The 230,686-nt window shown below is 39.1% G+C and carries 178 protein-coding genes and 1 pseudogene (2 of these 179 only partly in view); 100 read left to right on the top strand and 79 right to left on the bottom strand.

Features of this window, described 5'->3' with window-relative positions:
* The 7 genes from OQ267_RS11095 to OQ267_RS11065 all read right to left on the bottom strand — a co-directional run.
* Positions 1 to 4,111: the 5' portion of a hypothetical protein gene (locus OQ267_RS11095; protein ID WP_265835956.1), read on the bottom strand. It extends 233 nt beyond the left edge of the window; only the first 4,111 of its 4,344 coding nucleotides appear in the window; it begins with the start codon at positions 4,109 to 4,111; its stop codon lies beyond the left edge, outside the window.
* Between the two features lie 225 nt (positions 4,112 to 4,336).
* Positions 4,337 to 5,251, bottom strand: a complete 915-nt coding sequence (locus OQ267_RS11090) for a hypothetical protein (protein WP_265835955.1) — start codon at positions 5,249 to 5,251, stop codon at positions 4,337 to 4,339.
* 61 nt (positions 5,252 to 5,312) lie between these two features.
* Positions 5,313 to 6,470 (bottom strand): hypothetical protein, encoded by a 1,158-nt coding sequence (locus OQ267_RS11085; protein WP_265835954.1) that lies wholly within the window; start codon positions 6,468 to 6,470, stop codon positions 5,313 to 5,315.
* 102 nt (positions 6,471 to 6,572) lie between these two features.
* Positions 6,573 to 12,449: an ATP-binding protein gene (locus tag OQ267_RS11080; protein ID WP_265835953.1), complete on the bottom strand. Its 5,877-nt coding sequence runs from the start codon at positions 12,447 to 12,449 to the stop codon at positions 6,573 to 6,575.
* A gap of 1,190 nt (positions 12,450 to 13,639) precedes the next feature.
* Positions 13,640 to 14,731 carry a sensor histidine kinase gene (locus OQ267_RS11075; RefSeq protein WP_265835952.1) on the bottom strand — a complete coding sequence of 364 codons (1,092 nt, stop codon included), beginning with the start codon at positions 14,729 to 14,731 and terminating at the stop codon, positions 13,640 to 13,642.
* Positions 14,732 to 14,982: 251 nt separating this feature from the next.
* A complete protein-coding gene (locus OQ267_RS11070) occupies positions 14,983 to 15,714 on the bottom strand; it encodes a LytR/AlgR family response regulator transcription factor (RefSeq protein WP_265835951.1) in 732 nt (243 codons plus the stop codon).
* A 60-nt stretch (positions 15,715 to 15,774) separates the two neighbouring features.
* Entirely contained in the window at positions 15,775 to 16,155 is a 381-nt protein-coding gene (locus OQ267_RS11065; RefSeq protein WP_265835950.1) for a helix-turn-helix domain-containing protein, read from the bottom strand.
* A 640-nt stretch (positions 16,156 to 16,795) separates the two neighbouring features.
* On the opposite strand from OQ267_RS11065, the gene OQ267_RS11060 reads away from it, so the two are divergent.
* From OQ267_RS11060 to OQ267_RS11050, 3 genes are read left to right on the top strand one after another with little or no spacing between them, the layout of a single operon-like run.
* On the top strand, positions 16,796 to 17,425 hold the full coding sequence (locus tag OQ267_RS11060) for a TlpA family protein disulfide reductase (RefSeq protein WP_265835949.1): 630 nt from the start codon (positions 16,796 to 16,798) through the stop codon (positions 17,423 to 17,425).
* Between the two features lie 15 nt (positions 17,426 to 17,440).
* Complete coding sequence (locus OQ267_RS11055; RefSeq protein ID WP_265835948.1) at positions 17,441 to 20,620, top strand: SusC/RagA family TonB-linked outer membrane protein; 3,180 nt, start codon at positions 17,441 to 17,443, stop codon at positions 20,618 to 20,620.
* Positions 20,620 to 21,978 (top strand): RagB/SusD family nutrient uptake outer membrane protein, encoded by a 1,359-nt coding sequence (locus OQ267_RS11050; RefSeq protein WP_265835947.1) that lies wholly within the window; start codon positions 20,620 to 20,622, stop codon positions 21,976 to 21,978. Before OQ267_RS11055 ends, OQ267_RS11050 begins: the two co-directional genes overlap by 1 nt.
* 34 nt (positions 21,979 to 22,012) lie before the next feature.
* Here the strand turns inward: OQ267_RS11050 and OQ267_RS11045 are convergent, their stop codons facing one another.
* The 4 genes from OQ267_RS11045 to OQ267_RS11030 form a co-directional block, all read right to left on the bottom strand.
* On the bottom strand, positions 22,013 to 22,348 hold the full coding sequence (locus OQ267_RS11045; protein ID WP_265835946.1) for a hypothetical protein: 336 nt from the start codon (positions 22,346 to 22,348) through the stop codon (positions 22,013 to 22,015).
* 389 nt (positions 22,349 to 22,737) lie between these two features.
* Positions 22,738 to 23,304: a Crp/Fnr family transcriptional regulator gene (locus OQ267_RS11040; protein ID WP_265835945.1), complete on the bottom strand. Its 567-nt coding sequence runs from the start codon at positions 23,302 to 23,304 to the stop codon at positions 22,738 to 22,740.
* A 75-nt stretch (positions 23,305 to 23,379) separates the two neighbouring features.
* The gene (locus OQ267_RS11035) at positions 23,380 to 23,835 is read right to left on the bottom strand and encodes a hypothetical protein (protein WP_265835944.1); all 456 of its coding nucleotides are present in this window, start codon (positions 23,833 to 23,835) and stop codon (positions 23,380 to 23,382) included.
* A 113-nt stretch (positions 23,836 to 23,948) separates the two neighbouring features.
* Positions 23,949 to 25,010, bottom strand: a complete 1,062-nt coding sequence (locus tag OQ267_RS11030) for a hypothetical protein (RefSeq protein WP_265835943.1) — start codon at positions 25,008 to 25,010, stop codon at positions 23,949 to 23,951.
* A gap of 563 nt (positions 25,011 to 25,573) precedes the next feature.
* Here OQ267_RS11030 and OQ267_RS11025 point away from each other — a divergent pair.
* Together OQ267_RS11025 and OQ267_RS11020 are read left to right on the top strand one after the other, a co-directional pair.
* On the top strand, positions 25,574 to 26,545 hold the full coding sequence (locus OQ267_RS11025; RefSeq protein ID WP_265835942.1) for a toprim domain-containing protein: 972 nt from the start codon (positions 25,574 to 25,576) through the stop codon (positions 26,543 to 26,545).
* A gap of 144 nt (positions 26,546 to 26,689) precedes the next feature.
* Positions 26,690 to 27,556 carry an RteC domain-containing protein gene (locus OQ267_RS11020; protein WP_265835941.1) on the top strand — a complete coding sequence of 289 codons (867 nt, stop codon included), beginning with the start codon at positions 26,690 to 26,692 and terminating at the stop codon, positions 27,554 to 27,556.
* 586 nt (positions 27,557 to 28,142) lie between these two features.
* On the opposite strand, the gene OQ267_RS11015 is transcribed toward OQ267_RS11020, so the two are convergent.
* The 3 genes from OQ267_RS11015 to OQ267_RS11005 all read right to left on the bottom strand — a co-directional run bounded on the left by OQ267_RS11015 (position 28,143) and on the right by OQ267_RS11005 (position 34,103).
* The gene (locus OQ267_RS11015; RefSeq protein ID WP_265835940.1) at positions 28,143 to 28,355 is read right to left on the bottom strand and encodes a hypothetical protein; all 213 of its coding nucleotides are present in this window, start codon (positions 28,353 to 28,355) and stop codon (positions 28,143 to 28,145) included.
* A gap of 134 nt (positions 28,356 to 28,489) precedes the next feature.
* Positions 28,490 to 29,011: a hypothetical protein gene (locus OQ267_RS11010; RefSeq protein WP_265835939.1), complete on the bottom strand. Its 522-nt coding sequence runs from the start codon at positions 29,009 to 29,011 to the stop codon at positions 28,490 to 28,492.
* A 502-nt stretch (positions 29,012 to 29,513) separates the two neighbouring features.
* Positions 29,514 to 34,103: an AAA family ATPase gene (locus OQ267_RS11005; RefSeq protein WP_265835938.1), complete on the bottom strand. Its 4,590-nt coding sequence runs from the start codon at positions 34,101 to 34,103 to the stop codon at positions 29,514 to 29,516.
* Between the two features lie 219 nt (positions 34,104 to 34,322).
* Between OQ267_RS11005 and OQ267_RS11000 the strand changes: the two genes are divergently transcribed.
* Positions 34,323 to 34,994, top strand: a complete 672-nt coding sequence (locus OQ267_RS11000; protein ID WP_265835937.1) for a response regulator — start codon at positions 34,323 to 34,325, stop codon at positions 34,992 to 34,994.
* 1,106 nt (positions 34,995 to 36,100) lie between these two features.
* Positions 36,101 to 37,288, top strand: coding sequence for a TlpA disulfide reductase family protein (locus tag OQ267_RS10990; RefSeq protein WP_265835935.1), 1,188 nt, complete (start codon positions 36,101 to 36,103; stop codon positions 37,286 to 37,288).
* A 1,102-nt stretch (positions 37,289 to 38,390) separates the two neighbouring features.
* Here OQ267_RS10990 and OQ267_RS10985 read toward each other — a convergent pair.
* The 7 genes from OQ267_RS10985 to OQ267_RS10955 form a co-directional block, all read right to left on the bottom strand.
* Positions 38,391 to 39,884 (bottom strand): redoxin domain-containing protein, encoded by a 1,494-nt coding sequence (locus OQ267_RS10985; protein WP_265835934.1) that lies wholly within the window; start codon positions 39,882 to 39,884, stop codon positions 38,391 to 38,393.
* Positions 39,885 to 39,911: 27 nt separating this feature from the next.
* Positions 39,912 to 41,294: a RagB/SusD family nutrient uptake outer membrane protein gene (locus OQ267_RS10980; RefSeq protein WP_265835933.1), complete on the bottom strand. Its 1,383-nt coding sequence runs from the start codon at positions 41,292 to 41,294 to the stop codon at positions 39,912 to 39,914.
* 11 nt (positions 41,295 to 41,305) lie between these two features.
* Complete coding sequence (locus OQ267_RS10975; RefSeq protein WP_265835932.1) at positions 41,306 to 44,683, bottom strand: TonB-dependent receptor; 3,378 nt, start codon at positions 44,681 to 44,683, stop codon at positions 41,306 to 41,308.
* Positions 44,684 to 44,862: 179 nt separating this feature from the next.
* The gene (locus OQ267_RS10970; protein ID WP_265835931.1) at positions 44,863 to 45,891 is read right to left on the bottom strand and encodes a FecR family protein; all 1,029 of its coding nucleotides are present in this window, start codon (positions 45,889 to 45,891) and stop codon (positions 44,863 to 44,865) included.
* Positions 45,892 to 45,989: 98 nt separating this feature from the next.
* Positions 45,990 to 46,580: an RNA polymerase sigma factor gene (locus OQ267_RS10965; protein WP_265835930.1), complete on the bottom strand. Its 591-nt coding sequence runs from the start codon at positions 46,578 to 46,580 to the stop codon at positions 45,990 to 45,992.
* 436 nt (positions 46,581 to 47,016) lie between these two features.
* The gene (locus OQ267_RS10960; protein WP_265835929.1) at positions 47,017 to 48,276 is read right to left on the bottom strand and encodes a M1 family aminopeptidase; all 1,260 of its coding nucleotides are present in this window, start codon (positions 48,274 to 48,276) and stop codon (positions 47,017 to 47,019) included.
* Between the two features lie 467 nt (positions 48,277 to 48,743).
* A complete protein-coding gene (locus OQ267_RS10955; RefSeq protein ID WP_265835928.1) occupies positions 48,744 to 49,754 on the bottom strand; it encodes a helix-turn-helix transcriptional regulator in 1,011 nt (336 codons plus the stop codon).
* 28 nt (positions 49,755 to 49,782) lie between these two features.
* Between OQ267_RS10955 and OQ267_RS10950 the strand changes: the two genes are divergently transcribed.
* A complete protein-coding gene (locus tag OQ267_RS10950; RefSeq protein WP_265835927.1) occupies positions 49,783 to 50,427 on the top strand; it encodes a chloramphenicol acetyltransferase in 645 nt (214 codons plus the stop codon).
* A gap of 302 nt (positions 50,428 to 50,729) precedes the next feature.
* Here OQ267_RS10950 and OQ267_RS10945 read toward each other — a convergent pair whose 3' ends face one another.
* Together OQ267_RS10945 and OQ267_RS10940 are read right to left on the bottom strand one after the other, a co-directional pair.
* Positions 50,730 to 52,295: an ATP-binding protein gene (locus OQ267_RS10945; RefSeq protein ID WP_265835926.1), complete on the bottom strand. Its 1,566-nt coding sequence runs from the start codon at positions 52,293 to 52,295 to the stop codon at positions 50,730 to 50,732.
* 204 nt (positions 52,296 to 52,499) lie between these two features.
* Positions 52,500 to 52,928: a hypothetical protein gene (locus OQ267_RS10940; protein ID WP_265835925.1), complete on the bottom strand. Its 429-nt coding sequence runs from the start codon at positions 52,926 to 52,928 to the stop codon at positions 52,500 to 52,502.
* 170 nt (positions 52,929 to 53,098) lie between these two features.
* On the opposite strand from OQ267_RS10940, the gene OQ267_RS10935 reads away from it, so the two are divergent.
* The 30 genes and pseudogenes from OQ267_RS10935 (at position 53,099) to OQ267_RS10790 (ending at position 76,597) form a co-directional block, all read left to right on the top strand.
* Complete coding sequence (locus OQ267_RS10935) at positions 53,099 to 53,722, top strand: UPF0758 domain-containing protein (RefSeq protein WP_265835924.1); 624 nt, start codon at positions 53,099 to 53,101, stop codon at positions 53,720 to 53,722.
* 1,036 nt (positions 53,723 to 54,758) lie between these two features.
* Entirely contained in the window at positions 54,759 to 55,166 is a 408-nt protein-coding gene (locus OQ267_RS10930; protein WP_265835923.1) for a plasmid mobilization protein, read from the top strand.
* A 4-nt stretch (positions 55,167 to 55,170) separates the two neighbouring features.
* Positions 55,171 to 56,355, top strand: coding sequence for a relaxase/mobilization nuclease domain-containing protein (locus OQ267_RS10925; RefSeq protein WP_265835922.1), 1,185 nt, complete (start codon positions 55,171 to 55,173; stop codon positions 56,353 to 56,355).
* Between the two features lie 12 nt (positions 56,356 to 56,367).
* A complete protein-coding gene (locus OQ267_RS10920; RefSeq protein ID WP_265835921.1) occupies positions 56,368 to 57,003 on the top strand; it encodes a ParA family protein in 636 nt (211 codons plus the stop codon).
* Positions 57,000 to 57,377 carry a hypothetical protein gene (locus tag OQ267_RS10915; RefSeq protein ID WP_265835920.1) on the top strand — a complete coding sequence of 126 codons (378 nt, stop codon included), beginning with the start codon at positions 57,000 to 57,002 and terminating at the stop codon, positions 57,375 to 57,377. Before OQ267_RS10920 ends, OQ267_RS10915 begins: the two co-directional genes overlap by 4 nt.
* Positions 57,364 to 57,696, top strand: coding sequence for a hypothetical protein (locus OQ267_RS10910; protein ID WP_265835919.1), 333 nt, complete (start codon positions 57,364 to 57,366; stop codon positions 57,694 to 57,696). Before OQ267_RS10915 ends, OQ267_RS10910 begins: the two co-directional genes overlap by 14 nt.
* Positions 57,697 to 57,705: 9 nt before the next feature.
* Positions 57,706 to 58,017 (top strand): DUF4134 domain-containing protein, encoded by a 312-nt coding sequence (locus OQ267_RS10905; protein ID WP_265835918.1) that lies wholly within the window; start codon positions 57,706 to 57,708, stop codon positions 58,015 to 58,017.
* Between the two features lie 32 nt (positions 58,018 to 58,049).
* Entirely contained in the window at positions 58,050 to 58,361 is a 312-nt protein-coding gene (locus OQ267_RS10900; RefSeq protein WP_265835917.1) for a DUF4134 domain-containing protein, read from the top strand.
* Between the two features lies 1 nt (position 58,362).
* Positions 58,363 to 58,659, top strand: coding sequence for a DUF4133 domain-containing protein (locus tag OQ267_RS10895; protein ID WP_265835916.1), 297 nt, complete (start codon positions 58,363 to 58,365; stop codon positions 58,657 to 58,659).
* Positions 58,640 to 61,078 (top strand): TraG family conjugative transposon ATPase, encoded by a 2,439-nt coding sequence (locus OQ267_RS10890; protein ID WP_265835915.1) that lies wholly within the window; start codon positions 58,640 to 58,642, stop codon positions 61,076 to 61,078. Before OQ267_RS10895 ends, OQ267_RS10890 begins: the two co-directional genes overlap by 20 nt.
* Before the next feature lie 10 nt (positions 61,079 to 61,088).
* Positions 61,089 to 61,751 carry a hypothetical protein gene (locus tag OQ267_RS10885; RefSeq protein ID WP_265835914.1) on the top strand — a complete coding sequence of 221 codons (663 nt, stop codon included), beginning with the start codon at positions 61,089 to 61,091 and terminating at the stop codon, positions 61,749 to 61,751.
* Positions 61,748 to 62,404: a hypothetical protein gene (locus OQ267_RS10880; RefSeq protein WP_265835913.1), complete on the top strand. Its 657-nt coding sequence runs from the start codon at positions 61,748 to 61,750 to the stop codon at positions 62,402 to 62,404. Before OQ267_RS10885 ends, OQ267_RS10880 begins: the two co-directional genes overlap by 4 nt.
* Positions 62,405 to 62,408: 4 nt before the next feature.
* Positions 62,409 to 63,074 (top strand): hypothetical protein, encoded by a 666-nt coding sequence (locus OQ267_RS10875; RefSeq protein WP_265835912.1) that lies wholly within the window; start codon positions 62,409 to 62,411, stop codon positions 63,072 to 63,074.
* Positions 63,071 to 63,844 carry a hypothetical protein gene (locus tag OQ267_RS10870; RefSeq protein WP_265835911.1) on the top strand — a complete coding sequence of 258 codons (774 nt, stop codon included), beginning with the start codon at positions 63,071 to 63,073 and terminating at the stop codon, positions 63,842 to 63,844. The genes OQ267_RS10875 and OQ267_RS10870 overlap by 4 nt, the downstream gene beginning before the upstream one ends.
* A gap of 2 nt (positions 63,845 to 63,846) precedes the next feature.
* Positions 63,847 to 64,974: a plasmid transfer protein gene (locus OQ267_RS10865; RefSeq protein WP_265835910.1), complete on the top strand. Its 1,128-nt coding sequence runs from the start codon at positions 63,847 to 63,849 to the stop codon at positions 64,972 to 64,974.
* A gap of 5 nt (positions 64,975 to 64,979) precedes the next feature.
* Positions 64,980 to 65,603 carry a conjugative transposon protein TraK gene (traK, locus tag OQ267_RS10860; RefSeq protein WP_265835909.1) on the top strand — a complete coding sequence of 208 codons (624 nt, stop codon included), beginning with the start codon at positions 64,980 to 64,982 and terminating at the stop codon, positions 65,601 to 65,603.
* Positions 65,600 to 65,986, top strand: coding sequence for a hypothetical protein (locus tag OQ267_RS10855; RefSeq protein ID WP_265835908.1), 387 nt, complete (start codon positions 65,600 to 65,602; stop codon positions 65,984 to 65,986). Before traK ends, OQ267_RS10855 begins: the two co-directional genes overlap by 4 nt.
* A gap of 8 nt (positions 65,987 to 65,994) precedes the next feature.
* Entirely contained in the window at positions 65,995 to 67,218 is a 1,224-nt protein-coding gene (gene traM, locus OQ267_RS10850; RefSeq protein ID WP_265835907.1) for a conjugative transposon protein TraM, read from the top strand.
* A 2-nt stretch (positions 67,219 to 67,220) separates the two neighbouring features.
* Positions 67,221 to 68,060 carry a conjugative transposon protein TraN gene (traN, locus tag OQ267_RS10845; protein WP_265835906.1) on the top strand — a complete coding sequence of 280 codons (840 nt, stop codon included), beginning with the start codon at positions 67,221 to 67,223 and terminating at the stop codon, positions 68,058 to 68,060.
* Positions 68,061 to 68,069: 9 nt separating this feature from the next.
* Positions 68,070 to 70,112 (top strand): type IV secretory system conjugative DNA transfer family protein, encoded by a 2,043-nt coding sequence (locus OQ267_RS10840; protein ID WP_265835905.1) that lies wholly within the window; start codon positions 68,070 to 68,072, stop codon positions 70,110 to 70,112.
* A gap of 36 nt (positions 70,113 to 70,148) precedes the next feature.
* Positions 70,149 to 70,571: a hypothetical protein gene (locus OQ267_RS10835; protein ID WP_265835904.1), complete on the top strand. Its 423-nt coding sequence runs from the start codon at positions 70,149 to 70,151 to the stop codon at positions 70,569 to 70,571.
* A 64-nt stretch (positions 70,572 to 70,635) separates the two neighbouring features.
* Complete coding sequence (locus tag OQ267_RS10830) at positions 70,636 to 71,178, top strand: M23 family metallopeptidase (RefSeq protein WP_265835903.1); 543 nt, start codon at positions 70,636 to 70,638, stop codon at positions 71,176 to 71,178.
* A complete protein-coding gene (locus OQ267_RS10825) occupies positions 71,141 to 72,382 on the top strand; it encodes an ArdC family protein (protein WP_265835902.1) in 1,242 nt (413 codons plus the stop codon). Before OQ267_RS10830 ends, OQ267_RS10825 begins: the two co-directional genes overlap by 38 nt.
* A gap of 9 nt (positions 72,383 to 72,391) precedes the next feature.
* Positions 72,392 to 73,192: a DUF4099 domain-containing protein gene (locus OQ267_RS10820; protein ID WP_265835901.1), complete on the top strand. Its 801-nt coding sequence runs from the start codon at positions 72,392 to 72,394 to the stop codon at positions 73,190 to 73,192.
* Positions 73,189 to 73,659: a hypothetical protein gene (locus OQ267_RS10815; protein WP_265835900.1), complete on the top strand. Its 471-nt coding sequence runs from the start codon at positions 73,189 to 73,191 to the stop codon at positions 73,657 to 73,659. The genes OQ267_RS10820 and OQ267_RS10815 overlap by 4 nt, the downstream gene beginning before the upstream one ends.
* Positions 73,656 to 73,973 carry a hypothetical protein gene (locus OQ267_RS10810; RefSeq protein ID WP_265835899.1) on the top strand — a complete coding sequence of 106 codons (318 nt, stop codon included), beginning with the start codon at positions 73,656 to 73,658 and terminating at the stop codon, positions 73,971 to 73,973. Before OQ267_RS10815 ends, OQ267_RS10810 begins: the two co-directional genes overlap by 4 nt.
* A gap of 16 nt (positions 73,974 to 73,989) precedes the next feature.
* Positions 73,990 to 74,853 carry a hypothetical protein gene (locus tag OQ267_RS10805; RefSeq protein ID WP_265835898.1) on the top strand — a complete coding sequence of 288 codons (864 nt, stop codon included), beginning with the start codon at positions 73,990 to 73,992 and terminating at the stop codon, positions 74,851 to 74,853.
* A gap of 229 nt (positions 74,854 to 75,082) precedes the next feature.
* Positions 75,083 to 75,906, top strand: a pseudogene (locus OQ267_RS10800) (DNA adenine methylase).
* A gap of 18 nt (positions 75,907 to 75,924) precedes the next feature.
* Positions 75,925 to 76,203 carry a hypothetical protein gene (locus OQ267_RS10795; RefSeq protein WP_265835897.1) on the top strand — a complete coding sequence of 93 codons (279 nt, stop codon included), beginning with the start codon at positions 75,925 to 75,927 and terminating at the stop codon, positions 76,201 to 76,203.
* Positions 76,178 to 76,597, top strand: a complete 420-nt coding sequence (locus tag OQ267_RS10790; RefSeq protein ID WP_265835896.1) for a hypothetical protein — start codon at positions 76,178 to 76,180, stop codon at positions 76,595 to 76,597. Before OQ267_RS10795 ends, OQ267_RS10790 begins: the two co-directional genes overlap by 26 nt.
* 141 nt (positions 76,598 to 76,738) lie before the next feature.
* On the opposite strand, the gene OQ267_RS10785 is transcribed toward OQ267_RS10790, so the two are convergent.
* Entirely contained in the window at positions 76,739 to 77,872 is a 1,134-nt protein-coding gene (locus OQ267_RS10785) for a hypothetical protein (RefSeq protein ID WP_265835895.1), read from the bottom strand.
* A 196-nt stretch (positions 77,873 to 78,068) separates the two neighbouring features.
* On the opposite strand from OQ267_RS10785, the gene OQ267_RS10780 reads away from it, so the two are divergent.
* On the top strand, positions 78,069 to 78,770 hold the full coding sequence (locus tag OQ267_RS10780; protein ID WP_265835894.1) for a hypothetical protein: 702 nt from the start codon (positions 78,069 to 78,071) through the stop codon (positions 78,768 to 78,770).
* 2 nt (positions 78,771 to 78,772) lie between these two features.
* Here OQ267_RS10780 and OQ267_RS10775 read toward each other — a convergent pair whose 3' ends face one another.
* From OQ267_RS10775 to OQ267_RS10725, 11 genes are all read right to left on the bottom strand, one after another.
* Positions 78,773 to 81,352, bottom strand: coding sequence for a hypothetical protein (locus OQ267_RS10775; RefSeq protein ID WP_265835893.1), 2,580 nt, complete (start codon positions 81,350 to 81,352; stop codon positions 78,773 to 78,775).
* Between the two features lie 298 nt (positions 81,353 to 81,650).
* Entirely contained in the window at positions 81,651 to 82,970 is a 1,320-nt protein-coding gene (locus OQ267_RS10770; RefSeq protein WP_265835892.1) for a hypothetical protein, read from the bottom strand.
* A gap of 240 nt (positions 82,971 to 83,210) precedes the next feature.
* A complete protein-coding gene (locus tag OQ267_RS10765) occupies positions 83,211 to 83,984 on the bottom strand; it encodes a hypothetical protein (RefSeq protein ID WP_265835891.1) in 774 nt (257 codons plus the stop codon).
* An 894-nt stretch (positions 83,985 to 84,878) separates the two neighbouring features.
* The gene (locus OQ267_RS10760; RefSeq protein ID WP_265835890.1) at positions 84,879 to 85,076 is read right to left on the bottom strand and encodes a caspase family protein; all 198 of its coding nucleotides are present in this window, start codon (positions 85,074 to 85,076) and stop codon (positions 84,879 to 84,881) included.
* A gap of 293 nt (positions 85,077 to 85,369) precedes the next feature.
* A complete protein-coding gene (locus OQ267_RS10755; protein ID WP_265835889.1) occupies positions 85,370 to 86,170 on the bottom strand; it encodes a TIGR02391 family protein in 801 nt (266 codons plus the stop codon).
* A 3-nt stretch (positions 86,171 to 86,173) separates the two neighbouring features.
* Entirely contained in the window at positions 86,174 to 87,076 is a 903-nt protein-coding gene (locus OQ267_RS10750; RefSeq protein ID WP_265835888.1) for an abortive infection family protein, read from the bottom strand.
* Between the two features lie 378 nt (positions 87,077 to 87,454).
* Complete coding sequence (locus OQ267_RS10745; protein ID WP_265835887.1) at positions 87,455 to 88,297, bottom strand: hypothetical protein; 843 nt, start codon at positions 88,295 to 88,297, stop codon at positions 87,455 to 87,457.
* A complete protein-coding gene (locus OQ267_RS10740; RefSeq protein ID WP_265835886.1) occupies positions 88,284 to 90,218 on the bottom strand; it encodes an AAA family ATPase in 1,935 nt (644 codons plus the stop codon). The genes OQ267_RS10745 and OQ267_RS10740 overlap by 14 nt, the downstream gene beginning before the upstream one ends.
* A gap of 535 nt (positions 90,219 to 90,753) precedes the next feature.
* On the bottom strand, positions 90,754 to 91,698 hold the full coding sequence (locus OQ267_RS10735; protein ID WP_265835885.1) for a restriction endonuclease: 945 nt from the start codon (positions 91,696 to 91,698) through the stop codon (positions 90,754 to 90,756).
* A 111-nt stretch (positions 91,699 to 91,809) separates the two neighbouring features.
* Positions 91,810 to 93,510 carry a DUF4209 domain-containing protein gene (locus OQ267_RS10730; RefSeq protein WP_265835884.1) on the bottom strand — a complete coding sequence of 567 codons (1,701 nt, stop codon included), beginning with the start codon at positions 93,508 to 93,510 and terminating at the stop codon, positions 91,810 to 91,812.
* 1,325 nt (positions 93,511 to 94,835) lie between these two features.
* The gene (locus OQ267_RS10725) at positions 94,836 to 96,167 is read right to left on the bottom strand and encodes a Gfo/Idh/MocA family protein (RefSeq protein ID WP_265835883.1); all 1,332 of its coding nucleotides are present in this window, start codon (positions 96,165 to 96,167) and stop codon (positions 94,836 to 94,838) included.
* A 424-nt stretch (positions 96,168 to 96,591) separates the two neighbouring features.
* Between OQ267_RS10725 and OQ267_RS10720 the strand changes: the two genes are divergently transcribed.
* Entirely contained in the window at positions 96,592 to 96,915 is a 324-nt protein-coding gene (locus tag OQ267_RS10720; protein ID WP_265835882.1) for a DUF493 family protein, read from the top strand.
* A gap of 38 nt (positions 96,916 to 96,953) precedes the next feature.
* Here OQ267_RS10720 and OQ267_RS10715 read toward each other — a convergent pair whose 3' ends face one another.
* Positions 96,954 to 97,928 carry an SGNH/GDSL hydrolase family protein gene (locus tag OQ267_RS10715; protein WP_265835881.1) on the bottom strand — a complete coding sequence of 325 codons (975 nt, stop codon included), beginning with the start codon at positions 97,926 to 97,928 and terminating at the stop codon, positions 96,954 to 96,956.
* A gap of 253 nt (positions 97,929 to 98,181) precedes the next feature.
* On the opposite strand from OQ267_RS10715, the gene OQ267_RS10710 reads away from it, so the two are divergent.
* Complete coding sequence (locus OQ267_RS10710) at positions 98,182 to 99,552, top strand: dipeptidase (protein ID WP_265835880.1); 1,371 nt, start codon at positions 98,182 to 98,184, stop codon at positions 99,550 to 99,552.
* Positions 99,553 to 99,862: 310 nt separating this feature from the next.
* Complete coding sequence (locus OQ267_RS10705; RefSeq protein WP_265835879.1) at positions 99,863 to 100,843, top strand: glycoside hydrolase family 43 protein; 981 nt, start codon at positions 99,863 to 99,865, stop codon at positions 100,841 to 100,843.
* 34 nt (positions 100,844 to 100,877) lie between these two features.
* Here OQ267_RS10705 and OQ267_RS10700 read toward each other — a convergent pair whose 3' ends face one another.
* Positions 100,878 to 102,110, bottom strand: a complete 1,233-nt coding sequence (locus tag OQ267_RS10700; RefSeq protein ID WP_265835878.1) for an MFS transporter — start codon at positions 102,108 to 102,110, stop codon at positions 100,878 to 100,880.
* A 183-nt stretch (positions 102,111 to 102,293) separates the two neighbouring features.
* On the opposite strand from OQ267_RS10700, the gene OQ267_RS10695 reads away from it, so the two are divergent.
* The 3 genes from OQ267_RS10695 to OQ267_RS10685 all read left to right on the top strand — a co-directional run bounded on the left by OQ267_RS10695 (position 102,294) and on the right by OQ267_RS10685 (position 104,304).
* Complete coding sequence (locus tag OQ267_RS10695) at positions 102,294 to 102,758, top strand: hypothetical protein (RefSeq protein ID WP_265835877.1); 465 nt, start codon at positions 102,294 to 102,296, stop codon at positions 102,756 to 102,758.
* A complete protein-coding gene (locus tag OQ267_RS10690; protein WP_265835876.1) occupies positions 102,755 to 103,279 on the top strand; it encodes a hypothetical protein in 525 nt (174 codons plus the stop codon). The genes OQ267_RS10695 and OQ267_RS10690 overlap by 4 nt, the downstream gene beginning before the upstream one ends.
* Positions 103,280 to 103,437: 158 nt before the next feature.
* Complete coding sequence (locus tag OQ267_RS10685; RefSeq protein ID WP_265835875.1) at positions 103,438 to 104,304, top strand: glycoside hydrolase family 25 protein; 867 nt, start codon at positions 103,438 to 103,440, stop codon at positions 104,302 to 104,304.
* Between the two features lie 141 nt (positions 104,305 to 104,445).
* Here OQ267_RS10685 and OQ267_RS10680 read toward each other — a convergent pair whose 3' ends face one another.
* On the bottom strand, positions 104,446 to 105,543 hold the full coding sequence (locus OQ267_RS10680) for a mandelate racemase/muconate lactonizing enzyme family protein (protein WP_265835874.1): 1,098 nt from the start codon (positions 105,541 to 105,543) through the stop codon (positions 104,446 to 104,448).
* A 47-nt stretch (positions 105,544 to 105,590) separates the two neighbouring features.
* Positions 105,591 to 105,905 carry a DUF1016 N-terminal domain-containing protein gene (locus OQ267_RS10675; RefSeq protein WP_265835873.1) on the bottom strand — a complete coding sequence of 105 codons (315 nt, stop codon included), beginning with the start codon at positions 105,903 to 105,905 and terminating at the stop codon, positions 105,591 to 105,593.
* Between the two features lie 104 nt (positions 105,906 to 106,009).
* Here OQ267_RS10675 and OQ267_RS10670 point away from each other — a divergent pair, with 104 nt between their 5' ends.
* The 4 genes from OQ267_RS10670 to OQ267_RS10655 all read left to right on the top strand — a co-directional run bounded on the left by OQ267_RS10670 (position 106,010) and on the right by OQ267_RS10655 (position 110,020).
* Positions 106,010 to 108,031 (top strand): thioredoxin domain-containing protein, encoded by a 2,022-nt coding sequence (locus OQ267_RS10670; RefSeq protein ID WP_265835872.1) that lies wholly within the window; start codon positions 106,010 to 106,012, stop codon positions 108,029 to 108,031.
* Between the two features lie 88 nt (positions 108,032 to 108,119).
* A complete protein-coding gene (locus OQ267_RS10665) occupies positions 108,120 to 108,509 on the top strand; it encodes a hypothetical protein (RefSeq protein WP_265835871.1) in 390 nt (129 codons plus the stop codon).
* Positions 108,506 to 109,048, top strand: a complete 543-nt coding sequence (locus OQ267_RS10660) for an HAD domain-containing protein (protein ID WP_265835870.1) — start codon at positions 108,506 to 108,508, stop codon at positions 109,046 to 109,048. The genes OQ267_RS10665 and OQ267_RS10660 overlap by 4 nt, the downstream gene beginning before the upstream one ends.
* A 465-nt stretch (positions 109,049 to 109,513) precedes the next feature.
* A complete protein-coding gene (locus OQ267_RS10655; protein WP_265817177.1) occupies positions 109,514 to 110,020 on the top strand; it encodes an FKBP-type peptidyl-prolyl cis-trans isomerase in 507 nt (168 codons plus the stop codon).
* Between the two features lie 65 nt (positions 110,021 to 110,085).
* Here the strand turns inward: OQ267_RS10655 and OQ267_RS10650 are convergent, their stop codons facing one another.
* From OQ267_RS10650 to OQ267_RS10625, 6 genes are all read right to left on the bottom strand, one after another.
* Positions 110,086 to 110,523, bottom strand: coding sequence for a hypothetical protein (locus OQ267_RS10650; RefSeq protein ID WP_088300770.1), 438 nt, complete (start codon positions 110,521 to 110,523; stop codon positions 110,086 to 110,088).
* Between the two features lie 69 nt (positions 110,524 to 110,592).
* Positions 110,593 to 111,825, bottom strand: coding sequence for a hypothetical protein (locus tag OQ267_RS10645; protein ID WP_265835869.1), 1,233 nt, complete (start codon positions 111,823 to 111,825; stop codon positions 110,593 to 110,595).
* Positions 111,818 to 112,402 (bottom strand): RNA polymerase sigma factor, encoded by a 585-nt coding sequence (locus OQ267_RS10640; protein ID WP_088300768.1) that lies wholly within the window; start codon positions 112,400 to 112,402, stop codon positions 111,818 to 111,820. The genes OQ267_RS10645 and OQ267_RS10640 overlap by 8 nt, the downstream gene beginning before the upstream one ends.
* Before the next feature lie 115 nt (positions 112,403 to 112,517).
* The gene (locus tag OQ267_RS10635; RefSeq protein WP_265835868.1) at positions 112,518 to 113,210 is read right to left on the bottom strand and encodes a DUF4397 domain-containing protein; all 693 of its coding nucleotides are present in this window, start codon (positions 113,208 to 113,210) and stop codon (positions 112,518 to 112,520) included.
* Between the two features lie 101 nt (positions 113,211 to 113,311).
* Positions 113,312 to 113,968, bottom strand: coding sequence for a hypothetical protein (locus tag OQ267_RS10630; protein ID WP_265835867.1), 657 nt, complete (start codon positions 113,966 to 113,968; stop codon positions 113,312 to 113,314).
* A gap of 68 nt (positions 113,969 to 114,036) precedes the next feature.
* On the bottom strand, positions 114,037 to 115,659 hold the full coding sequence (locus tag OQ267_RS10625; RefSeq protein WP_265835866.1) for an ABC-F family ATP-binding cassette domain-containing protein: 1,623 nt from the start codon (positions 115,657 to 115,659) through the stop codon (positions 114,037 to 114,039).
* 143 nt (positions 115,660 to 115,802) lie between these two features.
* Between OQ267_RS10625 and OQ267_RS10620 the strand changes: the two genes are divergently transcribed.
* The 3 genes from OQ267_RS10620 to OQ267_RS10610 all read left to right on the top strand — a co-directional run bounded on the left by OQ267_RS10620 (position 115,803) and on the right by OQ267_RS10610 (position 117,871).
* Positions 115,803 to 116,618, top strand: a complete 816-nt coding sequence (locus OQ267_RS10620) for a hypothetical protein (protein ID WP_265835865.1) — start codon at positions 115,803 to 115,805, stop codon at positions 116,616 to 116,618.
* Positions 116,619 to 116,773: 155 nt separating this feature from the next.
* On the top strand, positions 116,774 to 117,349 hold the full coding sequence (locus OQ267_RS10615) for a nitroreductase (RefSeq protein WP_088300763.1): 576 nt from the start codon (positions 116,774 to 116,776) through the stop codon (positions 117,347 to 117,349).
* Between the two features lie 69 nt (positions 117,350 to 117,418).
* The gene (locus OQ267_RS10610; RefSeq protein WP_088300762.1) at positions 117,419 to 117,871 is read left to right on the top strand and encodes a 3-oxoacyl-ACP synthase; all 453 of its coding nucleotides are present in this window, start codon (positions 117,419 to 117,421) and stop codon (positions 117,869 to 117,871) included.
* A 119-nt stretch (positions 117,872 to 117,990) separates the two neighbouring features.
* On the opposite strand, the gene OQ267_RS10605 is transcribed toward OQ267_RS10610, so the two are convergent.
* The 3 genes from OQ267_RS10605 to OQ267_RS10595 all read right to left on the bottom strand — a co-directional run bounded on the left by OQ267_RS10605 (position 117,991) and on the right by OQ267_RS10595 (position 121,162).
* Positions 117,991 to 119,157, bottom strand: coding sequence for a DUF3298 and DUF4163 domain-containing protein (locus OQ267_RS10605; protein WP_265835864.1), 1,167 nt, complete (start codon positions 119,155 to 119,157; stop codon positions 117,991 to 117,993).
* Positions 119,158 to 119,195: 38 nt separating this feature from the next.
* The gene (locus OQ267_RS10600) at positions 119,196 to 120,083 is read right to left on the bottom strand and encodes a polysaccharide deacetylase family protein (protein ID WP_265835863.1); all 888 of its coding nucleotides are present in this window, start codon (positions 120,081 to 120,083) and stop codon (positions 119,196 to 119,198) included.
* Between the two features lie 200 nt (positions 120,084 to 120,283).
* The gene (locus OQ267_RS10595) at positions 120,284 to 121,162 is read right to left on the bottom strand and encodes a polysaccharide deacetylase family protein (RefSeq protein ID WP_265835862.1); all 879 of its coding nucleotides are present in this window, start codon (positions 121,160 to 121,162) and stop codon (positions 120,284 to 120,286) included.
* A 177-nt stretch (positions 121,163 to 121,339) separates the two neighbouring features.
* On the opposite strand from OQ267_RS10595, the gene OQ267_RS10590 reads away from it, so the two are divergent.
* Both OQ267_RS10590 and OQ267_RS10585 read left to right on the top strand, forming a co-directional pair.
* On the top strand, positions 121,340 to 123,847 hold the full coding sequence (locus OQ267_RS10590) for a S9 family peptidase (RefSeq protein WP_265835861.1): 2,508 nt from the start codon (positions 121,340 to 121,342) through the stop codon (positions 123,845 to 123,847).
* 186 nt (positions 123,848 to 124,033) lie between these two features.
* Positions 124,034 to 124,456, top strand: a complete 423-nt coding sequence (locus tag OQ267_RS10585) for a PepSY-like domain-containing protein (RefSeq protein WP_265835860.1) — start codon at positions 124,034 to 124,036, stop codon at positions 124,454 to 124,456.
* A 96-nt stretch (positions 124,457 to 124,552) separates the two neighbouring features.
* Here the strand turns inward: OQ267_RS10585 and OQ267_RS10580 are convergent, their stop codons facing one another.
* Positions 124,553 to 125,386 (bottom strand): M57 family metalloprotease, encoded by an 834-nt coding sequence (locus tag OQ267_RS10580; protein WP_265835859.1) that lies wholly within the window; start codon positions 125,384 to 125,386, stop codon positions 124,553 to 124,555.
* Between the two features lie 122 nt (positions 125,387 to 125,508).
* Here OQ267_RS10580 and OQ267_RS10575 point away from each other — a divergent pair, with 122 nt between their 5' ends.
* Complete coding sequence (locus OQ267_RS10575) at positions 125,509 to 128,334, top strand: S8/S53 family peptidase (protein ID WP_265835858.1); 2,826 nt, start codon at positions 125,509 to 125,511, stop codon at positions 128,332 to 128,334.
* Between the two features lie 65 nt (positions 128,335 to 128,399).
* Entirely contained in the window at positions 128,400 to 130,058 is a 1,659-nt protein-coding gene (locus OQ267_RS10570) for a M28 family metallopeptidase (RefSeq protein ID WP_265835857.1), read from the top strand.
* A 73-nt stretch (positions 130,059 to 130,131) separates the two neighbouring features.
* On the opposite strand, the gene OQ267_RS10565 is transcribed toward OQ267_RS10570, so the two are convergent.
* Together OQ267_RS10565 and OQ267_RS10560 are read right to left on the bottom strand one after the other, a co-directional pair.
* Positions 130,132 to 130,734: an outer membrane beta-barrel protein gene (locus OQ267_RS10565; RefSeq protein ID WP_265835856.1), complete on the bottom strand. Its 603-nt coding sequence runs from the start codon at positions 130,732 to 130,734 to the stop codon at positions 130,132 to 130,134.
* Positions 130,735 to 131,048: 314 nt separating this feature from the next.
* Positions 131,049 to 131,606, bottom strand: a complete 558-nt coding sequence (locus tag OQ267_RS10560; protein WP_265835855.1) for an NADPH-dependent FMN reductase — start codon at positions 131,604 to 131,606, stop codon at positions 131,049 to 131,051.
* Between the two features lie 104 nt (positions 131,607 to 131,710).
* Between OQ267_RS10560 and OQ267_RS10555 the strand changes: the two genes are divergently transcribed.
* Complete coding sequence (locus tag OQ267_RS10555) at positions 131,711 to 132,913, top strand: MFS transporter (RefSeq protein WP_265835854.1); 1,203 nt, start codon at positions 131,711 to 131,713, stop codon at positions 132,911 to 132,913.
* A gap of 129 nt (positions 132,914 to 133,042) precedes the next feature.
* On the opposite strand, the gene OQ267_RS10550 is transcribed toward OQ267_RS10555, so the two are convergent.
* The 7 genes from OQ267_RS10550 to OQ267_RS10520 all read right to left on the bottom strand — a co-directional run bounded on the left by OQ267_RS10550 (position 133,043) and on the right by OQ267_RS10520 (position 138,775).
* Positions 133,043 to 133,723 (bottom strand): outer membrane beta-barrel protein, encoded by a 681-nt coding sequence (locus OQ267_RS10550; protein WP_265817201.1) that lies wholly within the window; start codon positions 133,721 to 133,723, stop codon positions 133,043 to 133,045.
* Positions 133,724 to 134,103: 380 nt separating this feature from the next.
* Entirely contained in the window at positions 134,104 to 135,303 is a 1,200-nt protein-coding gene (sucC, locus tag OQ267_RS10545; RefSeq protein WP_088300752.1) for an ADP-forming succinate--CoA ligase subunit beta, read from the bottom strand.
* Between the two features lie 247 nt (positions 135,304 to 135,550).
* A complete protein-coding gene (locus OQ267_RS10540; protein ID WP_265835853.1) occupies positions 135,551 to 135,859 on the bottom strand; it encodes a hypothetical protein in 309 nt (102 codons plus the stop codon).
* Positions 135,860 to 135,904: 45 nt separating this feature from the next.
* Positions 135,905 to 137,476: a DUF4173 domain-containing protein gene (locus OQ267_RS10535; protein ID WP_265835852.1), complete on the bottom strand. Its 1,572-nt coding sequence runs from the start codon at positions 137,474 to 137,476 to the stop codon at positions 135,905 to 135,907.
* A 22-nt stretch (positions 137,477 to 137,498) separates the two neighbouring features.
* Positions 137,499 to 137,783 carry a hypothetical protein gene (locus OQ267_RS10530; RefSeq protein WP_265835851.1) on the bottom strand — a complete coding sequence of 95 codons (285 nt, stop codon included), beginning with the start codon at positions 137,781 to 137,783 and terminating at the stop codon, positions 137,499 to 137,501.
* Between the two features lie 58 nt (positions 137,784 to 137,841).
* A complete protein-coding gene (locus tag OQ267_RS10525; RefSeq protein WP_265835850.1) occupies positions 137,842 to 138,138 on the bottom strand; it encodes a winged helix-turn-helix domain-containing protein in 297 nt (98 codons plus the stop codon).
* A gap of 1 nt (position 138,139) precedes the next feature.
* Positions 138,140 to 138,775: a hypothetical protein gene (locus OQ267_RS10520; RefSeq protein ID WP_265835849.1), complete on the bottom strand. Its 636-nt coding sequence runs from the start codon at positions 138,773 to 138,775 to the stop codon at positions 138,140 to 138,142.
* A gap of 36 nt (positions 138,776 to 138,811) precedes the next feature.
* Between OQ267_RS10520 and OQ267_RS10515 the strand changes: the two genes are divergently transcribed.
* From OQ267_RS10515 to OQ267_RS10480, 8 genes are all read left to right on the top strand, one after another.
* Positions 138,812 to 139,027, top strand: a complete 216-nt coding sequence (locus tag OQ267_RS10515; protein ID WP_265835848.1) for a hypothetical protein — start codon at positions 138,812 to 138,814, stop codon at positions 139,025 to 139,027.
* 346 nt (positions 139,028 to 139,373) lie between these two features.
* A complete protein-coding gene (locus OQ267_RS10510) occupies positions 139,374 to 140,024 on the top strand; it encodes an ABC transporter ATP-binding protein (RefSeq protein ID WP_088301333.1) in 651 nt (216 codons plus the stop codon).
* Positions 140,025 to 140,136: 112 nt separating this feature from the next.
* Positions 140,137 to 140,616: a hypothetical protein gene (locus OQ267_RS10505; RefSeq protein WP_265835847.1), complete on the top strand. Its 480-nt coding sequence runs from the start codon at positions 140,137 to 140,139 to the stop codon at positions 140,614 to 140,616.
* 2 nt (positions 140,617 to 140,618) lie between these two features.
* Entirely contained in the window at positions 140,619 to 141,230 is a 612-nt protein-coding gene (locus OQ267_RS10500) for an HAD hydrolase-like protein (protein ID WP_265835846.1), read from the top strand.
* Positions 141,231 to 141,232: 2 nt separating this feature from the next.
* Positions 141,233 to 142,741, top strand: a complete 1,509-nt coding sequence (locus OQ267_RS10495; protein WP_265835845.1) for a S41 family peptidase — start codon at positions 141,233 to 141,235, stop codon at positions 142,739 to 142,741.
* 132 nt (positions 142,742 to 142,873) lie between these two features.
* Positions 142,874 to 143,140: a hypothetical protein gene (locus tag OQ267_RS10490; protein WP_088300738.1), complete on the top strand. Its 267-nt coding sequence runs from the start codon at positions 142,874 to 142,876 to the stop codon at positions 143,138 to 143,140.
* A 57-nt stretch (positions 143,141 to 143,197) separates the two neighbouring features.
* A complete protein-coding gene (gene dprA / locus OQ267_RS10485) occupies positions 143,198 to 144,292 on the top strand; it encodes a DNA-processing protein DprA (RefSeq protein ID WP_265835844.1) in 1,095 nt (364 codons plus the stop codon).
* 328 nt (positions 144,293 to 144,620) lie between these two features.
* Positions 144,621 to 145,982 (top strand): pyridoxal-phosphate dependent enzyme, encoded by a 1,362-nt coding sequence (locus OQ267_RS10480; RefSeq protein ID WP_265835843.1) that lies wholly within the window; start codon positions 144,621 to 144,623, stop codon positions 145,980 to 145,982.
* Between the two features lie 193 nt (positions 145,983 to 146,175).
* On the opposite strand, the gene murA is transcribed toward OQ267_RS10480, so the two are convergent.
* From murA to OQ267_RS10450, 6 genes are all read right to left on the bottom strand, one after another.
* The gene (murA, locus tag OQ267_RS10475) at positions 146,176 to 147,501 is read right to left on the bottom strand and encodes a UDP-N-acetylglucosamine 1-carboxyvinyltransferase (RefSeq protein ID WP_088300733.1); all 1,326 of its coding nucleotides are present in this window, start codon (positions 147,499 to 147,501) and stop codon (positions 146,176 to 146,178) included.
* A 95-nt stretch (positions 147,502 to 147,596) separates the two neighbouring features.
* Entirely contained in the window at positions 147,597 to 148,289 is a 693-nt protein-coding gene (locus OQ267_RS10470; RefSeq protein ID WP_088300732.1) for a DUF4290 domain-containing protein, read from the bottom strand.
* A gap of 452 nt (positions 148,290 to 148,741) precedes the next feature.
* Positions 148,742 to 149,239: a SixA phosphatase family protein gene (locus OQ267_RS10465; protein ID WP_265835842.1), complete on the bottom strand. Its 498-nt coding sequence runs from the start codon at positions 149,237 to 149,239 to the stop codon at positions 148,742 to 148,744.
* A complete protein-coding gene (locus tag OQ267_RS10460; protein ID WP_265835841.1) occupies positions 149,232 to 150,254 on the bottom strand; it encodes a glycosyltransferase family 9 protein in 1,023 nt (340 codons plus the stop codon). Before OQ267_RS10460 ends, OQ267_RS10465 begins: the two co-directional genes overlap by 8 nt.
* A gap of 45 nt (positions 150,255 to 150,299) precedes the next feature.
* On the bottom strand, positions 150,300 to 150,902 hold the full coding sequence (locus tag OQ267_RS10455; protein WP_265835840.1) for a DUF4254 domain-containing protein: 603 nt from the start codon (positions 150,900 to 150,902) through the stop codon (positions 150,300 to 150,302).
* A 176-nt stretch (positions 150,903 to 151,078) separates the two neighbouring features.
* On the bottom strand, positions 151,079 to 152,764 hold the full coding sequence (locus OQ267_RS10450; RefSeq protein ID WP_265835839.1) for a helix-hairpin-helix domain-containing protein: 1,686 nt from the start codon (positions 152,762 to 152,764) through the stop codon (positions 151,079 to 151,081).
* A gap of 86 nt (positions 152,765 to 152,850) precedes the next feature.
* Here OQ267_RS10450 and OQ267_RS10445 point away from each other — a divergent pair, with 86 nt between their 5' ends.
* From OQ267_RS10445 to OQ267_RS10430, 4 genes are all read left to right on the top strand, one after another.
* Positions 152,851 to 153,474 carry a hypothetical protein gene (locus OQ267_RS10445; RefSeq protein WP_265835838.1) on the top strand — a complete coding sequence of 208 codons (624 nt, stop codon included), beginning with the start codon at positions 152,851 to 152,853 and terminating at the stop codon, positions 153,472 to 153,474.
* A 78-nt stretch (positions 153,475 to 153,552) separates the two neighbouring features.
* On the top strand, positions 153,553 to 154,443 hold the full coding sequence (locus OQ267_RS10440; protein WP_265835837.1) for an SMP-30/gluconolactonase/LRE family protein: 891 nt from the start codon (positions 153,553 to 153,555) through the stop codon (positions 154,441 to 154,443).
* A 396-nt stretch (positions 154,444 to 154,839) separates the two neighbouring features.
* The gene (locus tag OQ267_RS10435) at positions 154,840 to 155,286 is read left to right on the top strand and encodes a hypothetical protein (RefSeq protein ID WP_265835836.1); all 447 of its coding nucleotides are present in this window, start codon (positions 154,840 to 154,842) and stop codon (positions 155,284 to 155,286) included.
* A gap of 187 nt (positions 155,287 to 155,473) precedes the next feature.
* Positions 155,474 to 156,799 (top strand): rhamnogalacturonan acetylesterase, encoded by a 1,326-nt coding sequence (locus OQ267_RS10430; protein ID WP_265835835.1) that lies wholly within the window; start codon positions 155,474 to 155,476, stop codon positions 156,797 to 156,799.
* A gap of 122 nt (positions 156,800 to 156,921) precedes the next feature.
* Here the strand turns inward: OQ267_RS10430 and OQ267_RS10425 are convergent, their stop codons facing one another.
* From OQ267_RS10425 to OQ267_RS10415, 3 genes are all read right to left on the bottom strand, one after another.
* Positions 156,922 to 157,857: a glycoside hydrolase family 43 protein gene (locus tag OQ267_RS10425; RefSeq protein ID WP_265835834.1), complete on the bottom strand. Its 936-nt coding sequence runs from the start codon at positions 157,855 to 157,857 to the stop codon at positions 156,922 to 156,924.
* Positions 157,858 to 157,996: 139 nt separating this feature from the next.
* Positions 157,997 to 159,538 (bottom strand): alpha-N-arabinofuranosidase, encoded by a 1,542-nt coding sequence (locus OQ267_RS10420; protein ID WP_265835833.1) that lies wholly within the window; start codon positions 159,536 to 159,538, stop codon positions 157,997 to 157,999.
* A gap of 20 nt (positions 159,539 to 159,558) precedes the next feature.
* The gene (locus OQ267_RS10415) at positions 159,559 to 161,559 is read right to left on the bottom strand and encodes an alpha-L-arabinofuranosidase C-terminal domain-containing protein (protein WP_265835832.1); all 2,001 of its coding nucleotides are present in this window, start codon (positions 161,557 to 161,559) and stop codon (positions 159,559 to 159,561) included.
* Between the two features lie 383 nt (positions 161,560 to 161,942).
* Here OQ267_RS10415 and OQ267_RS10410 point away from each other — a divergent pair, with 383 nt between their 5' ends.
* The 9 genes from OQ267_RS10410 (at position 161,943) to OQ267_RS10370 (ending at position 176,762) form a co-directional block, all read left to right on the top strand.
* Positions 161,943 to 163,790 (top strand): rhamnogalacturonan lyase, encoded by a 1,848-nt coding sequence (locus OQ267_RS10410; RefSeq protein ID WP_322974862.1) that lies wholly within the window; start codon positions 161,943 to 161,945, stop codon positions 163,788 to 163,790.
* Between the two features lie 57 nt (positions 163,791 to 163,847).
* Complete coding sequence (locus OQ267_RS10405; protein WP_265835831.1) at positions 163,848 to 164,615, top strand: rhamnogalacturonan acetylesterase; 768 nt, start codon at positions 163,848 to 163,850, stop codon at positions 164,613 to 164,615.
* A 76-nt stretch (positions 164,616 to 164,691) separates the two neighbouring features.
* The gene (locus tag OQ267_RS10400) at positions 164,692 to 165,486 is read left to right on the top strand and encodes a rhamnogalacturonan acetylesterase (protein WP_265835830.1); all 795 of its coding nucleotides are present in this window, start codon (positions 164,692 to 164,694) and stop codon (positions 165,484 to 165,486) included.
* 257 nt (positions 165,487 to 165,743) lie between these two features.
* The gene (locus OQ267_RS10395; protein WP_265835829.1) at positions 165,744 to 168,650 is read left to right on the top strand and encodes a sugar-binding domain-containing protein; all 2,907 of its coding nucleotides are present in this window, start codon (positions 165,744 to 165,746) and stop codon (positions 168,648 to 168,650) included.
* Positions 168,651 to 168,749: 99 nt separating this feature from the next.
* Positions 168,750 to 169,877 (top strand): glycoside hydrolase family 88 protein, encoded by a 1,128-nt coding sequence (locus tag OQ267_RS10390; RefSeq protein ID WP_265835828.1) that lies wholly within the window; start codon positions 168,750 to 168,752, stop codon positions 169,875 to 169,877.
* 31 nt (positions 169,878 to 169,908) lie between these two features.
* Positions 169,909 to 172,356, top strand: coding sequence for a glycoside hydrolase family 31 protein (locus tag OQ267_RS10385; protein WP_265835827.1), 2,448 nt, complete (start codon positions 169,909 to 169,911; stop codon positions 172,354 to 172,356).
* Positions 172,357 to 172,407: 51 nt separating this feature from the next.
* Entirely contained in the window at positions 172,408 to 172,716 is a 309-nt protein-coding gene (gene rhaM / locus OQ267_RS10380; RefSeq protein ID WP_265835826.1) for an L-rhamnose mutarotase, read from the top strand.
* A 10-nt stretch (positions 172,717 to 172,726) separates the two neighbouring features.
* Positions 172,727 to 175,492, top strand: a complete 2,766-nt coding sequence (locus OQ267_RS10375) for a glycosyl hydrolase (protein WP_265835825.1) — start codon at positions 172,727 to 172,729, stop codon at positions 175,490 to 175,492.
* Positions 175,493 to 175,511: 19 nt separating this feature from the next.
* A complete protein-coding gene (locus tag OQ267_RS10370) occupies positions 175,512 to 176,762 on the top strand; it encodes a glycoside hydrolase family 28 protein (RefSeq protein WP_265835824.1) in 1,251 nt (416 codons plus the stop codon).
* A gap of 395 nt (positions 176,763 to 177,157) precedes the next feature.
* Here the strand turns inward: OQ267_RS10370 and OQ267_RS10365 are convergent, their stop codons facing one another.
* From OQ267_RS10365 to OQ267_RS10330, 8 genes are all read right to left on the bottom strand, one after another.
* Complete coding sequence (locus OQ267_RS10365) at positions 177,158 to 179,158, bottom strand: RagB/SusD family nutrient uptake outer membrane protein (RefSeq protein WP_265835823.1); 2,001 nt, start codon at positions 179,156 to 179,158, stop codon at positions 177,158 to 177,160.
* A gap of 10 nt (positions 179,159 to 179,168) precedes the next feature.
* Positions 179,169 to 182,348 carry a SusC/RagA family TonB-linked outer membrane protein gene (locus tag OQ267_RS10360; protein WP_265835822.1) on the bottom strand — a complete coding sequence of 1,060 codons (3,180 nt, stop codon included), beginning with the start codon at positions 182,346 to 182,348 and terminating at the stop codon, positions 179,169 to 179,171.
* Between the two features lie 1,048 nt (positions 182,349 to 183,396).
* Positions 183,397 to 184,896, bottom strand: coding sequence for an acyl-CoA dehydrogenase family protein (locus OQ267_RS10355; RefSeq protein ID WP_265835821.1), 1,500 nt, complete (start codon positions 184,894 to 184,896; stop codon positions 183,397 to 183,399).
* A gap of 410 nt (positions 184,897 to 185,306) precedes the next feature.
* Positions 185,307 to 186,119, bottom strand: coding sequence for an MOSC domain-containing protein (locus tag OQ267_RS10350; RefSeq protein ID WP_265835820.1), 813 nt, complete (start codon positions 186,117 to 186,119; stop codon positions 185,307 to 185,309).
* A gap of 108 nt (positions 186,120 to 186,227) precedes the next feature.
* Positions 186,228 to 187,703 (bottom strand): TolC family protein, encoded by a 1,476-nt coding sequence (locus OQ267_RS10345; RefSeq protein ID WP_265835819.1) that lies wholly within the window; start codon positions 187,701 to 187,703, stop codon positions 186,228 to 186,230.
* A 14-nt stretch (positions 187,704 to 187,717) separates the two neighbouring features.
* Positions 187,718 to 189,073, bottom strand: a complete 1,356-nt coding sequence (locus OQ267_RS10340) for an HlyD family secretion protein (protein WP_265817257.1) — start codon at positions 189,071 to 189,073, stop codon at positions 187,718 to 187,720.
* A gap of 1 nt (position 189,074) precedes the next feature.
* Positions 189,075 to 190,079: an ABC transporter transmembrane domain-containing protein gene (locus OQ267_RS10335; RefSeq protein WP_088301330.1), complete on the bottom strand. Its 1,005-nt coding sequence runs from the start codon at positions 190,077 to 190,079 to the stop codon at positions 189,075 to 189,077.
* 149 nt (positions 190,080 to 190,228) lie between these two features.
* A complete protein-coding gene (locus tag OQ267_RS10330; protein ID WP_265835818.1) occupies positions 190,229 to 190,564 on the bottom strand; it encodes a hypothetical protein in 336 nt (111 codons plus the stop codon).
* Between the two features lie 265 nt (positions 190,565 to 190,829).
* Between OQ267_RS10330 and OQ267_RS10325 the strand changes: the two genes are divergently transcribed.
* From OQ267_RS10325 to OQ267_RS10230, 20 genes are all read left to right on the top strand, one after another.
* Positions 190,830 to 194,945, top strand: coding sequence for a two-component regulator propeller domain-containing protein (locus OQ267_RS10325; RefSeq protein WP_265835817.1), 4,116 nt, complete (start codon positions 190,830 to 190,832; stop codon positions 194,943 to 194,945).
* Positions 194,946 to 195,425: 480 nt separating this feature from the next.
* Positions 195,426 to 198,626 (top strand): SusC/RagA family TonB-linked outer membrane protein, encoded by a 3,201-nt coding sequence (locus OQ267_RS10320; protein ID WP_265817262.1) that lies wholly within the window; start codon positions 195,426 to 195,428, stop codon positions 198,624 to 198,626.
* A 4-nt stretch (positions 198,627 to 198,630) separates the two neighbouring features.
* On the top strand, positions 198,631 to 200,322 hold the full coding sequence (locus tag OQ267_RS10315) for a RagB/SusD family nutrient uptake outer membrane protein (protein ID WP_265835816.1): 1,692 nt from the start codon (positions 198,631 to 198,633) through the stop codon (positions 200,320 to 200,322).
* A gap of 131 nt (positions 200,323 to 200,453) precedes the next feature.
* Complete coding sequence (locus OQ267_RS10310; protein WP_265835815.1) at positions 200,454 to 201,971, top strand: glycoside hydrolase; 1,518 nt, start codon at positions 200,454 to 200,456, stop codon at positions 201,969 to 201,971.
* A 41-nt stretch (positions 201,972 to 202,012) separates the two neighbouring features.
* On the top strand, positions 202,013 to 203,854 hold the full coding sequence (locus tag OQ267_RS10305) for a glycoside hydrolase family 35 protein (RefSeq protein ID WP_265835814.1): 1,842 nt from the start codon (positions 202,013 to 202,015) through the stop codon (positions 203,852 to 203,854).
* A 510-nt stretch (positions 203,855 to 204,364) separates the two neighbouring features.
* Positions 204,365 to 204,760 carry a type VI secretion system tube protein TssD gene (gene tssD, locus OQ267_RS10300; protein WP_029288480.1) on the top strand — a complete coding sequence of 132 codons (396 nt, stop codon included), beginning with the start codon at positions 204,365 to 204,367 and terminating at the stop codon, positions 204,758 to 204,760.
* Between the two features lie 120 nt (positions 204,761 to 204,880).
* A complete protein-coding gene (gene tssD, locus OQ267_RS10295) occupies positions 204,881 to 205,276 on the top strand; it encodes a type VI secretion system tube protein TssD (protein WP_088300686.1) in 396 nt (131 codons plus the stop codon).
* A 278-nt stretch (positions 205,277 to 205,554) separates the two neighbouring features.
* On the top strand, positions 205,555 to 207,309 hold the full coding sequence (locus tag OQ267_RS10290) for a type VI secretion system Vgr family protein (RefSeq protein ID WP_265835813.1): 1,755 nt from the start codon (positions 205,555 to 205,557) through the stop codon (positions 207,307 to 207,309).
* Between the two features lie 12 nt (positions 207,310 to 207,321).
* A complete protein-coding gene (locus tag OQ267_RS10285) occupies positions 207,322 to 208,275 on the top strand; it encodes a hypothetical protein (protein WP_265835812.1) in 954 nt (317 codons plus the stop codon).
* Between the two features lie 7 nt (positions 208,276 to 208,282).
* Positions 208,283 to 209,728, top strand: a complete 1,446-nt coding sequence (locus OQ267_RS10280) for a Tox-REase-5 domain-containing protein (protein ID WP_265835811.1) — start codon at positions 208,283 to 208,285, stop codon at positions 209,726 to 209,728.
* Positions 209,729 to 209,742: 14 nt separating this feature from the next.
* A complete protein-coding gene (locus OQ267_RS10275; RefSeq protein WP_265835810.1) occupies positions 209,743 to 210,462 on the top strand; it encodes a hypothetical protein in 720 nt (239 codons plus the stop codon).
* A gap of 618 nt (positions 210,463 to 211,080) precedes the next feature.
* Complete coding sequence (locus OQ267_RS10270; protein ID WP_265835809.1) at positions 211,081 to 211,710, top strand: hypothetical protein; 630 nt, start codon at positions 211,081 to 211,083, stop codon at positions 211,708 to 211,710.
* A 100-nt stretch (positions 211,711 to 211,810) separates the two neighbouring features.
* Positions 211,811 to 212,017: a hypothetical protein gene (locus OQ267_RS10265; protein WP_265835808.1), complete on the top strand. Its 207-nt coding sequence runs from the start codon at positions 211,811 to 211,813 to the stop codon at positions 212,015 to 212,017.
* Positions 212,018 to 212,027: 10 nt separating this feature from the next.
* Positions 212,028 to 212,420: an Imm1 family immunity protein gene (locus tag OQ267_RS10260; RefSeq protein ID WP_265835807.1), complete on the top strand. Its 393-nt coding sequence runs from the start codon at positions 212,028 to 212,030 to the stop codon at positions 212,418 to 212,420.
* Positions 212,421 to 212,751: 331 nt separating this feature from the next.
* Entirely contained in the window at positions 212,752 to 213,333 is a 582-nt protein-coding gene (locus OQ267_RS10255) for a suppressor of fused domain protein (RefSeq protein WP_265835806.1), read from the top strand.
* A gap of 191 nt (positions 213,334 to 213,524) precedes the next feature.
* Positions 213,525 to 213,818, top strand: coding sequence for a hypothetical protein (locus tag OQ267_RS10250; protein ID WP_265835805.1), 294 nt, complete (start codon positions 213,525 to 213,527; stop codon positions 213,816 to 213,818).
* Between the two features lie 530 nt (positions 213,819 to 214,348).
* Complete coding sequence (locus OQ267_RS10245; RefSeq protein ID WP_088300680.1) at positions 214,349 to 215,353, top strand: ABC transporter transmembrane domain-containing protein; 1,005 nt, start codon at positions 214,349 to 214,351, stop codon at positions 215,351 to 215,353.
* On the top strand, positions 215,346 to 216,704 hold the full coding sequence (locus OQ267_RS10240) for an HlyD family secretion protein (protein WP_265835804.1): 1,359 nt from the start codon (positions 215,346 to 215,348) through the stop codon (positions 216,702 to 216,704). The genes OQ267_RS10245 and OQ267_RS10240 overlap by 8 nt, the downstream gene beginning before the upstream one ends.
* Positions 216,705 to 216,736: 32 nt before the next feature.
* On the top strand, positions 216,737 to 218,191 hold the full coding sequence (locus tag OQ267_RS10235) for a TolC family protein (protein ID WP_265835803.1): 1,455 nt from the start codon (positions 216,737 to 216,739) through the stop codon (positions 218,189 to 218,191).
* Between the two features lie 150 nt (positions 218,192 to 218,341).
* Complete coding sequence (locus OQ267_RS10230) at positions 218,342 to 218,893, top strand: hypothetical protein (protein WP_265835802.1); 552 nt, start codon at positions 218,342 to 218,344, stop codon at positions 218,891 to 218,893.
* A 99-nt stretch (positions 218,894 to 218,992) separates the two neighbouring features.
* Here the strand turns inward: OQ267_RS10230 and OQ267_RS10225 are convergent, their stop codons facing one another.
* The 4 genes from OQ267_RS10225 to OQ267_RS10210 form a co-directional block, all read right to left on the bottom strand.
* The gene (locus OQ267_RS10225; RefSeq protein ID WP_265835801.1) at positions 218,993 to 221,128 is read right to left on the bottom strand and encodes a xanthine dehydrogenase family protein molybdopterin-binding subunit; all 2,136 of its coding nucleotides are present in this window, start codon (positions 221,126 to 221,128) and stop codon (positions 218,993 to 218,995) included.
* A gap of 15 nt (positions 221,129 to 221,143) precedes the next feature.
* Entirely contained in the window at positions 221,144 to 222,121 is a 978-nt protein-coding gene (locus tag OQ267_RS10220; RefSeq protein ID WP_265835800.1) for an FAD binding domain-containing protein, read from the bottom strand.
* 21 nt (positions 222,122 to 222,142) lie between these two features.
* Positions 222,143 to 222,925, bottom strand: a complete 783-nt coding sequence (locus tag OQ267_RS10215) for a (2Fe-2S)-binding protein (RefSeq protein WP_322974861.1) — start codon at positions 222,923 to 222,925, stop codon at positions 222,143 to 222,145.
* 169 nt (positions 222,926 to 223,094) lie between these two features.
* Positions 223,095 to 227,171 (bottom strand): hybrid sensor histidine kinase/response regulator transcription factor, encoded by a 4,077-nt coding sequence (locus OQ267_RS10210; RefSeq protein WP_265835799.1) that lies wholly within the window; start codon positions 227,169 to 227,171, stop codon positions 223,095 to 223,097.
* Positions 227,172 to 227,410: 239 nt separating this feature from the next.
* Between OQ267_RS10210 and OQ267_RS10205 the strand changes: the two genes are divergently transcribed.
* Together OQ267_RS10205 and OQ267_RS10200 are read left to right on the top strand one after the other, a co-directional pair.
* Positions 227,411 to 230,347, top strand: coding sequence for a SusC/RagA family TonB-linked outer membrane protein (locus OQ267_RS10205; RefSeq protein WP_265835798.1), 2,937 nt, complete (start codon positions 227,411 to 227,413; stop codon positions 230,345 to 230,347).
* 43 nt (positions 230,348 to 230,390) lie between these two features.
* Positions 230,391 to 230,686, top strand: the beginning of a protein-coding gene (locus tag OQ267_RS10200; RefSeq protein ID WP_265835797.1) for a RagB/SusD family nutrient uptake outer membrane protein. It continues 1,312 nt past the right edge of the window; the window shows 296 of its 1,608 coding nt (coding positions 1-296); its start codon is at positions 230,391 to 230,393; its stop codon lies beyond the right edge, outside the window.

Raw genomic sequence — 230,686 nt, 5'->3', positions numbered from 1 at the left:
TTTCATCTTTATTAGCATGTAGGAATGCGATCACATGCCCCTCTTTATTCAAAAATTCATTGCCTCTCATTTCAACAATACCGCATAGTTGCCTTATGAATGCAGAGGGAATTTTCAAATATTCTTCGCCATCAATTGTGTTCTTTGTGACATCGGTGAGAGAATGCATCATTTCCTGCTCATTGTCGGCTTGATCATAATAAGATGTTGACTGGTTGGTTTCGCCGATCCAGTTCATCCATACCAGGTCTGATGGATTGCTATGGGTATGCGTTTGCGGATCTGCCTGAAGGTCGTCGAGGCTCTCGATAAAATAGAGATCGCCCGGATTTTGTATAATTTGGTATGTCAATTCATTAAGATTGCCCTTTTTAATGATGCACGCCCTTGCTTCTAGCCGCCCAAACACTAACGATTTAGAATCGTGAAATCCCGAATAATTATAGATGGCCAGTTGTTCTGTGTCGTTTCCGTCTATGTAAAAATCTGTTTCATTGAATTCCAGCCATGATTTAAAATCAACATCTGCCTCCATTTCCACCTGCTTCTTTATAAATTCTGCGTGAGGTTCCCCTTCAGCTAGTTCTTTAACCAGGGAATCTTTCAATACCCAGGAGAGTTGTTCTTTCCTACTGATGCTATCATCAATGTAGATGGGCGATTCGACAGGATTGGGAATTGGTTCAATCAAACCATAATCGGTTACATAAGAGCGTTTCTTGTGAGATAATTCACGCGGCACATAGTCGGAAAGATATCCCTGCAAATAATGGACGGCAAGCCATGTATATTTTTCTTCGTATGTGAATACTCGGCTTTTACCACCATGCGATTCCTGAGTCATGCCATTTCCCTCTGTTCTTGAAAACCCCAGATCTTTCATGTAACCAATTGCTGCTGCCGTCGCCCACACAGAACCAAATATTCCTGGTTTGTTAAATTTTGCGCGATACAGATCCAAGAGACTTTTCCCTTCCGGGCTGTCCTGGTCTTTTGCATGACCATTGGATATTCCCATAGGATATTCGAGGAAGTGTTCAAAAGATTTCTTTATCACATACCATGCAAGATCATGAACAATTGGATATATCTCCTCTCGTGGATTTTCGAGCGCATTTTCATCCAATCGAATGATTTTCGGATCTTCTAATTTTTTAGGCCTCGCAAGCGACACCTCTTTTTCATTTATCAAATCAAACTGAAAAGCCCTTTCGACAATCGACCTCATTCCCTGGCGAACGATGATATTACGATGCTCTTCAGGCAGAGACAAAACATTTTTAATTGCCCATTTAGCAAGATCTTTAATAGCATCATGGTCCCTTAGCCTAGATGCAACCCCGAGCATTACAGATGCTAGGTCTTCCTGTATTTGTGGATCATCGCAGTGGAAGATCTTTTCCAGAAGTTGTGCAAATTCTCCTGGCTGTTTCAATGCCCATTGCGTTAGGGCGACACGAAGTTTATCCCTGAATTCCTGGTCTATATGCGTTAGCGACCAGGCGTATATTAGGGGTAGCTCATCATGAAGTGCATATTCGGATAAGGCCAAGTTGTCTCCAGTATAATCTTCAATAGCTGAACGGATAGAATAGTCAGCGTGGTGGTTCTGTTCATGTTTACCTGATTCATAGCCGTCGAACCCTGACCAGAATCGGTCGCGTTCAAAAGATGAAGGCTGGCGTCTGAGCAATTGATCAAGAAAGTTTGCGCCAAAATAGTTTTCATTGTTGCTACTAGAGGGAAGAACAAGATTTATCAATGCAAAATATTGTGAAGCACCTGCATGCAAAAGCATGTTCTCAACTTCAGCATTATACTTGGCAGCCTGCTCCGGAGTCGCTCTTATCAGAGCGCGCAGTCTTAATGAAGTTACTTCCTGAGGTTGAAGCCCTTGTACAAGAAACCCTTCGTCCCCTATGAGTTTGTCTTCGGTTTTCAATTGAAGATCAACAATATTCTGTACTATAAGACTAGCGGATGGATATCCCTCACCAGATATACTTTCACCCACTAAATCATCGCCAACCAGGAATTGCTCTGGAATACTTTCTACTTCGCCAGCTGTCAATTCCTCAGATATTCGATTTGCAATAATCAACTCTATAATCGAATTCGATACGATAGTATAGATGTACGTTCTCTTTTTAATGCCGCCCTTACCGGTTTGTGTTTCTTCAGATTTGATCAGCATCCCATTTTCTGCCAGAAAATCAATAACCGGGTCAACGTCTGGAAGATAGTTTCCAATCGCGTTTTTTACAAGGGTTGAAAGATCGTTGTGTTCAATTCGGGGTCCGGTATAGAAATGATCTGCGATTATGGAAAGAGCCTCTGAAATAGGGCTTCTCGCATTACTAACACCTAATTGTTTGCGTTCTTTGAAGTCCAGCTCAATGCTCTCTATTTTTTTATTCAGTAACTCGTCAGTTGCTGTCAGAATCTCCTCATCCTTGGCTATTGTTTTGCCTTCATATAAATCACAAAAAAGGCGTAGTGCGAACAGAGAATCAATGCCCTTAATTTTTTTTGGCGATTCTAAAGTGATATTATAAAACTCTTTGCTAAAGTATTTTTCTGCGACACTCTGTACAGGCACATCTCCCTCTTTTGGTAAAATAACCACATCAAAATTGGTGCATTTTGGTACTTCACGAGAATCGTGAAAATATCGGCGCGCGCTGAACAGAAAGCGTATGTTCGGGAACTGATGGTGCAATATTTCACACTCACGCATGCGTTCATACCATATCTTTTCCTTGCCGAGATCCTCTTCAAGGCCATCTATGCATATCAATACTTTTGTCGCTTCCAACTTGATTTCGTCACCCGCACTTAGATTTTTACCTAGGCCGGTATCTACACGCATCGCCATTGTTTCTAGTGCAGTGCAGATTTCCTCTTTGCTCCATGCAGGTAACGCAAGAGCTTCTCGCAATAGGTTATCCCAGTCCTTTGATGTGGCTCCTTTGGCCTGAATTATTATTCCAGGAGCGGAAGCCGAAAGATGGGTGTCTATGGCATTGGCCAGCCCGTGTGTTTTTCCTGTACCTGGCTCGCCAAGAATAAGGCGCATGCATTGAAAGAAAATCTTACTGAGATCTCTTTTAACAAAGTCCGAATAATTTTGAATAGCCCTTAAAAGTTCCGGTAACAGCGCAAGTTGCCTTTGCGATGGAATGATCGCACGAAGCTTTGGAAATATCACTGATAGATTGAATGCAACTGGTATCGATGGTTGAAACTTATCATTTCCTTCTTTTACTGCCTCCAATAGTAGCCTGCCTTCTTTTATGTGGTCGTCTATACTTCCTATCAGACCTTTCAGATGAAGATTTAATTGATCATCAGTAGTATTGGTAGGAAGAAATGCATTGATGTGCCTGATCAGTGAATGCAGCGACAGTATAGATTTTTCGAACTCCTGATAAAAGAGCCCGCGGTATTCTTTTGCAAATTTTATATGCTGAACAGTCTGTTGAATTACGCCCTGCGCATGTAGTTCAGGAATGTAACGTTGATGTAGCCAGCCTTTTTTCTGAAGAGCGAACTTATCGCTCAGCAACTTTAATGAAACGACTTCCTTTTCAAACCAAAACTTATGAATTCCCTCATTTCCAGGTTCCATTAGTTCAAGCTGAATATCATTTTCGAACCACCATTCCAGTTCCAAACTTGGATATTTTGCTTTTATTGTATCAGAAAAAGTGTCTATTGCTTTATCCTCATGATTTCGCACAGGCTGTTTACTTTGTCCTTTTTTACCCCTTCCATATTTAAGTGAACTCAAATCCCTTGGAATACAGACAATATATTTTTTTATATTGGGCCTTAAAGCCAATGCTGTGTCAATTGATTTTTCGACCTGACCAAACTGCACATCGGTCAATACATCCCTGAACCATTTTGATTGGACAGCTATAATATCCCCATTTGCCAACAGTCCGTATGCTTCTATGCCACCATCCCCGGCGGCACCATTTACAACCCGGAACTTCGTAAGCATTGGGCCATGAACTGATTTTAAGTGACGTTCGAAAAGTTGATTACAAAGGGTTTCGAACGCCTCCGTTGGCGCATCGCCATATGTTTGAAAATTACTCCAGTTCATTTATAAAATCGGTTGTTAAGGGTCAACTAGTTTAATGAGCATATTTGTGAGTAAGGTAAGAATTATAATAAAATTAATAGCTGTCTAAGTACAACGTCCCATCAAACTGCGCCCAACATACGCGTTGGTGTAAACTAACGGTATTCTTCCATTACCCTTATGACATGTCCATACTCAGTTTTGTTTTTTTGCAATGGAACAACGTTAGCTATAACCGTCATGATTTCACTCCAATCTGGACGTGGAATCATAGTATAGGGGAATGCCGATAACATCGTTGTCCAGCTTTTGGTAATAGAAGTCTGAGAAAGGTGTGTGATTTTCGTTAAACCGTAGATAGAAATGCGGACAGTTATAAAACTCATCGCCATTGAGGTCATAATCCAAAATATCTTCAAAGGCTACAACCGAGATTTTTGCGACCCTAACTACCTTAAAGCCAGAAAGGTCTTCTGGGCGTTCAATAGTCCATTGACCGCGGGTATTTACGTATATATCTGCCAGTTCGTTGATAAATCCAAGACCTTTTGTATTAAGGCGTGCAATCTCTGCCCCAAACCAGAACCAGGGTCCATTTGGGTTCGGATGTTCGGGGTAATGGGTGTCCGCTGAAGAATGTATGATCATCTTCGAACGGAAACGACGGTTCTCAGGATCATAATTCAGCCAGTCAGCAAAGTCTCGTTCCAATCTTTTCTTCATAGTAATCTTTGACAGCAGCTGGCTTTCTTGATGTTGCCCAATCTTGAATTGTGGATAGTATTTGCAAAGTGTGCCAGGCAAATGGCTCAGTCGTTGCTGAATAGTTTCCCAGCCCCAGAAGTTGATATCATATGAAAGTCCGTAACTGTCTTTTAAAGCAGCTATAAATTCGTCATAGTCGGGGTGCTCACTTGCTGTTGTTGCAATTATCAATTGGTTATAGGTAATCGGAGTAGATCTTTCTTTCAATGCCAATAATGTTGCGTCTATGTCAGAGAGTAGGTCTTTTTTGATCAGCACCGTATTTCTGCTCAGATCCTTATGTTTGCACTGAACTATCATCTGCTTCTCGGCTGAAAAGATATCTATTCCTTTTTGCCTATGGCCATTTTTTCCAAAACACTTAAAGGATATCGTATGGTAATGCTCATTTAGCATTTCGCAAACCAATTGCTCAAACTGCTTGGCATTGTCGGAGGGGGAAGTTGATATCCTGACATTAGTTTTTTAATTTATAACGAGGTAGTAATCGCAGTTCGCTGTCACCATAAAATTCGCCCTCATTGGAAAGTGCCTGTTCCAGTTCTTCATTGAATTCCCACTTGCCAGCCGTAAATGCCCAGTTTATGTCGAACCATTGTCCATCTTTTGCCATGACAACGCCGATACATTTATCCAGTCTATGTTTATAGCGGTAGGTATCAACGAAATTCAATAAGGCATTATACCAATGTCCTTTGTTGCGCTGCTGCATGGTAACGAAAACAAATCCACATCCGATTCTAGGAATGGCAAAGCGAAGTGGAAGGGCGAATTTGTCCGCCTGAACATTTTGGATAGTTTCCCTATAGCGGCTATTGAAAGCCACCAACTCATTCCGGTTAAGCTTGGCAATTTCTTTTAGTATAAAATGATAGTCAGTTTCCCTGCCGTTTTCATATAGGATAACCTTGTTGAAAAAATTGTTTAATATGCTGCCCACTTCAAAGTGGCCGGAATCAGTATCTATTTTGCCGAGATTATTTAAAAAATCCTGATTGATAGCCGTAGTATCCTGGGTAGTAAAGAAGTGTTCCAAAAGGTATTCCTCTTTTCCTATAATTGCATGATCCTTGTGCCTCAAATAAATTTCCTCCCTAAATTGCAGATACTCCGCAAGTTCGCTGGGCGTGACAAGATACCTGCATACCATCTCATAATCCTGGATGTGAAATAAATGAATCAGCCCGGCGGTAGAACTCTCCAGAAATTTGATGTTCTTTTTGTCCTCAAGCAATTTGCTGCCAGGTTCAAAAATCACCAGTTTGATCAGCTTTTGTCCTGCCGCTTTGGCAATGTCTGCCGTCTGACCACGTTCATTAGTTACTGGAAGCTTCTGCCATGTCTGAAAGAAATTTATCGTATCCTTTATCTGCTTTTTCGCCTTTCCCGCAATGGTCCTATCGAACCATTTTTCTTCGCTTTGTGTATCGGTGACATGCTGAGCTTCACGACCTTTCACCTGATAGACTAGCAACAGGTCGTCCAGCCAGACTATATTATCAGCAAGTTCTTTAGTATCACCACCTTCCTGAAATATTTGGTTCTCTGAATAGGTGAACTCCTTGAAAAAGATAGAGTTGTTTATATTGGTCAGTAATCTCTCCGATGCTGTCATTCCTAGTGTTAGTTTTTGTTGGTATTCTACAAATTAATATCTGGCGCTAGATGTTTGTTTTAAAGTTAATATTTCCAACCTGATATGTCAAAATATTGACGCTTAGTCTATTTGAGGGTTGCCGTTAAAATCGATAATAAGATATTCGTTTTTTTCATTGCGCTCTGATCTCCTGCTTGACATGTCTTTAGTATAAAGTGTCTTTTTTACGGCAAATGAAAGGTTCAGTTTTCTATCAGACAAAAATTTCGAAAGATAGTCTTTGTCAAGTGTCAAAAAGGAACCGTAAGGCAATACATCAGGAGTATCCGAGCTGTCGCGGAGACCATCGAGGAAATCCATATAGCTTCCGACGATTTTCGCTTTATCGAAGTATCGCAAGTGGCCATCATTAATTTTGAGATTGAGCATCCCCTTTATGAATGGGCTAAGCATCATGGTTGGAAAAAAAGAGCGATAATATTGTAGCATATTTATATTCATTGCTTTTACAGTAGTTAATAATGGAATAGTCCCAAATCTACTGGTGGTTTTTGGAGCGACGAACCTTAGTTCATTGGAATAGGTGCCAAAGTTCCTCATATCCCTGACGCCTGGATACCATATTCCTGAATTTATTTCAAGCTCGCGGAAAATTTCCCGTGCATTTTGACCGTGGTCGAGCTTCTTTGAAGAAGCAAAGGGAAGGATTGCAAGACCGTAGAAATAGTCGCTGTGATAAAAATTGTCCCTATGCGGTATGTTCCCGTGCATGGACAACAATTGCTCTTTTCCATCTTTGAAGAGCAGCTTTTCTAGATCAAGTTCGAGATGCGGAGGTTCTTGGTCATACCTAAGTTTTTGTGTATTCCTTGCTTCGGGCCACCAGGCTGGTTTTTTGGAAAGACATACAGACCATAGTGATGGTTCAATCGTGAAATTGTCAACATTGTAGCCAAAGGTTTCCTGTATCCCAATCAGTTTTTCTGAATAGAGATAATCTAGGAGCCTGAAAAAAGTTGAGCGAAGGATCTCAGTAAAAATTGTCGACCTACCGATCATCACCCTATTGAAATCATTATTGTAAGTTTCATCATCCCTTTTATATTTCAGTCCATGCTCATCGCAACAGTCATCAAAAAGCATGTTCCAGCATGACCAAAGTTCAAATGGACAGTTCTCCTGAAGTTCTTCCAGATGACGTAGGTAGACCACAGGTAAATTCCTTCCAACAAGTTCATCAAATTCATCCTTTGTTCTGGAAACACTTCCGAAGGACATCGCTGCATATGCAGTTTGGGCGAATTTGAAGGATATGCCAAGTTCATAACCTATGGAACCGCAAATAAGGTCTGTTGCCATGCATCTAAGCGATAATAGCCTTCCAAGATTAGCTTTGGTTACATATTTTCTAGAGAAACTACTCTTTTGTTGTGTCGATAGCAAGAGGACAATCAGACCTTCGCATGCTCTCGATTCTAGAAACAGTCCTTTCAGCCATGCAAAATATCTCAAATGGTACCTGCCATCTATGTCTTTGGATAATATCGAGATCAATTGTTTGGCTGCTCGTTCCTTTACAATTGGACTTAACCATTCCATACGCTTTATCAGGAGATCGAATGGATCAATCTGAATATCCATTGTATAGAATTCTGGTTCTGGTAGCTTAACATTTGGGAAAAGAGAAGGCAAGGCATCGAGGTAATGCTGAATAATCGCTTCTGCTTTATTTATCTCGCCGGAATCGATAAAGAACTGTATGGCCTTTGGTGGAGTAAAAATATAGTTTTTCTTTTTTGTCGTACTGTACCTCATTCCTGAGTTGTTGACGCTCAGAATAAAAAATTCATCCTTCCTAAATGGGAAATCTGCAATCACTTTTTTCCACCGCTCATGGGCCTGTTCGGGAGTTGCAAAGTAGTCACTGGCCCAGGAGCCACTATTGGAATGTGCCCAGCAAATGCAATGGAATGCGAAATCACGGTCTACAGTTTTTGCGAATGGATAAATAAAATCCAATAGCTCATGCTCTGTCTGTGCAAAACTATCCTGTATGATAGGTTTTAGGACTGCGATAATCTGCTTTACATCCGCTTCCGGCCTGACCAGCCAGTATTTTGACCAGTTCAGTAAAAAGTTTGATTTTTCGTATTTTCGGAACGTTGAAGCAGTGCCTACCATTCTTAAATATTCCTCCAGGTCTTCAGCTTTCACCTTTGCAAAGTCTTCATCGGCCTTTGGATTACTTTTAATGCTGTTGCTGTCGTTCTCATCCGGACGGCGCTCATATCCGATATCCCCAAGACAGCTTTGTATATCGGTGAGCACTTCCAATGCTCCCTGATCCTTAGCCGCAATATCTTTTAGTGCGCCGTAAGGGCTATCGCCAACAGCTGTAGCGGCAACCGACCTGGCGATCGGGTCGGTAAAATCGAGTGTGCAGAGGATGTTGGCAAATAGGCTTTCAGAAAGATAATAATCCCGGTTTGATATCGCTAAAAAATAGAAGTTGTAAAGAGAGTGTACATCTGCCAAGGCAAGCTGGGAGGAATAGTCATATATGAAGCTGCCCGTTTCATCACCATCGGTCAGTTTATCGATATGATAGACGTACGGAGAAATCTGACGCAATAGTTCCCGGCCTTTCTCTGGTTCTACATTTATAAGCCGTTTCATCCCCAGAAGTATATCGTATAGCAGCATATCTTTATGATTGCCATATGCGATAATATTTTCCGCTGCCCGGTAAAGTAGAAGGTTCAGCGTCTCAGAGTTTTTGAGGTCAGCTGCCAAGATAGCAAGGTTTACCATCCGTTCTGTCTTATCCTTGAAATCAATCAGTTCATCCTCCAGCTTGTCAAGCTCCTGCTGAGCAAAATAAGAAAAGGCTTCTGTAGATAACTTTGCCTTTTTGGTGTGCAAAAGTTCGAATAGGTTGCCCTGATAGTACCATGGGTGGGTGGATAACATTTTGATTTCCTTTATGGACAGTTCCTCGTTGAAACCATTGTGTTTGTTAAAGACATGGGCAAACCAAATTACCTCATCGATTATCCTTGGCATTACCGAACGGCGTAGTTCGTAGAGAGAATGGTCTTTGTAGAAATCCAGGGTATCGATATTGTCGAGTGGTGAGAGAACATCACTTACCTTGATAGGTAGTTTCTGATAAAAATCCGTTCCTATTTTTTTACCTATACGGAGTAGCGCCTTGAGCAGTTGGGTCTGTTTGTCGTTTTTCTTGATTCGTAGCCAGCTGTCAATGGGTTGTAGTTCTTGTTTTAAGGATAGCAATAACGAAGTAAAAAAATGGTCTATACATAGCGTTTTGCCCTCCTTATTATCAGATGCATAGTCATATTTCTCGCTGAACTCCCCGCGTTCGGCCAGCTTAGCGGCATTCGGCAAAAGCTTTTCGCTCAAATAAATATATATCTTATGGTTGTAGTCTTCTTCAACGGGAAAAGTTTTTAGCTTCCTTTTCCATTGGAAAGTGCCCATTCTGAGGTCATGCTTAATTAGGATCTCACTGATGGCCTTTTTTTCAAGATCGGTTAATTTGGACTTGAATAGTGCTGATAACCTGTGTCCAAAACGTTCCTGGTTCTCAAGGATCTTAGTGACATAATGTGCAATATATATATCGGATCTATCTCCCTTCCTGAATTGCTTGATGAAATTTGTGATTTTCTGATCACTAGAATCCTCAAAATGAAGAAGTACTTCCAGCCAAGCCTTTGCTATGCTTCCGGTGTCATTGTTCCTATCTTGAAAAAGTATATTTATTCGATCTACCGCTTCTTCAGGAATTTTGTTAATCATACCCCTTTCTTTGAGCGCAATTAAAAGTTCTTTAATTTGATAATGAGTGAGCACGGAAAAATCTGGATATTTGATAAAAATATCAGGGTTGTTCTTAAATGATGTTACCCAAATTTTCTGAAGGTTATCATCCCATAAATTGTGCGATCTGCGTTCAAATCTTAGGCTGGCCTCACCATAGAATATGGATTTTTTAAAATTTTTCGCTTCAAATGCTGCCCGTGCTGCCAGGTCAATTAGGTTCTGGATCTGGTTTTCTTCCCTGCATTGTAGATAGCTTTTTATAATCCATTCCTTATCTATGCTCAATAGGGGGGCGGAATCCCCTAGATAATAATTAATCTTTGAAAGCTCAGACCATTTGAGGCTCTCATCATTACAAGTGTTAAGCCAGTTCCTTATGCTTTTATAAAGAATCATCTGTTGCTGCTTAAGTTCGGGCTGCTCGGACATGAATACCATAAAGCTGTTGTGGTAAACCGAAATGCCGGAAAGTTCGGTGACGATCAAGTGTGCTATCTCTTTGAAACAGCTTGTAATCTGCGAGGGATATGGCGTAAGGTAGCCGGCAAGATCGATGAGCTGTTCTTTATGGAGCTTGAAATCCAGAGCAGTTATTGAAAAGCAGAAAGTCTTAGCCAGATCGGACAGATGTCTCCAGATATCCTGATAGTACATTTTTATATTACCTTTATAAGGGGGGATACGCTCAAGGTCATAAGTTGAGATATAATCTTCCGAATTGCTGATTTCTCCCAGCACGTATCTGAGGTGAAGAGGATTACCTTTGGTTATCTCAAAAATCTTATTCATAAGCGCTCTCTGTCCATCTTTGTCTTGCCTTTGTTTTGGAGATTTAATGGCACCCCTGACAATTCTGGCAACATTCGGTCTGCTAAGCCCTTTGATCTCTATCCAATTATCTTCGGGGCACGATTTAAAGACACCGGCTGGAAGGCATTTTACAGCCATTTCCTGTGTGCCGAGCAAAAGCCAAAAGCCCTTTTGAGGATGAAAAACTTCAGTTATGAATTCCCTTAGCTGATCTTCACTATTCCCTTCCCTTATCACATGGTCAAGGCCATCCACTATGAGAACGAAGCTCTTTCCGAGTTTGGAATAGTGGGAAGCGATTTTCGAAATAAACTCCCTTAATGGAGTATGTTCGGTATTTTCCCGACCTAGTTCCTTTAGGACCGTTAACTTCTCTTTTTTGAATGTAGCGCGGAGAGCTTCCTTTACCCGGTCTGTATTTAGCCGTTCAAATTGGGAATGGTCATTGGGATTTAGATGATAGTGATGGCGGAAGACCGAGATATGCTCATGTTTTAAGGTTTCGTAAAGCTTTGAAAGATAAGTGCTTTTTCCTGCGCCTGGTTTACCTATGAAAATCTTTGTACCACCTTTTGCACCCCTTAGGTCATCTAATATCTGGTGATGGGTCCGTTGGTTGAAAAATTCAAAATCAGCGGGAACGATGAAGCTCTGGTTCAATGGCCTAGGGTTGTCCCAAGACAGATGGTTCCTTAACTCACTGAGCGTTATTTCCCTTGGGTGTTTTTCAGACCCTTCTTTTCCGATAAATAGCAGAAGGCTGTCTACGCCGGCCTTTGTAACTTTAAGATCTTCATAGAGTTTTGTCCTCAGCTTTTCTTCAAGCTCCTGCTTGTCGGGTTGTCCGAAAATAAAATTAAAGTTCGCAAAAAAGTCTTCCAGTAAAATAGTGCTAAACTTTTCGCTTAACAACAGCCCTATATCTGGAAAGTTCACTGCAATTTTGCTCAGGCCGATCCGTTCTCCAGAGCTGCAGGTAAGGATCTCATCTGCTGGTTGACCATTAGTAATCAGGCTGCATTGAAAAGGAACGGCGTTTGTAAGCATTTCATATGACGCTATCCATCGCAGCAGTCCTTTGTCCAGAAGATGTTTGAAGTCCCAGAGGTCGACAGTTGGATTCTGTTTATACTTTAACTGATAGAAAGATTGGCTACCATCTTTAAATTCTGCAACGACATCGTCAATAGCAAATCCTTTCGTCCCATCGGGAACATACTGAATCCTGATCCCTTTAAATTTTTCCGGTTCACTCAGCCATTCCGTACAAAGTTGCAGTACGTACAGATCTTCATAGGCATATCCGCTCCTGATGGAGCTGTTGGGGTTATTTCTGGTCACTTGGTCGAGCCTAATTTCTGGTCAAGTTAATAAAAAAAAGTCTATTGCCAATGAAAATGAGCCCTGAATACATAGGCCTATAAGGATTTGACTTCGTATTACTTTATTGTAGATTCTAGTACCGTCTTTCTCATTTAATCATTTAAATCGAGGTTAAAGTTTGGGTTTATTGACCTAAAGCTATTGAAAATCTCTTTCCTGATGCCATCCATTTTCTGACAGGTATTTTCGGACAGCAAATAAATTGGGCAATCAGGTTGGTCATAACCGCAGGGCTTTATGTCCTCTGTTCTTAATTGTTCGACGAAAGTATCACGTAGTTTAACAACCAATCTGTAAATAGCAGCAACTTTATAAAAAGGAAGATTTCGGTCAAGCGGGCAATTTCCGTTGTGGCCAAAAGTGGTATTGAGGTGGACGATAGTGAGGCTAGCGTCATATTGGATTTTCTTTAAATGGTAGCAAAGAACTACAGTGAGCCCGTACGGGAATCGAACTTCATTTACGCAAACTTTAAATCATTTAAAACCTTCAATTGGCCCACTAAATGGTTCGAATTATGCGCGGTCTGGGGACGGAATACGATAGTCATGCCGGATTTAGGATTGCTCCAAAATCTGGGCTCGAATCAAAGTATTAACAGGTCAACTGATTCAATTATTGAAAAAATGATTGGATATCTTTGAACTATCAAACTATACATTTTCTGCTATCGATGTAGGATAACTGAACAGTATCTTTTAGAGCCAATATTTTTTACCGATATATCTCTAAGTCGGTTGAGGGTGATGGGCTGATACTTATTAAAAATTTAAGATAATTCGAAATGAGCTCAGATGGTGTAGAAGATAGGAGTCAAAGATTCTAAGTCTTCTAGTCAAATTTCATCTGTTGTGTTGATAATATAATTTAAATGCCTGATTTACAGAAACAATTTGCAGACGGCTTTTGAAAACTCAATGTTTTACTCAGTTACGTATTTAGCGCAGTTTGAATAGGCAATCTGCGGGATGCATATGATAGAGGTGTAGGCTTAAGGTTAAATAATTTACTTTCATCACCGAACCTACAGGATATCCTGACCGCTAGCGGTGTGGACAAGCAGGTCAGAGGGTAGATGGGCGCTAGTGTGACCATGCCTAGTCTGGATTAAAGTCAATATGCCGTAAACCCATTATCATCTGGGCCTGCTATTCTGCAATATCCAACCTTAAATTAATATTTACATCAAAGTAAATTTCATTTCTTTTGCCATAACTTAGTGAGAATTTGGTTCCATAAGCCAAACCTAGTCGCTTTTCAATATTTTCCATTCCTTTATTAAAGCCAGAACTATGAATCTTGGTACTTATCAGATTTCTTGTATGAATTGAAAACTCGCCATGGTTCAGTTTTATCTCTAGTAGCCCCGGATGTTCTTGCCTACTTAAATTTCCATGCTTGAGCATATTTTCCAAAAGCGTTATAATTACTAATGGTATAAAACGAAACTGTTTGGCACCTTTAGGAATGAACACGTCAATAAACTGCTCCTTATCTTTCCTTATTTTATTCAATTCGATTAGATTGTAAATTTGTTTAATCTCTTCATCTAACCTCGGAAGTTCTTCATTGGACTCACGTGTTTCCAGACTAAATCTCATCAGGTCAGCCAAATTGAGTACAGCCTGGCCGGCATCTTCATTATATTTCCGAATACTATCATATAAGAAACTTAAAGTATTGAATAAAAGGTGGGGGTTGATCTGTGCCCTCAGATAATCGTACTGAGCTATGCTCAATTCGTTTTCCATTTCTCTAATCCTTAATCGCTTAATGTATTTAGCGTTTTCAGCCTCCTCCCTCAAAGTCCTTTCTGATTTATATTCTATAAAGAGATAATAAAAACATGATAAACCAATAAAAAAAAGTCCTCTCCAAAGCGACTGAAAAAAGCTGCGGTAATGCTCTACGATAGTAGGAAAGTTAAATGATTTCGTGGTATCGCTCAAATAGTAATTTAGCAATGCACGGAACAATATGTAGCAGCCAATTTGTAATACCATCAAAATAATTAATCTGCTTATTGCATGCTGTTTCGTTCTGAAACTAATTTTAAGAACCAGATGCGCATTCGAATAAAAAAGAATAATGTTCAGTATGTAATGCAACAGGTAATTGAGTGGCTTTCCAAATGCACCGGCTGCAAGACCTATTAACGTTATTTCAAGAAATATAAAAACCGACCATCCGATAAGATGGATTTTCTGGGTTTTTGTCCATTCGAAGATTTTCTTTGTCATGCTATAAAATGTATTCGTGTAACCTCAAATTATCACGGTGTAATAACTTTTTTTACCATATCCAATAGGGCTAGTTTCAAAATAAAAATCATGAAAAATGTCCCACAAAAATTGATTAAAAAAACAATATTTGTTTTTAAATCGCAGAAAAACCAAAGGTTGTCATCAACCGATCCAACCAATTCAAGTATTACAATTATTGCAACTGAAACTTTCGTTGTACCGAAAAAAGTAGACTAAAAACTGCTAGATTACCGGCCGGATCTTAAAGTTTTTCTTTCTAAAAATTCATTAAAACTCTCTTTATAACTTTTTCCCATTGGAACTATGTAAGGACCCATTTTTAAGGTATTGCCAATTATTTTTTCAACCTTTTCAGCGTTTACAAAGAATGACCTATGTACCCGGTAAAAAAGTGTTCCCCAAAAATCTTTTTCAACCTCCTTCATAGTCAAGTACACCATATACTTGGTTTCTTCTGTAACGATACTTATGTAGTTTTTTTCGCTTTCAAAAAACAAAATCTTGGATCTTTTTATCCTCAGTCTTTGTCCCCTGTCACCAATACTGACAAAAAAGAATTTTCTTCCTGACTGTTTAGACTTTTCCAGTTTTTTTGTTTCAGATTCAAGTATATCCCATACTGTCTTGATAAACTTGGGTTTCGATATCGGTTTTACCAGGTAGCGTGATGCATCCACTTCAAAGGCTTCAATTGCATATTTCGTGAATGCTGTTGTAAATACTATAAACCTCGTTCTATTTGCAAGCTTTTTTGCCAGTTCGATACCCGTAATATCAGGCATGTCGACATCAAGAAATATGAAGTCTATTTTGTCGGTAAGGCTAATATCTGATAATGAGATAAGAGGGTCGGTATAAGTTTTGACCAACGTGAGATTTGGATTCGTTTCTATGTAATCTGAAAGGATAGAAATAGAATGTTTTTCATCGTCGATAACGACGCAACGCAATTGTTCCATATGTCAAAGATTAGATTGTTAAGTCCTTTTTGACCTCTCAATTACCTTTGCATGTTCAAATTAACCTATGTTTTCTTCTTTTGGCTCGATGGTTATAACCTCTGTAGTTTTCTTTTGAGATATCGAGCCGTCCTTGTTAATTTTGTTTGTCCTTTTTAGAGTAAGCCTAACCATGTCGTATTTTGGCTGTTCTAAAGGGAGAACATCCTGAATTTTGCAATTGAGAGCATTTGCTATCAAATTAATGTGCCTGATACTGTATTTGGCCCGCTCAGTATATGTTTCAACTTTTGAAACAAATCCATCAGCTAATTTCATCTTTTGGGTTAATTGAAGTTGAGTCATTTTATTAGCTATTCTCAAAGACTTAACTCTTTCAATTATTAGGAAATCTATGTGTGAGATTTCGACAAAAAATAACTCGTCATCTGTGGTTACCATTTACACCCGCAAGTGACTGATTTTGATGATTTAAGTCAACTCCACTTGTGGATTTGGTTAATGTTTAGTATCTTAGCCTTAACAAAATTAATGATATAGAAAAACGATAATAAATATAAAATCCATTAATTGGATTGAGTAATTACTGAAAGAACTTGTGGTGAAAAGTAGGACGTTCGAACACGAGAGGTAGGTAAAACTCAATTCCTATGCTATCTTTGTATGGCATACGGATTTGGGTCGCCTGCTTTTATTTGAGTTCGGCCGCTGCAAAGCGGTGGTGGTCCTACACCTTCACTTCAAATAAAGCGTAAAGGCGGCCCTTTTCCGTTTTACTTTCGGTTAACACAGATTAACCATGAAAGCGATTGAAATTAACATTCCTTTTCTTTTCAGCACTACATGCTTATTTCTAGGCTATTTTATTAGTCCTCATATATCTGTTTTCTTTATCCGAGGATGGTCATTCATCATTCTTATTAGCCTGGTAATCTGTTCTCCTGAATAGGATACCGGGCTAAGGCAGGTCACCTTAATGGTTAATGATAATAATAGGTTCTTCGATAATGCACCTGCCTTATTTTCTTCAATATTTGAGTTTCCTCATTTAATTTCCGAATCAACTACTAAACCAACCACAATGAAAAAAACGATATTTTTTATCGATAAGGCATTGCCATGCCTTTTTTTATGGGTAATGAAATTAATTTGCCTGGTAGCTGAAGTGCTTAAAAGCAGGCCAAAACAAACACTTACTTTTATGTTTTGCATAATTGTATTCATTTCCAATGCTCAACAATCCGCTAAAAAGTTATCTGTAGGGGATAAATTACCAGCCGAATTCTGGGTGAAAAAACACCAGATATATTTTCAAGGAAAAGCCAAGCAGGAAGACCTTTCGCAATTCAAAGGAAGGTTTGTTATTCTAGACTTTTGGGCAACCTGGTGCGGTTCATGCCTTAAGAAGTTCCCGCTTATCGATTCTGTGTCTGTCGAAGGGGGAATAAAATTTTTACTGGTAAATAGTATCACCACCGGAGATAAGCTCGATCAAATTAAATCAAAGCTTGATACGGTTCGATATCCGAATCTGCAAAAGAATGTGCCTGTAATCTTTGATGACGAGTTTTTGCTATCATCATTTCCTAATTACTTGCTGCCACATTACGTGTGGATCGATCCCTCATCCAGAATAATAGCTATCACTGAAGGAGATCTCTTCACTAAAGACAGTCTCAGAACAATTAGTGAGAAAAACAATAAGAAGTAAATCAAAAAACATATTATGAAGATATATTTATTACTTGCCTGTCTTGTGCTTTCTGTATGGTATGTAAGCGCACAAGAGAAAGTTACTGGGAGGGTATTTGATGCGACCACAAAAAAGGCTGTTGAAAATGCCGTTATAAAGGTTGAAGGAAACGCTAAAAAAATTGTCTCCGGAAAAAATGGGCAATTTGTTCTTGAGTTGCCTAAGGGAAGACATGTTGTCAAAATTTCGATGGTCGGATATGTACCAAAGGAGCTCGTTATCCAAGATCCATTTAATAGCGAATTGACTATCCTTATTTCACCTGATGAAACACAGCTTGATGATGTCACAGTTGTCAGTACTGGTTATCAGAATATTCCCAAAGAGCGAGCTACAGGAAGTTTCAGTCTTATTGATAATAAAACTTTCAACCAGCAGATTACTACAAGTGTTCTGGAAAGGCTAGAAGGTATAACTCCAGCGCTGACTGTTGATAGAAGAACCAATTCGCCGGGAATTATGATCAGGGGCCTCAGTACGCTTCAAGGGGACAGGAGTCCTCTTATCGTATTAGATAACTATCCATATGAAGGAAACATTAATAATATAAATCCAAACGATATTGATAATATCACCATTCTAAAAGATGCGGCGGCGTCTTCGATTTGGGGCGTGAAGGCTGGAAATGGTGTTATTGTTATCAATACAAAGAAGGCAAAGTTTAATCAGCCGCTAAGCATATCGGTTTCGGCAAGCCAGATTACATCCGGAAAGCCTGATCTCAATTACCTAAGACCTATATCTACAAATGACTTTATTGATGTCGAACAAATGCTCTTTAGTAAAGGCTATTATACCAGTTTAGAAAACTCTTTTGACAAGGCTCCCTTAACACCACTAGTGGAGCTTTTAATTGCGAATCGTGATGGGAAAGTCAGTTCTCAAGAATTACATTCTCAAATTGAGCTTTTAAGATTGAATAATATATCTGATAATTATTCAAATAGTTTCTTTGGTAATGCTATCAATAGACAGTATTCTATTGAGCTTAAAGCTGGTGGCGAAAAACAAAACTGGCGGATTTTTTCTGGATTTGATAACAATCACGATGCCTTGTCAGCCATTTACCGCAGGTTCAATGTTAAGGTAGACAACAGCTTCAAGGTTGGAACAAAATTGGAATTTAGTACTTCATTGCTAGTGAATATTTCCAATTCAAAAAGTGGCAAGACTGACTTTTCTAGTTTAAATGCCTCGAATGGTGCACTCCCACCTTATACATCTTTCGTTAGTGCGACGGGAAATCCACTTCCGGTTATGAGGGATTATCGGGCCAGTTCTATTCTCTCGCTAGGGAATGCCAATTTGCTTGACTGGAACTATTATCCCCTTACTAATGGAGAAGAGGAGAGAACCACTTCTGACGTATTTGATTTTTTAGGGAATTTGAGAGCCTCATATTCCGTTTTGCCTGGGCTAAGATTGACAGCAAATTATCAGTTTGAAAGACAAAACACACAAGGTGGAACAAGAGCTTCGCAAAATAGCTACTCGGTGAGAAATATAATTAATCAGTTCAGCCAGATAAATGCCGGAAATATAACTAGGCCTATACCATTAGGTGAAATTTGGAATGAAAACATAAATGATCTAAATGTTAACAATATCAGGGGTCAAATAAATTATGATAAAACTTTTGATTCTTTTTCAATTAGTGCAATTGCTGGCTCAGAAATGCGGCAATCCACAACAGATTCTCACTCGGGAAGATCTTATGGGGTTAACGGAAATACATTGCAAACCTCAACAGTGGATTATCTCAACTTCTACAAGAATATTTTAACTGGTGCCAATATGATCATTCCAAATATTGATAGTTATGGAAGACTTGTAAATAGGTATGTGTCTTTTTTCGGAAATGCTGCGGTGGGTTTTAGAGAACGCTATACCATATCAGGTAGCCTAAGGAGGGATGCATCTAATCTATTTGGGGTATCAACTAATAACAAATGGAATCCATTATGGTCTGTAGGACTATCATGGGATGCATCAAAAGAGGAATGGTTTCCAAAAGCCTTAATCCCATACATGAAACTTAGGGCTACCTACGGAGTGAGTGGAAATGCGAATTCCAGGCTAGCCGCTGTGACGACAATAACTTTTAGTGGTACTAATCCGTATACACAATCGCCGTATGCAGGCTTTTCCAATTATGCAAATCCCGACCTCCGCTGGGAAAGAGTCAGAACCTTGAATCTTGGAACAGACATCAAATTTCTTGGTGAGCGGATATCTGCAAGCCTGGATTACTATGTCAAAAAATCTGATGACCTTATCGGTACAGAAAGTATAGACATTACCGCTGGAATCGGAAGTAGGGTAACGAGAAATACAGCTGCGATAACGGTTAAAGGACTTGATATCGAACTGAGCGCTCTTAACACAGTTGGTAAGCTGAGATGGCAAACTAATTTTTTTGTGAATTTTTATAAAGACAGGGTTGACAAATACTATCTGAACAACGATTACGGATATAATTATGTGAACGGAAACTCAAACGTTTCTGGTATTATCGGACAGCCTGCATATTCAGTACTGTCATATAAATGGGCCGGCCTGAATCCTAAAAATGGTAATCCCATGGGATTTGTAAATGATGCCATTTCTGAAGATTACCAAACAATAACTGGTACTAAATCTATGATTACTGATTTGGCCTATAGTGGTCCGGCTTTTCCAACCTCAAGTCTATCCCTGGGCAATACTTTTTCCTACCATAATTTTGATTTAGACTTTAGGATTACCGGCAAGTTCGGCTTTTATTTCAGAAGGCCATCTATTAGCTATACAGATCTGTTTAGCACGCGTAATGGAAATGCTGATTTTGCTCAAAGATGGCAGAAGCCAGGAGATGAATTATATACCAATGTGCCGTCGCTAGTTTATCCTGCCAACAGTAACCGCGATGCTTTTTACAACTTCTCGGAGGCTACAGTTTTGAGCGGCGACCACGTGCGGTTCCAGTATCTGTCCTTTGGCTATAACTTTCTCAAAGAAAATTTCAGTTTTCTGCCATTTCGATCTATCTCATTAAGAGCTGTCGCATCCAATCTTGGATTACTTTACAATTCAAATGGGTATGGTCTTGATCCTGATTTTCCAATCTCCAAACCTCTAAAAACCTATTCTTTTAATCTAAAAATAAATTTGTGATGAAATTGAACTTATTAAAATATTCTGTTTTTCTTGGGATGGTAATCCTGGGCTTTTCTTCATGCGAAAAATACCTTGATGCAAAACCAAGTGCCAGTCTTGCGGTACCTGTTACCATTGCTGATTTTCAATCGATGCTCGATCAATACACAACGCTAAATGAGAATGATCCCTGTTCGGGTGAAATCAGTGCAGGAGATACCTATTTAACCGACGCTGATTTTCTAAATAGAGCGGAAACTGAACAAAGGATGTATACCTGGCGAAATAGTAATGTCTATGTGCCAGCGGACAATGAGTGGGCGGCTTCCTATCGGCAGGCTTATTATGCCAATTCAGTAATTGAGGGAATGCTCAAAATAGAAGTCTCTGATCGGAACCGGGCTCAATGGAACGACGTAACAGGACAGGCTTACTTCATCCGTGCCAAAGCACATAGTCAAGTTTTGGGTTTGTTTGCATTGGCTTTGGGTGATAATAATGGTAGCACAGAGGGAATAGTATTAAAACTTAATACAAACTTTAATGAAGTCTCCTCAAGAAGCAATTTAATTGATAGTTATATGCAGGTAATTGCTGATCTAAAGAAAGCAGTTTTACTTTTGCCGGTTTCCTCAAAGCATGTTGTCCGTCCTTCCAGGCCCGCTGCATTCGGCTTACTTGCCCGTACCTATCTTTTTATGAGAGACTATCCAAACGCGTATTTATACGCCGATTCTTGCCTTCAGCTTAAAAACACTTTAATAGATTACAACACATTAAATCCAACAGCGACATATCCATTAGCCCAATTTAATGGAGAGGTTATTCATGCAAGCAAGATGCGAATATTGGCCGCTCTCAATAATACACGTGCAAAGATAGTTTCGGAACTCTACAATAGCTTTGAGGAAAATGATTTGAGAAAAACGATATTTTTTAGAAATAATAATAATGGAACTTTCGCCTTTAAGGGAAGTTATGACGGTTCTGCAGCTCCATTTAGTGGAATAGCCACAGATGAGGTGGTATTGATAAGGTCTGAATCACAGTGCAGGATGGGACAGGTTGGAGCATCTATGGCAGATCTAAATGCCCTATTAAAGAAAAGATATAAAACCGGCACATTCAGTGAATATGTAAATGTTAGCCAAGCAGGTTTGCTGCGAACTATCTTGAATGAAAGAAAAAAAGAATTGCTTTTGCGAGGACTAAGATGGATGGATATTAAAAGGCAAAATATTGAGGGTGCCGGAATATCGCTTTTGAGGAGTATAAACGGATCTATTTACTCTTTGCCAGCTAATAGCAAGCGATTCGCAATGCCAATTCCCGAAGAAGTTATACAATCGAGTAACGTGACGCAAAATTTATATTAATAGAAGGGGGCAAAGATTCTGCCCCCTTTTATTGCTATTGTTCATCCTTGTGGCTCACAACTCTCTCCGATTCTTCCATATCTGGAATTGTAGGGTTTGCAGAGAGAAATGCAGTAATACTTGAATATTCACTGCTATCAAACTGAACTAGGCATGGGATTTCCTCACCTCCACATCCTGAAGGATTTGGCTGGTCCGAAACATCTGTCCAGTTAGAGGCCGTTGAGATGCCAGTGGCAGTATTCAAATTATAACGATATTTAAGCGTTACTGTTTTTGGTGCTGTAAAAGCACTTTCAGTTAGAAATAATGTGCCTCCTAATGCGATCGCTATCGCACCAAAGGTGATTGGTTTTAGTAATTTATTCATGATTATTATGGCTTATTTACATTGAAAAAGCCAATGAAAAAGTTAGTTTAAAGGTTGGGCTTTTGCCCTAGTATTCGATTGATGTTTAAAAAGTTTTCTGTGCCTATTATCCTCCTTTCTTTTTTATATGATGGTTGAAAAGAAATTACTTGCAGTTTTTTGGTATGTATAACCTTGGAGATTGCTTTAAACTCATTTTGAAAAACGAGTTCGCTATATATACCTGCATTCATTTTACCATTTCTAGCAACCAGCTGATTGTAGAATAAAGTTCGAAACAACAGAAATAAGATTCGCTATAATAATTTGGCAATTTTAGCTCTTTTTGCACCCCTGAGAAGCTGGGGTAAAGCGATGTTTTTTGGTGTAATATTATGAAAGACAGTTGGTTATTTTCGGTATTTTCGTTTGATTTTAAAGAGGTATTTTGATTCGATAGCGAGCAGTGAGGCCAGTATTTCGTGGGTGGGCAGGTTGATTAACTCGGGATATTTTTGCTGAAAATAAAGAAACCTTGTTTCGGCATGCCTGATCCGCAGCATTTGTTCTCTCTGTTTGATATGTTGGAGATTTTCCTCATATATTTCTAGGAGCATCAGTAGAAATACGGGATTTATCTTACCCAGCTCACTCCAATGCGAAAGGCTTATGGCGTAACCTGAACTATCTTTTAGGAAGTTGATGTATTCGATTGAACTGCTCAAAGAGAAAAATGAGGCAGTAGGTAGAATAAAACCACGGGCTAAAATCCATGATGTCTGTTCCTGACCCTGATGCGTAAAATAGCCTCTAGCCAGTCCATTGTCGATAAAATAAAGTTCAGGGTAGGAGTGCTCGGGTGTACTGAGCAGCAATCCTCTGTTAAAAATTTTTGGAACAGAAATTTCTGCGATTTCCCTAACAAGATGCCCAGTGGCATGCTGAAGGCTTTGAAGTTTTTCGATGAGCAGTTTCATTTGATTATTAGTTTTGAATTAAACTTTTAATTTTTTTATAAGTATTGGTAGGTATCTGGAGTGGAATGCATGCTTTCAAATTGATTTGCCGGTTTTAGTATTTTCAAGCAGCAGTTTAAATAATGTGCTGAAATGAAATGATGTGAAGTTCAGGTTCAGCAGGTAAGCATCAGTAAATAGTTTCATCAGGTTGGAAAAATGCTTTTCATTAATAGTGATCAATGATGAATCCTCAAGGAATTTGACATACAGCTCAACTCCGGCTAGGGGAACTGGTTTAGCAAAGTGATATAAAAAGTCTTTTGTGCGGTAGGTGCCAATACTGATTTCATGCGCTGTATCTATATTAAGGGCAATGATCTGTAGTTTTCCATTTTGAACCATGGGAAAAAAAGTATTTTCCAAGTTGATGAATAACGCTTCCCCTTTTTGATAATCTGTTTTTTTCGCAATGGTGGCGATATACGCTTTAAGTCCCGGTGAGAGGGGATGGAAAACCCCCAGTCCTTCGGTATAATCTTCTCCGTTCATGTTCTTTTTGGAGATAAAGAACGGTGATATTCATAGTTTGTCAAGTTGCAGAAATTTTAGCGGAGTGCAACCCCCACTTCATATGCCATTCAGGGGTGATTTACTGGTTAACCTTAATATCTTTCTTGAGCGAGCGCCAGCATTTCGCTAAGTTTTGTGATAACCTTTTTGATATCTTCGCTTGCATGACTATAATGCGCATTTCTAGCGCTTTTCTCTGAGATTGATTCACGCTCTATAGTACTGAAATGTCGGGCAATATATTGATGTGCAAATTTCGCCCGCTGCCAGATGATTATTCCAGTTTCCATTTGCAAATGGAAAAAAAATGCCAGCTGCTTTACCGAAAAGGATACCTTGTAGTTAGCGTTCATGATTCCGGCCTCGGCGGTTTCATGGTTGACAAATTCCATTGCCCTGAGTAAAAGAAGTTCTTCCCTGATAAATTTCCTAACTAGTTTGTTAATATCTGGATGAACTTGGAATTGACGCGATTTGGTCTCGATAAGCAACATTCTAATTTCTTTTCTTAAAGTACAGATGGCCGATATCTGATCGCTTAACGTGGTCTTTTTTTCTATTTCTTTCAAGATGAAAGCTTTAGAATAGCTAAAAAAATCACGATGATTTATCCCGTTTCCAATGAGCACTTTTATAATCCCGAATTTATCGATCTCTGTATTGCTAATGATTTTGCTATAAAGGTTCATGGCTGTTGTTTGCCAGTACCGAATATCCCGGAAGGTACTTATCTGCTCCGGGTCAAGTACCGAGGTTGTTAATTCAGATAGTTTATCGTCAATGCACTTAGCTTCGAGTTCAGTTTTAATCAAATCCAAAACTACCCGAATTTTTGATTTCTCAGATTGTAACACTTTTATCGGAGCCTGTGATTTATAATCAAATATTTGGGGACACATCTGGTCCATCCACTCCAAAAGATTCCCCATTTTTTCCAGCAAATAGCTCAGTTCGCTATCAATAAATTTTTTCTCCTGTCGGTTCCGCTCTTTTGGGATTTCCATACTTACCTCGTCCATCAAGATAACCAGGTTCCGCTGGTGGAAGTTAAAATACTGCTTAACCTTCTTTTTATTATTGAGTTGAATAGAGACATCCTTGAAAACTTTAATCAGCCGCAAGCATTCTCTATCCAGGTTTTTTCGGGATTCCATACTGTAATTTTTAGCAAAGCTTTTCTTGACTTTAAGGCTCTGTAGGTGCTCCTCAAAACATATAAACTGGTAATTCATGTCTCAATTTTTTGAATTAATTTACCTTGATTTATAATCGCTGGAAAGACTTTTACACCAAAAACATTTGGAGTTACACCAAAGTGAACTTCAGCCCGACGAATTTCTTTTCAGTCGCAATTTTGCTTATGAAAAATCCTCTTTAATTGTTTGCAATGGGAACTATAATAACGGGTTGAAGATTTGTGCAACCTTTTTACAACTTGATTTTAACCAGGTATTCTTCCAATTTGCATGTATCAATTGCACTAGCGAGATAATTGATATAAGGGATATTTAAAAAAAAGATTTTCAAACCCTTTAGTAAACCAAAAAAGAATCTTTGGCACTATTGCTATAGTGTCAATCTGTTTTAATTCGAATTGACAGATTTGAATCGGGTAGTTTTAAAAGCTTTCGGGGCTACTGGTATTTGAAAATAGAAAGTGTTTTTCTCTTTGGTAGTCATTCTTTGATGCCAATATTTAATGATTTAATTACGTACTATGGCTAGTTTTCTAAACGTAAATGAGATTAAGGAGAAGGTATCGCTACTTGATCTTTTAAAAAATCTAGGATTCACCCCGCAAAAGGTATCTGGCGGCGAGCATTTTTTCCTGAGTATGTTGAGGGAAGAATATACGGCCTCGCTTTGTGTGAATGATAAACTTGGAGTATGGTTTGATCATGGTGGGGCAGGGGTGTCGGGGATTAGAAGCGGTACTGTCATTGATTTTGGGCTTGCCTATTGGTATCCCTCAGGTTTTCCGGAGGTGTTGCAAAAGATTGTCATGTATGCCAATGTAAGCATTGACCCATTAGAAAGTATTTCTTCTAGTGAGGTTAAAAAGGAGCGGCCCATTCAGGTTCCACGCTATGAGATAGAAAGGATGGAGGAATTGGGCAGTAATGCTGCAATAACTGGCTATCTGGACAGCAGGGGAATTGGCTCGGTTGCAAAGGGACATCTATATGAAATCTATTATTCTGTTTTGGATAACAGAGATAAACTTCGCCGTTACTTTGCCTCAGGCTGGCCCAACGAAAATGGGGGATGGGAGGTAAGGAACAAGTATTTCAAGGGTTGCCTGGGCCATAAAGGCGTGAGCTTCTTGGAAGGGTCGGCCAAAAGGCTCTGTGTGTTCGAGGGGTATTTTGATTTTTTGAGCTGGAGAGTGGAGCATCCGAAGGATCCTGCATCTGTTCTTGTGCTCAATTCACTCTCTATGCTGCAGACTGCAAAAGCCCGGGCAGCTAAGTTTGATGTTGTTGAATTGTATTTTGACCATGATAGGTCTGGCAGGGCGGCAACTGAAGAATTTGTTTCTGATCTGGATATTAGCATGGATTGTTCCTGGGTTTATGCTGGTTTCAAGGATTATAATGAGAAGCTTGTTGCTGGTTTGAGATCCCAAAATAAAATAGAATCAGCTTTAAGAGCCTCCAAGGATGACCCAAGGCTCGCGTTGGAGCGGTGATTAATATTCTAGATATTCTCATATCTGAATTTCTACATATGGTGATAGGTATCTATGGGTGAGATGCCACATGCTGCACATGTTAAATAAATTATTATTGACCTGGCTCAATTTTCTAAGATTGAGGACTTAATTTTTTTATTTATGGATACTGAATTTTTTGATACCCTGTATTATAAACTTGAGGGTGAATTAATAGACCTTGGCAATGACGTTGCGCTTTATTCAGCTAGACTGGCTGCAATTTCAAGGGCGCTGAAAGTATTGAGGGATCGTGTCGAGACTAATGGCTTTCTGATGGACTGGGAAGAGGTCATGTTTTTTAAATTCGTGAAGCCCAGATTTTATATGCTTTATATCTATGAAGTTGAACTTTATAACCTGATTTCGGGTGTACCTCGGGGAACAGATGATATGGTAAAGGATTATTACCTCTCGGAGCTAGCTTTTATAAAGCGTTTTTATTCGCAGCATAGTTTTTTGTATGATTATTATCAGCGGGAAGAAGGGGCTATGGATGATACTTTTTTTCTTCGCCGGAATTTAGATGGACTCTTGCCTGATGTGGCAGGTGCTGGTCATGGAGTTTTTAGTGATGGGTTTTCGACAAACCAGGATTATAATTTCGCTAAGTTCAGGGCGCTGGAAAAACTGCAGGACTATATAATAGAGAGGATAAGTCTGATATACATTCGGCCTGAGCCTGTTATTCCTGAGGTGTTATTGTCAAGAGGTAAGCTTAAATGGACCGATGAGAAGATTAAGCTGGTGGAGCTTGCTTATGGAATTTTTCTTTCGGGTTCTGTAAATAATGGAAAGCTTGAAATTGCGGATGTTGTTCATTGGCTGGAGCAAAGTCTGGGCATTGATTTAGGGGGAGCTTACCGGAAGTTTATTTCGATTGGCAGAAGGAAGAATTTAAGTTATACGAAGTATCTGGATGAGATGCGGGAAAAGATTCTGATTTATATCAATGAAAAAGATAAATACGTTCCTAGGTCTTTCAAGTAGTTGATGTGCAATAAGAAGCAATACTATAAAAAAGGAATTTAAATAATGTGCCCTTTCAGGAGAAAGTAATTAGAGTATTGTTGAAAGCCGCGGTTAAACTTATGAGCAACTATTTGATGATGAGCAGACGGCAGGCTAACTCCACTGTATTCCATCTGGTTGCGAACGTATCTGAGACGATATACCAACCGTTACCTTCACTCTGTGATCCATGGTTTGCGCCCATACAGGAGCATTGGCATTCATGGCCTTGAGCATTCCAACAGGCTGGAGCACATTTTTCCTGAGCCCTATAAGGCTGTATAATATAAAGCCTGCCAAACCTACTCAGCGACCTGCTTACAAGGTCATTGAACCAGGCTTGGGGTACCTCCCAATGTTTTTTAGGAATAATCCACTGTGGGTTGATACGCCCGTAATGTTTTAACCATGCTCGGTTTCCCTCCTTGTAGGGCAAGCGCATGAGCAAAGGGGAGCCAATCCCTCTGCGGTAAATCACGGGGGAGTGATTTTGGTTCCAGACCTTTTTGATCCTATCTTTATTATCCGGTATCATGTGGATTTGTTTTATCGCTATCCTGCAATTTTAGATAATGGCTACAAGATATTTTGTTAATGATGGAACGCCAGGGTCATTTGCATCTGCTTGGAACAATCTCCAATCAATGCTATTTTCTTCAATGACAAGTATCTCATGGTTTTCAGGAGGTGTATTATCCTGAGCATATAGCTGGACGATTATATCATGTAAGTAAGATTGTATCTGCGCAGCAGTACGGTTTGCTGAACCGTAATACATTGCAGTGGTTAGATGATACCAATTGCCTGCATGGCCTCTGATTTATTTAAAAAAGTTTATCTTTTCCATAGCAGCATGAAGACTGGCATAGTCTACAGATTCTGCATGATTTAACTGAATGCGTATTACGTATCTCATTTGTTGCTTATTTTTGTGGTCTTTTGCGATACCTGTTTGAGATTGGTTTTTTGCAGCTGAATTTCTTTTTTAATGACATGCAGTTCGGTTTTAATTTCCTCAATGCCCTGGTTGTTTTTACTGGTTGAGATCATATTCACTACAAACGTTGATACCGAGATAATAATCGCAATTAGCGATATTGAACCTTTAATGAGCTCCCACCAGTATTGCCTGAAGATTTTTCCACCCTGATCTAAATATTTCTCATCGTAATAGGAAATTGTCCCTTTCGCGGTAACATTATATTTAGGAACTCCTTCCGACCAAAGAACTGATATTTCCTTATAGTGCAGAAGGTAATCGATCTGTCCTATAACTTTTTGTTTAGCGATTTTGGAGGTATTTGAAATATCGTTAATTAACAACAGTTCATCATAAATGTTCACATTTTCGGTTTCGTAGTGAGGGGCCAGCTGTTTGACCAACACTTCTAGTATTTTGTGCCTGTTCTTAAACTTTTTTTTTAGATACCACATGCAAAAGCTAATTTTTTATGTTTACAGTGACCTGCGTTTAAATTCCGCTTCAACCAGCGTTTTGGATAAGCATAATTTTGTTTGGTGGACGATTTGCTTTGGTCAAGTTATTCCTCTGCCGATTTTATCGTAATTGCTTATGCCGTCAAGGACATAACCGACAAGTCCTCCCAATAGAGTAGCTAAAGTTTAACCCGTCAATACTTTCTCCACTGAAAGGATGATTATGGTTGGCAGAGTAAAGGCAATGCAAGTAAGCTGGATGATTATCACTTCGATTCGCTTTTGTTTCACTATTGCACGAAAGAGTAGACCGGAAATAGTCAGGGCCATAATTAGGCCCATGATTATTTCAATAATATCTTTTATTGAAGTTAACATTTCTGAGAGTGTTATTTTAATCTTAAAGCTATGCAAAAAATAGCTTAAATGCAAGGCATGGTTTCAAACTTGCCCATCGTTGTATATGGATGACTGTTTGATCTTGATTGGTTTAGATCGGTTAAGTCAAATCATCAATAAGCCTATCGGTATCGGTACGGAACCTGTAGTCCATTAAAACTAGGTCAAATGCCTTCATTAATTTCTCACGCTGCAATTTACTGGCCTCATCATTCTGGATTAATGCATTGAATGCGCTTATGATAAACTTTGTTCCCGAGTCATTACTGTAAAGGCCGTATCTGCCTGCTTTCTCAAATTTATTGCTTTGCAGAGCAAGTTCAAACAATTGTATTGCAAGCATGGGAAATAGCCTGCACTGAAAGGAGAGGTATTCAATTAAAGCATCTGTTATCTTAAAGTATGGGGACTGGATATATTTTTTCAAAAATGAGCTGATATCATTGAGTTTTACGTGAGATGTGGCACTAAAGTTCCACGAGAGGCTTTCAAATTCTTCTTCGGTTGCTTTTGAAACGATAAAGTCAAGCAATTCGTCGTTTTTTGTTTTTGTTCCCTCAATGAGATAATAGTTTTCAATGATATCGTTTATGGCGCTTCTGCAAGCGTATTTATTGTTGGTGATTAATATCTTGATCAACCGTTCTGACTCTGGTTCGTTATGGAGGTATGATCCATAGAGTATGGTAAACAGCCAGCGACTATCATCTGGCCCCAGGTTTTTAGCGCTTACCAGTTTTTCATAAACGGGGACAAGGCTTAAAAAATCATAATTTCCCATGTACTGAAGGGACCATATAGATGATGCTATAACATTAATATCGTCTTCAATAAGCAGGTGTTTTAAAAAAAGGTCAAATGCACGTTTCTTGTCAACGTTCATCAGGTAAGCGAATTGGAAGAGTACAGCGGACTTGCTTGATTTTGGCCCTTTTTCTAATACTGTTTGCAGCGTTGAAAATACCAGATCGCTATGGCCCTTATCGGAGATATGTACCAATCCCTCGGCAGCACTTCCATCTGAGGTATTGATGCCTCTGGTAATTAGACCACCTGTTGAAGTTTCCATTTCATCTGTCTGTTCATCTTCTAAAAATGGATCTTCATGCTTAAAATCTACAGCTCTTTGGCATAGGAATTCTACTATGGACTTATCGTCACTGTCATTTCCAATCAGGTTTTTGGCTACGTATTGGCATTCTCGTAACAGGCTTTCATTAATTCCACTGTTGATTATTTCTATGAATAACGGGAGAATGTCAGTTGGTTCAGCGTTACTTTCCGACCAGCCCCAAAGCCCATGTATTGAATAGGTGGGATTAATATCAGGGTCATTCCAAGCCTGTTTGATTAATTCAAGTTTCTTCCAGGTTGGCTGTTCCTTAACAGCACATTTAAATGCATTTGCATGCTCAAAAATATTTCCTTTCAAGTGGCTGTTTATATAATCACGCTCATTGCCGTCGTATTTCTTAAACGATGAAAGCCATTGTTCATTGCTCATTTTTTGATACGCCCTTGATGGAATCGGGGTTCCGACAATGCTTGCCATGACAGGTCCTCCCGGTAGCCGCTCTTTGTAGTGACCGAACTTTCTCTCCATCGATTTAAACGATCTCCATAATTCCGGTGTTGTCCTTAAGTAATCGGAAGGGATTTTTCGAAGCCAGGTAAATTTGGAAAGCCCGAAATTGCAAGAAAGCCGTTTGCCTGGTTCCCAATCTTTATGGTAATGTATATACTCTTCACTATGAGAAATTCCACAGATTAAATCAATTGTTTTTTGCTTGTGTTCCTGGGTAAATTCAGGGAATGATGTTTTAAAGAGTATTCTGAAAATCATTGCCAACCTGGCATCGTATCCAACTTCCTTACATTCGATAAAATATTCAAACAGTTCAAAAATTTGGGCATGGTATTTTTTTTCGTTACCCTCTATTGCAAATATCAGTAGCCTAAGCATGGGTTTATAACGGCTGCGCTTATGTTGGTCGAAGAATCTTAAGAAATCCCCGTCTTTGTCTACCGCACATCTTTTTAGGCAGACTCCCAGGAGCCGGTAAAGAAAATATTTACCGGTCAAGGTATCTTTATCGGTAAGGTCGACCTGCATATATTGATAATCGCCAACTAGCGACTTATCATTCAAGGGCTGGTCAAAGTCATCGTATATTGCACCTAAGAGAATGGGGATAAGCTTTTCTGGCGTTTTCTTTCTCAGCGTTTTAAGTACCTGGTGCTCCTGATATTCCCGGTCGGAATTCTGCTTTTTGTGGTGATCTCCAAGATGTATCTCCAGTAGGTTTAAAGCGTAATCCGGATTTGATGATGCAATATTATTTAACGTTTGATAATATTCGTATGGGGCAGTAGCCTCAAAATCAAGGCAGCTCTCAAATGCCTGATATGATTTAGGATTCCTCCAATCTTGATTAAATGATACAATGTTTCTTATGGTAATGTGGTCATTAAGATCCAATAAATATTCCCATGCCCCGTGGTGGTTGGACAGGCAGGCATTTCGGAGAAAGAAGAAAGCAGCATCTTTAATAATCTGTATTTCGCGGGTATCGGTCAGTTGGACATCAATAATTGTCGTAATTTCGCCGCTAAGCGCATTAAGAAAATTATGGTCAAGCGCAAACTTGAACCACTGGCTGGAAGTTGCATGTTGAAAAAATAAAATGTAAAGATAATAGGATGAGCTTATTGCTGTCTTGACTACGCGTTCCTCAGATTTGCTAGGATGATCATGGAAAAGGATGGTTGAAAGTGCTAGGTGTTTAATGTGAAACAAGATATCCGGGTCGCTGAATAGGTTATCAAGCATCACAATGTAATCCTTAGGACTATAATCTCGTTGATAGCTGATCATCATTTTCACTGCTGAACGGATGAGTATGGATTGCCCGTTTTCTTTGATGTAGTTGTTGAACGGTTTTCCCTTTTCTATAAACTGTTTTGCAAAAACAAAATCATAAAAGGTTTGGTGAAAAAACTGGATTTGAGATTCATCTTTTTTGACCAATCTTTCGCTTTCGAGATAACTAAGTTCTTCGCTAAAGTCTTCCAACTGAAATTCGCTTACTGAGATCTGCTGCTCGGTAAACATGAGCTGTGCAATAAGATACAGCAGTGCTCTGATTTTTGTCCTGCCCCTTGGACCTTCCTGTGGTAAGGCAGTTACTTTTTGCTTCCAGAGTTCCTGGTATAACTGTTGAACATTGATAATGCCCAGGGTTTTGTTATTGCCCTTGTAAATTCTGGAAAAAACATTTAAATGATTGGGTGTTCTAAGTATGTCAACGAGTTTCACTGGTATCATTTGCTGTTGAATTCCAATTTTTTCAAGTTGCGTGAATACCTGTTCTGCCTGGAGTTTTTCTACAATGATGCTATCTATGTTTTTGTATACTCTAAGAGAGGGATCGTAATTGAGATCATAAATCCTCACTGATATGATTATACGGATGTTCTTGTCATATAAAAACTGTTCGATCAAGTCCTTGAAAACCTGAAGAAATGATCTATCGGAAGACATCGCTTGAGAAAGCGCATCTATTTGATCAATTAGAATGAGGGTTGTTTCAAACTGTTGTTTGCAATCTTCGATAAATTCGTAGACCGGCGCAGACAGGCCTATTTTTTCCTGAAGCTGCTTTATACTGGAGGATGCAAGTTTATCTGCCTTAAGACCAAGAACCGGAATCTCTTTTAAAACCAACTGATCATAGAGATCTTTAAGTATCACAGTTTTTCCTATTCCTGCATTGCCTGCCACCAGGCAAATGTTTAAGTCCCTGCCAAGACTGTCTTTTTTTGGAGGTGTTGTTATCCAGTTTAAAAGTTGGGTGGTTTCAGTTCTTTCAATATGGGAATCAGGGATTTCTGATAACTCGTTTTTTTCTGATTTTAGGCTAACAGAACCCCAGGATAATTCCTTGTTTATTTTTTCAGCATTTAGTGAGATTTTACCAAAGATGCTTTCAAGATCATTTCGAAGTCCTTTGATTTCTGAATTGTCGGTCACGGTCTTGACTTCAAAAAAAAGCTGACCTAGTCTTGAATTTTCACAAGTATCGATAAGTAAATCTATATCTGTAGGTATAATTGGGAAAACTTTAAATTTTTCCAAGATATCTATTGTTCGATTGAAAGTAGAGCGCGGATCAACTTTTAATGGAGCTAGTGATACATATTTATTCAAATTGTAATTTATCCAGCTATTTAATGAAGTCTCCAAGCGAATTTCCTTATTAAAGCTGCTAATTATGTTGCTGCAGTCCTTGACGAGACCTTTTGAAACAGCAATAAAGTATTGAAAGGTAGCCGGATCATGGATAAGTTTTTTTTCAAGCAAACTGTAAAGTACAAACTTCGTAATCTCTCTTCCAAACTCTTCCTTTGATAAATTGACATCATATTTCTTGCACTGGATTAAACCAGTAGAATTTCCATTTAGGAAAAGTGCGCAATCCCTTCCTTGCTCACCTACGCCTGACATTAACCTTATCTCATCAAAGTTTGAAAAGTCTTTCTTACCAAGATGTTCTTTGACAACGGTATACATGAGCTCTTCGAACCTGCGTGGACTTGGAAGTGAATTGTAGGGATAGGACTGATTTGGGTAGGCTGTAGGTTTTTCTGTGTTATCAGTTATTTCTGGCGTTTCGTATGAGATCTCGATCATTGATTTTGGCTAGGACATAAAGGTAGAAAAAGTCAAAAAGGATAAGAAACTTAGTTTTGCACCAAAAAGTACGAAAAGATCGAGACGTTTCCTTAATTTCTACGATGGGAGGGATATTTTACGGAAAACCGTAAGACTGGGGTTATTGCGACAACTATCTTTGAATGAGCTTTCAAAGTGGGTTAAAATCCGTTTATTTTCTTAATTAATTTATAATCGATGTTTAAAAAAGTACTCATAGCCGAAGATGAGGATTTTATGAATGATTCCCTGGGTGCGGCGCTTGAAGCGTTAGGTATTGTGCTGGAGAAAACTGATTACGTGTCCTATTGTGATGATGCGTTCAGCCGTGTTAAGAAAGCTGTCCGGGATGGCAACCCTTATGAATTATTAATAATTGATCTCTCTTTTAAAGAAGACTTACGAAAGCAAGAGATTCCATCAGGATCTGAACTTATCAAGGCTGTGAAAGGAATACAACCGGATATAAAAGTCCTTGTGTTTTCAGTCACTGATCTTAAAACTACCGTAGATTCGCTATTTTCAGATTCGGGCATCAATGGTTATGTTACTAAAGACCGTGGCGCAAAAGTTTATTTCAGGTCTGCAATCCAGGCTATTTACCAGGGCAAGCAGTTTTATCCCCCAAATCTGAAGCGGACAAAGGGTGATGGAATTATTTACGAGCTGAGCTCGACCGAGATGGTCATTATTAACCTTATTGCAGAAGGCCGGTCGCAAAAGTGGGTAGCTGATTATCTCAAAGAATATAATATTATACCATATAGTTTAAGCAGCGTTGAAAAGGCACTCAGCCGTCTAAAAACAATCTTTGATGTCTCTACTTTAGCACAGTTGATCTGCCATTTTAAAGACCGGGGGATTATATAGCAGGTGCATTCATATGATAAGTGCTTTACGGTAAGTTGAATAATATCTGGATTGGCATATTGAGTAGTGGCGATCAATTAAAAAATACCTTTATGGAGTTTAGTCAGCATTAGCTCCTTTCATTGATTTGGAGAAGCTTCTAAAAGAGCTACGGAAAAAAGATCTGTATCCGTCTTGTGGAAATATCTATCAGCTGCTCTAAAATCAGGTTAATACAAAACGGCTTAAGTTTTGCCTTTTCTAATGCTGAAGAATTAGAACAGTGTATTGATGTTTGGAAATACTTAATAAATGGGTAGTCTCAAGTATCTGATTCTAATTAACATTCTAATGAATTATCATTTTAAATGAGCGCACTAGAACGAAATTGTTGATAAGAAATATATTGCAGAGGCAATAATCGCGAGGAAAATAATAAGGAAGAAATAACTTATTGGTTTGGCAAAGTTAAGGGTGTAACCAGCCATTCTGGATAGTTTTCTTGGAACTAACAGACGTGAATCGTTTGGGTTAAAATAAAAGACGCCAAATCTATAATTTTTTAAATCATCCATGGTTACAATTTTACTAAACTTTAAGTAATTACAACATAAGCAAGATTACCTGCTTTGTCATGTAATTAAGGTTATTTTTTGCTGTCAACTAGTGATTTTTAAATTTGGGTAAGCAAATTTATCTTTCTTAATGTATTGAAATTTGTCTTTGGGGGGCTGTTCAATTGGGTTGAATTCTATAAAGCAATTTTCATTTATATAGTTTACTTTTTTTTAATTTCCACTACTCCATTCGCGCTTTGCAACTGTCAGTACATTAAATAACCTAAAAACTGCCAATAATGTATTAAGTAAGATATAAGAAACAGCTGCCTCTTTGAAAAAGGTTTGGCTGAAGGCATAACTGCCCCCGTATAACGGTGATCTGATGAATTTTTAGATAAAACCTGGAAACCTGCAACTGTGATTGTCCTGATAAAAAAATAGTTGGAATTACCTGTAAATGTCTTTTTGGCTTTTTGGATAAAAACAGTGCTGAAGAGTTGCTTCGAAAGATTTAAGGACACCGCCAAGAATAAAATATTCACTTGAAATCTATAAAAAATAAAAATTATGAAAATGTTCAATATTAAAATACTGCCATATTTGATGGGAACCACGGTGCTTTGCATGACACTTAATGCCAGCGGTCAGAAAAAAGCGGAGAGCGCAATCGAGGTTTCAGGCAAATTTAATGATAAGGTAAATTTTGAACTTAGCCTTCAGTACAGAAAGATTGGGGGCGGTAGGATGGACTTTGACAGCGCGAAAGTAGTAAACGGCGTGTTCAGCTTCAAAAAAGCAACCAAGGAACCTATAATTCTTACGATTGAAGTTAAGGGAAAAGAACCTGGAAGGGGCGGACCTAGAAACTATGAAAGTTTTTACCTGAATCCCGGGGAAGTAAAAATGACTGGTTCAAGTCAATTTAAACAAACAGATGTTTCGGGATCCGGAACCATCGGCAATAAAGAATACAGGGCTTATTTCGATTCGCTGAATTACTATATATCAAAGATTAGCGCGGCTAATAGGGCGGTTCCGGCTAATCTTCCAAAAGAAGCCAAAGAAGCACGATATACTAAAAATATGGATTCTATATTTGCTGTCCGTGATGAGCGGGTATTCCTAAGGCAAGTTAAGGAAAGTCCTAATAGTTTACTCTCGGTATTAGCCCTGAACGAGTATGCCTCTGAGCCGGTATGGAGGCCCCGCAAAAAAATTCAACCCGAACTTATCGAGCAACTTCTCTCGACATTACCTGAAAAATATCAGTCTTATCCCTCATTGGTTTCACTCAAACAGGAACTCCAGGTTTCTAAAGCGACAGGTGCGGGCAAGCCTATTATTGACTTTGCGTTGAAGGATGCTTCCGGCAAGACTGTTAAACTTTCCGATTTCAAGGGTAAATACGTATTCCTTGATTTTTGGGCAAGCTGGTGCGTGCCTTGCAGGAAAGAAAATCCCAATGTTAAATCGCAGTATCAGAAGTATAAAGACAAAGGCTTCACGGTACTTAGCGTTTCTTTGGACAAAGCGGAAGCGAGAAAAGCATGGTTAGAGGCAATTGAAAACGATCAGATTGGAATGTGGACGCAGCTAATAGATGAGAACGCCTTTGCCGGAACCGTTGCCAAAAGCTATTTTATAACTTCGATACCCACGAATTTCCTTATTTCCCCAGATGGTAAGTTTTTGGATAGAAACCTTTATGGAGATAATCTAGATAAGACTTTAGCCAGGTTATTTGAAAACAAATAATGTTTTCTGGTAGTGATAAGTAGCGGCTGTACCTTTTCTGGTATAGCCGCTATTTGTTTAAGGCGGGAAATTTATTCTCCTGGAACAGGTTTTAAACAATAATTGTTCTGCCCGGAATCGAATGTAGTTTGGCTGTTTTAACCTAAAATAGCAAGTACACCCTTATGATAGATGAGGCTGTAATAGGGCAGATCATCTTTTTTTCGCGGGTTTTCATCGTCATAACTAATTAATAAAGTTATTCCTATGATCCCGGTTATCTTGTTCAAAGCTTGAAAGCGGGGGCCTATTAATATTTAAACTGTTAAGCGGGGGATAGTAGGCGATAACCTATAGCCCAAGGAAAATTAGCCTGGAGAAAGCTTTGAAACCATTATGAAACGGTTATTTGACTGATGAAATACTAAGGCGACTTCACCGGAACAATAACTGTCCGGATAAAAATCAGCAACTGAATAACCCTTGAAAAGCCGGGCTATTGAGAAAGTTAATTGTTTTTTACGGGCGACCGGTATTCTACCTAAACCTTGCGTTTAGCGTGGATTTTATCCTTTGATTGTTTTTAGATGCGCTGTATAATTTGATGTTTTTTAAGGACGTATCTAACCACAGCGTTGATATTGCCATCCCTTTTCAGAATAAAAAAACAAGGTCGTTGGTGTCTTTAACTTTATCAAATTTTAGACATCATTCTTCCATCATCTTTATGTTTTTCCTCCTGGAGCTATTACGGCAAAAACACCGCGTCACTATACATGTCAACTATTGGAAGCAAATGGTTCTTTCATCCTATTTTATTCATCCCCGGAACTTCCGGTGCCGGTTGTTTTGGTTGGGGGAATCGGGACTTGAAATCCCTGTTAATTCCATTAAGCGCAAATTTTACCAACTTCATTTTTATATGATCGGTGGTGTACATTCCTGAAATTACGTTGTAGATTCAGTGTTCCCATTAATCCTTGAACAGCCTTATGTTTTGTCATAAATAGTAAACCCCAAAAGTTTTGTTCAACTTTTGGGGTTTACCTCGGTATTTTAAAAATGAATTATGAATTACAATTAAAAAGATAAAACATTTTAATACCGCTTTAGTGATTTAATTTTAGCCTTTTTTAGCCATGTCGATCATCATGGATATTTCATCCACAGCGGCCTCATTGCTTCCATCGAAGCCCATGATATTGAATCGCGTGTTGCCCTCGGGGTCGATTACGAATTTAGATGGGATACCTCTCACCTTATAATCGGTTACCACTTTATTCAATTTTGTCTCCGGGTCTTTGTTGTCCATTAATACCTGAAAGGTGTATTTTTGTGATTTGATATAATCATCCGCGTCTTTCGTAGGTGTCGCTGTCCTTTCCCAGGTATGGATGAAAAGAAATTTTACGCTCGGATCATCTTTATATTTATTTACCGCCATTTGCATAGCCGGGAATGATGCTTTGCAAGGTGTACACCAGGTTGCCCAGAAGTCTAAAATAACGGTTTTTCCTTTCAAACTGCTTAACGAAACTTCATTGCCCTGCAAGTCGGTAAGTTTAAAGTCCGCCGCGGGTTTCTTCACCATTTCCTTCTTCAATTTTTGCTGGAGACCGGCGATAATACCTTTGCGGATTTCAGCGGCATATTGATCAAAGCCCGCGTCACTGCCTTTTAATTTAATATATAATTTTTTAAAGGTCTCGCTCATCTCATCATTGGCTTTTCCTGATTTTACCGCGTCTTCCAGTTTCGCATAGGCCTCCTTATTGCGGTTCATAGCCATGAGGATCTTAGCATATTGAAAGTTTGTCACCGGTGTAGCGGTCTGCGGATTTTTTGTCGCCAGTTCAGCGTATTTTAAGGCTTCCGGATAGTTTTTTTGCTCATATAATATTTTGGCATAAGTCATCGTCAGGCTAGGGTATCCTGAGGCCGCGAATTTTGATGAGTTTTCCTGGGCATCCTTATTATCATAGTAGCTTTTGGCGACCTCCATAGCTTTCTTATAGTAAATCGAGGCGTTTTTCAAATCCCCGTTTTTATAAAAAGCTTCTCCAAGTCCTCCATATGCATTGCCCTTCCAAAACTGCACCAGTAATTTATCCTCGTATTCAACTGCTTTTGCCGTGTTTTTTTCCGTTGCATATTCTACGGCGATTGAACTTACCACATAGTCATAGGTAAGCAGATCCTCTCCGCTAAAGTTCGATGGGGGAAATTTTTGTATCCACGCTTTATATGCCTTTTCCTTTTCAGCGGCGGATTTCAATGGATAAATGTTATCAGAGGCCGCTTTGTTTCGGGCCCTGATATCTGAAGGAAATCTCTCAAGCTGAGTTTGTCCAAGTGAATCCGCTGTCTTCTGGTTATTCAGGCGGTAATAATAATTGATGGCCAGATCCACCTCTTTCTCTTTTTCTGATGCGCCAAGGGCTTTAAGCTTTTGATTCAACGCTGTTTTATCCGCTGGTTGGGTGGATGTGATTAGTTTCTCCAGATAAGCCTTTGTGGTATCCGCTGGTTTGACTGCGTTTGCCGGCCTGACTTGGGCCATCAATTGGCCTGAAACCAAAATCAAAGCCAATGAACCGATGATTTGTATTTTTTTCATGGTATGTGGTTTAAGTAAACGCCTGTATTATTGGTTGTAGCCCGGGTTTTGAGTCAAATTTGTATTGATGATGATTTGGGCCTGTGGAACCGGATATAAAACAGATGTTGTTTTCCATGTAGTTGGTCTTAAGGCACCAAGTACGGCATTTGCGCGGTCTGTTCTTTTCAGATCGAACCATCGGTGTCCCCATTCTCCAAATAATTCCACTTTCCTTTCCTGCTCTATAGCGGTCAGCATCTGTGCCTGCGTTAAGGTCGCGCTCACACCAGCAAGGCCCGCCCGGGTTCTTACCGCGTCCAGATCGGTTTTTGCACCGCTTAAATTGTTCTGTTGCGCCCTGGCCTCGGCCCTGATTAAGTATTGCTCGGCGAATCTTAATGCGACATTATATTCATTTCCAGTTCCCGATCCAACTTTGAATTTAGAAATTCCATAGTAAGTTTTGCCTGAAATGGTTTTGGGCGTTACCCAGTTTGTCCTGCGTAAATCCGTAGCGCTTTCAAAACTTTGGTATGTAGCCTCTGATAAAGTGTAGTTTGGAATAACAGTGGCTAAAGTGACATAACTTGACCCCAACACCGAAACACCGGTCGCGTTACCAATCTGCCAGATGATTTCATTGCTATTGTTGATAAAGCTTACATCTGGACCTGGGAGGCTGTAGGTTCCCGATCCAATAACCGAGCTGGCCTGTGCCTCGGCATTTAGATAATCTTTCTGGTAAAGAAAAACGCGGGCCAGCAGGGCTGAGGCCGCATGCTTGTTCGCTCTTCCCCTAAAGGTACCTACATAAGCAGCCGGAAGCGCTGCCTGCGCTTCTGTTAAATCTTTTACGATTTGAGCGTATACCTGTGCTGCTGGCGTACGTGGCAAAACCGCGTTTTCAAATGCGGAATAATCATCCTTAAGAGGCAATGGGACATCGCCAAAATTGTTGACCAGTTCAAAATAAAAGAACGCCCTTAAAAACTTCGCCTCGCCGAGCAGCTGCGATTTTGTTGCAGGCGTTAACGTAGTTGATGCATTTAGACCGCTGATTGCATTGTTGGCGTTTTTAATGAGGTTATAAGTTGTCGACCAGGTTGTGTTGACGAAACCGTTTGTATTCAACAACGCGTTTTTTGCGAACTCCTGCACATTGGCATCTGTACCGTTATATTGAAGATCATCGCCTGAAATGCCGGGATAGAACAGCGCATGCGTCAAAAATCCGTTATTTGCCGCGGATGACAGGGAATAAATTCCCAAAATCGCGCTATTGGCAGAAGCATCTGTCTTAAAAGCGTCCTCAAAGAGTATCTGTGTTGGAGGCGCGCCGAGTTCGACAAATTTTGAGCAGGAAGAAACAGTTAGAACCGTTCCTACTATCATTGCTTTATATATAAGTTTCTGAAATGTTTTTTTCATGATTTTTTCAATTAAAATGAACAGTTTAAACCGAAAACGATGGTTCTTAACGGAGGCAAAACCTGGCCGATAGTTCCGGAGCCTAAGCCTCGTGGCCCGCCCTGAATTGTGGTTTCCGTATCAAGGATGTACTTGTTTTTCGCCCAGGTATATAAATTCTGGCCTTGAACAAACACACTCGCATTCGAAACTTTGATGTGCTTTAGCCATTCCTGTGGCAATGTATAGGATAAATTGACCGATCTAAGTTTGATATAGGACGCATCGCCATATACCGCGTCTGATGCGGTATAATTGTTATACGAGGTATAGATTGGTGAACCCGCGGTAGCTGTAGCACCAGGAATGTTTGACGATGGATTGCCTGGTGTCCATCTACCCAACCAGTATTCGTTTTGGTTTACCAGTGCCCCTGGACGGGTATTGAGGATTTGGGTAACACCAAAACGGTGGTTGAACTGGAAGAATATGCCCAGTTCGAAATTTTTGTAGCTAAAAGTGTTATTGAAACCTCCAAAAAACGGGGTGCCTAAATCAGCTACATAACGGTCGCTCGCGTTGATTAACCCATTTCCATCCCTGTCTTCAAACATGGCTGTCCCATTTGCCGGGTTAACGCCCAGGTAATGGTAAAGGCGGATTAAGTTGATGGATTCGCCAACGACATAGCTTGATGCCGAGAAAGATTTTTCCAGATTAGGAAAGTCAATCAGTTTATTATCGGTGAAGGTAAAGTTTACCGATGTCTTCCAGGAGAAATCTTTTCCGTTTATGTTCGTTGAATTCAGCTCAAGTTCCACGCCATTATTCTGGATAACGGCAGGCAGGTTTTGATTATAACTGTTGTAGCCACTTTGTGAAGCAACCGCGTTTGAGGTAATCTGATCTGAAGATCTGTTTCTAAAATAGTTCGCGCTAAAGGTAATGCGATCTTTTAAAAATCCCAGATCGATAGCGAAATCTAGTTTTTTAGTTGTTTCCCAGCGGATAGATTCATTAGGTAGGGCAATTACATTGGTTGCGGCATTCCCCAGGTAAGGGGTTGCCGTAGAGTATAGTGGCAGGTAAATGTAATTTGAAATCTGGTCGTTCCCTGTGGTGCCATAACTAGCCCTTAATTTACCAAAGCTTAAGAAAGGCAGATTGTCTTTAACAAAGCTTTCGCCCGAGAATACCCATCCTGCACCTACCGCTCCGAAATTTCCGAAACGGTTTTTGGGGCCGAACCTTGATGAACCATCTCTTCTGAAAGTGGCATTGAATAAATATTTTTCCTTCCACTCATAATTCAGCTTCGCGAAAAAAGCATTGTATTTATATTTCACGATATTATTGTACACCACAGTTGTGGTACCAGCCGCGGCGAGCGTACCCAGTAAGGCCTCATTATTATAATTCGATGCATATAGGTATAAGCCATTTGAGCTGTTTTGTTGGAAACTGGTTCCGATTAATGCTGATAATCTTCCTCCCCAGATTTGTTTTGTATAATCCAGCGTAGGCTCAATGATCCAGTTTTGCGCGTTCAAATTAGTGAATTCGGCATAACTTGTAGGATTTCTCGCGGGATTTTCTGAAGATGCCGGATTGGTTGCCGTCTGGTCCAGTCTGGTATTTGTGTAACCAAAATTCGCTTTCGCGTTTAACCCTGGAAGTATCGTGTATTTCAGGTTTGCGTTGGCTATAAGGTTATTGGTTACCCCGTTATATCTTTTAAGCAGGTTCGCTAGCGGATTGGTAAAGTTATTATCCCAATAAAGTTGCCCGGTAGAGGTGTAAAGGGGTAAATTAGGAGGCAGGTTATAAGATGAAGAAAGATCTGAGATTGGAATGTTTGTATTATCGTTTGTATAACTTACCGAAAACGAGGCATTGAACTTTTTGTTTTGCGAGTTGTGATCCAGATTCAGTCTTGATGAGAAACGCTTATCCGCATTGTCGCCTAAGAAAACGGTACTTTCTCTGCGATAAGCTGAATTGAAGAAAAAACGCGTCTGATCGTTTCCGCCTGACATTGAGCCTTGTAACTCATTTACATGCCCTCTGTTTCCAATTAAAAGTTTCTGAAAGTCAGTAGAACTGTTCTGGTCCCAAACCGTTAAATCGGGCGCGTTGGTCGCATTAGGTGTTACGCCATCATTCTGGAAGGCTTCTTTTCTTAAGGCCAGGTATTGTGGTAAATCTAAGGTTGGTATGAACCGGCCAACTTCTGTAAATCCAGCGTTTAAGTTTATGCCAATTTTGACTTTTCCGGCTTTTCCTTTTTTAGTGGTGATTAATACCACCCCGTTCGCGCCGCGGGAACCGTATATAGCGGTCGCATCCGCGTCTTTTAATATATCAATTCGCTCTATGTCAGATGGATTGATCATGCCGAAAGGACTGATGCCTCCGCTTGCGCCGGATGTTCCAAAAGCATTCAGATTATCAGTGGGAGGGGAACCTCCATTGAAATTGGTAAATGGAACACCATCAATCACATACAAAGGTATGCCTCCGGATGACAAGGTATTTTGTCCGCGGATCTGCACCTGTACAGTGCTGCCGGGTATGCCATTGTTCTGTGCGATTAACACGCCTGACATTCTACCGGAAAGTGCGGCCAGGGGATTTCCAACAGGTTGTTTTTCAAGTTCTTTAGCGGATATTGACGCTACTGAACCGGTATTTAATTTTCTTGTCGTAGTGCCGTAGCCGATAATCTGAACTTCATTCAGACTGCCGTTTTCCGGAACAAGTGAAATTCTAAGTGAGGTAGTTTTACCATCCAAAACCACTTCCCGGCTTACATAACCTATGTAGCTTAGTATTAAAACGGTGTTTTTTCCTTCAGGAACCGTTACTGCGAAATGGCCATTCTGATCAGAGGCTGTGCTGAACATCCTATCCTCTTTGATACGAACTGAAACTCCTGGTAGTGGATTCCCAAGATCATCGGTTACAAATCCTGCTACACGGACGTCTTCTACAGTGTTCAGGGACTTTTTTGAGATCAGGATTTTGTTATCCATCTGTTCAAAGGTTAACCCTGTTCCTTTAAAAATAAGTTCCAGCGTTTCACTAACTGACCGTTCACCAGCGGGAAGGTTAACATTTTCAAGGTCCTTAAGTTCATCTTTACGGAATAAAAACCTGAACTGACTGTTTTGTTCAATTTTTTTTATCGCTGATGTTACCGTTTCATTTTTTACCTCCAATGAGATTTTTACCTGCGATGCGGATTGAGCTTTCAGATCGATTGCAAATAAACATTGAAGTGAAACGGATAATACGATAGCGATAATTAAGCTGATACGCATAAGCTGACGAATTAAATATCGTGTGTGGGTTGATGCAGCGAAGAAAACATATTTCTTCCTGTCCTCTGCCAATTGTGCAGAAAAATACATAATTTTAGGTGTTTAAATGGATACTTGGAAAGTTGTTTAGACGCGGCAAATAAAGTTAGCGCTGTATTTGCGACGGCTCCTTGTTTAGCGACAGGGAGTCTTTTTATCCTGTTAAATCCTTAGTTGATAAAATTTGTTCATAGTGGTTTGGTTTAGTTGATTTATTTAGTTGATTATTATTAGCAACCAGTTCCGCTGATGGTAATCCCATCCTTTCCTGTTTGATATTTCGCTTTATTGAACGAGCAGATAACTCTTAAAATTTCGTTTAGTGATTCTCCTTTAAGAAAGGTAGCCGAAAACTTGCAACCTTTCATGCTGTTATCGCTGAAAGTAATAGGTGTCCCGAACTTCCTGGAAAGCATGTCCATTGCCTGAACCATAGATATGTCGTCAAAGAATATGTCGCTTTCCTGCCACCGAACCGCATCGCTGGCTACCACTTTGCTTACGCTGGAGTTTTGGCGACTGGTGTTGAAAATCATTTGCTGGTTAGGCAAAAGGATAGCAAGGCTGGAGCGACCTTTAGTTACGCCAACTTTGCCTCTGGTAACCGTAACCGCTATGTTCCGGCTTTGATCATAGGCTTTGATGTTAAAGGCCGTTCCAAGCACCGTAGTAAGCAATTTTCCGGTACTCACCGTAAAGGGCTTTAACTTGTTATGTCTGATGTCGAAATAGCCTTCTCCTTTTAATATCACGTTTCTTTTCTTCGGTTCAAAAAACTTTGGATAACTGATAGAACTGTGCGCGTTTAATATAACCGTACTGCTATCTGGTAAGGTAACTTTTTGATGTTCATCAATTGTGTATACGGTGATGAGATCATTTTTTGGAACGATGGTTTTCTTTTCAGCAACATTATTGGATAATTTTGCCATGGGTTTTTCATCAGGTTTATTTATGTTCCAAATAGCAAAACCAAGCACGATAACCGCGGCCGCATAACCCATCCATTTTATATAATTGAACTTCAAAGGCTCTGGTTGTTCGACCTCGTGTGAAAATGTTTTTTCAAGGATCGCATTCGACCGGTCAGGATTCATTTCGATTTCCGCGGACTCTTCCCAGTGTTTATCCAGGATGGATTCCATGTCCAAACGCATTTCAGAGTTTTTTATTAAAGAGAGCAATTCGTTAAGTTCCGCTTCTGTGCAAACTTTATCGATATAACGCTGGAAAAGATAAGCTAACCTGCCTGGATTCATGTTTTTAATTAATCAGATGATAGAAATCGGAAACAATTTATTAACCTGTGTCTTTGAATGACAATTCAAATGATAAAAGAGAGTAGTTGAAAATGAAATTATTTTAAAAATAAAAATAGAAGTATCAATAATCTTATCTGATGATACATTGTAAGGTACTTCCTGATAGATTTTACCGCTTCCTGCAAATGGGTTTTAACTGTCAGGGGAGAGATATTTAACCTTTCAGCGACATCTTTATGCTTGAGCCCTTCAAGCTTACAAAGCGAATAAACAAGTTTTTGCTGTGGAGGAAGTTTTTGAATAGCCGCTTCCAATATTTTACTGGTTTCCCTGAACTGTACCTTGTCTTCAGTATCAGAAGTTAATTCAGTAAGATGTATGCCCGCGGCGTGATGAAGTTTTTTAGTTGTGGCAAGCTGCTTAAACACGGTAAAAGTTTCGTTCCTGACTAATACGCGTAAAAATCCACCAAAATTCTCTACTTCAGTAAGGTATTCCCGCTTCAGCCAGAGTTTTAAGAACACATCCTGTACAACTTCTTCAGCCGCGTGCTCTGATTGCAAAATAGATAAAGCATAACCATATACTTTTTTGCTGTAAAATTCAAAAAGCGCGCTAAAGGCAAGGGTATCTCCACAAGCTATGCTTGTTAATACGATTTTTTCCTCATCCATTGCCTTTTGCATGGCCTAATATATTAAATATCCTTCACTTTCTACAAGATAGCCAGCCCATATCGAAATACAGATCCACAAAATGCCTGGTAAATATCTTCCGTTCGCAGGTCTTGAGTAAGGTACCGTTATTTTCTTTTGCGCAAGTAGATAATATGATTTTTTCTATATGCGGGCAGACCGTGAAAGACTACCTGCTTGGGTCAGAGAGTCAATCTAAAGCTAAGATTAGTCGAATTAAACTATAACTGGCCGCATGGATAAATACAACATAACCCCGTTTGCGGAAATATTAATGGTATCTCCTGATAGTTCTTAAGCGAATGGGGGTGTCATTGCATGATACTGTCGCCACCTATTTGTCGGATAGGATGTTTAATAGCTTGAATAACTTATATTAGTTTTTCTTTTTAGGTGATTAAATAACCAGGGAATAATGAACTGTAAGCTATAGATCCCGAAATGCTTTGGCGGGATTACTTTCGTTGACGATATTTGCCTCAAATTCCTTCCAGACAGGTAATGGAATTCCTGCTTCTTTAACGATCTTTGTGAGAAAGGTATAATCAGAGTTCTGGTCTTTGTTTTTCAAGGCATTTTGTAATATCCGGTATACTTTTTCCTCACCCACCTTTTTTTCAAGGGCTAAAAGCACTAATGGTCCATAAGCGTAACGATAAGCATCATCCATTTCGTCTTTATCGCTGAACTGAGATAATGGAATGACCTTATTTTCTTTAAGTAGTCCTTTTTTAAACTTTATAGTACTTTTAGTTGAATCTTTACCATATTCATGCTCTGCGGCTTTGATCGAAAGGTATTCTGCTGTTGATTCAATAAAAAAGTCTCTTAAAGTTGAATTAGGCACGAAGAAAGTGCCAAAGTAATAATGGGCCAGTTCATGTGCGTAAAACGAAAACCTTACAAAATGATTCAGCTTTCCTGTTTTTGGATCTATGGTTTTGCTAAATGGTAGACCTGCGACCGCAATGGTCGGAAAAGTTACAAAGCCCCAGGATTGATTAGGGCCATAAGCTTGGATAGCTTTATGTTCTAAAAAAACAATTTTCTCTTTATACGGCACGCTTAACTTTTTTTCATAGAAGGTTTTTATCCCGGTTATTTGATGGTCGAAAGCAGCGGCAATGTCCTCTGGCATTTTGGCGTTCAGAAAATCACTTCCGGGAAACTCCTGTTTGTTATAATTTCCCATGAAAAGGAGCAAAGCCCGCGGTGTTGTGCTTTTAAAATTTGCGGTAGGGCCAGGTTTCGCTGAAGTTCCGTTGATGTAAATTGTCTTGCAATCCTGACAGTCTACGCTAATGTCATAGGTAAGCTTCTCTATCTCCCTGTCATTTTTTGTGTCATATATAACCGGATACCACTTGCTCTCCTCGGAAGCCCTTAAAGTTTCTCCATTCAATGCAATGATGGATTTGTAGTCAACCAGGTTCATCGTGTCCATATAAATCGGGAAAGCGCCCGTATAGCTCACGCGTATTATCTTAGGGGAAACAAGATATCTTTGACTGCGATATGGCCTATAATCCATTACGTCCCCTAGGGATTTGCTATTGAATCTAATAAAACCGGCACTATCCTCCATAAATTTTATATTCATGCCATGATGCAGACGTATTCTAAAAGCAGTGTCAAGAGCCGGGAGGTTAGAAAGCTTTAAATCTGCATAGATAGTGCCGGCTTTCATATTAACAGTCAGTTTTCCGGCAATATGAGGTACGGGAACCTCCGAAAAAGACTTGCTGGGACTAACTTTTGATGTGATATTCTGTGCTATACTGGTGTGGATTGAAAATATAAATAGAACTGAAAGTAGCTGCTTAAGATTCATGTTTACTTAATGTCTTTGGATGTAATGCCAAAGTTAAAATAAAGCTAGTATACTTTTTCTCTTTTAAAAATATTATCCGGATGAAGATGGTGATGAAAGGAAATCTACAGGCGGAGGCAAGTAACCTTAAAGAGATCATAAGGCTCATTTTAAGTTTTTTTAGCTTTTGAAGAAAGGGTGGATTAACAAGTTGTTTTCCTTATAGAAACTGATGTGCAGATACCTTAATCGCGATAAGATTAGAATTGTTAAACTCTTATTTTGTTGGCCATATTAAAATCGGCTGATATAATTTGGTCAATCTTTTAGCCTGGATTTAAATTCTAAGAAAGCATCTTCTTTCCAGGTGATTGTCCATAGAAAAGCTTGAATGCCCGAATAAAAGAGGAGTCAGATGTATATCCTATAGCCGCTGCAATTTCACCTACAGTCAGGCCACCGCTTATAATTAGGGTATATGCATGTTGCATACGCAATTCATGAATATATCCGAACACCGTTAATCCAAATAGGTCTTTAAATCCTTTTTTCAACTTAAATTCATTCAATAGAAATTTACTGCTAATGCCTTCTAGTGTTAAAGCAGATAAATAATTTATGGACAGAAAATCTTTAACAGCTTTTAACTTATCAATATCTATTTGGTTAAATACCTGCCAGGTGTTATAAGTTGTATTTGTTGAATAAGCACTCAAAGACAAAAATAACAACTCTTTCACCTTCGATTTTATATAGCTCTCTTTCAAATTATCGGCTACCGGCGGCCTTTGTAATAGTCTTAACACAGATATCTGGGAGTGGTTAGTGCTGTAAGGAGATTTGAATAATGCGAAACTCCTCATATCCTGACTCTGAGTGAGTAGTTCCTGATATGCGGCTCCGCATTCCTCGAGTACCTTATTAAAGAAGGACGTTTTCAATCCAACGCAGATGTACTCATAGTGCTGCTGCTCAGGAAAAAGAAAAGAGCTTGTCGGATCTATACAGTTTAATATATTAAATTGTCCTTGTCGCATAGTTTGGTCATCTTTTATGCCCGAAATGAATGCACCGGATTTACCGGACAATTGGAAGTGCATACTTACATGTGTGGTATCCTGAAAGTTGTTTACCCGAGTCCCTTTTTGAAATGATCCCGAAAATTTCAATAGATCAAATTCTGAAGTTCGCAAACTCTTAGAATAACAGCTAAAAACATTTGGTAATGAATCTGCTGAATCAGCCGTCATCATATCAGCTGTAAATTTTCTATTGATTAAGTTTTTAAACTCTTCTCCCGACAGTTCGTACATAATCCGTTTGGGTATATTTTTTATCCGTTCCAGTATATCCATTTAAGTGACAGCGGGCTAATTTGGTCACATGGAAATACCTATCAAATATACTATAGATATCAGCACATGGAAACGCAGAGATCACTATAATTTTTTTAGAACATTTGATCAGCCCTTTTTTGGGGTGACAACTCTAATAAACTGTACAGAAGCGTATAAATATTGTAAAGGCTATAACGTTCCGTTCTTTTTGTATTACTTGCATAAATCGCTTTCTGCTGTAAACCATATCAAAGAGTTTAGATACAGAATTGAAAATAATGAAGTTGTTGAATATCACCAGATCTCCTGTTCAATTACAGTATTGAGAAATGATGAAACATTCGGATTTGTTTATATTAATTATTACCCGGAGCTAAAAACCTTTATCGAGGAGGCCAGGGAATTAATTAAATCAGAAAAAGCAGCATCTGGCTTAAAGTTAAAATATAATCTGACGAACCTCATACATTATTCTATTCTACCATATACAAATTTCAGTAGTATGCAACATGCTCAAATGCTTGGAGCTGATGATAGTGTTCCCAAAATAGTATTCGGAAAACTAGTCTTTGAAAAGCAGCAAGTGCTGCTGCCTATCTCTGTACACCTTCATCATGCGCTCTGCGATGGCCTGCATTTAAGTAAATTTTTAGAAGAATTTGAACGAAGGATGCAGATTACTTCACCTTAGCAATTAATATAAACCGACTGTTGCATGATATTTCTAATTTTTGAGCAATGAATTTTATTGATAAACCGTCGATTTTAAATTCAAAGCTTTAAGCAGAAACGTTAGTATTTTATTTTTGATGTTTGTCGCTCTTGCTATGCCCGATGCCATTAGCGTTGGCACAAGATAGATTCTTACCTCATTACCTGATAGCTGCAGTCACCCATAATCGTAGCGCATGTTGATATCTTTCTTTAAGGTTCTGTAAGGTGTTTTGGAATGAGTGGCTATACCCTGTTTTAGAACGTTGCTATCAAGGTCAATTATACTGCTTGTTCCGGGAGTGTAAAAAAGAATTCTGCACCGTTATCTTTCGCGTTTTCTGCCCAGATGCTGCCTTCATGTTTGATGAGGATTTCCCTGCACAGAAAAAGTCCTATTCCGAAACCCGATACTGTAGGGCTTCCCTTAGAGCGGTAATAGCGGCCAAAAATCTTTTCCTCCTCGCTTTTTTCTATCCCGGGCCCCTGATCTTTTACCTTGACCAGTAGTCCTGCTTTATCTTTGCTGCAAAGGATTTCTATATTGCTGCCAAAGGGCGCATACTTGATGGCATTGCCGATCAGATTGTACATCACAGCAGAGATCTTATTACGGTCTGCAAATACTTTCAGGCTGCAGGTTGACGCAAAGGTGATCTTGTGTGTGCTGTGCATAAAGGAGAGCTCTTCGATGACTTCTTTAAGTAGATCCTGGAGCTGGAAAGATTCCTGTTGGAGTTCAAGACTGCCGGATTCCAGTTTTGAGATGTCGAGAAAGCCTGCAACCATCTTTGACATTTTATTGATCTGAATCTGCGATTTGTTCAATGCGTGCTCAAGACTATCACGGTTCATAATATCAAGCCGTGTTTTCATAATCTGGATAAAGCCATTCAGCGAGGTCAGCGGGGTGCGGAGCTCATGGCTTATCATCCCTATAAATTCGTTTTTTCTGATCTCTTCGTTCTTTCTCATGGTAATATCCAGGCAAGAGGCGATATATCCTGCAAAGGAACCGTCGGACCGGAACCTCGGAGGGCACTGGCATAAATACCAGCGGTATTCACCTTTACTATCTGGCATGCGGAATTCCATGTTGAAGACTTCCCGCTTTTTGAAACTTTCCATGTAGGCGTTTATGAAATGCTGCTTTTCTTCTGGATGGATAAGATCCACCCAGCCCTTACGCAGCAGTTCTTCCATCTTTCTTCCTGTTACCTTTTCCCAGCGTTTGTTGAAATATACACGGTTATTGTCCTCGTCTCCCACCGCGATAAGCAATTCGGTGCCTTCTGCCATGATCTGAAAGCGCTCCTCGCTTTCAGAGAGTTCGATAACTCTACGCTCCACGCGCTCTTCGAGTTCTGAATTAAGCTCATGAAGCTCCTTTCTAGTTTCTTCCAAAGCGCAGATCATATCCTTTTGTTCCTGGAGGGAGGTGAGTGTTTTTTCTGCTTTTTCGATCGCCTGTTCTTTCAGGGCCCTCTCGGTTACATCTATCGCGCTATTCAGCACGGCAATGACTTCGCCTTTGCCGTTTTTTATGGGTAGGTATTCAAAATCAAAGTAATAGGTGCTGATTTTTCCGTCAATTTCGAGTTCCGCGGGAGATCCCTGCCCGGAGCAGGTCTTGCCATCCAGCCATGCCTTGCGGAACATTTCGGGATAGGGCTGACTTTTAAGTTTGGGTAATGCCTCCAGCAAGGATTTGCCGATGACGCTGCTGTCCTTTCCCCATATTTTAAGCATTGCCCTGTTTGCACTCTGGATAACTGCATCTTCACCACGGTGAACCGAGGTTGCTGTTTTCGTTAAACTATATATCTCCAGTAATTCCTCACTGCTCATTAACCCATATCTATGGTTCATTAGAATAACGCTTAAACTGTAAATTTTTTCCTTATAAGTATCTTTGTATGTAGCTTTAACGTGGAAGTGCCTGTTATGTTTGCATGAATCTGAATTAGTTTTATAACTCGTGCTATTTAGCTAGCTTTTTAAAGGCTTATGATTAACACATATATCCAGGCCAAAGTCAGAACGGCGGTGTTTTTATTTTTGAATTTTTGTCGCTTTTGCTATGCCCAATACCATTAGCGGTGGGACAGGATAGATTCTGACCTGGTTTTCAGACAGCTTTATCCAGCCATAGTCGTAGCACATGTTTAGTCTAAGGCCATCTTCCGTTTCGTAAATGCTGGTCATAAATTTAAACTCAAATCCCTCATCGCGAAGTTTCCAGTTGCTGACCGCATGGCCTTTTTTGTTGCATAGTGATTTTAAGATCTGGTAGTTGCGCATGATGATGCGGTTGGTCTGCCCGAAATGTTCGGGTTCTTCCCATTTTTCTTTTTTTTTCTTTTCCCTGCCTGCTGCGTTCCGGCACTGGTCCCCGCAATAGATTTTGTCGGCCCTTCCCCCGAAGCTTCTTCCGCATTTGCTATAGGCGCAGTATTTCTGGTCTTCTATCTGACTTTCCATGATTACTTAAATTTATCGGTCTGTAAATCAAATTTATATCCGATTTATAAGCGGTTAAATCGGGTACCTAAAAATACAACCGACTGCATAAATTTCAAAATGCAAATTTGGAACAGTGATATTCAAAGGGACCTTGATAGGTCTTATCTCTAATTTTAATTGTATCTGTTATGGAAAAAAGAACAATTGCAAGCGAAGCTTTCTCTTATGGCAAGAGGAGTTTCTTTTTAGATTTTATGGTTGCCCGCACTGGCAGCAACTATATCCAGATTACCAAGCGTGAGCTTGAGCATGATGGCTCATATACCACCAGAAGGCTGGCTGTTTTTATGGATGATTTTGAGTGGCTGATTTCCGGGTTTTCTTCTCTGCTCCATTCGGCTGCGCATGCTGAAGCTAAAGAGTGTAGCGTCTATGACCTTTTTTCCAAAAGCAAGGCGGAGAAAGGGAGCACTGGGATAAAGGGGTGGGATCCCGCCTTACGTCCGCGGGAAAGATTGGCCGAGCTTGGTGCACAGGCGCTGGAAACTAAAGAGCTCATCGCTTTGCTTATCGGATCTGGAAGTAGGGAAGCAAGTGCAGTGGAGCTGGCAGAAAAAATGCTTTATAGCGTAGGTGGTGATCTGCAAAAGCTTTCTCAGATGAGCTTTTCTAAACTATCTTCTTTTAAGGGTATGGGAATGGGGAAGTGCTGCGCGGTACTTTCCGCCATCGAACTCTCACGCAGAATTAATCCCAATGTGCCAAAATTTACCTTTCAAAAAGGCAAAAGGCCAGTTGGGGTAATCAAATAGCTGTAAGCTTCCTCTGATTATTCTGGGTTTGTGAGTTATTTAAATTTTTAGAAAAATCGCAGGCACTTTAGCCAGAGTGTCAAATCCCCACTTTTTTCCTCATGAATTTTGACCAATAAAACGATTGGTCTTTGACATTTGGGAATGAAACATTATCTGGCCGAAAGCCGGAAATTCTGCGAAGCCTTGAGATAACGTCAACTTGGTGAAAGCGCACTGGCAGGCCTTTATGGCCCGGATCGGGGGATCTGACGTGAGTAGTTCCGAATTATATAAAATTTTCTGCCTCAGAGTTTTGGCAGGGTAAATTTAGCAAGGGGCATTCGCCCCTTTTTTGTTTATAAGCCGCTTTACTTACGCGTTTGCGAAAGCGTATAATGAGGGTTGGACCTGCACAGCTATTTATCTATTAATATAAATGCAGTTATAGTAGGAGCTATGGATTGCTCTACTGATTAATGGCATCCAAGACTATTACATTGCTATATATGGACATATTTATATATTCAGATAGTAGTATATCGGTAAATGTTGATTTCTATATATCTAAATATGCTAATACATAATCTGTTTTTTTTTAGCTGTTACAGGTTATGTATACAGCTATATTCATATATCTGTATGGTTGTGTATTTGAATATTTATATATGTAAATATATACGTCTCAGCCCGGATCATATTCTTTCCAAAACTTGCTAAGCTGCATAAGTGGACTGCTTTAAAAATTTAGGGATATTGGTAGCCTGGAACTGCCCCAAAAGACTGCTTTAGCTAATAGCGGATAACTGGAGCTTTGCTTCTATTTTTTGCCGGAACTGCTTTCTATCGGAAAACATATAAACTGAACTTTATTCTCAGCGTTTGCTCAGATGCAGATATAGGTATGTTCCTGGTTTTTTAGCCTGCAAGTTGTGTTTTTGTTGCTCAAAAACCCTACAACTTGCCCGCTTTTTTTTCGCCCGAAGGGGGCGAGCGGGATGAAAAAACGTCGCAACTAGTTTTTTCTTTTTAGGGAGGATCTTTTTAAACATTCAATATGGCCGGGAAAAAGAATGGGAGACCTTTAAAGCTTGAAGGGAAACGGACCAGGTTTATCAAGACCAGGGTTAGCGAAGAGGAATATGCCCGGGCGCGCGATCTTTGGCTTTCGCTGGGACTGAAAGAAAGTGACTTTGTCCGGTTAAAGCTATTGAAAGCTTCCTCTGTTTCCATAAAGCTAAATGCTGCTGAGGCTTTGAAAACGCTTGACAATATCGGCTCGGAGATCGGAAGATCCGGCAATAATATCAATCAACTTGCCAGGCACGCCAACTTCTTAAATAAACGTGGGATGCTCTCTGTTGAAGTTGTAACTAAATTCAATGAGCTGTTTTCGACATATATTTCCATGTTCAGGGATATGGAAAAATCTACACGTGAACTGCTCCGGCTGCTAAAGGCTTAAAGATATGATCGTAAAAATCCTCTGGAAGTCAAAAACTTTTAGGGCGGTCAGGTACAACACCAATAAGGTAGAAAAAAACAAGGGGGAGCTGTTAAAGGTTTCTGGCTTTGGTGCACTTGAGGGGCTTTCGGAAATAAAACCACAGGATTATATCAACTATCTTTCTTCTCTCGCTGCCCGGAATAAAAGGGTCGTGTACCCACAGTTCCATGCCATGATCTCTCCAAAAGGAAGATCGCTTGGCAAAGAGGAACTTGTTACCTTAGCCCAAGACTGGCTAAAAGGAATGGGATATGGCAATCAGCCCTATCTTCTTATCTTTCATAAGGATACCAACAACAATCATATCCACATGGTATCTTCAAGGGTAGACCGTGAAGGGAAAAAGATTTCCGACAGATATGAAAGAATCCGTGCTTACCGCGTACTTAATAAGCTTATAGGCAAAGATGAAAAGCAAGCTGCTGAAAAAGCGATTCAAAAAGCGCTAAAGTATACCTTTTCTACCAGGGCACAATTTATGATGCTGCTTGAGAGACAAGGGTATGGCCTGAAGGTACTTGATAATTACATGGAGCTTTCCAAGTTTGGAGAAAAGGTGGGCGGGGTAAGCTTAAAAAGTATTGAAGAAAGTATTGCACAGTTTTCTCCAGATGAAGAAAGAAAATTGCAACTCAAACAGATCTTTAAAAAATACAGACCCATCACAGATGCATCTTTGCAGGCCATAAGGGAAAACCTCTCCGGCGGTGAGAAGGGAAAGGTGACAGGCTATTCTTCTACACTAAGCGAAAAATTGTCTTCCTCATTTGGTCTTGAATTTGTATTTCATTTCAAAGGCGACAAACGCCCATACGGCTATTCAATTCTTGACCATTCCAGAAAGCAGGTCTTCAAGGGCGGAGATATAATGTCCCTTAATCAATTTATTGAACCCTCACCAGTCGCCCTGGAGCAGGTCGAAGGTGTCGATACAGGTATTTACGATAATAAGTTTTCTCCAAGTGAAGCGATGCTCCTGGAAAATCCAACAGAGCCAATATTTTCTCCTTTGCATAGCGAAATGAATGAAGGTATATCTATCTCTGATTTCGCTTTAGATATTGACATATCAGATGATATCGATGATGAGCAGATCCTTGGCAGGAACAGGCGAAGGCAAAAAAAGGCCAGAACAAACACACGCTAAAATTAATTACTTATGGTTATACTGATAGGAAACCAGAAAGGGGGTGCCGGTAAAAGTACGCTATGTATGTTACTGGCTTACTATCTTTCTACATTGAAAAAAAAGAAGGTTACCATCCTCGATATGGATTACCAGGCATCGATTTCAGGGAAGTTTGAGAAGGCTAAAATTCTGGAGAATGATCCCATCTATGAGGTAATACCATCAGATTTGAAATACTTTCCAGCGTTACTGGAACTGCTAAGTCAAAATAAGGAAGAATTTGTGCTCATTGATCTTCCTGGGAAAATGGATGATGATCTTTTGATTCCTGTTATCGCATCAGCTCAGCTTATCATCTGCCCGTTTAATTACGATGAATTTTCTGTCGACAGTACGGTTCTGTTTTCTCTCGTATGTAAAGAAATTAATAAAACTTCTCCAATGGTTTTCGTTCCAAACAGGATAAAAGCTACAGTAAAATATGAAACAAGGGAAGAGGTTGATAAAGCACTCTTCCGGTTTGGCGCAATTGCCCCGGCCATTTCCGACAGGATAGATTTTCAGCGCGTTGGTACTGTTCACATTCCACCCGGGCTTGTGCCTGTTTTCATGAACACACTTGATTTTATCTTTATGGGCTTCTTGCAGAAAGGCAATCCTTCATGAGTCAAATAAAGTCCCTGGCAGAACAATTAAAATCAAAACTTGGAGAACAAAAAGGAATTTTGACAAAACCTTCAGGTAATCTGGCCAACGAAAAACGAGCCGACAAAAAGACCGGGAAAAAATCAACACCTGATACCGGCGCGATAGTAAAGTTTATTGAATCCCTTCAAGACTTCCCTATGGATGGACAGGAGAAAATACTCATCCGAATAGACAAAAGATCAATGAATATATTAAGGGGGTTTAAAGTTGCATCAAATGTTGATATGACCCGCGTTATTGTATTTTCTCTCCATGAATTTTTAAAAAGCCATCCCTGGCTTAGCGATTATATTTCTCAAACATTAAATTCCATGACCCATGAGCTGGACTAACTTTTTGATTTTAATTTTTATTATTTACATCCTTTACTATGCTTTAATCCTATTTTTTGATCTTTTCATTTCTCCAAAAGCAACTACGGGTGATATTGCTGAAGACGAATTGTTCTTTTCCCAAACCTTTGCTCCCGAGCTTATTACGCCTGTGGAAGAACCGGAAGCATCCACGGTTTCTGACGAGGCTGATGCTAGAGGACTTAAAGCAGGCCTTTCGTCCGGAACGATTAGCTCCAGTGGAGGAGTAGGGTTGAAGCAGCTTTTTTCATTAGCAAAAAACAACCTTATAGAACATACCAGGGCGATACCTTATTAGTTTCTTCCCGTGAAACCACATTATATTTCATTTGTAGCAGCGCTGGCTGCTTTTTTTATGTCCTGTGTTTTTTCGGCCAGCGCCCAGCCAGGGATATCTGAGTTTTATTCTGCCTCTACCGAAGTGAAGAGCTGGTATTTTTCTATGTCAGATCTTGTTCTGGTCATTGGTGCAATAGCAGGGATTTTTGGTGGGCTAAGGGTCTACTCTAACTGGCAGATGGGTAAACACCATATTGATGCCCAGGTAATGGGCTGGTTTTTTTCCTGTCTTTTTCTTTCCCTGATCGGAGCCTTCCTTAGGGGCCTCTTCCGATTGTAATTACATTTTTATTTACTTCTTATTCAATTGTTATGGCAAAGAAAAGCAAAAAACTTTTGTCATTGGCCGCATTATTATTTGCCGCCCAGTCGCTTTATGCACAAGCCGGTGGAGGAACAACCGGTATTAATGCAGCGACATCGTCCCTCACCTCCTATGTAGATCCTGTATCTACCCTTACTTTAGCAATTGGTGCCGTGGTAGGCATTATTGGCGGAGTTCGGGTTTATATCAAGTGGAACTCAGGTGACCAGGACATTAACAAGGAAATAATGGGCTGGGGTGGGTCCTGTCTTTTTCTCGTACTGGTTTCTGTTGTCATTAAGGCATTCTTCGGGGTTTAAAATGAAGTTGTATTTCGTGTACAAGGGGCTGCAAAAGCCCCTTGTTTACCGGGGATTCAAGGGCAAATATATTGCCTATGGCATTTCCTCCCTAGGCCTTGGCCTGGTACTAGGCGGCCTTTCCGGGGCCATGGTAAATATGTATATGGGAGGCCTGGTTACCATCGCTTCCATTGCCGCAGGTCTGAGTTATACTTTTTCTAAACAGCGGTCCGGCCTCCATGACAAGACCAAATCAAAAGGGATTTTCATTCATAGAATTTATTTAAGGTGGGGCTATGGGAAAACAGGAATTTAAATTGCCCTATGCCGGAATTGATGAAGTGAACGGAATATCGGTATTATATGGAGAAGAGGGAGATTTTTCAGTAATCCTATCCATATCAAATCCTGTGCTTATCTATTCCGCTGATGAGGCGGCATATAAAGATTTTCATCGTTTACTACTAAATGTAATCAAGATTCTCGGAGAAGGCTATATCATACAAAAGCAGGACATTTTTTCGAGAACGGTTTATTCTCCAAAAGAGCAAACCGGGTGGTTGCAACAAAAATATGATGAACATTTTTCAGGCCGGGAATATATTGAACATTCCAGTTTTTTGATTATTACCCGTCAGGTTAAACGACGGGCAATGTATGTTTACGATAAGAAGGCCTTCATGGGTTTTCTCTCCGATGTTGCAAAGATCGCCGAACTGCTTAAAGGGGCATCGATATCGCCTAAAATGCTAAGCCGGGTGGAGATAGAAAAATACATAGCCAGAATGCTGGCAATGGATTTTTCAGCTGAGCATTTTTCCCTTAACAATTTTCGGGCAGGAGATAATGAAATTGGGCTGGGCGAAAGGGCTGTGCGTTGCATGAGCCTTGTTGATGTAGATGCTATTGATCTGCCGGAATCAATTGGCCCTTATTTAAATCTGACTGATGGAAAGGGATTAGAGGGATTTCCAATGGATAATTTACATTTTCTATCTTCTGTCCCCGGGATATCATGTTTGATCTATAACCAATTGATAGAGGTTCCAGGCCAGGGAATGACCCTGAACAAACTTCAGTTAAAGCGGAAGCGCCATTCCGGGGTGCCCGACCCTGCTAACCAGATGTGTGTAGAGGACATCGATAAATTACTGGTGGATGTAGCAAGGGAAAATCAATTATTGGTTAATGCCCATTATTCGCTGCTGGTGTGTTCCAAGCTCGGCTCACTTGAAACTAGCTGTAATTACATTGAAGCGGCACTATTTCAGCAGGGGATTATCCCGTCAAAAAATGCCTATAACCAGCTGGAACTTTTTAGAAGCGCGCTCCCTGGAAATGCAGTAGCGCTTAAAAAATATGATTGGTTCCTCACCACATCAGATGCTGCATTATGCCTTTTTTATAAGGAACGGCAGATGGCAGATGAGCCTTCGGCGTTTTTAATGCGCTTTGCCGATAGAAGGGGAATCCCGGTAGGAATTGATTTGGCAGATTTGCCCATGGAGAACGGAAGGATCACCAATCGGTCAAAATTTGTACTTGGTAATTCTGGAACAGGAAAGTCGTTTTTCATGAACAGCTTGCTCGAGCAGTATATGGGCTATAATTACGATGTAGTAATAGTTGATGTTGGGCATTCCTATTCCGGCTTGTGCAGTTATTTTAAAGGGAAATATTACACCTACACCGAGGAGCATCCGATAACGATGAATCCTTTTTTGATATCTGAGTCAGAGTATAATATTGAAAAAAAGGATTTTCTAAAAACGCTGATCGGGCTACTTTTAAAAGGGGCAGAGGGCCATGTTTCACAGATTGAGGATACGGTTTTTTCAAATGTGCTCTCTGCCTATTACTCGGATTTCTTTCTTGGCGATGCAGCATATGCCTTGTGCTTTGATACCTATTATCATTATTCAGTAGCAAAAATTGCCGAAATAATGCAAACGGAAAAAATCAGCTTTGATCTGGATGAGTACCGTTATGTGCTTAAAAAATTCTGCCTTGGAGGGGAATATGGTAGGTTACTGAATGAGAGTTCAGATAAATCTGATTTTACTGAGCGGTTTATAGTCTATGAAATAGACTCCATAAAAGAAAATAAGATCCTTTTTCCCATTGTTACGCTCTCAATTATGGATCTGGTGCTTCAGAAAATGAGGTATAGGACCGGTCAGCGAAAAGCTTTGGTCTTAGAGGAAGCATGGAAAGCAATCGCTTCGCCACTGATGGCCAATTATCTTTTATTCTTCTATAAAACAATGCGGAAATTCTGGGGAGAACCTATTGTGGTAACCCAGGAACTGAATGATATTATCGGGAACGCTGTTATCAAGGATTCTATACTCGCAAGCTCTGATACCATCTGTCTGCTAGACCAGTCTAAATATAAGGGCAATTATGAGCAGGTAGCCAAACTACTCGTCTTACCCGAGGCGGAGCAGCGGAAAATCTTTACCGTAAATGCACTGGAAAATAAATCCGGGCGGGGAAAATTCAAAGAGGTATACATCAAGCGCGGGGGTATAGGTGAGGTATATGGCGTAGAAGTATCCCTTTTTCAGTATCTAACATTCACAACAGAGAAACCTGAAAAAACCGCGGTAGAATCCTATGTCTCACGTCTGGGATCCTACCGCCTGGGCCTTGAGCGGTTCATCGCTGATATGAAATCCAGTGGTCTTTCATTGCCCGATTTTGTCCGGAAGGTAAATGCAACAGCTTATAATTAAACATGCTAGTATGAGAAAAATAATCATTTTTTTATCAATTGCGCTTTTCGTTCAGATTTCCAGAGCGCAGGTATATCTTGACCCAACAACAGCTGCCGCAACCGCTGCACACGCCGGGGTAATGAACAGCGGCTTATCGAGGACCAGTGACAACCTGACCCTTGTTCAAAGAGCCCAGCTTGCTGTGACCGGGCAGCTTGGCGTTGTAAACGATCTGCAGTCAACTATTTACCGTGGCCTTTCAGAGGTATCCGGGGTGATGAGGTCGCTGCTTTCGGTAAAGGATATCTATGAGATTTCGGAGGATATTGTGCAGGTTGTAAATAAGGCTGTCAATATCAGCTCATCCGATCCACTTCTTTTACTATTCGCTGAAGCAGGGGCAAGGGAATTTAAAACCAGATCGATAAAATTGGGAGCAGAGGTGAGCTCCTTTGTATTGAAAGAAGGAAAAGACGCCCTTATGGATGCTGGAGAAAGGGCCAAACTGCTGAACAAAATTGTAACCGAACTCACCATTTTGCGGGGAGTGGCTTACGGCATGCATCGCTCAATGTATTGGGCGAAACAGCGCGGTATCTTAAATTCGCTCAATCCATATGCGGGATTTATCAATATAGATAAGCGTATCGCTGATGACATTATCCGAAACCATAAAATACTCAAGCAATGAAAAATGTGGTATTTTTTTTCGCTTTGACTATATTCTCGCTTTCCTCGCATGCCCAGCTTAACGTGACACTCTTACACCAACTGGTTGAAAACAGCAAAACCGAACACGGAAAACAGACCGAAGCCAGGGATCGGCAGCTTGTTGCCTCTGCAAATGAGGAAGTAAATAAAACACTAATGGTGAGGTTAAAAAATACTTACAGGGATATTCATTCAAGGTTTAAAACGCTGAGCCTTGCAATTGATGCCTCGCAGGTAGGGATTGAAGCATACCCACTTATTAATGATATCTCGCAAAGCCAAGAAACTATTTTCTGGTTATGTAAAGATGACCCGATATTATCTATTCTTGCGATTAAGGCAGAAATGGATATGGGAGATAAGGCACATTCATTACTAAACTTTTTATATGGAATCGCTCTTTCAATAGGCGATATTAACCAGATGAAGCAAAGTGACCGGAAGATGCTTTTTTCTCATGTATTGACCGAATTACGCCTGATAGCGGGTGCCTCCCGGGGACTTGCGGCTACGCTTTCTTATTCTAATAGAAAGAAAGCTTTAGAGACAGTTAACCCATTTTCAGATTTTATCAATATGGATAAGGCACTAATAGAAAGTATTCTTCGAAGAAAGAATATACTTAAAAACTAAATTTATGGGAGCATATATCACAACGGTATTATTACTTGCCCTTACCTATTCGGTCCAGGCCCAACGGTTGGTATTCGACCGGGGACATTTTGCGATTGTAAATGAAAATGGTGCAATCCGCCTCGCTGCTGAAAATACCTATAGTAACTATCAGAATGCTATAAACAACAGGCTTTCAGATATTAATGTAAATCTAGGGGCAGTGGTAATGGTCCAATCTCTGATCCTTTCTTCGCTCCGAGAAGTTGATCAAGGGCTAAAAAGCGCGATTGCCGTAAGACAGATTGGAAGTCTGGTAGCGGAAATCACCTCGGAAAGTAACGGAATGTTAGCAATGGCCAGGTCAGATCCGCACCTTCTGCTTTTTGCAGAAGATGTTGCAAGGCAAGTTAAAAACAGGGGCATAGGGCTTTTTTCCGAAGTTTCATCTTTCGTACTAAAAGAGGGTGAAAATGTATTGATGGATTTTGAAAAGCGGGATGCACTGCTAAAAAAGATTGCCCTGGAACTCCGCGTCATCCGAGCGCTTGTATTCAGCATGAAAAAATCTATGTACTGGGCAAAAATGAATGGCGTATTGCGTTCTTTGAATCCATATCAGGATTTTATTAACCAGGATCTGCGCACAGCGGATAATATTTTATTTAAATCAAAACTCCTAAAACAATGAAAAAATATCTAGTGATGTTTCTTTTTTGTGCGTTGGGTCTTTTAGCAATTGCACAAAAAAAAATAACGGACAAACACATTATCTATCAGCAGGAGCGCATGGTCTTCAAACAATGGGATAGGGATAAGTTTACCCCAAAGCCTGGTTTTCTGGGCCTGAATCCGGAATATTGGATCACCTGGGCGCTGCATCCCAATTATCCCAAAACCGATCTCAGGCCACTTGGGCCGGTGGGACCGCAGACGCAAAGGCTAATGTTTGCCGCCGCCATGCAGAATACAGACAACCTCTATAAGTTGCATTCAGATACCTTGCGCAATACCGCATTGAGCGAGGCTTCGAATTATTCTTCAGCGCTGAGTTTTGCAGACCCATTATGGCTGATGTATTACCGGAATGAATTTGAAGGTTTGCTAAATCAGGCTGATTCCGACTTGTTAACCGGGTTATCTGCTGCTGAAAAAGGATATCTGATCTCTTCAGGATTACTTAACTGGTATATCGATGAAAGCCATGCGCTTTTAGAAAGGCTGGAAATAGCCCGTTCAACTACTATAGACCGGGGTTCAAGGATTATGGCTTATCACAGAATGCTGGGTGAGTACAGAAAACTGATGGCCAGCTGGGAGATAAAAAAGTCAAAAGCAAAAACTTTTCTTTCCATCCGATCTTCAACAGAAAAATTGAGGAAAGGGAATCCTGTTGATGTTAGCGGCGGAAAGACCGATATCCAGATCGCTGACGATATCCTTAAAAAATCAAAACTGTAAATATGACCTTACCTGCTATCCTGACCGGCACTGCCGGTTTTTTTGTGCAATCTGTTCCCGACTCATTCAAGGATACCTTTAATTTTCTTCAGGGAAACGGGGTGTATGAGGAGGGAATGATGCATTTCCTTCATGAAATGAAAAATACAATCTGGACCCACTATGATGCCTTTATTGCTGATGCACAGGCCCTGGCTGCGATTTTCATGCTTATATTTTTTGCAATAAAGAGTTATGAAATGATCTCCGGCGATAAACAACTGGAAATTATGCCTTTATTGCGTCCTTTTGGGCTAACCATGATAATTCTCTGGTGGAGCATATTTACCCGGGTCCTTGCCTATCCGACTGATGTTGTGGAACAGAAGACCTCTGCGATGTTCGATGGAAGCCAGGCAGAAATCAACGATCTCAGGCTCCAGCGGGCGAAGCTGATGGTGGAAGTTTCAGATCAGCTTTTAAAGTTTCAGGCTGAAACGGAAACAGCAAAAACAGAGGCGGATACCTGGTATGAAAATGCCTGGGAATCTGTAAGCTCTTCAGTGAAAGAAGGATTTTCTGAAGTTTGGAAGCCCGTTGTAGAAATGCGGAACCGTTTGCAGATCGGCCTTCAGCTCCTGGCGACTTCCTTACTGGAAACACTAGCCATTTGGATATTGAGGATATGTACCTACATCATATTTATTATCCAGATTATCTTTTCAACCATTCTGATTATCCTTGGCCCTTTTTCGGTTGCGGTATCGATTCTTCCTGCTTTCAGGGATTCCTTTTCCACCTGGGTGGCAAGGTTTATTTCTGTAAATCTTTATTCGGGAATTGCCTATCTGGTGATGTATGTAGCCTCGCTTTTTCAGCATTATGCATTGGAAGCAGAAATAACACGCTATCAGGAACTGATAGGAACGGGAGAAGCCAGTCTTGAAAAACTGGGATGGTTTGCCGGTAATGGAATACTGTCTTTTGGAATGGTAATCGTAACCTTTATAATAGGTGCACTGACCATGTTAACTGTTCCGAGCATTTCAACATGGATTGTATCAACATCCGGCATTTTATCTGCAGCAAGTTCGATGGGCAGAGGAGCATCAAGTATGACCAGGGTTGCAGGACAGATTATGGGAGGGTAGAAGAGATGATGATTAAAAATATCGAATCAAAAATCCGGCTTGCCACCCTGATTTCTATAGGCAGTTTTTTGCTATGCGCAGCCGTGGTCGCTATTGTTTCTTTTTTTGCCTATGGTTATGTCCGTGATTCAAGAAAGAGTATTTATATCCTGGATCCTTCCGGAACGCCTGTTAGGGCAAAACAAACTGATGTACGACTAAACAGATCAGTTGAATACCGGGCACATATTGCAAGATTCCATTCTCTTTTTTTCTCGCTTGTACCAGATGATAAATTTATTGAATACCAGATGAAACAGGCCATGTACCTGATCGATGAAACAGGTGCATTACAGTATAATAACTTGAAAGAAAAAGGTTTTTTTACCTCTATTCTTTCCTCGTCTGCGGTATTGACCCTCCATACCGATTCTATTTTCCTGGACGAGAAACGCATGTACTTCAGGTATTACGGAACACAGAAAATCGACCGCAGGAGTTCAACCATTACCAGATCACTTATCACAGAGGGAAGTCTGACTGATCTGGAAACAAGGTCTGAAAACAACCCGCATGCGGTGCTGATTACACGGTGGAAGACATTAGAAAACAGGGATCTTTTAACTACAGAAAAAAGTGCATTCCAATGAGACGAATAACCATCCTTTCTGAACTAAGAAATGAGTTTGCAGCGCAAATTAGCTTCCTAAGAATCTTTTCTGCCCGTTTTTTTAGCCAATATTCAAAGACCATTTTTTCAGCAATGGTACTGCTAATGGTTTCCTCCCTTTTACTATGTTTTACGCTGCTCAGGACAAAGCCAAAGAAACCAGGGCTTGAAAATAAAGCGCTGACCAATATTGGCCATGGTCTATCTGAAATTGGCACAACAGTGAATAGCCTGGAGAAGGCATTGGAGATGAGGGCTGCATTAAAAACGCTGCTCGCTAAAGATTCATTGACTTCGGCAGATAGCGTGCTAATGGCGGCCATGGTCTCAGAGCTTGAAAAAATAAGCGATAGAAAAAAATAATTATTGTTATGAAAAAAATAGATCTTAAAAAGCCTAGGTATGCACTGCCTATGATCTGTTTCCCCTTTATCCTGCTTTTCTTTTATATCTATAAAAGTAGTTTTGGCAAAGAAGGAAAACTGATGCCAGGAAAAGATTCACTCCAGGTCAACGTTGCCGGAGTATCCGATCAGGTAAAAAATCAGGGTCTTTCCAGCAAACTTGATGCCTACCGGAATAAGTTCAAACAGGCGGATGGATATACCGCCGTTGGAAGCATTGCAGATGAAACCGAGGTGCAGCCGCAGGTAAACTCATCCTATAACGAGCGCGAAAAGCGGATACTCGATTCCATCGATCAGGTGATGAAAAGGAAATATGGAACCGCTGCTATCCAAGAAAATAAGTCTTCCCCTTACAAAGAAAATTTCAAGACTTATAAAAACAGGGAGAATCTTTCCAAAACCGAGCAAGACAGGGCACTAACTATTGCACTGTCAAAGATCAGGCAAAACGGACAACTTAGCGCGGAACATAAGATAAAAAAAGAGCCTGCAGATCCAATGCAGATCTTTCGTGCCCAGATGGCGCTGGTCGATAGTATGGGAAAAGCAAATGATCCTTCTTTTATTGAAAAAAGGGAGAAAGAACGGCTTATCGAAATTGCCGAAAAAGAAGCGAAGGGTAAAAAAAAAATCGCGGTAAAAAAAGCCAATGCCGCTATGGCTGCTTTCAATACTGTAATCTCTTCAGCGGATGAACGCCCAATTTCTGCGATAATTGATCAGGACATTACCGGGTTTTCTGGTTCGAGACTACGAATCAGGCTTCTGGATGATATCATGGCTGGAAAGTTTGTTATCCCAAAAGGGACCTACCTTTATGCCACCATATCGGGATTTTCTGCTCAACGGGTTTCTCTTACAGTCTCGTCAGTGTTCTATGGCGGAGAAATAATTCCTGTAAATCTTCAGATTTATGATAATGACGGGCTTAGCGGTATTTATGTGCCCTCCTCTGCCTTCAGGGAATTCACAAGGGATCTTGGTGGATCAACATCACAGGGGATATCCATTCAGCAACAAGCTGAAAATAACAATCAACTTGTGATGGGGATACTCTCTAAAATGTTCCAGTCTACAACTACAGCAGTCAACAAGCTTATCCACTCCAACAAGGCCAAAATCAGGTATAATACTCAAATCTATCTCATCGACCCCGATGAGCTGAAAAGAAAGCAACAATCTTATTAAGTATGAAAAAAATAATCTTCGCGGTACAGTTTTTACTGTGCTCATTGACTCTTTTTGCCCAGCAGGCCGGGACTCTTGCCGTATCTGAACTTCCGGTTATCGGTATCTCTGGCTCGGTCTCCCTACATTTTATTTCGCCGGAAAAAATCTCTTATGTAGACCTGTCCAGTCCGAACTTAATCGGAGATCTTCCGGAAAAGAATATTCTCAGGGTCAAAGCTGTCCCTGATTCCATTCCGGGTCTACTATCCAGCGGTGAAGCAGGCCTTGTTACCATTGTCGGTGAAACCTTTATTTCCCAGTTTAGGCTATGTTTTCTGCCGTCGCAAAAATCTGAATCTATTGCCACGCAGGTTGAGATTCTTCCTCAGTACATGAGGCCGTTGGAAAATTCCGGGGAAGGATTATCAACCGTTGAAATGAAAGCCAATGCACTTTCCATACTGAAATTGCGCAACAAGGGATATGTAAACCGTAAAACAGGATATGGAATATCGATAACCGTGAACAGGATTTTTACACTTGGCGATTGTGTTCTTTTAGACCTGGGTTTTAAAAATGAAACCAACCTTGTTTTTGATGTAGATGAACTTAGGTTCAAAATTGAAGACCGAAAGGTTAACAAATCAACCAATGTACAGTCCATAGAACTAAAACCTGTCTTTTGTCTTTATCCATTTGAACGGTTTAAAAACGCTTACCGCAATATCTACATATTAAAGAAAGCAACATTTCCCGGTGATAAGGTATTCAGTATTGAACTCTCGGAAAAGCAGGTCTCAAGAAGAAACCTTCAACTTTCACTCCGTTATTCTGATATTCTAAGGGCTGATAGCTTTTAATTTTTAAGGATGGAGGAAAGCAAGGAACAACAGAGCCTGCACCGCTTTCTCCAGTTCGCCATTTACCTAGCCCTTCTACTAGATATACTGGTGTTCGTGTATTCACCGAAACTTTTGGAAAGCCAGACTGGGCATCGCTTCGGGCTAAGCAGTTTTCTTATCCGCATGTCCAGGATTATCATCTATCAACATCCAATCTACAGTCGTTTTTTTTCTTTTCTGCTCATTGCTTTGGTCTCAATTGGCACTTTAAGTAAAAAAGAAAAGGATCTAAAAGCTAAAACAGCCATTGTTCTTCCGTTCGTCTTCGGGGCGGTTTCTATGGTTTTTAGCATATATTTTTTCGGTAACACGGGAGTAATTATAGGTTACTACACCAGCTGGGAGGATATTGGCTATGTAGGTTTTTTGGTAGCGGGGACTATATCGGTCCATGTTGCTATGGATAACGTTTCCAAGATTATCAGCTCTACGCTGGGAAAGGATAAATGGAATACTGAAGAGGAATCTTTTATGCAGGCGAGGAAACCGGTGAATGGAAAATTCGCAGTTTCCATCCCCTCACTATTTTACTACCGGAAAAAAGTACATGCGGGGTTCATCAATATTGAAAATATTTTTCGCGGAACGCTTCTGATCGGGACACCGGGATCGGGTAAAAGTTTTGGAGTGGTTATGCCTTTTATCCGGCAGCTGATTTTTAAGGAGTTTTGTATATGCTGTTATGATTTCAAATTCCCTGATTTAGGCCAGATTGCCTATTATCACTACCTGCTTGGGAAAAAGCAAGGACGACTTTCAGGATTCGATTTTCATGTCATTAATTTAACAGCGGTAGAGAAAAGCAGGCGAATCAATGTATTAAGGCCCGATTATATCATTACACTGGCAGATGCAGGCGAGACAGCGGAAGCCCTTGTGGAAGCACTCAAGAAAGGAGATAAATCTGGGGGAAGTGATCAGTTTTTCACCCAGAGTGCGGTGAATTTCCTGGCAGCGTGTATCTATTTTTTTTCACAATATGAAAGTGGGCGTTTCTCTACCTTTCCCCATGTACTTTCCTTTTTAAACTGCAGCTACGAGCAAATATTTTCCGTTCTTTTTTCCAATCCGGAACTAAAGAGCTTGCTATCTCCCTTTGCTACCGCCTATCAGGCCAAAGCATTCAATCAATTGGAGGGGCAGATTGGAACACTTAAAGTGTTCATTTCCAGACTAGCTACAAAGGAAACGTTCTGGGTTTTTTCTGGTGATGATTTTAATCTGAAAATTTCCTCTCATGTTGAGCCATCCATGCTGGTCCTGGCCAATGATCCCAATACACAGAATATCAATTCTGCCTGCTATTCTGTGGTACTCAACAGGCTAACCCGGCTGATCAATTCTAAGGGCAATAAGCCCTCGGCATTAATTATTGATGAGCTACCGACCCTTTTTGTACACCGCATCGAAAATCTCATCGCCACCGCCAGATCCAATAAGGTTGCGGTACTCATGGGACTACAGGAACTTCCACAGTTTCAGCAGCAGTATGGAAAGGATACCGCGACAACGATTACCTCTGTAGTTGGAAATGTACTTTCCGGATCGGTTAGAAATAAGGAAACGCTCGAATGGCTGGAGCGGCTTTTGGGAAAGGTAAAGCAACAGTCCGAAAGCTTATCAATTGACAGGACCAAGACCTCGCTTTCACTCTCTGAAAAACTTGAACCACTGATTCCGGCCGGTAAAATTGCCTCATTAAAAGCCGGGGAACTTGTCGGCATGCTGGCAGCAGATGCGGTAGAAGAATATACGGGAAAGTATGAGACCTCGGCAATCAACTGCAGGGTTAACCTGGATATGAAGGCGATAGCAAGGGAAGAAAAGGCTTACCCTGATATGCCGGTGTATTATGATTTTGCCGGGAAAAAGGATGAGGTACTACGTAAAAACTTCATGCGCATCAATAATGAAATCCAAGTACTGGTTACACAATTTAGGACAGAGGCTTCCAGTTCAAAAAGTAGCGAAAGTCCCAAAGCTTCAATGTCGGGCGGCGTGAAGCGGTAAAAAATATATTTTTTTCATTCTTAAAAATCAATTTTTATGGAAGAACTAACCGGCCAGCTTGTGGTGGTACATCCGCAGCTGACAACAGATCCTGTTTCCAGGCAGGGCCAGATTGGCGTAATCGCAACAGTGGATATAAAAAACGATACCATTGGCGTCGGTTTTGGTAGTGGTCCACTGGGCAGGTATTCCCCGGATGCCCTCCTTATGCTGAAGAATAAAAATGAGCTGTATAAGGATATCATGACCGGAGTAAAAGGCATGGATGCTGCCACATTTAAAGACCTGCTCGACATTAATATGAAACAGGAGTATACTGACTATAGTCACACATCAGCCGCGATGAAAATTGCCTTAGAAAATCCGGAGGTCATGAAAAGAAGCATGATATCCCTGGAGGATTATATTTCCCGAAACCAGATCGTTGATGTTAGTGAAGAGGTTTCTTTTGAGCGCTAGGTCTCTGGCAAGAATATTACTAATAGTTGTTTTCTCTTCTTTGTCAGCATACTCCCAGATTTCCATGCCACTGAATTCAATGAAGGTAAATAGCGCATTTGGTAACAGGATCCATCCGGTAACACATCAAAAAGACTTTCATCGAGGCATCGATCTGCGTGCAAGGAATGAGCCTGTATTTTCTTTTTTTGCCGGAAAGGTATCCCAGGCAGGCTTCAATCCGATACTTGGAAAATTTATAAGGATCGATCATTCAGGAGTAGAAAGCATCTATGGCCACCTCTCTGTTATTCTGGTTCAGAAAGGCGAAGAAATCCGTTCCGGCGAAGTGATAGGAGTAACGGGATCTACCGGTAGGGTAACAGGCGAACACCTGCACTTTAGTCTGCGCTTGGGGGGAGTATATATCGATCCGGTAAACTTCATTCTTCGCTACTATAAAGCGGCCAGTACTAATCAAATAAATTTTATGGAAAATTCAGCCTATTTAACCCTCAGGCAAAAGCTGGAAATGCTCGCGATTGTAGAAGAAGTGGAGCTAAACCAGGACGAGGCCTGGGTTTATGGAATTGGCTTTGCGGATATGGAGGAAGAGCAGGATGGATAAAAAAGATGTTCATAAACCCTTGCATGTTCAGGTTGCCGAAAAAGTAATCGAGGGACTTCGCGCCGGAACTGCGCCCTGGCAGATTCCATGGGATTCAGGCGGCATTCCCTTCTTAATGCCTTATAATTTTCAAAGCGGTAAAAGATACAGGGGAATAAACGCGCTCTCGCTATTGATGGCAGGCAGGGAAGATCCCAGGTGGATGACCTACAGGCAGGCTGAGGAAAGCGGAATGCAAGTGAGGAAGGGAGAAAAATCAATGCTCATACAGTTTGTAAAGACAAGGGATGAGCAGGTAAAGCGTGATGCCTCGGGAAAGGTGATGCATGATGAACTCGGGAAACCGATAAAGGAAACCAGGGAACTTCCCCATGCCATTGTTCGTAACGCTTATGTATTTAATGGTGCCCAGATTGATGGTATGCCGCAGCTGGAAAGGGAAAAGCCAGGTAACCAGTGGATACCGATAGAAAGGGCGGAGAAGCTCGTCATCTCCTCCGGCGCAGTAGTACTTCACCAATATTCTGAAAATGCCTTTTATGATATAAAAAAAGATTCTATAACCCTTCCCTATAAAGACTGGTTTTCTGAAAGCGCTAAATATTATGCTACACTACTCCACGAACTGGGCCACTGGACGGGGCATCCGGACCGGTTAAACCGCGAGATGGGGAAAGGTTTTGGGGCCGAATTATATGCAAGAGAGGAACTCAGAGCTGAAATCGCTTCGATGCTAATCGGTCAGGAACTTGGCATCGGACATGACCCCGGACAACATTATGCATACGTGGAAAGCTGGATATCAATTCTGGAGAACAATCCCTTTGAGATTTTTTCGGCGGCAATGGATGCTGAGCGGATACTAAGCTATATCATGGATATAGAAAGAAAACAGGAACTCAGCAAAGAAAATGTATCCTTAAATTCGATGAAGCCTGCTTCCTTGAAAACTCCCGGGTATCTCACCACCGGGGATAAGATTCCTTACAATGGCTCGGTCTATGAGGTTCTAGGCCATTTAAAACAGGGAAGGCTCAAGATGCAGGAAAGCCTCAATGGTAACGCTTTTACATTAAGCCGGGAGGACAAACTCTATGCAGCGCTTCTCTACCTCAAGCGTGAAGCCAGTACCGAATGGCAAATTCAGTCAGAAAAGAACTTTGGAGAAAGCCCGGATCATTCTTTTTCCGATTTAAACAGATAAAAGAAATTTATGAAAAATATACTAATTGAAGAGGCCCTGCCTATTGCAGCGCTTTCCAGTCTGGGCTTATACGATGGGGCCAGGTACCTATTGGATGAAACGGATCTTTCCGCACTTCTTTCGGGTAGAAGGACATCGTTGGTCAATCTTCAAAACCTGGTAAGCGAATCTTTTACCATTGACAGCCTTGATGCAAAACTATCCTTAAATACCGATGCAAATAGTCTTCACGAAATCAGATTACATCCTATCTATAGGGAGCCGAAACGCTCGCCGGATTTATTGGATATCGAAGCTGATGAATTGATTTCAGGAGAAGTTAAGAATATCGCAAAACCCATCAATTTTCCTGATGGCTCAACCAAGACTATTGTTTTTGAATATGACAGTGAGACAAGGGAGTTTATCTCCTATGATCCTATAGGGGTAGAGATTCCACTCCAGATCAATGGAGAGCAATTAGATGAAAAGAAAAAGAAAGATTTTGCCATGGGACGAATTGTGCAGCTCACTGATGGGACAATGATTCAGCATCGGGCCAGCGAAGCTCAGGGAATTTTGGCCAGCCGTACAGCCCTAATCCTTACTGTTTTAAAAGAAGGGGCCACTACAAGTTTTTTGATGAAGAATCTTGCCCCGATAATGGATGTAAGTATTCATAAGGATCCCTTTTCAGCCGGTTTTGAATCTGCGTTTCTGGAAATGAAAAAAACCGACGGTTCAATATCTGATGAGCTTTTGCAGCAGAGAGAACTTGAAGAATTCAAAAGTGAATACACCAGGGGATATGGTCGCAGCGTATCCAGATGAAAACAGAAGATGATTGGGTTAAGCAAAATGGTTTTTGCTACCTAATCCCATCTGGGCTGCCACAGGTCAGTATCCGCATTGTTTATCTTTTCTATAAAAAAACGGATGTTTCCAAAAATCTATCGGGCAACATGCATATCGATTTTCATTGCGCCGCCCTGATTATAGTGGGTTTTCTTCCATCTTCAGAAGCCATAGGCTCTTTAGGCTTAGCTTTTAAGAATGCAAGATTTAGAACGCTTTTTGGTTGTGATTTGCCTGCCATAGTGCTGACCTGTAAAATTTCTCTATGGCTTAAAGGCCTAGATGCAACTTTTTTGGTTTTTCCTTATAAAGTGATCTTCCGCTTCAAGTCTGTTGAATTTTCATGCACGGAATCACTTTTTTCACTGAATCGATTTTGCAAGATCACCGGATTTAGGACCAGTGTCAGGCATTTTCGAATTTGTTATAAATCCATCTCATGATTCCAGAAATTTTCAAACAAGATGTCAATCTCGATATAAGGGTTTTTGGCTTCGATGTCAATGTGGATTATGTATACAACTGGCCCGCGAAAAGGAATGATGAAAGGGAACCTACTGTCGTACACCTGGAGTTTCGGTCAGATTCCCATATCATATCCGGTACGGGCTACCGGTCACATTTTCTTTTTTCTGCTTTTTTAAAAGATTGCGGATATGGCTCCATTGAAGAACTGGCAGTCTCGCTTGGCGAACACCTCGCCAGAGAAAATGGCTATGAGCCTCCCCATCCTGAGCAACAGCTCAGCCTATTTTAATTAAAAACTTATTGATATGAATGAACAAAATTTAGAGTATCTAAAAAAGAGCCTGGATTACCTGGGCTTTGGAACAAAACTTAACGATGTGCTTGAGTCAGCAATTTCCAGGGAACTCCCTGCCTTTACCCTGGGGGTGACGCAGAGCTACACATCGCCACAAGCTAAAAAGAATCCGGCCATAGGCTCAGACCAGGTCAGGTTCATGCTGAACTTCAACCGCTCAAAACAGAGCGATATGTATTTTCTAAACGATTATGAGGTAACCCTGAATAAGGCCGGAAATGCACTACCTGTCAGGCAGGTTTTTGATCTGGAAAGGGATAACCGCATCACAGCCTTGCAGGCATATAAACTGCTTTCAGGAAATTCATTGGAACGGGAAGTATATACAAAATCCGAAAACAGTGAGGTTTCGGAAAAGAAAAAAGTATGGTTCAAACTCAATCTTGACGTGCAGGATGCTTACGGCAATCATCCGCTGAAAAAGTTTTACCCGGAATTCAAATTTGAATTGTCTGATGCCATCGACAAGTATCCGTTCAAAGGCCTGACTGAACTGGGGAAGGATGGTATGATGAAAATGCTGAGAAGTGGTCATATGGCTCCGGCTGAAATGATAGTAGGCAAGAAAGCTGTTGCAGTACTGGTAACTGCCAACCCCCAGTATAAGGGCCTTGATGTTTATGATAAGAATATGGCTATTATCCGCCAGGATGAAATCTTTCCCGAAAAAAAAGAGGGAAAAGAAAATATAGCCTCTGCTGATCAAAAAACTTCCCAGAAAAGCGAAATCAATCCCAATAATCAAGAAGAGCGGTTTCCCTGGGAAAACCAGCGGGAGGATAATATCTCACCAAGTGAGGAAATAGGTCGATAACCGCTTCTAGAGGCATAAGAACAATGAGAAAGCTTTTAGCTAAGATAGACCACATCCGGGCGACCGGATGGGTTACCCTTGATCTTAAGGAAAATCACCCGTTACATAACTTAAACGGCAAGCGCTATCCAGTGGAAAGTATGGACACGCCTGACATCAAATGTAGGGTTTCTGTAATGATAGAGGGTGAAAAAGTTGATTTGAGTATTGACGACTTGTATTAGAATTTATGACCAAACTAAAATTAAGAACTCCCATAAGCTATTATGGAGGTAAACAAAAATTAGCCAGACGTATTGTATCGGTAATCCCACCACATGTACTTTATTGTGAGCCTTTTGTTGGGGGCGCAGCGGTTTTTTTTCTAAAGAACCATCAAAAGTTGAGGTAATCAATGATACCAACAGGGAACTGATGAACTTTTACAGAGTAGCAAAGGAGGATTTCACTTCTCTTGAAAAGGAAATTAGGATTTCCCTACATTCCAGGGATCTGCACAGAAAGGCTTCGGTAATCTATAACAATCCGGATATGTTTTCGGAGATAAAAAGGGCATGGGCGGTTTGGTTGACTTCATCGCAAAGCTTTTCCTCGCAGCTTGACAGCAGCTGGGGATATGACAAATCAAGTAATACCACAACAAAAAAAATAAATTCTAAAAAGGAGGGGTTTGTTGAGGAGATGGCTATCAGGCTACAGAACTGCCAGATAGAGTGCGCGGATGCGCTCTACATCATTGCAAGTCGCGATACCGTAGATAGTTTCTTTTACTGTGATCCTTCATACTACAATTCAGACTGTGGCCACTATGATGGGTATTCCGAGCAGGATTTTGAGGCACTTCTTTTTTTGCTTGCAAAGATTAAGGGTAAGTTCCTTCTTTCCTCTTACCCATCACCGCTGCTTGAAAAATACACCAAAGAATACGGTTGGTCGCAATGGTCTGTAAAGCAGCAGGTTTCTGTGAATGCGAAAGGTGGAAAGCAGAAAAGCAAGACCGAGGTACTCACCGCTAATTATCCAATAGACCTAAAATCTGAATTATCGCTGTAAATATTTAACATCCTTTCTATGGAACACAATCGATTGAAAAATCTTGATACCGTAAAATTGTTCCACGGCTCTCTTGGACTCCTAGGAAACGATATCCATATTCAATCAGGAAAAGGGGTCGGATGGAATAGTCTTACACTCGGTGATTCTTTTTACACCTCTCTCGGCATGGATGCGGCACTTTTGTTTAGCCACCTGGTTTTGCCGAAATCGAGATTATCAGGTGGAGAAGCATATGAAAATCTTGGATTTGCGAAGGTTTATCAAATTTTTGGATACAAACATCAGCATTCTTGATGCTGAACAGCCTCTGGACGCATCCTGCGTTCAGAGTTTCTTATCCTACGCGGGGTTTTCTGAGCAACATCTTGACTTAGGTAACAGTAAGTATATAGACTTTTATAAAGCAGCAGATCTTTTAAGTTACAGCCCGGATTGGGAAGGCAACAGAAATGAATATCTGACTAAAAAACTCGGTTACGACGGACTGATGGTAAAAGAACGCGCCTGGGATGAATGGGATTATTATCCTGAGGATATCGGGATTGATTGGGAAAAATCGGAGGATCCGCTGATATGGCCACCTAAAACTATTGCTATTTATAATCAAAATAAGGTTTCAGGATTTGAGTTATATAAAGACGGCCAAGTCTATGGAAATGAACCTGAATTAAGCAGTTATTCAATATAGCAACTCATTTTCTGTATGAATTCGGTTTTTTCTGGTAAGAGTTATATGAATATTGTTAAGACTAATACAGAAATTACACTGCCAAATATTGGTAATCAGGATTAGATAATATAGTTATTTATACGAGCGATTTGCTGCTTTTTATTTCCTATTTTTCGGTTTAAGACGCTTTTTAAGTTCGGTAGGCGGTTCTTTTGCTTTTAATACATTATACTCATGAAAACAGGAACAATTGGTTTTCTGAATAGTATGTTCTCTAATTGTAACCGCTATGCTGCTTAATCCATTATCATCAAGTGATTTACGTATTTGCTGCTGCAAAAACTCTCCCATTGGAATACCACGAACGGTGAATTCGCTGGGGTCAACAATAATCTCCGTCAGGTATTTACGTAAATTAATATGCTTATCGGTGCCTCTTATAGTAAACATCATTCTAGAGCTGATATTTTGAAAAGTTTTATAGTTCTGCTCTAAATGATTCAGATTATAAATATATCGGCGTTTCCATGTCGGAATTTCATGCCAGTGCTGAGGATTAAATTGAGTTACCAATAAAGGATGCTCTCCAAGTTCCAATAAAATCTCTGGCTTTAATAGAAATAATACTGGACCGTAAATATTATCTCTGCTATGGGCCACATGGTTGTCCACACCATCTAAAAATACATCATCCCATATACCGTATTTTTTGTCCTTATCATCACTATCCTGCTCTGTTTGTAACAATTTATTTTTCTCTACATAATTTCTGGACAATAAAGCGCCTTCCTCAATGAAAGTCTGAGATGTAGATAAGGTATTGGCATGATAAAGATATGCCACACCTTTATCTTTTAAAATCTTATATACCTCTTCACCATCTTGATGATATCTGATCGTAAATTTCGGGTCTAAATCTGTTTGAGCTATTGCCCAAGTGTTTATCCGATCTGCTATTTCTTTTTCGGTAGCCAACTGAGGAATAAATATTACCTCAACGTCGCTGTTCTTGCAGGCTTCGAGATCAATTACTTCCAAATCTTCCTCTCTTACAAAAACAATATCTAAATATGCCATGTGCCTAAGCAATGCTTCGTTTACACGAAATTTTATGCTATTTAAAAATAAACAATGTGAGGAGCCAATTTTATCGCGCATCTGAATAACATCCTCCTTAGGAAGTTCAGATTGCAAAACGACTCTTGCATTTTTTTTTAATTCGGTCCAATCTATCTCATTGAATTCAAGAAGTGAATTTTCATCAATCAGGCTAACTATTAATCTTCTGCTCATACACAAATGTGCAGATTTCATTTTTCTTATGGAGATTTTGTTTTTTGAAAGCAGGGTTATTCTAATCAAATGATTTAATCTTTTGGGTAAGCAGAACTTGCCAACTTGATTTTGAATTAAGAATTGGTTATTTTTTGCATTATAAGATTATAAATGTTAAATTTTAGCATTTTAATACTACAAAGGTAAATTGTTGATGGAATTAAATTTAAATGGTGGGGTGTTAATCATTGGCTCACTTCTTTGGGATGTAAATGAAATAAGGAAGAAATTGCGTAATTCAATCTTAAATGTCGACCAGAAATGTTATGTTTCTGCACCGATTAGGTATGGTAAAATATCCGTTTCTAGAGAGGAGACTTACACAATGGTTTTTTCTAAGGGATGTGATAAAGAAGAAACGCTGGGAACTGCGTGTTTTATTCCTTTTAAGGATGTTATCAAAAATACTGAAATGCTAATGGAGATATCTCATGAAACAATTAAGGCAGAACAGAATAAGACTGAACTGCCAAATCAAAGATTTAATTGGGGTTGGGGCTGTTTGGGGATTTTGATTAATCCTGAATGGAAAAAAAATGAGCAAAATTATAAGTCACTGCTGAATTTCTGGAGTTTAAATTTTGGTAGCAGATTTAATATAAAAGAATATCTTGTAGGAGATGAAAAATCGATTTTGAATAGCAATGGTGAACTGGAATTCCATTGGCCAAAGGAACTGACTGATTATGATTTTTTGATTGCAACTGCTACCAAACCTATGATTAATTTTTACCCTTCTTCTGAAGAAATTGCAAAACTAATGATCCATAAGGGATATTTTCAATATTTTGAAGAAAATAGAAATGTTGGTATTAAAACATTCCAAGACTCAGAAATTTTTAAACAAGAGCAATAATCTCAAATAATAGGGGTTAAAATCTTACATTTTCCATTATTATAGTCTTGTTCAATCTTTTTGAATTTAATATCTAGAATTGTTTTTCCATCAAGATATTTAACGTTGACCCTATCATTTCGACCATATTTTTTACTTTGGCTGATCGATTTTTTTTGTACCTCCCTAACTTCTAAATCACTCAAAATGGAAATCGTTGGAGGTTGCATCGGGTTTTCAATCTTTGTTGTGTTCTCGACTCCCTCTGCTACATCTAAACCGGTAACTTCATCCAGTTTCTTATATATTTCTAAATGACTTTTATATTCAAGTCGTCTTGCTTTTAAGTCTAATGTTGTATCTGTGATGTGAAGTAGTGGTTTCATTGCTAGGTTTATTCGCCAAATGGTGGAATAACTTTGTTCCTCAAGCGCTCTTTCATAAAGTCTTTCTATTATATCCGGATTTTTTAGGAAACACAATTGATAAGATTGTACTAAGGTTTCAATAACTCCGTTTTTTTCACTTGCTACTGTCCCGATTCCAGGGATTTCCCAAGTTAGAACTGGTCTTATCTCATCAAAAGAACCACTATCGACCCTATAGATAAATTCGTTCTTCGATCCTAGGGTTAGTAAAAGATCGACGAAAAAATCATAACTTCTCTTTCCTGTATTATCTTCACTTTCCATTGGATATTGCACAAGTTGAGCAAGTATGGAATGAGGAAGGTGTTGAGAAATAAGGCTTTCCATTTCCATGTCGCTCTCAAAGCTGATTTTTATTTGGCCATACCTTTTTGAGAAAGTCAGAATTTCCGTTCCCTTCGTTATGGGTAATGAGGTTGGCTCATCACTAATTAGTTCTTGAATGAAATAAGTCCATAAATCAATATTCTTACTACTAAATTGGTGCATAATACCTGCGCCAATGATATCTGATGAAGGAAAATACTCACAACAATCTAAAAAGTCTTTATACATTTCACTAAGTGATTGCTGCGCTGTTTTACCAGACAAATACATAACTAAGAAATCTATACCATGCCTAATCATGAGCTCAGGTAATTTTGGGACAAGAACTTTTATATCTTTGTAATTACGTTCAGTCACCAATCCCGACTCTAATATTTCCTGATATTCAGCTTCACTGACTATTGCCTTAACGCTTGCTGATGAGACTGCACCAATTGTACTTCCCAAAATTCCTAGATACGGGAATTCTTTTGCGAATTTTTTGTCTGCAAAAAATGCAACAATTAGTTTTTTAAAGATATTGTGTATGGAATCTGTAAATATGGGGCTATAAGCAATACTGTTGATTAGAGAGATATCGGCAATTGTCCCAAATCTGCTGTATGCTCCTTCCATAATTTTGTGTTTGGAAGCAGTTGCGGCAATTACACGAAGTGCACGAACTTTTCTATATTCCGTGCAAAAATGTCCGCCAGGTGGAATGATAGTTTTACAAACCTTATATAGCCAATTATTGATTCCTCGGAATTCTCTATCCGTAATGTCATTTACTGTATAAATTTTGGTAACTCTACCGATCAGGTTTTTATAATTACGGTCAGTTCTAAAAGCTAAATTTTTATAGGTCCATTCATCAATGGTATATATAATCCGATGATTTGTTCCCCTGAATAACTCAATAAGTTCAATCAGCTCGTTTGTGATTTCTGTGGATACTTCATTATTTAAATTATCAACAAGGAGGATGAAACGTGAATCTATTTCATAGTGCAGCATTGAGTTGAACCACTCGCGAATTTTTTCTTTGCTGATATAATCTTTTGTTTCTCTTGAAAATTCTTGTGCCAGCTGTTTAAAAATAGAAAAATTCTGATCTTTTAGGTCTATGTAAAGAATAAAGTGTTCCCTTTGAAATCCATATTCGCGAAAGAACTGATAGAGAATATTTGTTTTGCCACTAAATGCATGTCCTACAATACCATAAACATGTTCTTCGTTTAGTAGCGATTTATAGATTCTCTTTACTATTGTTCTTTTTATCTGAAAATCTTTACAGATTACTTGGCTTAATTGTGCAATATCACCTGACTGTTGATCAAATCTATACTTACTAATTTGAGAAATTACCTTTCCGATGAGTTCTGGCTGCCTGTTTAATAATAGATTAACTGCATTTTTGAATTCTGATGTAGCTATTTTAAAAGAATTCTGGATTCTGTTTTTGATAAAATCTATGTCAATGGAATCCTCATTACAAGGCAACATGGTATATGAATCATATAAACGATTATCATCTCCATTTGAAATCAAAACCACAGGTGGCATATTTGGTATCAATCTAGCATACGAAAGGCCTTGCTTGATATCCTCATCACTTATGTCGTGCCCTTCTTTTTTTAGTTCGACAAGCATGATGTTTTTATCACCTAAGGACAAAAGCATATCAAAAATTGCTCTATTTGGGTACTTATTTGGATTTTTGTTATTAACCTTTACATTATGATGCCCAAATTTAATTGTGAAAGATTCCTGATGTACAATATCTAAGGCTTTAAAGGATGGGAAAATAATTTCCAAGATTTTATGCAGCCTCGCCGTCAAGGTTGCTTCATTTAGATTTTTGATCATACTGAGCGTCATTAAAAAAATTAGAAGTAAAAGCCTCCCTTTTGCAAATATAGCATTCACTATATTGTAACCAATTATTGATAAAGTTCCACCTTTATCAATTAATCCTTAATTTTAGGCAATCTAGTAATAAAAAGCCTATTAAGCTGAATGCGTATTGTCAACGATCCTGACTCGGCTCCTCTTGAAGTAAACAAGCTAAAAGATTAGGAATACGGGGGCTTAATATCAGAATTTAACGCAATCCATACCTCACATTTAAAAATTGGCCAGTTGGTATTTATTTTTCATTTGTTTTTTAAGTATATCGTTCTTCCACTCGTAATTTTATCGATTGCAACTTCCTTTTAATAAACGAAATATCTCCAAGGATTATTTTTTCTATCTTATCCTGATTTAATCCTATTGCCTTTAAAAGGTGATATCTGATAATAGCCTGCATCAATGAATTTAAAGTCATAATATCTTCCGGTATTTCATTGAGATCAAATTTCAAAGGTTTATTTAGGTGCTGGTAGTGATCTCTTTGCACCCCAATTAATTCGTAGAGCTTTTGCATGAATTGCAGTCCTTTTTCTCCAAAGATCAGAATTTGTAGTTCAGCACTTGTGGCTTTTCTAAGCTTGGCATTCATATCACCTTTTACTTTTGGTATTTCAGTGAGAAAGCCAAAAGCTTCAAGTCCTTGGATGACTGAGCAAAGGTTTTTGAAACGATCATCTCTGATGTATTCTTTACTGTTAATTTCTCCAAAATATAACCTGCAAATTTGTTGTTGGGTAATTGTAAAACGATGCCAAGCGATATAAAGCAGAGAAACGTTATCCAAATCTTCAACATTAAATTGCGGTTTAATAGATCTCCGGGAACTGCTATTGCCAAGTGCTTTTATAATTTCCTGATTGAAAAAATAATAAGGGCTGGGTCCATTCCCTTTCTTTGGAACATGGTGTTCAAATAGCAATACAGAGGTTACCGACTGCCTAATGCCAAATAATAGTTGTAAAAAATAAGAAAACCTAATTGCTAACGGTCCAAATTCAGTTGCTGTTAATCTGTTTTTTGATTTGTAACTTATAAAAGGAGAGCTAATTACGGTCAAAATATTCCGCTTGTCGTATTGTTGTAGGTAATTGACATAGTTATTCAAAATTATAGAATCAGGCTCTTGCCTAAAATTGATGTCTTCAAATGCCTTTATAAGTTTAAAAGTCGTAGAATGACAATTACTATCGATCTCTGTCCAACTTAAGTTACCAATCTGATCAAGATTATCATATTCAATATTTGCCTGAGTAAAATAATGGTTTTTGATATCGTTATTTTCAAATGTAACGATCAACGAGTTTGCTTGGTGCTGTTCTTTAGCATAAGTTCTCCAATTTGACGACCCTAAAGTTTGAAAAGCATCGGTAGCTAAAAAATTCATAATTCCATTTTCAGTTGAGATATAACCTGAAAATTTTTTCATCCCGGGGTCTTGAGCTAAAGAATTGTCAGGCCGAACCAAGGAAAAAATTATCCTTCCGTTGTCAAAGGAAAGGTTACATGGAAATGCTTCATTATCTGTCTCGATAGCTCCCGAGTAGTTCTTTGTAAAGTCGAAAATCTGTTTCATTTTTGGTTGGGGCGTAAACGTGATTAAGTATGCTTGCGGAGTTTCTATTTGTATAAATTAAATTATAAGAATGTTGGTTAATAAAAATGAAACAGAAAGTGGGAATGGAATGAGACATCTTATCTTAACACTCTCGGAAAAAATCATAAAATTTGTTTCTTTTGTTGTCAAAATTTTTGGTTACAAACCCGGATTATACACCGCTTTTATAATCTTTTTATTGCAGGGAATGATGATCGTTTAAAAACTGCGTGGGGCATCCTTAATATCTTTTATTATTCCTCGAAGGAAATTCATAGTCATTTTTTGATTGGTATAATTGAGAAGCAAAGGTTGGTTTTTCTTCAATCCGAGAGATGTAGTGTCACCTGTGAAGAACGAAGTCGCATAGAATAAGATAACGATATCTGGCAATAGCATCGCATGTCCGAAAGCATAGGAACTGCCTGTTTTAAGTTTAATGCTTTTGTTCGGGACTTTGAGGAACCGTGCCTTTATGTCGTCAATGTGCTTTGTTGTACCTACTTGGACAGGAAAGAAAGTTTCTTTTGTAAATTCATCCGTTTTTAAACCGTTCTTTAATTTAAGCTCGAGTTTACCAAGATTGATGTGCTTAAATTCGGTTCTGTTGGATATAGACATTCTCCAGAGGATTGAGAGCAGGCATTTTTTTATCCTCATCGTGTCTACATTGTAAAAAATAAATTTCCCAAAAAGATTTGGGGTTTCTCCTATGGGGATTATGGAATCGTTTCTGTATTTGTTAAAAAAACTGGCGGTGTAATCCTCATCTTTTCCGAACATGTTATCACATTCTCTGCATAGAATATTCCCTTCAAAGAAAAAATCCTGTACAGGTGGGCGTTTTCTACGTTCAGGATCAATAACGGTCATCTCGTTCTTTTCATTCTTTAACGGTTTTTGAAAACATTTAGGAATGATGTGTGACTTTTCTATAAGCAATTTCTCTTTGTCGCAGAACTTGCATAAATTAACAAATGCTTTTGTTGCCATCGTTCATTTTCAAAATTAATGATTCAATGTACTGATATATAGTAGGAATTAAAGATTACAGCATAAAGTATTTCTGCACAATTTGTTTTTACTTTGATATATGCTTAGCTCAGAAAAGTATGTATGAGGTGATAGACACAACAAGAAAACAAAATTCTTTTGCTGAATTTTATAATTTCTGTCTTATAAGTAAACCTGTCAAAGGTACTCTATAATTTAAAGAGCCTTTGACAGTTGAATTGTCCTAGTGATATTCATTAAGATCAAAAAACATGGCCTAAAGTAAAACATGGAAATTTCTGATACTAAAATCCGTTTTCATATCATGCTCAATGATCATAATCCAATATTGAATCATCAAGGCAATATCAGTTCTTTTTAAGTCGTGTATCCTCGACTATAGCCACATTTAAATCCTTAACGAATGAATAAAAGAGCAGACTGCAAATGATTCCAGTAATTATTTCCAAACACTGGCCGCCAATTCCAACTTTTTGAATTATCGAAGATTCATTTTTGAAAACTCTAGTCGAAAATGCCAATGTTAATATTTTAATAAGTGCCTTTAATATGCCGTTAAGATTTTCATTAAGATCTTTTTCCCAAAATTTCCATACCTTCTTATCCGAAAATTATTATTAATTATCTTCTTATAATGTTTTTTAAGGAATGAAGGAGAATGCGATAAATAGTATAGTAATAAAGGAGCTGATATAGGAAATAATAAAGTTTTTTGGGTAAATAAATATAAATACTCATTTGCTTATTTAAGTTCTAGTATTGAATGTTCTAAGTAAGTACAGGAGCTAGGTAATTAATCCCATCTACCTGCATTGCATGTCCAGCGAAATAAAAAAGGCACGTATCATATTTTTTTAGCTTCTGACCAAATTCTTAAATTTTATCGCCCATAGTTACGCGGTCACAATCTGGGCATTCAATGACATTAAAACCCAGTGTTTTGAGTTTGTTTGAGACATCTTCTGAATCATTAAAAGGATTATCGAGTTCAAATCCTTTGATGGTATAATTTGCAACCCCTATCGAAAGTGCAAGCGCATTTATCATAAATTTGGTTTTAAGAGCTGTCATAAGAAGGTAAACCTTTAAGCTAGTGGTAATTTAACAGCTCTCCAACTTACACTCGTAATCCCTTAATCGGTTTTCTACGTTTGGCCCAATCAAAACCATTGAGCGAAGAACAATGACGCAATAGAACAAAAGGTTGTGAATTTAACCGCAAGATTATTCAAAAATCAAGGTAGCCATTATTGCTCGACAAAAGATATGCTCCATGTTAGGAGCGCCAGTGAAATGCTGTAATGATTTGCTAGCTGAATATCTTTTTTGAATAATTCTATCATATTTAGCTGCTAAAAGATGTTTTATTTTAAACCAGTTTTATAGGTAATATCTAGTCTTCTAAAAATCATACTGGCAATAACCAATACCTCCGTCATATCAGAAAGCTGTGTATCTTCAAGTATTTTAGGGTTATGTGCTTTAGGATTTCTGTACATACTGAAGAACCCCTTGAGAAAATTTGCAAAACCTTTATGCTCACTTTCTTCACTTGGATTTTGCAACATATTAAACGCCAGCATTGGTCTTTTGTCTTTACCCAATCCAAAACAATCATCGACAAGATCACTTCCATCAGAATTATATCCACTTTTCCCTCTGAGGGCTTCAGCAATAGATTTTGTTATTTCTAGAATGGCATGGAAATAATTTTCTTTTAGTGCTTCTTCTTCGCAGTAAGATACTATTTCAGGATGGATTGCAATTCCGTGTATCTTTTCCTTTATTTTGTTTGATCTTTCTTTTGCTTCAGAAACTGTTCTTGCCTTTAACACGTGTTTAAGGTCTCCGTATTTATCGATTTCTATTCCCTCGTAAAGTAGTTTAGAGTTTAATAGTGACCTCTCGTTTTCAAATGTTATTTCGTCACTATATCTCTTTGGATTCAGGATGTTTTTAATAAGTGCTAATACATTGTTTCCACATCTATCCTGAACTTGTTGTTGCTTTAGCGCATAAAACACGCGATCGGTTTTATTTGTTCCAATACTACTTTCGCTTATTCGTGCATTGCTTAATTGTTCAGCTATTTGTCTATGCGTTAATATATTGGAAAATACGTCTGCAATATTTCGCAGGGTGAGTTCGTCAAAAGATTTTATCATTAATTATACAATTTCATGTGTTTCAAGTAAAAAGATCGAAAGTGTAGTCGCCGCTCCGACGGCAAGCCTAGCGTGACGTTTATTCAGGCCTGTAAAATTCGAATTCTTTCCATGACCGCTTCCATAATCATTTCTAAGTTCACATATTCCGTGAACAACTGCGCCAAGACTTGATAAAATGGTTTTGATTGTCTTGGAGGCTTTTTTCTCGTCTGGAATATCCGCTGGCGAAAGTTTTAGTTCTCTATTGGTGTTCTTGAGCAACTGCAATAAATCCCATGATTTTTCCGGAACAACATCTCTTTCCTCCACGATTTTGATACAACAGGTTTCTATTAATTCCTTGGCAATACCGATGGCAACATGGGGCGCATTGTCAATAGCGGATTCCATCAAGGTTATCTGCTGGCTTACATAATCTGCGATAAGTTTTTGGAATAACACATTGTTATTCGCCTCTATTGAACTAAATCCAGCGACTATTTTTCTTCCGCTAAAAATGGGCTTGTTGGAGATTTTAGCTTTTTCAACTATTTCAAATCCGTCATTCTGCAGGTTATCGTTAAAAATTTGAAGTAATTTATGTACCTCAGTGGAGTCGGCCCTTACAATCGGATGCATCATTTCGGAAAGGAATTGCAAAAAGTTGGAATCATCGCAGTTTAATAGATTTAACCTGATGTCACTGAAAACCCAGTCCTCAGGCCAATCATTTGGATTGTTGACCCTATGTTGCCACAAATCTCCCGACATATTACTAAACCGGTTATCATCAGAGGGAAGTTCATCGAGATCGAATATTCTGGATAAGAAATTATGCTCTTCCAGGCGGCCAGAATACCAAATCCCTTCAATCCGGATAAAATCAAATATATTTCTTCTTGTGATGTTGGAGATAGCGTTCAATGTTTATTTTTATCCAAAAATAAACTAAAATAGTGTCCGATATTGATAATTATTGTGCTAATTATCAACAATATCTATTTTAGCTATTACGAAAATCTCACCCGTTTATTTTTTTGTATTTTTCACTAAAAGTGACCAATCTATTTCAGGGTAAAACTCGAAGTAGCGAGGAATCTGGAAATACCGATAAATCTGTGCCGAAAATTCTGGATTTTCTCTGAAAAAGGAAAAAACATATAGTAATTTTCCTGAACAGACAGATATTGTGGGGAAAGATCCTCTAAAATTCATTTACCAATAATTTTAATGATATATATTCTTGGCAGATAATTTTGAGGATATCGTGGAACATTAATTTAAGTAGACTGTCAAAGATTATCAATCAAAATCAATAAGAAAATCATCATTGTCTATAAGTTCGAGCTTGATTATCGATTGCCAATAATTGAAACCAAAAGCGGCCTGTTCTTTTTGTAAAATTTGTTTAATGAACTGCCTTGTTTCTATAAGGGAATTATTGCCACGGTGAACTTCTATTGTATCCTTAAACGAGGAAACCACTCCATCAGCCTCTTCAGCAAATCTCCTGTAAAGCTCAAGATTATCATAATGGTCTTCAAGCATTGAGAAAAGATTTCCGTTTATACTATTGACGTTATTTAGATAAAACTGGGTATTTATAGTGTGATTTCCAATCTCAAATTCAACAAATAGATACTGCAGGGCGGGCAGTTGATCGAGGTAAAGATTCAGTGCTGTTCTTAATTGGCCATTTCGCCAGTTATTGCTCTTGTGTCCATTACATTCAGTGCAACATGGAATTAAGTTTAGCGGATGAACCATAAATTCTACAAATTCGCTCTGTGGCAAAAAGTGATCAAAAGAATTTGCTCCGTTGATTGTACAATGTTGGCATTTTACAACCCTTCCATGGTCAGTTGTTGTTAAAATCGTCCTCAGTTCCTGCAAAGATTTACTTTTGTACTGATAGAGTGCCCGCAAATCTGAATCATCAGTTCCAACAAACCCGTGGACGGCGAGCGCTGCAAGGTCATTGTTTTGGAAAGATTGGTCATACCGATCATACAATATACTAATATTCGGCTCTAAAGAGAGTAGGTTAGCTAAATAATTTGGATTCCCAACTGTATTTTGCTTTCTAGAACATACCAGCTGAAAATAGTCAAATGAGTTTAACTGGTAAGGATTAAGATTTTTCATTGCTCCCGATCACGTTTCTTATATACATGCTAGCATTCAAGCTCAAAGGCCTGTTATCAAATTCCAGAAGGGATATGATCTGGTCATAATCATAACCGGAAGTAGCAAGTTCTGTAATGATTTTCTTATACTGCTTTGGGATTTCTCTACCCCCAAAAACCTCATCATTTAATATTCCCAAATTCTCACCAAAGCATTCAAGTCCAATTTTTCTAATTGATGGAAAATCTTCATTCCTTTCCATAATTAGGACATTTTTTGAGAAAAGCTCCCTGATTACTAAAGGTGAATGCGTGGCCATTATACAATAAGATTCAAATTCATTTACGAGTTCATAAACCGTATTCATCAGCTGAACTATTGCGTTCGGATGTAAATGCGTTTCCGGTTCATCATATAGGATAAGAGAGTCATATCGGATGTTCGCAATTACCTCTGTTATGATAAAGAGGATTATGCTCTGGCCTGAACTAAACTTGTTCTTTATTTTATTAAATCCTTCAATATCTACATTAACAGTTGGCCTTCTGCCCGGGCCAACATTTACGAATGTATTCACGATATTCTCATCAATAAAATTATATAAGATAGAACGCCACTTGACACCCCTTTCAAGGGTCAATATTTTTTTCCAGTTGTGGTGGAAGGTTAATAGTAGGCTTTTGTTGGTTCTTAAACTCCCATCCTTGTCTTTAAGTCCGCAGTATAGATAGTTAAAAGTCGCATTTTTATTCGGTATAGAAAAATTATCAAATGCACTATAGGAAATCGCAATGACTTTGCTGAACATTGGCATTTTGCCGCCAAACGGCTCAGCGTTATTTCTAGAAAAATGTTGGGGCAAAGAGGTTACCAGCTGAGTTTTACCTGTTCCGTTTTTTCCAATAATCGCAAAAATTCTGTTTGGAAGTGGTTGTCTGTCATTAAAATCGAAATCGATTTTAACGGAATGGTCGCTATATATGGGCTGGAAGTTATAGGTGAACTTATACAGGTTTGCAGGATCAAGCCCTTGCAACAACGGCCTTACCTGACGTAGGTTTCTTTCACCGTCGTCGTTTCTGATAATTGATTTTTTGAAATTCTCCGTTCTGCTAAATTCTTCATGGATATCAGGGAAATATGCTACATCCTGAATCGCGTGAAGAATGCTCACCATTCCATTGTAACCAAATTTTCCTTTTAGAGATAGATAATATTCCATGTTCTCAGAAATCGAACAGAATTTCGTGTCGAGCAATGTGAATCTGTCCTCAAGCATATCAGCCGTCACTAGTTCATTTTTATGGATGATCTTAATATAACCAAGGTCCAGTTCATTGTTTCCATCCTCGAAGTACCCAAGTCTAAATATAGATTTTACATGGTAATCGTTCCAGCCCAGGTTAGGCCATAATACGAAGTATGTTTTGTCTTTTATTGTATTCTTGTTTATTTTAGTGGATATATAAAATGGGATATTGTTCATTTTAATGCCAAAGGGAAGATTATTGATGTCTTCCATTGGATGTATTTTCTGAACAGGCCGTCCGTTTTCATCAAAGTCCTCAATAACCAGGCGTAGTTTTTCTTTATTTAGTTCAGTATCGACTTCCAGACTGATATCGTCCAGTTCATCCCCTCCATAATAGATAGGGTCAAGAAATACCTCTACAAATGTCAAAAAAATCCGGTCATCGGAGAACAGCTTTAGTCTATCCAAAAATAATGTGTCGATTTCCCAGTCGTCATTGTTAATCGTGTGTTGGACAATATCTCCCCATGCATCACTATAACGTGCATCCTCTGATGGCATCGATCTTAAGTCCCAAATCTTCGCCAACATATCCATTTGGTCTACTGACTGGTGCGAGATAATATTAGACCATTTTGGCAAAAGAAGCCGGTAAATGTTTTCCTTAATTTTTTTTGAAAGCGTCATGATCGGAATTAAACTATTTTACCGCTGGAAAATTTTTGCCTGCATTTCCGTTTTCATCAAAACTCTTATCGACTATAGCGTGACCATTTAGATTTACCGCCTCCGTTTCTAAAAAAATTGATTCTGTATGAGGATTTGATGTATTCAGTATTGATTTAATGATAAGAGGCATAAATTAGATAAAAATATGTTAAAAGTAAAAATAAATAGGGAAATATCGCTCTGTTTTCGTAAAGCCAACTTGAGTAAAAATATTTTTCTTTTGCTTGGTTGGATAAAGTTTAATACTGACAACAGTTATTTTTTCAATGCTTCGGTTATAATATATTTTCCAAATTCCTCCGTGATTTTCATCCGGTCACGTACCCATAAGCAGCTGCAACTTCATTAGAAATGTTGTCGAAAATGTTAAGGGTTAATTGTAGCATTTTTTAATGTTGATTAGCGTTAAATAATGTTAGCCTTTTTGAAGCTTTTTTAACTGATATTGAATTTTAAAAGATGTTATTCAGGCCTGAAATTGTTTAATTTGCTCCTATATAATAGTAAAGAGGGGTCTATGAGGATCGACTAAATTCTGATCGGGATCCGACAAGGCAATCAAAAAGCCAGGCGCAACTACTTTTTTTACTTCCTTGATTATGCATTCAGACCGCGATTCATAATTTCGCTTGGTATCTGACAACAGTACTTTTTCCAATATTGACCGATTTTCTAACAATTTTAGATGTAAAATTTTTTCCTCATTGACATGAAATAAAATGACATCTTCAATATCTTCAACGAAAAAATCCCAATTGAGGTCAACTTCAACATTAAAATGTCCATTGTGACGAAAATTAGGTTGGCTTTTTAGTTCGTAAAGTACACTTGATTCGTTAATAGTAAGCTTTCCAATTTCTATACGGATATTCATTTCTGGAAGCTGTTTTAAGGAAGAAACAACATTTCTATAGATCATCTGTAGGAATGAAATACGCTCGTTTCCCTTATAAATAATGTACTGCCCTATATTTACTGCCATGGAGTTTTGTTGTATACCATCGTACACAGCTTGAACCATCATTGATCCTAAAGTACCCACAGATACAATATAGGGTACATTTAAAAACGGTTCTCCTAAATTAAAAGGTTGTAATAGTTCGATCCCTATTTTCTTTGCCCGGGTTATTGCAGGCTCAGTGAAGCCCATATTAGAAAACAAGATTACCTTATTTGCTCTTATTTCACCACTGAGATATTTTCCTACTAGGGCGTCGATTACTTCAGAGCCGACCGGATCACTCCAGTTTTTAGCTTCTCCACAGATAAGAATTTCGGCAATACCCAGTCTTCCTTTTATTCTAACATCAATCTGCCTCTTATTTTCACTTTCGTTACCTGTTTGCTTATAATCATGTTCTATCTCAAATCCAATAGGGAAATCTTTTTTACAAAATTCCAGTAATAATTTTTCAAATTGCGTAGCGGTAATTTCCATATATGCTTTTTAATGAATCTTTTGATTTTTATTAATCATTCTTTATCCACTTGAAGAGTATAGTTAATAATCCTATTTTTAAACTGCTAATATTTTAAGCAGTTCTTACCATTAAGGTATACTCTTTTCCAAGTGTATATTATTTATGAAAAAACGTTCAATGCTCAGACTCAGTTTCAAAGCGAGCCACCAGGTATGCAATCCAATGTAATTGGTAAATATAGATGTGTTGGCAAGCCCATGGGCGAAATTATTTCTCAAATTGTCTCCGAAGGCTTCATTTAGCAATCCTTCTAGCTCAAAAATCAGATCTTCGTGTAAGATCGGTTTTAAATGGTTAAAGTAAGATAGAAGAGACATTTCTTTCTGGAGTTCTTCGGCTAGTTTGGTTGTAATTTTTCCATGGGTATTTAAAAGATGGCTAAGACATTTTTCTATTTGAGGGATCAAAATATGAACTGCTTCGAGAAAATCTCCTCGAAAACCATGGTATAATCCTCTAGTATATATAGACAACCTATCTTCCGGAATAAATTTACTTCTAGCAATCATTTCATAAACTTCCATTTCAGATATAGACTGGTTTTCTGAAAAATGATCATACATTTTCTTGATTATGCTTTTGCAAAAGATCTGACGAAATAATGCAGCATCTCTATATATTAATTTACTGTTATCCCCGCTACTGTCGATGGTGTTACCTTTTTGGTTGGTCATCACAGACCCCATATGCTGAAGGTGGAAAAAGCTTTCTTTTTTATTTTCAAGATCTTCGATTATTTTCTTTTTATGTATTAGTGGAACATCTATCAGCCAATAAACTGCCTCATAAACATTATTAAGTTCTGGCAGTTTCAAGTGAGGATTGTCTTTTATTTCTATAGGTTCAATCCACCCAACAAGTTCTGCCTGTGCAACGGCATCTTGTTGGGCTTTGATGAGTTTTTTCTCTAGTGCTTCAAGCTCACTACCTTTGATTTCATACCAATGAAACCTTAACAAGGCTTTTTTGTAAAGTGCTGAAATCATATGCTGGGACGCATTTGGTTTTAAGGAAAAATGGTCGGCATCTAAAATATAGCTCCGTGCAGCCTCCTTTGAATGAAATGGCGCATCAGATGGAATAAGTAAAGCGAGCGTCTCGTGACAATGTCTATAATTTCGATACTCGTGTTTGGTTTTGAATTGCTCTAGATTGTTTTTGATCTTTGCGGTAAGGTTATCAAGTGATCCCGAATTTAGGGTAAGACCTGTAAGATCTTTTGTTAGCTTAGTTATAGTATAACATTCTGAATTGATTTCGGCTTCTGAAATAAATGAAATAATGCGGTCCAAATAAAAAGGTAATATGGTTAGATTGCCTTTGCCTAACCCTTTAAGAATGGCAATAATTCTTTGAAGATAGTCACGTTTTCCACTTAAATTTTTTTGTTGCTCTGAAAGATTTAAATAGTTGTCAATCGCCAGTTTTGCATGTGTAAATTTGCTTTTTTTGTTCACCTGTAAAATATCATACAGCCTTGCTTTAATAACAACATTCCCTATGTCTTCCACTGAATCTTGAATAACAGCAAGCGTACCCTGATCAGGTATATGGTCATTTATCGAATACTCGTCACTTTTAGTTCCTATAAGGGACAGATGCATTACCTCATCCAGATATTGTATAACTGCTTTTTCTTTATCTACTAAATTTTTATGCTTTAAGGTTTGGTAGATTTTGACTCTGATCTGCCCAAGCTGATCATCTTCCGAGATTCTACTATTTACAATGGAATGCATTGTACTAAAATACACTATTTCAGGAATCAATTATCCCTAATTGATCATGTTGATTCAATTGTTTGGGTAAACAGAAATTTTATTGCAATAAACTTAACTGAAAGCATTTACAAAAATTCTAAACGTGATGCATTTAGGTGTTATCCTATTTATTAATATCTATCAGGATCCAATTGAAATACAAAAAAACCTTCTAAATAGAGAGTTTTCTGTTTAAAAAGCTTACCGTTAAAAAGCAATGAATCCATCAATCTAAAACAATTTACCAAAATGACATCATTTGTGGAAATGATAATTTTTTATATTTTTTTATTAAAAATTGTTAATAAGTTTTTACAGAGTCCATTTCATAATAAAGAAGCTAGATTTTGCTTATATGTAAGCTGTTATTTTGTAACTCCCTGTCTTTTAATTTGAAAAATTATTAAAAGTTGATTTTTCTAAAAACGTAAAAACCAATATTATAGGTTTAATTTTCTTAAAGTATGATTTAACAATTTTGTAATTTAAATCCTGCCATCATGGAGCATCAGAATTTAACACTGATTTCATAAAAACATTAATCCATTGGCAACAGTAATATCTTCAGGTGATAACGATTCTTATTCTCACCCAAGAGCTGATGCTATAGGTTGTGCAGGTAGATACTAACTTTCAGATCGACCTCTCGTATTTTCAACAGAGTTAGCTCGCTCCACAGATGTTAAAACCGAAGAAATACTTTACGGGATGATTAACTTAAGATGCGATGGAAAAGAGATCATAATGGAACAGATGAAGGAAGCCAAAGGAGCCGGATGGGACCTATATGAATTGAAATGATCGCTACCCCCTATATGAATACAGATTACTTATTCCAAAAGATTAATTCACCAGCATATCATAAAAATTTAAAATGTCAAGTTTTTTGGTTCAAAGTTTCCCGGTGAAGGGATTTATTAGATGCAATACCTTCACCGAATTTTATATTATTTTATAAATCCTTTTACTTTCAAATCATCAACTATGGGTTCAATAAGCAGTAAAAATGCTTTTAAATATTGAAAGTAATCCCGCTGATCGGTACAAAGTGGGCTTAAGCCCGAATTGACGAAGGACTGCTACTCAAAAAGCAGTCCTTTTTTATTGATTTTTAGTAGGTGATCAGGTAGGGCGGTGGTCGATAAGTAATGAATGAGGTATATCTCAGACTTATTACTCAACTGATATATGGTGGAATGGGACTGTTTCTATCATATATGTCAGATAGAATGACTTGCGATACTTAAAAAAAACGCGGCTGCCTGATTCAGATTCAGGCAGCCGCGGTATATCATCAGGAGGTGAATACATCCTGATCTTCTTAAACTGTAGCGTTAAACTTTGGGTAAGCTGTAGCCGTTGTGATACGGGGCCAGCAGGTATTTATCGTTGATCTGCTGGTTTGTAAACTGGTGTTTGGTATTGTCCCATGATAATTTTTGTCCGCTTCTGAAGGCAATGTTTCCCATTTGGGCAACGGTAGCTACATGCGCAGCATCCTGTATAGAACAATTCAGCTCTTCTTTTTTTCTGGATCTGACCACACTAAAGAAATTGACCATATGATTATTCAGTCCGTTATCTGAGGATTTAACAAAGGGCTTACTCACTTTATTGCCGCTTGCCTTTTCTTCAATGACTTCCCAGCCTTCTCTGTTGAGGATCAGCGTGCCGTTGTTCCCGATATAGGCAATCCCATGGTTGCGGTTATAAGAGCCATTATCGATGCCCATGGCAGAATCCCATACCATGTTGAACTTGTCAAACTCGTATAAGGTAGTCAGCGTATCAGGAGTTTCTTCATACAGGTCGGGATAGGCAAAACGGCCTCCTAATGCAGATATGGTTTTTGGTACAGGTGAATTCATACCCAGCAAGCCATAATCCAGTAAATGCACGCCCCAGTCGGTCATTAACCCACCGGCATAATCCCAGAACCAGCGGAAATTGAAGTGATATCTGCTGGCATTGAATGCTCTTTTATTCGCCGGCCCAAGCCACATGGCATAATCAACGCCTGCAGGGGGTAAGGTATCCGGTACTACGGGTGCAGGTTTCATCCAGCCCTGGTAACACCATACTTTTACCGTTCTGATATTTCCCAGCTGGCCGCTCTTTACAAAATCAACAGCATCTTTAAAATGTTGCTGACTGCGCTGCCATTGACCTGCCTGTACAACCTTATTGTATCTTTCCTGCGCCTTGACCATTGTATTACATTCGACAATAGAGTTGCCCACCGGCTTTTCAACATATACATCCTTACCTGCCTGTACGGCATGAATCATCATCAGTGCATGCCAGTGATCGGGTGTCCCGATAATTACAGCATCGACATCTTTGTTATCAAGCAGCGCACGATAATCTTTATATCTCTTTACTTTTGCGGCATCAACATTCATCGACTTTAATTCGGCCATCCTTTCATCAAGCACATTGGCATCACTGTCGCACAGGGCGATCAGGTTTATCCCCGGTACTTTGAGGGCCGCTTTGAGGTCAGACCATCCCATGCCTTTGATTCCTATTACACCAATATTGATCTGGTCGTTTGCGCCGATAGTCTTATTGAAAAGGGCATAGGCTGGATTGTCTAAGGCAGAAAGCATGGCAGTGGTTCCCACTGCGGTTGCAGCGTAGTTGAGGAATTTTCTACGGTTTAACATTTAATTTGGTTTACGGTTCATACTGAAAGTAAATTACAAAATAAGTGGCGCATCCAAGATATATCGTTAAAATTAATAAGAATGTTACCCATATCCGGGTTTTTTATAGCAGATTGGAAGGGCGGGTGGCGTTTAGAAAATGGAGGTATCAAAAAAAAAAATCTGCATCCAGTGAAGTGCCAAACCCCATTTTTTACTGGCTTTGGTACGCACTTTTTTACATATATACAGGCCTACGATTAAGATTACCTGTATGGAATGCCTGATTAGCTTTGGTAAGTGGTTTGCTTGTGGTAACACACGTCTGCTGCATGTGTTAAATAAATTAAAATTGATAATGAATATTTTAATTTCCAAAATGGATTGACGTTATGCCAAAATTACAGATCTCCCATTTGGGAATAGAATTTGATATGTTTTCGCTATGAACAAGAAGAAAATTAATAAAAACGTTGAGTTTACTGATGTGCCAGAAGGAGAGTCTACAGATATTTATGCCAATTTAAAAGAGAAACTGGAAAGTGTAGAACAGTTTCCGGGTGTTTACAATTTTAAATTTATTATAACAGGCGGATTGGATAAAGTAGATGAATTGCGCAAGATACTACCTGATGATGAATTTATTGAACAACCTTCGAAAACAGGTAAATATGTATCCATCACTGTAAAAAAACAAATGCAAAATGCAGATGAAGTTATTTCAATTTATAAACAATCGGCAACTATTAAAGGGATTATGGTACTTTAATGTATTTATTAGGAATGAGTGTACTTTATTAGTGGAATTTAACGAGCAACAATAAATTTTTTAGCCACATTATACTGGCCTGAATCAGATGTAATTTTGAAGATATAAATCCCCGGAACGAATGAAGCTGTATTAATTTCAAGTGTATGTTTCCCTGTATTTAAATATTCATTTATAACTGTTTTAACCAAACGACCCATTAGGTCAAAAACCTGAAGGTTGATCTTATCGGTTTCAGGTAAAACAATATCCAAGTATGTTTGGGAAGCAGCAGGATTCGGGTAGTTTTGTGAAACCACAAACATTAAAAACTTATCAAATATCGCTTTGTTAATAGCATCAAATATTACATAACTGATCAACCTGTATCCTCTTGCGTTAGGGTGAAAGGCATCCTGATAAAGTGTAAAATCTCGTCTCATCGCGGCGTTTACATCAGCCAGATAAATTTTGTATTCAGTAGCCAAACGCCTGTAAATGGCATTTAATGCCCTGATGTTTGAATTGGATGTAGCTAAAGTGGGGTTATTACGGTCATCTACATTTTGCAGGGTACATAAAATAGGTACTAGCTTTTGCTTTAAGCTAATGGCAATTAACTGCCGCATATTTGCTTCTGTTTCTGCCAAGCTTCCTTTGCCGCTGGTAATCGCAAGTGCATCATTGATACCCATTGAAATGACAATAAAACCTGTACGGTCTTTTACTGCATTATCTATCCGGAGCAATCCTTGTATAGTTGTTTGGCCACCAATACCCTGATTGGTAATGTCTACCACCTTATTGGTATAACAGTTTTCAAAATTACTCTTCAGCATCGTCTGAAAGCCAACTCCTTTTACCCCCTCTACAGTACTGGCCCCAAAAGTGACAATGTTAATACTGTCTTTAGCATAAAACTGGGCCGCTTCAGGACAGCTTATACGAGATGGGTTTTGAGAATATGCAACTACGGAGATACCTAAAGAAAAAAGCAATAGCAGAAGGAAGATTAATCTTGTGCTAAATTTCATTACAAATGGCCATTCTGGTTGATTTTTAGATATCTAAATAATGGCGCAATTTACAAAAAAATGAATTAAAACGATTTTCTGAAGTGAAATTTTATCTGCCTGAAAATTCTAATTTTCAACAAGTTTAGCCTAAATAAATAAGATCAATATGTTTTAAAAAAAGCAGTACCGGAGGTGTATTGCCTAGTCCAATTTTTATATTCTCCGATTGCTTTTGGGTTAAAACCCTATATTTGTCTAAATTCATTTTGTTATGCAAGAGATTAAAAAATATGTAGAAACGCACAAGGAACGCTTTTTAGACGAGTTGTTTGAACTGTTGCGTTTCCCATCGGTTAGTGCAGATCCGAAGTATAAAGGCGATGTACTCAAAACGGCAGATTACGTGGCGCAAAAATTAAGAGATGCCGGTGCAGATCAAGTAGAAGTTTGTCCTACCGCTGGTTATCCGATTGTTTATGGCGAAAAAATAATTGACCCTTCATTGCCTACAGTTTTAATTTATGGCCATTATGATGTTCAACCTGCAGATCCGCTGGAACTTTGGCATACACCACCATTTGAACCTACTGTACGCGATGGCAAAATTTATGCTCGCGGTGCCTGCGATGATAAGGGTCAATTCTATATGCATGTAAAAGCTTTTGAATTGATGATGGAGACCAATACCCTGGCCTGCAATGTTAAATTTATGATTGAAGGTGAAGAGGAAGTTGGTTCTGCAAACCTTGGTATTTTTGTTAAAGAGAATGCTGATCGTTTAAAGGCAGATGTCGTTTTGATTTCGGATACTTCAATGATCAGCATGGAACATCCATCTATTGAAACTGGTTTGCGTGGTTTAGCTTACATGGAAGTGGAAGTTGTTGGTCCGAACCGTGATTTACACTCTGGTGTTTACGGTGGTGCTGTGGCTAACCCGGCCACTATTCTTTGTAAAATGATTGCTTCCCTGCATGATGAAAATAATCATATTACCATTCCTGCATTTTATGATCAGGTGGTAGAGTTGTCTGATGACGAAAAGAAAGCTTTAAATTCGGCACCCTATGATGAAGTAGCATATAAAAAAGACCTTGATATTGAGGAAGTTTGGGGAGAAAAAGGTTATTCTACTTTAGAACGGACAGGCACACGCCCAACTTTAGAAGTAAATGGAATATGGAGTGGTTATATTGGTGAAGGTGCAAAAACAGTATTACCAAGCAAGGCCAATGCTAAAATTTCTATGCGTTTGGTGCCTAATCAAAGTTCAGAAGAGATTGCAGATATTTTTACTAAACACTTTGAAAGCATTGCCCCTAAAAATGTAAAGGTAAAAGTAACACCTCACCATGGTGGCGAACCTGTAGTTACGCCAACAGACAGCATCGCTTACCAGGCTGCTGAAAAAGCGATAGAAGATAGCTTCGGTAAAAAAGCCATTCCAACACGTGGAGGTGGAAGCATTCCGATTGTGGCTTTATTCGAGGATGTGTTAGGCATTAAATCAGTGCTTTTTGGTTTTGGTCTGGATAGTGATGCTTTACACTCACCTAATGAAAAATACGACATTTACAACTATTATAAAGGCATCGAAACTTTGCCTTTGTTCCACAAATATTTTGCTGAGTTGAGTAAATAGGCTTTGCTATTTCAAAAATAATTTAATCCTTGTTTGGTAATTTCCAGACAGGGATTTTTTTTGGAATATGAAAAATCAGTTTTTCATTTGGGCTGCAGTCCTGCTATTGTTCATAGTCCTCATTTCATTGCACCTCATTCCGGGCTATTTAACGCTGTCAGTTTTATTATGTGCGGGCAAACTTTCATCAACACCAGACTGCAGGTATTTACCACACTAACTTTGGATCAGAACTCATTATCAATGAAACGTTACAATTGCTTTTTAAAAAAAGAGAATTTATTAAGCTGTTTTTTTATAAATTGTAGCCATGAAATATTCAATCTCTTCTCTTTTACTTTTAGCAGGATTTGCTTCTTTTGCTCAGTCTACTAAAACGATTAAGCAATCAGGTAATCCTATATTCAAAGGCTGGTATGCAGACCCTGATGCAGCCATTTTCGATAATAAATATTGGATATATCCAACCTATTCTGCCAAGTATAAAGAACAGGTTTTTCTGGATGCATTTTCATCAGATGACTTAATTACCTGGAATAAACATGACCGTATTTTAGATACTTCGGCAGTGAGGTGGGCAAACAAGGCCATGTGGGCACCGGCCATTATTAAGAAAGATAAAAAATATTATTTGTTTTTTGGAGCCAATGATATCCAGAGCGATCAGGAAATTGGAGGCATTGGTGTAGCCGTAGCTGATCGGCCGGAAGGACCGTACAAAGATCATCTTGGAAAACCTCTGGTAGATAAATTTCACAATGGTGCACAACCCATTGATCAATTTGTATTTAAAGATAAAGACGGTCAGTATTACCTCATTTATGGTGGCTGGAAACATTGCAATATTGCCAGACTTAATAAAGATTTCACAGGATTTCTGCCATTTGAAGACGGAACCATTTTTAAAGAAATTACACCAGACAAATATGTAGAAGGACCATATATGTTCATCAGAAACGGAAAATATTATTTTATGTGGAGTGAAGGCGGATGGACTGGCCCTGATTATTCAGTAGCCTATGCTGTTGGCGATTCTCCTTTTGGCCCGTTTAAAAGAGTAGGTGAGATTTTAAAACAAGATCCTGCTATTGCGACAGGAGCCGGACACCATTCTGTGATTATTAACGAGAAAAAAGGCACCTACCATATTGTATATCACCGCCGTCCATTAACAGAAACTGACGGAAATCATCGTGTTACTTGCATTGATGAAATGAAATTTGATGACAATGGAATGATTCTGCCAGTGAGGATCACCAACGAAGGTGTTCATGCTCAAAAGGTAAAATAGTTTTCATCAGCTGGAAGTTCAGTAAAACTTCCAGCTAATTTGTTTTTTCTTCCAGCATAACTTCGCCTTTCTTATTGTTCAGCATGTTGAACCCCCAGGCACATAACAATAACAGGCAGGCCAACCCGAACCAGAGCCAGTTATAACCAAAATTTTTGGCAACAAAAAAGCCTAACAAAGGCCCGATAACCTGGGCAAACGACCAACTCAAAGTGTAGCCAGCCGCATATAGCCCTCTGTTATGTTCATTACTTCTGCTAATTACAATTGTATTAATGAAGGGTAATGAGAACATTTCCCCACCGGTAAATATGATAATGATAACCACTGCCGCAACCAGATGATAGCTAACGGGAGCACCCAGCAAGATATATGAAATCGAAAATAATACGGCACCAATGATAATGAAAAACATCGGCGATCTTTTGGCTTCTATTTTATTAATCATAATCATCTCAAACAAGGCGATAACCGATCCGTTAATGCCGATAATGATGCCTATGGCAAATTCATCGATGTGCCATTGCTCTTTAAAAAATACAGGTACAACCCTGAACATCAGGAATGCGCAGGTAATAAAAACAGTGGTAAGCAAAATGAATTTCACATAAAAAATATCTTTCCAGGGTTTTATAATAACCATGTTGATGGCATTTTCTTTTGCCTTCTGAATAAAACCTTTCACCTGTGGCAAAAAGGATAAGATTAAAATACCAACGATAATACTTACGCCGCCTTCTACAATGAACAGCAGCTTGTAATTGATAGAGGCAATGATACCTGCCATGCTGATTCCTATTGACCAGCCGATATTTACAGCCAACCTGTTAAGTGAATATGACCTGGTGATAGTGCCTTCAGTAGCATAATGGGCAACCGCTGTAAAATTTGCAGGTCTGAAGGCTTCTGAAAAAAAGCTGATAATAACTGCCAAAACGCAAAGTGTGGAGAAATGTGTAATGGTTGAGAAAAAGATGAAAAGCAGTCCGCCGATAATCGATGATAAAATTTGTACGGGCCGAAAGCCAATCATGTCGGTGAGTTTACCCCCGGTTGCAGAACCGAGAATCGAACCTACGCCAAATAAAGTAATGATTAATCCAGCATCCATTTCGGAGCGATGGAGACTTTGCGTAACATAAAGGCCCATAAATGGGACAGCCATACTGCCGCAACGATTAAACATCATGACAATACTCAGTAACCAGGTTTCACGGCTTAGTCCGCTAAAAGATGATTTATAGGTATTTAAAATGAGTTTGAACATAATAATTTTTCCGGCGCACAAAAGTAATAAAGCCTTGCCGATTTATATTAAAATAAAAAGATAGTTGTATTTATTAAATCGGGCATCAATTTTATCAGAAAATCTTTCAGATAAGATGCAAGTAATTGTATTCTTTTTTATCTTTCAGTATTCTTTATTTAACGATCTAATCTCCTTAAATTAATGTTTTCATCTCAAAACCTGAAAGAAAAACTGGTTAACATCAGTAATGATTTGCTTCTACCTCAAGATTTTCATGATAAACTAGTACCTGCCATTACTACTTATACTCAACTTCTATTTGAACTTGGTGAAATAAAGCCCGATGAAATATCAGACAGAACAAATATTCAATCAAAATTTGGTCGTGCCATTGGTACATTTTGGGCAGCTAACTGTGTGAAAGAGGTATTAAGAACCCAACGTTTTGTGAGGGGATTATACTTAGCCATTAAAGATAAGTTGCTGCAAGGAGATGGTCCCATACATGTTCTTTATGCGGGTACAGGTCCCTTTGCCACGCTGGCACTTCCGGTAATGGTACAGTTTAGTCCTGCCGAAGTACAGTTTACCTTGCTTGAAATTAATGAGAACAGTTATAATAAGTTGGTGGATGTGATTACTGCTTTTGATTTAACAGTTACGTGAAAGCTATTGAAATTGCCGATGCAACCAATTATGTTTTGCAAGATATTGATGTAGATATTGTAATCAGTGAAACATTAAATAGGGCGCTTATTACAGAACCACAGGTTTTTATCATGTTAAATCTGGCCAGTCAGTTAGGCAGGGACGTAGTTTATTTACCAGAGGAAATTACGGTAAACCTGTGTGCAAAAAAGAGAAGTGAAAATAAGCCAGCAAAGCTTAAAACACTGATCAATTTTAATGTGGATAAAATGAAAGAGATTATTGATCAATCTGAAGGACAGGAATGGGCCTTTGATGAGATAAAAGTGAACATTAATAATATTGATCCTGCTGAGCTTTACTATTCTACTGAGTTAAAGATATATCGGGATAATGTTTTAGGTTATGAAGATTCTTCCCTGAATTTATTAGAAAAAGTAAAATTGGAGCATCAGATCGGGGATGACCTTATCTTTAAATATAACGCAGCCGAAAAGCCTGGTTTCATTGTTTATGCTAGCGAAAAGATAAGTTCATAGTTTATTGATAATTAATTAAATACATCGTCGACAATCTATTTACCCAAATATACCATTGTCGATTTAAGAATCATTTAGTAAGAATATGGATTAATCTAATCCGGCAATCCCTTTTTTATTTCACTACATTTTCCTCAACTTAGCGACATAAAATATTTATGCCGCCAGAAAAACGAAAGCCCGTTGCCAGAAAGCAAACTACCAGAAAGCCTGCGCTAAAGAAGAAAAAGCCAGCTGTGCTTTCTAAGCAGATGAAAATGGCGTTGGCAGGCTTACTATTGATTTTGCTCTCACCACTTTACTATGGTTATGTATTAAGTGGTTTTGTTGCCTCCTTGCGGTGGATAAAAGATTGGGGGCAAGACCCCAATTACCGCACTTATAAAAGCTTTAATATTAAAATCCCGAAGAAATATACGGTGCACGGCATCGATGTTTCGTACTATCAGGGAAAAATAAACTGGCATAAAGTAAAGGTGATGAAAGAAGATGAGGTTAAAGTAAGTTTCGCTTTTATTAAAGCTACCGAAGGTATTTTGCAGGTTGATCCGTATTTTCAGCGCAACTGGCGTGAAGCACCAAAGGCCGGAATTGTTTGTGGAGCCTATCACTTTTTCAGACCCAAAAAAAGCGGACAGGCACAGGCAAAATTTTTCTTACAGGTGGTCAATATCGAAAAAGGCGATTTACCACCTGTTGTGGATATTGAAACTTTAGATGGTGTTTCTCCGCTTAGGATGCGGTTGGAGCTTTCAGATTTTCTGACCTACGTTGAAATGAAAACAAGTGTTCGGCCGATCATCTACACTGGTTTAAAGTTTTATGAGGATAATCTCGAAGGAAAGTTAGATGAATATCCCTTATGGATTGCCCATTATTACCAACCCAAATTGAAATTAGATAAAAGCCGCTGGAAGTTTTGGCAACATTCAGATAAGGCCAAAATAAATGGAATCGGTCATGTAGTTGATTTTAATGCGTTTAACGGGGACAGTACCGCACTTGCGAATATGTTGGTTCACTAAGTAAAATATTCATTGGCTCAATTGTCATTAATTGTTGGTTCACCGAATTAAAATCATAGATAAATATAGATTTAAGGGAATTTTATTTATTATTACTTATTGCCATCTGACTAATTTTCTAATGAACCAATGGCCAATGAACTAAACTACCCAGCTTTCACATTTTTCAAGAAAAAATTCATCTGCCTCTGCGCCAATGCCAACTTCATCAGGTAAATCAAGGAAATAACCATTATAGGTCAATCCTCCTACAACGGGATCCACCAGATGACCAAGTAATGCGGTGTCTAAATCAAAGAAATCTACATTCGGACTGGCCAAAGCAAAGTGCAGGTTTGCGCTTAAAGCGATCCGGCTTTCCAACATGCTTCCAATCATGCATTTAATCCCTCTTTTTAAAGCTTCCTCATGAATTTTTTGTGCTTCTAAAATTCCGCCGGATTTCGAAAATTTGATGTTCAGGTAAGTAGTTGATTGACTGTTGATCAGTTTTCTGGCATCGTGATGGTTATAACAGCTTTCGTCAGCCATGAGTTTAATAGGAGAGTTGATGTTCAGTTCCGGAAGCCGGTCATCATACCAGGTACGCATGGGTTGTTCACAAAATTCAATATTGTATTGTTCCAGTTCACCAAGCGCAAATAAAGCCTCATCAAAACCCCAGCCTTGATTGGCATCCAAACGTAAGGTCATTTCAGTACCAACCACTTCACGGATCTGTTTTACCCGCTCAATATCATCTTCAACATTTTTCCCGAGTTTGATTTTTAAAATCCGGCAACCTTTGTTTTGGTAATTCAATGCTGTTTTCGCCATTCCCTCGGGGGAATCAATACCGATGGTCATATCAGTTTCAATGGTTCTTTTTGTTCCGCCCAGAAATTTATAGAGTGGCAAACCTGCATGTTTGGCCGCAATATCAAACAAAGCCATGTCGAATGCACTTTTTATGGTACTGTTATGATCGGCATAAGCCAGGAGGTCATTCATTCTTTCAGGAATTTCCAAAGGATCTTTGCCTTTTAAAATCGCTGCAAAGTCTTTGGCCATGGCAATGCAGGTTTCCTGTGTTTCTCCCACAATCATCGGGAAAGCCGAGCATTCACCAATGCCGTGGATGCCCGCATCCGTATAAATTCTAATCAATACATTCTGTGCGAAATGCATGGTTCCGGTGGCAATTACAAAAGGTTCCATCGGGATACTAAAGCGATATATTTCGGTATGCGTGATTTTCATTTTTTTAAGTTTGAAGGTGTAAGATTTGCTATTTGGGATAAAAGTCGTTAATGTATCCAACTCAATTCAGTACGCAATGCGTTACAAATTGGAAAAGCCTTAAAGAAACTTCTGATATTTCTCAAATTACTTTCATCAAATCCTTTTCCAAACTCAAGCGTAAGCTGTCGCGATAAATTCTTTAATGTACTTTTGCCATAATCTGCCCTGGCTTTATCTTCCTGCTCATCTTCAATAATTAACTTATCAATTTGCCAGTATGATTCAGATAATTCAGCATTTGCTGCCCGGTAAACTTTCAGACGAGACCGAATAATAATTTTCTTAACAATGCTGAATAAATCGCTTTTAGCTAATTCCATAAACACAAATTGATCGACATCTAAAATAGAAAAACAAAACTAAAAGGGAGCAGCATTGTAGATAATTTATAGCTTTACCTGTTTAATATTGTAATCATTATTTCATGTCGAATACACATTCAGAACCCAATAGTTTAATTAACGCATCTTCGCCCTACCTGTTACAACATGCTTATAACCCGGTGCATTGGTATGAATGGGGTACCGAAGCTTTGGAAAAGGCAAAGGCAGAAAACAAATTGATTTTAGTTAGTATTGGCTATTCGGCCTGCCATTGGTGCCATGTGATGGAGCGGGAATGTTTTGAAAACCATGAGGTGGCAGAAGTGATGAACCAGCATTTTATATGCATCAAGGTAGATCGCGAGGAGCGCCCGGATATTGATCAGATCTACATGTATGCCATTCAACTGATGACAGGGAGTGGCGGCTGGCCATTAAATTGCATCTGTTTACCAGATCAGCGCCCGATTTATGGCGGTACTTATTTCCGTAAAACCGACTGGATTAATGTATTGGAAAATGTAGCTGCGCTGTGGGCAAATGAACCAGATAAGGCAATTGAATATGCAGCAAGACTAACTGCCGGTATAAAAGATAGTGAAAAAATCATTGCTGTTGAACGTAAAGAAGCGTATACTCAAGATCATCTAACAGAAATTATTGATCCGTGGAAACGCCATTTCGATATGGGCTACGGCGGCTATAATCGTGCTCCTAAGTTTCCATTACCTAATAATTGGGTTTTCCTCCTGCGCTATGGTTTTCTGAATGATGATGAATCTGTTTTTACAGCAGTTTGCCATACATTGGAAGAAATGAGCCGGGGCGGAATTTACGATCAGCTGGCCGGAGGCTTCGCCCGTTATTCGGTTGATGATAAGTGGCATGTACCACACTTCGAAAAGATGCTTTATGATAATGCACAACTCATCAGTTTATATATTGAAGCTTATCAATGTACTAAGTTTGATTCTTTCAGGCGGACTGCTGTTGAAAGTATAGAGTGGGTTTTTAATGAAATGACTTCACCAGAAGGGTTGTTTTATTCAGCTTTAGATGCAGATAGCGAAGGGGTTGAAGGTAAATTTTATGTTTGGGATAAAACCGAATTTAATCAAATCTTAGGAGATGATGCTGCACTGCTGGCAGAATATTATAATGTTACCGAAGAGGGCAACTGGGAGGAAGAGCATACCAATATCTTAAGAAAAACCATTGAGGATAATGCCCTTTTGGAAAAATACGGGATAACTGCTGAAGATTTATTTGAAAAAGTGAGTGATGCAAAAGCAAGGTTACTCGAAGTAAGAAGTAAGAGAGTTAGGCCGGGCTTGGATGATAAATGTTTAACCGCCTGGAATGGCATGATGATTAAAGCGCTGGCAGATGCTGCACAGGTATTAGGACACGATCTCTATTATCAAAAAGCTTCTGCAGCTGCAAATTTCATCCTGACCAATATGAAATCAGAAACAGGTGGCTTGTATCGTAATTATAAAAACGGTAAAGCATCTATCACTGCTTTTTTAGATGACTATGCCTTTATGATCGAGGCTTTACTTGCTCTTTACGAATGTGATTTTAATGAGCAATGGCTGATTGAAGCAAAATCTTTCGCGGATTACGTTTTAAATAACTTTAGTGATGATCATTCACCGATGTTGTTTTACACCTCAGCAGAAGGTGAAGATCTGATTGCGCGCAAACATGAGGTAATGGATAATGTGATTCCTGCAGCAAATTCAGCCATGGCCTTAAATTTGAAAAAACTGGGTTTGTTGTTTGACTTAAAAAATTACAGTGAAAAGGCGTCGGAAATGCTTGCTGCGGTACATCCCAAAATCAAAACATATGGTTCTGCTTATTCCAACTGGGCTATTTTACTGCTGAATGAAATGTATGGCATCAATGAAATTGCCATTACAGGATTGGAAACAGCTATGGTTAAACTGGAGTTAAGCAATCATTATATTCCCAATAAAATTACTTTAGGCGGAACAAAAAGTAACCTGCCGCTGTTAAAAGGGAAGCAAAGCAATGAAACAAAAGTTTATATTTGCCGAAATAATGTGTGCCAGTTACCGGTTAATACTGTTGAGGAAGCATTAGATTACATATCTTAGTTCATGTTTACAAAAAAGGTTTTCAGATAAATAGTAATTAAACTAAGTTATATTATTTATTATATTTAAACTTTCAAAAAAGAAACGCTTGGAGGATTTTACAGAACTCACTATTGAAATTTTAAAGGAATACCTAAATAAAACAGAAACAAAATATAGTACAGCTCAAAAAAGATTATGTTTTGCAAAGATTAAGAGAATATATAGGCGCGTTAAATTAGGGTATGATTTTGGAGGTATAAAGATATGTAGCGATAAGATGATTATCGTTGAGGGTAATCATCGGTATATTGCTTATTTACTTGCAGAAATTGAAATCGAATTTATTACATGGATTAGTTCACATTGTGATGTATCAAAGCTCTTTAGGCATATTGAAATTGATGAGGTAAATGACTGGGATTATAATAATACTTATGATAGAAAATATTGTTCTGACGATTTTCTAATAAATTGTACTAAACGAAATATTAAATGAAATTTTTTCTTGATATCGATGGTGTAATGGTACACGCTAATCCACATAGAGCTGTGGAATTGGAAGATGATGGATTTTATAAATTTAATTCCATTGCTGTAGAAATTCTAAACTCAATAATAAGAAAGACTAAAGATGAGGTTATCTTATCTACGTCTCATCGGCATAGGTACGATGTTAAAAAGTGGAAAGAAATTTTAGAATTTAGGGGAATTACTGCAAAATATATCTCTATAGTTGATATTCAATATCATCCAAAAATAACTAGGAAAACGGAAATTCAAAATTGGATATTTGAAAATCATCTTGGCTCAGAGGAGGTAGTTATTATCGATGACGACAAAACATTAAATAGTTTGCCGAAATTCTTAAAAGATAGATTAGTATTAACTAATTCATATACCGGTCTAAATGATGCCGCTGATTTAAAAGACATCTTGTCAAAAAAAAGAAAGATAGACAAGAAATTAAAAAAGCTAGAAAAAGAAATTGAAAATTTAAAATTAGAGAAAGAGTCATTGAAAATGAACTTGTTGTGAAAAAAATAAATTTGTAGCAAATACTAAAATGGCTCTTTAATATTTCTAAGAGCCATTTTTATTAAATACCTTATAGAAAAATCAAAGTATCTATATTACTTATCAAGTAAAAATGAAGATACTTCTTAAGCACTGGCTTGTAATAAATAATCTACTGTTGCAATATTAGTTGGAAGGGATAGAAAGAGGTTGCATAACTTGATTGGAGATTTTATTAGAACTTGTATTTCTATAACAAAGTAGACAATTATTCAGTACTACTTTTTGTACTAGTACGAAAATTAATATTCTTTTCTGAACAATCAACGCATCTTTTTTGTTAGGTAAATAATTAACTTATCTTTGCCCAGCAATATTTAAAAGGACTATAATCAGCTCAATAGATATTTGCCGAAATAATGTGTGCCAGTTACCGGTTAATACTGTTGAGGAAGCATTAGTGTATTTACAATAAAAAAAATCTGAATGAATATTTCACCAAACTCAGTAGTCGCAGTAACTTATGAATTGCACACTACAAACGAAGAAGGACAACAAGTTTTTGTTGAAAAAGCTGATGAGCAAAATCCTTTAGTATTTTTATATGGCGTAGGCATGATGTTGCCTAAATTTGAAGAGCACTTAGCCGGCTTGAAAACTGGTGATGAGTATAGTTTTGAACTATCTGCAGCTGATGGTTACGGAGAACTTGATCCGGGTGCTTTTGCTGATTTGCCAAAAACCATGTTTACTGAAGCAGGTGGCGAAGTTCCGGCTGTTGGTGATGTAATTCCTTTGCAAGATAACAATGGCAATCAATTCAGAGCAGGTGTAACCGCTGTTCATGAAGAAACGGTTGCGGTAGATTTGAACCACCCGATGGCTGGTAAAAATTTATTGTTTGCAGGTACTATTTTAAATGTTCGCGAAGCCACTCAGGATGAATTGGCTCATGGCCATGCACATGGTGCGGACGGACATGCCAATCACTAGATCGATCGTAAAATCGTAAATTCAATTGATAAAACTAAAAAATCCCGATATTCATCGGGATTTTTTTATAATAACTTAGCCGTAATCAGTTCAACCGGAGGGTTATTCATCGCATTTCCCTTATTCAGCTTCAAAACTCCTTTCACGGTAATTGGTTGATAGGTAAATTTAATGGGTTCAGCCATTTCTACCAATACCATAATTGGAATTCCGTTCTTTCCGCAGTAAAAACATTGGTTAATGGGTAAAGTAGAAAGCATAAACTTGGTTTGCTTCATGCCATCTTTTATCGGTACGATATAGCCCGATAGCTCAAATGGCTTGCTTTCATATTTTTGAATGCCTGCATGATAAATGGCATAGGTTTCAGTAGGTTTTACTGTTTTAATTTTAACCTCACCAATAATGTCCCAATTGGGCGAATCCATCTGGTCGCTGGGGTCATGCTGTGCACTTGCCGAATAACCAATAAAAAGGAATAATAAAATAGTTAATAATCTCATCTGAATTTTATCTGAAAGGCAAATATACAAAAGAGATAACCTTCAGGGTTAAATGAATCAATACAATTCCTAAAAATCTACCTTTAAACGTAAGCCCCCATTGGTGAGGTTGAGGTTTTCGCGGGAGAAGGTTTTCATTGGAAGTCTTAGGAAAGGTTCAATAGCAATGTTGTTCTTTTTGGAGATTTTTTGTTTATAGCCCAGGGAGAAATTATAAAAGCCGATGTATTTATCCGGATCAATGGTAGATGTTGGCTGCGGCTCGCTTTGTTTCTCTGCCACGATAAAACTTTTAGAATCCATCATGCCATTGGCTAATGGAGCTGACAGTGTTTGAACCTGATTAACCAGATAAGTATTTTGTTGTGAATTGCTTAAAATGGCGAGCGCAGAAACACCAACGCCGGTGTATAACTTTTCCGAAATGTTATAACGTAACTCTAAAGGCACGTTAATGCCCTGAACTTTTGCATTGATAGATTCCAGATTTTTACCGGATAACGATTGGGGTGCAGTAGCATTTTGGGATTCTGTTGAACTGATGGAAGCATATGAAACACCAGAGCTAATGGATAATTTATTGGCAATGGCATAAGATAAGGAGAATCCATAATTCATGTTTAACTTGTTATCGTTACCCATTGAAGGCGCTACATACACGTCTGGCTGCCATTTAGAATGCTGTTCAGTTTTACTATTGGTTGGATGTTGCTGATCAGTCTTGCTATCAACCGCTAACAGATCTTCAAAAGATAACTTTTTATTGGCTTCTGGTTTTTGCTTTTCTGACTGAGCATCTGCAACGCTTTGATTGTTATCAATGCTTTTGATATGAGATGATTGAGTAGTAAAATTATCGTTATTTAATGCTATCAATGCCTCCACAGGATGCTTCTCCGGAGTGATCAAATCAAGCTTATGATTTAAGTTGCTGTCTGATGGTTGAGAAGAGGATGGAAGATAGGCCTGCTTTTCATCCTGATTGATGCCTGCTGATTTTGTACCCTGAACAAATGGCTCATGAGAATTGGTGTTTTCTCCTGTTTTTGTGCTTATTGGTGATTCCGTATTTTGAACTTTTGATTTTACCACACTAGGTTGTTTTGATTCTTCGCTTTGATGAATCAAAAATATGCCTGAAATTATGAAGATAATGGCTGCGGCTGTCCATAATGGCCATAAAACAAAACCCCTGCGCTTATTTTTCTCTTTTTCAGAGAAGCGCTCCCAGGCACCAGGAACATATTGTTCCTGGTGATTTTGTAATTGGGTGGTGATATGTTCAATTAATTCCTTATCCATTTTTTTTATATGAACCAACTAGCGTGTTGGTGTAAAGTGTACGCAACTTATTTTTTGATCGGGTTAAGTAAACACGGCTCGAACTTTCGGGGATGTTGAGCAACTTTGAAATTTCCTCGTGTGCAAAGCCTTCAATCTCATATAAGTTAAATACCAGCCTTTGCGTTTCCGGTAAATGATTTAACAGGTTCATAATATCACTGACATGAAGTTCGGATGCTATTGAAACCTGTGTAATGGGATGTTGATCTTCATTTAATTCATCCACATAAAAATGCGCTTTCGAGCTTCTGATTTTATCTATTGCCGTTCTTGATGCAATCTGAGCAATCCAGCCCCGAAATGATTTTTGCAATTCTTCAGGGTTTGCTGGCGGCTTGAAACCCGCAACATGCTTAAATATCTTGATAAAGGTGTCATTTACAAGTTCTTCACTGTCAGAAGTGTTCTTGGTATACCTTAAAATAATACCCATTAAGTAGCCATAAAATGATTTATACATCATTTCCTTACAGCTATTGTCGTTTTTTACACAGCCCTTTAAAATCTCCTCAAATCTGAGTATTTTTTTGATCACGCTGTAAAGGCCGGTTTAGGGTTTGATTCGTTTTAATGCTTAAAGCTTATTTATACAAAATTAAAAAATAACACCATCCATTTTACCGAATGGTGTTAAATTCAATTGGTAGATGTTATTTATTGGTCATGATGGCTAAACCAAATTTAGTGCTATCTGTTTTACTGCTTAATCCTTTAGCCCAAATGGTGTAAATTTTGCCTTTTTCTATTTTTACAGCAGGTAGCGTTGCTGTTACCGTTCCAGCCTGCTTCACCTGAAAAGTATAATTATCCGATGGATTGATGGACGTAAATGGGGTAAACTCTTTAAACGCTTTTGAAGCAAATAATGCGGTGGCATTTCCTTCCACTGCCAAATCTAAAGGAGAAGAACCAGGACTTAAATTAATGAACCTTACTTTTGCCTTATCTGTTTCGGGAGCTTTTAAATCATCTTCAACCAGTAAAAGTTTAGTTGATTTTAAAGTATCGACCACAAATACGGAATAAAATGAACCACCTTTTAAAGCAGCTGTTCCGTTGGTTAAATATTTAAGCGAATCTTTTTTAGAAACCCCTACCAGCCTGGTGCCAGGGTAGGCCGCAAAATACCCACGGTCATTGGTATAGCTGAAACTCCCGATTTTTTGATTGTCCAGGATGTAATCTAAGGCAGCTGTGCCAGGAGAGGCATGTACAAAGCCTATACCAGCCGCCTCAATAGGGTCATTGTTCCAATCTTTTTTACAAGCAGAAAAAGTGAGTGTGATCGCAAATAATGCGCATATTATTTTAGTGCTTAAGCCTAAGTAGTTTTTAGTTTTCATAATGTATTTAAATCAATCTTTTTCACAAAATTGGTTAATGGCCATTAACGCTTTTGATGATAAAACGATTAAGCAAATGAAAACGCTACAATAGCAAAAATTTAATTTACTGTTAAGTGATGAGAAATGGTTATCGTGCTTTTTACCGGCTTACCATTCACATAACCAGGATTACAGGCCAGTTCTTCAGGTCTGAATAAATTTTGGTCAATAATTTTGGTATTACTATAATTGGAACCCACAACTTTTTGTTCTAGTTTGGTTACATTACCAAGCTCATCCAAATAATAGGAATTGCTTACTTGATACTTTCCACTTTTATTTCTGAGATCCGTGACAGGGGAAGAGATTTTGTTCATCACTAAAATAGCGCCATATGCACCGCCAATTTTAACTGGATTAATAATTTCATCTCCTTCTTTTACATTTTCTAAATGATAAGTTGTGGATTTACTTTCCAATTCAAATTCAACCTTTTTAGTGCTGTAATTATAGATCTGTTCCACTTCACCATTTAAGAAATAAAATTTCCATTGATTCACCCTTTCATTATTTTGATAATCACCTGAAGCAATTTGTTTTTGGTTAAACAATACTTCGGCAAATCCATTTTTAATGTTCTTGCTAGACTTAAGGACAGTATAACGTTCAAGAAATCGATCCCGGATATTGGTAGAACGGAAAGTTGTTGAATCACTTTTCTGAGCAAAGGCAGTTAAACTGAAAGTTAAAAACAGAGCGGTTAATAAGGTCTTCATAGCTATATAAAGAAAAAGAGTTTTGACGGGATATCAAAACTCTTTCAATATTATATTTTTATTAAGGATTATGCATACATTTCCTCACGAAGTTTGGCAACATCGGCACTGTTAATGTATTCATCATAAGTCATTAGCTTATCAATGGTACCCTTAGGTGTAATTTCGATAATTCTGTTGGCTACGGTTTCCGTTAACTGGTGATCCCTTGAAGTAAATAATATGGCACCTTTAAAGTCTTTCATGCCGTTGTTTAATGCTTCGATAGATTCCAGATCCAGGTGATTGGTCGGTTCATCAAACATTAAAAGATTGGCCTGTTGTAACATCATTCTGGAGAACATGCAACGCATTTTTTCGCCTCCTGAAAGTACCTTCACATTTTTTAAAACCTCTTCACCAGAGAATAGCATCCGGCCTAAAAAGCTTCTTACAAATTGCTCGTCAGCATCTGTTCCTGAATATTCACGTAACCAGTCAACCAGGTTTTCATCTTTACCTGCAAAATATTCAGAGTTATCATTAGGGATATCTGCTGTGCTGATGGTTACACCCCACTTAAATTCACCTTGATGATCAGCATCTCTACCAGTTAAAACATCGTAGAATGCCGCAGTAGCTAAACTATTTTGCGAGAGTACAGCAATTTTATCACCTTTATTCACCATGAAAGTGATTTTATCAAACAAAATACCATCGTTTCCGGATTTGCCTAAATTCTCTACCTGTAATATCTGATCACCTGCCTCACGACCGGTGTTATTGAAAATAATAGCCGGATATTTACGGCTGGAAGCTTTAATTTCGGTGATGTCAATTTTATCAAGGGCCTTTTTACGTGAAGTGGCCTGCTTGGATTTTGATGCGTTGGCACTGAATCTCCGGATAAATTCCTGCAGTTCCTTCACCTTATCCTCCATCTTTTTGTTCTGGTCGCTACGTTGTTTTAAAGCCAGCTGACTTGATTCATACCAGAAAGTATAGTTACCCGTGTAGATACTCATTTTAGCAAAATCAATATCTACAATGTGTGTACAAACTGCATCTAAAAAGTGCCTGTCGTGACTCACCACTAAAACAATATTCTGATAGTCAGCTAAGAAGTTTTCCAGCCAGGCGATGGTTTCAATGTCCAAATCGTTGGTTGGCTCATCCAGTAGTAAAATATCAGGATTACCAAATAAGGCCTGTGCCAGCAAAACCCTTACTTTTTGGGTATTGTCTAACTCTTTTAATAATTTATAATGGTTGTCTTCTGTAATACCAAGGTTGCTCAACATGGTTGCTGCATTACTTTCCATGTTCCAACCGTCCATTTCAGCAAAGATGTTTTCCAGCTCCCCGGCACGTTCACCATCTTTCTCAGAGAAATCTTCCTTCATGTAAATGGCATCCTTCTCTTTCATAATGGCGTAAAGCTCTTTATGACCAATCATTACGGTTTCAAGTACGGAAACTTCATCAAATTCATAATGATTTTGTTTTAAAACCGCCATTCTTTCGCCTGGAGTAAAGGCAACACTACCAGAAGTCTGGTTCACTTCTCCCGATAAAATTTTCAGGAAAGTGGATTTACCTGCGCCGTTAGCCCCAATCACACCATAGCAATTGCCATGTGTAAATTTTAGGTTAACATCTTCAAATAATGTGCGTTTGCCGTATCGTAAAGATAAATTAGAAACTGAAATCATAAACAAATAAAATAAGCCGCAAAGATAGGGAAAAAGGTTGAGGGTAAAAAGGTGGAAGGTTTAAGTTTAGTAATTTCAAAATGAATATTAATCCTCTTTTTATTTGTTTTTTGCTATTTTAGAACACACACAAATGAAACAAGATGAAAACATTAACATTAGGCATCCTCATGTCTGGCGTTTCGGCTATTGGATATAGTCAGACCAATCAGTACCAGTATAAAGTAGACTTCTTTGGCGATACCATTCTGGTTGACGCCAATAACAAAACAATCGGCAAGCAAAAAAAAGACTTTTTCGGGAATACCATCATCGTGGACCAGGCAGGGAAAAAAATTGCTGAACAGAAAAAAGATTTTTTCCATCAGACCATACTGGAAGATGAGTCTGGACGGAAATTGGGCCAAAAAACCGTTGATTTTTTCGGAAATACCGTTATCAAAACTGAAAGCGGGCTGACACCGGGGGCGCAGGAAACCGGTCATGACAATGATTTATTTTCAGGAGATGGAAGAAAAAGAAATATCATTAAACAAAGACAGGATATTTTTGGAAATACAGTCGTGGAGGACGAGTATGGACAAGCCTTGCGTGTCTATAAAAAAGATATTTTTGGAAATGATGTTGTTGAAGACGGAAAAGGCCAGACCATACGTATTTATAAAAAGGATATTTTCGGGAATGATGTTGTTGAAGATGGAAAAGGTCAGACCATACGTATTTATAAAAAGGATATTTTCGGGAATGATGTTGTTGAAGACGGAAAAGGTCAGGCCATACGTATTTATAAAAAGGATATTTTTGGAAACGATGTTGTTGAAGACGGGAAGGGGAAAACCATCCGAGTTTACAAAAAGGATATTTTTGGTCATGATGTAATTGAAGATGGAAATGGAAAAAAAATTGCGGAATTTAAAACAGACGTTTTTGGAGATAAAATTTTCGAACGCGAAAATTAACAACAAGGAATGAGTTGATGAATCGTTAATCAGTCCGTTCTGATCGTTGATTTGCAGGATAACTTTTTAGTTAACAAAGCGTCAAATCTTTCTGTTTTATCATTTAGATCTTCTCTTTAATCGCTAGTCTTTTTGCTTTTTACTATTTTTACCAAATGAGTACAGTATATGAAACCATCTCAAAAGTAATTAAAGAACGCCGTAGTATTTTTCCTGCGAGTTATATTAAAAAAGAAATTCCTGTAGCGGTAATTAATCAAATATTGGAAACTGCCAATTATGCACCAACACATAAGTTAACACAGCCCTGGCGCTTCACCGTCATCAGAAAAGCTGGATTAGCAAAGTTGGGCATGGAACTGGGGCGGTTATATAAGACATTGGTAACTCCTGAACAGTTCCTGCAGAAAAAGTTCGATAGCTTTGCGGAAAAAACCGGCCAGGCAGATTGCATTATAGCTATTAATATGGCCGTGAGTGGCAAAATTCCGGAATGGGAAGAACTGGCTGCGGTATCCTGCGCAGTTCAAAATATGGCATTAACCGCCGAAAGTTTAAATGTTGGTGCTTATTGGAGTTCGCCACCATTGATTGATGATCTAGGCGAATTTTTAGGATTGGATGATAATGAAAAATGCATCGGACTTTTTTACATGGGCTATCACAATGAAAAACCTTGGCAACCAAACCGTACTTCGATGGCAGAAAAAGTAAAATGGATGGAGGATTAAGGCTCTGTTACTGCAAATTTATTATCTATATTATATTTTCCATTACCCATCTCAGATTTCCATCAAAATATGCTTACTTTAAAATCGCAACTGTATCAGCTGTGCTTAACTTTTATTCAAAACCGGATAGAAAATATTGAATATTCCTTACAGCAGGCTCGCCAGGCATCAAATGATGATACCAAAAGCAGTGCTGGTGATAAGTACGAAACCACGCGTGAAATGATGCAGCAGGAAATGGACCGGAACAGTAAACTGTTGTATGAAGCCGGGCAGCAGAAAATTTCCCTGCAACAGATTGAAAGTGTTGATGTTTCAACAGAGGTTAAAAATGGCAGTTTAGTCTTTACTTCAGAAGGGAATTTTTACATCAGCATCAGTGCCGGAGAACTTCATTTAGATGGGCAACAGTTCTTTGCTGTTTCTCAGGCCGCGCCTATTGGTAAACTTTTTATCGGAAAGAAAGTAGGAGATGAACTGGGTTTTAATGGTAAAAAATATGTGTTGATAAAAATACTTTAATGACCTGACTTACCAAATTCACTCGGCTATCCGGTTGTAGGTTTTGTCAATTTTGAAATGACTTTATTGAACCACCGAAATTTTCTTTTACTATAATCCTTTTAAACTTCGCCTGTTGATTATTTTACACCAATCCTTTCTGCAAATGACGGCACCAAATATGTTTTTAATTCATTAAAAGGAATAAAAACGACAATTTGTCCTTGTGCGTAACTGGCTACCTCATAAGGATTATACATAAATGCCAGGCCTTTTGAGTTGAAATAAAAGTTTTTATTTGGTTTGAGATAATCGTCAAATAGAACAGTGCTGATTGCATCATTTGGTTTGATATTATACAGTTTTCTGAGGTTTTTTTCCAACAGCTTTTGGAGATTATTGGAATCAATTTTAACGATGTCACCTAATACCAGTTGTTTTTTGTTTTTAACGTCCAGGCAATACATGGTGCTACTGTAGTTTCCATGCGCTCCCCCGGTGTAGGCATCAGCCAGGAAATCAATAACCACATAGCCGTTCTCATTATATAACACCGTTTGCTGACTACTGTTGGTATAATTCATCCAGCCTTCAAAGTCATCATTTTTGCTTTCTTTTTGCTGTTCAGCTATTTGAGACTTATAATCTTTAAAATATGCTGCAGCAATAGATTTAAAACTGACTTCCCGATCGGCAGATGCTTTTAAGCCATCTATTTTTTTCAATTCACTATTGATCCAATTTCCTGAATCATCTGTAGCAGTAGCTTTTAGGTATTCAAAAGTAATTTCAGCTGTTGGAGAATTTGATTTATTGGGATACGCTATTACGGAATCCTGGTAAATACCAGTAGTAAACTGATAACTGCCTTCAGGATATTTCTCTTCTAGCAGGATGGGAAAGCTTTTACTTTCATCGCCACTTTTCCAGGTTCCTTTAAAGCCGTTACCAGTCCATTTTAAATGCAGATGAGGCTCCTTAGAATTTTGATCAAAATATGAAGTGTAAAAACTGTATTCTGATAAGATCAGGCTATCCCGGGAGATTACGGTATCAGTTGATAAATTTAACCACGAACCATCGTAATAATAATTCCCATCTAAATCACCATCTAATCGCTGCAGATTCATCACCACTGGTTTCCCGGCAATTGTACCTTCCAGTCGTTTGTAAAAGTTTCCTTTAAATTCGCGTTTTACATTTTGGGCAGTATCTGCGGTTTCCTGATGATTCGATTTGCTTTTATTGTTATTACATGCAGAAATAATGACAGATACTAAAAGGTAAAATAATAAGTGCTTTTTCATAAGTCCGGTTAGTCAGGATTTATAGTTGACAGTTGAACTTATGATTTTGTTTTGTTGAAGCTCTTATTAATACTATAATAAAGGTTTTTTGCGGTATATCTTCCCGGATCTATAATTCTGCGAATGGTATATAGGGGGTAATTTTCATCCCTGGCGGTAGAAAGGATAAAAGCAGCTTTAAAGCCATATTCCTTCAGTTTGTGTAAATTCGAAGCTTTATAAACACCATATGGGTAGGCAAAATATTCTACTTTTTTTCCGGTGATCTGTTCGAGCTTCTTTGTTGGTTCGTCAATTTGGATTTTCCAGTCTTCATCCGTAAACTGTGCAAAATTTTTATGATCGTAAGTGTGGCTGGCAATGGTATTTCCTTCGTCTGATAACTGTTTAATATTGTCTTTAGTCATATAACTGATCCGCCCTTTGCGCCCTATGGAAACTGTCATGATAAAATACACACCCTTAAAGCCATATTTTTTCAGTGTAGCATTTCCCACAGTGAATTGATCCATATCCGTATCATCAAAAGTAATCATGATGGGTTTTTCAGGAAGTTTGCCATTAAACACCAGGTAATTGTACAGTTGATCTGGTAAAATAGTATGGTAGCCACTATCTGCAAGCATTTTGATGTGCTCACGGAATTTATCAGGCGAAATAATATCATCGTGTGCCCTTTTGCTGTCGCTAGCCAGGTTATTCCTGATCTGGTGGTAACATAAAACAGGAACCTCGCGCTTAGCCATAATGGCTTTGGCATCTGCCGGCTTTTGTTTAGGTGTATCTTCTTTAACTTCAGCGGTAGAGGTCGTTTTAATGATTTTTTCCCTATTCTGCGAATCGCTGCAAGCAGTAGAAAGTAAGGTTATAAATAAGGCTAAAATTAGGGGGGAAAGCCCTGATGCTGGTTTTAATCTCTTTTTCAAGGTAACATGATTTAATTAAAGATACTGCGTTTTCAGATAAACTAAAGTTTTTAATTGTTTCCTGCTCTTTTTTAGGATGCCTAAATTTAATGCGTTATGCTTCATATAGGTTTAGTCTGTTGCTTCGTTTTTAGCCTTTAAACAAGGATGTTAAGAATTTAAACATTCGCTTTTTCCCGGCTAATGCCGAGGTTAAAAAATTAAAAACTGTTTTTAATGCTGTTACTTAATGTTTTCGGACTCCAGTAACCACTGGCAATAATTCTGCGGATGGTAAATAAAGGATCTTTTTCATCACGCTTGGTTGATAGTTGAAAAGCCATTCTGAAACCTCGTTTTTTCAATTCGGGAATACCTTCAGCATTCCATAGCCCGAACGGATAAGCAAACTCCGTCATTTTTTTGCCTGTAATTTCTTCCAGTCTTTTCGTTGGTTTATCTAACTGCTCCTCCCAATCTTTACCGGCATATTTTTTAAAATTTTTATGGTCATAAGTATGTGAGCCAATGATGTTTCCTTCATCTGAAAGTTGCTTAATCTGATCGCTGCTCATATAATCAACAAATTTTCCTTTTCTGCCAATAGAAACGGTCATGATGAAATATACCGCTTTGTAGCCCAGCTTTTTCAAGGTTGGATTTACAATCGTAAACTGATCGAGGTCCGTATCATCAAAGGTTAGCATAATGGGTTTGCTCGGAAGTGCTGCGCCAGTGTTTAAATAGGCATAAAGCTGATCGGGCAGGATGGTATGGTACCCACTATCGGCGAGCATTTTCATCTGGTCTTTAAAGTTTTGAACTTCAACAATATAGTCCTTTCCAACCTTACCATCTGTAGGTTTCCAGTTTCTTACCTGGTGGTAGCACAAAATAGGTACCTGTTTCCGGGCCAGAATGGTTTTAGCATCAGCTACTTTGATTTTGGATACATCAACAGGTGTAGCTGTTGTAGCAACGTTAGTATTTGTATTTTCGGTAGAATCTGCAGTTTTTGCAGTTTCTGCTGTAGAGTTGGATTGGCAGCTTGCCAGCAAAATTACGCCAGCTGTTATTGCGGTTAGTACGCCGTTTTTCATAGTTATAATATATTAATGCAAAACTATAAATTCTACCAAGTATTTACCTATCAAATAATCGCTTGTTAATAAAATATTTGTAGCCTGAATTTTCTTTATCAATAACGCTTTTATTACAAATTTCGACCATTATAATTGGCTTTTATTAAATAATTTAGCCGTTCCAAACCTTTATTAATGAATAAAATTTACAAATTACTTTTTTGTGCACAATTTCTGTCGCTAACTGTCTTCGCACAAACCAAAACTTTTACCATCACGGAGAATATTCAGTCACAACCCAAAGCAAATTACCAGCTTGCTTCGCGTTTTTCGCCAAACAAGTTAAAAAAAATGGTGTATTCAACTGCTGTTGATCCACATTGGTTAAAATTGAGCAATCGTTTTTGGTACACTTTTGAAAGTCCGAACGGGAAATTCTGGTATCTGGTAGATCCTGCCTCTAAAACTAAAAAGCAGTTGTTTGATAATGCAAAGCTGGCTGCAGAGATTACGCTAATTGTGCGCGATCCGTTTGATGCGGAACATTTACCGCTGGAAAATTTAAAATTTGCCGCAGATGAGAAAAGCATTTCATTCGAGGTGAAAAGTTCTGTTGATGAATTAAAAAAAGATCGTAAAGATAAGAAGGCTGCTGATTCTATGCAGAAGAAGGTCTACTCCTTTAAGTATGAACTGGCTTCATCAAAACTAACAGAAGTGCCGAACTTTAGTAAGCCTAAACCAAAGCCAGATTGGGGTTCAGTCGCACCGGATTCATCAGCCATTATATTTTCGCGTAACTATAACCTCTACTGGATGGATAAAGAAAATTATAAAAAAGCGGTTAAAAATGATGAAGACAGCACCATTGTAGAGCATCAGCTAACAAAGGATGGCGTTAAGTTTTATTCTTATGGAAGTGATGGAGATGGCGAAAACAATGTAGAAAACGAAAAGAATAACAAAAAAAGAAGAGCAGCTTATGTGCTTTGGTCGCCAAATTCAAAATATTTTGTTTTAGACAGGACTGATTCCCGAAAGGTAAAAGATCTTTGGGTGATTAATAGTGTTACTCCGGGGCGGCCAACACTCGAAACTTATAAATATCAGATGCCGGGAGAAACAGAGGCCCCGCAGGATGAAGTATTGCTTTTTGATTTCGTGGCAAAAAGTTATAAAAAGTTAAATGTTTTGGCTTTTAAAGATCAGAGTGTATCCGTATGGAGCAAGCCGGTTTTAGCAAAAGACCGTGATAATGAGTTCCGGCCTTCCATTTGGCTGGGAAATAACAGTCGCTTCTATTTTTCACGCACCAGTCGTGATTTAAAAAGAATTGATATCGGAACCATTGATATTGCTACAGGAAAAGTAACGCCAATAATAGATGAGCGTTTCAATACCTATGTGGAAGTGAACCGTCCGGGTCTGGTAAATGATGGTAAAGAACTTATCCACTGGAGTGAGCGTGATGGCTGGGCGCATTTCTATCTTTTTGATGAGAATGGAAAGCTTAAAAACCAAATTACCAAGGGTGCCTTCCATTGCGAAAGCATCGTAAATGTAGATGAAAAGAACCGTGTGTTGTATTTTACAGCCAATGGGAGAGAAGGGAAAGAGGATCCATACTATCTGCATTTGTATCGTATCAATTTCGATGGTTCAAATATGAAGCTGCTTAATGCCGGTGATTTTGACCATGCGGCATTTATGAATGATAACAATACCTTTTTTGTGGATAACTACTCTAGGGTAAATACGGCGCCAAAATCTACGCTTTACGATCGGAATGGCAAAAAAGTAATGGACCTGGAAACCGCTGATCTTTCTTTATTAATGGCTGCGGGCTATCAATACCCTGAGCCATTTAAGGTTAAGGCTGATGATGGTATCACTGATTTATATGGTGTAATGTACAAGCCATTTGATTTCGATCCGAAGAAGAAATATCCGATCATTGAATATGTTTATCCGGGACCACAAACCGAAGCCGTAAATAAGGCATTTAGCAAAAGCATGGATCGTACGGAGCGCCTGGCACAATTTGGATATATCGTCATTACTGTGGGCAACCGCGGTGGCAATCCATCGCGTTCCAAATGGTACCACACTTATGGTTATGGTAACCTTCGTGATTATGGATTGGCAGATAAGAAAACCGCTATTGAACAACTGGCAGCTAAATATGCTTTTATTGATGAATCAAAAGTAGGTATTACAGGGCATTCTGGTGGTGGTTTCATGTCTACAGCAGCCATGCTGGTTTATCCTGATTTCTTTAAAGCCGCGGTTTCGAATGCAGGTAACCATGATAACAGCATTTATAACCGTTGGTGGAGTGAAAAACACCACGGCGTAAAAGAAACCATTTCTTTAAAAGGAGATACTTCCTTTAAATATAGTATTGATAAAAATCCTGATTTAGCTAAAAATTTGAAAGGCCATTTATTATTGATGCATGGCGATGTAGATAACAACGTGCACCCGGCCAATTCAATCCGTGTGGCCAATGCCTTGATGAAAGCTGGTAAACGGTTTGATTTTCTGATTATTCCTGGTCAGCGACACGGTTTTGGAGACATGACCGAATATGCTTTCTGGAAATTAGCCGATCACTTTAATAAATACCTGATAGGCGATTTCTCTGAACCGGGAGATGTTGACTTGGTAGAAATGGACCGGGATATTGAACAAACCGGAAAATAAAATATAATACAAATACATTTTAATGGCCTGTAGATACTGCAGGCTATTTTTTTTATAAAAATCCTGGCTTAATTTCTCCCAGAAAACGATATGAGGATGAGTTTTAATTGCCCGCGGTACCAATTCAAGCGCGAAACAATTACTATTTTCTCATGTTATTTTAATATGAATAATAAAGGTATTACAATGGCAGTGTTTCTTCTGGTTGGAGGAATAGCCAATAGTCTAGCCCAGGATATAGATAGTAAAAATGTTCCGGCAGCTGTGAAAACCGCTTTTGCAAAAGCATATCCAAAAGCTACCGATGTAGATTGGGAAAAGAAAGGTGCAGATTATAAAGTAGATTTTGATTTAGGTAAAACCGATCACAGTGCAACATACGCTGCTACGGGGAAAATTATTTCATTCGAAAAAGATATTCCGAACAACCAGCTTCCGGCGGCCATTGCTAAAAGTATTAAGGCGAAATATCCTCAGGGAAGAATAGATGATGTGGATTGGATTAGCACAGGAGGTAAAATAACCTATAAGGTAGATATAGAAGGTACGCCAGATGTTAACGTTTGGTACAGTGCTGATGGTAAATTTATTAAAGAACTTGCTGATTAAGCCGTTCACAGATCGCTTAGCACCAGGTTTTTACTAGAATAAAAAGAGCTCCGGATTTATCCGGAGCTCTAAATAAGGTAATTCGCAATGGTTTTTTTAGTAAATGTAGTTTAAGGCAACAACATCATTAGAGTTAAATGTGCGGTTACCGCCATTTGAACAAGCCAACATGAAAGATGCTGCATCAGGACTGGATGGTGTTCCCGGAATTAATACCGCGCCAACGTTTGATGCACCTTCGTTTCCTGCACCACTTGCACCACAGCTAAATGCACGGTTCATATAATCGGTATGACGGAAGCCGATGCAATGACCTACTTCGTGCTGGATCACAGAAGCAAGGTATAATAAATTTGGGTTTGAACCATAAGCAGCAGAATTGGTGTTCATTCTGATTTGGTTATAAGGATTGCCTGAAGAGGTAGGAAAACCAGCTGAACCCAGGGTGATAAAGCCTCCACTTGGACCTTCATTAAAACCAACCACATTAATATTTCCGGTGGTACCTGCATTTGCCCTTTGGAAAGTGATTCTTAAGCCTAATGAATTATATCTGGAAATCATGGTATTTACAGCATCACTGTATACCTGAGGTAAATTTGTAACTGATACCGTGATTACGCGAGGTAATGACGTTACTACATTGGTGGTTCGGTACTGCTCAGTTTCAGCAATACTCAATTTAGCGCCTGAAGATGCTTCAGTTAAATTCTCTTCTGTTAAAAGGATGTCACCTTCTACTAAATAACCTTCGCTGGTTTTGCGAATGTTTTCGGTACTAAATCCTAGAGATTTGACTTTTTCTAAAGTGCTGGTTGAAATATCAGTTTTGTTTTCTACTGCATTTTCTGTATTACTATTCTTACAAGAATATAAACTTGAGAGCAGTAAACATGCCGCTGTAACTGATAAAAATTTGGTTCTTTTCATTTTAGTTTAGTTTTAATTTGGGACTATTAGATAAGTTAGTTAATATAATTTGCGAATTACCTTATAAATGCTAATTTAGGGAACTATTATGATGTAAACAAAATTTTACAATAAAATATTTCTTGAAAGTCAATACTGTATATTTAATAATATGTTTTTTTCTCTGTGTATTTAATTTAAATGCATATGGACAACCTGGTGGTGTAGAAAAAAAAGTTCAAAAATTTATTTCTTCCAATAGAAATAAGAACGAATTTCGGGTAAATGAGGCTTTGGTCGTCAGGTTTGATCACCCTTTAAGCGCCAGAGAGATTCAGAAAATGCGGCCAGAAAAACAGCTCACTGCAGATTGTTTTATTGTGCGCAAAAGTGATATTTCCTCCTTCACCGAAGGGGTGGTTTTTCAGGCGCCGGCAAATGGTTTATGGAAAGCCAGCGACGGCTTGATGAGTCTTCTTCAAAAAAATAATAGAAAAGGCGATTCAATAACCGTGAGGCTTGCGCTTAAAAGTACCGGTATGATTCAGGAAGTATTAAAACAGTTAAGTATAATTTCTGTAGATCAGCAGCATGCCATTTATACCATTAAGATTCTGCCTGATGATTTGCTTGAAGTATTGGCCCTTGACGAGATATTATATGCTGATATTATCCCAATTGCCAGGCCTGAAGTGGTGATTAATGGATTGGATCTGGGCCTGAATCAGATCAGCAATGTCCGGGATCTTTTTCCTGGTCTTAACGGAACCGGAATCAATATTTCTTTTAAAGAAGACATGTATGATATAACGGATTTAGATCTTTTAGGAAAAACAGTTTCAGGAGCTGCTACCGGAGGTACAGCAACTACACATGCCACCACAATGGCCACACTTGCCCTGGGGAATGGCAATTCATTTATCCGCGGACTTGGTGCAGCACCAGCAGCTAAACTGGCATTTTCCAGTTTTGACCGCTTATTGCCTGATCAATTGACTGAACTAAGTCGCCTTCAGATCCGAGTGCAAAATCATTCCTACGGGACAGGAATCGATAATAATTATGGCATTGAAGCAGCGGCGTACGATCAGCAGGTTTTTGAAACCGATACTTTAATGCATGTTTTTTCTGCTGGTAACAGTGGTACGCTAACCCCGGCTAGTGGTTTTTATCAAGGCTTAACGGTCCGCGCCAATTTAACCGGGAATTTTAAACAGGCCAAAAATATATTGGTCATCGGGGGGATTAACCGGGAGAATGTTTCTGAAAATCTAAGTAGTAAAGGCCCGGCGTATGATGGACGGGTAAAGCCTGAGCTAGTTGCATTAGGCGAGGATGGTACCTCAGGTTCTGCTGCCATAAGCAGTGGATCAGTAGCCTTGCTGGAGCAGTTTTATCATCAGAAATTTGGTAAAGCACCTTCCGCTGCCTTAATCAGGGCAGCCCTGATAAACTCAGCTGATGATTTGGGTGCGCCACAGGTTGATTATGTTTTTGGTTACGGGAAATTGAACGTAGCTCAATCGTTAAAAACCATTGATGAAAATCGTGCGGCATTATATAGTGTTGCCAGGGGGCAAGATTTAATTGTTCCGCTTACTATTCCTGCAAATGTTACTGAGGTGAAACTTACCATCACCTGGAATGACCCTGCGGCAGCAGTAAATGCGGTACAAAGCCTGGTTAATGGTTTGGATCTAAGTATGGAAAGTCCTTCGGGAGAAATCACGCTTCCCTGGGTATTAAGCAGTGCGTCTAATTTGGATTCGATTGCGTTACCTGCAACAAGAAAAGCAGATCTGATTAATACTATTCAGCAGCTGAGTATTGATCATCCACAGGAAGGAAACTTCAGCATTCATGTAAAAGGCGACCGCATTACGCAAGGTGCCCAGCAAAATTTTGCCCTAGCTTATCAATATAAATTTAAAAACACTTTTTCTTTTATCACACCAGGAAAAGATGTTTTCTTTTTTGCCAATGAAGATAATTATATCCGGTGGGAAAATACCTATTCTGAGAAAACAGGTAAACTTTCGGTGAGTTACGATGATGGTTTGAGTTGGAAATTGATAGGTGCAGACGTTAATTTAGCAAAAGGATTTTATAAGTGGGGCACACCAGATTTATTTTCGAAAGCCATCGTTAAAATGGAAATAGGCAGTGAGGTGGTTTCTAGTCAAAGTTTTGTGATATCTTCTCCCAAAGTATTAAATGTAGGTTATGTATGCGCTGATGGGGTAGTTTTAAATTGGAATCCTCAAGCTGGTGCCAAAGATTATACAATTTATAGTATCATCAATAATATTTTATCGCCGATTTTAACTGTTGCTGATACTTTAGTTAAGCTAAATACGGGCAGTATTCCTGGTAAATACTTTGCAGTTGCAGCAAATGGATCGGGTTTTACCGGTTTGAAGAGTTATACAATAGATTATACACAGCAAGGTGTAGCCTGTTATGTGAGAAGTTTATTTGCATCCACTACCGCAGATAATAAAATAAGACTTGACCTCAGTATTGGAACCACTCTGGGTATTAAAAATATTATTTGGGAGAAACAAACAGGCGTGAATACTTATACCGCTCTCCAACAAACAAAGCCAGGAAATAATGTTTTGAACTACTTTGTTTTTGATGATAAGCCTAAGTCTGGAATACAATTTTACCGTGTAACCTTTGAAACAGCAGCTGGAAATGTCGCTAGTGATCTGGTTGCTGTCACCTTTCTTAAGGAAGATGAATTTTCTTTCTATCCAAACCCGGTAACAGACTACTTAACAGTTTTAAGTGGCTCGTTTGAAGATTATAGTCTTTCAGTATTTAATATTTTAGGGCAGAAAGTTTTTGAAGAAAGGGCAGCAAGTACGAACCGCTTTAATTTATCTGCACTGGCTACCGGCGTTTATGTAGGCGTAATTAATAAAAATGGAGAGCAGGTAAAGAAAATTAAACTGATTAAAAGATAAATGCTTAAATAGTTAAGGATAAGTTTTTATCCCCGCTTTTGCTAATTTCTTTGTAATTTCAAAACATGATTAAGATAAAAAAAGCGATATTCTTATCAGGTTGTGCACTTCTTTTGCTCACATCATGCAAGCAAGGAAGCGAAAAAAGCAGCACTTCTCCTGATTCACTTTCCGTAAAAGCGATTAACGATTCCAGCCTGACCCACTACCTTTCTGTTATTGCCGCAGATAGTTTAGAAGGTAGGAAGCCCTTTACCAATGGTGAAACCAAAATCATAAACTACTTAAAAACTCAATTCGAAAAATTAGGTCTCGAACCTGGAAACGGGGATAGTTATTTTCAGGAAGTACCCATGGTAGAGATAAAATCGGTGCCGGAAGATCAGATGTTGATTAAAGGTAAATCTGGTTCTTTAAGCTTAAATTACCTGACTGATTTTGTTGCGGGATCGCGAAGGCTACAAGAGAAGGTAAGTATCGCTAATTCTCCTTTGGTATTTGCAGGCTTTGGAATCGTGGCACCAGAATATGGCTGGAATGATTACGAAGGTTTGGATGTAAAAGGTAAAACTGTGGTGGTGATGATTAACGATCCGGGTTTTGCAGATTCTACCTTGTTTAAAGGCAAAAATATGACTTATTACGGTCGTTGGACCTATAAATTTGAAGAGGCATCCAGGCAGGGTGCAGCTGGAGTACTGATCATTCACGATACTGAGCCTGCTGCATACCCCTGGAGTGTGGTAAGAAGTGGATGGTCTAAATCAAAGCTCAACCTGCAATCGGCAGATAATGGCATGAACAGAACGGCGATTGAGGGCTGGATCAGCTTAGACAAGGCAAAATCACTCTTTAAAATGTCAGGGCAAAGTGATGACTTAATGGCTAGGGCAAAGGAGAAAGGCTTTAAGGCTGTTGATTTAGGTTTAACCACTTCGCTGACTGTTAAAAATAAGATCAAAAAATCGGTGTCCTACAATGTGCTGGCAAAAGTTACTGGAGGTAAGCGTCAGGATGAGGCCATTATATATTCTGCCCATTGGGATCATTTAGGTATTGGTGAAAAGGTAAAGGGCGACTCCATTTACAACGGTGCGGTAGATAATGCCACAGGAGTTGCTTCTTTATTAGAACTGGCAACAGCATTTAAAAAGTTGCCAAATAAACCAGGACGAAGCATTTTATTTATTTCTTATACTGCTGAAGAACAGGGACTTTTGGGATCTGAGTACTATGCCAAACATCCGGTTTTCCCATTGGCTAAAACAGTGGCGAATATTAATATGGATATGATGGGCATTGCTGGCAAAACGAAAGATATTGTGGTTTATGGTTTTGGTCAGTCAGAACTGGAAGATTATGCCGTAACTTCAGCGAAAAAGCAGGGTAGGGTAGTCGTTCCTGATCCCGTTCCATCTTCAGGATTGTATTACCGATCTGATCATTTTAACCTGGCTAAAGTGGGGGTACCATCTCTATTTACGGGTTCTGGTGTAGATAATATGAAAAATGGAAGAGAATGGGGCTTAAAACAGGTAGCAGACTTTACCAAGTTCAGATATCATTCTCCTCAGGATAATTTCGATGCAAAAACCTGGGATTTATCCGGAATTGTGGAAGATGTAAGATTGGTTTTTGATTTAGGTTATCGCCTGAGCAATGAAGACGTTTATCCAAAATGGAAAGCAGGTTCAGAATTTAAAGCCATAAGAGAAAAGAAATAAAAAAAGCGCATCCCGACTTTAAATCTGGATGCGCTATAAAAAAAGTTAATTATTTTAGTGTTAAGTAAAAATACTAAAAGTGAAATTGTACGCCTAATTTTGGTGCTAAGGTACTTGCCTCTAAGCCAAAAGAATTAGTTGTGATTTCATTGCCTGTAACTTCATTTTTAACTTTCAGGTTAGTGTAGCCTAAACCGTTAACAGAAACTTCGATACCAATTCTTTTGGTTGGGAAGAAAGCAAAACCTGGTGCAAGGTTAACACCAATTTCTGTCGTTTTTCCAATTTTAGCTCCGGTATCACCATTGTTATCTACAAATTTGTTGTTTCCAAATGCCATTGGTACAGATAACTGACCGAAGAATTTAAACTGATCTGATAAATTAACATAGTAACGACCGAAGGGTGCTACTTTAAATGCCTGATTGATATTGTTTCTGCTTACTTCTTTATCGGATGTATAACCAACACCTGTACCAATAGCAAAGTTATCACTTACGAAATAACCAACATTTGGTACAATGTTAAAGCTCACATCAGATTTTGCAGCGCCTTCTACTTTTGTAGAATTGAAACCTACACTTCCGCCCAACATCACTTTTCCTTTTTCAGTTTGTGCATTTGCACCATAAACTAAACCTGCAACTGCAACTAATGATAATAATAATTTTTTCATCGTTTTATTATTTATTTGTTATTAAAAATATAGTCAATTTTACTTTTTTAATTTCTGACTATATTTGGTTAAAAGTCAATATCGATGCCAATAAAATATCATATCGTCATCAAAAAATCAGTTTTATATTAACTGCTTAATTGATAACGATATATAAAATAGGGGTTAAATCATTATTATTTTTGTGTGACTAAAAATTAATCAATTGATTGATTTTTAGCTTTAAAAAAGTTGACAATCTGACTTTTTTGGCATAAATGTCAGCTTTTTTAACTGTTATTATGTCAGCACTTTTAGGAATGTCGGCGTTATTATTATACTTTGCTGGCGGAAACCAGATGTGCTAGTTTCTTTTTAATTAAGTCTAATGCCATGTCATCGTTTAAGTTTCCAGCTTCATCAAATTTATTTTGAGCCTGGGCAATTAATACTTCTGGCTGTAAAACCGGATTCATATTCAAAAAGGTAAATACCGGAAGAAATGCAGCCTGCATTCTTACTGTACCCCAAAGACCTTGTGTAGCCCCCATAACGGCAACAGGTTTATGCATCAGCGGACTATCCTTTCCACGACTGGCCCAGTCAATGGCATTTTTCAATCCGCCAGGAATAGAATAATTATATTCTGGCGATGCGATGATAAATGCATCAGCAGTACCGAGCAATTCCCTGAATTTAGTTACGCTTGACGGTCGTTCATTTGCTTTCGGTGTATCATGATCTTCATTGTAAACAGGGATATCATCATATTTTACAATTTCAAAGTCAACACCTTCAGGTAACAAGCCACCCGCTACTTTTAACAACATGTGGTTAAAGGAACCTTTTCGAAGGCTTCCGCACAGGCCGATTATTTTTTTATTTTTTTCCATATTTATTAAACGGAGGTTGCGTATAAAAGTTTTTTTCTTTATTATGTAGCTACACTATGATTAAAGATTAATAATAGTTGTTGCAATTCATTTATTAAATATATATGTCAGAAAATAATAGCGTTTCTCCTCTTATAGAAAAAACTGTTTTCCCTATTTTGTTTGCCCTGAGTTTTTCTCATTTGTTAAACGACACCATTCAATCCTTAATTCCTGCGATTTATCCCGTTATCAAAACAAGTTATCGTTTAAGCTTCTCTCAGATTGGATTAATAACGCTAACCTTTCAAATGGCGGCATCATTGCTGCAACCTTTTGTGGGCTTGTATACCGATAAAAAGCCTCAGCCTTATTCTTTAGCCGTGGGGATGGGTTTCACGCTGATTGGATTGATTACACTTTCTCAATCAGCTCATTTTTATACCATGCTCATTTCTGTTGCCTTTATTGGTATTGGCTCGTCCATATTTCACCCAGAGGCTTCCCGAATGGCGCATGCAGCGTCGGGAGGGAAAAGAGGTTTAGCACAATCTGTTTTTCAATTGGGAGGAAATGCCGGTAGTTCTTTTGGCCCACTGCTGGCTGCATGGATCATCGTGCCGTATGGTCAGTTTAGTGTGATCTGGTTTTCGGCAATTGCACTTTTGGCTATTGTTATATTAAGTTACGTAGGCAATTGGTATAAAGGTTTTATGATTGCCAGAAGTAAGAAAGTTGTCATTCAAACTGAAGTGAGCCGATTCTCACGGAACAAAGTGATTTTTTCTGTTGCTATTTTATTGCTTTTAATCTTTTCGAAATATTTCTATATGGCAAGTTTGACCAATTATTTTACTTTTTATCTGATCAATAAATTTCAGGTATCTGTTCAAACCTCTCAGATATATTTGTTTATGTTTCTATTTTCTGTAGCTGCAGGAACTTTGCTGGGTGGGCCGATAGGGGATAAGGTAGGACGGAAATATGTAATATGGGCTTCCATTTTAGGGACAGCACCTTTTGCACTGTTACTTCCACATGCCAATTTGTTTTGGATAGGAGTGTTGATCGTTCCAATTGGGATGATCTTAGCTTCAGCATTTTCTGCCATTTTAGTCTATGCACAGGAATTGATTCCGGGAAAAGTGGGCCTGGTGGCGGGCTTATTCTTTGGCTTTGCTTTCGGGATGGGTGGAATAGGTTCTGCCTTATTGGGTAAATTGGCAGATTCGAAAGGAATAGCCTATGTATTTAGTATTTGTGCTTTTCTCCCGCTGATTGGTTTACTGACCGGCTTTTTGCCGAATATTGAGACTAAGAAAAAGTAATATAAAATAGGAATAATTAGTATTGTAATAGGAAATAAGTGTTTTAATAATACTTTTTTACTACTCGTTGATGAGACATTAACGAGTAGTAAAAAACTCCGACCTTTCAGCAAGACGGAGCTTTTTATATTAAAAGTGATAATTCAATCCTATACTGGGATTAAATGAATCGAATCCAAACTGAAAGCTTTCATTTTTATAAGCCTGAGAATTTATATTATTTCCGTCATCTTTCATCTTGTACTTGTTATAGGAGAGTAAAGGGAGAGATAACTCGAATGCCCAATGCCTTGTCGGGAAAAATGCAAAACCCGGGCTAACCGCTGCCAAATACGCTGTAGTTTTGTATTTGGTACTCCGCGGAATAACCGTAAGGGATCCACCATCTTGCGAGACAGACTTTCCAAAAGCAACTAATGCATTAGCCTGACCAAAAAATTTAAATTTATCGATTATATTGATATAATACCTTACAAAAGGGCCGACATTGAAGTTGTTGCTTTTATTTTCAGAATTGGTGATTAGTGTATTATTACCTGTATAAAAGATTGATTCATTGAGATTTTTATTTCTGTTAAAACCAACGCTCAAACCTATTGCCAGATTTTTACTTACGAAATGGCCAAAACGGGGAGTGATGCCATAGGTCGTCGAATTTAGTGAATTTAAGGCCGTAAGATTGTCCGGGGTTCGTTTATCCTTGCTATACCAGATGCTTCCGCCAATTAAATTGTTTCCCTTTTCTGTTTGTGCATTTGAGGCAAATGCAACAGCGCATAGCATAGCCAGCGATAGTAGTTGTTTTTTCATTTTCATTTGTGTTTTTGTGTCCTACAAAATACAATAAAAAAATTAAAAAACTACACTAATAGCTGGTTTTATTTACATGCTTAAAACCTATAGGTATGATACTTTGTACCTATCAAACAAGTATCTCACCAAATAAAAATCATAAGAGAAAAATCAAATTAAAAATATAATAAATTGACCGAGCAAACTTAGTCTATTGGGTAAGGCACCACCAGTAGGTTAAGAGATCATCCATTGGTTGGTGTCTCACCAGCCAAAAAATTATTAGATATAAAACGAAACAGCCTGTTCATCATTGATGAACAGGCTGTCTAATATAATGATGCTAAATATAACCTAGCTTTTTGCTTTCGTCATTTAGCTTTTAACTTTACTTTTAATTATGCTTTTTCAGCCAATACTTTGGTCACTAAATCTGCAGCTTCTTTCAATGCAATTGCTGAGTAAACCTGTAAGCCAGACTCGTCAATTAATTTTTTAGCTTCTTCTGCATTTGTACCTTGTAAGCGACAGATAATTGGCACAGGAATATTTCCGATTTCCTGATAAGCATCAATCACACCTTGCGCAACACGGTCACAACGAACGATACCTCCAAAAATGTTAATCAGGATGGCTTTAACGTTAGGGTCCTTCAAGATGATGTTAAAAGCAGCTTTAACGGTTTGTGCGTTTGCAGTTCCACCAACATCTAGGAAGTTAGCAGGCTCACCACCGGCCAATTTAATAATATCCATAGTGGCCATAGCCAAACCAGCACCATTTACCATACAGCCAACGTTACCGTCAAGGTTAACAAAGTTCAGGTTAGAAGCACTGGCTTCCACTTCCATCGGATCTTCTTCAGTTACATCACGCATTGCTGCATAATCCGCATGGCGGAATAATGCGTTTTCATCTAAATTAACTTTAGCATCAACAGCAATTACTTTATCATCAGAAGTTTTTAATACCGGATTAATTTCGAACATCGAAGAATCAGTTGCTTCATAAGCTTTATATAAAGCGGTTACAAATTTAACCATCTCCTTAAAAGCAGCACCGCTAACACCTAAGTTAAAAGCAATTTTACGTGCCTGAAAACCTTGTAAACCAACTTTAGGATCTATTTCTTCTTTGAAGATTAAGTGTGGTGTATGTTCAGCAACTTCTTCAATATCCATACCACCTTCAGTACTGTACATGATGATGTTACGGCCGGCCGCACGATCTAACAATACAGAGATATAGAATTCTTTAGTTTCTGAAGCACCCGGATAATAAACATCCTGAGCAACCAAAATCTTACTCACCAATTTACCTTCTGGTCCGGTTTGAGGGGTAACCAATTGCATACCAATAATATCGGTAGCACGTTGTTTAACTTCATCAAGGTTTTTAGCTAATTTAACACCGCCACCTTTACCGCGACCACCAGCGTGGATTTGCGCCTTAATTACCACCCAATCAGAGTTGTAATCGATCTTCAATTGCTTGGCCGCTTCAACAGCTTGCTCCGGAGTATCGGCAACAATTCCTTCTTGAACGTTAACACCGAAACTTTTTAATATTTGTTTACCCTGGTATTCGTGAATATTCATCTGTTTATATTTTTGTCTTTATCTGTCAGATGGAGCCTATTACTATTAAAATAATTATTTTAATAGTATCGGGTTCATTTGCTACAAAATTTGCCCAAAGCTACAATTCTAAAGCCTTTAAACAAATAGAATTTACTGATTTTTTAAAGAAAATGAAGGTTTTATGTGAATCCTAGAAAGTAGTTCTTTCCATCTTCATTTTTTTGTGTAAACATTGTAGGTTTTAAATTAGCAGCAGTCTGGCTAACTAACTTCCGGCAAAAGGTGTTCCGAAAATTCCTACGGCTAATTCTACCCATGTGAGAAACAAAAGCAAGAGTATAACCACTAATAATATGGTTTTTGGAAGATTGGTTTTAACATACCTGATCACCAGTTCTATTGCTAAGCCTGTGCCCAACAGTAATCCTGCTGCGATTATGAAGTCTGAAACTGTCCAGTTTACCTCTTTAGTAAACTGCATGGCTACCAATGGAATACTTAAAATTAAACCAGTGATAATAAAAATAATCCTTATTCTTATTTTTGCTGATCGGAGTGTTTGTTGAGTTGTCATGATGTATTAAATTTAATGTTTTATAATTATGAATGCTACTGTGGTTTAATTGGAATGCCTTATTCCAAAGTAGTTGGCTACTTTCCAATCCTGCAAATTCCATGACAGCCAGCCTTCCTCCCCATAACGTGTCTTAAAATAGCCAATTCGTTCATCCAGTTGGTTCCTGTAGTCATCTGCAGTTTGAGGTTGGGCAATTTCCCTTTCATCATACACTTTCGATGGCGAGTAGTGCAGTTTCGATCTGTTTTTATCCAAAACAGGCAAGGTTTTATCAGAAAGGGAAAGGAGATAATCTGCATCAAGAGAAATGTTATCACTTTGTGCCAGGTTGTATTTTGCAATGGCAACATCCCAGTTTATTACACTAAAGGCCAGAAGCAAGAAAAACCATACGCTGCCGTTAATTCTGAGGAGGTAAAATAAAGTTTTCTGCCGGGCTACCTTTAGGTAAACTGTGCACAGACCGATAATGCAGAGCAGCGCAAATACTAAAACGCCAATTCTTTTGTGTGTGAGGCCATAAAACTCAATGTAATATCCATCTCTGATGAAGACTGAAATAATAAGGATTACATTTTGAAACATCCAGGCATAGGCCAGGGACTTAAGGATTTTGCTTTTACGGTAAAAATTTAAATTTCCCCGGAAGAAATAAGCGATCACAGCCATGGCCATCACAATGCTGAAAATCAAAGAATTGGTGCCTTCATGAAGTAAACTCGAGAAATTCCCTGCTGGTTTATAGCCAAACCAAAGGGTGCTGATATCAATAGTGTTGAGTAAAAACAATAAAATATTAAGTGCTGCAAACATAATTACGCCAGTAATATATTCGGTTTTAAGTGCCATTTTGCGTGATAACAAATTGCCGGAAAACGTTTCCATAACCTGGTACCATAGTGTCTTTTGGGTCGATTCTCTTCTGGTTCTTTTTAATTGTTCAGGGGCCTTTAATTCTGCGTTTTCCAGGCCTTTATTAAAAAACGGTAACAATAAACCACCAGTCAGTAATAATCCGAAGCAGAAATAAAAGAAGCGCTCTATATCCAGGTCTTCAAAAAAGAATTGAAGAATACTTTCAAAGAAATTAAAAATGCTGCTTAAAATGGTATTTACATAGTGTGCAAATAATTCGTTAGCGGCAGCATATAAACAAGTAAAAAAGATCACTACAATCGTTGGTATGATAATATACTTGATTAATCTAAAAACAGGTTTCAGTTTAAAATTGCCAATACTTATTTTACTCAGGTTATTAATGGCATTGTAAGGAGTTGTGATCATTTGAAGAATAGCTGCCAACCCTGCCGCAAATACGGTTCTGATTTGTTGGTTGTGACTGAAGCCAATAAATACCAATAAGCTGATGTAATAAGTTGCGATAGATAAATCTGTATTGTTAATCACTACCAAAATAGCAGACAAAAGATGTGTTAAGCCATAAATTTTAAATTTTGTGCTTTTGGTTACGTCAGGATTAAAGTAGGTGACCGCTAAAATATAAATACTGTAGATGAATAAATTAAGGGCCAGTCTTTCTTTCCAGAATAAAAAGTTAAACAGCAGGCCGCCAAATAAGGCGGCAAGGAGCAAGAGGTTGGATTTATTTTTCATAATTGAATGTTAACAGGTGATTTTAATGTGCTATAATGGTCAGGTAGAAGATTGTTAGCGGAATATTGAGCAAAACACAAATGATGGTTGCCACAATATTTTTCCAGTGTGCCGCATGTAAAAAAAGGGCTATAAATAATACCAGTAGAATGAAAATATTTACCAGAATAGCAAATAGAATATAAGTAAAACCTATTTTGATTAATAAATTATCCTTGCTGATGAGGTAAGAGACGAGAAGTAATGTTCCAATCACGGCTGAGTAAAGGGCGACCTTTTTTCCAATCGGTATAATCTGTGGTTCCATATCATTTTGTTTTTTAAAAGTGCTTTGTGTTTCAAAGTGATTGATCAAAAAAAATAGTTTATAGCTTTTTGATTATTTTTTCAAGTGCATCCAAATGTGTTTTAAAGGCTTGCGTGCCCAAAGTTGTAATAGAGTAGGTAGTACTGGTTTTTCTGCCGATGAAACCTTTATGTACCTTGATAAATTCTGCCTGCTCCAGCGTATTTAAATGTGAAGCTAAATTGCCATCAGTAAGTTCAAGCATTTGTTTCAGGTCGTTAAAGCCAATTTCATTGTTTACCACAAGTATAGACATTACACCCAGCCTGATCCTGCTGTCGAAAATTTTATTTAAATCTGCTATCGGATTTTTCATCTTAAGCGCCTCTTTCGTATTTAAAATACATCACCAAGCCATAAATAATATGGAGCACACCAAAGCCAAATGCCCAGAACCACAATCCGTATCCAATATAAAACATGCAGATTAAACCCAGTATCACTTCAAGATAGCCTAAATACCGGATGTCGCTAAGGGTGTATTTGCTTGCATTAATGAGTGCAAGACCATAAAAGATTAAACAAGTTGGGGCAATAATGCTGTAGGTATCCGGATGATTAATCAGTAAACCGATAATAAATAAACCACCGGCAACCAGGGGAGTCATCAAATTAAATAATAAAGCTTTAGATGTTTTATCCCAGATGGGTAGGTTATTTTGCTGGCTTTTTCTATAAGTAAATAAAATACCGCCAGCCAATGCCACAAATAGTACGATTAAGCCAAGTTTGATTAAATTAAACTCAAGGTCCATTTCGCCTTCCACACCATAACTGTAACCTCGCTTTGCAAAGAATTTTTCAATTTCCTCATGTGCGAAATAAGCACCGATTAAAGCTATTCCACCGGCAAAAACACCAGATAAACCACTTAAAGAAATGAAACGTGACGACCTGTCCATCATTTGTCTGATATCCTTAAGGGCATTTAATTGTTCTTCTTGATTACTCATTTGAAAGTGCTTTGTTTTTCAAAGTTAAGTAATAAAATGATAACTGCAAATTTATTTTGGTTTGATTATACCTATCATTTTTTGCCGCTACTCACCGCCATACGCTTACCACCACACGTTTTCCGCTCTTACCTTCGGGGTGATTACTCAGATGAAAGGATTACTGTGATTATTTCCATGCTCATCGCTCACCGCCACACGCTTTCCGCTCTTACCTTCGGGATGATTACACAGATGGAAGGATTATTGTGATTATTTTCCATGCTCATCGCTTACCAATACACGCTTTCCGCTCTTACCTTCGGGATGATTACACAGATGAAAAGATTACTGTGATTATTTCTATGCTCATCGCTCACCGCCACACGTTTTCCGCTCTTACCTTCGGGATGATTACACAGATGAAAGGATTATTTCCATGCTCATCGCTCACCGCCACACGCTTTCCGCTCTTACCTTTGGGATGATTACACAGATGAAAGGATTACACTGATTAGTTTTTTGCTCTCCGCCACACACTTCCCGCTTACCGCCCACCGCTTTAACCTTTCCGCGTAAACTTTTCCAAAAACTTGCAACTTTTAACTATTTTTACGGCATGCTAAAAGCCACCGGAGTAAAAAAATCGTATGGGAATCTTCAAATCCTTAAAGGGGTAAATTTTGAAGTGCAAAAAGGAGAGATCGTGAGTATCATAGGGCCATCTGGTGCAGGGAAAAGTACTTTACTGCACATTCTGGGCACTTTGGATAAACCAGATGAGGGTGATGTAGAATTAAAAGGATCGATTATCAGCAAACTTCATGGCGATTTATTGAGCACTTTTAGAAACCAGAATATTGGTTTTGTGTTTCAATTTCATCACCTGTTACCAGAGTTTAGCGCCATTGAGAATATTTGTATTCCGGCATTTATTGCCAAAACCAATAAAAAACAGGCAGAAACCAGGGCATTGGAACTGTTAGATTTATTTGGTCTTAAAGATAGGGCCAATCACAAGCCTAATCAATTATCAGGTGGTGAGCAACAGCGTATTGCAATTGCACGGGCTTTGATTAACAATCCATCTATTATTCTGGCTGATGAGCCGTCCGGGAACCTGGATTCTGAAAATGCATCAGCCTTGCATCAGCTCTTTGTGAGTTTGAGAGATAATTTTCAGCAGACTTTTGTCATTGTTACCCATAACGAACATTTGGCTAAAACCAGCGATCGTGTGGTAACCATGAAAGATGGATTAATTGTATAAGACAAATTCAATTGTAGATTACAAAGAAGTAAATTCAATTTTTTACAATTCTATCATTCATTCATTCAATCATTTTTTCACTCACTCACTTATTCAATCTTATTTATAAATTTTGAAAATACTGATCACAGGCGGAAACAGTGCAAAAGCATTAAAGCTTTTAAAAGCCTTCCCAAATCATTTTGTATTACTGGCCGATTATGGCGATGTACCGGGTGTCATCACCGAAAATTATGCTTTTACCACGCTGGGCTTACTTAATCGGGAAAGTATTGCACATCTCTTACTTAATTTTTGCATTACAGAATCAATTGATAGTATTATTCCGTTGCATGATTATGAGGTGGAGCCACTGGCCAAATCTGCGGTGTTATTTGGCGAATATGGCATTCAGGTTTTAACACCACAACCGGAGCTGATCGATTTGTTCCGATCTGCCGAAAAAAACACCTTTAATAACTTTGCCGTATTTATTCATGGTGAATGTGTTTTTTCAAGCGGGGGAGAAATTTTTATCCGTCGTGAAGATGAATTGAATGGTGTGTTTGGCTACAACGCTCCGGATGATGAATTAAAACTTTTTACGGTTTAGCAATGATGGATATCGCAGCAATTTTAAAAAACAAACAAGCAGTCATTTTTGAATTGGATGATGTTTTGTTTCCGGAAAAAGATTACCTGTTGCAGGTTTATTATTTGTTTGCTCAATTTATAGAATATACCGAGCAAAAGGATGCAGGGGCCACTTTAGCCTTTTTACGAGGAGAATTTGAACAAAATGGCGTGAAAGACCTTTTTGATAAAACAGCCAATCAATTTGGACTTGATTCAAAATACAAGTACAATTTTGAGCTGTTGCACCAAAATGCCCGATTACCTTTAAAATTATTATTATATCAAACGATATTAGATTTGATGCAGGAACTGGTGGTAAACAGGAAAAAAATCTTTATTGTTACAGCCGGCGATCCAGAGCAGCAACTGAATAAAATTAAGCAAATCGAATGGAACGGACTGGAGCAATACCTTACCGTTTATTTTACTGATGAATTGAAACAGCAGAAATCAGAAATTTTTCAGAACATCCTAAACGACAATAATTTATTAGCTGATGATGCGTTAATTATCGGTGCAAATAATTTTGATGCGCAACAATCTAAAATTGTTAATTTGCCGTATATTAGGTCACTTGAAATTTTCAAATAAGTATGCTGAAAAAAGTTTATTCGCAAAAAAATATTTTGTGTTTTCTGATGATGTCCTTCGGGTTAATCACCTCTTGTAAAAAAAATAACCCTGCAGATGAATCTCCAGGTCAAACCAAAGAAGCCAATACCCTCCAGACGCCGACAACCAACCGGGAGGCGTTAACAAAAGATTCAATTTTTTTATATGCGAAGCAAACCTATTTCTGGAACATCGGGATGCCCTCTTATGATGGGTTCAATCCTAGAAAGTACAGCAGCAATGAGCAGGTTTTAGCAGCCTTGAAGGCCTTACCCAGCACAGGTGGAAAGGATAAATATTCTTTTATTGATGATGGTACAGTTGCCGGAGAATTGGGCGGAGTGAGCGGCGATTACGGATTTTCTGTGAATTATGACGGAGCCAACATTTTACGGGTAAAATATGTTTATGCAACCTCTCCGGCAGCAGTTGCAGGCTTAAAAAGAGGCGATGTCGTTACAAAAGTGAATGGTCGAACTACTTTAAGAACAAGCCAATCTGATATTGATAATATTAATGATGGCGTTTTCGGTGATAATGCATCGGTTTCTCTAACCATCACAAAGGCAGACCAAACGGTTCAAAATCTGGTTATTAACCGGGGTTCTTACAACATCAACCCCATATTGTTTAGCAATACTTATACCGTTGGTGCAAAAAAGATAGGCTATGTGGTGTTTAATAGTTTTACCACAAACTCCGTTCCTTTGCTTGATGCGGTGTTCAGTAAATTCGCTACGGATGGAATTAATGAACTGGTTGTTGATTTGCGCTATAATGGTGGCGGATCTGTGTCTACCTCTGAAGCATTTACCAATTTAATTGCTCCGTCTGCACAAAATGGAAAAATCATGTACACTACATATTGGACCAAAACCATGCAGGATAAAGAGGCAACCATTCTTCAGAATCAAAAGTTTTATCAAACGACTTCAGATGGTGTAAAACGTTTGTATTCCATGTTTGATTATGATTATAAGCCTATTGCAGCTTCGGGCAATCAGGAGTTTTTCAAAAAGCGCGGAACGCTTAATGGTATCTCCAGGGTATATTTTCTGGTCACCGGTGGAACAGCCTCTGCCAGTGAATTATTAATTAATAATTTGAAACCTGTAATGGATGTAAAGTTAATTGGCCGTAAAACCTATGGCAAGCCTGTAGGGTTCTTTTCACTTCGCATAGATAAAAATGATTTGTACATTCCGCAGTTCCAGACTAAAAATCAGGCAGACTTTGGCGATTATTTCGATGGAATGGTTGTAGATAAGGACATTGCTGATGATTTAACAAAGGATTTTGGTGATGCATCAGAAAGTTTACTGGCACAGGCCCTTAATTATTCAGCTACAGGAAGTTTTACTTCAATCTTAAAAGAAAATACATTGAGTAGTACATCTGGTGTTTCCAGGACATCGATTGATCATAACAATGAGCAGTTAAACCATGAGTTTAAAGGTATGGTGGAAACCAGAAAGTTGACGTTGAAATAAATATCAAAATAAGAATAGCTGGCTGAGAATAATTTCCGGATTTTCTTAAATATGATATTAAATGCACTTTTAGGCTTGTTTTTTCTGCTAAAATTTAATAAGCTTGTTTAATATTATTAGTTAGCAGCAATTATGTCAATAGAGATTATAGCGAAAGAACATATAGGTTATTTAAACATTATCGAAGCAAAAGAAGATCAAACCACAACCCTGAAAACAAGACTTAATGAAGCTCAGCGGTTGGGGAATGAATTTAAATCAAAAGCGATCATTACATTTAACACGACAATAGGGCCAAAAAGGGTAGATACCACTGTCTGGTCTGTAACAGAAAAATATATTCAACTTAAAAATAATATTCACATTCCACTCAAAAGCCTGATTGATATCGAATTTTAGGTTAAATCTTAAGGCCAATAAATCATCCCGCATTTATTTACCTTAACCTGAAATGAAATGAGTACGATTCATAAAATCGCCTTAACTTTTATCAAATCTATAGGTCCGGTAATGGCTAAAAACCTACTGGCCTATTGTGGCAGTGCTGAGGCCGTATTTTCAGCAAGCCGGAAACAGCTGCTTCAGATACCTGGGATTGGAGAGAAAACTGTTGATGCAATCTTAAATACTGATGCCCTGAAAAGAGCTGAGCAGGAACTACTGTTTGTGGAGCGTCATGGCGTAGAAGTTTTATTTTTTACGGATGAAAATTATCCCGGAAGATTAAAAAACTGTTTCGATGCTCCCATCCTGATTTACTTTAAAGGCAAGGCAGATCTTAATCATCCACGTATTATCAGCATAGTAGGCGCGAGAAATGCCACCGACTACGGAAAGGCTTTATGCAGGCAGCTTTGTGAAGTGCTGGCTCCTTATCAGGTTCTAATTGTGAGTGGATTGGCTTATGGTATTGATGTAACGGCACATAAAGAATGTATTTCCAATAAAATGGCAACCATAGGGGTGCTGGGGCATGGCCTTGACAGACTTTATCCGCAGATACATAAAAGCATTGCGCAGAAAATGGTTTTGAATGGTGGTTTGCTTTCAGAATTTCCAACATTAACCAATCCGGATCGGCCCAATTTTCCGCAGCGTAACCGGATTATTGCCGGTATTGCTGATGCAACCATTGTGGTTGAAGCATCCATTAAAGGCGGCGCTTTGATAACTGCTGAAATTGCAAACTCTTATAATAAGGATGTTTATGCCTTTCCCGGACGAACAAATGATGTTTTTTCAGAAGGATGTAACTTCCTGATCAAAACTAACCGCGCCGGATTGATTAATAGTGCAAATGATTTAATCTATTACCTGGGCTGGGATAATGAGGTAAAGGAAAAGAAAAAAAATGCCCAGACTACTTTGCAAATTAACCTTACGGCAAATGAGCAGAAAGTGGTTGATCTGCTGCAAAATGGTCAGATGGCAATTGACGAAATTTCAATTGTTACCAACCTTCAGCAGAGCAAGCTCGCGATTGTAATGCTCACGCTGGAAATGCAGGGAATTATCATTTCATTACCCGGGAAGGTTTATAAGTTGGCATAATTTTTAATGTTTTCGAACGGTGATCATCGAAAATTCACGTTCAAAAAATATTATCTGATAATTTATATAAACTCACGCAAACTCAGATGATTAACGCAGAACCATAACTGTCAGACGATGTTATAAAATTTACCGGTGGACTAAAACAAACACATATAATCTATAGCAAATAAAAGTTGCAATTGTATTTTACCCAATATTCAATCTATAAAGCCCATGTAAATTGTAGTTTTTAGAATTTAATTCTATTTATTCATTATTTTTAAAATTATGTTTCAAATAAAATATATATGGTAAAATCCTTAATGCCTTTGCTTAAATTTGTTGCATGTGGTACAATAATATTTTAGAAACCATTGGCAATACGCCTTTGGTAAAATTAAATACAATAACAAAGAATGTTCCGGGTACAATTTTAGCCAAAATAGAAACGACTAATCCAGGCAATTCAATCAAAGATCGTATGGCGGTTAAGATGATTGAAGATGCGGAGCGTAATGGTAAATTAAAACCAGGTGGAACCATTATCGAAGGTACTTCAGGTAATACCGGAATGGGCTTGGCCATGGCCGCCATTATTAAGGGCTATAAATGTATTTTCACTACCACAGATAAGCAATCAAAAGAAAAGGTTGATGCTTTGCGTGCTTTTGGTGCTGAGGTAATTGTTTGCCCTACCAATGTTGAGCCTGAAGATCCGCGTTCTTATTATTCGGTATCGTCTCGTCTGGAGCGTGAAGTACCCAATTCATGGAAACCCAATCAGTATGATAATTTGGCCAATTCTCAGGCGCATTATGAGCAAACGGGTCCGGAAATTTGGGAGCAGACAGAAGGTAAAATTACCCATCTCGTAGTTGGTGTAGGTACCGGTGGCACCATTTCCGGTACGGGTAAATATTTAAAGGAAAAGAATCCCAATATACAAATCTGGGGAATAGATACGTATGGTTCGGTTTTTAAAAAATACAAGGAAACCGGCATTTTCGATAAGGATGAAATTTATCCTTATATCACCGAAGGAATTGGAGAGGATTTTCTGCCGGCAAACGTCAATTTTGATGTCATCGACTTATTTGAAAAGGTTACGGATAAGGATGCGGCTTTAATGACCCGCGATATTGCCCGCAAAGAGGGGATTTTTGTAGGAAACTCAGCAGGAGCAGCCATCGGTGGTTTAATTCAGTTAAAGGATAAATTAAAACCAGAAGATGTGGTAGTCGTGATTTTTCATGATCATGGCAGTCGTTATATGGGTAAAATGTATAATGAAGACTGGCTGCGTGAACGTGGGTTTTTACAGGATGAAAAACTGACGGCAAAATCAATCATCGCAAAGAAAGAATCTACAGAGATTGTGACGCTTGATACACAGAAATCTGTTTTAGAAGCGATCAATACCATTAAATCAATGAATATCTCTCAGATTCCGGTAACACAGCAGGGCATGATTGTAGGTAAAATTGCAGAGAGTGATATTTTAACCGCATTACTCGAAAATCCAGGTTTGAAATCGGCACCGATTTCAGAAATTATGACCGCTACTTTTCCTTTTGTTGATTTGAATACTTCAATTGATAAAATTTCATCATTAATTAATAAAGAAAACTCTGCTGTTTTGGTTGAAGATGCATCCGGTAAGATTGAGATTATTACACAATATGATATTATCAATGCGATTTCTGGGTAGAACAGAAAAAATCGTTATTCCGAGTTATGGAAGGGATCTTAGTGCTTTAGGCTTCGAATAGCGATCATTGTAAGATTGCTTCGTCGTCCCTTCTCGCAATGACGAGAACAAAAAAAAGCCCAAGTAAATTTCTACTTGGGCTTTTTTTTAATCGATGCTTTAGCGGTGGGTTTTACCTTAAACCCTCGGCTTTCTAATGACTTGGCGCATCCGCATTTACGCGTTTAATTTGTGCACCTAAGGCACGTAAACGCGTATCAATATCCTGGTAACCACGTTCAATCTGCTCGATGTTGTAAATGGTTGATTTACCTTCTGCAGAAAGCGCTGCAATCAGTAAGGAAACACCTGCCCTGATGTCAGGAGAGGTCATACTGATTCCACGAAGTTTATATTTTTTATCAATACCATTAACAGTAGCACGGTGCGGATCACAAAGAATAATTTGTGCACCCATATCAATCAGTTTATCCACGAAGAATAAACGGCTTTCGAACATTTTCTGGTGAATAAGCACATTTCCTTTCGCTTGCGTAGCCACCACCAAAACGATACTTAATAAATCTGGCGTAAAACCAGGCCACGGGGAATCGGCAATGGTTAAAATCGAACCATCTATAAAGGTATCAATTTCATAGTGTTTTTGAGACGGAATATAAATATCATCACCGCGGCGCTCTAATTTAATACCTAATTTCTTAAATACTTCAGGAATAACGCCAAGCTCATCATAGCACACATTTTTGATCGTGATTTCTGATTCTGTCATCGCTGCCATACCGATGAAAGATCCGATTTCAATCATATCAGGTAACATCCGGTGTTCCGTTCCACCTAAAACTTTAACACCTTCAATGGTTAATAAATTGGAGCCAATACCCGAAATTTTAGCGCCCATGCGGTTGAGCATTTTGCACAATTGCTGCAAATAAGGTTCGCAGGCTGCATTATAAATGGTGGTTGTTCCTTTGGCCAAAACTGCGGCCATCACGATGTTTGCCGTTCCGGTTACTGATGCTTCATCCAATAAAATATAGGCGCCTTGCAGGTTGGTGGCATCAACGTTAAAAAAGGCTTTTTTGCTGTCGTAAACAAATTTGGCACCCAATTTTTCGAAACCGATAAAGTGTGTATCCAATCTTCTCCGGCCAATTTTATCACCTCCGGGCTTAGGTATGGCGGCCTTGCCAAAGCGGGCCAATAGCGGACCTACAATCATGATGGAGCCACGTAAACCACCACCTTTAGCTTTAAAAGTGTCAGATTCAAAGAAGTTTAAATTAATATTTTTAGCTTCAAAGGTATAAGTGTCTTTATTAATCCGTTCCACTAAAACACCTAAATCGCCCAGTAATTCGATTAATTTATTTACGTCTTTAATATCTGGAATATTGCTGATGGTTACCTTTTGTTCGGTAAGCAATACGGCCGATAAAATCTGCAAAGCTTCATTTTTAGCGCCTTGTGGGGTAATTTCGCCTTTTAATTTAATTCCGCCTGTTATTTCAAATGCGTTCATATATTTTTATAGTATTTTGTATCGATTCTCAAGCAATCAGTGTGGGCATAGATCTATAACCTTTTTCCTTTCACTTTCCGCCTTTTACCTTTCCTTTAATATTTTGGTTTATTGTTGTTGTTTGTTCTTCCGCGGTTATTGTTGTTATTGGTATTGTTCTGGCGGTTTTTTCCGTTGTTGTTATTTGTTCTTCCACGGTTGTTATTATTGTTGTTATTCTGGCGTGGATTCTGTGCCCTGAATTCAACTTTTGCCAGATTTACACCTTCATCCAGCGATAATAATCCTCCTGAAAGGTATTTTAAATCTTTAATAATGGTATCATCACTCACATTATCCTTATTCCAGGTAACATAAGCCATTTTCATAAAGTTGGCAATTCCCTGAACCATGGCTTTTTTATTTTCAGGGTTTTCTTCGCGCATGGCTTTCTCAATCAGGTTTTCTACCGTTTTACCATAATGTTTATAGGTAATGCGTTGCTGCGGATAAGGAAGCGGCTCTGGTTTTTTAAAAGCATTTTCAGGAAGCGGCTTTGGGTAAGGACTTTCTACGTCAATCTGATAGCCAGAGATGATATGCAGGTGATCCCAGAGTTTATGCTTAAAATCGGCCACATCACGCAGGTGTGGTTGTAAGAATCCCATCAGGTCAATAACTGCCTGGGCATATTTATTGCGTTCTTCAATGGTGGGTAATTCGCAAATATACTTCACCATATTCTGAACATTGCGGCCATATTCTGATAAAATCAGGTGACTGCGCGTCGTATTATAATCAAAATTCATGTATAGATAATTTAATGGATCAATCTTCCGGCGATACGAATTATGAAATAACCAGGAGGAGATGAGGTTATGAATTCACCGAAATGTCTATTGCCGGACTTTCGTTATTTATAATCAAAGATAGCAAAATATAACAATTGTAGTAAAATTAATGGGATTTCTTGTTTTTTTGTAAATGTAGGCTCAGTAGTGCTTTTGATTTTTTAGTCCTGCTTTTCATTACAAGCCCAATGAAAATTGGGGCTTTCCATTGCAATCAGGTTTATTTAACAAAGATATTGGTTCTTTTGAACCTGTTGCATTGCCCTCTTGACAGGAACACAGCGAGATGTAAAGATCATTGAAAATGAGCGGTTTATGTTATCGAACTAGAAATTTTCTTCAATACGAAGATCAAAGTAACAACTTCTTTAATTTTTCCATGTACGCTGTGTTTCAGTGGCAATCAGGAATTACATTTCATCACTATTCTTTGGGTAATCAAAAAACACCAGGTCTCCGGTGCCTTTGCTCACCATTGCCCATGAATCAAAAGGAAAAGAAATCAGTACCATTCCGGCAGTTGGAATATTATAAATATCAGCATCGCTTAATGCATTTGCCAAATCGGTAAAACCTGGATTGTGTCCAAACATGATAACCGTATTTGCATCATCATCTAAACTGTTAATCACCTTTAAAAGTGCCTGGGTATTGGCTTCGTAAATGGACGCTTCAAACTGAATCTGATCAAACTGATAGGCTTCAGCGAAAAACTTTGCAGTAGATTTCGCCCGTTTAGCAGGACTGCTTACCATCAAATCAAATTTGAAACCTCTTTTTAACAAGCGTTCTGCCATTTCAGGTGCATTTTCTTTACCACGTTTATTGAGTGGGCGATCGAAGTCTTTTAAATCTAAATTCCCCCAATCGGATTTCCCATGCCGAACCAACAATAATTGCTTAGCCATTTAAGTTTTCTTTAATTTTGTTTACAATGCTTTGTGGGGCAATCATGTCCATACAACTTTCAACACCGCACATACAGGGTTTGTTTCCGTAAATTGAATTTGGCCGCATCGGATGATCAACCTGCACACAATTGTTTATAGACTGCCCATAGCCTAAGAAACCGGCATATGGATGTGTCGGGCCCCATACCGAAACGACTGGAACACCAGCCAGGGATGCCATGTGCATACCCGACGAATCCATACTTAACATTAAATCCAGATTTGAAATGATCGCAAGTTCTTCCGTCAGGCTGAAATTTCCGATTAAATTATGTGTGTTTGCATTATGTTTTGCCCAATTTTCTGCAATGGCTTGTTCAGATTTTCCTCCGCCAAAAATGAAAAGTTCATGGCCTGATGCGCTTAACAGCGCAATCACTTTCTCCATTTTTTTTAAAGGATAAACCTTGTAAATGTGCTGTGCAAAAGGGGAGATGCCTATCTTTTTTTGCAGTGGATTACGAAACAAGTATTCCGCATTTGCAGGTAATAACTGCGGTTTGCGATTTAACTTATGCGTTAATTCAATCGGATAGCCCAGTTCACAAAAAACATCTGCATAACGTTCTACCGTTTGGCGGAGTGGCTTAAAAATTTTATTAACTGAACGTGTTAGTGCTTTTTTTTCAGCCCTTCCTTTATCAATCCTCTTAATTTTTATTCCTGTAAAACGAAAACATGCTGATATGACTCTGCTCCTTAAATTGTCGTGCAAATCGGCTATAGCAGCAGGCTTATATTTTTGAAGTTCTTTAAAAAGTTTGAACAAGCCCAAAAGGCCCTTGTGGGTATTTTTAGGTTGAATGGTATGGAAAGTGAGGTTTTTTATTTCATTAAAAAATGGTTTAAATGCCGCTCGACTAACCATGATGATTTCAACCGCAGGGTTTTGTGCAGCAAATTCTTTCAATACCGAAGCCACCATTGCCACATCGCCCATGGCTGAAAAGCGTAAAACGATAATTTTTTCCATTGATGACAGTGGCTTTTATTGATACCTCGCAATGACGATTTGGAACTACGCTTTATTATACAACACCGGATTTAAACTCGGATCATTATACATTTTCATCTGCTTATACACTTTCATGTATTTCTTTCCAGCTTCAATATCGGCCAGTAACTGATCAATACTGGTCGATAAATCTTTGCGTTGAGATAATAGAATATTCAGCTTGGCCTGGCATTGTTCACGGTGTTCAGCTGATGCCGTTTCTCGTTCTGCCTCTTCCTGCATGTGGTAAATTTTCAGCGCCAGGATCGAAAGCCTGTCGATGGCCCATGCCGGGCTTTCCGTGTTGATTTTCGCATCAGGCAAAGCTGTAATTCCCCGGTAAAGATTCAGAAAATAGCCATCTATAAATTCAACCATATCCGTACGTACCTGATTTTGTGCATCAATCCGTCTTTTCCAGCTTAAGCCTTCAGCAGGATCAATATTGGGGTTGCGCACTACGTCTTCCATATGCCATTGTGCGGTATCAATCCAGTTTTTAACATATAAAAGATGTTCAAGGCTTTCTGCATCGTAAGGATTTTCAACTGGGTAGTCGATATCGTCAAATTGATGGTAATCGGTAATAACCTGATTAAATATGCGGTTGGCAATTTCACTGATCATGTAGCAAAGATATTAAATTTAGGATGATTACCTACGGAGTGATTATACGGATCCCTTCGGCATGATGACACAAATTTAATTTGAAAAGATTAAAACAAATAAAGGAGGTTTAACTTTTTACTAAAGACTAAAGACTAAAGACTAAAGACTAAAGACTAAAGACTAAAGACTAAAGACTAAAGACGGTTATCTTTTTTTCCATCAAAATATGCGGTTATTTCTTCCAAAGAAAAAGCGTTCAGGCATTTGTCTGCGCTTAGTCCACCTTTTCGGGCAACCAGAATTCCATAACGTGTATCATGGAAACCATCTGTTCGGTGTGCATCGGGATTTACCGAAAGTAGCACACCTTTCTCCAGGGCATAGCGATGCCAGCGCCAATCTAAATCCAGGCGAAGCGGATTTGCATTAATTTCAATCACCACCTGGTTGGCTGCACAGGCATCAATGATTTTTTTATAGTCGATGGGATAACCTGCACGACTTAATAACAAACGTCCGGTGGGGTGCCCCAAAATGGTGGTATATGGATTTTCAATAGCTTTCAACAAACGAGTTGTTGCCTTCGCTTCATCCATCCGCAGGTTACTGTGAACCGATGCCACTACAAAATCGAATGTTTTTAAAATATCGTCTGAATAATCTAAAGAACCATCACTTAAAATATCACTCTCAATGCCTTTAAATATTTTAAACGGAGCCAGTTTTTGATTCAATTCATCTATTTCCTGATGCTGGCCAAATACCCTTTGTTCATTTAAGCCCTTCGCATAAACCGCCGTTTTGGAGTGATCGCAGATACCAAGGTATTGAAGATTTAATACATCCTTGCAATACACAGCCATTTGTTCCAAAGTATGAACACCATCACTCCAGGTAGAGTGATTATGCAGGCTGCCTTTCAAATCCTTGTAGGTGATTAAAACAGGCAGCTGATCAGTTTTAGCCAGTTCAATTTCATCAAAACCTTCTCGAAGTTCGGGTTCGATATAAGAGAGTCCGGCTTTGCTGTAAATTTCATTCTCGTTTGCAAAAGGACCATCACCAGCAAGTGTAAGTACTTTTTTTGCATGCTCATGATTTCCTGTAAGTTTAAACCATTCCAGATAAAAATCAGCTTTATTTACCAGGAAGATTTTAATTCTTAAACCAGCTTCAGTAGTGGCAATAAAAGCTTCATCACCAGCAATAAGCGATAGTGGCCCAAAAGATGTTAATTGTTCGGCTACAATTTCCATGTTTTCAGCTCCAATTACCAATTCCAGCTCATCAATAATTTCACAGGCCCGGCGGTATTGCCCTGCAAATCCCAGTAGCGAATGGTTATCTATGTTAATCAGCCATTCAGAAATCTGTGTAAACAGCGTGTTGGCAAAGCCTTCTACCTGAGCATAAAGAAATCTGCCGTTCGCTGCCAGTTTAAACGCTATGGCATTTTTGATTTCTTCCTGGGTTTTCAAACCAAAACCTTTAGCCTCAATTAAGCGGTTTTCGTTACAAGCATAATACAACTCACCAATGCTTTCAATGCCAAGTATTCTCCAGATAATCAGAATTTTTTTTGGTCCGATACCTTTAATACTCAACATTTCTATCACGCCTTCAGGTGTTTGCTGTATCAGCTCATTTAGTTCCCTTAATTCACCTGTTTGCAGCAGCTCGGTTATTTTTGATGCCAGTCCTTTACCAATCCCTTCAATCTGATCAATTTCTTCCAATGGTTTGTCTTTTAAAGCAAAAGGCAATTTATCTACTTTAAAATAAGCATTGGCTATTGATTTTATTTTGAAAGGATTCTCTTCATGCAGCTCCATCAACTGCGATAAAAAGCGTAGCGTGCGGGCAATGGTTTTATTTTCCATAAGGGGTAAAATTAGAAAATATTGCGCTAAAACTCATGGGGGCGGCAATTTTTCAAACAGAATTTGTAAGGCATTGTTCTTCAGTGATGAAACTTTATAAAATGATCTTCCTGGGTTTAAGCCTAAGCCTGTTTGCCTGTAAATCCAACCGCAAAGCGGAGGTAAGTGCTGTGGCTGAAACTGTAAAAGATGAAGGAAAGATTAAAATTGCAGAAAAATTCTTGATTGTTCCGGGCCGTTCAGCAGGAGAAATTTCTTTGGGTGATGATGTGCAGGTGGTGGCTAAACTTTTAGGAAAAGCCGATCTAAGCGATGCTGCAATGGGCAAAGCCTGGGGTATCTGGTACAGTCGGGATTCAACGCGTGGAAAGCGCAATGAAGTAGCCATCTATTCTGCTTATCGTGATACCAGTATGCGGATAAAGGAGGTAAAGCAAATCCGGATTACTGCCAGCCAGTTTAAAACAAAGGACGGATTTTCGACAGGTAGAAGTCTAAATGATACGCAACTGAAATTTTCGGGCATGAAGCAAATGGCTTCGTACCTCAATGAAAAGCAGGATACCGTTGTGATATATGATTCCATGCAGGATGGCATCAGTTTCGAGTTCCTGAACGGAAAAAGTATTGCGCTAACGATTCATCCGGCTAATCAGCCCCTGAACAATACCTATTTGACTTTACATCCGGATTGGAAGCCGATCAATTAGGGGATTGAAAAATATTAATGGTTGTTTTATTTGCAGGCATCAAAATTAATCTGCTCTTTGCAGCCTCAATATGATGTTATGAAAAAGTTTTATTTAATCCTCTTAGCTATAACCGTTATTTATTCCTCTGCATGCGCCCAGGCTACCCGCCCTATTTTGGTACAGGATAGTTTAAAGTTGATTTCGGCACAGTTTAAGTTTACCGAGGGTGCCTCAGTCGACCGGCAGGGTAATGTTTTTTTTACTGATCAACCCAATGATCACATCTGGAAATATGACACCAATGGAAAGCTGAGTCTGTTTATGGAAAAATCAGGCCGGGCAAACGGAACTTATTTTGATCAAAAAGGCAACCTGATTGTTTGTGCCGATGAAGATAACCAGATCTGGTCAGTTGACCGGAATAAAAAGGTGAAGGTGTTATTCTCTGATTTTGAAGGGAAAAAAGTAAATGGTCCGAATGACCTCTGGATTGATGCCAAAGGAGGGATTTATTTTACCGATCCTTATTATCAGCGTGATTACTGGACGAGAAAATCATCAGCACTGGATGGCGAGAAAGTGTATTATCTGGCTAAGGGTAAAAAGACCGCTCAGATAGCTGCCGTAGGGTTTGAGCGTCCGAATGGTATTGTAGGCACACCTGACGGCAGGTTTCTTTATATTGCTGATATAAAAGCCGGTGTTACCTATCGCTATGACATTAATCCTGATGCATCATTAGCTAACCGGAAACTGGTTTTTAAACAAGGCTCAGACGGAATGACTTTAGATAATGCCGGAAATATTTACATTACAGGAAAAGGGGTTGATGTTTACCAACCGGATGGCGAAAAAATCGGACATATTGATGTTCCGGAAGACTGGTGCGGGAACATTTGTTTTGGAGGAAAAGACCGCAACATACTTTTTATTACGGCATCAAAGTCACTTTATATGATAAAAACCAATATGAAAGGCGTTGAATAACAGGGTGTTATTTTGTTGTTTCAGCCTTATTCAGTTGAAGTGCTAAAAATGAACTGAATTTATTCCTGTTCAGTTTATTCAGACCCCTTAAATATTAAAGTGATTATTTAGTTTTGGGTTCCTACTTATAGGGATAGACAACTAAAAAAAGCCCTTTCAGGATTGAAGGGCTTTTTTATTTTCAATTCCCGTCTTGAAAATTCTTATTTAAGGTGATTGGCCCCTGTTACTAACAGGTCATGCCGGAATGGATGTAAACAATATTAAAATAAGGGGCTTAAAGGTGTGTAATTCTGTAGAATTGTGTGAAGCAGGTTATACTATTTTTGATCATAAAGGGTAAGAGTGGTTTGATTGCACTTCACCTTAGGTAGTTTCGTATGAAATGATCTGATTATGAAACCATTATTGTCTTTATTTATCTTCCTGTTCCTGATTACAAGGGTTAATGCCCAACAAAAGCATAAAGCATTAACGGCTAAGGTGGTATACGATGCGGTTTATCATGCGGAAAAAGGAATGAAAATATATCCTAAATTTCATGGGTGGAAAAATAATGCCGGAGATCTGTTATTTAATACCTGTTTTTATCTGGAAAATGGAAAGGAACTGACACGTTTTACTAACTTTTATTGCTGTGATAACGGAAAAATTTCAACAGCCAATCAAGCTACTTCAATAAGCCCGAGTATTAATGATGGATTATTTATTTTTATCCCTTACACTAAACTGAATCTAAGCCGGAAGAAAGTGCATAAAGTAAAGTTTGCATTAATGGCCTTTGAACAAGACCAGCCCGCCCAGTCAAGTGTTTACTACCACAGTATCATCAATATGCTGTAAAGTATCCTTAGCCGTTACAGGTTGGCACAGGATGGTTTAATGTATGAGTTTTGGGATATTTGCGTGTTAAGCTTTGGCTTAAGCCAGAACCAATCTGTTTCATTAATGGTCATCTATGTGTATATCCGCAGGCAATTTTATGAGCAGTAAATGTTTTGGCATTCATTTTAAAATATTCTGATTTCCTATGAATACAAAGTCTGCGTTGCTAAAAATGGTTCTGTTCACACTGCTTTCGGGCACTTCTTTTGCACAGCAAACGCATTGGAGATTTGACTTTGGAGCCGAAAAAGGCCTAAAAGGTGATGTGCATGTTTTACCTGAAACCAGCTTTGAAAGTAATGGACAATATGGCTTTGATTTTGGCTCGGTGGTTCAAGCTGTAAAGTATAGTGGTAAAAAAGCTTTTCCAGGCAGCGGTATAAAAAGCGAAAAACCTTTCTATTTTTCAGCAGCAGTGCCTGAGGGTAATTACCGGGTAACCTTAACCATGGGAGATGCAAATGATGCTACTGCCAGCACAGTTAAGGCTGAATCGCGCAGGTTAATGCTGGCGGAAGTGAAAACAAAGCAGGGGGAGTTCGTCACCAAAACTTTTATCGTGAATATTAAAAACAGGAATATTGCAGCTGGGCAGATGGTTGCTTTAAAACCTCGTGAACTTACTAAACTGGATTGGGATAATAAGCTTACACTGGAATTTGACGGGCATACGGTGCTGAAGACTATGGAACTTACCAAAGTGGATGATCAGATCACGGTATTTTTGGCGGGAAATTCTACTGTAGTAAACCAGGATGATGAACCCTGGGCCTCCTGGGGTCAGATGATTCCGCGGTTTTTTAAACCCGGCGTAGCCATTGCCAATCATGCAGAATCTGGTTTAACTTTGGGCTCATTTATCGGCAGCAGGCGGCTAAGCAAAATCTTGAGTATAATGAAACCGAGCGATTATTTATTTATCGAATTCGGGCATAATGACCAAAAAGAGAAGGGTGCTCACGATGGTGCTTATCAATCTTATACCGAAAGGCTTAAAACGTTTGTTGCGGAAACCAGAAAGAAAGGTGGGATTCCGGTAATTGTAACGTCAACCAGCAGAAGATCATTTGATCAGGAAGGTAAAATTCAAAATACTTTGGGCGATTTTCCAGATGCCGCCAGAAAAGTAGCAGCAGCTGAAAATGTCGCTTTAATTGATTTAAATGCCATGACCACCAGTTTATTTAATGCCATGGGAGAAGTACAATCTAAAAAAGCCTTTGTGCATTACCCGGCAAACCGTTATCCCGGACAAGATAAAGCCTTGGCTGACAATACCCATTTTAACCCCTTCGGGGCTTATGAAATTGCCAGATGTGTGGTGCTTGGCATTCAACAGCAAAAATTAGGATTATTGAAATATCTGATAAATGATTTGCCAACTTTTGATCCAGCTCAGCCAGATGATCCGATGAGCTGGAGGTGGCCTGAAAGTCCGAAAAGCAGCTTGATTAAGCCTGACGGAAACTAAATACCGGCTTGCGAATTGAGGTAGCCATATGAAGGGAGGAACTTCGTCAGTTTAAATGTAGAACAACAATCGGTTTTAGAACTAGCAAAGTTCTGCCAATTTTTAGGCTTTTAAAATTGAAGTTACTGTTTCAGCAATCTGTTAAGTTCCTTTTGTTTGATGGTTAAAATCGTTCCATGTCTTAATCCTTTTGGTAAAGCAATCTGATCGGAAACATCCTTCCAGTTTTTTAAATCAGATGATAAGACAGCGCCATACTGATGATCGCGGTATTTATCAAAATACACCAGCCAATTTTTTCCCAGCTTTATTGCGGTAGGCCCTTCGGCCCAGTAATTTCCGGTAATTGCCTCGCCCGCCCTTGAATAGGGGCCTGTAAGCTGATCTGCATAAGCCACTTTAATGTTTTTCTGTACCGGTTCAGGAGTTTCATCTTTTAAAAACATTACAAATCTTCCCTGATCATTTATAATGGATGCATCAATGACATTAAACCCAGGATCATAAAGCAGTTTGGTTTCAGAAAAAGTTTTAAAATCTTTCGTGGTGGTATAATATATTCTATGGTTATAGGCATCTTCCCTGGCAGAAGCCGTCTCCGTAAATTTTCCGGTTACAGTAGATGCCCAGTAGATCATATAGTTTTTCGTGTCGCTGTCATATGTAATTTCTGGTGCCCAGGTATTTCTGGTACCTTCTTCCTTCATCATGACCGGAATAAATTGTTGTTCACTCCAATGGATAAGATCTTTTGAACTGGCATAACCAATTCCTTTATCTTTCCAGCTTACCGTCCATACCATATGGAATAATCCATCTGCACCACGAATGATACAAGGGTCTCTCATTAACTTATCTTTACTTACGGCAGGTTTTAAAAAAGATGAATCATTCTTTAAAGCGGTCCATTGATAGGCATTATGGCTATAGGCCAGGTGCAAACCATCCTGGCCGTTATTTTTAAAATAGGCGAACAGGTAAACCTCTTTTTTTGATTGTGCCTGAACATTATAAAGTATGCAGAAGAGTAGTATTGTGATATGAAATAATCTTCTCATCTGTTAAAACAGCTGCTGGTTATTAACATTAACTTTTAGTGTTTGGTCAGATCTGCTCGTATCATAAATAGTTTGGATCTTAACCTGGTGAGGAATGGCGAATATAGAAAAGGTAATCGTGATGCTATTATCCCTCATTTTATTTTAATTCAAGAACCACTACCGATTTTGCAGGCAATTCTACTTTAAGCATATTTCCTGATTTTTTAGCACCGTTAAATTTTGCATTTATAACTTTATCGGCCGCCGTAAAGGTATTCACATCCGTTAGCTGCGCTGAAGTTAGGATTTGTCCGGTTACGGTTTTCCATTTCAAATTACCCAGATTGGTATTTAACGAGATTTTATTTTTTGGATCCAGGTTAACCAGTGAAATATGAACGGCGCCGGTAGAATCCTGCGAAGCAGAAACATTCAAGGCCGCCATTTTTTTATCGCCTAAGGTATAATCCGGACTGGTAAATTGAATTGGCAGGTACTTTGCATCCATATGTACTTTATATAAATCGAATACATGGTAGGTAGGCGTGAGTAGCATTTTGTCTTTTTCGGTTAAAATCAGTGCCTGCAATACATTTACAGTTTGGGCCAGGTTAGCCATCTTCACCCGGTCTGAATGATTGTTGAAAATGTTCAGGGTGGTACCCGCTATGAGGGCATCGCGCAAGCTATTTTGCTGGTAGAGAAATCCAGGGTTTGTACCGGGTTCTACATCCGTCCAGATTCCCCATTCGTCTACCACCAGGGCCACCTTCTTTTTCGGATCGTACTTATCCATAATGGCTGCATGTTTACTGACAATTTCTTCCATGCGTAAACAATTTTTCATGGTATTGAAGTATTGTTCCTCATCAAATTTTGTTGCAGAGCCTTTGGCATTCCAGTTTCCTGTAGGTAGGGTATAGTAGTGAAGGGTAAGTCCCCACATTCTGCCCGCACCTATATTTTTCATGCAGGTTTCTGTCCAGTTGTAATCTTCAGCATTGGCGCCACTGGCGATGCGCTTTAAGGGCGCCCCGGGATAATCCCTGGCATAGGTGGCATATCTTTTATATAAATCACTGTAATAATCCGCTGTCATGTTACCACCGCATCCCCAGCTTTCATTTCCAACGCCCCAGAAGGCTACTTTCCAGGGTTTTTCCATTCCATTTTGTTTGCGGATGGCTGTCATCGGGCTCACGCCGTCAAAATTTAAATATTCAACCCATTTGGCCATTTCTTCTACCGTTCCGCTACCTACATTACCGGCGATGTAAGGTTCACAATTCAGCATTTTGCAGAGATCCAGAAACTCATGGGTACCAAAACTATTGTCTTCCGTTACGCCACCCCAGTTGGTATTGACCATTTTCGGGCGTTGATTTCTGGGGCCAATGCCATCTCTCCAATGGTATTCATCGGCAAAGCAGCCCCCAGGCCACCGCAAATTAGGCACTTTAATTTTTTTTAAAGCTTCAACCACATCCAGTCTGATTCTGCCTTTATTCGGAATGGTAGAATTCTCATCCACCCAGAAACCATCATAAATACACCGGCCTAAATGTTCAGAGAAGTGGCCGTAAATATGCCTGCTCACGGTTTGATCACCCGCCGGCTTAATGCTGAGCAGGGTTTCTGTTTGTGCACCGGAAAACATAGCACTGCAAAGCAATGCTATGGAGAGAAGTGTTTTTTTCATATGATATTTGGTTAGGATGATTAATTAAACGGAATCTTGAAAACGTTGAATGAGTAGGGTTTCAGGTTGGTAATCAGTTTCTTATCTTTAATTTTTATCGCTGATATTTTAGGGCTAACGGCTTCAGGATCAGTGAAAGAATTGAGCTGGTTTAGATTGGTACTGGCCATTTCTTCTACGGTACCTTTATTTTTCAAATTTCTTTTTCCTTCCAGATCAAAATCTATCATCTTTGGCTGACCAGAGCTATTTGAAATTTTAATGATCAGTTCTTTTTTCTTTGAGTCTATCACAGATGAAGCGTAAAGTCCGTCCTGGCCGGTGATGTTTTTTCCATCCAGGGTAATGGCAACTACATCCGTACCTTTGTTGGTGGAAAAAAGCTTCTGCACATAATAATCCGGTGTGCCGTAAGACCTGAGATTATCCACCCAAATCATGTCAGGTGCCCATTGCCAGGCATCAATATGCGCAAAAAGTGGGGCATAAGAGGCCATCTGAACCACATCGGCATTTCTTTCCAGGCCAGTCATCAATGATGCAGATGCCAGTGCACTTTGCCAGTTATTGCGGTTGCTGCCCACATAATCCTGATTGGCGTGAACAGCGTATTCTCCTACAAAAACTTTGGTTTCGTTTCTTGGATAATTGTCATAGCGGCCTGCATTTTTCAAAAACCAATCTGCCGGGCGATAATAGTGTTCATCAATAAAATCAGCTTTGTTTTTTCTTAAGGTTGTATTGAGCAAATCAAAACGATCACCTTCAGGATCTGTTCCTGAACTGTTAATGATTTTGAAATCAGGGTATTTTGCTTTGATGGCTTTGGTGAAGATGGCTAATCGCTCCAGGTACTGTGGCCCCCAGTTTTCGTTTCCAACGCCCATCATTTTAAGGTTAAAAGGTTTCGGGTGACCCAGGTCAGCTCTTTTCTTTCCCCATTTTGTATTTACATCACCATTGGCAAATTCAATCAGGTCTAGCGCGTCCTGTACATAAGGATCCAGCTCATCCAGCGCTGCCACCTCGCCCGAATTAAACTGGCAGGCCATACCACAATTTAAAATGGGCAGGGCATCTGAGCCAATATCTTCTGCCAGCTGGAAATATTCAAAGAAACCCAAACCAAAACTCTGAAAATAGTCCGGAGCGGCACGGTTTGCAAATTCAGTGTTCCAGCGGTTGATGATCATTTTCCGGTCTTCGATGGGGCCGATGGTATTTTTCCATTGATAGCGGTTAGCAAGGTCTGTTCCTTCTACAATACAGCCTCCCGGAAAGCGGATAAATCCAGGCTTCATATCGGCCAAAAGCTGTACCATATCAGAGCGCAAACCTTGCGGACGGCTTTTCCAGGTATCATCCGGAAATAGGGAAATCATATCTAAATCGATCTTACCTTTTCCTTCAAAAGTAATAGCGAATTTTCCTTTTGGATCTGTTTGGGTGGCGGTAAAACTTGCAGCTTGTTTTTGCCATTCGGTACCACTATTTGCCGGAGTCATTTCGCCTTCGCCAATGACTTCATTATTAGCGCCTAAAAGCTGCAGGCGCAACTTTACACCAGGTGTCATTTGGCGATACATCACAGAGAAATGATACTTAAGCCCCTTCTTCACGCCTATGCCTTTAAAACCTTCATTCGTGATTCCAAAAACACCACCCTCATTGTTGATTTGAATATACCGTGGATTGGCGGAATTAACTTCTTTCCGGTTGACAACCAGAATCTCTCCTTCGTTCGCTTTTTTGCGTTGAACGGTCCAGCCCATTAGTGGTTTGGTAAATTCAAATGATCTGTTCTTAATGAGTTCGGCATAAATACCCCCATCAGCACCAAAATTGATGTCTTCGAAAAAGACACCCCACATATTAGGCTGAACTTTTGCTATAGGCTGATCAACCTTAACTTTAACCATGGTGGTGGTTTGTGCTTTTAAGGTTTGCGGAATGGTTATGATACTGAATGAAGCGGAAATGCAGGTATATAGAATGCTTTTTAATGTGGTACTTAATTTCATTGGGTTTAATATCTGGTCTGTTCTAAATGTAAAAGTAAAATATTTAGGATAATAAACGTTATGTATACGATTATTTTCTGTAATAATTGTACTGGATGATGATTCAAACAGGCATGATTTCGGGACGGGTGTTGCAGCCAAAGCTATTGTAAAGTTTTTAAACTGCAGCAATCGGCAGATGGTTTGCCTTCAGGTATCCCGGAATAAACAGGATACCCCAGGATACGAATGATGAATGAATGCTTTAAGTTTGAAAAAGAAGGTGCTCAAATGATTTGCATCAGGAATTCTATGTTATCAACATGTAAATTTGGGTATATTTTTTACTGATGTTTATATTAAAGCCTGCTGCGAAAACCGATAACCTAAATATAAGAATCATTATGCTTAATAAAACAGGTTGCTTTTTACTGGCCTTTATCTTCTTTTTTACCATGAATACGCTTGCACAACGCCAGATGGAAAATTTAGGACGTGGATTAGTTGCGGTGAGGAAAAGTGCCAATGCTGTTTTCGTCAGCTGGCGGATTTTAGGAACCGATCCGGACGACATTGCCTTTAATCTTTATGCCAAATCAGGAAATGAAACAGAGCAAAAACTAAATCCCCATCCATTAAGCCAGGGCACCAATTTTACTGATACGAATGTGAATACCGGTTCAGACCGACATTATGTTGTAAAACCGATCATTAAGGGACTTGAACAAAGCACAAGCCAGGCATTTACCCTGGCCGCTAACACACCTGTTCGGCAATATTTAACTGTCCCGTTAAAAACCCCTGCAGGTTATACGCCTAATGATGCATCTGTTGGCGACCTGGATGGTGATGGTGAATATGAAATCATCTTGCACCAAACAGGTCGTAGCCGCGACAATGCTTCGGATGGATTTACAGACCCCCCGATTTTTCAGTCCTATAAATTAGACGGTACATTTTTATGGGAAATTAACCTGGGTAAAAACATTCGCGAAGGCGTACATTATACCCAGTTTATGGTCTACGATTTAGATGGCGATGGCCTTGCAGAATTTGCCTGTAAAACTGCAGATGGAACAGTAGACGGAAAAGGAAAAGTGATTGGTAATGCCAACAAAGATTACCGCAACCCTGAGGGTAAAATACTGGAAGGTCCCGAATATTTCACCATCTTCAGCGGCAAAACAGGGGCGGCTTTGGCTACAACTCCCTACATTCCTGGCCGGGGGAATATTGGTGCCTGGGGTGGCAAAGGCGGAAATGGAAAAAATGATCACTCCGGTAACAGGGTAGACCGGTTTACGGCTTGCATTGCCTATTTAGATGGTATTCATCCCAGTGTGGTGATGGGGCGTGGTTATTATGGCAGAATAGTATTGGCAGCATGGGACTGGCGAAATGGAAAATTAAGCTCAAGGTGGGTTTTTGATACGAAAAATGGAGCAAATCCTTATTCTGGAATGGGAAATCACAACCTGACAGTTGCAGACGTAGATCATGATGGAAAAGATGAAATCGTATTCGGTGCTATGTGTGTTGATGACAATGGCAAAGGTTTATATACCACTGGTTTAAGACATGGGGATGCGATGCATGTTACTGATCTTGACCCTGAACGGCCCGGACTGGAGGTTTTTGGTGTGCATGAAATTGAAGAAGGTACAAAAGGTCCGGGGGCCGCACTTTATGATGCCCAAACTGGCGAAATTTTATGGCATGGAGCTGATGATCAGGATGTGGGCAGAGGCGTGGCCGATAACATTGACAATAGCCGTACGGGGGCACAAATGTGGTGGACGGGTTCAAACGGCTTGTTTGATATTAAGGGAAACAGGATTGGTGAGGAACCAAAATCAGCCAATTTTTTAATTTATTGGGATGCCGATCTTTCGCGCGAACTTTTAGATGGAAACCACATTGATAAGTATAACTATGGAAGGCTTTTAACTGCTGATGGTGCACTGGCCAATAACGGCACTAAGGCTACGCCGGTACTGAGTGCAGATATCCTCGGCGACTGGCGTGAGGAACTGATCCTTCGCGCTGCCGACAATCAAAGCCTTCGGATTTACACCACAATCATTCCAACTGAATACCGGAATTATACCTTAATGCATGATCCACAATACCGTTTGAGTATTGCCTGGCAAAATGTAGGCTATAACCAGCCACCACATACAGGGTTTTATTTCGGTCATGGAATGAAAAAGGCACCAAAACCTCATATCGTATTGGTAGATCCTAAAAAGTAATATGCGGTTAGCATATTTTTACTTTTAGAATGGCTTAACCTGAATAAATAAGATCAAATGAAATTAACAACCTTAAAATTACTTTTTACGGCTGCCATTCTAATGGTTTCAGCTGCTTTTATCAAACCGGTTAAGCCTAGCTTGCATATGATCGGCGATTCTACCGTTCGGAATCTGAACCTGGAAACCTGGGGTTGGGGCACACCAATCGCCGCACTTTTCGATACCACAAAAATCCATGTGGAAAATAATGCCATGGCCGGAAGAAGTACCAGGACTTATTTATCTGAAGGAAGATGGGATAAGGTTTTAGAGAGCCTGAAGCCGGGAGATTTTGTAACCATGCAATTTGGTCACAACGATGGAAGCATCCCCGATACTACAAAAGCAGGTAGAAGAGGTGTTTTAAAAGGCACAGGCGAAGAGACAAAAATATTGACCTGGCCAGATGGAAAGACAGAAACTGTGCACACCTATGGCTGGTACATCCGCAAATTTATTCGCGATACAAAAGCCAAAGGAGCAACACCCATTGTGGTTTCCATGATCCCCAGAAATGAATTTAAAAACGGAGAGGTGCTTCGTGCCGATCAGGATTTTGGGAAATGGGCCGCAACAGTGGCACAAGAGGAAAACGCTTACTTTATAGATCTGAATAAAATCGTGGCAGATCAATATGATGCCCTGGGACCGGAAAAAGTAAAATCTTTTTTTCCTGGCGACCATACCCATACCAATCTGGAAGGGGCTAAATTAAATGCGCAATCAGTAGTAAAAGGGATTAAAGCATTAAAAAAATGTACATTGAAAAATTATCTTTTATAGCAAGCAGCACGCTTATAAATCTGCACCCTTATAAAACAAAACTCTATCATCATTCCAGAAAAGAAAAATTACATCAATGAAATCAAACAAAACATCCTTATGCTTCATCTTATTGGCTGCCTGCATCATCATTTCCTCCTGTATCACTTTAAAACAACCGGAAAAGCCAACGCTATTTTTAATTGGTGATTCTACTGTGAAAAACGGAAAGGGGAAAGGAGATGGTGATTTGTGGGGCTGGGGAAGTTTTATCAGTGATTTTTTTGATACGGATAAAATTAATGTAGAAAATGATGCCCTTGGCGGAACAAGTAGCAGAACCTTCCAAACCAATGGTTTATGGGCACCTGTGCTGGCTAAAATTAAGAAAGGTGATGTTGTGATGATGCAGTTTGGGCACAATGACAGCAGTCCGCTTGACGATACGGCACGAGCCCGCGGAACCATTAAAGGGATTGGAATGGAAAGCAAAAATATCTACAATCCCATAAAGCAAAAGCAAGAAGTAGTGTATACTTATGGCTGGTACCTGCGTAAATTTATTGATGATATTAAGGCAAAAGGGGCTATCGCAATAATATGTTCTGCTATCCCAAGGAATCCGGTAAGAGATGGAAAAGTGGTATTGGTTAATGATCCATATGCCGATTGGGCACAAGAGGTAGCTCATGCAGAAAAGATCGGTTTTATTCCTTTAAATCAATTGATCAAGGATAAATATGCAAAATTATCAGCAACGCAAGTGCAAATGTTTTTCACAGAAAAAGACCATACCCATACCAATGAAGAAGGCGCAAAATTAAATGCATCCCTGGTTGCTGAAGGCGTAAGGACGCTCAAATTAAATCAGTTAAAAAGGTATTTGAAATGATTCTTTTTGTTGAGACACCAAACCTGATAGATAAAAATGAAAATCATATTAAAACTGGCAAAGTTCTGAGCTGCTTATAACCTTATTCATCGCATCGCAAATATTTTACAGAAGCCATAAACCCAATTTAAACGTTTCTAACAGGATCATTCTTCTTAAGCAGGACACTACAGGTTGCCCGGGTGTATTTTTAATCCTATAATAGTGGCTTTAACCAGATATACCGAATGCTTTTGCATTTATTTCGCTTAAAAATTATGCAAATAAAAAGATTTTTATCCTTGAAGTGGTTTATTGCAGCATTTTGCTTCATCTCTATATATTCAATAGCGGCTTCTGCACAAACCATTTCACTACAGGGAAAGTGGAGGTTTAAAACAGATGCCGGTGATGAAGGCATCCTGGCAAAATGGTATTCATCAACCTTACCGGAATCGATTAATTTGCCTGGTTCGATGGCCGAAAACCTTAAAGGAGATGATATTACTTTAAAAACAAAATGGACAGGAAGTATTTACGACAGCTCTTATTTTTTTCATCCCCGGTTGGAGAAATATCGCCAACCCGGAAACATCAAAATTCCATTTTGGCTTACACCGGCTAAGCATTATACCGGTGCTGCCTGGTACCAAAAAGATGTAGACATTCCGGCAAACTGGAAAGGTAAAAGAGTGATTTTGTCACTGGAATATCCACACTCAGAAACCCGTGTATGGCTGGATGATGTGGAAATCGGCACACAATATACTTTTGTGGTGGCGCAAAATTTTGAACTTCCGGCTCACCTTAAGCCAGGCAAACATACCCTTACACTTTTAATTGATAATCGAATCAAAGCCATTAACGTAGGGCAGGACTCGCATAGCCTCACGGATCATACACAGGGTAACTGGAATGGGGTAGTAGGCAAAATGTTTCTGCAGGCGGGCTCACCGGTTTATTTTGAGGACATGCAGGTTTATCCTGATCTGAAGAACAAGGCTGTAAAAGTTAAGATCGAGCTAAAATCTGGAAATAAGCTTGCTTCAAATGGTCAAATCACCTTATCAGCCAAAAGTTTCAACACTAAAAATATCCTCATGGTAAAGTCGGTTACGGTGCCTTATCAGCTCAAAAAAGGAACTGAGTTACTGGAAATTAACTTACCCATGGGCAATAAAATCGCAACATGGGATGAATTTGATCCTGCACTATACCGCTTGACTGCGACATTGCTCGCTGATGACGGTAAAAGAGATGAAAAACAAATTCAATTCGGGATGCGTGAATTCAAAGCTGTAGGTAGAAATTTTGAAATCAATGGTCGCCCGGTTTTTTTGCGTGGAACGGTAAACAACTGCGAATTTCCGCTCACAGGTTACCCATCCATGGATGTGGCGGCCTGGGAAAGAATTTTTAAAATTTCGAAAGCACATGGCTTAAACCATATGCGTTTTCATTCCTGGTGCCCGCCCGAAGCTGCTTTTATTGCGGCAGATTTAACAGGCTTTTATTTGCAGCCTGAAGGGCCAAGCTGGGCCAATCATGGTACCGCTATTGGTGAAGGAAAGCCTATCGATCAGTTCATTTATGATGAAACCAACCGGATGACCAAGAGCTATGGCAATTATGCTTCTTTTTGTATGATGGCTTACGGCAACGAACCTCGGGGCCGGCAGGTAGAATACTTAACTAAATTCAATAACTACTGGAAAGCGAAAGATTCACGCCGACTGTATACCGGTGCTTCGGTTGGCGGAAGCTGGCCCGTCATTCCAAACAATGAATTTATGGTTAGGGCGGGGGCAAGAGGTTTAGACTGGGCTAAAAAGCCGGAAAGCATGTCTACTTATGCCAAACAGATTGAACAATTTACCGTTCCGTTTGTGGCACATGAAATGGGACAGTACTGTGCGTTCCCGAATTTTGAAGAAATAAAAAAATATACCGGCGTTTACCGGGCGAAGAACTTTGAAATGTTTCAGGAAGATTTAGCCGATCATGATATGGCCAATCAGGCAAAGGATTTCTTAATGGCTTCGGGCAAATTGCAGGCACTGTGTTATAAAAATGAAATCGAGAAAGCGTTGAGAACCCCCAATTACAACGGCTACCAATTATTATCATTAAATGATTATCCCGGACAGGGAACGGCTTTAGTTGGAGTATTGGATGCTTTTTGGGATGAAAAGGGATACATTACGGCAAAAGCTTTTAAACGTTTTTCAAACAGTGCGGTTCCGTTACTGAAGGTTCCGCAGTTCGTTTATACCAATGCAGAAAGTTTGGATGCGGCCGTAGAAGTGGCTCATTTCGGCAAGGTACCTTTGGTAAATATAAACATTTTATGGACCATTAAAAACGACGCGGGTGCTGTTTTGGGCAAAGGGAAATTTGGCAGAAGGACATTACCCATTGGCAACTGCATTCAGGTAGGCGATATCCGTTTTCCATTAAAAGCCATTCAAAAGGCCACGCATATTAACCTGGAGGTATCTATTGAAGGTACTGAATTTGCCAACGACTGGAATTTCTGGGTTTATCCGGTCACACTTCCGCAATTGAAAACCAATGTCTATTATACAGACGAATTGGATGAAAAGGCCAGGAAAATACTGGATGAAGGCGGAAATGTATTTTTAAATGCGGCAGGCAAAGTGGTAAAAGGGAAGGAAGTGGTTCAAACTTTCCTGCCAGTTTTCTGGAATACTTCCTGGTTTAAGATGCGTCCACCGCATACTTTAGGTATTCTTTGCGATCCTAAACATCCGGCTTTTGAAAACTTCCCTACTGAAAATCACAGTGATATGCAATGGTGGGAAATTGTAAATAAGGCACAGGTGATGAACCTTGAAGATTTTCCTTCAGGATTCAGACCGATTATCCAGCCAATCGATACCTGGTTTTTAAACCGGAGGTTAGCCTTAGTAATGGAAGCGAAAGTAGGCAAGGGGAAGCTTATGGTTTCCAGTGCAAACCTATCACCTGATTTAAAAGATGTACCTGAAGCACAACAATTGTATTTTAGCTTGCAGCAATACATGATGTCAGATAAATTTAACCCAAAATATGAAGTTGCCTTTGAGAAGGTGAAAGACATTTTTGAAAGTCCATCCAAAATTCAGTTTGATACTTTTACAAAGGATAGTCCCGATGAATTAAAGCCAAAATCAAAAACAAATTAAAATAAGAAATGACATTGCAGAAAATGAATCAGCCTTAAGCCTAAAGTAAATAGGCGCGAAAGATTCCATTGCATTGAAAACACTAACCAATATATTGACATGAAGAAATTTATATGCTGCTTTGCCTTACTGATGAGCTTGTCCTGTCAGCTCATTTTTGCGCAGAAACTGCCCAAAAAGAAAGCCATTTTGAAAGCCCTGAAATCTACCAATGCTTACTTTATGCATAAGTGGCCTGATGCCGGTAAATCAATCATCACCAATAAGGAAAGACCCAGTAATCTATGGACAAGGGCGGTTTATTACGAAGGTTTAATGGCTTTGTATCAGATTTATCCTGATCAAACTTATTATGATTATGCCGTTCAATGGGGTGATAAACATCAATGGGGATTGAGGGATGGCGTTAAAACCCGCGATGCCGATAACCAGGCCTGCGGACAAACCTATATTGATCTGTACAACATCGATAAAAAACCGGAACGCATCAGAGACATTAAAGCCTCAATGGATTTGATGATTTTATCAAATAAGGTGAAAGACTGGACCTGGATTGATGCTTTGCAAATGGCCATGCCCGTGTTTGCAAAATTAGGTAAAGTTTATAATGACACGGCTTACTATGAACACATGTACAAAATGTATCTCCACAGCAAAAACGTAGAAGGTGGTGGTTTGTACCATGCAAAAGATGGACTCTGGTGGCGGGATAAGGATTTTGTCCCACCGTATAAAGAACCAAATGGGGCAAACTGCTACTGGTCGCGTGGAAACGGCTGGGTAGTGGCAGCCCTGGTTCGGGTGTTGGAAACGATGCCTAAAGATGCCATTGGCTATGCGGAATATTTAAAAACCTATCACGAAATGATTAAAGCTTTGGTGCCTTTGCAACGTGCTGATGGTTTCTGGAATGTAAGTCTGCATGATCCCAATCATTTTGGCGGAAAGGAAACATCTGGTACAGCTTTATTTACTTATGGCATGGCCTGGGGGGTAAATCAGGGTATTTTAGATCAAGACACTTATCTGCCCGTGATTACCAAAGCCTGGAATGCCATGGCGAAAGATGCCGTTCATCCAAATGGAGTTTTGGGCTATGTACAGGGAACAGGAAAAGAACCAAAAGACGGACAACCGGTAAACTTCACCCATACACCTGATTTTGAGGATTATGGTTTAGGTTGCTTCCTGTTGGCGGGCACCGAAGTTTATAAAATAAAAAAATAAAGTAAGCCTGTAAAATTCCAAAATAATTACCATGTTGAATAAATTTTTTACCCTTTTATTGATGTTTTTGTCGACTGTTGCTTTTGGACAAACCATCGGCGATTACAAAAATGCATTTAAAAGGCAGGGTAATTCGATTTCCATGAACATGACTAATGGTGTGGTTAAACTTGATTTATGTACACCAGGAATGTTCAGGATCAGAACCAGCTGGAATGGAAAGTTTGAGCCTAATGAAAACCTGATGGTCATTAAATACGTTTGGGAAAATGTGAGCATTAAAGTAGTAGAGCAGAAAGATCATTTCTTATTGACTACTGCCAAGTTGAAAATCAGGATCAATAAAAGTCCTTTTAAGATAGATGTTTCTGATTTAAAAGGAAAAATACTTATAGCTGAAAGTGGTGGTTCAATGGTTAAAAACAATACGGAGGTTGGTGTAACCAAAAAACTTCAGGCTGATGAGCATTTCTTTGGTTTTGGGGAACGCATGGATTTCATGGATCGCCGCTTCAAAAAACTGACCTTAAATGTTGGACGTGGAAAAGGTTTGCCACATGCCATCGGGGCCTATAATATTTTAGAAGCCAACTATTGCCCGATACCATTTTTGATGAGTACCAAGGGTTATGGCATTTTTATGCACAATTCTTTTGCCACCACCTGGGATATGGGCGCCACAAATAAAAATCAATATACATTTAACGCAGCTGATGGCGAACTGGATTATTACTTTATTTATGGACCAACCTTTCCGGCTATCTTAAATGCTTATACCGCCATAACCGGAAAATCACCGATGTTGCCGCAGTTTGCCTTAGGCCTGCATGCTGGTACGTATAGTGGTGGTACCTGGGGGCATGAAGAAAAAACATCCGATCAATATGTGATTGAACTGGCCAAAAAGTACAGGTTATTAGGTATTCCGGTCGATTTACTCTGGTTGGATTCTACCTGGAGGTTGTTCGGAGAAACCGGCGGTAAAGGAGCTACTTCTTTTGAGTGGAGGGAAACTTTTAAAAATCCCAAAGGAATGTTCGACAGCCTTTATGCCATGAATTATAAAATGGTAGGCTTACACCTTCGTCCGCGGTTTGATAATGCAAAAAAATTAAATTTACTTGATCAGGCCCGGGCCAAAGGTTATACCTATCCGGAGCATGGAAAGCCCGGGGAGTTTGTGAACTTCTTTGATGAAAAGGCAACGCAATGGTGGTGGGAAAACGGCGTGATGCGTGTGGCTAATTTAGGTGCAAAATTTCTTAAAACAGATGAGGGGAGTGCTTTTGGCGCTTTGGCCAATGAAAGCGAAAAGGTTGGGCCTGTAGGAAAGGATGCTGAACGCTTGCACAATGTTTTTCCGATAGCTTATGCTAAGGCACCCTTTTTGGAATTTGAGAAATTTAATGGTTTCAGGGGGCTAAACCAAACCCGCGAAGGTTATTCCGGTATCCAGCGTTACCCTTACATTTTTGCCGGCGACTGGCCAAGTGAGTGGCAGTATTTTGCGCCTGTAATTAAAGCCGGTTTAAATGTTGGTCTTTCAGGCGTAGGTTTATGGGCACATTGTATGGGTGGATTTGAGCACCAGGCCGATCCAGAGCTATATATCCGCTGGGTACAGTTTGGCATGTTTAGTCCGATTGCATTGGTTTTTGGAATGGATCATCCGGGTTATAAAGAACCCTGGAATTATGGTGAAGATGCCCTGAGGAATTTTAAAAAGTATGATCTTTTGCGTTACCGTTTATTCCCGTACTTGTACACCAGCATGCACCAGCAATACGAAACAGGTTTACCCATGATGCGGGCTTTGGTGCTGAATGACCAGGATGATGAAAATGTATATGAAATCGGCGATCAGTATATGTTGGGCGATCACCTGATGGTGGCACCGGTAACTACCAAAGGTGCCATTACCAGATCCGTATACCTGCCGGAAGGAACATGGTTTAATTATTGGACAGGAGAAAAGTATGAAGGCAAAAGCTATCATCATGTCGTGGCACCATTAGATACCATACCGCTTTTTGTGAAGGCAGGCGCTATTATTCCCATGCAGCCGGAAATGATTTATACCGGTGAAAAGCCTGTTGATGTGATGACTCTAGATGTTTTTCCTCATGGCGAATCGAACTATAAATTTTACGAGGATGATAACCTAAGCGCAAAATATAAAACCGGAAATTTTGCCCTAACCAAAATTACTTCTTCATTAACTGATAATGCTTTGGTTTTGAAAATCGCAAAGCCCTCCGGAACATTTAAATCTGCAGCACACCGTTACCTGGCCAAAATCCACTGGAATAAAAATATGGCCCCAAAGGCAGTTTCTGAAAATGCCAGGAATGTGGATGCGGTAAAAAAAGCAGGTCAGCTGGATGAAAGTGCAGGGTGGTATTATGATCAAAAAAATAAAATCCTTTGGATCAAATCAATTGGCAATAATGAAGAGGATATTGTCCTGAAGATAAATTAAGTTAAACCTTTTAGATAGAGGATTCACCCTACGGAATTTAGACAAATAGAAATGAAAATTGCATTCAAAATGAAACTAAAATCCGGTTTTGCGGATGAATATAAAAAACGCCATGATGAAATCTGGCCTGAATTGTCTGCATTATTAAAAGAAAACGGAGTAAGTGATTATTCCATCTTTTTAGATGAAGAAACCAATACCTTATTTGCAGTACAGCGGCAGAACGGAAATTCATCACAAGACCTTGGAAGCACGGCTATTGTTCAGAAATGGTGGGCTTACATGGCAGATATTATGGAAACGAATCCGGATCACTCGCCCATATCGCAGCCCTTAACCATGGTATTTCACCTCAACTAAGTCTGATAAAATGAAAAGATTCTTTACATTACTTTTGGCTGCCATTACCCTTTTAACGAATGTGAAAGCACAATTGCCTGCAAAAAAAATGGTGGGCTGGCCTAAAGTGGAAAAGCAGATGAAGCCATGGACCAGGTGGTGGTGGATGGGAAATGCCGTTGATAACCAGAATCTTGATGATGTTTTAAAAGCATATGCTGCAGCTGGTTTAGGCGGGGTAGAAATCACGCCCATTTACGGTGCCGTGGGTTTCGAAAAAAAGTACCTCCAATTTCTTTCACCCGCCTGGATAGATGCCTTGCATTACACAGTAAAACAAGCAAATCTGCTTGGAATGGGCGTAGATATGAATACCGGAACAGGATGGCCCTTTGGCGGACCCCAAATTAAACCGGAATATGCCGCAAGCAAACTGATTATTCAGGATTATAAACTGAATGCTGGTGAGCAACTGCCTGGACCCATAAAGGTAAAGGAAGAAAAGCAGGATTTTGCCCGCTTACAAGCCTTAACAGCTTATGGTCCCAATGGTGAAACAGAAAACCTGCTTCCTTTTCTTCAAAAAGATAATACTGTATCCTGGTCGCCAAAATCAGGCATGTGGAATATTGATGCTGCTTTTTCTGGAAAAACAAGGCAATTAGTCAAGCGTGCTGCTCCGGGCGGAGAGGGTTTTACACTCGATCACCTGGATCGGAAATCTGTTGATGTATATCTGAAGCGATTCACGGAAGCTTTCCATCATCAACCACAAGGCATCAGGTCTTTTTTCAATGATAGCTATGAAGTGTATGGCGCCACCTGGACCCCGGATTTTTTTAGTGAATTTAAAAAAAACAGGGGTTACGCACTTGAAAAACATCTTAAAGAGCTTGCCGGTAAGGATAGTACAGATGAAAATATCGCCCGTTTAAAATCAGATTACCGGGAAACGATGGACGAGCTGTTGCTCCATAACTTTACTAAAAACTGGACCAATTGGGCACATGGCTTAAAATCAATGACTAAAAATCAATCGCACGGTTCACCGGGTAATCTGCTTGATCTTTATGGTGCCGTGGATATTCCTGAAACGGAAACCTTTGGTTCAAGTCACTTCGATATTCCGGGTTTGCGCAGAGATGCGGCCGATATCAGAAATGTAGATCCTGACCCGGTGATGAGTAAATTTGCGGCCTCAGCAGCGCATACCAATGGCAAAACACTGGTGTCTTCTGAAACGTTTACCTGGCTGACTGAGCATTTTAAAACCTCCTATTCACAGTGTAAACCCGAGGCTGAGCAACTGTTTTTATCAGGTGTTAATCATATCTTCTACCATGGTACCACCAACTCTCCAAAAGATATACCTTGGCCGGGATGGTTGTTTTATGCCTCTGTGGAAATGAATCCCAATAATAGTTTGTGGCCGCATGCCAATGGGCTTAATCAATACATTGCCCGGTGTCAATCCATCCTGCAATCTGGAAAACCCGATAATGAATTATTAATTTACTGGCCAGTTTATGATGTATGGAATAAGGCGAAGGGTTTGGATATGCCACTGAAAGTACACGATGTAGATGAATGGTTGCATCCAACCGCTTTTTACCAACTGGCTAAAGACTTATCGAAAACTGGTTATGCATACGATTTTGCTTCTGACCGGGTGTTAATTCGAACAAAGGCCACTGGCCACTTGCTGCAAACTTCAGAAAATGCATCCCCTTATAAAGTACTCATCATTCCGGAAAGTAAACTGATGAACCTCGAAACTTTGAATCATATTATTCAATTGGCAAATAAAGGTGCAACGGTTATTTTTCAGCAATTGCCAACAGATGTTCCGGGGTTGAATGACCTGGAAAACAGAAGAGCGAAGCTGAAATTGGCATTGGCCAGCTTGAACTTTCAAGCAGATGGAAATGGCCTTTCAAGCTTTAAAACCGGAAAAGGAGAAATGATTTTAGCTCAGGATGTGAAGCGGGCACTGTTGCAATGCCACATTAACCGTGAAACACTGACAGATACAGGTTTGAAATTCATCCGGCGAAAAAATAACAGCGATACTTATTATTACCTGGTGAACCATACGGCAAAAGACATAGACACTGATTTGCGAGTTAATACAGTGGGTGAGGTGGTGATCATGGATCCGCAAAGCGGATCAATTGGTTCGGGTACCATGAAAGGCAATCAGGTTCGGGTGCAGATCAAATCGGGGCAATCGCTTTTCCTGAATATTTCAGCCAGGCATACTCAAAATTTAGCCTGGAACTATCTTGATAAAGGAGGGAAACCTATTTTGATCACCCAGCCATGGACACTGCATTTTACGACAGGTGGACCAGTACTTCCGGAAGATCAAACATTGAATAAATTAATCTCCTGGACAGATTTAAAAGACCCTGAACTTGCCGTGTTCTCCGGAACAGGTTTGTACACCAGTCATTTTAATTTATCATCGAAAACGGCTAAAGAATATGTGCTCAGCCTTGGGCAGGTAAATGAAAGTGCAAAAGTATGGATCAATGGAAAGGAAGTCGGGATATTGTGGAGCATTCCATTTGAAGCCCGTATTGGTCAGTATTTAAAAGCAGGAAATAATACCATTAAAATTGAAGTGGTAAACCTGATGGCTAACCGGATAAGGGATATGGATATCAGGAAAATTCCATGGCGCAATTATCATGAAATCAATTTCGTAAACATTGATTACAAACCTTTTGACGCTTCGAACTGGTCTGTAATGCCTTCCGGTTTAATCGGTCCGGTGATGATTACACCCTACCCATAAATTAAGGTTATTTTTAAATATGATGAAATCTTTATACATACTTGCATTGCTTACTGCTTTTTTACGTCCGGTAAAGGCGCAGCAATATAATATTTTGCATTACGGCGTAAGGTCAGATAGTACGGTCATTCAAACCCGGGCGATTCAAAAAGTAATCGACAAGGCCTTTGCAAAAGGTGGTGGGGTGATTGTTATCCCCAAAGGAACTTATTTAACCGGGGCATTGTTTTTTAAGCAAAAAACCAGTTTAGTGTTGCAGGAAGGGGCGGTGTTAAAAGGTTCGGATGAGATAAAGGATTATCCATTTATTCCTTCCCGAATGGAAGGGCAAAGTTTGGATTATTATGCAGCCCTGATCAATGCCTATGGTGTAGATGGATTTAGCATAAAAGGCCCTGGTACCATCAATGGCAATGGATTGAAGTTTTGGAAAACCTTTTGGGCACATCGTGAGGAAATGAAAAAATTGGGTAAAACGTCAAATAATCTCGAAGTCAGCCGACCAAGGTTAATCTTTATCTGGAAGAGCGATCATGTTAAAATTCAACAGGTACAGTTGCGCAATTCGGGTTTCTGGACAACCCATCTGTACCAGTGCAATGACGTATTGGTGGAAGATACCAACATTCAATCGCCTTTTAAACCCGTTCCTGCACCCAGTTCTGATGGTATAGATCTCGATGTTTGTAAGCATGTTACAATCAGGAACTGCTACATCTCCGTAAATGATGATGCCATTGTGATGAAGGGTGGAAAAGGTCCTACGGCACATCAGTTGCCACAAAATGGAATAGTAGAGGATGTGCTGATTGAAAACTGCAGGTTTGGTCCTTCACATGCCACGCTGACCATTGGGAGCGAGTGCATCCATGCCAAAAACATTACAATGAAAAATTGTGTGATGGAAAATAATTGTCCCATCTTAAAATTTAAAATGCGTGGAGATACCTTCCAGGTATTTGAAAATATCACTATCGATCACATCACAGGAACTTGTGGTTCAGTGATTGATTTAAACTCCTGGAGTCAGTTTTTTGATTTAGGAGCAACTGAAGCAAAACCCTTTGGCATCATTAAAAACATTAAAGTCTCCAATATCAAAGTGAAGAGCACAAAGTTTGGAGTAATGCAGGGTAATCCACTGGATCAGGTATCGGATTTTAGCTTCATAAATGTTGAGGTCACCACTTCAAATCCGGTGCTTAATAATAAGTATGAAGACGTGCAATTTGAAAATGTGATGGTGAATGGAAAAGCGATAGTTCATTAAATGCGAAGTCTTTAATAGTCAGAGCGTATCAAGAATGCTATCGGTTGATGTCTCACTAACCGAAAAAAAATGATTAATACATTTAAACTGGTTGGCGAGACACCAACCAGTAGATGAAAAATAGTCAGAGCGTATCAAGAATGCTATCGGTTGATGTCTCACCAACCGAAAAAAAATGATTAATACATTCAAACTGGTTGGTGAGACACCAACCAGTAGATGAAAAATAGTCATAGCGTATCAAGAATGCTATCGTTTGGTGTCTCACCAACCGAAAAAAAATGATTAACACATTTAAACTGGCGATAAGAAAACAATCATTAGATGAAGTCTGAGTATTAACCAGCATTTCAAATCAATAATACTCCCTATTAACTAAGCATAGCGTATTTGAATTACCAGCCCGGATTTTGCATGGCCTGCTTTTCCGCAGGGCTTAATGCACTTCCGTTGTTTTTAATCACATCCAGAAACGACTGCGGAACCGGCCTTAAATAATGTTTACCTTCAATCGGTTTCGCTTCACTGTTAAATGCAGCTGTTCGGGCCACCAATGTTTTGGTACGGGCCAGATCTTCCCATCGCTGAAGCTCACCCATTAATTCTCTCGATCGTTCATTTAATACGAAGGCAATAAATTTATCGCTCTGAGCAGTTGCCCCGATTTTATCAAAAAATTCTCTGTTAGAATTAAAGATATCTCCATCACTGTTTAAGTGCATGGAAGTTAAGGTACTGGCAGAAGTAACCGGAATGTTATTCGATTCAAAATAGGTGTTTTTATCCGAGTAGGATGAAAGGGCTGTAGCATTTGTAGCCGGGTTTGTTTTGTATGAAATGCCTCCGTCAACATAACTCTCCCGGTTTTCACCATCTTTATAAGCAGCGCGGTCTCTTACTTTATTTAAATAAGGAAGGGCTTGTGCATACTGGCCCAACCGTCCGTAAGCCTCGGCTGCAATGAGATAGGTTTCGGCTAAACGGGCCAGAATACCATCCCGCTGTCCAAATTGAGAAGCCACCAGATTCCTGGATCCATCCATAAATTTAGATAAAGCGACAAACTGGCTCACACCGTAGTTGCCATGTGCATTTAAATAGCTCTGTGGCTGGCCTGCAAAATACCGCACAAACATACTTGGTTTGCGTCGACCAATATCAGTTGGAAGCGGGTTATTGGCATTGGCAACAAGTGGAGTGTATCGTGTATCACCGGCATCATTCACAATATACAAAACAGCTTCTTCTCCTCCGGCAAATTTAGCCTGGCCCACCTGGGCAGGCGTAGGTGCTGTTGCAGCGGTCCATTTTGGTGCACTCGCCGGATTATTGGATACATATCTTGTTTTAAAGCTTTTCCAGAATCTGGAATCATTTACCCGGTCAAAAACATCCAAAGCATAATCTGTAGATTTTAATCGCTGAAATTCACGTCCACCAGCAAGGTCACGTACCATGCCCGGAAGTGTTTGATACACGGACGGATAATATAAATGGATCTGATTGCCATAACGGCCCTGCGTGGTAATGTTATTGGAAAATTGCGCAGCCAAAATCACTTCCCTGTTGGTTTCATTGGCTCCATCCACTGTAGTGAAGTTCCATAAATCACTGAAATTCGTGGCAAGTGTATAACTACCACTGTTGATCACCAGGTCGGCATATTTAATGGCATTTTGTAAATCGGCTGTTTTGGTGTCGCTGTTCCAGGCATTGTTAATTTCACTGGCACGGAAAAGGTATGCTTTTGCTAAAAAATGTGCGGCTGCCCCTTTTGAAATTCTGCCGGTTTCCGTAACGGTGGCAGGCAACAGATCATAGGCTTTTGTAAAATCCAGTATAATCTGGGCATAAACATCTTTTGCCGGGCTTCTGGTAAATTCTTCCTGAATAACTTCAGAAGGTTCAAGTTTTAAGGGCACTGCACCAAACTGTTTAACCAGTTTGAAATAATCAAAGGCGCGCATAAAATAGCCTTCACCCAAACGGGTATTTTTATTGGCACCTTCGTAGTAAACCGGCACATTTTTAATAACAATGTTAGCCGAGTTGATGCTGCCATACATATTATCCCAAACGGCTGCCACATCGCCGGAAAGGGAGTTTAAATTTCCATCGTAAGAGTTAAACATTTGTTCTGTGCGGTCTCCACCAACCGTAAATTCGTCTACACCATAATTGGTGGTGGTGTAAGCCCAGGTATAGTTGAAATGAAACTTTAAACTCTGGTACATTCCGATCACTAAGCCATCAAGACCCAGCGCGGTTTGAAAATCAGAGGTATTGTGTGAATTGATGACCTCTTCGTCTAAAAAGCTTTTTTTGCAGGAGGTTGGTAAAATCATTAACCCGCTTAACAGGGCCATTCCTGATAATATATTGATAATCTTTTTCATGTTATTTTGGTTAGAAGCTAGCATTAATGCCGAAAACAAATCCTCTGTTAAAAGTAGAACCACCTAAATCCGGATCAATCCATTTTACTTTTGAATAAATTAAACCCGGATTAATGGCCTGTGCATAAATCCTTAACCGTGATAAGGTTAATTTTTTAGCCATCTCTGATGCAAAGTTGTAACCCAGCGAGATATTCCTGATTTTAATAAAGGAAGCATCCTGGTAGTTTAATGCACTTACATATTGGTCTCCGCTGGCACTGGCATAATTGGGTGCCGGATAAGCATTTGTGGGGTTAGTTGGTGTCCAGTAATCTACAACCCTTTGTGCGAAACGGCCCTGGAGTGCTTCTGCTCCGGTTTGAATCAGGAAATTATAACGTGCAACAATAAAAATGGATAGGTCAAATCGCTTGTAGCTAAAGGTATTGGTTAAACCACCCGTCCAGCTTGGATTGTAATGGCCCAAAATCTGACGGTCATTGTTGGCATCTATTTTATAATCGCCATTTAAATCTTTAACCTTAATGCTTCCAGGACTAAACGTAACTCCATTTTGTTTATATTTTGCAATTTCGGCTAAATCTTCCGGCGTATTCTGCCAGATGCCTTCTTTCACAAAATCATAGGCCACGCCATTTCTTTGCCCGATAAAGAAACGATCAATAACCATATCGCCATTGTCTAACTTAACAATTTCATCTTTACTGGTAGAGAAATTCAATGTAGATTCCCAGGTGAAATCTTTGGTTTTGATATTCACGGTATTTAAGGTCAAATCAAGACCTTTGTTTTTGGTTGAACCAATATTATCGTAAGAAGTAGTATAACCATTAACAGAGGCGATTTTTTTGAGTAGGATAAGGTCTGTGGTTTTAGATTTATAAATATCCAATGATCCGCTGATTCTTCCTTTTAAGATATCAAAATCCAAACCTAAATTGTATTGTAAAGTTTTTTCCCAGCTTAACAATTTATTTGGTAATGGAATCGGGTTGGCTAATGAGGCATCTGATGAAACGTAGCCGGTTTGGGCTGAACTGCCATAAGTATAAGTTAAGGGTTGTAACAATCCGAGGGTGCTGCCAATATCTACTGATGAGTTGCCGGTGCTACCTACGCCCAATCTCAGTTTTAATTGATCTACCCATTTAATATTTTTCATGAAATCTTCCTGCTCCAGTCTCCAGGCCAATGCCGCTGAAGGGAAGAAATCCCATTTGTTTCCTGCCGCGAGTTGCGATGCGCCATCCCAGCGTGCTGATGCCGTTAACAGGTATTTGCTGTTGAAACTGTAGTTGGCTCTGGCCATGTATGAAACCAGAGTTGATTTTCTTAAGTTGGTGTCAAAGGCATCTAAGCCTGTAATGTTTCCGGTATTTAAACCATACCAAAGTGAATTGGGTAAGGAGATCTTGCTTCCGGTTAAAGAGGAAGATTCTTCACGGAAGGAGGAGGAACTTTGTAATAAGGTTACGCCGAAATTGTGCTTATTAATGGTTTTATCATAATATAATAAGTGATCCAAGGTGTAAGCAAACCGATTGCTTTGATTTAACTGCGCATAGTTGTTGATGGATCCCGGTACACCAGCATCACGATTAACCGACTTGGCGTCCTGAAACCTGCCATTGTAAAAATTCGAAAAATCAGGACCAAAATTGATGCGGTATTTTAAGCCCTTCAATAAATTAACCTCAGCAAAAACAGAGCCCAGCGTTCTTAAAGTTTTACGAAGGTTGATGTTGTAATCGGCTTCTAAAACTGGATTCTGGATGTTAATGTCTCCGCCAGGCAAATTAATTCTGTTGCCATTGGCATCAAATGGAATAGCTAACGGAAGCATGCCGCGTGCGGCGGCATAAATATTTCCTGCCCCTGATGCACTGGCGGCCTGGAAGCCATAGTTTTGTAAACCATAGGTTGCAGTAAGATTTGCACCCATTCTAAACCACTTTACCGGGTTTATTTCGATACTTAGTTTGCCGCTGTATCTTTCAAAATCCTGCCCCAGTTGCGTACCAGTTTGATTTAAGTAACCAAAAGATCCATAAGCTTTAATTTTATCTGTGCCACCACTTACACTCAATACATGATCTTGTGTAACGCCAGTTCGGGTTACCAGATCGCCCCAATCGGTTGTGGGCACTAAACTGCCATCAAACACGCCATTTACCCAGCCTTTATCCAGATTGGTCAGCATATTGGGATCTTGTTTGAAAATCTCTCTATCGGCAGCCTGGGTTGCAATCACCGGATAGGCATAAATGGGTTGTATATTGGTGCCGTTTATGGAGTTTAAATATGCCGTGCGGCGATAAGCATCGCGGCGAAATTCAATGTACTCACCAGAATTCATCATGTCCATTCGGTCATTCAGGGTTTCGATGGTTGCGGTACCTACATAATCCAATGTTAACCTTCCGGCTTTACCTTTTTTGGTCGTCACTAAAACTACACCGTTGGCACCACGCGATCCATAAATTGCTGTTGCTGATGCATCCTTCAGGATATCAATCGTTTCAATATCATTCGGATTAATTGCATCTATGCCACCTGCTTGTAAAGGAATTCCATCCACCACATATAAAGGAGAATTGCTGGCCGTTAGTGATCTCACACCACGAATCAGGATGCTTCCCAATTGCCCCGGACGCTCATTCGAAGTAATATCAACACCTGCAGCCTTACCTTGAATGGCTTGCAAAGCGTTGGTTACCGGTCTGGATCTGATTTCTTCTGCGCCAACACTTACCACCGCTCCGGTTAAATCACTTTTCTTTACCGTGTTGTAACCTACCACTACAATTTCTTCCAGGTCATTAATAGCACTTTTAATCTGAATGGTTATGTTTGCCTGTCCGTTTACCGGAACTTCCTGAGTGGTATATCCCACATATGATATCACCAGAACAGGGTTGGAAGTGCCTGAAGGGATGGTAATGGAGAATGCACCATTTGCATCGGTTGTGGTAACTAAAGTGGTATTTTTGAGCTTAACGATTACGCCTACCAGCGTGGCACCCTTATCATCAGTGATTTTTCCTTTTACTGTATCATCGAAATTCTTCCCTTTTTTAATTGTGAGCGATTCCGTTTTATAGGTAATGGCTGCCTGCGCCGAATTCCCCGTTATCATCAGCGAAAGGGCAGAGATTCCCATAATCAGGAATTTTTTACTTCCAGACATATTTTGCCGGTAATGTGGCTTTGAATGTAAAGTGAAATACATAATTTTTAATTATTGGTTAGATATATTTAGTTAGTATGGTATTTTTTTCCTGGCTAGGCTATTTAAGCCTGCCTGAATCATGTAGTGAAAATTATTTCAGCCATAAAACCATTAAGAATCATGGTTATCCCTGATCAATTTTTCTTTGTAAATTAATTGTGATAAAAGATTTCTGATACTGATTTTTAAGGCAGGAAATAGTCTTGGTCTGGTTGTTTTTCTTTTTTTGAGATCAGGCAACTCATTTTGAATTGATTTCAATACAAAATTGTTTCATAACCACTTATCATTGGTTTTTTTAGCGTTTAGAATATATCTGGTTAATTGTAGTTACGAGGTTATGACTTTTATTTTGTTAACCCATCCTGATCTATCCTGCTAAGAGGTGAAAATTAACAAATAAGGCATTTCTCTTCCAAAGGAAAGGTGCCGATAGGCGGATAGGGGTTAATTTACTTCAAGGTCGTCCTTCTCGACTGGAGCATCTGCCTTTTTCAGGCAGCAGCGAAACGTAGAGATCTTTGAAATCAGAGTTTATTGATAATCATAATTTACGATTTCAAAGATTCCTCCACTGCGGTCGGAATGACGAGATTTTTCAAATCGAATCACCCCGCCCGATGGGCACCCCTCCTTAAAAAGGAGGGGAGTAGCGATCGCCAAAACCTATCGGTCGGTGTCTCACCGACCGAAATTAAGTTTTAGCTTCGATAAATATTATTTTCTTTCGCCCTTTCCCTTCAAGGGGAAAGGTGCCGATAGGCGGATAGGGGTCAACCACCCCGCCTTTCAGGCACCCTGCTTAAAAAAAAAGATTCGCATATAATTTTACGATTTGGTTTCGAGAAATGTTTTTTTCAGGCCTTTCCCTTCAAGGGGAAAAGTGGGCGATAGGCGGATAGGGGGCATATGACCCCTCACCAAAAGCAAAAAGTCGTAGTGTAAGGCTACGACTTGTATTTTCTATTCAGGAAATCAATTCCTATGCTGTGTTTTTGATATGTGATTATGCAAAATCAAGCCATAAACTGTCCATATGGTAATCAATAACCTCTACCACCTTATTATTAAATCGAAGGGAGGTAATTAAACTGGCTACTTCCTGTTGCAGCATGATGATGCAATTCTCTACCAGTTCTTTTCTGAATCCTTTTTCTGCAAGCTCAATAACATAGCCTACACAAATGATTCTGGCTACGATTCTGCCGAGGTCAACCAGTTTTCTTTGCGCCAGTTGTTCATCTGGTGAGAACGAAAGTTCTGCTTTGAAATAATCAGCAGATTTTACTGTTAGTGGAAATTCTTTTAAGTACTGATAAAGCTGAGGCTGTTTTTGCTTTTTCATGCCTTTGATAATCATTTCGCCAATTTGTGCGTAAAGCATTTCATTGGATCCTTCAAAGATCTGGAAAGGGCGACTATCCATAATGCCACGTCCGCCGATATGGCTGGTGCGGTAGCCTTTTGCACCGGATAACTGCACCAATAATTGTGCACTTTCCTGCATCAAATCGGTCACCACGGTTTTCATGGTATTGGCTTCCAATCCCTCGGTAGCCAAATTGTTTTCAATGCCACTGATGGATGAACTCTTGGCGCACATGGCAGAACAAATGGTATAAGCTGCCTGCAACCTGGAAATCTGAAACTTTACATTATCCATGCCAAGCAAATTACCCACACCAACCTTTCGGTTATCACATTGGTGATAAGCTTCATCCAGCATGCGTTTAATAAAGCCCATTCCCATTCCTGGAAACTGCATTCTGCTTCGGTGCAGAATATCCAGCATCATTTTAATGCCTGTCGTTTCAGGTTTAAGCCTTTGGTTTTTAGGTACGGTAAGGTCCAGTTGGTTCAATCCATAAGGAATCAGATATAAACCGGCATTATCATAATATTCTTCTACATGAATCTGTTGTGCTGCAATAGCATCCTCACATACAAAAAAATCGATATCCCGGGCTAATGAACCGTCGGCACCTTCGTTTCTGGCTGCTACAATCCAGTAATTGGCCATTCCGGTGAGTCCCTGCCAATGCTTTGTCCCTTTAATTTTATAACCGCTTTCAGTTTCTTTACTCTTAGTGCGCATATTCAATGCATCACTTCCAAAATTAGGTTCAGTGATCATTAAACCACCCATGTTTTGTGCTTTCAAAAACTTATCGAATATTCCCTTTTTTATCTTATCATCCCCATATTTGGCCACAGGTTCTAAAAATAAGGCGATATTGATTCCAAAAGTTAAAGAAAGTGATAGTGATTCATAGGAAGCTGCAGACAGGATGCCGAGACATTCTTTAACCTTACATCCTCTGCCTCCAAATGCTGATGGAACGGCTACTGATAAAGGAACATGATCCATGATTTCTGTCAGCAATTCCGGAGGAAGGCCTCTTTGCAGACTTAGCTGATCAATATTATGTTTTTCCTGAAAGAGATGTTTTAGATTTTGTTCAAATGTTTTTAAAAATTCCGGAAACTCCTGGTTAAAATTATTCATTATTTATGCTTCGTTAAGCTCATTTATAGATGTTATAACAGATTTACTCTTATTAATATATCTGTTATCTTTCAGGTTCATTATTATTTGCTAATCATTACTTAGCCCGGGCTTAGCCATTGAAGGGCAATGTAGTTAAATAAGTTTTACATATCTTAATATAATTCAAGTAAAGATCTATCAAAAATGCTGATAATTATTTAGAATCTTTCTAATTAAATAGGTTTTTATTAAATTATAAATGTCCGTAAGATTAATGATATACGTTCGCACGGTACAAATAGTTTTAATTTTTAACCATGCTGCCTTTGTGGTAACCTTTGAAGGGGGAAAGGCCAATCTGATTTCGCTGCTTAAGCATGTTGGCCGAATACCGGTAATGAAGAAAATCAATCATCATCTAATGCATGTTATTTCCAGCTTTCTATCTTAAGTTCATCGCCGACATGAATGATGCCGGTACCTTTATGGAGGAGGTTCTGGCCAAACATGACTTTTTGATTGAATGTTCGATAACCAGCCAATGTTTTTAATGGTTCTTTTCCCTGAATTCCGGTTTCCTGGTTGACGGTAATCAACACACACCTGGCACAGGGTTTTACTGCTGTGAAAAGCACATTACCCAAAGAAAAAGTTTTAAAATCATCTTCTATATGCGCTTTGCCATCTGAAAAAACCAGGTTTGGTCTGAAGCGATTCATCTTGACCGGTTTCGTTAATTTTTCATTCAGTGCATCCAATGAAGACTGGCCAATAAGGAGGCTAGGGTAACCATCTGAAAAACTTTTAACCTCTCCGTTTGCAGCATACCTTGGATCTACCAGGATCTTATCATCTTCAGACATCCGCACCAATTTGACCTCAAATTGCAGGTACGCCGTAAACCAGTCATTAACAGATTTGCTCACCTCTAAACCAACTGCAGCGTCATCCCAAACCCTTACTTCGATACGCTTACCGGTAGTTTCATCCAGTTGAAAAGAGATCTTAAGGTTCTCCTTCAGTTTATGGCTGACATATAGCCGATCATCTTCGATATGCACCTGCAACAGCGATAGCAGTGTATGTTTGCGTTGGGTAACAAAGGTTCCTTCATGATCAACTAACATCCAGCGCCTGTCGTACTGAAGCCCCTCATCTTCCATTAAAGCTTGTTCCACCCTGATTCCGCCAAGTGATTTTATGGGGTAAATATAGATGTCGGTCAGCTGAAATGGATTCATCCGATAAATATAATGAAATAACCTGCCTGCTTTTTAAACTGGGATAAAAAAAATCCGCTCATCGCTTCTAATGCTTGATGCAGAAGTTTTTTATCCTTTTACCACAGGCTAGTTTAAGCGGGCATCCTGCCTGGTTCCGGACTTATAATAAAGTTCTGCAAGCGTTTTCTGATAACCCGAAATCATACTTTCCTGTTTAATTTTCATGTCGATTAACTTCGTTTCTCGGCTGTTGATTAAAAAAAGTGTACTCTCTCCAAGGTTAAATTTTTGGTTTTCACCCGTTACGAGTATTTGCTGATTCTGCACACTTTTAATCTGAACAGCCAGTTGCGCAGCATAGGCTGATAAATCATTATATGCTGCATTGATGTCATTTCTGATGGTTCTTCCATATTGCTGAATATCATAGTTAAGTTCCTGCTGTTTAATTTTTACTTCCCTGAGCTTACCCCGTTCAGACCGGAGGAAAAGCGGAAAGGAAAATTCTATCCCCACTTTGTAATTGCTCCAGTTAAAATCATAATCGCCAGGAATAAAACTGTTAAAATCAGTCCTGTTCGAAAGCAGATTCCCGGTAACATTTAGTTTGGGCTTTAAAAGTTCCTGCCGGTAGCTCCGTTCAACTGCCAGTTGCTCGCCTTTGCTTCTTAGTTTTAACAATTCGGGGTGCTGGCTGGCGGCCTGACCAAGCAGTGTATCCAAAACCAGCGGGTTAGGTTTCGCTGCAGCCGGATTAACCTGTTGGGGTACAGCATCTGCAGGCAGTTCCAATGGATTACCATCTTCACTCCAGAGGTGATTGGATAACACCAGCTGTGCATTTTGCAGCTCAATTTTCATTTTTTCCTTTTGAATAATCCTTTCCTGTACGGTAATATAGGCCTCTACCGAATCAATTGCCGGTTTATCACCAATGATGGTTTGCCTGCTCATGGCCGTAAATCTTCGCTGGGCCAGTTCTACGCCTTCGGTAATTAAATTAAATTGCTTATAGGTATAATACCAGTTCCAGTAATCTTTTACCGCACCATACCATACGGCGTTAATCTGTTTCAGCTGTTCGGCTTCTGCATATTGCACCATAATTTTTGATTGACGGAGGGTATTTCTGCGGGCATCAATCACCAATCCTTGTCCTAAAGGAATACTCAGCCCTATGGCAGATAAACCCTGCGAATTGGTACGGCCTTCCGGATTCACATAGGTGCCCACATTGCGATCATAGCCGATTTTTAAATCGGCACCTGCCAGCCAGAGCGGTATTTTTAGTTCACTGTTCCATTTATTATAATATTCAGTGTTACCAAAAAGTTTCCTGGCGAAACCAGCTTTAAGTGCAGGATCAAAATAGCCAAGCGACTGTAATACATTCGCCCGTGCCGATTCGCTAAGCAAAGCAGCTTGCTTAACAATGGGATGATACCTGAACACCAGCATCTGGAGGTCGTCAACTGAAAAAACTTTGGTACTGTCTGCTTCAGCCCTAACCATAGCGGCACTTTGTGCCAGTGCAGGTTGTGCTGTAAACAGTGAGCGCAAGAGCATTAAAATAATCAGGCATGCTTTAAAATCATTTTTCATATTAGTCTTCACCGTTATGTTTTTTCTTTACTACTTGCTGAAGGCTCTTTTTCCAGACTTGGCGGGAAACCGTTAAGCTGCCGCCAGATCTCGTACCACAGCGGTACTGATCTTAAAATAATACGTCCGTAAACGCCAGAACCCTGGCGAAGTTGTACCGGCCATGGTTCATCTTTTGACGGAACGGGATTGGTTTGACTAATCAATAAGCGATATTTTCCGCCGGTGCTGCTCACCCGGTCAATGGAAGAAACTTTTCCGGCAAAGGTACCTACGGCAACTGATGGCCAGCCAGAAAACTGAACCGATGGCCAGCCTTCAAATTGTAAACGGACATCGCTGGTGTCTAAAATCAGAGGTACATCCATGGCACTCACATAAAGTTCTGCCGCCACTAAAGGTGATTTTGGTTGTAATGTGGCTACAGATTCACCTTCTTTAATGTTTTCCCCAATCCCTGCTTTAAGGGTTTTTACCACAAAGCCACTCTGTGGCGCCCTTACCACGTATAAGCCACGGCGAATGCTGATGTTGGAAATGTCGTTTCTTAATTTTGCAATATCGCCCTGTGCACTGGCCCTGCTGGAAACGGCAGAGCTCATATCAGACTGTGCTTTTGCCATTGATTCCTGATATTTCGCCCGGATATTATCCAGTTCGATGCTGGCATTAAGCAGGTTTTGAGTGGAATTGCTCAGTTTATTTTGCTGACCGATTACTTTTGCATTATCCTCCTGAAGCTTCAGTCTTCGGGTTTCGATATCAGTAAGCGAAAAAAGTCCGTTTTTGTAACCGGTTTCGTAGCGTTCCAGCCTGGTTCTGGTGGTTTCATAAAATTTCTGAACGGCCAATAATTCTGCGCTATCAATGCTGACGTAATTTCTGGCCTGACGTACTTTATTTTCTGCAGCCTTCATTTGAAATTGTAAACCATCATTCATGGCCCGCATCTGGCTCTTGGTGGCGTCTATCTTTTGCAATGCAGCGGTTTCACTTCCACGTTTCGCATCCAGCTGCTCATTTAAGCGGGTAGGGAGTTCAGGATCAAAATATGATTGGCTGGTTTCTGAAATCACCAGGATGGTATCACCTTTTTGTACTTCCTGTCCTTCACGTACAGCCCAGTGTTCTATCCTTCCACCAATCTGGTTTTGAACAGTTTGCGGCCGGTCTTCCGGACGGAGCGCAGTAACCGTACCCCGGCCCGGAATGGTTTGCCGAAAAGGCAGGAAAAGTAAAATGGCGAAGAAAATAAATATAAAGAGGAGTACCCTGCCCAGTAGTTTTGGCCCTTTCGCATCCAGAATTTTACGGTTGGTATGAACGGATAATTCCTGCCAGTTTTTAAGTTGTGCAAGGTTGTTGCTCATTTTACCCATGACTTAAATCTCCTTCCTCCAGTTCAAGATCAGTAACCACGGCAAGCTTTTCACTGCCGGTTACCATATCAAACACGGTGTTTAAATTGGTCATTAACTTTTCTATGGCATAGCTGATCTGAACGATAATTACTTCTGCCGCAACAAACTGGCCGAAAGTCATTTGCCTTTCAACTACGAAATAAGATCCCAAGAGCAGCAATGAACCCATTAAAATGGTGCGCATGGCTACTGCACTGATGAAAAACTTCTTTAAAACACTAAAGTGATCATTTCTGGCCTGGATATAATTGGCTGTAATCTCATCTGTTCTGTTGATGATTTCTTTCCTTTTATCAGCACTGTTTCTGTAGGTATCTAAATCAGCAGCAATCTCTTCCAGGTAACCGGCTACTTCATATTTATATTCTGATTCCTCAATGCTGGTTTGAACACCCCGGCGATAATACAAAATGAGTACGAGGATGATTACAATGAGGACGAACATGCCAAATGCCATAAAAACCGGATGATAGAAAGATAGCAGAATGACGCTAAAAAAAATCTGTACGGCAGCAGCAACTACATCAACCAGTAATTTGGTAAGCCCTTTTTGAATGGTTAAAATGTCGAAAAAACGGTTAATCAGTTCTGAAGGATTTTCACCTTCCAGTGCTTTCTTTTTAATGCGGGGTAAGCGAAAGGCAAATTCTATCGCCGTTCTGGCAAAAATTTTCTGCTCAATCACCTCCACCAATGTTAGCTGACCAATGAGCAGGAGCCCTCCCACCACTATACCCGCTAAAATAACAGCAATGAGAATATAGGTGGAACTGTACATGGCCCCATTTGATAACAAATTGAAAACGGCACTGGTGCCCAGTGGCAGAGACAGGCCAATGAGGCCAATCAACATGGCATATATGTAAATATAATTGATGGTACTGCGTTCGTAGTACAACAGGCGTATAAGTCTTTGCCAGGGCGTAGGCATACCGGCAACATGATGATTTTTCATGGATATTTTACTTAAAGGATAAACTATGGGAGATTGCAGGTAAATCATACCGGCGATAAAAGCACATCATCCTGATCTGACAATCTAAAACGCATAAACTTACGCGTTAAATCAGTCTGGCTGATTTTCAGATCAAAGTATGACGTTACCTAAGAAAAATGATCAGGCGGAGGCGTAGGCACGGTTTTGGGCGGATGGGTACCCATTTGTAAATAATAAGCTTGTTCAGGCTGCGGAGTATGAAGGCTCAGAAACAAATGACCTGTATCCAGCATGGACGATTCGTAAATCAGAAGTTTCTTCTTGTTTTTCTCTAAAGCTTCACCCTCTTTGTCTTTATTCTCTTCTGCATTTTTTTCTATTGAGTAGGCATCTGCAGAGACTGAGAAACAGGAAATGGAGAACGCACAAACTTTAAGCAGCAAAACACTTAATAGCGTTAAGGCAAAAATTCGTTTGAGTAAGTTATTTCTTAATCCTTCCATTTTTTAGAGATGCAAATATATATGCTTTCTAATTTTATGAAGTCAGCATGTTATTATTTTTGCTCATAATAACGTCAAATTAATTGAAATCCAGATGAGATCGGAACAAATGTTTTGGTCATTTTAAATCATTAGGTCATGATGATGTGCTTATTTAAGTTATGATCTGCATGCGGTAATTAAATATCATGCATTTAACTTTATATTCGTAAATTATTTGATGGCTCTTATTTTACATCAAAATTTTAGATTTTAGATTATCACAATGAAATTGATAAGAACAGTCATCTTATGCTGCTTTCTTTTTTCCAACTATAATAGTGCTTTCGCTCAGTATATGAATGCTTCGGCCATCACGAAGCAAAATAAGAGCGAGATGAAAACCTATGGTACAAATGATGGCCTGCCTTCAAAAAATACCACTGCAACCCTTCGTGATCGACGTGGATTTATCTGGGTAGGTACCGAAAACGGATTGTGCCGCTTTGATGGTTACACTTTTAAAGTGTTTGCCAACCACGCCGGCGATAGTACGTCTATTTCAAATAATTTTATCAATGCCATTGTAGAAGACCATCAGGGCAAAATCTGGGTAGCCACGATGGATGGCCTGAACTTGTTAGATCCACTTAATGAAACTTTTACGCGTTTTCTGCACCATGATCATAATATCCGTTCCTTAAGCCATAATAAAGTATGGTCAATATTATGTGATAAAAAGGGCCAGATGTGGTTCGGTACAGATGATGGTTTCAATCAGTATGTGGCTTCGAAAAAGGATTTTATCGTTTATAAGCCCAATCCGGCATCTGAAAAAAGTATGAAGGGAAAATCTGTAAACGCCATCATAGAAGACGTTAAAGATGATTTATGGTTGGGCAACTGGAGTGCAGGCTTGAATCGATTTGATAAAAAAAAGAAAGCATTCACCAATTATGCTCAAAATCAGAAGTCCGGAGCTAAAAATCCGAACGATGTTTGGGCCTTAGCTTATGCAACCGACGGTCATATCTGGGTGGGTACCTATTGGGACGGTCTTTTTAATTTCAATCCGGAAACAGGTCAGTTTAATAAAGTACAAATCCCGGATCGGGATAATTATTCCGTTTTCAGCGTGATGCCTCTTGGTCAGGACCTCTTGCTGGTGGGTGGAAATAATGGATTTTACTGGTATCATACCCTGTCGAAAAGCTGGGAGAAAATTAATGATGTACCAAATTATTCTTATGGCGATTCTTATCAGGATCGTGATGGCATCATCTGGCTCAATGGGCGCAACGGCCTTAGAAAAATAGATCATCAGCAATATAAATTTAAAATTAATTTACTTCCTCTGGGGAATCGTGATGTTAAGAGTATTGCTATCCGTGATGGTGTGATGTGGCTGGGCACCAATAACGGGCTTTTCGCAGTTGATCAGCAAACTGGGGGGATTAAAACCTTTGTAAAAAGTGACCATCCCAATAGTCTCACCAGCAACGAAATCCTGAAGCTATACTTTGATGGCAAAGGGATTTTATGGATACTGACTGAAAATGGTTTCGACAGTTATGATCCGAAGCGCAATACTTTTACGCATCATTTTCATCATTCAGCGATTGGCAATTTGTTTAATGAAGATGTATTCAGAGATATTCTGGAAGTAGAAGACGGGGTTTATATTTTGGCTACCGATGCCGGAATCAAGATTTATGATCGTCGTAAAAACACATTTGAGCATTATTACAATCAGCCTAAAAATCCTTATTCCATCAATAATAACCATACCTATGTGCTTTGTAAGGCACCTGATGGCGAAATCTGGATTGGAACCTATGGTGGTGGCGTTAATATTTTTAACCGGCGTACCAAGCATTTTCGCGCACTGGAAACCTTAAACGGCAATGGTAAGGGGTTAAGCAGCAACATCATCAAAGCCATCCATGCCGATTCCAGAAAAAACATGTGGGTGTGTACGCAAGATGGTTTGAATAAGTTTTCGCCAAAGCGCAATGGCATTGAAGTGTACACCAAAGCCAATGGATTTGCGAGCAATGTTTTTAATGACATTACAGAAGATACGGATGGTAAAATTTGGGTGCTTACCGAAAATGGAATTTCGAGTTTAGATCCTTTGAGCAAAAAAGTAAGGAACTTTGATGAGGCGGATGGCGTTTTGGTAAATTCCACCATTAAAAACCAGGGTTCTTCTATTTTTGTTGCCGGTAACAAAGGCTATTTTTCCTTTAACCCGAAGCAAATCCGATTCAACCATGTGGCTCCACCCGTTTACCTGACCGATTTCCAGATATTTAATAAATCGGTGCTTCCGGGTGCAGAAAGTCCTTTAAACGAGAACCTGAATGTGGCAAAAGAAATTACCCTGAACTATGATCAGAGTGTTTTTTCTTTAGAATTTGTTGCCCTTAACTATGCCTATTCCTGGAAAAATGAATACGCATATCGATTGGTGGGTTTTGATCAAAAATGGAATTATGTAGGTCACCAGCGAAAAGCCACCTATACCAACCTAAACCCGGGCACATACCGTTTTGAGGTGAAAGCATCTAACAATGATGGGGTTTGGAATAATAAAGGTTATTCCATTACGATTAAGATTAATCCGCCCTGGTACCTTACCTGGTGGGCTTTTTTGCTGTATGCCGGATTAATCGGATTGAGTGTGTATGGCTTTATTGCTTACCGCAAAAAACAAGAAAAACTGAGGTATGAAATCAAAATTGCACATATTGAAAGTGAAAAGGAAAAGGAGCTGAATGAGCGTAAATTGTCTTTTTTTACCAATATATCACACGAATTTAGAACGCCGCTAACCTTAATTATTAACCCGGTGAAAGAATTGCTTTATCAGGATAACCAAAATATTGATACCAGCAGCATGAATATTGTGTACAGAAATGCCAAGCGTTTATTAAGCCTGGTTGATCAGTTATTGCTGTTTAGAAAGGCTGATGCGCAGGGTGATACTTTAAAAGTATCTCATTTAAACCTCACAGGCCTGCTGAAAGAAGTTTTTCTATGTTTTTCTCATCAGGCACGTACAAAAAATATTCAGTATGAATTTATAGCAGCTTCTGAAATAACAGAAATTTTTGCTGACCGGGAAAAACTGGAAATTGCCATTTTCAACTTATTATCAAATGCCTTCAAATTTACGCCTGATGGCGGACGTATCACAGTATCACTGTATGAAGCAGATCAGCATGTTGATATTTTAATTATGGATTCTGGTTGTGGCATCGCAGAAGATTCAACAGAGAAAATTTTTAACAGGTTTTACCAGGAGCCTGATAAAAACCACTCTTTAGGAAGCGGGTTTGGAATTGGCTTGTACCTGGTTAAGAATTTTATAGACATGCATGGCGGAACCATTTCCTGTCAGAATAATGAAGGGGAGGGCACTTCATTTCACCTGAAATTATTAAAAGGGAATGAACATATTAATCCTGTGTCCATTGTTCCGGACCGGCAGGAAAGCTCTCTGATCCTGAAAGAACTTAGTCAGGATGATCTGATCCCGGAGCCGGTCAGAAAGAAAGATGTGGTTTTAAGTGATATGATTATACAGGAGAAGAAATCTATTCTGATTGTAGACGATAATGAAGAAATCGCGCATTACCTCAGCCAGGTTTTTTCAGAACAATATCAAATTTATCAGGCTCATGATGGCGAAAGCGGTTTAGCTATTATCCGTGGGTTTCTTCCGGATATCGTAATCAGTGATGTGATGATGCAGGGTATGGGTGGAATAGAACTCTGTAGTATTGTAAAGGAAGATGAATCTATTTGCCATATCCCCATTATCTTACTCACCGCCAGTACATCGGCAGAAATTAAACTGAAGGGTGTAGAGATTGGTGCTGATGATTATATCAGTAAACCTTTTGATCAGGAATTGCTCATGGCCAGGGTTGCCGGGATTCTAAAAAGCAAAAACAGCTTGCAAAAATACTTTTATAGTGAGATTACACTAAACCCAAGCAGTTCCAAGATCTCTGCCGAATACAAGGATTTTCTAAAAAACTGCATCAGTATCGTAGAACGTCATATAGAAGATCCGAACTTTAACATCAAGATGCTGGCAGATGAAATTGGCATGTCGAGGGCTAACCTGTTCAATAAGATTAAATCTGTTTCGGGGCATTCATCCAGTAGTTTTATTCGTTTCATCCGGTTGAGGAAGGCTGCTGAAATTTTCATCAGTACAGATAAAACCATACTTGAAACGATGTATACCGTTGGGATGAGTGATATCAAATATTTCAGGGAACAGTTTAAAAAAGTATTCGAAATGAATCCATCAGATTACATTAAAAAATACCGGAAGAATTTTTCCAATAATAAGTCCATCAGCCCGGGTTTAAAAAAAATAAAAACCTAGTATTCAGGAATGTTGCGCATTTTGGAAGCGCCAATTACCAAAACGCTTTGTCAATCTAACACCATTCCATAAGATGTATCATCTGATAGTTTAAAGGAGGGGAATGGCGGTAGTAATTCCTCTCTTTTAGAAAGGTAGCACAGACTGGTGGTGTAAAAATCAATTTATAATTATCGGATTTTGGTTAGTAAAAGATTCTGGTTTCTACATCTTAATACGCACCGCATTTCAAAAAAATGGCAGATATAAAAGCGTTCAATTTATATTCCCTAAACTAATTTTGCGTTAAAAGGGCTGTTTCCTCTCTATCGGTTGTTTTTTCCCCCTCTAATATTAGCTGTTTACCCCCTTTGTGTTCGCTTGATTTGATAGAATTTAGCAACGTTTTCAAATGAATTCCCAACTCGCAAAACAATTATGCGAAGTGAACGAAAGCGTTCGAAAGAAAGTGGTAATTATAAATAACCAAATTAAACCAACATGAGAAAAGTTTTACGGCGCAAAGCTGTTCTGTTTTGTCGTAGTGCAAAACAAACGCTATTCATTGTATCCCTCAGTAGTGTGTCCTTGCTGTCTGCACAAATGGCAATGGCAACCTCACTTTCAGGCACTACAAATCCAGTATCAGTTAGAGATGAAATTACAGTAAGTGGTACTGTTTACGATGAAAAAGGTGGGGTACTACCCGGAGTAAGTGTATCCGTTAAGGGCACCTCAATTGTTACTATCAGTAATGCCGATGGTAAATATTCCATAAAAGTTCCAAATGATAATGCAGTACTGGTATTCACTTATGTAGGGTATAACAAACAGGAAGTGCTTACAAAAGGCAAAACCACCGTAAATACACAACTTACGGCCAATGCACAATCACTTAATGAGTTGGTCGTGGTAGGTTATGGTACACAAAAAAAATCAACACTTGCCGGCTCAGTTGCTGTAGTTAAAGGTAGTGATCTGGTAAAAAGTCCACAGCCCAATCTTTCCAACTCATTGGCAGGTCGGGTTTCAGGCGTGGTGATCAATAACCGCGGTGGTGAACCAGGTTATGATGGATCGAAGATTTTAATCCGTGGTTTAGGAACCACCACCAACTCCGATGTATTGGTTGTGGTAGATGGAATTCCAGGGCAGTTAGGCGGTTTGGAAAGGATTGACCCTAATGATGTGGAAAGTATTTCGGTACTGAAAGATGCATCGGCAGCGGTTTATGGTAACCGTGCAGCGAATGGTGTAATCTTAATTACCACCAAGAAAGGTAAAATTGGTAAGCCCACAGTAAACTATAGTTTCAATCAGGGTTTCAGTATGCCTACACGCCTGCCGAAAATGGCTGATGCAGCAACGTATGCACAGATCATGAATGAAATCAATTATGATTCCAATCCGGGTGGTGGTCTTAATCAGTCTTACACGGCTGATCAGATTCAGAAATTCAGAGATGGTTCCGATCCATTGTTATATCCAAATACCGACTGGACCAAACAAACATTGAAAAGTGTAGCACTTCAAAATCAGCACAGCCTTTCGGTTAGCGGTGGTACCGAAGATGTAAAATATTTCGTTTCCCTGGGGAAAATTTACCAGGATGCGATTTATAAAGACGGTGCAACCAAATATCAGCAATACAACTTCAGAACAAATATCGATGCCAATATATCCAAAAGGTTAAAAATCGGATTAGGCGTTTCAGGAAGGGAAGAAGATCGTGTATTCCCGATTTCAGGTGCGGGTGATATTTTCAGATCAGTGTATCGTGCAAAACCAATTGTAGCCGCTTACTATCCAAATGGTTTGCCTACAACAGGAATTGAAAATAGTAACCCTGCCGTTCAGGTGACTGATTTAGGTGGAATAGCCAAAAACCCAACACAGGTAATCAATGCCATTTTAAGAGGTAGCTACCAGATTCCGGGTGTGGAAGGACTTTCGGTAGATGGTTTTTTCTCGGTTGACAAAACATTTAGCTTTAAGAAAAATTTCAACAAACCTTACAACCTGTATTCCTACGATCAATCTACCGGAATTTATAATACGGTAGTGGTAGGTGGAAGCGGCGGCAAGGCTACTTTATATGAGTCGCAGGCCAATACCAGCCTCATTACATCCAACGTTAAATTAAATTACGATAAGAAATTTGGGAAACATTCAATCAATGCTTTTGTAGCTTATGAACAGAGCAGACAGCGTTTTGAAACCTTTGATGCACAACGCTTAAATTACATTTCAACCAGTTTGCCTGAACTTTCACAAGGTGGTGCAGCTGCAACGGATTTAAGAAATTCGGGTAGCAGTACCGACTATCCAAGACAAAGTTATATTGGAAAAGTGACCTACAATTATGATGAAAAGTATATCATAGAAGGCCAGATGCGTGCTGATGGTTCTTCGCTCTTTCCGCAAAGTAAACGTTTCGGATATTTTCCGTCCATTTTAGGAGCCTGGAGAGTAAGCAAAGAAAAATGGTTCAGTGATAACGTTTCTTTTATTAATGATTTAAAAATCAGGGGTTCATATGGCTCATTGGGTAGTGATTTAATTTCACCATACCAATACTTTGATAATTACACATTAATCGGAAACGGCTTTGTCGCTTCAAACCCGGGTAGCGGTGTAAATGTCATTCAGCCAAATGTTAATTTGGTGAAACTGGCCAATCCGATAGTGGGCTGGGAGCGGGCCAATAAACTCGACATTGGTATTAATGCAACCTTCCTTAAAAATTTCACTTTAGAAGCCATTTATTTTAATCAGAAACGCAGTGATATTTTGTTAACCAGAAATGCTTCCATCCCGGGTACTTCAGGGATTGTGAATCCTTTTCCAGAGCCAAATAATAGTGCAGTATTTCCGTTAGTGCCATCAGAAAACATTGGTAAAATCAACAGTTCAGGTGTAGAGGCTTCATTGGGTTATAACCATTCAAGCGAAAACTTTAGCTGGGGAGCGACCGGAAATATTACCTATGCTAAAAGCAAAATCATCTTCATTGATGAAGCTTCAGGAACATTAGATTACCAACGTCAAACAGGTCGCCCGATTGGTAGTTACCTGTTGTTTAACTCACTTGGCATTTTCCGGACACAACAGGAATTAGATGCTTATCCACATGTTACAGGTGCCAAAGTAGGTGATTTAAAATATGAAGATTATAACGGTGATGGCGTAATCGATTTTAAAGACAGAACCAGAACTAAATACGGTAATGTACCGGAAATTACTTATGGATTAAACTTAACAGCATCTTATAAAAATTTCGACGTAGCCGTACTTTTTGCAGGTCAGTCTCGTGTAAGTCAGTATGTGTTGCCAGAATCAGGTAGCGTTGGAAACTTTTACAGCAGCTGGGCCGATAACCGTTTTAGCCCAAGTAATCCGAACGGAACTTTTCCAAGGGTAACCGAACGTGCTTCGAATGCCATTAGTGGTGGTGCTTTTCAAAATAATTTCTGGTTAAATAATGCGTCATTTCTCAGATTAAAAAATATTGAACTGGGTTATAATTTCAATTCCAGCCTCTTATCTAAAATTAAAATCTCTGGTGTGAGGTTATATGCCAGTGCTTTCAACTTGTTCACCATCTCGAAAGTGAAAGATTATGATCCGGAAGGAGATAACGAAAGCGGACAATTTTATCCTCAGCAAAAAATTATTAACATAGGTGCAAACGTTAAATTTTAACATCATGAAATTATATAAACCATTATATTTTACCCTTGGTGCAGCATTACTGTTTGCATCATGCAAAAAAGATTTTTTAGAGATAACCCCAACTGCGGTTGTTGCCCCCGAAGTAGTTGAAAAGGACAGTACTATATTTGAAGCTTTCGTTCTTAACCGTTATGTAAGTCCAAGGCTTCAGGAAAAAGAAGGTGAAGGTTCCGGACCAGGTTTTGGCCGCGGTTTCGAATACAGTTTAATGAGTTCCAATACTGATGAATCACTCTATACCAATGATGATGGAACCTGGGCCATGCAACGCGGGCAGATCTCACCAGATAACCTGGGCAGTACAGCCTCCTTCTGGGCCAGAAGTTACCGCAGTATCCGCGAATGTAATTATGCGCTACAGATCTTATCAACCATTACGATGAGTGCAGGTCACAAAAAATTGTTAGAGGGTGAACTTAAATTTATCCGGGCTTACCGTTACCATGATATCATCCGTAATTATGGTAGAGCAGTTTTAATAGGTGATAAAGTAACGCAGTTACAAGATAATTTACAGGATGATGCACTATTTAAAAGGGCCACCTTAAAAGAAAGCATCGACTATACAACGGCACAATTGGATCAGGCTGCTGCTTTACTCCCGGTTGATAATTCCGGAAACTGGTTACTGGGTCGTGCTACGAAAGGTGCAGCATTGGCCTTGAAATCAAGGTTAACCCTTTATGCTGCCAGTCCATTATACAATGCAGGCACCTGGGCTTCGGCTGTTACAGCTGCACAAGCGGTAATTAGCCTGAACAAATATGGCATTTACACCGGGGGCTATAATAAAATGTTCCTGCAAAATGAGACCAACGAAATGATTTTTGAAAGGCTCTATACCACTAACGCCAGACACGTGTGTTTAGAAATTGCAAACGGACCAAACGGGTACAATGCCTGGGGTGGCAATACTCCTATGCAAAACCTGGTTGATGATTATCAAACAACGAGTGGTAAGGCCATTACAGAAACAGGTTCGGGTTACGATCCAGCTAAACCTTACGCAAACAGAGATCCTAGATTTGGCTATACGGTTATTTATGATGGCGCAAGTTACCGCGGAAGAAACATGGAAGCTTTTGTGCCGGGTGGAAAAGACAGTAAAGATGGAAACTCCAACTGGAATACTTCTAAAACAGGCTATTACCTTAAAAAATTCATGAATGATGCCTTCCCGATTGATAACCCATGGGATGTAGCAGGTTTGCAACCCTGGATTTACATGCGCTATTCGGAAATCCTGTTAAATTTTGCAGAAGCGGCGAATGAAGCTTATGGCCCTGATGCGGTTCCTGCCGGATCATCAATGTCAGCCAGAGATGCGGTAAATATGATCAGATCCAGACCAGATGTAAACATGCCGGCACTGGCCAATGGTTTAAGTCAATCGCAAATGAGGGATGCTGTTCGTTATGAGCGCAGGGTAGAACTGGCTTTTGAAGAACACCGCTATTATGATGTGCGCCGTTGGAAAATTGCAAACATTGTAGAGAACAAAGCTGCCAATGGTATCATCATCACTAAAAATGGAAGCAGTTTAAGCTATGCGACTAAGGTGGCTTTAGATGGCAAAACTTTTCAGGATAAACAATACTGGTTACCTATTCCAAGAGCAGAAATTTTGTCTTCAAACGGAAAACTCGAACAAAACCCTGGTTACTAAAATTTTACACAGCGATCAATGTATCGCTGTGTTTTTCCATACTATTATAATAAATTGGAAGTGTAGATGGCAGCATTGTATAAAATCACTTTTGCTGCCATCTATACTCTTATTCAAATCTACCCATCATCATGAACTTGCTCCTCCAACAAAAGGCATTTGCTTTCCTACTGCTGCTGGGCATTACCGCTCCGGTAGTGAGCAGCGCCCAAAATCAACGTATCGTTAAAGCTAAATTTAATTTTAATCAGCCTGCCCAAATCATGGAAGGCTTCGGTGCCTCTGATGCGTGGACCTGCCAGTTTGCAGGTTTATGGCCCGATACCGAAAAAAATAAAATGGCTGATTTGCTTTTTAGTACACAAACAGATCAGGAAGGGAATCCGCGGGGAATAGGGCTGAATTTCTGGCGTTTCGCCATAGGTGGGGGAAGTGCTGAACAAGGTCAGGCCAGCGGAATAAAAGATGAATGGAGAAGACAGGCTTCCTTTTTAACTTTAAATAAAACCTATAATGAAGATGCCATGCCCGGCCAGGTTTGGTTTATGAATGCTGCAAAAGCAAGAGGCGTAAAACACTTTATTGGTTTTGTAAATAGTCCTCATGTTAATTTTACACGCAATCAAAAGGCATTTTCTGGTGATGGAAATAGTAACCTTGATTTCAGCAAAGCGGATGCTTTTACGCATGACCTTTCTAAAACCATTCAAATCCTCAAAAAGAAAACAGGTATCGAGCTGGATTACTTAAGTCCGATTAACGAACCGCAATGGAAATGGAATGAAGGTAACCAGGAGGGTTGTCCATATACCAACCGTGAAATATCTGTATTGGTTAAGAAACTGAGCAACACATTGGATCAGGCACATTTGAAAACAAAAATTCAGATTGCCGAAGCCGGTCAGCTGAATTACCTTACCAATCATCCTGATACAGCAAAAAGTAAACAGATCGAATATTTTTTTAATCGCAATTCTCCTGGCTACCTGGGAAATCTGAATCACCTGGACCAGAGTATTTCCGGACATAGCTATTTCACCACCAGCCCGGAACAAAAGGCTATAGCCATCAGAAATTCAGTGAAGGATGAAGTAGCAAAATATGATCAGCTCAGATTCTGGATGTCAGAATATTGTGTGCTAGGCGATAGTTCTTTAAAAGGAGAGGGGCGCGACCTGGGCATGACTACAGCTTTGTTTATTGCCAAACTGATCCATCATGATTTAACTTATGCCAACGCCACTTCATGGCAATGGTGGCTCGCCGTTTCAACAGGTGATTATAAAGATGGCCTTGTATATATAGACAAAAGCAAAACCGGCGGAAAGGTTTATGACAGCCAGACGCTTTGGGCATTAGGGAACTATAGCCGTTTTATAGCACCAGGTAGCTTAAGGGTAAATATGGATGTTTCGAATGATCAGGATTTTTATATTTCCGCTTATCTTAAAGATAATAAACTTATTACCGTAGCTGTAAATAATAGCGAGGAAGCCATTCACCTGGAGCTTTCAGGAATCCATCCGAAACAGAAAAACATCACCCTTTATACCACTGCTGATGGGAAACACCTGAAGCGGTCAATAGCGGATGCAGATCATTTAGATCTTCTTCCGAAATCCGTTACCACCATTATTGTCAACAAATAGAAACAAGAATATTCAGTGAGCTGATCCTAAATTTAAATACCATGATAAAACACAAGATACTTTTTTTTAATGCCATCATGCTGGCCATGATGCTTTTCGGATGTGGAAAGGCAAGTAATGAGCACTCTTTTACACTGGGAGACAGCACATTTATGCTGGATAATAAGCCCTTTCAAATCATCTCAGGAGAAATTCATTATCCCCGGGTACCACGTGAAGCCTGGCGTGCCAGGATGAAGATGGCCAAGGCAATGGGTTTAAATACCATTGGAACATATGTTTTCTGGAATTTACATGAGCCTGAAAAGGGCAAATTTGATTTTACAGGCAATCATGACATTGCAGAATTTGTAAAAATTGCAAAGGAAGAAGGGTTATGGGTAATCCTCAGGCCAAGCCCTTATGTATGTGCCGAGTGGGAATTTGGTGGTTATCCATATTGGTTACAAAATGAAAAAGGACTTGAAGTAAGAAGCCGTGAAAAACAATACCTGGCAGAATACAAGAAATACATAGATGAAGTAGGTAAGCAGCTGGCACCACTTCAGATTAACCACGGTGGAAACATCATTATGGTTCAGGTAGAAAATGAATACGGTTCGTACGGAGCGGATAAGGTGTACCTGGAAATGAACCGGAAAATGTTTGTGGATGCAGGGTTTGATGGACTTTTATACACTTGTGATCCGGAAAAGGATATTGTAAAAGGACATTTAAAAGGTTTAATGCCGGCCATTAATGGTCAGGATAATCCGGTAAAAGTAAAACAAGCCATCCGCAGTCTGAATGATGGGAGAGGCCCGTTTTTCATAGCCGAATGGTACCCGGCATGGTTCGACTGGTGGGGCACACCGCACCATAAAGTTCCTGCAGAACAATATACCGGGAAGTTAGATACCGTATTATCCAATGGAATGTCAATCAACATGTATATGTTTCATGGTGGAAGTACGCGCGGTTTCATGAATGGTGCAAACTTCAGGGATACCATTCCGTTTGAACCGCAAATCAGCAGTTATGATTATGATGCACCACTGGATGAAGCTGGAAATGCCACGGATAAATTTATGAAGTTCAGGGCGGTGATTGAAAAGCATTTGCCAAAGGGACAAAAGTTGCCGGAAGTACCAAAAGCAAAACCTGCTGCCGCAATGGAGCCTATTCAGTTCACTAAAGAAATCAGTATTTTTGATTATATTGGAAAAGGAAAGCAAAGCCAGAATCCATTAACATTTGAAGACATGAATCAGGCATATGGCTATATGCTTTATAAAACTGAAATCAATGGAGGCAAAAAAGGTGAACTGAAAATTGATGGCCTCCGGGATTACGGCATCATCTTCATTGACGGCGTGCGCAAAGGTACGTTAGACAGAAGATTAGGACAGGAAAGCCTTACGCTGGATGTACCAGCCGGAAAACATCAGCTGGAAATATTTGTAGAAAATATGGGCAGAATTAACTTCGGCCCGAATTTGTTGAAAAACAAAAAAGGTATTGTTGGTGAGGTTTCTTTTGCTGGCACAGCACTTAAATCATGGACCATGTATTCATTACCTTTTGATCAGGTGGAAACCTCAAAAATGAATACCGCAAAGGCCAGAAGCAATACGCCGGTATTAAAAACAGGATCATTCAAGGTTACAAGCCCTGAAGATACCTATCTTGATTTAAGGAAGTGGGGTAAAGGAGTGATTTGGGTAAACGGACATAACCTGGGTAAATACTGGGGTATTGGCCCTCAGCAAACCATTTATCTTCCGGCAGAATGGTTAAAGAAAGGAGATAATGAAATCATTATACTGGAGTTGAATAAACCTGAAAATAATGTGCTGACCAGTTTAGCTAAGCCCATCCTGGATCAGGTAAACGAGGTAAAATAAATATTATTGATTGTATATTGCAATGCCCCCAAAAGTTAAACTCTTGATGGGGGCATTTTTATGATTAATCTTGAATGCACTCCACTTATGGCAAGTTATATTCCCATGGATTCTTCCGGATCTCAACCTTAAAATCATTTTCATTTCTTCTGCTATTGAAGACAATCCTCTGGTAGGGCTTCTAAAATCTGATTAGTTGATAGCACCAATGGATTGGTAACCAGGTATACTGTACAATTTGATGTAGCATAAAGCCACACATTGTCCATAAATTCTACAGTCCAGCTACTATCATGATAGGAATACAAAAATAATTTTCGTTTACATACAATTTCTGTCTGGCTAAAAATGTGCGTTTTAAAAGGCGCAGACCCCATTTTACGGGACAGGTGCTACTGCTTATCTGTTAAAAATGAGTGATATACACAATAATTGGCTTAATTTTTGGTTTATATTAAGTGTGGCGGATGCTACAAATAAACCTATTATTTAACCTTAAATTTAAAACTTATGGCTTTCAAAGCTAGATTGAATTTTTCGGGCAAGGAGTACGATGTGCTTCATTGCGCCTATGCGTTAAACCGCGATGTAGATGCTAAAGGAAGACCCTCTTCCGGAGTTTACGGCGGTACCATTGATATTGAGATCGAGTCAACCGAAGACACCTCTATTATCGAAGCAATGGTAAACAACCAGTACAAACCCATTACCGGAACCCTTCTGATTAAGAAATCTGAGGAAGATGCCAAAATGAAAGAAGTTGATTTTGAAGATGGCTACATTGTTAAGTATTCCGAAGGAATCAACATTGTGGGCGATCACCCGATGACACTGAAATTCCAGATCTCAGCCAGAAAGCTGAAACTCGGAAACGCAGAGCATTTAAACGATTGGCCTAAAGCGTAAAAGAGGTAGAGGGTAAAAGGTTGAAGGGATAAGGTTAATTAGATACCGGATGCCCAAGACCATGCTCTTCGCTAACCACTAACACAATTCATCTTTTCAAAACATTTAAAACTTACCAAAATGGCATTTAAAACCAGATTAACATTAGGTTCAAAGGAATTTGATGTTTTACAGTGCAGCTTTTCATTAAACAGGGATGTAGACGCTAAGGGTCGTCCGTCATCAGGGGTATACGGTGGAACCATCAACATTGAAATCGAATCAACTGAAGATACTTCAGTCATCGAATCAATGGTGAATAACCAGTATAAGCCGCAGTCAGGTACCATCGTCTTCAAAAAAGGAGAAGAAGATGCAAAAATGAAGGAATTAACTTTTGAGGATGGCTACATTATCCAATACAGCGAGGGTATCGCCGTAAATGATAATACGCCGATGACACTTACTTTCGTGGTATCAGCCAGAAAACTCAAACTGGGTAACGCTGAACACGAAAATGACTGGCCAAAGGCATAGTTCTCCACTTGATATCGCCAAAAGTAACGGGTTTTACCTGTTGCTTTTGGTGTATCAAACCCTTTCACTAACAGTGCAAATCTATATTAATTTGCCACTCATGCTCCATTTTTCAAATAGCTTAGCTTTTATTTTTCAAAATCATAACTGGAGTTTAGCATATAAAAAATTAACACCTGCCACCTGAAATCAATCTTCACATTTCACCTGGGTAGAAGTTGCAGCAGCGATGAAATTTTAGGGTTTCCCTGCCCGTTGCCACTAAGCTTGACATGCATATGGAAAAGAAACTCATCACCGAAATCAATATAGAAGATAAGGCCATTACCCATTTTGCCTCCTTCAGCCTTCAACAAGAATTTAACAGTCACCATTATTTTGAATTGCGGTTTAACCACGACCAGATGGGTGCACCAGGTTTGATTAATTTAAATGATAGTCGGGATTTTGTGGGTAAAACCTTAACGGCATCTTTCGGATATTCACAAGACCAACTCCAACACTTTTCAGGTTTGGTTACCCGGGTAGAGCTGGCGCAAAGCCATGGCTATCATGGCGTATTAATTGTGAGTGGTTACAGTCCCACCATATTGATTGATCGTGGCCAGGATCTGGGCTCTTATCTGGATAAAGATTTAAATGATATTGTAAAATTGGCTACAAGTGATACACCGGCCAACGACCTCAAAATAGTAGCGAATGCCAGCAGGCAATCCACTATAGATTATCTCATTCAGTATAAAGAAAGCGACTGGGAATTTTTAAACCGCCTCTCCGGAGAATATTATGAATGGCTGTACTATGATGGTCAGCAATTGAATTTTGGTAAACCCGACGTGCAGAAAGATGTTGCATTATTTTACGGCCGGGATGTACATAACCTGCAATATGCGATGGAAGTTGCCCCCATCAAGAATAAACGCTTTGCATATAACCCTAAACAGGATGAAATGCTACAAAGCGAAAGCAGTGGTCAGGCCGATGGAAATCCTGATCTGGCACATGCCATTAAGGCTTCTAACCTGATGTACAGCAAAACCTTTAATCAGCCTTCGCTCATCAGGGTAGATAACAATAGTGACATTAAAAGCCATGTAGATAATGAAGAAAAGGCACACATCAGTGACCTTTTAAAAGTGAATGCCAGTGGCGATAATGCCGCATTGGGCATTGGTACCATCGCCGAAATTACCATGAGCATCAGGCAGGAAGTTGCTTTTTTAACAGAAAGCCTGGGCCAGTTTTTAATTACCAGTATCACGCATAACCTAGATGGAACAGGAAAATACCACAATACCTTCGAAGGTGTGGTATCCAATACCGAACGCATCCTGGTGAAAAATTATGATAAACCCAACCCAGATATGCAACTGGCTGATGTGATCGACAATGCCGATCCACAGGGAAATGGCCGGATTAAAGTGAAGTTTAAATGGGAGTGCAAAACCAATGATGTAACCGAATGGCTGAGGGTAATCACCCCAGATGCCGGAAGCAGCGATAAAGTAAGCAAAAACAGGGGCTTTGTATTTATTCCTGAAATTGGCGATCAGGTTGCGATAGGTTTTGAAGAAGGAAATATTGCCCGGCCTATCGTATTGGGTTCAGTTTTCCATGGCAAAAGCGGATCAGGAGGAAGCGCCAGTAATAATAGCAAAAGTTTAACTTCTAAAAGTGGGCATACTGTTCAGTTAAATGATGGTGGAGGCATTACGATTAAAGATAAAACAGGTGGCAATCACATTGTTGTCGATGGAGAAAATAAGGTCACGGTAACTTCAAGTCAAACGGTTGTGTTAACCAATGGTGCAGCAGCAATCACACTGGAAGGAGATAAAATTACGATTCATGCATCAGAAATTGAGATTGCAAAAAAAGGAGGTAACTCCGCAAAAATTGATATAAAAGGCGATGCCACAAATATTAATGCTAAAGACACTGTTATTACCTCGACGAATAATAAGATCATTGGCACCAACCATGTTACAGGTGGTGTTACCACAATTGATGGTGGTGATGTTTTTATTAACTAAAAGCTAAAATTTATGTTTTGGAATTCATCTGAAAATAAGCAATCGAAAATTCAAATCAACAAATGCTTTACTGAAAAGTACATGATTGAACAAACATCCGAAATCATTATGAGCAGTCTTGTTGTCAAAACCGTAACTGAATTAAGATGGGATGTTCGTGTTCTGAAAATAACAGATCAGGGCTATCATATCGAAGTATTAAGTCTTGATAATGTTTTGAAAGAAAGTAATAATCCTAATATGCGTGATTTGAGTGCTTTCAACAATGCATTTAAAAGAATGTACAATGAACTTAATATGCTAATTAGCAAAGAAGGTGAATTAATTGAAGTTAATAATATTAAAGAAATACAACGTAAATGGGCGCAGGTTAAAGCTGAAATGGAAGTCATACAAACCAAGCATGATAACATGAAAGGCATCATCGCATTAAATGATGACCTTTTTAACAATCCTGAGAATATTAAAGCTGCTGTAAAAGGGAATGAATTTTTTGAGGTGTTTTTCAACGCCTATTTGGGTTTAAACTTACCTGGTGGAAAAAATATTACCAAAAAAAGTCTGTTTGCGCAGGAATCTGTTAAATGGAGTTATGCCATCACAGTTGAAAATTCACTAACTGATGAAAAGAAAGCAATTGTAAATATAGTTGGTCACCCAACACAAAGTTTTGATAAAACATGGATTAAAAATGCTTACGGTAGTTTTCCAATTACGGAAATTGCCGACAGAAAGCCAGAAGTTAAGGATGAAGCTAAGTATAAGATTGATTATAGTAGCGGAAGGGTTTTAGAAGGATTAATTACAAAGGAAGAAATTGTTCACCCTGAATTGTTAAAAGCTAAAATGGTTTATCGTATTGTGGCAGATAATCAGGAAGTTGAATCTGAATCACAGCCTGAGCGTTCTGGTGAGTATGTGCAGGAGTCAAGTAAAGAAAAAAGAAATTTCAGCCTATTAGATTAGCTGTGCTATGGGAAATAAAATTGCAACTGAGGAAGATTATTGGATGTGTTCAGGCGGTATCATGCCCGCTCAAATGCAAAGTATTCAGCGCATTGCAGAACAGAAAGATAGTAAAAAGTACCTGATCAAAAGTGATACTGCCACGGCATCAATGGGTGATTTTGTTTGCAAATGGGTGATGTTAATTATGGCGCTTATTGCTGCGGTAATAGCTGTGCTGATTGTGGCAACCGGGGGTGCAGCTTTAGGTGTAATCGTCGCCGTTGGTGCTGCTGCAGGAGCTGCAGGAGCAGTATATGGGAGTGTTATAGGTGGTTTAGTGTGTGGACAAAAAGCTGCTATTGCTAGGACATGGATTGGCGACAAGAGCAATTTGATGATAGGAGGGCAGAAAACCCTGACTACAGGAAGCACTATGGAATGCCCGGTATTTGGATCTAAAGTTGTACATGCACCTAACGTAAAAAATTGGTGGGATGCGCTTCGTGTAGGGATTGGAAACTTTGGAGAAACTGTTATTCTGGGAGCAATGGGCGGAGCACTTATTGGCTTAGGTGGCGCATTCCTTTCTGGCGCCGCTGCATTATCTCTACCCACACTAGCCAGTGTAGGCACAAATATTGTGGGTTCCATTACTGGATGGGGAATGGCTGCCCGTTTGTATTTTGGCGCTAATGCAGTTTCTAACCAACAGGCCTTAGGGCAGATTGACATTAACAATGTGGACGAACGTGATGCCGCTTTTGGAAATGCAGCGTTTCCTGAATACGGCAGCGTGAAGCGAATTACAAGTGGTAGCGCAGAACCTATGGATGCCATGTTATTGCTTTATTTCTTAAATTTGAGGGTTCCAGGTGCGAAACCTGGTGTTACACCGAAAGAGGAACCTATTGGTGGTAATAAAGAAGAACCGGTTGCGCCAAAAGAAGAACAAGCAAAACCTAAAGAAGAAGAGGTTAAACCTGTTGAAAATGTTAAGCCTGTTGAAGAAGGCCCAGCTAAAGGTAAGGATGGTAAGGCTTATGAAGCTAAAAAACCATCTTTTAAAGACGGTCAATCTGATGGTGGTCCAGGTACATGGGAAACTCGTACTACTCCTGAAAAAGGTGCAGCATATCAAGAACAAGTAACTGGTGCACCAAAAAACACGGAGTATGTTGTGAAGACGGATAAGATGAAGAGTGGGGAGAAAAAATTTGATGGTTACGATCCGGAAACCAATACACTTAAAGATGCAAAGGATTGGGATAAATGGCCACCATCTGGAAATAAGCCGTGGGAAAAGGCAGCAAGGCAATCTGAAATTAATAAAGCAAGGATGGATGCCGACATTGCTAGCGAAGCAGGAAGTAAGTTAGAATATCATGTTCCTACAGAAGAAAAAGCAACACAATTAAGAGAAATTTTTGCTGAAGAAGGAATAAACATAGATGTCATTGTAACAACTAAATAAATATTTTTAACCCAATGAAGGAAAAAGTTATGCTTAGATTACGCTTTGATAAAGCTGATTTAACAGCAGAAAAATACATCAATTTTTGTAAAAATATCTTGCAATCATTAATGAATTTTAATAGTTACTTCTCTGATTTTGGAAGTTGGAATTTACATACAAATTCCGCAATCAATTTTAGAGATGATTTTGAAGATTTCTACGACAAAGTATTTCTGCAAATTAAAGACAAAGAAATAGCTTATATAAATCCAAATTCAGAAGATAAAGATTTGCAAAATAAGTCTATTAGTCCATTTGGTTTTAGGACCTCTTATACTCCAAATAGTATGATAGAGTCAAATGCTAACATATCTATTGATGTTTCACCCACATCAAGTTCTAGATCTTCGTTTTTTATTTTTGAGTTTCCATCAGAAGAAATAGAAAAATTTATCGATATTCATTTTGTCATGGCATTATTGAAAAATTTGCAAACAATTCTACATCCTATTGATGGGACTATATTAACAAAACCCTTTTTTCACAAAGTAAATAAAAAAGATTTTGATCCTCCCATTGGCTGGATCACCTATATTAAGGATAGTTCGAAAATAAAAAATGTTTCAGTAGATGTGATAAAAGAGTTTACTTTAGATGGGGTTATATTGATACTCAAGGAAAGTTGTCCAGACTCAAATGATATTGATTACGTCAATAAAGCAATAGAAATTAGAGATATGTTAACTTTATGATATTTATTTGTCTTAAATAAATATCTATTTAAATTTTATCTGAGCTAGAATTTGGGTCTTTAAAGATTTAAGTTACCATTCATTTATATGAGGCTATTCGATAAAATGTTTTATTAAAGTAAGAGGTAAAAGAACATGCAGAACTATTTAAAAATGTTTGGGTTGATATTCAATAGATCGATTTAAAAAATAATCTAGAAATTAACAAACTTATCTTTTTAGCTTTATTAAATCAAAAAAATGAGTATCAAATCTGTCTTTTTATACTTTAAAGAAAGGCTTCTTCATGTATGAGAAAAATTGTGATTCTGTTATTTTCAAGTCTATTTAAAAAAATAAAAAAATAATGAAATTTCAGATTACCCGGGAAACAAACCTGTATTTACTACAATATTTGTAACTTCTAAACAATCTCCACTAACATATATTTCTGTTGATGAGGAAGGTGATATTCAAGCGTTTAGCGATGATGAAGCTGACTCAGAAGATGCAAAAATCATTTCTTTGGATCAATTATTTGAATTAGATCCTTCTTTACATACAATTTACGAAGCCCATAATGGTTCTTCGTTTGATAAAGATTCAAAAACGGGTAATTGGATAAAATCATAGCAGATAATGGTTGAAGAACAAGAAATATCTCAGCAGCTATTTGTCTCAAAATCTTCATTAAGAAGAGCCGCTGCAAAATACATAGGTAAAAATAAAATTGAAAATCTTGGTGATAAGCTTTGGGATGCTTATTTAAAGGAGGCTGAGAATCCTAAAACCTGGGAAACTCAGGTTGAGATGATCAAAAGTTTAGGCCTAATAAGATACGCTAAAGCAAAGCAATCGCTGTATAGCATTTGTAAAAGCAATAAGAAACACGATATGATAACCTCAAGTGCAACCAAAGCATATGTGAGGATTGCTAGAGAAAATCTACAAGATATAATTCCAATTTTAGATTTATTATCTTTTGGTGATTTTGAGGTGGTTAGTAGTGCGTTTGAAGTGTTAGGAGAGGATAAAATGGTTCCTTCCGAAAAAGAAATACTCTTTTTGTTAAATTATATTTCTAAATCAAATCTTGTGAAAGAAAAAGGATATAGAGATTTTAGAATTGGCTTTGTTTGCGCATGTGCTGGTTTTAGTGATATACCTGAAGTGAAATTATTTCTAACTAAATGTTTAGATAATGATGATTCTTTTTTTGCAAAAGTGGCCATTAACTCACTAAATAGAAAATATACAGCGATTTCCTAACTGATTTCGATTAAAGTAAACTATGGAGTTTGAAGAATTAGAAACCAAATTACAATCTTCAATAGAAAAGGCAGAGGAGATTGCAATAGAAAATATTTAGTTGGGTATAGATTTTTCTCCGTTTATAATTTTTGATGATAAAGAGATCAAAAAGTTTAAGGCTGATTCATTAGATGATGCTCTAGATATGGCACTGGAAGAAATCGAAAGTTTAGAGGAGGAAACGGTTGTTCTTATATACAAGGATGTTATAAAATTAAATGACGGAAGCTTTGACGGAACAAAAACATATTATCCACCAAAATAATAAATAACATATGCAACTAGATTTTGATAAATGGAACCACAATGTAAATATTGGAAAGTCAATTGATTTAACTAATGCTGATTTCTCAATAGTTTTAGAAAAATTTAATCAATTAGATCAGAAACAATTTACCCAAATCATATTAGGAGGGGATAACGATCACTTGATTGTTGGTGGTGGTAAAGGAAATTATGTCTGCACATTTTCAACAAATAATAACGATGAATTTTATAACTTGATTAATAAAGCTGCTTCTGAAAATGAAGATATAGATTTAGTAACAGGTGGGCAGGAGGGAACGTTTCCTGCAACAATAGTTGTAGGGGAAGATGCAGCTTTAAAGGCTCTTAAGTATTATTTTGAAAATCAAAAAATGAATCCAGATTTAACTTGGGAAGAATAATAATATTATCTTGGTTTTAAGTAGATGCCAGTAGCATCCCAGAATGTAGCATATGAAGAATTTGAAATTTTAATAGGTTTCTTAATTTAGAAATGACCACAAGAGAATATATTTCTTTAAAAATTCATTAATACAATTAAATATTTTAGTGAAGATTTTAAATATTATATGCGTGGAATAAAAAGCTAATTCTGGCACTTATTTAAGAAAAGATTTAACAGATCTTAAATCAGTAGTTTAATCAATTGAAAGATTATGAAATTGATTACTCAAATCTTGACAAATCGAAGAAGGATTTTGTCTTGGATTCAAAGAGTTTTTAGATTATATAATGAGCGAGACTATAGACAACAATAAGCAGATTGCAAAATATATTGCACCAATTTTAGGGATTAATCCTACTGCAAGAAGGCATTGGGATGAAGAGAATAAAAAATCTATAGATATTTTTACAGTTATAGATCCTCTTCATACTAATATACAATTTCATGGAACACTTGGAGTATCGGAAGCTCAATTAAAGATTAATAATGAAATACAAAATTTTTCATTAGAGCTGATTATAGGCGCTGATAAAGAATTTACTGACACTCCAAATATATTGGCAACATGTGGTTTTTATATTATTAAAGATCACTGGGAGTGTAAGCCAGGTGCTGTCTTTATGGACATGGTTAAGATGTATTATGATAGCCTTGAAATGAAACATATTTATTTTAATGTTCCTTTCGTTTGGGATGATAAGTTGAAACCATTGCAACTTCCAGATAAAAAAATTGTTTGGCTTTTAGCAATACCTATTTCTGATAAAGAATTAAAATATAAAACTGAAAATGGTGACAAAGCACTTCAGGAACTATTTAAAAAACATCAAATAGATGTATTTGACTTAAATAGAAAGTCTATAGTATAATTTTAATAAAAAAGTAAAGGCTATTTCAATAAATGAGATAGTCTTTTTTTAAGAATAAGATTTAGATAGTATTATTCCATATTGCTCAACTTTTTAAGAACCTATTGAAAGATAAAATTAATATTTTAAAGCATTGTTGAAACTGATAATTATCAAACAAAGTTTCTCAGATGAAAAATTCAATACAAAGTATGAGTAAGTCAGAAATAAAAGAACTTACAGAATTATTCAGAAATGATTGGACTGATATTCAGCAGATTGCAATAGAAAATAATCTGGAAATTAATAATACTTATCTCTTTAGTTTTATTGAATCTGAAAATGAGAAAGAAACGTGTCTTTTTTATACTTTAGGAAAAGGCTTCTTCCTATATGAGAAAAAATATGATTCCAGTTTTTTTAATGCTGTTGATAAAAATGAAATAGAAAATGAGTTTCCTCAAGTACAGACAGTTGTTGATATCGAACAGTTTGATTCATGGTAGTAAAGGGGGTTTTTATCTAGATCATCAAGCCAATCCCAATCATAAAAATAATGCTGGTGCCAGTCTATTATCTTTTGCAGAAAAAGTAGGTAACGCTTAACTCATAAACCTATTGAATAAAAACGGTTGCAAGCTGAACGTTTAAAGATGCGGCCATAAGATATGATAGCCTTCAGGCTTATTCATCTACAATTAAGATCTATCGTACCAAAGGCGCAAATTTTTCTATTCCAACTGCCCATTCACTAACCTTCCGATCTTGACTGCATGCCTAGCCCAGTCAAAGCCCAGTTCTAAGGCATAATGGTTACATGTTATTGCATGTTTAGTGAAATGGATATTTATGAAATGTAGCCCAAATAAATACAGCCAATTTTCAATCAAAATTCAAAGTATATACGGTCATTTTTTTTAACCGAACCCCTTAATTTACCACTCCAGAGAATAAAATCGATTTTTATTGTTTGTATACGATAATTAAATCTTTATCACAAAACATTATTATAAAAATGATGTTACGTTCTAGATTTATGAAAAAGCACCACCTCTCCAACAGCCCAACACCCTGGCAGCGGCTCGTCGAAATGCTTCATGCAGAGCGTTCCACGATCAACTATATTTTTATCTATGCCGGGTTCATTGGGATGATCGGCCTTTCGCTTCCACTTGGAACAGCGGCCGTTTTTAATCTCCTGTCTAATGGCTCCATGTATGGCTCTACCTACATTTTAATCACGGCGATTTTAATCGGAATTATTGTTGGTGGCATCTTGTTGCTGGGGCAGCTTAGCCTGGTAGAATTTCTGGAGCAAAAGATTTTTATTAAGGCCGCACTCGATTTTGCTTACCGGTTACCCCGAATCAAGAAAAAGGAGCTCGAAGGCGAAAATCCACAAGAACTGGTGAACCGTTTCTTCGATGTGTTAACCATACAAAAAGGCCTTACGAAGCTCTTAATCGATATTGTAGCTGCTGCGGTATTGATTTTTTTCAGTGCCATACTGCTTTCATTTTATCACCCGGTATTTATTGGATTTGGCTTGTTTACCATCATTTGTATTGCCATTATCATTTTCATTTATTACCGCAGGGGTGTGAATACCAGTATAGAAGAATCAGAATATAAATATGAAGTGGTGGCTTACCTGGAAAATGTAGCTGCTGATTTAGACGCTTACCGTGGTCGATCAGAAAAAATGGATCAGGTGATGACCATTACAGACGAGATTACCTCCAAATATATTGGTGCCAGAAATGATCACTTCAGCATTTTAAAAAGGCTGTTTGCCAGTGCAGTCGTTTTGCGGACGATTTTAATGGGCGGTTTGTTGCTGATGGGTTCCTATTTCGTGGTGCAACGGCAAATGACTTTTGGTCAGTTTGTGGCTGCCGAGGTAATCATTGTGCAGATTTCTTATGCGGTAGAAAAACTCATGACCAGCTTAAATACCGTATTTGATATGGTTACCGGAAGTGAAAAACTGGCTGTGGTCACTGATCTGGAAATAGAGGAAGGAGCGCAGGAAAATGGTTAATAGAACAAAGAAAATTATCGAAAAAAAGATAGAGGAACATGCTTTATTATCCAAAGCAAAACTCATTTCCTCCAATGGCCCCAGGTTATTGGGCAGGGTGATGATCGGTGTACTAATCCTTTTCATTATCATCTTGCTTTTGCCCTGGAGACAAACCATATCCGGACGCGGAATCGTTACGGCCCTCAGACCGGAGGATAGACCACAAACCATCCAAAATCAAATAGGTGGCAGAATTGAGCACTGGGCCGTTCGGGAAGGACAAGAGGTGAAAGAGGGAGACACCATTTTAATTCTTTCAGAAACAAACCAATCCTATTTTAATCCGGATCTTCCAGACAGGTTGAATGAACAACTGGCCGCCAAAAAAGGAAGTGAAATGGCTGCTGAACAAAAAATCTCAGCAACAGACGCACAGATTAATGCCCTAACCAATGGTTTGAGGATTCAGTTATCTGCCGCTGAAAATAATGTGGTGCAGGCGCGTAACACAGTAAGAATAGACAGTGCAGAGCTGGTTGCGGTGAAAAACTATTATCAAACCAGTAAAGCCAGGTTAGAACGTTATGAGGTAGGGTATAAAAACGGACTTTTTTCACTTACCGATATTGAAACACGTCGGTTGAAACTTCAGGAAGACAAGGCTAAGGAAGTCAGTCAGGAAAATAAGCTTAACAGTTCGAGGCAGAGTTTAGCCAATGCCTATATCGAGTTGGATAACATCCGTGCAAAATACAGCCAGTCGCTGGCATCAGCACAATCAGATAAAAGTTCCGCCCTTTCCGGGAAAGCTTCCGTAAGGGAAGAGATCGCGAAGTTGAGAAACGAGATGTCGAACATAAACATCAGGCGTGGATTGTACGTAGTCAGGGCACCTCAGGATGGTTACATTGTGAAAACCCTCAAAGCCGGAATCGGAGAGAACATCAAGGAAGGAGAATCGGTTGCAACCCTTCAGCCGCGCTCACCTTTAGTGGCTGCAGAAATATATGTTGATGCCATGGACGTTCCGCTTATTGTGGATAGCAGTAATGTGCGCCTGCAGTTCAAAGGTTGGCCGTCGGTACAATTCTCCGGCTGGCCATCAGTTGCCATCGGTACTTTTGCCGGGAAGGTTTCTGTAATTGATCGGGTAAGTACAGATGGTAAATACCGCGTGTTGGTGAGGCAGCCTAATCAAACCCCCAAAAACGACGAACCCTGGCCAATCCAGCTCCGTCAGGGTTCAGGAGTATACGGAAGGGTAATTTTAAGAACAGTTCCGGTTTGGTATGAAATCTGGCGACAGCTAAATGGCTTTCCCCCAAGCTTGGATAAGGCACCTACACCAGAAAATATCAATAACAAATAATTGTGGTTTTATTTCAGCCATTACTTAAATCTATGTGGGTTAAACAAAGAACCATTAACAAAATCTGCCTGCCAATTTTACTGTTATGGACTGTGTTCAGTTCAGCTTTTGCACAGGAAAAGCTTGATCTCACCCATCAAAAAACTTTCCTGTTAAAGGATTTGCAGGCATTGGTTTTATTCAACCATCCGATAGTGAAGCAGGCTGCATTACTGAGTAGGGAAGCCCAGGCAAGGGTATTTCAATCACTCGGTAAATTTGATCCGGCTTTGATGGCCTCATTCGGAAGGAAAACTTTTGGTGGTACAGATTATTATAACCATTGGGATAGTGAATTAAAAGTACCACTGTGGCTTGCTGGTGCAGATCTAAACGTGGGTTATGACCGAAACGTTGGCGTGTATAATAATCCCGAAACCCGAACCAGTAGCACCGGCCTTTCAGGAGTTGGCCTAACCATTCCATTGGGGCAGGGTTTGTTCATTGATGCCCGCCGAAATACCCTCCGCCAGGCTAAAATTATGGTGGGTTATGCTGATGCCGAAAAAGTGGCACAGATTAATGGGGTCTGGTTTGATGTGCAGAAGGATTACTGGAATTGGTACTATGCTTTTCAACAAAGTAGATTTACTCATGAAGGGGTAGAACTGGCACAAAAACGCTTTCAGGCCATTCGGGCACAGGTAATGATAGGAGACAAACCACCCATTGATTCAGTAGAAGCCGCTATTACGCTTCAGGATAGAAAAATTCAGTTTCAGGAAGCTACCGTAAAACTAATCAACTCCAGGCTTTTATTATCCAATCACTTATGGAGTTCGAATGCACAACCTCAGGAACTTCCTGCTGAAGCAGTTCCTGAAGATATAGCAGAAGCAGAAATGGCCCTGGAAAAATTACGTGTAGATACTTTGCTTCAGCAGGCGACTGAAACACATCCCGAAGTATTAAAAATCAAGAGTCAAACGGCTAAACTTGATATTGAACAAAAATATCGGCTGGAGATGTTAAAGCCTAAGCTTAATATAAAAGGTGCATTCCTCGCCGGACGAAGAGATTTTTCTGATGTACCCAATGATTATGATTTTCGGTTAGCCAATTATAAGGTGGGCATAGATTTTTCTTTTCCCTTATTTCTTCGGGAAGAACGTGGTAAACTTCGGGAAGTTAAGATTCAGCAAGCTGAAATGGCCTATGGTCTTCAGCAAACCACCCGTGAAATTCAAACAGGCGTAATCACTGCATTTACAGAACTTAAAGCTGTACAGGCTCAGGTAAATTTGCTATCCAAAAATGTGGAGAACCAGCGTACATTGGTCAAAGCTGAAGTACAAAAATTTGAACTCGGAGAAAGTAATTTATTCCTCATTAATACCCGGGAAACTAAATTAATGGATATGCAGGTGAAGCGTGCTGAACTGATTTCCAGTTTTCAGAAAGTGATGGCAGATTTATATTATCGTGCCGGAAAACAAAAGCAGTATTAGGCCTTGAAAATGAGATGGATACTGTTCATTAAATTAATTCACACCATTAAAACCTGCTTCTTTGTAATGTAAACAAGGTTCTGAGCATGAACACGGCATCATCTTTGCTTATGCTCCAACTCAAATTTAAAGCAATAATATTTTAAAAAGATGAAGAACCTACACGTATTTTTCCCGAAACGATTATTATCCTTTTTAGCCCTGGGGCTCCTGTTTTTATCTTCCTGCTCGGAATCACCTACAAAATTTTTCGAGATTACGATTCTGAATACCAATACGATTAAAGACTTTGCCAGTCCGGTGTTGGCTCAACGTCTTGATGCTGAAGCAAAGGAATTTCCAAATATTCCATCAAGTAAGAAAAAGGGTGATGAGGCCGTAAACAGTATAAAATTGAATACTCAATTTCTGGAACAATCCTTAGAAAAAATTAAAAAGGTATCCGCCTCCGGAGATGACCAGAAAGAAATTCAAAAATTAGCTGTTGATTTATATGAATATGTGATTCCGGTGTATAAAAACGAATATCTGGCTTACGCGAAACTTTGCGATACAAAAGGTGATCAAAGTGCCAAAGAGGAGATCATTAAAAATATCGATACCAAATACGGGGCAACTTTTATGCAAAAGCACGATGCTTTAATGGCTAAAGGTAAAGCTTATGCAGAAAAGCACAACATCCAGGTAAGTTGGGGAGAATAGTATAAACATTGGTTTTCACCGGATAAATATTTATCCGGTGACTGGATTACAAATTCTTGCTACTTCCTTACAAAAAGTTGCGTTAATAAAAAGATTCATTTAGGAAGGAAGTAATTTATCAGGTGTAATGGGTAAAGACCTGATTCTTTTACCCGTTGCATTAAAAACGGCATTGGCTATCGCTGCTGCAACGCCCACAATCCCCACTTCACCAATACCTTTTACACCCATTTTATTTGGGATCATGTCAACTTCATTGATAAACATGGCATCTAACTGTCCAACATCCAGGTTAGCGGGCACATGATAATCTGCAAAAGAGCGGGTGGCGAAATTTCCGTACCGTGGGTCAATAACTGATTCTTCGGTGAGTGCCATTCCAATGCCCCAGATGTTTCCACCTATAATTTGCGACCGGGCTGTTTTCGGATTCAGAATTTTTCCTGCACCCGTTACGGCAAGAAAACGGGTTACTTTAACCATTCCGGTTAATTTGTTGATGCTTACTTCAGCAAAATTCGCATTAAAGCTATGTGCTGAATATTGTTCGGCTTCTGCAGGGGCTTTAGAACTAGATTGGGTTTCAAAGGCAGCTATCTTTTCTGAGATCATTAAGTCATTTGCCGTTGGCCTAACAAAAAATTGTTTATTTGATTTAGCCAGCAGCTCATCCGTAATTTTGGTACAGGCATCATTTACTGCATTGGCAAAACTGGAGGCACCCACTGAACCTACTGATCCGGCAGCAGGTGGAAGGTCTGAATCGCCAATTTTCATGGTAATCCGAGATAGGGGAATGCCCAATCCATCAGCAGCGGTTTGTGCCAGAATGGTATTGGTGCCCGTTCCAAGATCAGATGCTGCAATCTCTACTGTGGCATACACCTGGCCAGCCTTCAAAGTAAGTTTAATATTTGCCGAACTGTCTCGCTGGCGGGCCGGATAGGTACCGCAGGCTACACCGTAACCAATTAAATTTTCTCCGGAGAAATGAGTGCCCGGAATGGCTTTGCGTTTTTCCCAGCCAAAAGCCTTAGCACCCTCTTCCAAACATTTTACGGTAGTTCTGGAACTCCATGGTTTGCCATTTGAAGGATCTTTTTTTGGTTCGTTTTTAATCCGCAAGGCAATAGGATCCATCTTTAATTGATGTGCCAGTTCATCCATCGCACATTCCAGCGCAAAGCTACCAGTAGATTTTCCTGGGCCGCGGGTGTAGGTTGGCAGAATCAGATTCATGGGTACTACCCGGTAAGAAATCAAGGAATTGGGTACCTCATACATGATTTTGGAACAATCACCACAGGGTTCGATATATTCTGAATCAACAGCCGTATGTGAAATGGTTTCATGTGCTAAAGTGGTCAGTATCCCATCTTTTGTGGCACCCAAACTAATTTTCTGTATATTCCTTTGCCTTAGCCCAACAGAATTGAACATTTGCTGGCGGGTGAGCGCTAGTTTCACGGGTCTGTTTACCATTTTAGCGGCAACTGCCGCCAGCACTACATTGGCCCACTGTCCGCCCTTCGAACCAAAACCACCTCCAATATAGGGTGAAACAATCCTTACCTGTTCAGGCCTTAAGTTTAACGTAGCTGCGGCGGCCGTTTGTGCGCCATTGATAATCTGCGAACCATTATAAAGAATCAGGTTTTCGCCTTCCCAAACGGCCAACGTAGCATGCGGTTCCATGGGATGGTGGTGCTCAATAGGTGTTTCGTATGCCTCTTCAATTTTAATTTCAGCCTGTGCCAGGGCTGATTTTCCTGCACCCCTCACCAGGTCGGCCAGTTCTTTTCCCTTGGGCATCTCCGGTTTTTTGGCCAGTTCATCAAAATCAATTTTCTCTGTTTTATCCTGCTGATATTTAACCTGAATGAGGTGTGAGGCAGCAGTGGCCTGTTCAAAAGTTTCGGCAACCACCATCCCAATATGCTGGCCATGGAAAGTAATTTCCGGCCCTTGTAATAAGGCGCCGCCCCTTAATCCACCTTTAACATTTAATTTTGGCGCATTTTTATGAGTGATCACCTGAATTACGCCCGGAGATTTTTCAGCATCGGCGGTATCCATCTCTACAATTTTTCCAGCGGCGATGGTACTTTTGAAAAGCACGGCATAAGCCATATTTTTAGCTGGGTAATCCGTTGCATAAGTGGCTTTACCTGTAATCTTCATGATGCCATCGATCCGGTCTATGCCTTTGCCAATGATTTTGTTCGTGTTTTCCATAATGTTCCAGATCTCTTAACCTTTTAAAGCCACTTCAAACGCATGGATTAAAGTCTGTTTACCCATTTCTATTTTAAATTTATTATGAGCAAGTGGTTTGGCCGCACTCATTTCCAAGTTTGCAGCTTTGGTAAAATTAGCCAGCGTAGCCGCTTTATCCTTTAAAAAGGCTTCCGCTTTTAATGCCCTCCAGGGTTTATGCGCTACGCCACCCATGGCAATATGTGCTGTTTTAATGGTGCTACCTTGTAACTCAAAACCTGCCGCTACTGAAATCAGTGCAAATGCATATGAATTGCGGTCACGAACTTTGATATAGGCAGAATGGCCAGCGAAATTATTTTTAGGAAGCTCAATGGAGGTAATCAGTTCACCATGGTTTAAGCTATTGTCTTTTTCAGGATGATCTTTAGGAAGGAGGTGAAAAGCAGTAAAAGGAATGCTTCTTTCACTGCCATTTTGCTGCATCACTGTAACGTTGGCGTTTAAAGCCGAAAGCGCGATAGCCATATCTGAGGGATAAACTGCCACGCATTGATCCGACCATCCAAAAATGGCATGCATCCTGTTAAAGCCTTTCATGGCCGCACATCCACTTCCCGGAACCCTTTTGTTACAAGGCATATTGATGTCATAAAAATAACTGCATCGGGTACGTTGCAACAAATTACCACCATTGCTGGCCATATTTCTGATTTGTGCAGATGCACCCGCTAAAATAGCTTTACTCAACATGGGATAATCTTTCCTGATCAGCTGATGATTGGCCGTTTCTGTATTTTTAGCCAGCGCACCAAGACTTATGCCTGTAGCAGTCGGCTTAATGGTATTTAAAGGTAAGCGACCCAGATCAATGATTTCAGTGGGTTGGGCCACATGTTCCTTCATGAGATCAAGGATATTGGTGCCGCCAGCTAAAAACGCTGCATGCGGATGAATTAAACCCAAAGCTTCTGATGGATTTTTTGCTATTGAAAACTTAAATGGTATCATAATCTAATGGGTTGATGTTAGTTAGCCTGCAAAAAGCCAGTTCTGTTCGATATTTTTCCCGGTTTGGGCCTCTTTAATGGCGGCAACAATATTAGGATAGGCGCCACAACGGCAAATATTGCCCGACATGCGCTCGGCAATCTCCTCATCTGAAAGCATTACTGCACCGGCCTGTTCCCTGATGTTTGATGTAACAAAACTGGCCTGACCTTCCTTCGCTTCTTTCATCAATGCCACTGCAGAACAGATTTGCCCTGGTGTACAAAAACCACATTGAAAGCCATCATGTTTTAAAAAAGCCTGTTGCATGGGGTTCAGTTCATTATCTTTTGCCAGCCCTTCAATGGTAATAATTGATTTTCCCTCGCAACTTGCCGCAAGTGTCAGGCAGGAGAGTACCCGGTTGCCATCAACAATCACCGTGCAGGCACCGCACTGGCCATGGTCACAACCTTTTTTTGAACCCGTAAGTCCGATCCGTTCGCGTAATGTATCCAGCAGGGTCATTCGGGAATCAATAAGTACTTTTTTGTTATTTGAATTCACTTTGAAGCTCACATTGATGCCATTTTCTATCGCAGCAGGAAAAAGATCCGGAATCTCATCAAACTCAACCGAGCGGGCAAAAAGCTGCTCGGCACCAACCATATGGCTGACCAGCAAACCGGCGGAGGCAAGGCCCATTAATTTTAAAAAATGTCGTCGCTGAAGGCCCGAACGCAATACTTCATTGAGCTCTTCTGGCATAAGGTCGCCGAAAAGCTTTTTTTCTTCAAGGCTAAGTGGTGATGTGTTTTGTTTCATGTAGCTGTTTTTGAGATGACAGGAGTGCAGGAGCAGGCTTAAAAGTTATTACCTGTAGAACAACAATAAAAACGGCTGGTTTTGATCAAAACAAAAATGATACGATTGCACCTGAAACAGAATCAGGCCATTACGGATGTTTCATAATTACGCTAAGCAGGTAAAAACATTAAGAATTTTTGCCCAACCCCTGAATATAAGCAGTAGGCGTAACACCAAATTCCTTTTTAAAGGCTTTGGTAAAATAAGATTGCGTTTGGATCCCGATTCTGTACATCACCTCGGTCATCAATACATCTTCATTTTTCATAATTTCTATCGCTTTACGAAGTCTGGCTGAACGCACAAACTCACCAATCGATTGCCCTGTAATTGATTTTAGTTTCTGGTAAAGTTTCGTTCTGCTCATGCCAATTTCCTTACATAAGAAATCAATATCCAGTTCAGGGTTAATCATTTGGGCATCAATAATAGCCAGCAATTTATTCATGAAAAGTTTATCCTTTTCAGAACTGACCAGTTCTCTGGGTTGAATTTCCCTGTTTTTTAAATAATGCTCTTTTAATTTTTGTCGTTGTTCAAAAATATTACGAATGGTGATGTGCAACAGATTTGTATTTATCGGCTTAGTAAAATAAAGATCTGCACCAGATGCGGCACCCTCAATTTCAGCTTCTATACTATTTTTTGCCGTGAGCATTAAAAATGGAATGTGGCTGGTTTCTATATTTTCTTTAATGAGGCTGCAAAATTCCGTTCCGCTCATACCCGGCATCATTACATCGCTAATGATGAGCTCGGGAAGGTTTTGCCGGGCTACTTCCATACCTTTAATGCCATCTACAGCCTCCAGAATGTGATATTGATTGGCTAATGCATGCTTTAAAAAATTGCGCAACTCATCATTATCATCTACAATTAATATCCTTTGTTTTTCATTTTGATTGTTTGTCACGACAGGAATGGTTGTTTTGTGATCAGCTTCCACCTGGTACATGATGCTTTCGAGTCGTGTTCCGCCAGCTGTATCACTTCGGGTAAACAATTCATCCATTTGGTAATCGCCTTTAAGCACCGGAATCCCGATCATGATTTCCGTTCCTTCATTTCTTTCGCTTGATACTTTAATCAAACCCTTGTGAAGTAAGGTCAAACTTTTAACAAAGGCCAGACCGACACCCGAACCCAGATGTGATTCTGTTATCCGGTAATAGCGTTCAAACAAGTGCTGGATAGAAGCCTTCGAAATACCAATTCCGTTATCAATGACCCTGAAATAAACATATTCCGTTCCCTTATAATCACTTTCAATGTTCAGTTGGTTGGCAAATAATGGCATAACACCCTCTATAGAATGAAGGATCTGAATTTTTAATGTACCATTAGCTTTCGTATACTTCAATGAATTATTAACCAGGTTAAGGATAATTTTTTCGATAATCTGTCGGTCGAACCATATTTCCGTTGGTAAAGGATCTTTCTCAACCGTAAATATTATGTTTTTATCAGCGGCCATTTCCTTAAACTCTTCTGCAATTTCATCAATAAAAAGGTTAAGGTTTCCGGCTGTAACGTTTAGTTTTAGCGCACCGGCAGCCGTTTTTCTAAAATCCATCAGTTCATTAATTAACCTCAGCAGGCGGTTGGCGTTGCGGTGGATGGTGTTGTAATAGCTTTGAAAAGATTCCTGTTTATCTTCACTCAGCAAACGCTCAATCGGACCCAGGATGAGGGAAAGTGGTGTTCGGAATTCGTGAGAAATATTAGTGAAAAACTGAAGTTGGGTCTGGTGGATTTCTTCCCGCTTTTCTTCCTCAATTTTTCTCAGTTCCAGTCTGCGCCTGAAGCTTAAGGCCAGATAGGTGAAGTAAACAGCTGTACCAATGACCAGTAACCTGAACCACCAGGTTGCCCAGAAGGGTGGAGCAATGCGCACTTCAATGGCTACGCCAACGTTGTTCCAAATGCCATCATTATTGGATGCCCGAACTTTAAAAATATAGGTGCCGGGATCAAGATTGGTATATACTGCTTGTCGGCTATTGCCAATATTAATCCATTCCTTGTCTTCACCTTCCAACTGGTAGGCGTATTGGTTATTTTCACTTGATACGTAATTCAGTGCTGCAAACTGAAAGGTAATTGTTGCCTGATCGTAGTCCAGCTTGAGCTTTCTAGTATAGCTGATATCACTTTTCAGGATGTTTTCATCACTTTGCGGGGAGATCACCTTATTAAATATTTTCAGCTCGGTGAGGTATACCGGAGGCACAAAGGCATTGGTTTTAATATCCTTCGGGAAAAAGGAATTAAACCCATTGATGCCGCCAAAAAACATTTCACCGCTTTTAGTTTTAAGATAAGCATTGGATTCAAACTCCTGTCCCTGCAGGCCATCTGCCATGTTGTATTGCTTATAGGTCTGTTTCTGCGGATGATATTTAGTCAGGCCATTTGCGGTAGAAATCCATAAATTTCCCTGTTCATCTTCTGTAATCCCCTTAATGAAAGCGGTGCTAAGTCCAGCTTTTTGAGTAGCCGGTACAAATTTATTTTTGCTTGCATTAAAGTGGTAGAGTCCGGCCTGGCCGATCCATAAATTACCTTTAGCATCAACAAAGATTACCCGTAAATCAGGTTTTTTGCCACCTTCAGTAAAATAGTGACTAAATACTTTGGTCTTGAGGTTGTACCGGTTTAAACCACCATCATCTGTACCAATCCAGAGGTTTTTATTTAAATCTTCGTTAATGGAAACGATGTTATTGCCGGTTAAATGTGTACCATTTGCACCATCTGTAAACCTTTTAAATCTATTCGTCGCGGGATCAAACAGGTTCAATCCACCATAATAGGTACCGATCCAAATGTGGTGTTCACTATCTTCAAAAGATCTTTGAACATAATCTGAAGAAATGGAATTAGGGTCGCTATCCTTGTGCTGGTACCGGGTAAAGGTTCCATCTGCATTCATCCGGTTTAATCCTCCGGCCCAGGTACCAATCAGTAATCCGCCTTTGGTTTTGGTAATGTCTAAGATGGCATCGGCACCTATTGTTTTAGCATCGAAAGGGCTAAATTTAAAATGCTTAAAAACCTTACTTTTTTTATTGTAAATATCCAGTCCGCCGCCATCCGTACCAATATAGATCTCTCCGTTATCTGCTTCATAAAAAGCTCTGACATCATTATAGCTTAAGCTGTTTTTATCGGGTTCCTGCCTGAACAAGTTAAATTTTTCCGCCTGTGGGCTATAAAGATTTACACCTCCACGATGTGTACCCACCCAAAGATTACCTTGTTTATCTACAAAAAGAGCCGAAACGGTTCTTTGAGAAAGGCTGAAAGCATTACCTGCCTGATTCTGATCATGGGTGAAATTTTCTGTTAAAGGATTGAAATGATTTAAGCCGCCATTAATGCCGCCTATCCATACCTTGTTTTGATGATCGAATGCAATGGCCCTGACCAAATTACTGCCCATGCTGTTGCGGTTTTTCTCTTCATGCAGGTAGTTTTTATAGGTATTATTTGCTGCATTGAAATGAATCAGGCCATTTTCTTCGGTCGCCAGCCAGAAAGAATTGTCTTTGGCTTTTTTAATCGTCCTGATTTTATAATTGTTTAACTTAGGTTGAGCAATACCATTTGTTGTATTTAAAAGTTCAACACCAGCGTCGCTGGCAATCCAGAGTTGACTACCTGGATCGGTATAAATATCATTGATAAAATCTTTTCTCGTACCTATATGCTGCGTATTTCCGAAGGTATATTGCTTGAGGTTTTGCTGCTGCTGGTTAACCTTAAAAAGACCACCACCATAAGTACCCACCCAGATGCCTTGTTTATTTTGCACAATTGCAGTAATGATATTGCTATTCTGCCCGGAACCTGGGTAATGGGTGAACTTGTTTTGCTCCGGATTAAATTTATTCAGACCGTTTGAAGTTCCGATCCAGAGATTTTTGTCCTGATCTTCTAAAATACACCTGATGAAGTTATCGCTGAGACTTCCGGCTTTCCCCGTGCTTTTAAAGACGGTAATCTCATTGCCATCATAACGGTTCAGGCCATCTCTTGTACCGAACCAGATAAAGCCACGGCTATCTTGAAAAATGCACTCGATGGTGCTGTTTGATAAACCATTTTCTACATTAATGTGCTTAAACTTTAAATTTTGTCCGTAGCTGTTTAGGGCAAGCGTAACGCAGAGAAAAGAGAAAATAAATTTAACTATACGGATCATTCTTGTGCTTCGCCAGACGCAATTTTTTTGAAATCAAATGTAATTCATTTTTCAGCAGCTTACGTATACTTTACATGGTTTATAGGTAAATAGGGCGATATTATGACGATTAGCACAAAAAAAATGGACGATAGCACAAATCAAAAACAGGGATAAAGGCTTTATTTGTGGCCATAATTCTAACCGATATTTCTATGCAGATGATTACAATTTTCTTCAAGAGTAACAAGCGAATGTTTATGCTATTACTATTGATTTTTACCCATGGATATCTTTTCGCTCAACAGGCCACCATTACCGGCGTGGTGAAAACTGCTCCAGATAATTTGGGGATGCCTGGGGTAAGCGTTCGATTAAAAGGAACGGCTACCGCAACTTCAACTGATGGAAACGGAAATTTCACCCTTAAAATTCCATCGAATGGAATTTTAGTATTTACCGCTGTAGGTTACAAAGTGCAGGAAGTTCCGGTTTCTAAATCAACCAGTTTAACCATTACCCTGATTGAAGATGCTTCCACTTTAAATGATGTGGTTGTAGTGGGCTATGGTACTACCAGAAAACAAGATTTAACAGGTTCGGTTGCTGTAGTTGGCGTGAAGGACTTTCAGAAGGGAAGCATTACCACGCCAGAACAAATGCTTTCTGGCAAGGTTTCAGGAGTGGCCATTACTTCCAATAGCGGTCAGCCGGGTGCAGGAAGTACCATCCGGATTCGCGGAGGTTCATCCTTAAATGCCAGTAATGATCCTTTATTCGTGATTGATGGCGTACCCTTAGAAAATGGAGGCGTTTCTGGTGCTTCCAATCCCTTAAGTTTCATCAATCCAAATGATATTGAAAGCTTTACGGTATTAAAAGACGCGTCGGCAGCAGCTATTTATGGTGCCAGGGCATCTAACGGGGTCATCATCATCACCACCAAAAAAGGATTAAGCAATGAGTTGAAAGTGAGTTTCAACTCGGTTAATTCCATTTCTAAAATTGTAAAACAATTGGAGGTATTGAGTGCTGATGAAATCCGTTCCATTGTAAATTCAAAAGGAACTGCTGCACAAAAAGCACAATTGGGTAGTTTTAATACCAATTGGCAGGACCTGATTTACCAGGATGGTTTCTCTACTGATAACAACTTAAGCATAAGTGGCGGAATCAAGAAATTGCCTTATCGCATCTCTGTAGGGTACCAGAATCAAACAGGTTTATTAAGAACCGATCAGCTGGAAAAAACTTCTGCGGCACTGGTACTCAATCCACGCTTTTTTGATAATCACTTAAAGGTAGATTTAAACTTAAAGGGCAGCATGCAAAAAACACGATTTGCCAACACCGCTGCCATTGGTGGCGCGGTAAGTTTTGATCCTACGCAGGCCACTTATACCAACCGATCAGCATACAATGGCTATTGGGAATGGTTAGATCCAACCAGTCCTACGGGTTTAGTTAATCTGGTGGGCCGCAATCCGGTTGGTTTGCTGGAGCAGAGAGAAGATCGGGCTAAACCCATGAGAAGTATTGGTAATTTACAACTGGATTACCAGTTTCCATTTCTCCCGGAATTACATGCTAATTTCAATGCTGCTTATGATGTGGCTACGGGAAAAGGAACTGTTTATGTTGATCCGAATGCAGCAGAATCTATTCTAAGCAATGGGGTAAGCAATCAATATAAAACCAACAGGCAAAATACCGTTGTTGATTTTTACCTGAACTATGTGAAAGATTTTAAATCAATCAAGAGCAGGGTTGATGCTACGGCTGGTTATTCTTACAATGATTATTTAACTACGCAATATTTCTATCCGGTTTTTGATGCCGTAGGAAATAAAGTTGCTAATTCTGATCCGGCCTTTCCATTTAATAAACCTCAATATCGCCTCATCTCTTATTTTGGCCGGTTTAACTACAATTATGATGAACGCTTTTTGTTAACAGCAACAGTTCGCCGTGATGGATCATCCCGTTTTGGCCCGGCCTATAAATATGGTACTTTCCCATCTGTTGCCTTAGCCTGGACCGCTAAAAATGAAGCGTTCTTAAAAGATGTTAAAGCCATATCCAACCTGAAAGTTCGCGCCAGTTATGGTATTACTGGTCAGCAGGATGGAATTGATAACTATGGCTACCTTTCCACTTATGGTTTAAGTTCACTGAATGCACAATATCAGTTCGGCGATACCTTTTACCAGATGTACCGGCCAAGTGCTTACATTTCCAATATTAAATGGGAAGAAACTGCAACTGCCAATGTCGGGCTTGATTTTGGTTTATTTGATAACCGCATTAGTGGTAGCCTGGATGTCTATCAGAAGAAAACCAGTGATCTGTTAAACCGGATTCCGCAACCTGCAGGAACCAATTTCGCCGCCACGGCAATTGTAAATGTAGGCGATATGAAAAATGAAGGGGTGGAGATGACGCTGAACTTTAATCCGGTAAAAGAAAAAGATTTCAACTGGGATTTCAGCGTAAATGCCACATACAATAAAAATACCATTACCAATTTAACCGTAGTTCCGAATGATCCTAACTATGCAGGCTTTCCAAGCGGTTCAATAGCAGGTGGTGTAGGCGGACAATTCGTATTTATAAATGCCGTTGGCGGACCGAAAAATATCTTTAATCTTTTTGAACAGGTGTATGACCAGGCTGGAAATCCGATTGAAGGTGTCTATGTTGATCAAAATGGCGATGGTGCCATTACCGCCAGCGATTTAAAGAAAGGTAAACAGGCAGACCCGAAATTGTTCCTCGGTTTCAGTAATAATTTAAGCTATAAAAAATGGAACCTCTCCTTTACCCTGAGGGCGAATTTAGGTGGTTACGTATACAATAATAATTACAGCCAAAGCGGTAACCTCGCACAAATTACGGGTACATCGGTTATCCTGAATGCATCACCAAACTACCTCACTACCAATTTCAAGACACAGCAATTGTTAAGTGATTATTATGTTCAGAATGCATCATTCCTGCGGATGGATAATATTAACCTGGGTTATGCCTTTGGAAAATTATTTAAAAGCAAAGCCAATTTGCAGCTAACCGCCAGCGTGCAGAATGTATTTGTAATCACCAAATATAAAGGCCTTGATCCTGAGGTAGCTTCAGGAATAGATAACAACATCTATCCACGGCCTCGTGTGTATTCTATAGGCTTAAACCTCAATTACTAACGATTTATATTGAAATATGATGAACCGTTTTAATCCAAAATATATGAAACTACGTGTTTTAAAAATGTTCCTGCTGGTTTGCATCACTTCATTCTTGATGGTTTCCTGCACCAAACTGGATCTTACACCAACCAATGATTTAATTGCCGATAATGTATACACCAGCGTAAGCGGTTATAAACAGTCATTGGCCAAAGTTTATGGTGCCTTTGCACTTACAGGAAATGCCTCTGTTGGCCAGCCAGACATCCCCACTGAAATTATTAAGGATGAGGGTAACTCTGATTTCCTTCGTTTATACTGGAACTTGCAGGAGCTCACCACAGATGAGGCTGTTTG

The organism is Pedobacter sp. MR22-3 (assembly GCF_026240075.1).
Taxonomy (GTDB): Bacteria; Bacteroidota; Bacteroidia; order Sphingobacteriales; family Sphingobacteriaceae; genus Pedobacter.
The sequence above is the reverse complement of the archived record's forward strand: the minus strand, read 5'-3'. Positions and strand labels throughout refer to the sequence as shown.

What these genes read in the sequence shown, in the direction of transcription:
- OQ267_RS11090 (WP_265835955.1), bottom strand. Translation starts at nt 5,251, where the DNA reads ATGCTAAATGAGCATTACCATACGATATCCTTTAAGTGTTTTGGAAAA.
- OQ267_RS11085 (WP_265835954.1), bottom strand. Translation starts at nt 6,470, where the DNA reads ATGACAGCATCGGAGAGATTACTGACCAATATAAACAACTCTATCTTT.
- OQ267_RS11075 (WP_265835952.1), bottom strand. Translation starts at nt 14,731, where the DNA reads ATGACAAAGAAAATCTTCGAATGGACAAAAACCCAGAAAATCCATCTT.
- OQ267_RS11070 (WP_265835951.1), bottom strand. Translation starts at nt 15,714, where the DNA reads ATGGAACAATTGCGTTGCGTCGTTATCGACGATGAAAAACATTCTATT.
- OQ267_RS11065 (WP_265835950.1), bottom strand. Translation starts at nt 16,155, where the DNA reads ATGGTAACCACAGATGACGAGTTATTTTTTGTCGAAATCTCACACATA.
- OQ267_RS11060 (WP_265835949.1), top strand. Translation starts at nt 16,796, where the DNA reads ATGAAAAAAACGATATTTTTTATCGATAAGGCATTGCCATGCCTTTTT.
- OQ267_RS11055 (WP_265835948.1), top strand. Translation starts at nt 17,441, where the DNA reads ATGAAGATATATTTATTACTTGCCTGTCTTGTGCTTTCTGTATGGTAT.
- OQ267_RS11050 (WP_265835947.1), top strand. Translation starts at nt 20,620, where the DNA reads ATGAAATTGAACTTATTAAAATATTCTGTTTTTCTTGGGATGGTAATC.
- OQ267_RS11045 (WP_265835946.1), bottom strand. Translation starts at nt 22,348, where the DNA reads ATGAATAAATTACTAAAACCAATCACCTTTGGTGCGATAGCGATCGCA.
- OQ267_RS11040 (WP_265835945.1), bottom strand. Translation starts at nt 23,304, where the DNA reads ATGAAACTGCTCATCGAAAAACTTCAAAGCCTTCAGCATGCCACTGGG.
- OQ267_RS11035 (WP_265835944.1), bottom strand. Translation starts at nt 23,835, where the DNA reads ATGAACGGAGAAGATTATACCGAAGGACTGGGGGTTTTCCATCCCCTC.
- OQ267_RS11030 (WP_265835943.1), bottom strand. Translation starts at nt 25,010, where the DNA reads ATGGAATCCCGAAAAAACCTGGATAGAGAATGCTTGCGGCTGATTAAA.
- OQ267_RS11025 (WP_265835942.1), top strand. Translation starts at nt 25,574, where the DNA reads ATGGCTAGTTTTCTAAACGTAAATGAGATTAAGGAGAAGGTATCGCTA.
- OQ267_RS11020 (WP_265835941.1), top strand. Translation starts at nt 26,690, where the DNA reads ATGGATACTGAATTTTTTGATACCCTGTATTATAAACTTGAGGGTGAA.
- OQ267_RS11015 (WP_265835940.1), bottom strand. Translation starts at nt 28,355, where the DNA reads ATGTATTACGGTTCAGCAAACCGTACTGCTGCGCAGATACAATCTTAC.
- OQ267_RS11010 (WP_265835939.1), bottom strand. Translation starts at nt 29,011, where the DNA reads ATGTGGTATCTAAAAAAAAAGTTTAAGAACAGGCACAAAATACTAGAA.
- OQ267_RS11005 (WP_265835938.1), bottom strand. Translation starts at nt 34,103, where the DNA reads ATGATCGAGATCTCATACGAAACGCCAGAAATAACTGATAACACAGAA.
- OQ267_RS11000 (WP_265835937.1), top strand. Translation starts at nt 34,323, where the DNA reads ATGTTTAAAAAAGTACTCATAGCCGAAGATGAGGATTTTATGAATGAT.
- OQ267_RS10990 (WP_265835935.1), top strand. Translation starts at nt 36,101, where the DNA reads ATGAAAATGTTCAATATTAAAATACTGCCATATTTGATGGGAACCACG.
- OQ267_RS10985 (WP_265835934.1), bottom strand. Translation starts at nt 39,884, where the DNA reads ATGAAAAAAATACAAATCATCGGTTCATTGGCTTTGATTTTGGTTTCA.
- OQ267_RS10980 (WP_265835933.1), bottom strand. Translation starts at nt 41,294, where the DNA reads ATGAAAAAAACATTTCAGAAACTTATATATAAAGCAATGATAGTAGGA.
- OQ267_RS10975 (WP_265835932.1), bottom strand. Translation starts at nt 44,683, where the DNA reads ATGTATTTTTCTGCACAATTGGCAGAGGACAGGAAGAAATATGTTTTC.
- OQ267_RS10970 (WP_265835931.1), bottom strand. Translation starts at nt 45,891, where the DNA reads ATGAATCCAGGCAGGTTAGCTTATCTTTTCCAGCGTTATATCGATAAA.
- OQ267_RS10965 (WP_265835930.1), bottom strand. Translation starts at nt 46,580, where the DNA reads ATGCAAAAGGCAATGGATGAGGAAAAAATCGTATTAACAAGCATAGCT.
- OQ267_RS10960 (WP_265835929.1), bottom strand. Translation starts at nt 48,276, where the DNA reads ATGAAAGCCGGCACTATCTATGCAGATTTAAAGCTTTCTAACCTCCCG.
- OQ267_RS10955 (WP_265835928.1), bottom strand. Translation starts at nt 49,754, where the DNA reads ATGGATATACTGGAACGGATAAAAAATATACCCAAACGGATTATGTAC.
- OQ267_RS10950 (WP_265835927.1), top strand. Translation starts at nt 49,783, where the DNA reads ATGGAAATACCTATCAAATATACTATAGATATCAGCACATGGAAACGC.
- OQ267_RS10945 (WP_265835926.1), bottom strand. Translation starts at nt 52,295, where the DNA reads ATGAGCAGTGAGGAATTACTGGAGATATATAGTTTAACGAAAACAGCA.
- OQ267_RS10940 (WP_265835925.1), bottom strand. Translation starts at nt 52,928, where the DNA reads ATGGAAAGTCAGATAGAAGACCAGAAATACTGCGCCTATAGCAAATGC.
- OQ267_RS10935 (WP_265835924.1), top strand. Translation starts at nt 53,099, where the DNA reads ATGGAAAAAAGAACAATTGCAAGCGAAGCTTTCTCTTATGGCAAGAGG.
- OQ267_RS10930 (WP_265835923.1), top strand. Translation starts at nt 54,759, where the DNA reads ATGGCCGGGAAAAAGAATGGGAGACCTTTAAAGCTTGAAGGGAAACGG.
- OQ267_RS10925 (WP_265835922.1), top strand. Translation starts at nt 55,171, where the DNA reads ATGATCGTAAAAATCCTCTGGAAGTCAAAAACTTTTAGGGCGGTCAGG.
- OQ267_RS10920 (WP_265835921.1), top strand. Translation starts at nt 56,368, where the DNA reads ATGGTTATACTGATAGGAAACCAGAAAGGGGGTGCCGGTAAAAGTACG.
- OQ267_RS10915 (WP_265835920.1), top strand. Translation starts at nt 57,000, where the DNA reads ATGAGTCAAATAAAGTCCCTGGCAGAACAATTAAAATCAAAACTTGGA.
- OQ267_RS10910 (WP_265835919.1), top strand. Translation starts at nt 57,364, where the DNA reads ATGAGCTGGACTAACTTTTTGATTTTAATTTTTATTATTTACATCCTT.
- OQ267_RS10900 (WP_265835917.1), top strand. Translation starts at nt 58,050, where the DNA reads ATGGCAAAGAAAAGCAAAAAACTTTTGTCATTGGCCGCATTATTATTT.
- OQ267_RS10895 (WP_265835916.1), top strand. Translation starts at nt 58,363, where the DNA reads ATGAAGTTGTATTTCGTGTACAAGGGGCTGCAAAAGCCCCTTGTTTAC.
- OQ267_RS10890 (WP_265835915.1), top strand. Translation starts at nt 58,640, where the DNA reads ATGGGAAAACAGGAATTTAAATTGCCCTATGCCGGAATTGATGAAGTG.
- OQ267_RS10885 (WP_265835914.1), top strand. Translation starts at nt 61,089, where the DNA reads ATGAGAAAAATAATCATTTTTTTATCAATTGCGCTTTTCGTTCAGATT.
- OQ267_RS10880 (WP_265835913.1), top strand. Translation starts at nt 61,748, where the DNA reads ATGAAAAATGTGGTATTTTTTTTCGCTTTGACTATATTCTCGCTTTCC.
- OQ267_RS10875 (WP_265835912.1), top strand. Translation starts at nt 62,409, where the DNA reads ATGGGAGCATATATCACAACGGTATTATTACTTGCCCTTACCTATTCG.
- OQ267_RS10870 (WP_265835911.1), top strand. Translation starts at nt 63,071, where the DNA reads ATGAAAAAATATCTAGTGATGTTTCTTTTTTGTGCGTTGGGTCTTTTA.
- OQ267_RS10865 (WP_265835910.1), top strand. Translation starts at nt 63,847, where the DNA reads ATGACCTTACCTGCTATCCTGACCGGCACTGCCGGTTTTTTTGTGCAA.
- traK (WP_265835909.1), top strand. Translation starts at nt 64,980, where the DNA reads ATGATGATTAAAAATATCGAATCAAAAATCCGGCTTGCCACCCTGATT.
- OQ267_RS10855 (WP_265835908.1), top strand. Translation starts at nt 65,600, where the DNA reads ATGAGACGAATAACCATCCTTTCTGAACTAAGAAATGAGTTTGCAGCG.
- traM (WP_265835907.1), top strand. Translation starts at nt 65,995, where the DNA reads ATGAAAAAAATAGATCTTAAAAAGCCTAGGTATGCACTGCCTATGATC.
- traN (WP_265835906.1), top strand. Translation starts at nt 67,221, where the DNA reads ATGAAAAAAATAATCTTCGCGGTACAGTTTTTACTGTGCTCATTGACT.
- OQ267_RS10840 (WP_265835905.1), top strand. Translation starts at nt 68,070, where the DNA reads ATGGAGGAAAGCAAGGAACAACAGAGCCTGCACCGCTTTCTCCAGTTC.
- OQ267_RS10835 (WP_265835904.1), top strand. Translation starts at nt 70,149, where the DNA reads ATGGAAGAACTAACCGGCCAGCTTGTGGTGGTACATCCGCAGCTGACA.
- OQ267_RS10830 (WP_265835903.1), top strand. Translation starts at nt 70,636, where the DNA reads ATGCCACTGAATTCAATGAAGGTAAATAGCGCATTTGGTAACAGGATC.
- OQ267_RS10820 (WP_265835901.1), top strand. Translation starts at nt 72,392, where the DNA reads ATGAAAAATATACTAATTGAAGAGGCCCTGCCTATTGCAGCGCTTTCC.
- OQ267_RS10815 (WP_265835900.1), top strand. Translation starts at nt 73,189, where the DNA reads ATGAAAACAGAAGATGATTGGGTTAAGCAAAATGGTTTTTGCTACCTA.
- OQ267_RS10810 (WP_265835899.1), top strand. Translation starts at nt 73,656, where the DNA reads ATGATTCCAGAAATTTTCAAACAAGATGTCAATCTCGATATAAGGGTT.
- OQ267_RS10805 (WP_265835898.1), top strand. Translation starts at nt 73,990, where the DNA reads ATGAATGAACAAAATTTAGAGTATCTAAAAAAGAGCCTGGATTACCTG.
- OQ267_RS10795 (WP_265835897.1), top strand. Translation starts at nt 75,925, where the DNA reads ATGGAACACAATCGATTGAAAAATCTTGATACCGTAAAATTGTTCCAC.
- OQ267_RS10785 (WP_265835895.1), bottom strand. Translation starts at nt 77,872, where the DNA reads ATGAGCAGAAGATTAATAGTTAGCCTGATTGATGAAAATTCACTTCTT.
- OQ267_RS10780 (WP_265835894.1), top strand. Translation starts at nt 78,069, where the DNA reads ATGGAATTAAATTTAAATGGTGGGGTGTTAATCATTGGCTCACTTCTT.
- OQ267_RS10775 (WP_265835893.1), bottom strand. Translation starts at nt 81,352, where the DNA reads ATGATCAAAAATCTAAATGAAGCAACCTTGACGGCGAGGCTGCATAAA.
- OQ267_RS10770 (WP_265835892.1), bottom strand. Translation starts at nt 82,970, where the DNA reads ATGAAACAGATTTTCGACTTTACAAAGAACTACTCGGGAGCTATCGAG.
- OQ267_RS10765 (WP_265835891.1), bottom strand. Translation starts at nt 83,984, where the DNA reads ATGGCAACAAAAGCATTTGTTAATTTATGCAAGTTCTGCGACAAAGAG.
- OQ267_RS10760 (WP_265835890.1), bottom strand. Translation starts at nt 85,076, where the DNA reads ATGACAGCTCTTAAAACCAAATTTATGATAAATGCGCTTGCACTTTCG.
- OQ267_RS10755 (WP_265835889.1), bottom strand. Translation starts at nt 86,170, where the DNA reads ATGATAAAATCTTTTGACGAACTCACCCTGCGAAATATTGCAGACGTA.
- OQ267_RS10745 (WP_265835887.1), bottom strand. Translation starts at nt 88,297, where the DNA reads ATGAAAAATCTTAATCCTTACCAGTTAAACTCATTTGACTATTTTCAG.
- OQ267_RS10740 (WP_265835886.1), bottom strand. Translation starts at nt 90,218, where the DNA reads ATGACGCTTTCAAAAAAAATTAAGGAAAACATTTACCGGCTTCTTTTG.
- OQ267_RS10735 (WP_265835885.1), bottom strand. Translation starts at nt 91,698, where the DNA reads ATGGAAATTACCGCTACGCAATTTGAAAAATTATTACTGGAATTTTGT.
- OQ267_RS10725 (WP_265835883.1), bottom strand. Translation starts at nt 96,167, where the DNA reads ATGTTAAACCGTAGAAAATTCCTCAACTACGCTGCAACCGCAGTGGGA.
- OQ267_RS10720 (WP_265835882.1), top strand. Translation starts at nt 96,592, where the DNA reads ATGAACAAGAAGAAAATTAATAAAAACGTTGAGTTTACTGATGTGCCA.
- OQ267_RS10715 (WP_265835881.1), bottom strand. Translation starts at nt 97,928, where the DNA reads ATGAAATTTAGCACAAGATTAATCTTCCTTCTGCTATTGCTTTTTTCT.
- OQ267_RS10710 (WP_265835880.1), top strand. Translation starts at nt 98,182, where the DNA reads ATGCAAGAGATTAAAAAATATGTAGAAACGCACAAGGAACGCTTTTTA.
- OQ267_RS10705 (WP_265835879.1), top strand. Translation starts at nt 99,863, where the DNA reads ATGAAATATTCAATCTCTTCTCTTTTACTTTTAGCAGGATTTGCTTCT.
- OQ267_RS10700 (WP_265835878.1), bottom strand. Translation starts at nt 102,110, where the DNA reads ATGTTCAAACTCATTTTAAATACCTATAAATCATCTTTTAGCGGACTA.
- OQ267_RS10695 (WP_265835877.1), top strand. Translation starts at nt 102,294, where the DNA reads ATGTTTTCATCTCAAAACCTGAAAGAAAAACTGGTTAACATCAGTAAT.
- OQ267_RS10685 (WP_265835875.1), top strand. Translation starts at nt 103,438, where the DNA reads ATGCCGCCAGAAAAACGAAAGCCCGTTGCCAGAAAGCAAACTACCAGA.
- OQ267_RS10680 (WP_265835874.1), bottom strand. Translation starts at nt 105,543, where the DNA reads ATGAAAATCACGCATACCGAAATATATCGCTTTAGTATCCCGATGGAA.
- OQ267_RS10675 (WP_265835873.1), bottom strand. Translation starts at nt 105,905, where the DNA reads ATGGAATTAGCTAAAAGCGATTTATTCAGCATTGTTAAGAAAATTATT.
- OQ267_RS10670 (WP_265835872.1), top strand. Translation starts at nt 106,010, where the DNA reads ATGTCGAATACACATTCAGAACCCAATAGTTTAATTAACGCATCTTCG.
- OQ267_RS10660 (WP_265835870.1), top strand. Translation starts at nt 108,506, where the DNA reads ATGAAATTTTTTCTTGATATCGATGGTGTAATGGTACACGCTAATCCA.
- OQ267_RS10655 (WP_265817177.1), top strand. Translation starts at nt 109,514, where the DNA reads ATGAATATTTCACCAAACTCAGTAGTCGCAGTAACTTATGAATTGCAC.
- OQ267_RS10650 (WP_088300770.1), bottom strand. Translation starts at nt 110,523, where the DNA reads ATGAGATTATTAACTATTTTATTATTCCTTTTTATTGGTTATTCGGCA.
- OQ267_RS10645 (WP_265835869.1), bottom strand. Translation starts at nt 111,825, where the DNA reads ATGGATAAGGAATTAATTGAACATATCACCACCCAATTACAAAATCAC.
- OQ267_RS10635 (WP_265835868.1), bottom strand. Translation starts at nt 113,210, where the DNA reads ATGAAAACTAAAAACTACTTAGGCTTAAGCACTAAAATAATATGCGCA.
- OQ267_RS10630 (WP_265835867.1), bottom strand. Translation starts at nt 113,968, where the DNA reads ATGAAGACCTTATTAACCGCTCTGTTTTTAACTTTCAGTTTAACTGCC.
- OQ267_RS10625 (WP_265835866.1), bottom strand. Translation starts at nt 115,659, where the DNA reads ATGATTTCAGTTTCTAATTTATCTTTACGATACGGCAAACGCACATTA.
- OQ267_RS10620 (WP_265835865.1), top strand. Translation starts at nt 115,803, where the DNA reads ATGAAAACATTAACATTAGGCATCCTCATGTCTGGCGTTTCGGCTATT.
- OQ267_RS10615 (WP_088300763.1), top strand. Translation starts at nt 116,774, where the DNA reads ATGAGTACAGTATATGAAACCATCTCAAAAGTAATTAAAGAACGCCGT.
- OQ267_RS10610 (WP_088300762.1), top strand. Translation starts at nt 117,419, where the DNA reads ATGCTTACTTTAAAATCGCAACTGTATCAGCTGTGCTTAACTTTTATT.
- OQ267_RS10605 (WP_265835864.1), bottom strand. Translation starts at nt 119,157, where the DNA reads ATGAAAAAGCACTTATTATTTTACCTTTTAGTATCTGTCATTATTTCT.
- OQ267_RS10595 (WP_265835862.1), bottom strand. Translation starts at nt 121,162, where the DNA reads ATGAAAAACGGCGTACTAACCGCAATAACAGCTGGCGTAATTTTGCTG.
- OQ267_RS10590 (WP_265835861.1), top strand. Translation starts at nt 121,340, where the DNA reads ATGAATAAAATTTACAAATTACTTTTTTGTGCACAATTTCTGTCGCTA.
- OQ267_RS10585 (WP_265835860.1), top strand. Translation starts at nt 124,034, where the DNA reads ATGGCAGTGTTTCTTCTGGTTGGAGGAATAGCCAATAGTCTAGCCCAG.
- OQ267_RS10580 (WP_265835859.1), bottom strand. Translation starts at nt 125,386, where the DNA reads ATGAAAAGAACCAAATTTTTATCAGTTACAGCGGCATGTTTACTGCTC.
- OQ267_RS10570 (WP_265835857.1), top strand. Translation starts at nt 128,400, where the DNA reads ATGATTAAGATAAAAAAAGCGATATTCTTATCAGGTTGTGCACTTCTT.
- OQ267_RS10565 (WP_265835856.1), bottom strand. Translation starts at nt 130,734, where the DNA reads ATGAAAAAATTATTATTATCATTAGTTGCAGTTGCAGGTTTAGTTTAT.
- OQ267_RS10560 (WP_265835855.1), bottom strand. Translation starts at nt 131,606, where the DNA reads ATGGAAAAAAATAAAAAAATAATCGGCCTGTGCGGAAGCCTTCGAAAA.
- OQ267_RS10555 (WP_265835854.1), top strand. Translation starts at nt 131,711, where the DNA reads ATGTCAGAAAATAATAGCGTTTCTCCTCTTATAGAAAAAACTGTTTTC.
- OQ267_RS10550 (WP_265817201.1), bottom strand. Translation starts at nt 133,723, where the DNA reads ATGAAAAAACAACTACTATCGCTGGCTATGCTATGCGCTGTTGCATTT.
- sucC (WP_088300752.1), bottom strand. Translation starts at nt 135,303, where the DNA reads ATGAATATTCACGAATACCAGGGTAAACAAATATTAAAAAGTTTCGGT.
- OQ267_RS10540 (WP_265835853.1), bottom strand. Translation starts at nt 135,859, where the DNA reads ATGACAACTCAACAAACACTCCGATCAGCAAAAATAAGAATAAGGATT.
- OQ267_RS10535 (WP_265835852.1), bottom strand. Translation starts at nt 137,476, where the DNA reads ATGAAAAATAAATCCAACCTCTTGCTCCTTGCCGCCTTATTTGGCGGC.
- OQ267_RS10530 (WP_265835851.1), bottom strand. Translation starts at nt 137,783, where the DNA reads ATGGAACCACAGATTATACCGATTGGAAAAAAGGTCGCCCTTTACTCA.
- OQ267_RS10525 (WP_265835850.1), bottom strand. Translation starts at nt 138,138, where the DNA reads ATGAAAAATCCGATAGCAGATTTAAATAAAATTTTCGACAGCAGGATC.
- OQ267_RS10520 (WP_265835849.1), bottom strand. Translation starts at nt 138,775, where the DNA reads ATGAGTAATCAAGAAGAACAATTAAATGCCCTTAAGGATATCAGACAA.
- OQ267_RS10515 (WP_265835848.1), top strand. Translation starts at nt 138,812, where the DNA reads ATGATAACTGCAAATTTATTTTGGTTTGATTATACCTATCATTTTTTG.
- OQ267_RS10510 (WP_088301333.1), top strand. Translation starts at nt 139,374, where the DNA reads ATGCTAAAAGCCACCGGAGTAAAAAAATCGTATGGGAATCTTCAAATC.
- OQ267_RS10500 (WP_265835846.1), top strand. Translation starts at nt 140,619, where the DNA reads ATGATGGATATCGCAGCAATTTTAAAAAACAAACAAGCAGTCATTTTT.
- OQ267_RS10495 (WP_265835845.1), top strand. Translation starts at nt 141,233, where the DNA reads ATGCTGAAAAAAGTTTATTCGCAAAAAAATATTTTGTGTTTTCTGATG.
- OQ267_RS10490 (WP_088300738.1), top strand. Translation starts at nt 142,874, where the DNA reads ATGTCAATAGAGATTATAGCGAAAGAACATATAGGTTATTTAAACATT.
- dprA (WP_265835844.1), top strand. Translation starts at nt 143,198, where the DNA reads ATGAGTACGATTCATAAAATCGCCTTAACTTTTATCAAATCTATAGGT.
- OQ267_RS10480 (WP_265835843.1), top strand. Translation starts at nt 144,621, where the DNA reads ATGTGGTACAATAATATTTTAGAAACCATTGGCAATACGCCTTTGGTA.
- murA (WP_088300733.1), bottom strand. Translation starts at nt 147,501, where the DNA reads ATGAACGCATTTGAAATAACAGGCGGAATTAAATTAAAAGGCGAAATT.
- OQ267_RS10470 (WP_088300732.1), bottom strand. Translation starts at nt 148,289, where the DNA reads ATGAATTTTGATTATAATACGACGCGCAGTCACCTGATTTTATCAGAA.
- OQ267_RS10465 (WP_265835842.1), bottom strand. Translation starts at nt 149,239, where the DNA reads ATGGCTAAGCAATTATTGTTGGTTCGGCATGGGAAATCCGATTGGGGG.
- OQ267_RS10460 (WP_265835841.1), bottom strand. Translation starts at nt 150,254, where the DNA reads ATGGAAAAAATTATCGTTTTACGCTTTTCAGCCATGGGCGATGTGGCA.
- OQ267_RS10455 (WP_265835840.1), bottom strand. Translation starts at nt 150,902, where the DNA reads ATGATCAGTGAAATTGCCAACCGCATATTTAATCAGGTTATTACCGAT.
- OQ267_RS10450 (WP_265835839.1), bottom strand. Translation starts at nt 152,764, where the DNA reads ATGGAAAATAAAACCATTGCCCGCACGCTACGCTTTTTATCGCAGTTG.
- OQ267_RS10445 (WP_265835838.1), top strand. Translation starts at nt 152,851, where the DNA reads ATGAAACTTTATAAAATGATCTTCCTGGGTTTAAGCCTAAGCCTGTTT.
- OQ267_RS10440 (WP_265835837.1), top strand. Translation starts at nt 153,553, where the DNA reads ATGAAAAAGTTTTATTTAATCCTCTTAGCTATAACCGTTATTTATTCC.
- OQ267_RS10435 (WP_265835836.1), top strand. Translation starts at nt 154,840, where the DNA reads ATGAAACCATTATTGTCTTTATTTATCTTCCTGTTCCTGATTACAAGG.
- OQ267_RS10430 (WP_265835835.1), top strand. Translation starts at nt 155,474, where the DNA reads ATGAATACAAAGTCTGCGTTGCTAAAAATGGTTCTGTTCACACTGCTT.
- OQ267_RS10425 (WP_265835834.1), bottom strand. Translation starts at nt 157,857, where the DNA reads ATGAGAAGATTATTTCATATCACAATACTACTCTTCTGCATACTTTAT.
- OQ267_RS10420 (WP_265835833.1), bottom strand. Translation starts at nt 159,538, where the DNA reads ATGAAAAAAACACTTCTCTCCATAGCATTGCTTTGCAGTGCTATGTTT.
- OQ267_RS10415 (WP_265835832.1), bottom strand. Translation starts at nt 161,559, where the DNA reads ATGAAATTAAGTACCACATTAAAAAGCATTCTATATACCTGCATTTCC.
- OQ267_RS10410 (WP_322974862.1), top strand. Translation starts at nt 161,943, where the DNA reads ATGCTTAATAAAACAGGTTGCTTTTTACTGGCCTTTATCTTCTTTTTT.
- OQ267_RS10405 (WP_265835831.1), top strand. Translation starts at nt 163,848, where the DNA reads ATGAAATTAACAACCTTAAAATTACTTTTTACGGCTGCCATTCTAATG.
- OQ267_RS10400 (WP_265835830.1), top strand. Translation starts at nt 164,692, where the DNA reads ATGAAATCAAACAAAACATCCTTATGCTTCATCTTATTGGCTGCCTGC.
- OQ267_RS10395 (WP_265835829.1), top strand. Translation starts at nt 165,744, where the DNA reads ATGCAAATAAAAAGATTTTTATCCTTGAAGTGGTTTATTGCAGCATTT.
- OQ267_RS10390 (WP_265835828.1), top strand. Translation starts at nt 168,750, where the DNA reads ATGAAGAAATTTATATGCTGCTTTGCCTTACTGATGAGCTTGTCCTGT.
- OQ267_RS10385 (WP_265835827.1), top strand. Translation starts at nt 169,909, where the DNA reads ATGTTGAATAAATTTTTTACCCTTTTATTGATGTTTTTGTCGACTGTT.
- rhaM (WP_265835826.1), top strand. Translation starts at nt 172,408, where the DNA reads ATGAAAATTGCATTCAAAATGAAACTAAAATCCGGTTTTGCGGATGAA.
- OQ267_RS10375 (WP_265835825.1), top strand. Translation starts at nt 172,727, where the DNA reads ATGAAAAGATTCTTTACATTACTTTTGGCTGCCATTACCCTTTTAACG.
- OQ267_RS10370 (WP_265835824.1), top strand. Translation starts at nt 175,512, where the DNA reads ATGATGAAATCTTTATACATACTTGCATTGCTTACTGCTTTTTTACGT.
- OQ267_RS10365 (WP_265835823.1), bottom strand. Translation starts at nt 179,158, where the DNA reads ATGAAAAAGATTATCAATATATTATCAGGAATGGCCCTGTTAAGCGGG.
- OQ267_RS10360 (WP_265835822.1), bottom strand. Translation starts at nt 182,348, where the DNA reads ATGTCTGGAAGTAAAAAATTCCTGATTATGGGAATCTCTGCCCTTTCG.
- OQ267_RS10355 (WP_265835821.1), bottom strand. Translation starts at nt 184,896, where the DNA reads ATGAATAATTTTAACCAGGAGTTTCCGGAATTTTTAAAAACATTTGAA.
- OQ267_RS10350 (WP_265835820.1), bottom strand. Translation starts at nt 186,119, where the DNA reads ATGAATCCATTTCAGCTGACCGACATCTATATTTACCCCATAAAATCA.
- OQ267_RS10345 (WP_265835819.1), bottom strand. Translation starts at nt 187,703, where the DNA reads ATGAAAAATGATTTTAAAGCATGCCTGATTATTTTAATGCTCTTGCGC.
- OQ267_RS10340 (WP_265817257.1), bottom strand. Translation starts at nt 189,073, where the DNA reads ATGAGCAACAACCTTGCACAACTTAAAAACTGGCAGGAATTATCCGTT.
- OQ267_RS10335 (WP_088301330.1), bottom strand. Translation starts at nt 190,079, where the DNA reads ATGAAAAATCATCATGTTGCCGGTATGCCTACGCCCTGGCAAAGACTT.
- OQ267_RS10330 (WP_265835818.1), bottom strand. Translation starts at nt 190,564, where the DNA reads ATGGAAGGATTAAGAAATAACTTACTCAAACGAATTTTTGCCTTAACG.
- OQ267_RS10325 (WP_265835817.1), top strand. Translation starts at nt 190,830, where the DNA reads ATGAAATTGATAAGAACAGTCATCTTATGCTGCTTTCTTTTTTCCAAC.
- OQ267_RS10320 (WP_265817262.1), top strand. Translation starts at nt 195,426, where the DNA reads ATGAGAAAAGTTTTACGGCGCAAAGCTGTTCTGTTTTGTCGTAGTGCA.
- OQ267_RS10315 (WP_265835816.1), top strand. Translation starts at nt 198,631, where the DNA reads ATGAAATTATATAAACCATTATATTTTACCCTTGGTGCAGCATTACTG.
- OQ267_RS10310 (WP_265835815.1), top strand. Translation starts at nt 200,454, where the DNA reads ATGAACTTGCTCCTCCAACAAAAGGCATTTGCTTTCCTACTGCTGCTG.
- OQ267_RS10305 (WP_265835814.1), top strand. Translation starts at nt 202,013, where the DNA reads ATGATAAAACACAAGATACTTTTTTTTAATGCCATCATGCTGGCCATG.
- tssD (WP_029288480.1), top strand. Translation starts at nt 204,365, where the DNA reads ATGGCTTTCAAAGCTAGATTGAATTTTTCGGGCAAGGAGTACGATGTG.
- tssD (WP_088300686.1), top strand. Translation starts at nt 204,881, where the DNA reads ATGGCATTTAAAACCAGATTAACATTAGGTTCAAAGGAATTTGATGTT.
- OQ267_RS10290 (WP_265835813.1), top strand. Translation starts at nt 205,555, where the DNA reads ATGGAAAAGAAACTCATCACCGAAATCAATATAGAAGATAAGGCCATT.
- OQ267_RS10285 (WP_265835812.1), top strand. Translation starts at nt 207,322, where the DNA reads ATGTTTTGGAATTCATCTGAAAATAAGCAATCGAAAATTCAAATCAAC.
- OQ267_RS10280 (WP_265835811.1), top strand. Translation starts at nt 208,283, where the DNA reads ATGGGAAATAAAATTGCAACTGAGGAAGATTATTGGATGTGTTCAGGC.
- OQ267_RS10275 (WP_265835810.1), top strand. Translation starts at nt 209,743, where the DNA reads ATGAAGGAAAAAGTTATGCTTAGATTACGCTTTGATAAAGCTGATTTA.
- OQ267_RS10270 (WP_265835809.1), top strand. Translation starts at nt 211,081, where the DNA reads ATGGTTGAAGAACAAGAAATATCTCAGCAGCTATTTGTCTCAAAATCT.
- OQ267_RS10260 (WP_265835807.1), top strand. Translation starts at nt 212,028, where the DNA reads ATGCAACTAGATTTTGATAAATGGAACCACAATGTAAATATTGGAAAG.
- OQ267_RS10255 (WP_265835806.1), top strand. Translation starts at nt 212,752, where the DNA reads ATGAGCGAGACTATAGACAACAATAAGCAGATTGCAAAATATATTGCA.
- OQ267_RS10250 (WP_265835805.1), top strand. Translation starts at nt 213,525, where the DNA reads ATGAGTAAGTCAGAAATAAAAGAACTTACAGAATTATTCAGAAATGAT.
- OQ267_RS10245 (WP_088300680.1), top strand. Translation starts at nt 214,349, where the DNA reads ATGAAAAAGCACCACCTCTCCAACAGCCCAACACCCTGGCAGCGGCTC.
- OQ267_RS10240 (WP_265835804.1), top strand. Translation starts at nt 215,346, where the DNA reads ATGGTTAATAGAACAAAGAAAATTATCGAAAAAAAGATAGAGGAACAT.
- OQ267_RS10235 (WP_265835803.1), top strand. Translation starts at nt 216,737, where the DNA reads ATGTGGGTTAAACAAAGAACCATTAACAAAATCTGCCTGCCAATTTTA.
- OQ267_RS10230 (WP_265835802.1), top strand. Translation starts at nt 218,342, where the DNA reads ATGAAGAACCTACACGTATTTTTCCCGAAACGATTATTATCCTTTTTA.
- OQ267_RS10225 (WP_265835801.1), bottom strand. Translation starts at nt 221,128, where the DNA reads ATGGAAAACACGAACAAAATCATTGGCAAAGGCATAGACCGGATCGAT.
- OQ267_RS10220 (WP_265835800.1), bottom strand. Translation starts at nt 222,121, where the DNA reads ATGATACCATTTAAGTTTTCAATAGCAAAAAATCCATCAGAAGCTTTG.
- OQ267_RS10215 (WP_322974861.1), bottom strand. Translation starts at nt 222,925, where the DNA reads ATGAAACAAAACACATCACCACTTAGCCTTGAAGAAAAAAAGCTTTTC.
- OQ267_RS10210 (WP_265835799.1), bottom strand. Translation starts at nt 227,171, where the DNA reads ATGATCCGTATAGTTAAATTTATTTTCTCTTTTCTCTGCGTTACGCTT.
- OQ267_RS10205 (WP_265835798.1), top strand. Translation starts at nt 227,411, where the DNA reads ATGCTATTACTATTGATTTTTACCCATGGATATCTTTTCGCTCAACAG.